Source organism: Bradyrhizobium iriomotense, assembly GCF_030160715.1.
GTDB classification, from domain to species: domain Bacteria; phylum Pseudomonadota; class Alphaproteobacteria; order Rhizobiales; family Xanthobacteraceae; genus Bradyrhizobium; species Bradyrhizobium iriomotense.
Genome location: NZ_BSOW01000021.1, coordinates 1 through 164,087, shown reverse-complemented (window position 1 = coordinate 164,087; position 164,087 = coordinate 1). Strand labels below are relative to the sequence as shown.

The following is a 164,087-nucleotide window of genomic DNA, read 5'->3' as shown; positions in this document are numbered from 1 at the left end:
CTGCGAGCACCCGGCCGTGCCCGATCACCACCTGCCGGGTGTCGTCAACCACGATCGGCATGACGAACCCAAATTCGCGGATGCTGTCCGCGATCAGGTTCACCTGAACCTGGGAATGCTGCCGTGGGTTGCGGGAGTCGAGAATGAGATCTACCACCGCACGATAGTGAATCTCGATCTCGATCAAACCGACATTCGTCGCCACGTTGCGGCGGGGGCGCGGTGCGGATTTCGTTGTTACGGACCCCCGGGCAGGGCGTTCGGGAGGCTTCTGATCGGGCGTGGTCATTTCGAGTGCTCCGGTTGATGGGCGGAGCATCTCAATTACCCTCAGATCGCTCGGCAGACCTGTACAATTAATTCGCAACAAGATTGCGCGGCTTTGCTGCGGCCTGGCGCGCCTCGGCCTCTTGCATTTGCCGCCACATCTTGATCCACGCGGCCCGCACCCGCGGGTCAGACTTGGCGATTCGATTCGCCTCGTAATATCGGGCCCGTAAGCTGTCTCCGTTGGTTATAGCGTGGCTTATGAAGATCGATCCGGCTGCGGAAGGGCGCAGCCTCGAGCTGACAGGATCGATTTCGAAGCAAGGCCACCGCTTTTTTCGCTTGGCATTCGCATCCGCCAAGGCGTCTCGGTTCCCGCCAATAGCGGATCGAATGCCTATACTTGCCAGCGCGTCGCAAGCCTTTTTGACGGATGATTTTCCGGTGCGCGCTTCTTCGCGCTCACACCAATCGCGGACTGAAATCCAGATGAAAGGGAAAACGTCCGGATGCACAGACCTTGATCCCGGCTTACGTCCACGTGTCATATTCTACTCCTCAGACACGGAATAAGCCCCCGCCAAGCATTGTAACTTCTGATAGTTAAGGGCCGGTTGCAGTATCGGGCGGACCAGGTTCGCCGGGATCTGCGGGGTTGTAAGCGCGCATAGCCGACGTCACGCTGACGTTGCCACTGCCGTTCGTCCGTTCATGCGGCGAACCCGACCACCATTCCTGACCGGGGAGCCGCCGACCAGCCCCTTAGCCCTGAGCTTTCTTCGGGCTTGTGAGGCAGGTCCGCAGGTCATGGTAGTTGGCGGTGGCCGCGAAGAAAGCTTCGCTCTGACGCGTCCACGCTCCACTCTCGTCCACCATCTCGCTCTCCTCATCTGCAAACCGAGAGCGAGAACAGATCGTGTTGGCGAAGCACAGGAAAAGTGTGCGAGAAATGGACGCTTACCCTGAGACATTGAATTTTAGGCGGCGGTTTGCAGCGGCGCGCTTGAAGTCGGGCGAGCGGGACGGCCCGGGAGGTGCGTACTCGCGTAAGCCATGGCGTAGTTGTCGAACAGGATATTCGACTGCGCGGTCAGAGACGTCATAGCCTCCCTGCCCGAAACGCTGAGCCTCGGATCGGGGTCGATCGTCTTGCGCCCCGGCATGCCCCACAAGTAGTTGACCTGCACAGCCTCACCGGGATCAGTAGCCAGCGTGATACGCACCGTGTTGGCGTCAAGAATGATCGCTGACGAGATGTCTAGCACCGGAGTGACGCCGAAGACACACGCGCTGCTTCCGTTCGACGTGATATCGATCGGAGAGCCGCCCGGCGTCGTTGCAAGCTGCACGCTGTCGCCGCTTTTGTTGACAATATAGTAAGCCGTACCCCTAGCGATGCCGCCCGGCATCGTCGCGATTGGGGAAATTATGACCTTGTCGCCGTTGGCGGCAGGGTTCCCCGACCAAGAGATGGTATCCGCCGTAGCATCGACGGCGGCGAAGGTCGCCACGTACGACGGGTTGAACCCTACAGACGCCTTGACGACGTCAAAGCCGGTGACGTTGCCGGCCTGCCACGTCTGAAGCCCTGTGCCGCCGTTGTGCTGGAACTTCACGTCGATAACGGCACCGCTGCGGGTCGCCGACACCGGCATCGGACCAAAACCGTCGTAAGCCGAAACGCCGCGATACTTCAGCATGGACATGGCTTGCATCTCGCCCCTGAGCTCCATGTCAGTGGCGTCTTTCGGATGTGCCCCGTCCGTGGTGTTGGACCAGAAGAAGTGATCGTCGCAGAGGGCAACGATCAGCGGATCGGCGATCTTGCTCGCAATCCAGTCGACCTGCCCCTTGCGGACCGACTGGTAACCCTGCGTAGCATCCGCCGCGTTTGGCTGACGGTTCGAAAGGAACACTTCGCCGAAGACGATGTCGTTGCCGAAGTTCGTCCGCACCCACGAATATAGACTGTCAAGTTTGGCGCCGTACCCGCTACCGCTATCGGCCGCGCCTTGATCCCAGATGTACCAGCCAGCCTTACAAGCTACCTGCGACGTGTCGCATAGCGCGATCTTGTTTAGGGCAGCGTTGACGTTGGCGAGGTTGCGGGCGCCCGTAAAATTGGAGACTCTCGAGCCGCCAATGACGACGCTGATGATCCCGACGACACAGTCGCCGTCGTTTGAAAGCTTGTTGGCGTATACGGCTTCGCCTGCGCCCAACACAGCAATGTTCGACGTACTGCCATACATGCGCTGCCACGAGCCACTTCCGCTATAGTTGTAGCGCGAGATGAAGCCGTTCGGGGTCACCGTGCCGGCGCAGAGGCTGCCCATGATGCCTTGGATGCTGTCACCCTGTTGGATGACGACCTCGCCGACGCCGATCGGAACCGTGGACTGCTGAGTGACCTGACTGGATCCGAGTTTGCGCAGCTGGAAACTAAGCCAGCGTTTTCCCTTCGGGCAGGCAAACCTTCCGCTCCAAGTCTTGGCGCTGGCGTCCGCCGCAAAGCCTGTCACGGAGGTCCAATCTTGCACCACCGAGCCGGACGAAAGGTCAGTGACCTTGATCAGCACGCCTCCGGGCGTAGCGCCAGTGAAGATGCCGGTCAGGTTGAAATAACCGATCGCGCCCTTGTGCTGGATGACGGTGCCGCAGGCCCAACTATCAATGCGGACGGAGCCGGTGACCTGCGTATTCGGCGCGAGTTCGCCAAGACCAGTCGTCACCCACGCGTTGTTGCGGGTGCGCGTGACGCCGTAGGAGCCGACCATCCCATCGACGAACCCTGCCGCGTCCGTAAACAGAATGGCGGTGCAGGAAAGGTGCTTCGCGGTCGGCATCTTCGACGTGCAGGTCGTGTCGAAGGCGAATGCTTCGCCAGCCGGGCCGGCGTTGCGATGCTTGATGGCAAGCCCATCAGAGCCGACGTGGATATACTGCGCATCGCTCGCGCCGCCTTGAAGCGGCGTCAGCGAGTTCAGACGGGCAACCAGCTTACTGATTGTCTCCGGTGTCGTGTTGACGTCGACAACGCTGCTGCCGTTCGCGATGTCGAGTGCCGCGCCGCCCTGCGTCAGCGACAGTTGCCATGTATCGGCCGCCGCGTTCACAACATAGTAGAACTGCGCCGCGGGAAGGCCAGATGTCCACTTAGAGCCGGACACCGTGACCTTCCAATCGTTTTGGAGGCCGTGCGCTGTTTTTGTAAAGACGTCTGTCGTAGAGCTTACGGACGCATTGGAAGCAACCGAGTGCGTTGCCGTCTGAATATCCAGAACTGGATCGACGGGCGCATCCTTGAAGGTGAAGACCTGACCGTTCAACGTCACCGTCTTGCCGTCGTTCGGTGTCGCCTTCGACGAAGTGTCGCTGCCGGTTGATCCTCCGTTCGAGATGCTCGCAAACCGCATGACTGCAAACGGGTGTGCGTTTGCGAAGTTGCCGAGCGTCACGGGGTTGATGCCGTCGGCGATCTGAGCAATCTCATTCTCTGAAAGCGACCGATCCGGCATGTAGATCGGCATTTCGACTTCAACCGACGAATTGAATTGCAGGTTGAGCAAAGTGCCCCAAGTGCAAGAAAGCCGCGGGCTGTCGAACCCGGTAAATGTGCAGGTCTTGGACATGATGAGGCGGGGCCGCTCGCTGCGGAACGTCTGCCACACCTCAATATTCCCGCTGCGGTACTGGACCGTATAAAGCGCCGGGTGGTTCTCATACTTGTGATCGTCCTGCGCTTCGGACGAGATGCCGAAAGCGGCGGCATCAATGCCGGTGCCGTTCAAAGACGTGGTCGAGATTTTTGTTAGCGCCTTGTCCGTGCCTGCCAAGAAAAACTTAAATCTGTTACCGCTGTTGCTGAGGGGAACGGTCCCCGAGTAGCCGAGTGCGAGTTGCTGCTCTGTGCCGTCGCCGGTGGCCTTTGATTGCGTGGTGCCCGACACTGCGATGTTGAAGATATAGCCACCGGTAAAGTTCGTGGTCGATGGCGGCATGCGCGCCCAGATGCTGACAGACCATTCAGCGCCAAACGGCGGAAGGAAGGTAGAACCTCCGTTGAACTGGCCCGCGCAATAGGTCTGCGTCGTCGAGCGGTATGCAGCGGGCGCAATATCCTGGGCAACAGGTGCCGCTTTCGCAAAGGCTGCGACAGAGGATAAATTGAGGCCCAAGCTTAGCATGCCTGCCCCCAGCACTTCGCGACGTGTGGGCATGTCGGCGCATATAGCACAGTTTCCACTCCCCCAAGGATAAGGTAGTTTTCCTGAGGTAGGTAGTGTGGTTGCTTTGTCGCTTCCTGCCACGGCGCCGAACACCGTGGTTGAACCGATCCATCTCGCTCGGCAGACCTGTACAATTAATTCGCAACAAGATTGCGCGGCTTTGCTGCGGCCTGGCGCGCCTCGGCCTCTTGCATTTGCCGCCACATGTTGATCCACGCGGCCCGCACCCGCGGGTCAGACTTGGCGATTCGATTCGCCTCGTAATATCGGGCCCGTAAGCTGTCTCCGTTGGTTATAGCGTGGCTTATGAAGATCGGTCCGGCTGCGGAAGGGCGCAGCCTCGAGCTGACAGGATCGATTTCGAAGCAAGGCCACCGCTTTTTTCGCTTGGCATTCGCATCCGCCAAGGCGTCTCGGTTCCCGCCAATAGCGGATCGAATGCCTATACTTGCCAGCGCGTCGCAAGCCTTTTTGACGGATGATTTTCCGGTGCGCGCTTCTTCGCGCTCACACCAATCGCGGACTGAAATCCAGATGAAAGGGAAAACGTCCGGATGCACAGACCTTGATCCCGGCTTACGTCCACGTGTCATATTCTACTCCTCAGACACGGAATAAGCCCCCGCCAAGCATTGTAACTTCTGATAGTTAAGGGCCGGTTGCAGCATCGGATAGACCAGGTTCGCCGGGATCTGCGGGATTGTAGGCGCGCATGGCCGACGTCCCGCTGATGTTGCCGCGGCCATTGCCTGTCAATGGTCCAATCAGGCATCCTGGCTGATTAGGAACTTGTCGCTTATTGCGCGGTCACGTTTTCCTCCGCTCGCGTCCGACCGCCGAGCTTTCTTCAGGCCGCTCATGCTCGTGTCAGCATCGAGGTGCGCACGCAGTCAGGGCGCTAACAGAGACCTCTTCAACGGCAGGATGCCAACACACACAGAGCGTTCATTTGGGTCGTAATCGGCAACATTAGGCCGTGTACCTATAAACCCGGCGGCGTCATGTAATTGGTGACTACGTCCGCTTTTGCTCCTATAGCGACCAAGTTCGTGCGGCAGCGCAGTATACTGCGATGGGCTATGAGCGGACTCTCAAGCCACGACAGCGGCGCGCCCTAACGGCTCGCCCAATTCGGCGTGGGGAAACGCGGCGCGGATCCTAGCCCGTCCGGCCAAACTACGGCCTGCTTTCCGTCCTGCCACTGGATCGTCACCGCCTTCTGCCCGGTCTGGAAGCCGCGCTGGTCTATCGCAAAGTCGCCGAGGATCGTCTTAGTCTTGAGCGACAGGAGCGCCTAGCGAAGCTTTTCAGACCCCGTGGTGCCCGCCTGTCGCACCGCCTCGGCAAAAAGCTGGCAGCCGGCATACGAGTTCGCGGATTGAACAGCCGGAGCGCGGTTGAATTCCGATTGATATGCCGCAACGAAGTCACGGTTGCCAGGGTTCGGCAGGCCTGCCTCCCAGAAGGTCGCGCTATAGACGAATTCGGCGTCCTTCCCAAGCTGCTGATAAAATTCCGGCAGCAAGCCATAGGGCAAATTGCTCACCATCTTTGCATCGAAATTCATCCCCCGCATTTGTCGGAGGATCGTCACGTGGTCATCGAGCCGCACAGATGCTATGACCAATAGGTCCGGCGCAGTTTCCTGCATCTTTTTCAGCAGGGGAGAAAAATCGCTGGTCCCATCTGGATAAGCCTCGAAGGCCACGACATCTAAGCCCTTGCTTTTCGCGAGCTCGTTTGTGGTCTTCGCGACCGCCTTCGGCAGCAGCGCATCCTGATTGATGATCGCCACTTTCTTCAGCCCGTTGCGCGCTGCAAGGTCGAGTGCGCCGCTGGCCGCTGAATCCACTGGCGCGAGCACCATGATCAGGTACCGGCGTCCCTTTTCCCAGATCGAGCTTGTCGCAGCGTTTGCGGCAACCATCACCTTGCGATGCTTGTCGGGAATGTCGGCAACGGCCTCCGTGATCGCCGTCCCATAGGGCCCGAGAATGGCGTCGACCTTGTCCTCCACAATCAGCCTCTCATAAAGACGTGCCGCGGTCTTTTCATCGGACTCATCGTCGTAGATCAGGAATTCGACCGGCCTGCCGAGCAGGCCGCCCTGCATGTTCAGGTGCTTCTGACAGAGCAGGTACCCCTCGCGGCCGTATCCGCCTTGAACCGAGTAGGCCTTGCCGGTGATCGACATCGTTGCGCCGATCCGAACAGGTTCGCGTACCGGCGATGCTCCCTGTTGAGAGGAAGCGGGGCCGGTCTGGCAAAGCAATCACCAACGCGGCGAGGGTCGCGGTGACTCTGGACATGGGACGTCTCCCGAACCTGAAGGGTCCACCCCAGCGGCGCAAATGCTATCAGATCAGAGAGTTTACCGGAACGATCATGAAAGAGCTGGCCGATGGCGGCCTCGGGCACGCTATCCCTAAGGTCGCCTACGTTAGTGATGTGCTTGCGGAATGTCCGCTGGGGGGCATTCTCGACATTCTTGCAGTTGGCCAGCCACGTCCGATCTACCCCCAACTTCAGACATACCGGTGCACTGCGCCAACTGAAGAAATGGGCCAACAAGCGACCACTAGCTATGGATCACGCCCCATCGCGTATTCGAAGGATGTGCAGAAGGCTCGGTCGTTCAGAGATGAGCACGCGGCATTAGCCAGCTCATGATCTTTTCATACGGATCGCGATGACTGCGTATGAATGCGTTTTCGTTCTGCTGTGCGGCGGTTCTGGCGAATTCAGAAATCCCCTCCATAGACTGCCGTTTATTCTTCGGAAGCTTCGCCCATTGGCGAATGATCTTCCGGCGGGCTTCGCGTTGCTTTTCCCTTAGGTGAGGCATCGGTACGCTCCTTTTTTGGAAGCACATGGTCCATCGTACTTGATCTCGTGAAGCCAGTTGGGACCGGAAGGAAACTTGGCGGCCCTGGTCGGCGCGGCAAAGCTCACACAACATCGGCCTGAGATAGATCGGCCAAATTGTGAATCAATCCGGCGGGGATCACTGCACGCTGAAGCCGCCGCGCGGCGATGGCCTCGGATGACGCGGCGCGCCTCCTAGCCTCCGCATCTCAACATATCCTCGCATTGTCTCCATCGTCGCAAATACGGCCGGGCACGCCCCGGACCGATGGACCGAACCATATTGGAATGCTCTCCCAGACAATCCAGCAGCCGCCGGGGCCGGTATTGAATATATCACAGGGCGTGCCGTGTACTGTGATGCGCGTTCGCCCGGCTGCAAATTTCTGGCGAGCCACGGCGGTCGTTGTAAGCACGGTGATCGCGATCAATCCGGTCGCCAAGAGCTTGATTGTGGTCATCGAGCTTGTCCTTTTAACCCTTGATGGGGCTGCGACCTTAGCCTTGCCCCAAGGGCCTAAGCTGAAAGGCAGGATAACCTGTAAAAAGGGGGGACAGGAAGGGCGGGATGTCGGCTGTTGGCCCGAAGGCGAAGAGGCTCAGGAAGCCGCATAGGTCCGCCGGGTAGATCGGACATTAACCGCTCGGTGCTCGACCGGCGCTTATGACCCTACGACTGAAGGCCCTTTGACTTTTGCCTGCGATAGGATCACGGACAAGAATCCTGGTTGCACGATTGCGGAGCCGACCGGGGCGCAATGGGGCGTCTTGACGTTAGAGTTCAGTCGCAAATACCTTTATCAGGCGGACGAGATCAGGAAGCGGTTTCGGTCGCTCCTGGATTCCTTTGCCGAAAAGTAGGCCGCGTCTGCACAGGCAACTACTGATGAAGAAGTAATAGGCGGTTGGCTGCGCAGCTGGCGGCTGACGCGGAGACGGATGGGTCGATTGCTCGCGGAGTTACATTCGCAATGAAACGAGAGCCGCGTCTCGCCCGAAGACGAAAATGGTCGGAAGCAGCATGAGGTCCGCTGTAGCCGGACCGGACATCGGCGCTGCGGCCCTCGACCAGCGCTTCTGACCCGGAGCCGACACTGAGCAGCCGCATCGACGGCCACGCGCGCGATGAAGGATTCAGTCCTGCGGACGCAGGGCCGCTTCGGCGCGCTGCATCATCCGCCGCCATCGCTCGCTTGTCGGCCTGCCCATAAGCAGGAAGTAGCGGACGATCGCGATCGGCAGCCAGGTCTCCATCGCTTGCCTCAGCGCCGCTACCGGCTTGCCGGACAGCCGCGCGTACTCGGATTGCGCGGCCGCATTGACCGCAAGCGGCCGCTGCGGATTGTCGGTGACGTCGAGGGCAAACTCGGTCAGGCTGATGTGAGCAAACCCATGATCGAGGGCCGCAGGCGCGCGGATCGAAAAGGTCCAGTCGATCAGCCGCGGACCGTCCGCCGTCATGATCACGTTTTCGGGGTGGATGTCGCCATGGCATAGCCCGTCCCCCGGCTGCTGCAGGCGGTCGATCAGCGCGAGAATGCCGGAGGCGATGTGCTTGGGGCACGATGTCGCCCGAGAGCCCGAAGGCGTTGTCCATCCAGCCGCGCAGATGAAAGGCCTCCGGCGGCGGCGACATCCTGTGAACGGACAGGCCGAGGGACGCAAGAATCGCACCCGCCTGAGCGAACGTCACGGCGCCGCTGCGCGTGACCTGCAGCAGTGTCGGTCCGTCGAGGCGGCCGAGCACGATGCCGAAGCGGCCGTCGAGCGTCACCTCGCCGAACACCTCCGGCGCGGGCACACCGGCGGCGAAGACTGCCTGGGTCATCCGCGCCTCTTGCTGGCCGAGCCGCGGCGAGAAACCTTCCTTGAACAGTTTTACGACCTGACCTGGCGTCCAGGCGTGGATGTCCGCCGTGCCGCCCTGGTTGATTTTCTCCCCGAGGGATCCCCGGATCGCTTGTCCTCCCGCCGGTCCCGATCAAACGCCGACGGCGGGCAAAAGAGAACGCTCCCGCGATCTTGGCTGCCAGCCATAGTCGTGGCTTGTCCCCGGCCAACGTTTGCCAGAATCGCGAAGCGACGCGCGATTTGCCCTTAGCGGATACGCCTTCGCCAACCGTCGATGTCCGATATCCGAGCCAAAAAGGACATCAATTTGCCGTGCGTTGCGGATTGCTCGTGCGTAGGATTGCGTGACGTCGACTAGCACTGCCAATCGAGGTTCAACGTGAGCGGTTCGATCTTTCGCAGAAGCGATGGTGTGTGGCTGAATGAACCTGAACGGTGGACCGCGCAGGGCGACAGCCTTCAGATCGTCACCAACAAGGCCACGGATTTCTGGCGAGAAACTCATTACGGCTTTACCCGCGATAGCGGGCATTTTCTGGGCTTTCCGACCGCCGAGGCATTCACCGCCGAGTTACGCGTGCAGGGCGACTTCCAGGCGCTCTACGACCAGGCAGGCATCATGGTGCGCATCGGCGCGAACCATTGGGTCAAGGCCGGGATCGAGTTCTCGGACGGACGCGCCATGCTTGCGAGCGTGCTGACCGACGGGCAATCGGACTGGGCGACTGCACCCTATGAGCACGATGCCGGCGACTTCTGGGTGCGCGCAACCGTCGCCAACGGTGTCCTTCGCCTCCAGGTTTCGGCCGATGGCAAGCTCTGGCCGCTCGTGCGGCTGGCGCCATTCCCCAAGGCCAGCTCCTACCTTGTGGGGCCGATGGCCTGCACACCCGAGCGGGCCGGGTTGAAGGTCGCCTTCTCGTCGTTTCGTCTGATAGCGCCGCTTGGCAAGGACCTCCACGATCTCGGCTGAGGACTGGGCATCACGCGAAGTCCAGGCGATCTTCCCCGTCGAGCAGGCGAGCAAGTTTACGTTCGTTCTCAATCTCAAGACCGCCAAATCGCTCGGCATTACCGTGCCTTCCACTTTATTGGCGCTCGCCGACGAGGTGATCGAGTAGCATCGCTTGTGCGCGATGCGTAAGTCCGGAATTGGCCCTTAGCGTCGAACCTCAACCCTCACTTTGGCGTCGGCTTTGTGGGGTTCACCGGACGTAGCTGCGGTCATAGCCAATCGACGTTCGTGACCCAAAGCGGTCCTGATCCACGGCGGTGCATCACCGTGCGCGAATGCGGACCAATAGACTGGTCGATCTCCGCACTCGGCCGATCCGATTGCGATAAGCGCTCACTCGAAATGGACGGCGAGCCAGACCGTTGGCTGTTGCGGCTCCGTCCACTCGACGCGATGGCGTTTCCTTGCAGGGATGAAGACGTAATCCCCCACGCCCAGCGATCGCGCGGCAAGCTCATGTTCGAACTGCAATGTGGCGCGCCCTTTCAGCACGATCACCCACTCGTTCCAGGCCTGATCATACCAGAAGCCCGGCGGACTAGTTTGCCCATGCGATATAATGCGCTCGATCTTCAAGCCGGGCCGCGCGAGGATTTCGCTGAACGCCTCTTCCCCTATGTTTGCGGCCGAAACATCTGCCACATCGGCGAATAGATTGCCTGGCTGGATTGTCATCGATATTCCCACGCCTTTCCAGAGCCGAATTATCTACAAGCCTACGTAGCGCCCCATTTAGGTCCGTTCAACGGAGCATAGCGGACCGGATTTGCTCACGTTGAGTTCTTCGCATTCTGACCCACAGCCGATCTCGGGAGGCTTAGGTTGGCGGCGAGGTGGAGGGCCATTTCTCGGCCGGCGCGGTGCCGATGGGCATGCCTGCACTCGGTCTTGCTGCGCTTGCACACCAGGTCCAGGCCGGAAGGATGGCGCGCCAATCAGCAAATTAAGAATGCTCCGGCTTTTCCGGACAGCGAAATGCTGTAGGCTGCGGATTGCGTGGGCTCAGGCCCGGCACTTCAATAAAAATGTACACGGGAGGGACCTATGGACATTCGAAAGCTTGCGGCAGCTGCCGCGTCGGCTGTCGCCTTGTGCGGGTGGTCGGGCATCGCCGGTGCCGGCCAGTATGACGGCATTACGATCAACATCCTGACGCGCCCGGGACCCGTCATCGCAGGCGCAGTGTCCCAGCGCGGCAAGGAATTCGAGAAGCTGACGGGCGCCAAAATCATCGTCAATGAGGTGCCGTATGCCGAGATCTTCCCGAAGGTTCAGCAAGACTGGTCCACGGGAACGAATTCCATTGATGTTGCGGTCTTCGCCGCCGGCTGGGGTGTCGAGCTCGCGGCGGCAGGGTTGCTCGAAAACCTCGATCCCTACATAGCGAAGGACGGGAAGATCGACCTCCAGGACATCGCTCCCTATTTCCGCGAGTTTGCCCAAAAGATCGGCGGGCATACGATGGTGATTCAGGTCGATGGCGACTTCCAGATGGTCTATTACCGGAAGGACATCCTGGAAAAGAACAACCTGCAGCCGCCCAAGACCTGGGACGACTATCTCGCCATTGCCAAGGCGATCAACGGCCAGGACATGAGCGGCGACGGCAAGCCAGGCTATGGCTCCTGCATCTTCAAGAAACGGAACGCGCAGAGCTATTTCGCCGTACAGACGATCGCTTCGACGATCGTTCAGACCCAGGGTACGGCCCAGGGCTTTCAGTTCGAAAACGCCACAATGAAGCCCCTTGTCAACAATGCCGGCTGGAAGAAGGCCTTTGAACTCTACAAGGAGACAAGCAAATATGGACCGCCTGAAGAACTGAACATGGACATCGGCGACACCCGTGCCTTGTTCAAGTCGGGCCGCTGCGGCCTCCTGATCGAATGGGGCGATCCGGGTCCGCTCCAGCTCGAAGACGACGCAAAGGGGATCAAGAACAAGCTCTACGCCACCAATGTCGGTTCGAAGGAAGTTTTGGACCGCAAGACCGGCAAGCTTGTTCCTGTCAGCAAAGAGTCTGCACCGAATGCGATCGACGGCATCAACTATGCTCCGTTCTCGGCCTTTGGCGGCTGGGGCGGCGCCGTCAACGCCAAGTCGGATCCCAAGGTAAAGCAGGCGGCCTACGACTTCTTGTCGTTCATCAGTCAGAAAGAACAATCCAACGTCGACGTGACCATGGGCTGGACGGGCTTCAACCCTTACCGCCTCAGCCAGCTCAAGAGCACGGATCTTTGGGTGAAATCAGGCATGGATGAGGGCCTTGCCAAGAACTACATGGGCGCCATCAACGATGCCCTCAACAATCCCAATATGGCTTCGGACCTCAAGATTCCCGGTGCGCAGCAGTACACCGGCGTCGTGCTCGACACAGAGCTGGCGCGCTATATGGCTGGCGAGATCACCGTGGACGAGGCCTTGAAGAACATCGAGGCCGGCTGGGAAAAAATCACCAAAGACTTCGGCCGCGACGAGCAGATCAAGCAGATGGCACTCGCTGCCGGACCTGCAAAGTGAGAGCCTGATGTCTGATGGGACCGCTACGAGCCAGCCGGGGATTTCCCCGGCTGGACTTTCTAAGGGTGAAAGCTGGGGCGAATGGTTTGACCGCCATTCGAGAACGTTTTTCATCGCTCCGGCTGTTACACTTGTCCTGCTCTTTGCGATTTTCCCAACCTTCTACACGATCGTCTTCGCGATCAGTCATGTAAGGTTCTCGGCCACCGGTCTCAAATTCCGGACGGTTTGGTTCGAGAACTTCGCGGCCCAATTTGCCGGCAACCAGCAGGTTCACTTCCTTGGCCGCTTCACGAGCATGAGCGTGGCCGGCTGGGTCTTCAGCCTCCTGATCGCTGGCGCTCTCTTGTGGTGGCTCTATCGCGCCGTCGTCAGCGGAGTGAGCTGGGTCGGCCTGGCCGGGCGGTTGATCACCGCCGCCATGGCGATGTTCGTCGCGCTTCTGTTCGCCGCCACGCTGCTGTCAGGCAATCAATGGGGCACGCTGCTCAATACCCTGTTCTATGTCGTCGTCGGTTGCTCCGTCCAATTCGTCATCGGCCTGATGCTGGCGTTCCTGTGTTCGCAGCCTGTGAGCGGCAAGAATTTCTTCCGCGTCCTGTTCTTCATCCCCCTTATGATCACCCCCCTCGGGGTGGGCTATGCCTTCAAGATGATTCTCGATGTGACCAAAGGTCCGTTCCAGCCCTTCTGGCAATTGGTCGGTCTCGGCAACTGGGCGTGGTCAACCGATGCCTGGGCCGCGCGCTGGTTCGTTATCCTGGGGGACTCCTGGCAATGGATCCCGTTCATCTTCATCGTTTTGCTGGCCGCACTGGAGAACGTGCCCAAGGATCATGTCGAGGCCGCTCAGGTCGATGGGGCCTCCAGTTTCCAGACCTTCCGCGAGATCACCTGGCCGCAGATTCTTCCCGTTGCCGCAACCGTCATGCTCATTCGCATGATCGAGGCGTTCAAGATCGTGGATCTGCCAAACATCATGACGGCAGGAGGGCCCGGGATCGCGACCGAGTCAATGACACTGCATTCGCTGTTTCTCTGGCGTGCCAACAACATGGGTGATTCCGCCGCCGTGGCCTATCTTCTCCTGATATTGACCGTGGTCGTGTGCTCCTCGTTCTTCAACTATGTGGTCCTCAAACGATTGCGCAGGGCGCGGGCATGAGCGGGGCGACTTACAGGATTTCCAAGGCGGACCGGTCCCTCAGACAACGGCTGTTCGAGCCGCCTGCCGTGGGCAAGATGTCCCCTGTGGCCAACCTTGTGGCCTGGGCGATCCTGTTGTTCTGGTCGCTGTTCGTCCTCTTTCCGATCTATTGGGTGGTCATTACGGCGTTCAAGGATGCGTGGACCGTCAACAACGGGCCGTTCTTCATCCCCTTTGTCGATTTCCAGCCGACGCTGAAGGGTTGGACTGCGCAATTCGCAACAGACCCCTATTGCGATGCCTATTCCGTCGGCCGCCAGCTTGTCCTGCTGCTCAACAATCTGTTCGCCTTCATTGTTTCGCCCGTTATCAAGATCGAAAGAATGGAGCCGCAGATTTGCAAGGTCTACCTGGCCTATACGAACTCCTTCGTGATCAGTTTCGGCGCCACCGCGCTTTGCATTGCGGTCGGGTCCATGGCTGCCTACGCACTGGCGCGTATCAGTTACAAGCCGAAGTTCGGGAACATCGTGGTGTTCGTGCTGCTGGCCCTGTCGGCCATCGTCGCGTCCAATTATTTCGACGTTCACTGGGCGATTTCAGGCTCCGTTGGCCTCGCCCTGTTCTTCCTTCTGGCCCGCAGCCTCGGGCGCGGTTTCAAGACCACGCTCGGAAATAACGACATTCTGTTCTGGATCGTGTCTCAGCGCATATTGCCGCCGATCGTCGTCATCATTCCTGTCTACATGATGTTTCAGTCGGTCCGCATGATCGACACGCACCTCGCGCTGATCATCGTCTATGCGGTAGCCAATCTGCCAATCGTCGTCTGGCTCATGCATGACTTTTTCGCGAATCTTCCCGTTGAACTGGAGGAATCGGCACAACTCGATGGCTCATCACGCTTCGAAATCTTTTGGGACATCGTGTTGCCCTTGACCCGTCCGGGGCTCGCTGCAACCACCCTGCTGACGCTGATCCTCAATTGGAACGAGTATCTCTTTGCGATCTTCCTCACGACCGCTCGCGCGCTGACCATGCCGATCATGGTTGCCGCCAAGAACACGGGGGAGCGCGGCATTCTCTGGTGGGAAATGTGTGCCATCATCATGATCATGATCCTTCCAGTGATCATCATGGCTATCGTGTTGCAGCGCTATATCGCCAAGGGCGTCCTGCTTGGCGCGGTCAAGGGATGAGCGGATGAGCAATACGATGTCAGGCGCCGCTCGCCAGTTCCCGGTTCGCCAAGTCCCGGTCCGTTTCGACAAGGTGCGGAAATATTTCGGCAGCGTGAAGGTTCTCGAGGAATTCGATCTCGAGGTCGCGCCGGGCGAGTTCCTGGTACTGCTCGGCGCTTCCGGCTCAGGAAAGACCACCGCGCTCCGCATTCTCTCCGGCCTCGAGACGGCCAGCGCCGGCCGCGTATTGATCGGCGACCGCGATGTTAGCGACATTTTGCCGAAATACCGCGACATCTCCATGGTGTTTCAGTCCTACGCGCTTTACCCGCACAAGACAGTGGCCGAGAATATCGGCTTTCCGCTCAAGGTTCGCCGCGTTCCCGAAGCTGAGCGTGCCGCCGCGATCAAGGAGGCTGCCGCTCAGGTTCAACTCCAGACCCTGCTCAATCGCTACCCCCGAGAGCTATCCGGAGGCCAGCGTCAGCGGGTCGCGCTGGCTCGGGCCATCATCCGCCGCCCGTCGGTGTTTCTCATGGATGAGCCGCTTTCAAATCTCGATGCCAAGCTTCGTGGTCACATGCGCGCCGAATTGAAACATATGCAGCAGTCGCTGGGCATCACGACCATCTATGTTACTCACGACCAGATTGAAGCCATGACCCTGGCTCACCGGGTCGCGATTCTGGAAAAGGGAGTTTTGCAGCAGCTCGATACGCCGGTGAACACGTACAATGATCCTGTCAATCTGTTCGTCGCCCAGTTCATCGGCTCACCGCCTATGAATATCATCCATGGGACTCTGGATGGCCGGGCCTTCATGGGCCACGGAGCCCAGCTGATGTCACCGGTGTCAGGCAAGATCGCGAAGGCCGTCCTCGGCGTGCGACCTGAAGACTGCACGATCGTTGAGCACGACAAGGGCGATCTGAAGGGCGAAATTTACGCCAACGAACTGATCGGCGACCACACACTTGTGACGGTCAAAGTCGAAAATGACTTCATCGCCGTGAAGGCCCCCAAGCAGTTTGCCGGCAGGCAAGGCGAGCGCATCGGTGTCTCGCTGACGCCGTCACGCACATTCGTTTTCGATGCTGAAAGTGGCCTACGCGTGCGCTGAGCGGACGCTTTGTTCCACCCGCAAGGATACCATCGCATTGATGATCAATATCTTGCGGATCTGAGTCGGCATCTTGGAATATCCCGCCAAAGAGTGGATTATTGAGACGACCACAGTTTCTTTTTTCAGGCACTGACAATCCAGACGTGACCATCGTCGTCCTTCGTGTTGGGGATAAGCAGACATCAGGCGAACGGGCAAAAAGTAGCGCGAGTGGCCGGATCTTCCCAGACTTTAGTCGTGACGGATCCTGCAGTCCGGTGAGGCCCCTTCGCGCCACAACCTGCAAGACCTATCTATTGTTTGTCTTGAGCATGCCGATACGTCTCGACGTCTTGAGAGAGAGGTTTTACGATGACCATCACCCTAAACCACACCATCGTCCCTGCTCGCGACAAGAGGGCAGCGGCGAAATTTTTTGCGTGCATTTTTGGTCTCCATGCCGATCCGAAAGGTGGCCATTTCGCGTCGGTACGTATCAACGAGACGCTCACGCTCCTTTTCGACGACGACGAGGAGTTCGAGAGCCACCACTACGCCTTCCACGTCAACGATGCCGATTTCGATGCCATCTTCGGTCGCATTCGTGAGGCGAAGCTCGCCTATGGCAGCGCACCGTGGAGCCTCGACGACGGTAAGCTCAACGACTGGAACGGCGGCCGCGGCGTCTATTTTCGCGACCCTGACGGCCATGTGCTCGAACTCATGACCGCACCGCAGTGAGCTTCAACCCCTCCGCTGCAGCGATGAGATGTTCGAGAAATTGTCCTTGTGAGTGCGTGAGTCAGGTCCTGGCCCGTTTGAGACCTTGCGATGGCACTGAAGATGTCCGCTCAACGGGGCTGACCGGAAGCCACCGCGGGAGGACTAAACCGACGCGATTGACCCATCTCCGACAAAAGCGGGCCATTTTGCTGTGATGCGCAATACGCAGCGGACGACGCTCGTGACCCGGAGCGGTCATTCGGCACGCGGCTCGTTCGATCACCTCGTCGGGCGGGCGAGCAGCAACCCGCAGTCCATCCGGCCATTATGTGAAACGCTCAATCAGCCGGATCGTGCTTAATGGGGGCGTCAACGAAGACGCGGTACTGCTGCGACTTGGGCTTCGCCTTGTCGTCCTCGTTGACGTACTGGATCGAGCTCTTTCCCAGGAGCGTACGTGGCAGGATCAACACGCGGATGAAGCGGCTCGGCCGGTCGGCCGCCGCCTGGGCGAACACCGGGGCAGGGCCGGACTCATACCAGGCGGCGCCCGGGCCATACGAGGTCGAGCGGCCGTCGGTGTCGATGCGGATGCCGCCCTCGATCAGGCAGCGGATCCCGGGGCCCTGGTGGCGGTGCAGGTAGGCGCAGCCGCCCGGAGGGAAGGCGACGCTGTCGCCGCGCATCAGCAGCTCGCCGGCCCGCAGGGTATCGAGCCGCGCCGCGAGCTTGAGTTGCGAGCGGATGCCGGCAGCGAGCAGCGGGGCATCGCCGGCGCGCTCCGGCACGAGCTCGAAGCGCCAGGCGGTGACGCCGCTGACGCCCGGCGCGAGCATGACGTCGGCCTCGCCGTGCCAGGTCTCGCCGTCGCTCACCGCGCTGCCGCCGATGGTCGCCGCGCCGTGCACGACGAATATCATGCGCGGCACCGGCGGCAGTCCCACCGGCTCGGCCGTGTTGGACAGGGTATCCTCGTAGAGCCGCAGCACCGAGGCCATGACCGTCTCCGTCGCTGAGGGAAGCGCAACGGTACGCCAGCCAGCCGTGGAGGCAAGAAGCAAACGAGCCAATTCAGCTCGAGTTCTATGTGCGGCGCCCGATCGGTTTTCCGAAACGGCGCCCCTCCGAAGAGACTCGAACTCCTGACTTCTAAATTCGTAGGACGGCTGCGCCGTGCTGCTAGAGGGGATGTCGGGAGTTGGCCCATCAGCGAAGTAGCGACATCTCTCATTGACGTCCGCCTACTGGGGCACAGCGGACTAGATTTGCTCACACTGAGTTCTTCGCACTTTGTGACCTGCCACCGAACTTTCATCCAGCGGCGGTTAGAGTCTCGGGGTTTTGTACGCCAAGTGGCGCGGGTGGAGCAACGGACGATCGGCGGAGCTGGTCGGGGTTGCGTAGCCGGTCGTCCGTTGCGGTGAGGTGGGCGGCATAGGCCGCAGGGGTGAGGTAGTTCAGCGACGAGTGAGGCCGCCGGGACGCCGTAACCGGCGCTGACAAAGACCCTGACGACTTCCGCCAATCCGTTTTGAAAGTCTCCGCACATTTGCAAGAATGCGATGCGTATATCCGTTTCGCTGGACCGCCGCCGATGACCCGGCCGCGGATCGATCGGCCTCCGGACGACGAGGAGGGATAAGCCACGGGGCTTCGCGGGTGACCAGGGCGTGTACTCATTAAGCGACTGGCCGACTGAAGTCCGCTCAACTCTCAACAGCGGCGGAAGAGCGGACATTGCCCGAGGTCGCAGAAGGGCCAAAAGGCGACCTCACCGGGATTGCGTTTCTACGTCGGCACCAGCGATCCCGGATTGTTCAGGTAGCGCTTGATGGCATCTGCCGTCCAATAGGCGAGCGCGCCGACCGGCCCGGTGGGGGCCTTACCTGCGTTCTGCGGAAAGGCGCATGCGCCGGTGACGAACACATTCGACACGTCCCAGGTCTGACAGTAGCGATTGAGCGCACTGGTCCTGGGATCGGTCCCCATCGCCGCGCCCCCCGTGTTGTGGGTGCTTTGATAGGGGACGATACTGTAGTGCTGGGGCGGCCCACTCCGCACGACGCGCTCGGCGCCCATCGCCTGCCCGATCCTTACGCAGATGTCGGCGAGGAAATTCGCCTGCTTCTGCTCGTTGGCATGAAAATCGAAGGTCATGCGCAGCAGCGATCGCCCATAGCGATCGCGATAGGTCGGGTCGAGATCGAGATAGTTCTGGCGATAGGCCATGACGCTGCCCTGGTTGCCGATGGCAAGCGTATGGTTGTAATGGCGCACCACCGCCCGCTTCCACTCCGTGCCCCAGGCCGGGGTGCCGGGCGGCACCGGGCGGAAGCCGATCGGCCGGCCGCCGCTGCTTGACGTGGAGATTCCGCCGCCGCCGATGAATCCTTCCTTCACGTGATCAAAGCTGCCGGTATTGAAGTCGTCGATATTGACGGCCAGCGCACCGGCGCCCATGAACGAGTTGATCCAGGTCTTCTCATCGAAGAACACGATGGCGCCGCTGCCGATCTGGTAGGCGTAGTTGCGGCCGACGACGCCGGCGCCAGTGGTCGGGTCGTAGGGCTTGCCGATGCCTGAGAGCAGCATCAGATGCACGTTGCCGAGTGCATAAGCGCAGAGGACCACGAGCCCGGCTGGCTGCTCGAATTCGCGGCCCGCGGCATCGATATAGGTCACGCTCTCGGCGCGCGTCTTTGCGGCGTCGAGGTTGACCTTCATGACGCGCGCGTTGGTGCGCATCTCGACGTTGCTCTTGCGCGCAGCCAGCGGGATGACCGTGAAATGCGCGCTTGCCTTGGCGTTCACCTCACAACCGAAACGCTCGCAATAGCCGCAATAGTGGCAAGCGCCGAAGGCAACGCCGTCGGGATTGACGTAAGGTTGCGACGTGTTGGCGGACGGTCCGGGAAAGGGGTGATAGCCAAGACTTTTCGCCGCCTTCTCGAACAACGCTCCCGCATGGGTTTGGAGCATCGGCGGGTTGGGATAGTCGCGCTGGCGCGGTCCTTCGAACACGTTGCCGCCGTCGATCTTCTGCCCGCGCAAGTTGCCAGCCTTCCCAGAGACCCCGCAGAGATATTCGAACTTGTCGTAGTAGGGCTCGAGTTCGTCATAGGAGACGCCCCAGTCGAGCATCTGCATGTCCGGCGGAATGACGCCCGGGCCGTAGCGGGCGAGCGTCTGCGTCAGCGGCTCGTGGTCCCACGGCAGCCAGCGCCAGGGCACGCCGTTCCAGTGTACGCCTGCGCCGCCCACCCCTTCGCCTGGCAGGAACGAGCCGAGCTGGCGCATCGGCAACGCCGTCTCGCTCGCGTTGTTGCGGAAAGTCAGCGTCTCGCGTGAGACATTTTGCATCAATTCATGGCGCTGCGCATAGCGCAGCTCGTCGTGAACAGTCGGGTACATGAAATCGGGATTGGTGTCGCGCGGGCCACCGCGTTCCAGCACGACGATGGAAAGGCCAGTTTCGGCGAGCTCCTTGGCAAGAATGCCTCCGGTCCAGCCGAGCCCGACAATGACGATGTCAGTTGATTTGAGTTTCGCTGCCATCGTCGGGCTCTCTCAGCTCAGGTCCTGAATCGACTTCGGTTCGACGTCGTATCGCTTGTTGCGATATTTTTCGATTACTTCGCGATACATCCCGATCGCGCCGGGAAAGCCGATCATCTTCCACACCGCGCTGTTGCGATTCCCCCCGTACATCGGATCGGCAAAATACCCTTCCATGGTGTTCTGCAGTAGGACACTGAAGAAATTGCGCGCGGGCACCTGGGCAAATTCCGCTTGTCCGGCTTCGATCGCCTTGAGCGCCGTGGTGCGATCGGCGGGCGACAACTCGTCGAAGGTCTTTCCGCCGCGCGTCTCGACGCACCAAGCATTGAGGTCGGCAATGCCGATGCGATAGAGATCGGCGGGCGGCAGCGGCAGCTGGTAGCCTTGCTGCGGCGTGCCTTGGCCGAACGGTCCATCAAGATACATACGCGCGCCCCGGCCATAGGCGCCGGCCAACTCGCGATCGATGAAGATCGGCACGCCGACTTCAACCCCGCCGGGACCAACATCGTCCTTTGGAATCAATGTATCGACCAGCGCGACGACAATCGCAGCCTCTTGCGGAGTGAAGAACCGAAAGCCGTCAGCCGATTGGCCGTCGCGCGACACAGCATGAGCATGCGGCGCTGCGGCCTGCGCCTCGGCTTCCTGAACTTCGGGTGGAACAGTGGTCGCAACGATTCCGGCCACGGCTCCGGTGACTCCAAGACCTTTCAAGACATCGCGTCTGCGCATGCCTTCATCGTCAGCCATGAAATCCTCCGGGAGATGAGACTGTATGATGCTGCGCTACAGTAGTCCGATCACAGGCATTGTCGCCTGCTGTAGGCTAGCGGCCATGAATCGGCGCCGCCGAGCGTAGCAATCCTCTCGTGCTCCGAGCAAAAGATAGCACGCCTCAGTGCTGCGTGCGACTGCTGCACTGCGGGGTTTCAACGTGGCTTATGACCGCAATGGGTCAAACTCAACAAAACTCACAGCGAGCATAGTACGTCCGCTTTCGGACGCATCGCGACCGAGTCGCCGTTGACCAACGCTCATTGAAGCTGGCTCCCACGCCATGACTCAAGGCCCCGACCGACGGGGCCGAACATGCGCTATGAACTCTCCGACGAGGAATGGCTTGCCATTAAGCGATGCTGCCTAACAAGCCGCGCGGCGTTCCTCTCCTTAGTGGCATCTTCCGGGTCTTGCGATCCGGAGCACCCTGGCGCGATCTGCCGGAGGCGTTTGGTCCTACACCACTTGCTACAACCGCTTTGTCCGTTGGCGGCGCACTGGTGCCTGGGGTCGCAAACGCAAGCATCCTGACATCCTGGAGACTGCGGATTCCCTGTTCTGGCGCGCTCATTCCCTGATCAGATCCGAAATTTCCCTGTTATGTGGTCGCACCTCCGCTGCCTCGGAAGCCGGAATTCGCAGAGGTTTTCTGGATTTTTGGCGAGCCCGGTGGCGCTTCGCCATGGCCATTTCCCTGCTGAATTCCCTGTTAGCAGGGAATGACGTCTCACCGCTGATATTGTTTGCGCACGCCGAGGCGCGTACTATCGCGCCATGTTTGCTCGGGCTTTCGAATGCATTGTGAACGAGGGTTCACATCGCGACGCATTGCGTTGCGAGCGCGTCTGCGCGGCTGGCTGCTGCATGCACCGTTTCGATGATGTCGAACGTTCAGGGAAGGGCTGACGCCATGGCCGGCTCCGTATCGCAGGACGCGCGTCGCCCGGATCGCATCGTCGTCGTCGAGGACGATCCGGTGACCCGCGCCATGCTGGTTGGCTATTTCAGCGAGAACAATTTCGACGTGGTCGGCGCCGGCTCCTGCGCGGAATGCCGCCAGGCGCTGCGCGTCCGCACCGATCTGGTCTTCCTCGACGTCCAGCTGCCCGACGGCGACGGTTTCGCGCTCGCCAAGGAGATCCAGGCGCTCAGCAATGCCGGCATCATCTTTGTCACGCGTCGCGACACCGACGTCGACCGCATCCTCGGGCTCGAGATCGCCGGCGACCACTACGTGACCAAGCCGATCAACCTGCGCGACCTGCTTGCGCGTGCGCGCAGCGTGCTGCGGCGGCGCTCGATCGATCGCAAGGCGGCGCGCAACCACAACTCGATCGCGTTCGGCGACTGGATCATCGATCTGATGCGCCGGGAGCTGATGGACGGCGACAGCAAACCGGTTGCGCTCACCCGCGCCGAGTTCGATCTGCTCGCCGCCCTCGTCGGCGCCGATGGCCGACCGCTGAGCCGCGACTACCTCATCGAGGTCGTCAGCAACCGCCAGACCGAGGTCGATGTGCGCACGGTCGATGCGCTGGTGGCGCGGCTGCGCCGCAAGCTGATCGGCAGCGAAACGCCCGTGATCGCAACCGTCACCGGCGTCGGCTACAAGCTCGCGATCAGCGAGCGACTTTAGGGAAGACGCAGCGCCTGCAAAACCAGCCGTCCGTTGGGTGGCCAAAGCCGACGCCGTGCAGTTGACCGCTCGCTTGGCCGCACGCGCCGATGGAACCCGCGCTGTGGTTGTCCTCAACAGTTCTTGAAATGTGCGGTGGCTCACACCACCGGGCCGGCAGATCGGGCCAGTGTTTGCCGCGTCGATGGCGGCAGGCCTTGCCGCGGCATCGATCCACACCAGCCCATGGAGGCAACATTGAGCCACGCTGCAGACAAGGAAGATATCGTCCGCAAATTCCTGGCATCGCGCGCGTTCGACTTCGCCGCGTTCGGTAAGTTCGTCGCCGAGAACGGTGCGAGCCTTGCCAGCGGCCGCGACGGCGAATTCGGTTTCGTCATCGGTCACCGCGTCATCCGCTACTGCATTCCGCCCCAGGTGGAGGTGACCGAAGAGATCGATCCGGCCGTTCTCCGCAACGAGGTCACCGGCCGCTGACGCGAGCCTGACCCCTAGCGCGGCTTTGGAGTCCACCGTGGCGCGTCAGCTCCGCGGCTACCCACCGGGAGGCGGATATGCAGCACCCACAGGAAGACAAGGTCGCGCTAGATCACAAGCGCGACGTCGACCTCACGCAGGATCCGGACTTTCGCCCAGACTCTCGCGAAGATTTCCGCCAAGATTTTCGCCAAGACCTGCGACGACGTTTGCGGCTGGCGATCCGGATTGCCGCGCGCACGGTTCAGTTCCTCGGCGAGGACGGCTTTGGCGGCTCGGACCTGCCGGAGGGCAACTTCGCCGCAGAGAAGCCGCTCGCGGAAACGGCCATGCTGCTCCACATCGCAGGCCGGCACGCCGCCCATCCCGGCATTCGCCACGCCATCGATGCGCTGCTTGGCGAACTCCTACCCTACGCCCGCTCGCGGCAGATGCACTGGGACGTTGCGCGCTACCCCGCGGTCTGCCTCCAGCTCGCGACGCCGCACATCATCCTGAGCACGTTCGGTCATCCCGACGAGTCCTTCGACACGCTGCTTGCGCAAAGCTGGTCGGCGTCCGCGCGGCCGGGCCATGAGGTGGTGCCCTATCGCGAGCTCGAGATCGGCTGGCTGCTGGCGCTGTGGCTCGACGATCCGCCCGGGCCAGACTTCGCGCAGGTCGCGCGAAAGACCGCACTCGGCAACGCGATCGATCTGCTCAACGGCACGCGCGAGGATGCCTACGCGCATACCCATGCGGTGATGTATTTCACCGATTTCGGCAACTGGCAGATGAGGCTGCCGCGGCCGCGCGAAGAGTTCCTCGATGAATCGGCGGCCGTGCTCGCCCGCGCGCTGGTGGTCGAGGACTATGACCTTGCGGCCGAAGCGCTGATGGCCTGGCCGCTGCTCTCGTCCGCCTGGAGCCCTGCCGCCGCGTTCGGCTTCCGCGTCGTGGCCTCGCTCGAGGACAAGGTCGGCTTCCTGCCGGCGGGGCGGTCGGCGGCGAGCCAGCTTCTGCGCCTGAGCGGACAGGACAAGACCAAATGCGCGCTCGCGACGTCCTATCACACGGCCTATGTCATGGGCATGCTGTGCGCGGTTGCGCTCAAGGCGGGCATGGCCTCGCCGTTCGCGATTCCAAGCTCGTGCTATCCAAACACGGTTGCGGCAGATCTCTACGCGCGCATTCCGAAGACCGGCGCGCATTGGGAGCAGGTGTTCGAACGCCTCGTGGCGAGCGAGCAGGCCGCGCTCGCGCCCTTCCTGCTCGACGTCGCACTGATGCAGGCGAGCCGCAGGAGCGATGCCGCCGAGATGGCTGATCTGCTCCGCCTCGCCGTCACCCACGGCATGGCCAACACGACGCTCTGCGCCCAGGCCGCCGAATTTTTGGCGCGGCTCGGTGCGCTCGTCGGCGGACGCTGAGGCGTCAGCGCGCGGATGCCGCCTGGCTGCCGGCGAGGTGGTCGTCGACGGCATAGAGGCTGCAATCGGTCGCCCATTTGCCGCAAGCCGCGAGCGCATCGCGCTGCGCGTCGTCGGTCGTGGCGCGGCCGGAACGCCAGCCGAAGGCGCCTTTGGACGCGACCGCGAACGCCTTGTGCGGATTGATGCTGGCGAGATAACGCGAAAACTCGTCCTTGCCCGAGCCTGAGAGCCGCCCGGGCGCCGGCAGCGGATCCGGCGGGCTCGACGTCTCGCGGCTGCCCAGCCCGCGCTCGCGCAAAAATGCGTCGACCAGCGGTGTCCAGAGCGGCCGCGTCACGGTGGAATAGAGATAGTGGCCGTCATCGCCATAGGCGGGCGCATCGATGAACTTGGCATTGCCGCCACCACTGCGGAACGCGTCGTAGAAGCGATGCGCGAGCACGGGTGCGAAGAACAGGTCGTTGGCGGCATAGACCCACAGCATCGGCACGCGCGAGGTCTTGCCGAAGGTCGCGAAGGCCTGCACGAGGTCATCCGCATTGCAGACGAAATTGTCGCTGGACGAGCCCCGGCCGCCGGCAAAGTTGATCGCGGCGACGAGCCCCGGCGGGGCCTGCGCGCTCAGGGCCACGGTGGCAAGGCCGCCCGCGGAATGGCCGACGGCGATCATGCCGGCCGTGGTGACGTCGCTTCGTCGCGCCATCGCATCGACCGCCGCGCGCAGGTCGGCGACCGCAACCGCGGTGGCCGGCAGATAGGCGGCGCGGGCGCAGGGGCCAAGGCTGTCGACCCGGTCGCCGGGCGAAGTGCCATAGCCGCGCCGCAGCACGATCAGCGCGGCAAATCCGCGCCGGGCGAATTCCAGCGCAATGGCATAATATTTGTGCGCCGACATGGTCGCGCGGTCGTCGAAGTCCCGCGGCGTGCCGTGGCTGAGCAAGGCCAGCGGATAGCGCTTGGACGCGGCGGGCCGCACCAGGAAGGCCTCCAGCCCCTGCGGTCCTGCCGCCGCCATCGGGATGCGGAGATCCTCGGTGTAGAACTCGGCAGCATTCGCGTGAGTTGCTACGCCCGCGATGGCGAGCAAGCAGAGCACGGGCACGAGCCGGCGCGCGAGGTCCATAGGCGGGATGATTCTCCGTGACCGCACGAGACCATAGCAGAGCCGCGCGATCCGGCGAACGGGCGTTCACCGGATGTGCGGGCCATTAGCTAGCCTCAATCGCTCACTTCAGCGTCTGAAGATAGGCGATGACGTTGCTGCGGTCAGTCGGGTCCGGCAGCCCCTTGAAGAACATCTTGACGCCGTGCACATCGCCACGGGGATCGGCGAGGTAGGCGTCCAGCGCCCCAAGTGTCCAGGCCTCCTTGTTGGCCTTCATCGCTTCCGAATAGGCGAAGTCGGGGACGGAAGCGGGCTTGCGGCCGACGACATTCCAAAGACTTGGGCCGACCTTGTTCACCCCGATCACGCTGGCGTGGCAGTTGGCACAGGTTCGCTCGAAAACGGTCTTGCCGGCGGCCGGATTGCCCTCCGCGGCGAGAGCCGACGAGGCGAGGCTCGCCAATATGAGCGCAAAAATCTGACGTCCAATCATCTCGAATTTGCTCCCCTTGGGACCCGCCGGTGAAACTCCTGCATTTCCCCGCACTTCAGTCATCGAACGGGAAGCAGCCTGCCGATGCGGCGCGGCAGCGTCTTTGTCCTGCATCAACCGACATCCGGCACCAAAGTACGAGATCGCCTATCGACCATTTCCGATGGATCGTCCCGTGGTGGATGGGCGTTGTCGGTTGATCGTCGGTCCGGCAATCGGCTTGGCGGCAGCCTGACCGATGGTATGGTGTTCGAGGCTGTCGTTTGAAGGTTACGAGGAGTTGCAGTGGCAGAAGTCGATCCCGCGGCGGGTAAGCCGGTTGCGCCGAATGCGCTCGCCAATATTCCGCGGCTTGTCACGGCCTATTTCGCCAACAGGCCGGATCCGGCTGATCCGGCCCAGCGGGTGGCATTCGGGACGTCAGGCCATCGCGGCACCTCGCTGAAGAATTCGTTCAACGAGGGCCATATCCTCGCCACGACGCAGGCGATCTGCGACTACCGGCGCGAGAAGGGGCTGACCGGTCCCCTGTTCATCGGCATCGACACCCACGCGCTGGCCGAGCCCGCGCTCGTCAGCGCCATCGAAGTGTTCGCCGCCAACGGCGTCGACGTCATGGTCGACCAGGCCGGCGGCTACACGCCGACGCCGGTGATCTCGCACGCGATCCTGTCCTATAACAAGGGGCGGACGAGTGGCCTCGCCGACGGCGTCGTCATCACACCGTCGCATAATCCGCCGGAGGACGGCGGCTACAAATACAATCCGCCGCATGGCGGTCCCGCCGACACCGACGTCACGGGCGTCGTCGAGAAGCGCGCCAATGCCTTGCTCGCCGATGGGCTGAAGGGCGTCGCGCGCATGGACTACGCGAAGGCGCGCAAATCATCTTCCGTCCATGCGTTCGATTTCGTCACGCCCTACGTCGCCGATCTCGGCAACGTCGTCGATCTCGCGCTCGTCAAATCGGCCGGCGTTAACATCGGCATCGATCCGCTCGGCGGCGCCGCCGTGCATTACTGGCATCCGATCATCGAGCGCTACGGCCTGAAGGCGACGGTGGTGAACGAGGCGATCGATCCGACCTTCCGTTTCATGACGGTGGACTGGGACGGCAAGATTCGCATGGACTGCTCCTCGCCCTACGCCATGGCGAGCCTGATCCGGATGAAGGATCGCTTTGACGTCGCCTTTGCCAACGACACCGATGCGGATCGCCACGGCATCGTCACGCCGACCGGCGGATTGATGAATCCCAACCACTATCTTGCGACCGCGATCGCCTATCTCTTCGCGCACCGGCCGCACTGGGGCAGGGACGCCGCGATCGGCAAGACCGTGGTCTCGAGCTCGGTGATCGATCGCGTCGCCAAGAAGCTTGGCCGCAAGCTGGTCGAGACCCCCGTCGGCTTCAAATGGTTCGTCGATGGCCTCGTCACCGGCTCGTTCGGCTTCGGCGGCGAGGAGAGTGCAGGGGCCTCGTTCCTCAAACGCGACGGCACGGTGTGGACCACCGACAAGGACGGCATCATCCTCGGCCTGCTCGCGGCCGAAATCCTGGCCAAGACCGGCCGCGACCCGAGCCAGCTGTTTGCCGACCTCACCGCCGAGCTCGGCGTGCCCCATTATGAGCGGATCGACGTCGCAGCGACCGCGGCCCAGAAGAATGTGCTGAAGTCGGTAACCCCGGAGCAGCTCGGCCTGAAGGACCTTGCCGGCGACCCCGTCCGCACGACCCTGAGCAAGGCGCCGGGCAACGGCCAGCCTTTCGGCGGCATCAAGGTCGAGACCGATTTCGGCTGGTTCGCTGCGCGGCCCTCGGGCACCGAGGATGTATACAAGATTTACGCGGAGAGTTTTCGCAGCACCGACCACCTGCACCGCATCCAGCAGGAGGCCCAGGCGGGGCTGAGGAAGGTGTTCGGGGCGTAGCTCGGCGAGCGGCCTCTCTCCATTCTTGCGACGATGGCGCGCCTCGCTCGGGCCTTAGGTGTCCGGGCGGGAGGTCCCCTCCTGCGCGCTCCCGCAAATATCGAAAAACAACCCCATGCAAAGGAGAACGGCGCTGCTCTCCTGGGCCTCGATGGCAATGTCACGACGCCTGGATCGGGTCAGGGATCGCTGCCAACCTCGTCATTACTGTATACATTTTTTCCATTGAAGGTATTAAAATACTCATATTATTTCACCGTCCGCTGATATTGTATACATAACGTATTCATAAACCCATGGGAGAGAGACCAGTGACAAAACCCTTCCCGATGAATGCCTGGTACGCCGCCGCCTGGGACGCCGAGGTGAAGCAGGCGCTGCTGGCGCGGACGATCTGCGGCAAGCATGTGGTGATGTACCGGAAGGCCGATGGCGGCGTGACGGCGCTCGAGGATGCCTGCTGGCACCGCCTGGTGCCGCTCTCCAAGGGACGGCTGGAAGGCGACACCGTCGTCTGCGGCTATCACGGCCTGAAATACAACGCGCAGGGCCGCTGCACCTTCATGCCCTCGCAGGAGACCATCAATCCGTCGGCGTGCGTGCGCGCCTATCCCGCGGTCGAACGTCACCGCTACATCTGGCTCTGGATGGGCGATCCCGCGCTGGCCGATCCCGCGCTGGTGCCGGACATGCACTGGAACGACGATCCGGCCTGGGCCGGCGACGGCAAGACCATCCATGTGAAGTGCGACTATCGCCTCGTGGTCGACAACCTCATGGATCTCACGCACGAGACCTTCGTGCACGGCTCCTCGATCGGCAACGAGGCGGTGGCCGAAGCACCGTTCGACGTCACCCATGGCGAGAAGACGGTCACGGTGACGCGCTGGATGCGGGATATCGAGCCGCCGCCGTTCTGGGCCAAGCAGCTCGGCAAGCCCGGCCTCGTCGACCGCTGGCAGATCATCCGCTTTGAAGCCCCATGCACCGTCGCCATCGATGTCGGCGTGGCGCCGGCCGGCACCGGCGCGCCGGAAGGCGACCGCTCGCAGGGCGTCAACGGCTTCGTGCTCAACACCATCACGCCCGAGACCGAGAAGACCTGCCACTACTTCTGGGCCTTCGCCCGCAATTATCGGCTCGGCGACCAGCGCATCACGACCGAAATCCGCGAGGGCGTCTCCGGCATCTTCCGCGAGGACGAGGAGATCCTCGAAGCACAGCAGCGCGCGATGGATGAGAACCCCGATCGCGTCTTCTACAACCTCAACATCGATGCCGGTGCGATGTGGTCGCGGCGGCTCATTGACAAGATGGTCGCGAAGGAAACCCAGCCGCAACATCTCCAGGCCGCGGAGTAGGTCATGGCCGAGCGCGAGGTCGACCGCTCCGTCTCGCAGACCGTGAAGGCGCAGCTCGCGCTGCGCGACCAGATCCTGTCGGGGTCTTTGCGTCCGGGCGAGCGCATCTCCGAGCTCCAGGCGGTCGAGACCACGGGCGCTTCGCGCACGCCGGTGCGCATGGCGCTGGTGCGGCTGGAAGAGGAGGGCCTGCTGGAGGCGATCCCCTCCGGCGGCTTCATGGTGAAGGCCTTCTCCGAGCGCGACATCCTCGATTCCATCGAGCTGCGCGGCACGCTGGAGGGGCTCGCCGCACGCTTCGCCGCCGAGCGCGGCGTTTCCGCGCGCGAGCTGGAGCCGCTGAAAGAGTGCCATGCCGCGATCGATGAGCTGTTGCGCCAAATGCCGATCTCGGTCGACGCCTTCTCGTCCTATGTCGCGCTGAATGCGCGTTTTCATGCGCTGCTCACGGAATTGTCGCGCAGCCCGCCCTTGATCCGGCAGATCGACCGCGCCTCCGCGCTGCCGTTCGCTTCGCCAAGCGGCTTCGTGATGGCGCAATCGGCGCTGCCCGAGGCGCAGCAGATCCTGATCATCGGGCAGGAGCATCATCGCGTCGTGATCGACGCGATCGAGAACCGGGAAGGCGGGCGCGCTGAAGCCATCATGCGGGAACATGCACGGCTCGCCGTGCGCAATCTGCGGCTTGCGCTGCGCAACCGAACGCATCTGGACCTGCTGCCGGCGCTTGCGCTGATCAAGTCCGCAACCGAATAGGGCCTCCATGCGATTCATCGAAACCTGGACTCCGGCGACGCTGGTCGAGACGCGCGATCTTTCGCCCAGCATCCGCGAATTCCTGATTCTGCCGGATCAATTCGACGGTGCCGCCTATCCGGTCGGCAGCCACATCAACGTGGCCGTGACCATCAATGGCCAGCCGGAGACGCGGTCCTATTCGCTGGTCGGCGAGGCCGATCCCAGCGGCTTCAGGATCGCCGTTCGCCGTGCCGAGGATTCCCGCGGCGGCTCGCGCTACATGTGGCAGCTCGCACCGGGCGCGCGGCTCGACGTCACGCTGCCTTCGTCGCTTCTGGCGGTCGATTGGAGCCGCAAGCACTATTGCCTGGTCGCCGGCGGCATCGGCATCACGCCGATCGTCGGCGCCGCGCAGGCGCTGGTCCGGCGCGACGCCGGCGTGACGCTGCATTATGCGGTGCGCTCGCGCCGTGACGCGGCCTATCTCGATCACCTCGCCGCGCTGCTGGGCGACCGTTTGGTCGTCCACGCCAGCGACGAGGGAGGGCGGCTCGATCTCGACGCGCTGTTCGCCTCATTGCCGCCGGACGCGCTCGCGCTGTTCTGCGGTCCCATGCGCATGCTGGACGCCGCACGCCATGCCTGGCTTGGTGCAGGACGTCCGCTCCCCGATCTGCGCTATGAGACCTTCGGCTCCAGCGGCTCGCTGCCGACCGAAGCGTTTCGCGTGCGCCTGAAGGGCTCGGATGTCGAATTCGAGATCCCCCGCGAACGCTCGATGCTGGACGTGCTCAACGCCGCCGGCCACGAGGTGATGTACGATTGCAAGCGCGGCGAATGCGGTCTGTGCGCGATCGACGTCGTCGATGTCCAGGGCGAGATCGATCACCGCGACGTCTTCTTCAGCGACCATCAGAAGCAGGAGAACCAGAAGATCTGCGCCTGCGTCTCCCGCGCGAGGGGTACCATCACGGTGGATACGCTGCACCGGGCGGATGCGATCTGACCAAACCACGGCGTGGATTCATCAATTCGTCGCGTCCCCTTTGCTCTTGGAAGGCGACCTTGCGGCCGACATGGCCGCAAGGTCGGCCTTGGGCCAACAGCCGATACCGACGATCCCGTTTTCGGGGATGGTCGCGACGGCTCCGTTGTAATGCGCACGCCGTCAATGAGCAAAGAGGGGAACGCGGAGAACCTTGAAGCCATTAATTTCAGGGAATGCATCTGCCGCGTCGGGGGATACTAGTTTCACTACTGCGGCCTGTACGTCTCCGCTGATAAGTCGGTCTAGCGAGGCGCGGTCGCCAACCGACAGCTGAGCGTCCGTAGCACCGACGGCCTCCAATGCGGCGCGGATGTCCTGTTCAACCGCGGACTGAGCCTTGTCGATGGCAACATTTTGGCCCTTGAGCGCGGCGACGGATTTTACATCCGGTCGGGAGAGCAGGAGCGCGACCAAAGGTATCGAGGCATTTACGTCGCCAGCCTTGGTCTCATCCGCGCGATCATTACCCGGCGCCTTCGGCGTTTCGGCGTTCGTGATTTGCTCGGCGATCGCTAACGCAGCCACGATCAACTCCTGAGGAGACCTCTCTTTGGGAGGACTGCTGGTCTCCACCGTAGGCGGAGCATTTCCGGTTTCGGGAAGAGGCGGAGGCTCTGGAGTTGTGATGAGCCACGCCGGAGGGCTTCTCGGCCTTGGAGGCGGCGGCGGGTTCGGAGCCGCAGCGAGCGAGGCCCGAAAATCACGGGTCTTCTTCCGAGACTGCGCATCGACCGAGGTCGGCTCAACGCGCTTCGAAATGCGTTTGCGGGGAGCTCCCGTCGACGCCTTGTCGACGGATGCGGCCCCCCTGGCAGAAGCTTGGCTCGCCTTAAGCGTCTGCCGGCTCCACGCCATATAGGACTGGCACGGGCGGTTGCACGGCACCCCATCGATGTAAACGGTGCCGGGAGGATCCAGCGGGCGAGCGAATGACCCTCCAACAAGGCCAACACTTAAAAAGGCTACAATTGCCCATCGTTTCATTGAAATTACTCCGGTTACACAATTGTTTGCCGTCCTTGCCGGTGCGCTTTCCAGTTGGCTCATTTTTGAGCCAGCCTGCTCACGCGATCGACGGATGGTTTTGAAACTGTCGTCCTCGACCGTTGCCGAGCGCGAAATAAAATCAGTGGCCGATGTGCGGACCGAGATAAATTATCAGAGACGTTGACTTCCAATTCCGACCAAATAACGGCCTGACGCCAACGATCGCCAATCGACGACTCCACGTGTCGATGCCCCCGCCGCGCGGGCACGCAGTCGATCTCACGCGAAGCTCACGCAATCTATCGACTGCTACGTGTCATCCCAGCGTCGGCATTGGGGCATTCTCGTCGATTGGCCATGACCGCGACCACGTCCGGTCTACCCAAAAGACCCAGCGCCACGGTGAAGGTCCGAGGTTTTTGCACCATTGAGAAGCCTTGCAACGTAGCCGGCTGATCTTCGGTACATATCGGCGAAACTTGGTCCATACGACGGGAGACCTCCATCCCTGACACAAGCCGTTGCCTCCCGGATTGATGGCAACCGGTACTGCGAGGCGAGCTCAATTAGGCGCTTGCGATTGTAAATGAAGAACGGCGACGCAAACGTTGCGACACCGTTCGCACCACGCGCGATATGGCACTTCCGCGGTCGTGAGGGCTATCACGTCGTTGGATGAGTATCGGGGGCAACTCCTCCTGCCAACCACTCAACGGAAATTTACTGGTTCGCTCCCGCGGTGGCGGTGGCCATGTATTTCGAAGAGAAATCAGCAACCCGGTCGCGCCACATTCCGACGAACGCCCCCGATGTCAGCTTATCGACCGATTTCCACGCGTGTTTGACGGCCGGGAGAGTATTCCGCCAGATCGCGCGTTTGCACCATTTTTCGCCTTTTTCCTTGCCTTCGCTGGTGGCACACATGGATTTCCAAGCGATGCGATCAGGTTGGCTGATGTGCTCGGCGGCGCCTTCCCAACCTTGTTGATGGATCAAGTAAAGGTCGCTCAAGGACGGCTTCTTGTGCGTCACCCACTCGAACAGAATGCCTTCGGTAATGACCTTGTAGGCCGCCGCAACCGCATTATCGCGGGGATTGCGAATCTGCCCGGAGCCGAATTTGTTGAACTCGTATTCGCTCAGTTGGAACAGGCCGATATACGACCCGGTGCGTTGCTTGGGGTCGAACCCGGACTCGATCTTGGCAACCGCCTTCATGAAACTGAAGTCCAGACCGAAAGCGTCGGAAGCGCGCTTGATCTCCTCGACCGGCGTTCCGACCGGGGTGTCCTTGAGTGAACTTAAAACGATAGCCGCCGGCTTCTCGGCAGGCGGCACTTCGGACCAGACGTAATAGATGAGATACCGGAAATCCTGCGTCACTGGTGCCGGGTTGGGGGCAGCATCGGGCGCATCGTGCGTTGTCGGCATCGGTTGGGCGACATCATGGTGGTTCAAGGCCATCCATTTTGCCTCGAAAGAATCGTCGCCGATTTCGGCTTGGGCCATCAACGACGGTCCGGAACCCGCGGCAGATGCCTCTGGCACGGCGGCGGAGAGCGCAGGCTCACCGGGCGTCTCGGCGCTCATAGCCGTTTTCGGCATTGCGTCCGGCACGGTCGCGCCTGGCGTGTTTCCGCCAACCTGATGGACGATCCCCGTGAATGTTATGGCACCCAAGATGCAGGTGGCCTGCAAGGCTTTCATGGCCCCCAACTCCGCGGCACGGTCCCCGAACGTACGCAGATGTTCCCGTAGTCCAAGGCGATGCCGTTTTTGTGGACAAGATTTGGAAGGGCTCATATTTGCTGGAGTTGTTGCCAAAATGCGACATCCTTGTGGCCGCTCGCGACTGCCAAGCCTCTTGGCATCGGCATCCCGCCCACGGGGCTTGCACTCGCGGATGAAGTCATCGAGTAACCCGCCACTCGGGCGCAGGACGCCCGCTCTCCGATCTGCGCTATGAGACCTTCGGCTCCAGCGGCTCGCTGCCGGCGGAAGCGTTTCGCGTGCGCCTGATGGGCTCGGATGTCGAATTCGAGATCCCGCGCGAACGCTCGATGCTGGACGTGCTCAACGCCGCCGGCCACGAGGTGATGTACGACTGCAAGCGCGGCGAATGCGGTCTGTGCGCGATCGACGTCGTCGATGTCCGGGGCGAGATCGATCACCGCGACGTCTTCTTCAGCGACCATCAGAAGCAGGAGAACCAGAAGATCTGCGCCTGCGTCTCCCTCGCGCGCGGCACCATCACGGTGGACACGTTGCACCGGACGGATGCGATCTGACGAAACGGGCGTGGACTCCTAAATTCGCCGCGTCCGCGTTGCACTTGTGAGGTGACCTTGAAGCCGACATGGCTGCATGTCGGCCTTGGGCCAACAACTGACATTAGCTATGGGGCACGCCCACATCGCGTAAGCCGCTTCCTCGCACTCGTCATCACCCGATGGCGATCTGTGGTTCTGTTGATTAGACTCCCTTCATCCCGATAGTCTTCCTCCTCGTGCAGTGTGCGAACGAATGCTACTTGGACGTAGCCGGGTGACACTGGTTGGACTCATCATTGCAATCTTTGGGGTGGCCTTCGTGTTCGGGGGGCACCCCGTTATTGCCGCGATGCTTCTGCTTCTGGCCTGGGTGCTGCTGGTGCTGGACGAAGACATGAAGTCTGGTTGAGCGAGTCATACAGTCGGAACATAGCCTTCGAGCTTGGCGCGCAGTCCGACGTCCGAGTCGGGTCATTCGCGCACTTTTTGGGGCGCGTGTCTGTTCATCCGCTGACCGCGGCGGAATAGCAGACATCTCCCAATCGCCGCGATGGGCCAGAAGCAGACCTGCCGATCAATCACTTGGGAATGGCATTTTTGTAGACAATGCCGTCCTTCATGATGATCAGAAACTTGTTCGCAGGATCAGCAATGAGGTTTATGTTTTCCAGGGGATTGCCGTCGACGATCAAGAGATCAGCCAGGGCACCTTGTTCGACGACGCCCAGTTTGCCGGGATAAGGGTTTCGCAAGTCTGACAAGGCGAGCAGTTCGCCGTTTGCCGAAGTCGCCATAGCGAGTGCTTCGGCAGGCGTGAACCAACGTGTCAGATCCACGATTCCTTGGCCCTGACGCTCAGCTAAAGCGCTCGAAAAAATGATATCGGTGCCGAAAGCGGTCTTGATCTTATATTTCTTCACGTAGCCGTATACGGCGTCGGTACCCCTCACTACTTGCATCATCTGCCGCTGCTGAGCGGCGGGGAGAACCTTCGCGCCGCCAAGATCGATGAAGGGCTGCATGCTGAGCCAGATACCTTTCTCAGCGATAAGCCGCGCAGTCGCCTCATCCATCAAGTGCCCGTGTTCAATGACCTTTACCCCAGCTGCGATCGAGCGCTGAATTGCACTCGGCGTGTAAGCATGCGTGGCGACGTAAGTACCCCAATCCGTTGCCACTTCGACCGCGGCACGCAATTCGGCCTCCGTAAAAGTGGTGACCTCTAGCGGGCTGAACGGTGAGGCGACGCCGCCGCCGGCTGTCAACTTGATCTGTGATGCTCCCTGCATGAGTTGTTCGCGCGCCCGCTTTCGAACCTCATCCGGACTGTCGGCAATGGCGCTTGCCCCCAGCTGCTCGACACGGCTCAGCGTCCCGCCGGTGGTCCTGGGGAGGTCACTGAGCTCTCGGAAATCTCCGTGGCCGCCGCTAATCGTGATGACGGCACCTGATGGGTAGATCCTGGGACCTGGCAGCAGGTCGTCGTCGATGGCTCGCTTGAGGGCGAAGACAGGTCCACCCATGTCTCGAACGCTCGTAAAGCCACGCATGAGCGTTGCGGTTGCCTCGGCGCCTGCCGCGAGCGTGCTGTAGCCGATGTCGTTGGACAAGAGCTGCGCGGCCGTTGCACGCACCATCATCGCGTGCCAATGCATATCGATAAGTCCAGGCATCAGCGTTCGCCCGCCGCCTCCGATCACGGTCATGCCGGGCTCGGCATCGATAGGCGTCGTCGAGATGCGCTCGATGAGATTGCCTTTGATCAGCACATTGGACGGTGCGGAGAGTGAAGCGCCCTTGCCGTCGAAGATGCGCACATTCTGGAACAACGTCGCGCCAGCATTCGCTGGCGGACTGCCTTGCGCGCGAGCGGCCGACGCAAGCGCGACGGCCACAAGGGGAAGCGTGGCGACGAAAATCTTTCGGGAGATTGAGTTCATTCGGCTGGCCCTCCTGACGGAATTTTATGGAGCCTTCACAACCTCTCATCGAGCATACTAGCTCGGCAGGACGGTTCAATGAGGCTGGGCCTGGGCCTGTGCAGCGGAAGTAGCTAAAAATAGCGAGATTGGCGCTTGCGGACTTGCCCTCTATCGGAACAGATCAGCCGCCCAGCAGCGCCGCCATCCGATATCGATCGATGATGTTGGGGTCCGGCGATAATGGATAGCCGTCCAATTCGGCCAGTTTTGCGGCCACGCGCGGCCTGGCGATGACGTCCTGAGGTAGCGCAACGCACATCGCGATTTCGATCATGCCACGGAGCACGTCGGCATCCTGAGAAGAGGCAACGAGAAGCTTGGCCATGACCGGGTTTGGTGCGGGCACCGGCATGCCCTCTTCCAGGGCGTTCATCTCGGCGATCCGCGCGCGGTCCGCTGCGATCTGGTTCCGATAAAACGGACCGACTTGGCTTTCGGTCTCAGCGTCGTATTCCCGGGAGAACGCTTCGGGATCATCGATGTGTCGGCGAGCAACATTGCGGAGCACCTGCGCGTGCAGGAGACCGACGCTCAAGCCTCGTCCCGCGGACGGGTTGGTACACGCCCATGCATCACCTACAGCGGCGAATCCTGTGATGACAGGCTGACCATCGACGACAAACCGGCGGTACCGATCGATAACTCCCGCCATCAGAAGGACGGGCGTGATTGGCTCCCCGTCGAGCCAATGGGCTTGCCGTGGGCATGCTGAGACGACACGATGGAACGTGGCCGTATCACGCAAGGCTCGCATCGCTTTATTCTTGGACGAGGTATAAAGAGTGATCGACCAGGTGTCGTTGTCCCCGTCCAGGGTAAGGATCGAGAACAAGCCCATCGGCGTGAGCGCGCGTCCCATCCTGCGAGGCCGCTGATGCCCCGAGAAATATCGCGTAAAATAGGCAAAGTTGCTATCTTCGGCTTCCTCGATCGGGCTGCGGCTACCCGCACTGATGATCCATTCGCAGGCCGGGCTTCGCCGTCCCATGGCGTCGATTACCAGATCAGCGCGAATCTCTTCGCCCGACGTCGTGCGCACCCCAGTGACGTGCGGCACACCAGGGATCGCCGATGCGCCCGTGATCAATTCGCGAACCCTGATCCCCCGACGGATCGTCACGTTCGGTGCGGCTTGGGCCATTGCAGCTACGGCCCATTCAACGATCGGCCTCCGACCCGTGACGAAACGTAGGGCTTCGTCACCCGGGCGCGGTGCCCTGTCCGTTATAGCTGGGGGAAGAGATCGACTGTCGAGATAGTCGACCCAGACGCAGCCGGTTCGAAGCAGGTCATCCGTCAGCCCTGGCAACTCCTGATCACTAATCATCCGAAAACGCGAACTGAGATTATGGGGTTGCCGGAATTGGGCGACTCCGGGACGTTCCCAAGAGTTCCACCCATCGACGGCAGCCATGGTTTGACCTGCCGGGTCAGCCTCCAGGACCGTGACGCAGTGGCCGTCGCGACCAAGCATGGTCGCTGTGCACAATCCAATCACGCCTCCGCCGCAGATGAGGACTTTGCTCATTCTTCCTCCCCGAGTTGTCCGAGTTGGGCAGACCGCCGAAGCGGCGCGGAATCGTCATCGTCTCCTTTGGCGAAACGACAGCATCGTGCTTCGAAATCTCGGTTCGAGACAACGATGCCCACTCCAGCGGGCACGGGTACTCAAGACATAGGTCGATGTGGCCAACCAGAGGTTCAAAGCTCTCCTTGCGCGATATGTCGGCCTATCCCCCGACAACAGCGTTGGCGGTTTCGAGATTGACGATCAATTCAACGTTCGCAGCTTGCTGCCGTCAAGTGATGGGCCACCCGAGGCTTGCCGTTCCTTCGCTTCGTAGTATTCAGCTGAGAACTTGATTGACCATCGCGCGAAGAACGAGCGCAATTCCTGAGTGGGCTTCTCGACGCCGAGATGTTCGGCGACATGCGCCTCGCGGAGCCACCGCACCGCCGAAGTGAGGCCGGCGGTGCGCTCGATCCTGTCAACCGCCGCGATTCCGACGACCTTTGCCTGCCGATAGCGAAAGCGGACTTTTCTGATCACATACATGCGCCTGATGGTTTCGTAGCCTTTGAATGCGAGCTGAACGAGTGGATGTTTTTTGGCCTGCGGCCAGGCTGCCGGGTAGACCGGCAGCACCAGAAGCTTGCTCTTCGCGATGACGGTTGCGAGGGGATGCAGGAGTTGCATCCAAGCTGGCCAGGACGTGACCTTGGCAAACAATATCGCGTGCATCGCCGTTGCAACCCCGAAAGAGATCGGTAGCCAAAGTACCGCGCACACGATCACGAGCAATGCGGTGTTCGGCGTGAGATGCCGGCATTCTCTGAACACCCAGGCCATGCCGTTTTCAAAGGCATCATGGACAGCTTGCTCGAACGCCCGATAGCCAATCTTCCGCCGGAGCCACAGCCAGTTCCGGCGGATCGATCTACTCCAGTGTCGACGTTTCGCCTCGGATAGGGGAAGGAAGCGCAACGCGCCGTTCATGACGGCAATGATGACATCGCCGAGAACCTTGGCCGCGAAGAGCGGAAGCCAGACAATCTGCATTGCCAAAGGGAAGGCGTAGTCGAGCAACCGCATCAGGAGCAAAAAAACGAAACGCAGGATCTTGTTTGTGGCGAGCGCGACAACGACAAGTGGGATGATGATCACATCGTCGAGGGCGCCGCGGAAACGGCCTTCCTCGGTCCATGCCGGGTGACGACCATCGGTCACAGTGCAACGTCCGGGCTGAAAACGGGGATCGTGCCGGCTCAAATTAGCATATTGCAGGCTCAGGGGGGACCTTAGGTAGCAGTCGTTGAGCGACAGAGAGCAGGTCCGCAAAGGGCCAATCTCGCTATTGCAGTTGGTCGGCTACTTCCGATCTACCCCCAACCCTCGGACATGTCGCTGCACTGCGCCAACTGAAGCGACGGGCCAGGCGCGTCGATTGAGCGTGCTTGCGGCCACGGAGTGAGGGGCGAGGTTCGGCGCCAAGGCTGATGACGGAGATTCCGCTGCGCCGTGGGCAGTGCTATGGTTCAGTGCGGTTCGCTGCGTTGGCGGCTCAATTCCCACGCGGCTGGCTATCGAGCGAATTCGGGGCTGGGATGTCGGAGGTTTCAGATAATCCCTTCGGTGACGTGCTGGATCCGATGGAGCGGATCTCGGAAACCTTGTTCGGCCTGATCATGGCTCTCACCTTCATCTGCTCGCTCGGGGTCGCGACAGGGGCCAGCGTCAATATTCAGACGATGCTGATCGGTGCGCTCGGCTGCAACCTGGCTTGGGGTATTGTTGACGGCGGTCTTTATCTGCTGGCTCGCATCAACGACCGGGGAAACAAGATGCTGACACTCCGCGCGATACGGCAGGCACCGGACTCCGAAACGGCGCGGCGTGTCATCACCGACGCACTGCCGCCGGAATTGGCGGCGTTCTTGCCTGCGGAGCAATTGGAATTGATGCGGCAGACATTGCAGCAGATGCCCGAGCCGTCCCACGGTCCAAGGCTGACGAAGCGCGATTGGACCGGCGCGCTGGGTCTTTGCCTGCTAAGCTTCCTTTCGACCTTCCCGGTGGTTATCCCGTTCCTGCTCCTGAGCGACGCCAGGTTGGCACTGCGCGTCTCCTACGCCGTCGCTATTGTGATGCTGTTCTGCTGTGGTTACGTTTTTGGAATTCAAAGCGGGCTGCGGCCTTGGGCGGCAGGTCTTGTGATGGTAGCTGTTGGTGGTGCGCTGGTGGGGATCGCGGTGGCTCTCGGAGGATAACCGACAGTGCGGCAGCGGGGTGTTGCATCGGTCCGGCGTGTATGCGGCGCCTCGTTCGCTGCGGTGGTTGGGCTGTGGCTTGCACCAATGAACGGCGCTGTGGCGCAGGCCAACCCTCCCAGTCCGGGCGGTGCGATCGGCCTTGGCAATCGCGGATGGTCGGCGGCCGACACTAACCGCGAAGCGTCTGCAAGCGAGCTCGAATTCAGCGCACGCGCGGGGGGCGCATCCGACTACATTTATCGCGGGGTCACGCTATCCGATCATGGGCCCGCGGCCGGCGCCGCCTTCGAAACGAGATTTGGACCGCTATACGCCGGCACCACGGTCGCCACCGTCAAGCTGCCGACCCAGCCGGCCGCCGAGTTCACCTTTGCAGGCGGTATCCGCCCGAAGATCGCAACGATCGATTTTGATGTTGGCGTGACCTATTTCGCTTATCCCGGCGAAAGGCTTCCCGGCGAGACCAACGGCATCAATTATTGGGAGGCGGTTATCCGCGGCGATCGGCACATCGGCGAACAGGTCCGCATCGCTGCCGGCTACGCCTGGTCTCCCAACGTCTCGAACACGGGCGCCTGGAGTCAATATGTTGCGGCCGGGGTTGGCTATGATGTGCCGGGCCGATTGCTGCCGCAGAATCTCGCGGTGTCATTCACGGCTGCTGCGGGCTATTCCTGGTTCGGCAATCAGGCCGCGCAACTTGGCGGCTTCCCGCTACCTGCCTATCTCAACTGGCAGGCGGGTGTGACCTTCACTCACAAGGCCTTCAACCTCGACCTGCGCTACTACGACACCAACCTGTCGAAGGAAAACTGCTTTGTCTTTACGGGCGATCCAAATGCGCGGCCGGGTGGCCGCGTCAATCTCGTCACCAACCCGGATGGCCTGGTCTCGAACTGGTGCGGCGCGGCGTTCGTTGTCAAAGCGTGGTTTGCGTTCAACTAGTTTCCGTAGCAGATGAGCAGTCGTGGCTGCCGCAAGCTCTCCGTCGAACAAACTCATCGCCACCGGTTCGTGACCCATAGAGCGCCCCACGATCCCAGCAGCGTGACGATCATCATGCCGGCGAGCGCGACATGCATCACGGGACCTCCCGCGGCCGCCAGCGATGTCGACCCAGCCATAAACGGGCTGAGTAACAATGCCACGACCATGCCGCCCAGGGGGGCGACCAGAAAAGCGCCGACGAACGAGACAACGATGTTCACGATCCAGCCAAGCACGCCCCGTTTCTTCGTCCATGCCTCGTGGACCCCGACAGCCAGTGCGCCGAGGAAAAAAGCCAGCGCAATCGCCATCGGCCCACCGACGCTGTCCAGCGGAATTGCGCCGCTCGACTGAAGAAGCAGAATGCCGATCACGGCAATGAGTACGATGTATTGCATGAGGTTTGCCCCTTTACCCTCGGAAGCTGATGTTTGTGCAGGCCCTAAAGCGCGATGCGATGGGATGAATCGTCATCGCGCTTTAAGTTGTTGTTTGCTCTACGCGGCGTAAGTCGCCCGCTGCTTCTTCGGGTCGAGCAGGGCCAAAATCTGCTCGGCCGAGGCGGGGCGGCTGATGAGATAGCCCTGGACTTCGTCGCAATTGGTCTGACGCAGATATTCGAGCTGATCGACCGTCTCGACGCCTTCGGCGACGACGCCGATGTTCAAGTCCCGTGCGAGGGCGATCACCGACTTCACGATCGCGGCGCAGTCCGGCTGCGCCAGCATGTCGCTGATGAAGGACTGATCGATCTTGATGCGGCTGAACGGCAGCTTGCGCAAATAGGTCAGCGACGAGAACCCGGTGCCGAAATCGTCGAGTGCCACGGTGATGCCGAGTTGCAGCAGTGCGTTCAGGATCGATGACGCCGAGCCGTATTTCGACAGCAGCATGGATTCGGTGATCTCGATCTCCAGCCGGTGAGGGGCGACGTTGGCCTCAGCCAGGGCCTGCACGATGGCCTGGAGAATGCCCGTGTTGTGGAATTGCGCCGCGGAGAAATTCACCGCGACCCTGATATCGACGGGCCACTCCGCCAGCGTCGCGCAGGCGCGCCTTATGACCCACTCGCCGATCTCGTGAATGAGGCCGGTTTCCTCGGCGATCGGAATGAACTCGCTCGGCGGCACCAAGCCGCGCACCGGATGCATCCAGCGCAGCAGAGCCTCGAAGCCGGTGATCCGGTTCTCCCTGAGATTGAGGAACGGCTGAAAGACCAGGAACAGCTCGTCGCGTGCGACGGCGAGCTCCAGGTCCGCTTGCAGCGCTTTGCGGTCGCGTGCCGACTTGTCGTCGGCGGCCTCGAAGAAGCAGATCGTGCCGGGTTCGGCTTTCTTGGCGCGATAGAGCGCGGCGTCGGCATGCTTGAGCAGGTTGAGCTGCGTGTCGCCGTCCCGCGGCGCCAGCACGATGCCAACGCTGGTGCCGCCGATGATCTCGCGGCCCTCGATCAGGAACGGCTCGGCGAAGGCCGCGACGAATCGCTCCGCGATTTCGAGGGCGTCCTCGGCCCGGGTGAGGTTGGCCATGACCAGCGCGAACTCGTCTCCGCCGATGCGCGCGACGTGCTCGGCCGCCCGCGTGCAGCGTTGCAGGCGGCTGGCGACCTGGACCAGGAACTCGTCGCCGGCCGGATGGCCGAACTTGTCGTTCACCTCCTTGAAGCGATCGAGGTCGAGCAGCAGCACGGCGAACTCCTCGCCGGACAGCGCCAGTCGCTTCAAGGCGGCATCGAGTGTCTCGTTGAACGCGAAACGGTTCGGCAGGTGCGTCAGCGGATCCTGGCGGACCGACCGTTCCGCTTCGAGCTGCTGCATGATGCGTCGTATGAAGGTGAAGGAATTGACGAACACGCCGCGCAGCAGCACGCCTCCGTACACCACGACCAGTACCGCCATCAGCAGATAGGCGGGATCACCGCCGCTGCCGAGACAGATGCCGATGCCGAGGAAGAGCGGAGTCGTGAACGCGATGGCCGCGATCGGGATGGTGGCGAAGGCGAACGCGCCGCCGGCAAGCATTCCGGCGCACAGGCAAGTGATGACCAGCTGGCCGCCGGTGGAGGCGTTGGCGAAGAACGCGACCGGCACGATGCCCCAGGCGGAGCCAAGGATGAAGGCGTTGCGCACCAGGCGGTGCATGGCGCGGCGGGATACGAATTGCGGCTTGGTGATCCGGCGCGCGCTGTGGGATTGCACGCCGAACAGGATCGCAGCGCCCGCGACCGCAATCGCCCAGACCACGGCGAATTTCCAGTCCGGCGAATCCCAGAGCGCGATGGCAAGCACGGCGGCATTGCAGGCATTGGCCAGCATGATGCCGACGGAATAGCCGAGCACGAGAGACATCTGTTCCGCGCGGATGTGGCCGGCGACGGCGTCGTCGGTTGCGGGTCCGCCGAACGCGGCGAGGTCGCCCGCGAACAGCTTTGTCAGATAGGACGTCAGTCGGGACCGCATTCGAGAGCCTGCAACATTGGCCGTTCATGTCGGCTCAACCTGCAGAATTCGCTGCAAACCTTTGACGAACTATGAATTATCGCCCGCGTCGGAATGGCTGCGGCACGATGTGCATATGGAACAGCCGGTATCGATAACAAATCGATACAAATGCCGTCCCCGGTTCCCGCGTTACCGCGCCAATTGCTTCGGATCGTAGAAGAAGCGCTCCTCGATCAGCTCATCGCCGCGCCAGGTCTGCCACGCGATCTCCTCCAGCGTGCGCGTGACGCCTTCGGCATTGGTGAAGGCGAATGTCCAGCGCGTGGCGACGTTGTCTCCGGCGATCAGGCTCGGTCCGATGCGCACGGCCTGGACCTCCTTGAAGGCAGCCAGCACGCCGCGTTCCTTGGCCGCTAGCCTGTCGCGGCCGACCATGGGCTCGGCCTGGTTTTCATAGGTGGCGGCGTCGGCTGCATAAAACCGCTCGATCGCGCCGACGAAGTCGCCGTCCTCCAGGTGTTTGGCAAACGCTTCGACAATCTCACGGCTCGGCATGGCAGCACCTCGCGACTATAAACCGACTTATGGTCGGTAAATACCGACCGTCAGTCGAAAAGTCAACTAGCCCCCTCAGCGAAATTCGACTACAGCAGAATTCATGGCAAAGCAGGCGGAGCGGCGGGCCGCGACCACGGAGGCGATCCTGACGGCGGCGCGCCGTCTGTTCGGAATGCAGGGCTTTGTCGCCACCACCATGGACGACGTCGCCGACGGCGCGAACGTTGCCAAGGGCGCGGTCTATCATCACTTCAAGACCAAGGAAGCGGTATTCGCCGCGGTGTTCGACCAGGTCTCGCGCGACCTCGTTGCCGAGATCGATCGCGCGGCACGCGCGGAGAAGGACGTGCTCGCCGCGATGGTCGCCGGCACACAGCACTATTTCGCCGCGACCGCCAAGGGCCCGACTGGCCAGATCATCCTGCGCGACGGCCCGGCCGTGCTCGGCTGGGAGCGCTGGCGCGAGATCGACGCGCAGCATTTCGGCGGCAAGATGCCGCGCGCGCTTGCGGCCGCGATGGACGCGGGCCTGATCGCGCGGCAGCCGATCGAGCCGCTGGCGCGGCTGTTGCTCGGCGCGGTGACGGAGGCTGCGGTGGCCTGCGCTGGAAGAGCTGACATCGCCAGGGCGGGCGCGGAATATGCCCGTGCGTTCAAGTCGCTGATCGAGGCGCTGCGTCTGCGGCCATGAGTGTGCTATGGACCTTCGATCCGAAACGCCCCAAGCAACAATAAGAACCGAAGCAGCATGACCACCCAACTGCCATCCGCCCGTTCAAGCGATCCCGAATTCGACTACGTCATTGTCGGCGCCGGCTCGGCCGGCTGCGTGCTCGCCAACCGGTTGTCGGCGAACGGCAAGCACTCGGTGCTGCTGCTCGAAGCGGGCCCGAAGGATTCCAACATCTGGATCCACGTGCCGCTCGGCTACGGCCGGCTGTTCAAGGAGAAGAGCGTCAACTGGATGTACCAGACCGAGCCGGAGCCCGAGCTCAACGGCCGGCAGGTGTTCCAGCCGCGCGGCAAGACGCTGGGCGGTTCGAGCTCGATCAACGGCCTGCTCTACATCCGCGGCCAGCACGAGGATTACGACCGCTGGCGCCAGCTCGGCAACGCCGGCTGGGGCTTTGACGACGTGCTGCCCTATTTCAAGAAGGCTGAGAACCAGGCGCGCGGCGCCGACGAGTTTCATGGCACCGGCGGGCCGCTGCCGGTTTCCGATCTGATCCTTTCCGATCCCCTGTCAAAGGCCTTCATCAAGGCGGCGGTCGAGACGGGCCTGCCGTACAATTCCGATTTCAACGGTGTCTCGCAGGAAGGCGTCGGCCTGTTCCAGACCACCACGCGAAAGGGCCGTCGCGCGTCCACGTCCGTCGCCTATCTCGGTCCCGCGAAGAACCGCGGCAATCTGACGGTCGAGACCTCGGCGCTCGGCCAGCGCATCCTGTTCGAGGGCCGCCGCGCCGTCGGCGTCGAATATCGGCAAGGTTCGGTCGTGCGCCGCGCGCGGGCGCGCAAGGAGGTGCTGGTCTCGAGCGGTGCCTACAACTCGCCGCAGCTGTTGCAGCTCTCCGGCGTCGGCCCGGCTGATCTCCTGCGCAAGCACGGCATCGATGTCGTGCTCGATGCGCCGGGCGTCGGCCACGATCTGCAGGATCACATGCAGGTCCGCATCGTGATGCGCTGCTCGCAGCCGATCACGCTCAACGACACCGTCAACCATCCGATCCGCCGCACGCTGGCCGGCGTGCGCTATGCGCTGTTCCGGCAGGGCTGGCTGACGATCGCGGCGGGCACGGCCGGCGTGTTCTTCAAGACCAGTCCGCGGCTTGCCACGCCCGACATCCAGGTTCATTTCCTGCCGTTCTCGACCGACAAGATGGGCGAGAAGCTGCACGATTTTTCCGGCTTCACCGCCTCGGTGTGCCAGCTCCGCCCCGAAAGCCGCGGCAGCTTGCGGATCAAGAGTGCGGACCCGACCGTGCCGCCGGAAATCCGCATCAACTACATGTCGACCGAGACCGACCGTACCACCAACGTCGAGGGCCTGAAGATCCTGCGCAAGATATTGCATGCGCCGGCGCTCAAACCCTTCGTGGTGGAGGAGGTCGATCCCGGCCTGAAGGTCGCAACCGACGCGGAGCTGTTGGAATACTGCCGCCAGCGCGGCAGCACCATCTATCATCCGACTTCGACCTGTCGCATGGGCAACGACGCGCTCGCCGTGGTCGATCAGCGGCTCAAGGTCCGGGGGATCGAGGGCTTGCGCGTGGTCGACGGATCGATCATGCCTGACCTCGTGTCGGGCAATACCAACGCGCCGATCATCATGATCGCCGAAAAGGCCTCCGACATGATATTGGAGGATGCGCGGTAACCCGCGCGGCTAGAGGGAGCATACGGCTTGGCTATTCGATTGCGAATCGGCACGCGCAAGAGTGCGATGGCGCTGGCACAGACGGAAGAGATCGCGCGCCGCCTGACCGCCACCGTGCCCGACATCGACGTCGAGATCGTCAAGTTCGACACCACCGGCGATCTCGACCAGACCAGCAAGCTGTTGCCCCATGGCGGCAAGGGCGGCGCCTTCGTCGCACAGATCCGTGCCGCCGTGCTGTCAGGCGAATTGCAGGCGGCGATGCATTCGCTCAAGGACATGCCGGGCAACGAGGACACGCCTGGCCTCGTGATCGGCGCCACGCTGTCGCGCGATCCGCCCGGCGATGCCCTGGTGCTGCGCGACGGTGTTTCGCTCGATGCGTTCAAGCAGTCGCGCGGCAAGGGTTTCAAGATCGGCACCAATGCGGTGCGGCGCGCGGCCTATGCGCGGCGGTTGTTTCCCGACGCCGAGGTGATCCACTTCCGCGGCGCCGCCGATACGCGCGTGCGCAAGCTCGACAACCGCGAGATGCAGCGGCTGCCGGATGGCGGCGCGGTCGGTCCCGCCGATGCGCTGATCATGGCGCGCTCGGGTCTCGATCGCGTCGGGCTGGCGCATCGCATTGCCTACGAATTCTCAGTGGCGGAGATGTTGCCCGCGGCGGGGCAGGGGATCGTCGCCGTCGAATGCGCCGCGCAGGACTGGCAGACCAGGCAGATTCTTTCGGCGATCGACGACCCATCGGCGCACGCCTGCGCCGATGCGGAGCGCGAGGTGCTCTGGGTACTCAATGGTCACTGCAATTCGCCGATCGCGGGCTTCTCGACGATCACAGGCGATCAGATGTCGCTCGCGGCCTCAGTGCTCGATCTCTCCGGAAATACGATCATCGAAGCTTCGCGTTCGGGCCCGGCGAACCGCCCGCGAGAACTGGGCCGAGCGGTCGGGCTCGATCTGCTCGCGAAGGGCGCCGCCGAGATCATCGAGCGCAGCAGGCCGCGCTAGCCGCGCACGCGTTTCAGCATCTGCTCGACATGGGCGATCGGCGTCTCCGGCTGGATGCCGTGGCCGAGATTGAAGATCAGCCGTCCCATCGCGAAATTCGCCAGCACCTCGTCGACGGCGCGATTGAGCGCATCGCCACCGGTGATCAGCACCAGCGGATCGAGATTGCCCTGCACGGCGACGCGTGACTGCACGCGCTCGCGGATGAAGGCCGGCTCCGCCGTCCAGTCGATGCTGACCGCGTTGACGCCTGTTGCCTCCACATAGCCCGGCAGCAGTGCGCCGGCACCGCGGGGAAATCCGATGATCCTCGCGTTGGGCGCCTTGGCGCGCACGCCCTCGACGATGCGCCGGGTCGGCTCGACCGACCAGCGCGCGAATTCGGCCGGCGGCAGTACGCCCGCCCAGGTGTCGAAGATCTGGAGTGCGTCGGCGCCCGCGGCGAGTTGCCCGAGCAGATAGTCGATGGAGTTTTCGACCAGCGTATCGATGATCTTCGCGAATGCCTCGGGATGTCGATAGGCCATCATCCGCGCCGGCGCCTGGTCCGGCGTGCCGTGCCCTGCAACCATGTAGGTTGCGACCGTCCACGGCGCGCCGCAGAAGCCGATCAGCGCTGTCTTCGGATCGAGCGCGCGGCGCACGATGCGCAAGGCCTCGAACACCGGCTCGAGCTTGCCGAAATCGGCGCGCGGCGACAGCGTGCGGACCTTGTCGGGATCATCGAGCGGCTCGAGCCGCGGACCCTCGCCGACCTCGAAGCGCACCGAACGGCCGAGCGCGTAGGGGATCACCAGGATGTCCGAGAAGATGATGGCCGCATCGAAGCCGAAGCGGCGGATCGGTTGCAGCGTCACCTCGGCCGCGAGCTCCGGCGTGAAGCAGAGATCGAGGAAGCCGCCGGCGTTGGCGCGGACCTCGCGATATTCGGGCAGATAGCGGCCGGCCTGCCGCATCATCCAGACCGGCGGAACGGTCTGCCGCTGGCCGGAGAGCACATCGACGAAAGGCTTTGCGGAGGAGGGCGGCACGAACGATCCCTGGGACATGTTGCGGTTCCTGATACACCGCCGCTCCGGCCGGGCCAAGCGGAACAGAGGAACCCCGCGGCGGCGGCGACGTTGACCGGCCAATGGAGGAGCTCATGGCTGAGAAATTCAACCCCGCGCCGCACGACAAGCACGCCGACGATCCACGCGAGGCGCTCGCCGCCGATCGCGAGACCCACGCCAGGCTCGATGCCGGGCTGGTCGATACCTTCCCGGCATCCGATCCCGTCAGCGCTGCCCAGCCGACGCCATCGAAGGCGGATGCGGAGGCGGACAGCCCTTCGCTATGGGACAAGGTTAAGGCGATCTTCGGCTAAGGCCCCGCGCGGGCCGATTCCCCCTCGATGCGCTAACCTGCCGTTAGCGATCAGATGATCGCGATCACCATAGGACTACGTAAAACGGCGCATTTTGAGGCGAATTGCGCTGCGCTTTTCAGGTTTCGATAACAGAAGCAGCGGATTTTCCGGCATCGGAGAATCCTGTTCGCATGAACGTCATGAGCCATAGAGCCGGCTTGAGCCGCCTGCCATTGCGGGCGGCGGCGTTCGTCGTGCTCACCTGCACGGCCATCCTCGGCATCAGCGGCTGGGGTGAATGGGGTTCGCGCGACGCGTTGCTGCGCGGCACCGAGACGGAAATGGCGAACCTCGCGCGATCGCTGACCCAGCATGCGGAGGACAGCTTCGATCTTCTCGATTCCGGTGTCGTCGGCGTCGTCAGTCGTCTGGAGATGGACGGCACGGACCCCTCCACCATCGCCAAGCTCCGCAACCTCCTCGAGCTCCGCAAGAAGGCGATCGAGCGCATTCACAGTCTCGCCATCATCGACGACAGGGGGAACTGGCTGACATCCGCCGGCACCGTCAGCTCCACGTTCAGCGACGACGAGTTCTTCAGACATCACCAGATTTCGCCGAAGCGGGAGGCCTATGTCGGCCGCCCGATCAAGAGCCTGGTCGACGGTGAATGGGTGGTCACGCTGTCGCGCCGGTTCAACAAGCCCGACGGCAGCTTTGGCGGCGTCGTGCTCGCAACCATCGGTGCGAACTATCTGTCGCATTTCTATCAGCAGTACCTGATCGGTCGGAACAGCTCGATCACGCTGGTGCATGGCGACGGCATCATCATCGCGCGCGACCCCAGCAATGACAAATTCGTCGGTCGCAGCGTGGCCGACGGGCCGCTGTTTCGAGAATCGAAGCTGCAGCCGAGCGGCGCCTACCAGTTCAAGTCGATGCTGGATGGTGTCGAGCGCGTCAGCTTCTACAAGCGCAGCGGCCGTTTCCCGCTTCTCCTGATCGCGACCGTTGATCGCCAGGAATTGCTGGCGCCCTGGCGCGCGGCGGCCCTCTCGCGCATGCTGTTCGTGCTCGCGCTGGCGATGCTCATCGCGATCATCGGCGCGGTGCTGGTCCGGCAGTTGCAGCGCGGTCAGCGCATGGCGGCGGCGCTTGCGGCCAGTGAATCCAATTTCCGCCTGATCGCAGAGGGTTCCGGCGACATGGTGACCCGTATCGGGATCGACCATGTCGTCAGATATGCCTCCCCCTCATCCAAGCGCGTTCTCGGATGGCGCCCCAACGAGCTTGTCGGTCATTCCGCACTTGCTGGAATTCATCCAGCCGACCTGCCGGTCGTGGAAGAGACGATCAACAGGCTCAAGCGCGGTGAAGTTGACGAGGTGCGTACGGTCCAGCGACAAAGGCACCGCGAGAAGGGCGAAATCTGGGTCGAATCAACCATGCGTGCAACGCGCAGGAGCGACGGCAGCATCGACGGTGCCATTACAGTCTCGCGCGACGTCACGGAGCAGAAGGAGCTGGAGGAGCGCCTAGAGGCACTCGCGATCGAGGACAGCCTCACCGGGCTCGCCAACCGCCGCCGCTTCGACGAGCGGCTGGACGAGGAATGGGCGAGGGCCTATCGCGACCGCTCGAGCCTTGGTCTGTTGATGATCGATGTCGATCACTTCAAGGCCTACAACGACGAATATGGCCATCCTGCGGGCGATGCGTGCCTACGTACCGTGGCGAAGATCATCGCGGCAGAGGCCCAGCGCGTCAGCGACCTCGCCGCGCGCTATGGCGGCGAAGAGTTCGCCGTGCTGCTGCCGAACATCGATGCGGCCGGCTGTGCCCGGATCGGCGAGCGGATCCGCAAGGCGATCCGCACCGCGGGCCTCGTACATGCCTCCAATGAAACCGCCGGCTGCGTCACCGCCTCGGTCGGTGGTGCGACCTGCCGGCCGTGGCTGGAGCGAACTGGTGGTCCGGGAACGCTCGTCGAGGCCGCCGATCGCGCGCTCTATGGCGCCAAGGAGGACGGACGCGACCGGCTGGTGATGTCGGTCGAGGTCTTCAATCTGCTGCCGATGGCTTCAGGGCAGTAAGAGGCGCGCGCCTTAAAGTGCGATGAGATTGGGCTGAATCATCATCGCGCTTTAGGTTGTTCTTTGAGCATGATCTTTTCGGAAAACCGCTTCACACTTTTCCGGATCATGCTCTAGTAATGCGGCGGACGCTCGCTGGCGGGGCCGGGCGCGTTGGCTTCGGCTTCCTGGAGACGCTCGCTCAGCGCTGCGATCTGCCGCGTCAGCGCATCGATCTGCTTCCACTGCGCGGTGATGGTCTGGTTCAGCTGCTCGATGGTGTCGTCCTGATAGGCGAGCCGTGCTTCGAGCGTGTCGATGCGTTCGCTGAGCGTCGTGATCTCATTCATCGGCGGAGGCGTCCTTCTGCCGCTCGCGCACGCCATGCTCTCGCAAGCCATGTTCTCGCAAGCCATGGCCGAGCGCCACGCGCTCGTCGAACACGAAGCATTCGCCGCGCCACCGGCTTTGCTGTTCCGGCACATCCTCGAGATATCTGAGGATACCGCCCTTGAGGTGATAGACCTCGGCGAAGCCGCGCGCGAGCAGATGCGCGCTCGCCTTCTCGCAGCGGATGCCGCCGGTGCAGAACATCGCGATCCTGCGATGCTTTGCGGGATCGAGCTGCTGCGCGGCAAACTCCTTGAACTCGCCAAAGCTCCTGATGCCGGGATCGACGGCGCCTTCGAACGTGCCCATCGCGACCTCGAAGGCGTTGCGGGTGTCGAGCACCAGCGTATCGGGCTCGGCGATCAGCGCATTCCACTGTGCGGCATCGACGTAGGTGCCGACCTGACGCGTCGGGTCCGCGGCGGCGTCGCCCAGCGTGACGATCTCCTTCTTCAGCCGCACCTTGAGCCGGCCGAACGGCATCGCCTCGCTGGTCGAGAATTTCAGTTCGAGATTGTCGAGCCGGCCGCCGAACATCTCGCCATGCGCGAGCTCGTGGGCAAAGGCATCGATCGCCTCCGCGGTGCCTGCGACCGTGCCGTTGATGCCTTCCTGCGCCAGCAGCACGCTGCCCTTGATGCCGAGGCTGGCGCACAACGCGCGCAGGGGCTCGCGCAGCTCGCGGTAATCCGCGAGCGGTGCGAACTGATAGAAGGCAGCGACTCTGTAGATCATGGCGGCTCGTTTAGCAGGCGGCAGCCGCCCAGAAAACCCGCAACCCGCGAGTCCATTCGTGCAGCGGATGGCAGCCATTTCCGTGGTATGCCAGCATTGCCCCGCGGGGTCCGAATGTGTCATGTAGACCCGGATTTTTTGGAGGGCGCGGCGTACGCGCGCCCGCGGCAAGAGAGCAGAACAGGCCAAGAGAGCGGCCAGGAGAGCAGAACAGGCAATGAGAAGCTTCCATTTCCCCGGCAGGTCCACGGTCCACGCCCAGAACGCGATGGTGGCGACCTCGCACCCGCTGGCCGCGCTTGCCGCGGTCGAGGTGCTGCGCGAGGGCGGCACGGCGGCGGACGCGGCGGTCGCGGGCAGCCTGCTGCTCGGGGTGATCGAGCCGCAATCGACCGGCATCGGCGGCGACTGCTTTGCGCTGATCCAGCCGCGCGGCGAGGGCAAGATCACCGCCTATAACGGCTCGGGCCGCGCACCGAAGGCCGCCAATGTCGAGTGGTATCTCGAGCGCAAGATCAATTCGGTGCCGCTGACCTCGGCGCACGCGGTCTCGATCCCCGGCGCGATCGACGCCTTTGCGACCGTGCTGCGTGACCACGGCAAGTTCGGCTTCGACCGCCTGGCGCAGCCCGCGATCAAGGCGGCGGAAGAGGGCTATGTCGTCGCCCCCCGCATCGCCTTCGACTGGAAGAACCAGTTCGAGAAGCTGAAGAACGGCACTAATACCGAGCGCTATCTTCTGCCGCACGGCAAGCCGGCCGTGGCCGGCGACGTCATCCGCCAGCCCGAGCTCGGCAAGACGCTGCGCGCGATCGCCAAGGACGGCCGCGATGCCTTCTACAAGGGCCCGATCGCCGAGGACATGGTCGAGACGCTGCGCGGAATCGGCGGCCTGCACACGCTCGACGATTTCGCTGATCATACCACCGAGGTGACCACGCCGATCGGCACGACCTACAAGGGTTACGACGTCTGGCAGTGCCCGCCCAACGGGCCCGGCATCACCATGCTGGTGATGCTGAACATCCTGTCCCGGTTCGACCTCAAGAAGTTCGCGCCGCTCAGCGTCGAGCGTTTCCATCTGGAGGCGGAGGCTGCGCGCATCGCCTACATGATCCGCGAGATGCATGTCGCCGATCCCGCGCACATGAAGATCGACGTCGCAAAAATCCTCGCGACGGAATTCGCCGACGAGTACATCGCAAAGATCCGCATGGACGGGCTGCTCGATCTGCCGAACGTCGCGCCGCCGATGAACCCCTCGACCATCTACATCACCGTGGTCGACAAGGATCGCAACGTCTGCTCCTTCATCAACTCGATCGCGCATTCCTTCGGCTCGGCGATCGTGTCGAACAAGACCGGCGTGCTGCTGCAAAACCGTGCCGGCGGCTTCCGTATCCAGCCGGATCATCCCAATTGCATCGCCGGCGGCAAGCGCCCGCTGCACACGATCATTCCGGCGCTGCTCACCAAGGCGGGCCGCGGGATCATGCCGTTCGGCGTGATGGGCGGGCAGTATCAGCCGGTTGGCCAGACGCATGTGCTGACCAACATCCTCGACTATGGCTGCGACGTGCAGGAGGCGATCGATATGCCGCGCGGCCTGCATTACGAGGGCGTCTATCAGCTCGAGGACAGCGTGCCGGCCGCGGTCGTCGATGGCCTCAAGAAGCTCGGCCACAAGACCACGAGCGTGGTCGGCCCGCTCGGCGGCGGCCAGGCGATCTGGATCGACTGGGACAAGGGCACGCTCACCGGTGGTTCCGATCCGCGCAAGGACGGCTGCGCGCTCGGCTACTGAGATTGCCGCGCGCGAGGCTGGTCATGCCTGTCGCGTTGCGCTAGACACCTCCCGCTTCAAACGGAAGGTGTCTTATGCAGCGTGTCCAGCGTGCACTCCTCACCCTCATGTCGGCGCTCGCGATCACGGTGATCGGCGCAGTGTCGGCGTTCGTCTCCACCCCGGCATCGGCCCAGACCGCAGGAAAAACCATGACCACAGCTTCAGGCCTCGAGATCATCGACAGCGTCGCCGGCACCGGCGCCTCGCCAAAGCCCGGCCAGATCTGCGTGATGCACTACACCGGCTGGCTCTATGAGAACGGCAAGAAGGGCAAGAAATTCGACTCGTCCGTCGACCGCAACGAGCCGTTCGAGTTTCCGATCGGCAAGGGCCGCGTCATCGCCGGCTGGGACGAGGGCGTTGCCACCATGAAGGTCGGCGGCAAGCGCACGCTGATCATCCCGCCGCAACTCGGCTACGGCGCACGCGGCGCCGGCGGCGTGATCCCGCCGAATGCGACGCTGATGTTCGACGTGGAATTGCTCGGGGTGAAGTAACCGCAGGTACCAGCGCAAACAAGAAGACCGGCCTTGCGGCCGGTCTTCTCGTCTTTAGTCTCGTGCGTCACTCTGCCGTACGCTTGGCGTTTGCCGCGGCGCGATCGATCGCTTCCTTCGCGGCGTCCTTGGCATCGCCCATGGCCTGCTGGCCCTTGCCCTTGATCTCCTGCACGACGCCTTCGCCCTTCATGCGGTCGGAACCTGTGGCCTCGCCAATGCCCTGCTTGGCCTTGCCGATCGCCTCGTTGGTGGCGCCCTTGATCTTGTCGGTCGTGCTACCCATGAAAAAACTCCTTCCATCTTGATCGCCAGGACAACGCCACGCGCCTAAGAGCGTTCCGATTTTGGTATGGCTTGATGCCGCAGCTTTGGTTAGCTTGCCGCGTAGGGAACCAACGGAAAGCAGTCACATGAGCGGCCATGACCACACGCATTCCCATCATCACGATCATGACGATCGCTGGAAACATGACGGCGTGCGGGTGATCCCCGGCAACCAGCTCGATCCCAATGTTCCCTCGACGCCGGGCATGGACCGCAAGGCCGCGATCAATTTCGCGCGCGTCGGCGCACAGAAATTGTGGGCGGGCACGGTCAGCATCAAGCCCGACGCCAAGACCGGCGCGCATCATCATGGCCATCTCGAGAGCATCATCTATGTGGTGAAGGGCAAGGCCCGCATGCGCTGGGGCGATCACCTCCAGTTCACGGCAGAGGCCGGCCCCGGCGACTTCATCTACGTGCCGCCTTACGTGCCGCACCAGGAGATCAACGCCAGCCCCGACGAAGTCCTGGAATGCGTGCTGGTGCGCAGCGACGGCGAGGCGGTCGCGATCAATCTGGACATCGAACCGGTCGAGAAGCCGGAGTCGGTGCTCTGGATCGACCCGGTGCATCGGGATCCGAACGAGACGAAGTAAGGCTGCTTAGGACGGGCGGGGCTCGGTGCGACAGACCCCCGCAGGTGAGTGTCTTAAAATATTCGGAAGCCGTGTCGGATGGCCGTCCGCCCATCCGTCCTTGGGCAGAACCCCGCCCAAGGAGCTTCCGATGCCCAAGATGATTTTCGTCAGTCTGCCCGTGACCGACCTCAAGCGCGCCACGGCCTTTTACGAAGCGGTCGGCGCGGTCAAGAACCCGCAATTCTGCGACGATACGACGAGCTGCATGGTCTTCTCCGAGACCATTTTCGCCATGCTGGTGACCCACGACAAATTCCGCCAGTTCACGCCGAAGCCGATCGCGGATGCCAGGACCTCGAACCAGGTGCTGCTCTGCCTTTCCGCCGACAGCCGCGACGAAGTCGACGACATCGTCGGCAAAGCCGAGGTCGCGGGCGGCACGGCCGATCCCAGCCCGAAGGATGAGTTCAGCTTCATGTACGGCCGCAGTTTCGAGGATCCGGATGGCCATATGTGGGGTGTGACGTGGATGGATGTTGCGGCTGCCACCAGCCAGCCCGACATGGCGAATGCTTGATTCGATCCGGTGCACCGCGATCCCAACGAGACGAAGTGATCTGATCTCGAGCCACACCGTCATTGCGAGGAGCCAACGGGTCCGGCCTTTGGCCGGCCCGATCACAGGCTCCGCGACGAAGCAATCCAGACTCCAGCGGCGGATGCATTTCTGGATTGCTTCGCGGAGCCTGTCATCGGGCCGCGCTTCGCGCGGCCCCGGCGGCTCGCAATGACGGAGGATGCGGCTGGCGTCGTTCAGCACGTCTGGTAAGCTCGCCTGGAGCCTGCACTCAAAAAGCAAGGCCAGGGAGATGACTATGGCGAAGCCCGATCATTCACTGCCGCGGCGGACTCTGATCAAGGGAGCCGGTGTGCTCGGGGCTACGCTGGCCGGTGCCTTGCCGCAGGCCCGCGCCGCCGATCAACCCGCCGACATCTGGTCCAGCGAATACCGGGCGAAAAAGGGCGACGTGCCCTTGTGGATGTACCGCAAGCGGTTGGGGGCGCCGAAGGCGGGCGAGGCGGCGCGGCCGGTCGTTGTGTTCGTGCACGGCTCTTCCGTCACCTCGCGGGTGTTCGATCTCAGCGTGCCCGGCAAGGGCGAATACTCCACCATGAATGAGTTCGCCCGCTACGGCTTCGACTGCTGGACGCTGGATCACGAGAACTACGGCAAGTCGGGGCGCACCTCAGGCAATTCCGACATCGCAAGCGGCGTCGAAGATCTGAAAGCCGCGGTGGAGGTGATCACGCGCGAGACCGGGCAGAGGAAATTCCATTTCGTCGGGGAGTCCTCGGGTGCGTTGCGTGCCGGCGCTTACGCCATGGTCGCGCCGGAACGCATCGATCGGCTTGTGTTCGCGGCCTTCACCTACAAGGGCGAGGGCTCGCCGACGCTGACGAAGCGCGCCGAGCAGGTCGACTATTACCGCACCCACAACATGCGCAAGCGCGACCGCGAGATGATCCGCTCGATCGCGACCCGGGACAAACCGGGCACCAGCGATCCCGCCGTCATGGACGTGCTCGCCGAGGTCGAGCTTCAGTTCGGCGACCAGATCCCGACTGGCACCTATCTCGACATGACGGCCAACCTGCCGGTGGTGGACCCGGAGAAGGTGCTCGCGCCGGTGCTCCTGGTGCGCGGCGAGTTCGACGGCATCGCGACCGTCGCCGACCTCGAGGCGTTCTACAACAAGCTGCCGAACGGCGACCGTCAGTTCGTCATCCTGCCGGGAACCGCGCATTCCGTCGTGCTGGCAATCAATCGGGCGCTGTTCTGGCACGCCACAAGGGCATTTTTGACGATGCCGACGCCGATCGCGACCTGACGCAAAAAAATGCGCGCGGCCTGTCGGATCGCCGGCGGCTGCGTCGTCGTCGGATCGGGACCTGCCCGAAAGAGGAGTTTTGCCCATGTCCAAGGTTACCCCCTGCCTGTGGTTCAACGGCGATGCCGAGGAAGCTGCAAATTTCTACGTATCCCTGATGCCGGATTCGAAGATCCTGAAGGTCCAGCGCAACGTCGCCGATAATCCGTCCGGCAAGGAAGGCTCCGTGCTCGTCGCCGAGTTCACATTGGGCGGACAGCGGCTCGTGGCGCTGAATGGCGGGATGAAGATGGAGTACACCCACGCCCTTTCGCTTCAGATCGATTGTGAGGATCAGGCGCAGGTCGACAGTATCTGGGAGGCCTTCCTCGCCCATGGTGGCAGAGAGGAGCAGTGCGGCTGGATCAGGGACCGCTGGGGCGTGGCCTGGCAGGTGGTGCCGAGGGCGATGTTCCAGTTTCTCGGGAGCTCCGACAGGGCCGCCGCCAAGCGCGCCATGCAGGCCATGATGAAAATGGTCAAGCTCGATGTCGAAGCGCTGCGCCAGGCCTATGAGGGCAAGTCGGCGGCCTGATGTGCGCGCTCACTCCACATTCTTCGTGTCATCGCCCGACTTGATCGGGCGATCCAGTACGCCGCGGCGGTTGTGATGAATCTCGCTGTCTCTGGAATACTGGATGCCCCGGTCAAGCGGGGCATGACAGCAGAGATGTTGGCGCGAGTAAGCCAACTCTCAGTAATTGATCCGCAAGCCCACGCCGCCGTGGATGGTGTTGCCGACCGGCTGCGGGCCGAGCGTGCCGTTGGCGAAGAGGTCGACGATCCACCCTTGCGCGAAGCGGAAGCCGAGGCGGCCGCCATATTCGAACCAGCCTTGATTGCCGATGGTCGGCACCACCGTGCCGTTGCCGGTGACGGTGGCGACGATGCCGGAATGCGTGCCGAACGATTGCACCCAGCCGCCGTTGACGTTGGCCTCCACCGTGCTGCCGAACAGGTGCGTCCACTGCCCGCCAAGCTTGACGAGGCTGGTGCGGTCGGTACCATCAGCGATCGTCGCATCGGACGGGTTGAAAGCGACGGTCGGGTCGCTATAGCCGGACACCCGCTGCCAGAGCTGCCAGAACTCGACGGAGGCCGCGACCTCGTCGCGCGGCGACACCCGGCTGATCCAGCCGGCCCGGCCGTAGACGGCGTAATTCGAGCTGTCGGTCGAACCGGTGACCGTGAGTGCGCCGAGGCTCGTCTGATAGCTGCGGGTGTAGCGCACTTTCTCCCAGGGCGTGAGCACCGTGCCGATGTCGAAGAACGGGCGTGACGAACCCCAGTCGGTGAAATCGTAGCGCAGCGCGAAGGCGCCGATCGGCGCGCTGGTGACGTGATAGCCGCCCTCATTGTATTGCGTGTAGGCGAGGCCCGCGAGCAGGGACAGATTGCTGGTGAGCTCCTTGCGGCCATGGACACCGGCGGAGAACGAGCCGGCCGAGCCGAACGCGCTGATGCAGTCGCTGCAATTGACCTGCTCGTTGACGCCGAGCAGCACCGTGCCGAGCACCCGGTTGGTGATCATCTGGTTGAAGCGCTGGTTGGCGAGGTCGCCGATCGAGCCGGCGCTGGAGTCGGCTCCCGACGTGGTCGGGTTCGCCCCGGGCGTCGGCGAGGGAACGGGCGACGGCGAAGGACTGGGTGAGGGCGTGGGCGTAGGAGTCGGTGAGGGACTGGAGGTCGGAGTGGGCGTCGGCGTCGGTGAGCATTCGGTGCAGCTCTGGGCGGAGGCCGGCTGCAACTGTGCCGCGAGCAGCACGAGCGACGTCACCGCGAGCAACACGGCCGAGAGAACGACGTTGCGAGTCCCCAGCTTCGCCACGGTCACCGTCCGCACAGCATGCCGTCATCATGGACGGCGGGCGTGATGGTCGGGGAGGCGTCGGCGTACTGGTTGACCGAGCACAGCCCGGCCGCCGCCGTACAGGTCGCGGCAAAGGTCCAGGGCGGCGTGCCGGTCTTGGTGATCGTGGTCCGGCCGCCGGTCGAGGTGATGATCGCGGTGTCGCCCGGTTGCGTGAGCTGCACGCACTGGAAGCTCAGCGTGCAGACATTGGCCGCGCCGTCCTGCAAGACGACCACGGAGCGGCCGCGTTGGGAGAGGATGTCGAGCGTGGTGCCGCGCACGCCGATGGTCGCGAGCGGCGTCGTGATCTTGTAGGCGGCCTTCTCCGAATGTCCGGTGACGAAACGGAAGGCGCCGGTGGTCATGCTGATTGCGACGTCGCGATAGCTGTGCTCGTCGTTGAAGACGGTGCGGTCGAGCTTGAGCGTGGCGCTCGGCCCGAGCGACAGGTTGGTGCTGTCGGCCATGACGAAACGCGCCGCGCCGGCTGCGCCGGTGCGCACGGTCTCGTCGCGCAGCATGCCGTCGCCGACGTTGATCTGCGTCGTCGTCGCGGCGACGCGAACCACCTCGTTCTGGATCACCACGGCTTCGCCGACGCGCGTCTGCGCTTGTGCGGCGGAAGCCGTACAAGCGAGAACTGTAAGCAATGCAGGAAAGAAAACGCGAAGACCAAAATTCATTTCGTAGCCGATCGATGTGTCCCGTATCGTACCGGATCGCGCCTGCTTATGATGTGCCATAATTATCACAAGCGACGCAGGACGAGCGTCATGGTTAGTGACAGTTGCGGCAAAATGCGTTCAATGCGCTGAGCAAAGATATTTTTCTTCGCGGTGAGCCAAATTTGCCACGCAAAACATCCCCACAGCGACAGCGCGAAGTGACTCCTGTGCCGCATATGTCGCGGAGCGCAGTGATCGCTGTCGTGATTTTCCTGGTCGCGCATCTCGCGCTTCTGATCGGCGTCTCGACGCCGGACAAGTTCGTGTTCGACGAGGTGCATTACGTGCCGGCCGCGCGGCAGATGCTCGAGCCGGTCATGCCCAGGCCCGTGCTCAATCCGATGCATCCGCCGTTGGCAAAGGAGCTGATCGCGCTGTCGATCGCGGCCTTCGGCGACAATTCGCTGGGCTGGCGCTATCCTGCAACGCTGTTCGGCGCGCTCGCGGTCGTCGCGGTCTATCTTTGCGGCCTCGCGCTGTTTTCGGCGGAGGGCCCTGCGATCGCGGCGGCGCTGATCGCCTTCTTCAACCAGATGCTGTTCGTGCAGTCGCGCATCGCGATGCTCGACGTCTTTGCGCTGGCCTTGGGCCTAGTGGCGTCGGCGGCCTTCATGCATGGCTTTCGGAGAGAGCGGCCGCACCGGTTGTTTGCCCTGGCCGGCGGATTGTTCGGTCTTGCCGCCGCCTGCAAATGGAGCGGCCTGTTTCCGCTCGCCGCCTGCATCGTCATCGTCGCGGCGATTCGCTTGATGCAGAGCTGGCACACGCTGTTTGCCGACGCGAATCCGACCGACTGGTATCGCCCCGATCTCTGGCCGGATTTCAGGGCGCAGCATTTTGCGCTCTGCTTCGTCCTGTTGCCGGTGGTGTTCTATCTCGTCGCGTTCGTCCCGCTCTATGGGCTATCGCCGTCGGAACTGATCGAGGCCCAGCGGCGCATCTTCGCCGATAACACCACGACGGCGATCGCCGGCCACACCTATATGAGCTCATGGCCGTCCTGGCCGTTTCTCGTGCGCCCGGTCTGGTTCCTGTTCGACAAGATTGGCGATGATCGGATCTCCGCGATCGTCTTCCTCGGCAATCCCCTGGTGCTGTGGCCGGCGCTGCTCGCGCTGGCAGTCGTGTTGCGCGACTTCATCGTCACGCGGCGCTGGGATGCGTTCCTCATCTCGGCGTTTTATTTCGGACCGTATCTCGCCTGGGCGCTGCTGCCGCGCACGCTCGGCTTCATCTACTACTATCTGCCGGCCGCAACTGCGTCCTCGCTCGCACTGGTCTATGTGCTGCGACGTGGGAAGCTTCCGTCCTGGGTGCTGTGGGCCTATGTTGCGATCGCAGCCATCGGCTTCGCCGTCATGCTGCCGATCTCCGCCGCCTTCGTCGGCACCTCGATGCAGACCTTCAACCGGCTGATGCTCTTCCAGAACTGGATATGAAAATCGCCCGCCGCGGGCGCGGCGGGCGATTTGTCGAAATGGACGCCGCGACTACTTCGAGGCGGTCGTCTTGGTTTCCATGTTCACGACCTGGACGCGACGGTTGATCGGGTCGGCGCCGTTTGCGGTGTCCTTCAGCTTGGTCTTGCCATAGCCGACGGTGACGAGATCGCTGCCGGTGAGGCCGTAGTTCTGGATAAGATACTTCTTGATGGTGTCGGCACGCCGCTCGGAGAGATCCTGGTTGAAGGGATCGCTGCCGATCGCGTCGGTATGGCCGGCGACGACGAAGGTCGAGCCCTTCAGCGCCGGATCGGAGAGCGCCTTGCCGAGCGCCTGCACCGAGGCCTCCGAGGTCTTGGCGATGTTGGCCGAGTTGTAGTCGAACTGGATCTCCAGATCGATCTTCGGCTTGCTCGCCGCAAGCTCGGCGATCTGCTCACGCTCGCCCATCGAGAGCGAACGGGTCTGCCGGTTGCGCACGGTATTCAGGAAGCTCGCCTCCTTGGCCTGATCCGCGGTCTCAGTCTGCGGACCGGCGGACAGGCCGCGGGTCAGCGGCTTCGACTTCAGCGCATTCAGGATCTCGTTGGCGGTGATGTTGTTGTCGCCGGCGAGTGCCAGGCCCGCCGTCAGCGACAGCGCGGCCGAGATGGTAATCGCCTTCAATCCGAAAAACTTATCAAAACGGGTCATTGTCTTAAGTCCTCGCGGTTAGCCTGATGGCGATTTGATGCTGCGAGCCTAGGCCAGGTTCAAACACCCAGGTGTGATCCGTATCACATTTCGAAATGGACTCGTGTCTGTGCCCATTTTAGCGCCGGAGGCGGTCGGCATCCAATTGCTTGTTCGATTGCTGGCAGCGGCAAGAACGGTTCGCATCCGTTGATCGGGAAGCACGACTGTCTCTTTCAGCTTTGAGCCGTTGATCGATTGCCGATTTTTCGGATCGCATTTTACGAGCGCGCATCGCGCTCGCTGGACTCCGCGCGCGAGCGGGTACATTCTCCCTGCATTGCTCGTCACCAGGCCTTATTGCCGCTGCGTCAGCAGCCCGAAAGATAGCCGTCGCACCGTCTCCCAACTTGGTTCGAGCAGCGGAAATCCCCGAGTGATCCAGATCACAGTGTTTTTTCGTGGTCTGGATCAAATTGCTCTCTTCGGATCGGCTCCGGCGGATCCGAGGGCAGCGAGGAAGTTTGGATCAGGGGAGAATGATCATGCGCTTCTTGATCGCAGCAATTTCAATCGCAGCATTTCTGGTCAGCGGCAATGCGGCTTTCGCCGACAAGCGCGTCGCCTTCGTGGTCGGCAACGCCGCCTACAAGAATGTCCCGCAGCTCCCCAACCCGGCGATCGATTCCAAGACGATGGCCAGGGTACTGCGCAATGTCGGCTTCGATGTCGTCGAGGGCGCCAACCTCACCCGCGACGCCATGACGGCAAAGCTCCTGGAGTTCGGCAAGAAGGCTGAAGGCGCCGATGTCGCCGTGTTCTTCTATGCTGGCCACGGCATCGCCGTGAACGGCGTCAATTACCTGTTGCCGATCGACGCCGACCTGAAATCCGAGATGGACGTCAAGCTGGGCGCGGCGATCAACGTCGACCTCACGCTCGACCAGACCATGGCGGACGCCAAGGTGAAGCTCGTATTCCTTGACGCCTGCCGCGATAACCCGTTCGCGGCAAAGATTCGTTCGGCCAAGGCCACGCGCTCGGTCAACGTGCAGACCGGCCTTGCCGAGATGAAGTCGGGCGAGGGTACGCTGATCGCGTTTGCCACCGGCCCCGGCCAGACCGCTCTCGATGGCGAGGCCGGCACCAACAGCCCGTTCACCCGCGCGCTCGTGGCCAACATTGCCCAGCCCGGGCTCGAGATCCAGCAGGCGATGACCAAGGTCCGCGCCCAGGTCAGCGACGAGACCAACAAGGGGCAATTGCCCTGGGGCCACACCAACCTCACCGGCAACGTCTATCTCAATCCGGTTGGCGTGCCGGCTACTGCCGCGAGCGATGTTGGAAACGCGTCGGCATCGGCTTCGACCAAGCAGGGCGCCGACGTCGAGCTCGAGTTCTGGCGCTCGATCAAGGATTCCAACAAGGTGGAAGAGCTCAACGCCTATCTCACCAACTATCCGAACGGCACGTTCAAAGCGATTGCGCTCGCTCGCATTGCGGCGTTGCAGGACGGTCCGTCGAACACCACGCGCAACCTGACGGCCGGGGTCGATCCTGCCACCTTTACCGAGGAAGCCAACCAGGTCACCGAAGACCAGATCGGTTTGGACAAGAGCCAGCGCCGCGATGTGCAGCGCCGCCTCACCGGGCTCGGTTTTGACGTCAAGGCGACTGGCAAGTTCGACGACGAGACCCGCTCCGTGATCAAGCGCTGGCAGGCGGCACGTGGCTATCCCGCCACCGGCTATATCAGCAAGCTTCAGCACAAGGCCCTGCTGTCGGAGATCGTCTCGACCCGCTCCGCCTCATCCGACTCGGCGGACGACGAGCCAACGCGCCGGCGCTCCTCCGGTGGCGGTGGCCGTCGCTATTATAGTAGCGGTGGTAGCGGCGGCGGTGGCGGCCCGATGGGCGGCCCCGGCGGCCTGCTCGGCGGCATGATGGGCGGATTGTTCGGCCGCCGCTGATCGGCCAACAGGCGAAGCAAAGGCGGCCCGATCCGGGCCGCTTCTTCGTTTTGGATACCCTTGCTCGACGATGGTCGCAAAGCGGTCGTCGCGGGGCCCGGCTGCGAACAAGAAATCGGCCAGATGGGCGCCTAGCAAACCGCTTCACCCCAGAAAAAGCGCTAGCCAAGCGAACGGAGCCGGTTCCGAACAGTGCCAAAGCCGAGTGAGTATCAGTTCTATCGTGGCGGCCCGGCAGATCGGACGGCTTCGCGCAGTTCAATGCCTGTCTATATCGGCGCGGCGATGATCGCGGTCGCGATCCTGCTGTCGACATTGATCACGGGTCTCACCAATCGCTATGTCGGCCTGGAAGGCGTGACTGAGGACAACATGTGGCTGGTCGACCGCCTGACCGGCAGTGTCTATCGCTGCCAGGCGACCGACCGCGGCAAGGCTGCCTGCGAGCCCGATATCGCGACCGGCAGCCTCGGCGATCGCCCCAGGGGATCGAAGCGCAGCCCTTGAGCCGGCCGGCTCTTTGCATTGCAGCAATGAAATGTCTTCTCCGCGAAACGCTCCTCGCAGACAATACGTAATTGCGAAGGCCGGCATGACGCCGGTTTCGTTTTACGGAGGAGACTTTTCGATGAAGACTTTGCTGACGGCCGCAGCCTTTGTCGCACTCGCGCTTTCGCCAGCTTCGGCGAAGATGATGGCCTGCACGGGCGCCAATATGGGCGCCACGCTGACGACGGTGGCTGCCATGCCCGATGGTTCGACCAAGATGGGCATGAACAAGGAAATGGCGATGGCCAACACCGACATGAGCGGCGGCAAGATGGGCAGTGCCTGCAAGCACTACATGAAGGCGCAGATGATGAAGTAACACGGGCATTCGTTGCCTGTTCCGGCCGCGCTGTCAGCAGGTGGCAGCGCGGCTTTTTCTTTGCCGTTGTTCTTTGCCTCCTTGCGAATCCCGCTACATTGCCGCTCGCAATGTCCCGCACACCCAAACCACTCCCGCTTCAGACCTCGCAGGCACGGCAGATCTGGCTGCGCGCCCAGCGGCTCGATACCCGCGAGCCCTTTGGTGCGGGCGCGCAAGCGGTCACTGACGCGATTACCCATCTCGGCTATGTGCAGATCGACACCATCAACGTCATCGAGCGCTGCCATCACCACATTCTCTACAGCCGCATCCCGTCCTATCGCCGCGCCGACCTGCGCCATGCCCAGAGCGTCGACAGAAGCGTGTTCGAATACTGGACCCACGCGCTGTCCTACGTGCCGACCAGCGACTTCCGCTTCTTCCTGCCGGCGATGCGCGAGCACCGCCGCGATGGGCACAAATGGTTCGCGTCGGTGACCCCGGCCGACATGCGCAAGGTGATGCGGCTGGTGCGGGCCGGCCCGCTGACGATCCGCGACATCGAGGACGATGTTCTCGCGGAGAAGGAGCATTTGTGGCAGAGCCGCAAGCCCTCGAAACGGGCGTTGCAGCTCGCCTTCTACACCGGCGTCGTCACGATCAGCGAACGCCAGGGCATGCTCAAGACCTATGAGCTGATGACGCGCCATTTCGGCTGGGACAGGTCGCCGAAGCCGGCCTCTGCAAAGGATGGGACCACTTACCTGCTCGACCGGGCGCAGCGCGCTCAGGGCGTCGTGAGCCTCGATTCGATCTGTCATCTGGACGCGCCGAGCAAGCAGGCGGTGGCGCGCCTGATCGCATCACGGGTCCGACGCGGCGAGCTCGTGCCGCTCGCCTTGGAGGGCGCAGGCAAGCAGGAGCATTGGGCGACGCCGTCTGCGCTGGAGCCGGGCGAAGGCGCGCCGCCGGATCTCGTGCACATCCTCTCGCCCTTCGATCCCCTGATCATCCAGCGCAAGCGCACCAACCTCATCTTCGGCTACAACCATCTGTTCGAGGCTTACGTGCCGAAGGCCAAGCGCAAGCTGGGCTATTTCGCGCTGCCGGTGCTGGTCGGCGACGAGATCGTGGCCGCGCTCGATCTGAAGACCGACCGGCAGAACAAGAAGCTCCTGATGCAGAAATGGACCTGGGTGGGCAACGGCAAGAAGACGGCCGGCCGCAAGGAGCTGAAGCACAGGATCGAGGAGGAGCTAGATCGTTTCGAGCAATTTCAATTGGCGGAGGAATGATCATCGCGTTGGCGAAGATTGTGTAGCCTGTAGGGTGGGTTAGCTTTAGGCAACGGGTCCGCGCTCTGCGCGGCCCGATGACAGGCTCCGCGTAACCCACCGCTTTCACATCCTGCGGATAGACTGTGGTGGGTTACGCCTTCGGCTAACCCACCTTACGCGTCCCAACGACGCGATCGAGCCAGGCGCCCAGGATGATGCCGGCGAAGTAGGCCACGATATTCCACAGCGAGAAGATCCGCCCCAGCAGCAGCGCGCCGGCGGTCGTGAGGCGGAACGCATCGAGCCAGGGCGCGTGCACCAGCCGGGACAGCTCGACCAGAACCGCAATCGCCGCCGCAATGGCCGCTACTTGCGTCCGTGTCAGGCCTGGCAGCAAGGCGCCGACCAGGAAAAACACCATGGTCGCCCACAGCAGCGAGCCGCCGTATTTCACGACGAAGGCGGAGAGTCCGAGCGGAAAGCCGTACCAGCGCAAGGACAGGCCGCACGCGATCACGACGAGGGCGAGGGCGGCGCGGACCAGCGATACCTGCATCGGCGCAACAGGGTTGGTCGATTGCGTTCCGTGCATTGCTCGCTCCATTGACTCTTTCGCCGCGATGCTCAAAACCGCCCCCAGCCCGAGAAAAGCAACAACCAAGGGGGACGCCGTGAGCCAGACCACCACCTTTGCCGGTTCCGCAGGCACTGCCAAGAACAACAATAAGAGCGCGATCGAGACCTCGACCATCCGCGCCATCTCCTGGCGCCTGATTCCCTTCCTGGTGCTGGCCTACTTCTTTTCCTACCTCGACCGCGTCAATCTCGGCTTCGCCGCGCTGACCATGAATGCGGAATTGAAGTTCACGCCGCTGATCTTCTCCTGGGGCGCCGGCATCTTCTTCATCGGCTATTTCATCTTCGAGGTGCCGAGCAACCTGGCGCTGGAGCGATTCGGCGCGAGCCGCTGGATCGCCCGCATCATGGTGACCTGGGGCGTGATCTCGGCGCTGATGGCCACGGTGAATGGCGTGACGAGCTTCTACGTCCTGCGCTTCCTGCTCGGCGTGGCCGAAGCCGGCTTCTTCCCCGGCATCATCCTTTATCTGACCTATTGGTATCCGGCCGAATACCGCGCGCGCTTCCTCGCGGCCTTTGCCATTGCGGTGCCGGTCTCGACCGTGATCGGCGCGCCGATCTCGGGCCTGCTGCTCGGGCTCGATGGCGTGCTGGGCTTGCAGGGCTGGCAGTGGCTGTTCATCATCGAGGGCGTGCCGTCGGTGCTGCTCGGTATCGTCACCTGGTTCTATCTCACGGACAAGCCGGAGAAGGCGGACTGGCTGTCGACCGAGCAGAAGGCGTGGCTCAAGGGCAGGCTTGATTCGGAAATCGCGGCCAAGCAGGCGGTGAAGCACCTCTCGCTCGGCGAAGCCTTGTCGTCGCCGAAGGTGATTGCGCTGAGCCTGATCTACTTCGGCTTCGTCGGTGCGCTCTATGGCATGCAGTTCTGGCTGCCGCAGATCGTGAAGGCCTTTGGTCTCACGAATGCCCAGACCGGCTTCGTCACCGCGATCCCGTACCTGTTCGGCACCATCGCCATGATCCTGTGGGCGCGGCATTCCGACGCCACGCGCGAGCGCGTGATGCATGTCGGCGCGCCGCTGCTCCTCACTGCCGTCGCGCTCGGCGTCTCCTCCTATCTCACCGATCCCACCTTGACGATGGTGGCGCTGACGGTGGCCGCGATCGGCGTGTTCTGCTGCTTCGGCGTGTTCTGGACCCTGCCGACCGCCTGGCTCTCCGGCACGGCCGCCGCCGGCGGCATCGCGCTGATCAACTCGATTGGCAATCTCGCCGGCTTCGGTGGCCCCTATCTGATCGGTTGGGTCAAGGAAGCGACCGGCCAGACCTCGACCGGCCTCCTGGTCCTCGCGATCCTGCCTCTGATCGCCGGCATCCTGGTGTTCGTCGGTGGTCACGAGAGCAAGCACGAGTTCGCCGAGCAGGGGCAGTGATCCAACGTCGCCCTGGCGAAAGCCAGGGCCCATACGCGGCTCCTCCTGGGGCACGCGGGGAAACGTCCTCTTTCAACAACCGACTCTAGGGAGAATGGGCCCTGGCTTTCGCCAGGGCGACGAGAGGGGGCGTCACCACTCCTTAACGCTCACGTTTTTCTGATGACTGACGATTATTGACTTTTATCAGTGATTAGTCGACATTCCTCGGGAACACAGCCGCAGGAGTGTCCGATGTTCGTCCGGTCGATTTTGTCGAGCTATTCCAAGCTCTTGGCAGGTGCTTCACTGGCCTTGATGGCCGTGGCGCTGGCCGGATGCAATGACACCGTAGCGCAAAAGGCCGAGCCGCCGCGGCCGGTCCTGGTCGCAACCGCTCATTACGAGGCCGATACGCCGGAGCGCAGCTTCGTCGGCACCATCAAGCCCCGGATCGAAAGCGACCTTGGGTTCCGCGTCGCCGGCAAGGTCGCCAAGCGCCTTGTCGAAGTCGGGCAGACCGTCGAGGAGGGCCAGCCGCTCGCGACCCTCGATGAGGTCGATCTGAAGCTCCAGGCCGAGCAGGCCGTGGCCGAGCAGACCGCCGCGACCGGCGTGCTGGCCCAGGCCGCTGCCGCCGAGCAGCGCGCCAAGGATCTGAAGGCCAAGGGCTGGACCACCGATGCGCAGATGGATTCGAGCCGCGCGGCCGCCGACGAGGCCCGAGCGCGCCTCGACCGCGCCGTGCGCTCGGTCGAACTGACCAAGAATTCCCTTTCCTACGCGACGCTCAACGCCGACGCCCGTGGCGTCGTCACCGCAACGCTGATCGAGCCCGGCCAGGTGGTTGCCGCAGGCCAGGCTTCGATCCGCGTCGCCCGCTTTGCCGAGAAGGAAGCGGTCGTCGCGATCCCTGAGACGCTGGTCGGACGCGCCAAGTCGGGCGTCGCCAGCGTCACTCTTTGGTCGGAGCCCAACAAGAAGTATGCCGCGAAGCTGCGCGAGATCGCGCCTGCCGCCGATCCGGCCACGCGCACCTATCTTGCGAAATTCTCGCTGCCCGAGGCCGACGACAAGGTCGCGCTCGGCATGACCGCGACGTTGACGCTGTCGGACGCTGCGACCGAGCGTGTCGCGCGGCTGCCGTTGTCGGCGCTGTTCAACGAAGGCGGCAAGCCCTCCTTCTACGTCGTCGACGACAACGGCGCCGTCGCGCTGAAGCCGGTCGCTGTGAAATCCTACGAGAGCAACGACGTCGTCATCACCAGTGGCGTGGAAGAGGGCGCGAAGATCGTAGCCCTTGGCGTGCAGAAGCTTGATCCGAGCATGAAGGTCCGGATCGTGTCCTCGCTTTCCTTCTGACGATAAAGAGTTCCGTCATTGCGAGGTGAGTTTCGGCCGTCGCGCAAATGCGATGGAAGAAGCGGCGAAGTGATCCAGATCCTGCCCAGCCCCCTGGATCGCTTCGCTACCTCGCAATGACGGGTCGAGCAGGGTTGGTGGTTTTGTTCTTGGTAATTGTTCTTGGCAATTGGTCATCTCTGGAGAGAGTGCGATGAAGCGCTTCAACCTTTCCGCCTGGGCCGTCAGCCATCCGACGCTGGTGCTGTTCCTGATGCTCGTGCTCGGTGTCGCCGGCTTCTTCTCCTATCAGAAGCTCGGCCGCGCCGAGGATCCGTTCTTCACGGTGAAGGTGGTCAACGTCTCCGTGATCTGGCCGGGTGCCACCGCGCAGGAGATGCAGACCCAGGTCGCCGACCCCATCGAGAAGAAGCTCCAGGAGCTGCCCTATTTCGAGAAGGTGCAGACCTACTCGAAGCCCGCCTTCACGGCGATGCAGGTGACGTTCCGCGACAACACGCCGCCGAAGGACGTGCCGTATCTCTTCTATCTCCTGCGCAAGAAGCTCGTCGACGTGCAGGGCCAGTTGCCTTCGGGCATTCTCGGGCCCGTCGTCAATGACGAGTTCTCCGACGTCGATTCCATCCTCTACATGATGACCGGCGACGGCGCCGACTATGCGCAGCTCAAGAAGGTCTCGGAAGGCTTTCGTCAGCGCCTGCTGAAAGTGCCGGGCGTCACCAAGGTCGACGTCTACGGCACCCAGGACGAGCGCGTCTTCGTCGAATTCTCGCACGCCAAGCTCGCCACCCTCGGCATCACGCCGCAGGCGCTGTTCGATTCGCTTGCCAAGCAGAACAACGTGACCCCGGCCGGCACGGTCGAAACCTCCTCGCAGCGCGTGCCGCTGCGTGTCACCGGTGCGCTCGACGGTGCCAAGGCTGTTGCCGAGACGCCGGTCGAGAGCAATGGCCGCGTGTTCCGCCTCGGCGACATCGCGACCGTCACGCACGGCTATGTCGATCCGCCCAGCTTCGTCGTGCGCCAGGAAGGCAAGCCCGCGATCGGCATCGGCGTCGTCACCGCCAAGGGCGCCAACATCCTCGAGCTCGGCAAGGACGTCGAGAAGGCGACCAGCGAATTCATGAAGGCGGTGCCGCAGGGCATCGACGTCGAGCTGATCGCCGACCAGCCGAAGGTGGTCGAGCATGCGGTCGGCGAGTTCGTGCATTCGTTCATCGAGGCGCTCGCGATCGTCCTGTTTGTCTCTTTCGTTGCGCTCGGCTGGCGCACCGGCATCGTGGTCGCGCTGTCCGTGCCGCTGGTGCTCGGCATCGTCTTCATCGTCATGAACTCGATGTCGCTCGACCTGCACCGCATCTCGCTCGGCGCGCTGATCATCGCGCTCGGCCTCTTGGTCGACGACGCCATCATCGCGGTCGAGATGATGGTGGTGAAGATGGAGCAGGGCTGGGACCGCTTCCGCGCCGCGTCCTTTGCCTGGGAATCCACTGCGTTTCCGATGCTCACGGGAACGCTGGTCACCGCTGCTGGCTTCCTCCCCATCGGCTTTGCCAACTCAGCGGTCGGCGAATATGCCGGCAGCATCTTCTGGATCGTGGCGATCGCGCTGGTCGCCTCCTGGTTCGTCGCGGTGATCTTCACGCCCTATATCGGCGTCAAGCTGCTGCCCAACATCAAGGTGCACCACAACCACGATCCGCACGCGGTCTACGAGACCCGCATGTACCGCGGCTTGCGCGCCATCGTGCAGTGGTGCGTCAACCACCGCATCACGGTGGTGGTCGCGACCGTCGGCGTGTTCGTCGTCTCGATCGTCGGCTTCGGCCATGTGCAGCAGCAGTTCTTCCCGCTGTCCGAGCGGCCCGAGCTGTTCCTCCAGCTCCGCCTGCCGGAAGGCACCGCCTTCAACGTCACGGAGAAGGCGGTGAAGAAGGCCGAGACGCTTTTGAAGGACGACAAGGACATCGAGACCTATACGGCTTACGTCGGCCAGGGCTCGCCGCGCTTCTGGCTCGGCCTCAATCCGCAGCTGCCGAACGAGGCCTTTGCCGAGATCGTGATCGTTGCCAAGGGCGTCGAGGCGCGCGAGCGCATCAAGGCGAAGCTCGAGAACGCCGTTGCCGACGGCGCGCTCAACGAGGCCCGCGTCCGCGTCGATCGCTTCAATTTCGGCCCGCCCGTCGGCTTCCCCGTGCAGTTCCGTGTGATCGGTCCCGATCCCAACAAGGTGCGCGAGATCGCCTATCAGGTGCGCGACGTCATGCGGCAGAATAAGAACGTCAAGGACGTCCAGCTCGACTGGAACGAGCAGTCGCCGTACCTCAAGCTCGTCGTCGACCAGGACCGCGCGCGTGCCATGGGCCTCACCCCGCAGGAGGTTTCGCAGTCGCTCGCGATGCTGATCTCGGGTGCGCAGGTGACGACCGTGCGCGACGGCATCGAGAAGGTCGGCGTGGTCGCCCGTGCGATCCCGTCCGAGCGGCTCGATCTCGCCCATGTCGGCGATCTCACCATCACCTCGCGCAACGGCGTTGCGGTGCCGCTCCAGCAGATTGCCAAGATCGAGTACTCCCACGAGGAGCCGATCCTGTGGCGGCGCAACCGCGACATGGCGATCACCGTGCGCTCCGACGTCGTCGACGGCGTGCAGGCGCCCGACGTCACCAGCCAGATCACGCCGAAGCTGCAACAGATCAAGGACTACCTCGAGCCGGCCTACCGCATCGAGCCGGGCGGCGCGTTCGAGGAATCCGCCAAGGGCAACGCCTCGATCTTCATCCTCTTCCCGGTGATGGTCATGGTGATGCTCACGCTGCTGATGATCCAGCTTCAGAGCTTCTCGCGCCTGATCCTGGTGTTTTTGACCGCGCCGCTCGGCATCGTCGGCGCCTCCCTCGGGCTCAACGTCGCCAACCAGCCGTTCGGCTTCGTGGCACTGCTCGGCCTGATCGCGCTTGCCGGTATGATCATGCGCAATACGGTCATCCTGGTCGACCAGATCGAGACCGACGTCTCCCATGGCCTGACCCGGCGCGAGGCGATCGTGGAGGCGACCGTTCGGCGCGCCCGCCCGGTGGTGCTGACCGCGCTCGCGGCGATCCTCGCCATGATCCCGCTGTCGCGCTCGGCGTTCTGGGGCCCGATGGCGATCACCATCATGGGCGGATTGTTCGTTGCGACCTTCCTGACGCTCCTGTACCTGCCGGGTCTCTATGCCCTGTGGTTCCGCAAGAGCCTGGACGAGGCTGGAACGGCCCAGCAGCCGGAAGTTGCACCGCAGCATGACAGCGATGCCGAGCCCGCATTTCCGCTTGCTGAAGCGGCTGAATAAATGAAGAGTGAGCGTTGACGAGTCCTGACAGATGACACTGGTTTCGGAACATATCGAAGGCGACACCCGCGAGCGCATTCTCGAGGTGGCCGAGCGGCTGTTCCGCCAGATCGGCTATCAGAAGACCACTGTCGGCGACATCGCCAAAGAGCTCCGGATGAGCCCGGCCAACGTCTATCGCTTCTTCGAATCGAAGAAGGCGATTCATCAGGCGGTGGCGCGGGGGCTGATGGGCGAGGTCGAGCTGGAAGCGCAGCGGATCGTGGCCGGGCCGGGTCCGGTGCGCGACCGCTTCCGGCAACTCCTGACCACCATCCATCGCATGAACACCGAGCGCTATGTCGGTGATTCCAAGCTGCATGAGATGGTCGAGATCGCGATGCAGGAGGACTGGGACGTCTGCGTCGCCCATATGGAGTGTATCGCAGCGATCATCGGCCAGATGATTGCGCAAGGTGTCGCCTCCGGCGAGTTCGAGGCGCCGGACCTGCAACTGGCCTCGCTCTGCGCCTGCACCGCGATGATGCGCTTTTTCCACCCCCAGATGATCGCCCAATGCGCCACCAAGCCGGGCCCGACCATCGATCAGATGATCGATTTCGTCATCGCGGGCCTGTCGCCGCGCCACTGACGCCCCTATAAGCGAGTTGGTCGTCATTCCGAGGTGGCCCGCAGGACCGACCCCGGAATGACGAGTCAATGGTCGTACAGGACAGATCAACATACTCCGTCATTGCGAGCGAAGCGAAGCAATCCAGAGTCTGTCCACGGAGGGATTCTGGATTGCTTCGCTTCGCTCGCAATGACGAATGCGGAGAAACAAGCGCGTGAACGACAAAGACCTGCACTTCTACGAGCCGGCCAAGGGCCACGGCCTCAAGCACGATCCCTTCAACGCCATCATCGCGCCGCGGCCGATCGGCTGGATCTCCTCGCGTGACACGAAGGGCCACGTCAACCTCGCGCCCTACAGCTTCTTCAACGCCTTCTGCTACACCCCGCCGATCATCGGCTTCTCCTCCACCAACTGGAAGGACACCGTCGGCAATATCGAAGCGACGAGAGAGTTCGTCTGGAATCTTGCCACCATGGATCTGGCGAAGCAGATGAACGCGACGGCGGCCCATGTCGCGCCCGAGGTTGACGAGTTCAAGGTCGCGGGGCTCACCGCCGTGCCTGGCAGGCTCGTCAACGTGCCGCGCGTCGGCGAGAGCCCGGTCGCGTTCGAATGCAGGGTGTCCGACATCGTCCGCCTCAAGGGCGCCGACGGCAAGGAGGCCGATGCCTGGCTGACGCTGGGTGAGGTCGTCGCCGTCCATATCGACAAGGCCTTCATCAAGGACGGTGTCTACCAGACGGCTGCGACCCGTCCGATCGTCCGCGCGGGCCGGCGCGGCGACTATTTTGAGATCAAGCCGGAAAACATGTTCGAGATGATCCGGCCGGATTGACCTGATCTCACCTCTCTCCGCATTGTCATTCCGGGGCGCGCGATAGCGCGAGCTATGATGCGCAATTGCGCATCTGAGAATCCATCGGGCCGCAGAGACTGCCGATGAATGGATTCCGGGCTCGCCGCTTCGCGCGCCCCGGAATGACGGTGTTGCTGACCGGCCTTTCGGCTAAGCTTGCTGCACGCGAAAGCTTGGTAACCTTCAGACGAGAGACGCATGACCGAACAGACCGAAACCGAACCGCGCGGCGATCTCTGCATCCGCACGCTTGCGATGCCCGCCGACACCAACGCCAACGGCGACATCTTCGGCGGCTGGCTGCTCAGCCAGATGGACGTCGGCGGCGGCGTGTTCGCCTCGAAGGTCGCGAAGTCGCGCACCGTGACGGTCGCGATCGAGGCGATGAATTTTCGTAAAGCGGTTTATGTCGGCGATCTCGTCTCGGTCTACGCCACGCTCGTGCGCGTGGGGCGCACCTCGCTCACCGTGCGTCTCGAAGCCTGGGCGCTGCGCCGCGGAGAACAGCATCCGTTCCTCGTCACCGACGGCAACTTCACCTATGTCTCGATCGACGATCATGGTCGCCCGCAGACCGTCGACCGCACCCCGCCGATCGCGACGTAAGCGCGCGCGGCGCCTTAACGCATGTGGTGATCGTGCGCCGCGGATGTCGCGGCTTCGCCAAGAACAAGTCACAAAACGGATGAGGTCGCAGCGTATTCCATTGCGTGTCGATTCGGGGTGGAAACGGCCGCAATGCCCATAGGAACCTTTGGGCAGGAGTACCGTTATTCGCCCGCACTGAGGAATCACGGGCAATGCCGGACAGCTACATCATCGAAGTCAATTCGCAGACCGCAGGTATCGTCGTACGCAACCCGGAAGGATATTGCTTCTTCGCTTCCTCCCACCGCTTCAATCGCCTCGAAGGCCAGATCTTCCGCAACGCCCGCGAAGCCGAACGCGCAGCGCGACGCCTCGTGAATGGCGATTTGAGAGAAGCGGCGTGATTGGTCGCGCTTAGTGAGCGTTAAGGCTGCTAGTCATTCCGGGTTCGCGCCTTGCGGCGCGCCCCGGAATGACATGTGAGATCACAACTTCGTCGCTGCGCGCGACAGCAGCTTCCAGTCGTCGCCCTGCTTCTGCCAGTTCATCAGGATGTGAAGGTTGGTCGGCACTTTTTTCCCATCGGCCGCCATCTCCTGCTCGGCGATCCAGTGGAAGCGCACGATCGCGGCGGGGCCGACGACCTTGATGGTCGGATCCTTGTACTCGATCGACAGGAATTTCGATTTCCCATCCGTGGCGTTCGTGATGAAGGTCGCCTTGTCCTCGACCTTGCCGCTGGAATGGCTGTAGCTCAATTCGTCCGCGCAGAGCGCGCCGAGCGCCTCCGGATTCGCAGCGATCTGGGCGAGACGAAAAGCCTCGACCTTTTTCGCGACCGCCTCTTCCTCCACTGAGGCGGCGCGCGCGGGAGCCGCGCCGAGAGCTGCCAGTACAAGGGCCGAGACGGCCAGTTCGCGCCGATTGATGGTCATCGTTTCCTCCTTTTTGCTCTTGCAGGTAGTGTCGCAGCCACGCTTGATTTTGTCGAGCACCGTCTTTCGCCGTTCCGAGCTGCGAAGCGCGAGCCTCGAATGACGAATGCGTTTTTCTCCGCTATTGGTGCGTCCCGACGGAAAGGAATCATTTGAAATGTCGCAAGCCACGGGCCAGGCGCTGCTGTTCGATATCGACGGCACGCTCGCCGATACCGACGCGCTGCATCGCGAGGCGTTCAACCAGGTGTTTGGCCCGCGCGGTCATCTGTTCGACCACGCCCGGTTTTCGAAGGAGCTGCAAGGTTTCTCCAATGCGTCGATCGGCGAGCGGTTCCTGCCGCGGGAATCGCTCGAAGCCCGCGCAGCCATCCTCGACGAGAAGGAGCAGATCTTCCGCACGCTGGTCGTCGGCCAGATCAAGCCGGTGCCGGGCCTGATGGCGCTGCTCGACAAGGCGGACGCGACGGGCATTCCCATGGTCGCCGTCACCAATGCTCCGCGGCTGAACGCGGAGATGCTGCTGTCGGGTCTCGGCATCGTGGATCGCTTCAAGGCGATCGTGATCGGCGACGAACTGCCGCACGGCAAGCCGCATCCGCTGCCCTATCTCGAAGGGCTGCGCTTCGCCGGCGCCGCCGCCCATGCCTCGATCGCGTTCGAGGATTCCCGCTCCGGAATTCAATCGGCCACGGCCGCAGGCATCCCCACGATCGGCATGCGGACCTCGCTCAGTCACGACGATCTGGTTGCTGCCGGCGCCGTCGCCTCGGCCAGGGCTTACGATGACGACGCGTTGATGAAGCTGGTCGCGGCTGCCATGAGGTGGTGAGGGCAGGGCGCCGGCGCGCTGTTCGTTAACTTTACCGTGCTCTCTCGTTGACCTCGGCGTCGAACCGCCGCACCATGCCAAGCTCTGATATGAGGTTGCCGCCCGTGACCGGATTGACCCATCGCCAGGCCGAAATCCTCAACATCGCCCGCGCCTCGGGCCGGGTTATGGTCGAGGAACTCGCGCGCCGTTTCGAGGTGTCGGCGCAGACCATCCGGAAAGATCTCAACGATCTCTGCGAACGCCGCTCGCTGACCCGCATCCATGGCGGCGCCATCATCGCCTCGGGCGTCGAAAATCTCGCCTACGAGGCGCGGCGCTTCGTTGCCGCCGACGAGAAGAAGGCGATCGGCGCTGCGGCCGCCTCACTGATTCCGAACGGCTGCTCGCTGTTCATCAACATCGGCACCACGACGGAGGAGGTCGCAAGCGCGCTGACCTCGCACGAGGACCTGCTCGTCATCACCAACAATCTCAACGTCGCGATGTTGCTCTATCGCCATCCTCGCATCGAGGTGGTGGTCGCCGGCGGCACGGTCCGGCGCGCCGACGGCGCGGTGGTCGGTTCGACCGCGACACAGCTGATCGGCCAGTTCAAGGTCGACTACGCCATCATCGGCGCCTCCGCGATCGATGAGGAGGGCGCGCTGCTCGACTTCGACTATCGCGAGGTGCAGGTCGCGCAGGCGATCATTGCGAATGCGCGCAGCGTCATGCTGGTCGCCGACTCCACGAAGCTGAGGCGCAGCGCGCCGGTCCGCATCGCCCATATCAGCCAGATCCAGACCTTCGTCACCGACCAGGAACTGCCCGAGCGCCTCGCCACGATTTGCCACAGCAAGGGCATCGAAGTGGTCGAGGCGATGCCGAAGGCGGGCGGCGATATCGATGATGCAGCGACGGAACCCACGCAGGACTCTGCGCCGGAAGCCGCGCCCGTCGTCAGGCTGAGGTAGCCACTCCGCGCCGTTCGTGTAGCGCGCTCCAAGGGGCCGGCGAACAGCCGTGCCTACGGATTGGTCCAACTGCCCATCAAAAATCTGCATTTTGCCCACGAAAAAAGTTCCAATTTCGGTCGCTTTCGTATTGCTTTCGTTTTGCGTTGTGTTCTAATCGAAACCGAAAGCAAAATCGCCCAAGTGAATGGGTGATCGCCGGGGGATGCGTCTGTTGGAGCGTATTTTCGACCTCGCCATTATTGGAGGCGGTGTTAACGGTTGCGGCATCGCGCGCGATGCGGTCGGCCGGGGCAACACGGTTTTCCTGTGCGAAATGAACGATTTGGCGAGCGGGACCTCGTCCTGGTCGACCAAGCTCGTACATGGCGGCCTGCGCTATCTCGAATATTACGAATTCCGCCTGGTCCGCGAGGCGCTGATCGAGCGCGAGATCCTCTGGGGCGTCGCGCCCCATATCATCCGTCCCCTGCGTTTCGTTTTGCCGCATCACGCCGGCCTGCGCCCGGCCTGGCTGCTCCGCCTTGGCCTCTTCCTCTACGATCACATTGGCGGCCGCCATCTATTGCCCGCGACCCGTTCGGTCGACCTGACCAAGGATGAAGTCGGCCGTCCGCTGATCCCGAACCGCTATTCACGCGCCTTCGAATATTCCGACTGCTTCGTCGACGACGCCCGCCTCGTCGTGCTCAACGCGCGCGATGCGGCCGACAAGGGCGCCGAGATCCGCACCCGCACGCGCGCCACCGAGATCCGCCAGTCCGACGGCGTCTGGACCGTCAGCATGGTCGACACCATCACCGGCGCGCGCTCGACCATCCGCGCCCGCGCGCTGATCAATGCGGGCGGTCCCTGGGTGGAAGACGTGCTGGGCCGCGGCGCCGGCGTGAACGCCAAGGCAAAGGTCCGCCTGGTGCAGGGCTCGCACATCGTCGTGAAGAAGCTCTACGACCACGACCGCGCCTACATGTTCCAGAATGCGGACGGCCGCATCATCTTCGTCATTCCCTACCAGGATGACTTCACGCTGATCGGGACCACCGACCGCGACTATGACGGCGACCCCGCAAAGGTGAAGGCGACGCCGGAAGAGATCCAGTATCTCTGCACCGCCGCCAGCGAATATCTTGCAAAGCCCGTGAAGCCCGAGGACGTGGTCTGGACCTATTCCGGCGTGCGCCCGCTCTATGACGACGGCGCCAGCGAAGCCAAGGCCGCGACCCGCGACTACGTGTTCGAGCTCGACACGCCCGGCGGGGTGCCGCTGCTCTCGATCTATGGCGGCAAGATCACGACCTACCGCCGCCTGGCCGAGGAAGCGCTCGAGCGTCTCGCGCCTTACCTGCGTAGTGCCAAGGCGCGTGAGGGCTGGACCGGCAAATGGCCGCTGCCCGGCGGCGACATGGACGTGTCGGCCATCGACACCCTGATCGCGGACCTCCAGCGCGGCTATCCGTTCCTTACCGTCGAGCATGCCCGTCGCCTGGCCCGAGCCTATGGCACCCGCGCCATCAAGCTGCTGGGCGACGCCAAGTCGGCGGCCGATCTCGGCCAGTCCTTCGGCGCGACGCTGACGGAACGCGAGGTGCGCTATCTCATGAACAACGAATGGGCGGTGACCGCCGAGGATATCGTCTGGCGGCGCTCCAAGCTTGGCCTGCGACTAAGTGCCGACCAGATCGCGGCACTTGACGACTGGATCGCCAGCCATGCCGTGTCGCAAAGTCCCCTGCTCGAAGCAGGAGGACGCTCATGACCGTCACACTGGATCACGTCAGCCGTTCTGTGGACGGTATTCCGCACATCAGCGACGTCTCGCTGACGCTCGAGGGCGGCACGCTCAACGTGCTGCTCGGACCGACGCTGTCGGGCAAGACCTCGATCATGCGGCTGCTCGCGGGCCTGGACAAGCCGACCGCCGGCAGGGTGCTGGTCAACGGCAAGGACGTCACCGGCATCGACGTGCGCCAGCGCTCGGTCGCGATGGTCTACCAGCAGTTCATCAACTACCCCTCGCTCACGGTCTATGAGAACATCGCCTCGCCGCTGCGCGTGCAGGGCAAGCCGCGCGAGGAGATCGAGAAGCGCGTCGCTGAGGCCGCAAAGCTGCTGCGGCTCGAGCCTTTCCTGAAGCGCACGCCGCTCCAGCTCTCCGGCGGCCAGCAGCAGCGCACCGCGATTGCGCGCGCGCTCGTGAAGGGCGCCGATCTCGTGCTGCTCGACGAACCGCTCGCCAATCTCGACTACAAGCTCCGCGAGGAGCTGCGTGCAGAATTGCCGCGGATCTTCGAGGCCGCGGGCTCGATCTTCGTCTATGCGACGACCGAGCCGTCCGAAGCGCTGCTGCTCGGCGGCAACACCGTCTGCATGTGGGAGGGGCGCGCGCTCCAGATGGGCGTGACCTCCAACGTCTACCGCCGTCCGCAGACGCTGCGCGTTGCGCAGGTCTTCTCCGATCCTCCGCTCAATCTGGTCGGCATCGAGAAGAAGAACGGGCAGGTCGCCTATGCCGGCGGCAGCTCGGCGCCGGCCTCCGGCCTCTATGCCGGACTCGCCGACGGACCTTATCGCGTCGGCTTCCGTGCCCACCAGCTCGGGCTCGCCAATGGCCAGACCGATCGCCACGCCTTCCACGCCACAGTGACGGTGACCGAGATCACCGGTTCGGAGAGTTTCGTGCATTTGACCCGCGACGGATCGAACTGGGTTGCGGTGCTGCACGGCGTGCACGAGTTCGAGCCCGGCCAGACGCTCGACGCCGTGCTCGATCCGCAGGATGTCTTCGTGTTCGACGCGGCCGACCGCCTGGTCGCCGCGCCCGGCGCGTAAGGGAGGAGATGCGATATGGCCCGCATTGACCTCGTCGATCTCGCGCACTCCTACGGCGGCAATGATGCCGCCCAGGAAAGCTTTGCGCTGAAGCCGGTGACCATGACCTGGCGACAGGGCGGCGCCTATGCGCTGCTCGGGCCGTCGGGTTGCGGCAAGACCACGCTGCTCAACGTCATCTCCGGCATCATCACGCCCTCGCGCGGAAAGATCCTGTTCGACGGCAAGGACATCACACCGCTGTCAACCCAGAAGCGCAACATCGCCCAGGTGTTCCAGTTTCCGGTTATCTACGACACCATGACGGTGGGGGAGAACCTGGCGTTTCCGCTGAAGAACCGCGGCGTGCCGAAGGCCGATATCGACAAGCGCGTGACCCAGATCGGCCGCCTGCTCGACCTCGAGCCCTATCTGAACCGCAAGGCGACGCGGCTCACGGCCGATGCCAAGCAGAAGATCTCGCTCGGCCGGGGCCTCGTGCGCAACGACGTCGCCGCCGTGCTGTTCGACGAGCCGCTGACGGTGATCGATCCCGAGCTGAAATGGCAGCTCCGCTCGAAGCTGAAGGCGCTGCATCGCGAACTCGACCTCACGATGATCTACGTCACCCACGACCAGACCGAGGCGCTGACCTTCGCCGACACCGTGGTGGTGATGCATGACGGCCGCGTGGTGCAGAGCGGCACGCCGGCCGAGCTGTTCGACAAGCCGGCGCATACCTTCGTCGGCTACTTCATCGGCTCGCCCGGCATGAACATCCTGCCGGCGGAGGTCAGGGGCCGCGAGGCGCGGATCGACGGCCACGTCATCGCGCTCAACCGCAGCTACGACCATCTGCCCGCCGGGGCCAAGATCGAGATCGGCGTGCGTCCGGAATTCGTCGACGTGGTCGCGCCGGCGCCGGGGCTGCTCACCTCGAAGATCGACCGGATCGATGATCTCGGCCGCATCCGCTTCGCCCGCGTGCGCGTCGGCGATGCCAAGCTCGCTGCCCGCGCGCCGGGCGGCTTCACCAGCTCCGACGGTTCCGCCGGGCTGAAATTCGATCCGTCCCATGTCCACGTCTATGCGGACAGCCTTCTGGTGGAGGGAGCCGTCTGATGGACAAGACCATCAATCAAAAAGCCTGGTTCCTGGTCCTGCCGGTGTTCCTGGTCGTCGCCTTCTCCGCGGTGATCCCGCTGATGACCGTGGTGAACTATTCGATGCAGGACACCTTCGGCAACAACCAGTTCTTCTGGAACGGTGTCGGCTGGTTCAAGGAATTGCTCGATCCCTCGACCGATCTCGGCGGACGCTTCCTGGCTTCGCTCGGCCGCAACCTGTTCTTCTCGCTCGTCATCCTCGCGATCGAGGTGCCGCTCGGCATCGTCATCGCGCTGTCGATGCCGCGCGAGGGCTGGACGGTGGCGGCCTGCCTCGTGATCCTCGCGCTGCCGCTGCTGATTCCGTGGAACGTCGTCGGCACGATCTGGCAAATCTTCGGCCGTCCCGATATCGGCCTGCTCGGCTACACGCTGAACAGCCTGGGGATCAACTACAACTACGTCTCGAACGAAATCGACGCCTGGGTCACCGTCATCGTCATGGACGTCTGGCACTGGACCAGCCTGGTTGCGCTGCTGTGCTACGCCGGCCTGAAGTCTATCCCCGACGCCTATTACCAGGCGGCACAGATCGACGGCGCCTCCCGCTGGGCAGTGTTCACCGCGATCCAGCTTCCGAAGATGAATCGCGTGCTGCTGATCGCGGTGCTGCTGCGCTTCATGGACAGCTTCATGATCTACACCGAGCCGTTCGTCGTCACCGGCGGCGGCCCCGGCAACTCCACGACCTTCGTCTCGATCGAGCTCGTCAAGATCGCGCTCGGCCAGTTCGACCTCGGTAAGGCCGCGGCCCTGTCGCTGGTCTACAACCTGATCATCCTGATCGTCTGCTGGGTGTTCTACACCGTGATGACCAACGCCGGTGTCGAGCGCAAGACGCAGGCAGAGAAAGAGCCCGCGGCGGAGCTCAAGCCCGCCGGCGCGCTTCAGCCCGCCCACGCGCTCCAGCCCAAGGAAGGAGTGGCCTGATGCACTCGATCCCCGGCCGACGCGTCATCATGGCGCTGTTCCTGATCTTCCTGCTGCTGCCGATCTACTGGCTCGTCAACATGAGCTTCAAGACCAACAGCGAGATCGTCACGACAATGACGCTGTGGCCCCATACCCCGACGCTGCAGCACTACAAGCGCATCTTCACCGACGAGAGCTGGTATTCCGGCTACATCAACTCGCTGGAATACGTCGTCCTCAACACCATCATCTCGATCACGGTGGCGCTGCCGGCGGCCTACGCCTTCTCGCGCTACCGCTTCCTCGGCGACAAGCACCTGTTCTTCTGGCTGCTGTCGAACCGCATGGCGCCGGCCGCGGTCTACGCGCTGCCGTTCTTCAACCTCTACTCGGCGATCGGCCTGTTCGATACGCCCTGGGCGGTTGCGCTCGCGCACTGCATCTTCAACGTGCCGCTCGCGGTGTGGATCCTCGAAGGCTTCGTCTCCGGCGTGCCGCGCGAGATCGACGAGACCGCGTTCCTCGACGGTTATTCCTTCCCGCGTTTCTTCGTTAAGATCCTGATCCCGCTGATCGCGAGCGGCATCGGCGTCGCGGCCTTCTTCTGCTTCATGTTCTCGTGGGTCGAGCTCCTGCTCGCGCGCACGCTGACCTCGGTGCAGGCCAAGCCGATCGCGGCGATCATGACGCGTACGGTGTCCGCGGCGGGCATGGACTGGGGGCTGCTCGCGGCCGCCGGCGTGCTCACCATCATTCCGGGCGCGCTCGTGATCTGGTTCGTCCGCAACTATATCGCGCGCGGCTTCGCGCTCGGCCGCGTGTAAGGAGGCGACCATGGAATCGATCGCATGGATGGCCTGGACGATACCGACCGCGATCTTCTTCGCCGCGCTCGCCTGCACGCTCGCGGTGATGACGTATCTGGCCGCGGTCTATCCCGAGGCGGAGCGCGTCGGCGTCCTGCGCATTCCGACCACGCGCGGCGATCGCCTGTTCATCTCGCTGATCGCGGCCGCCGTCATCCATCTCGCATGGATCGGCCTCGTCGGGACCGACACGATCGGCACGCTGCCGATCGGCGAGGAGGGGTTTGAGCTGTCGAGCCTGTGGCTCGCATCAGGAACTTCGCTTGTCACGGCCGCGCTCATATTCCGCACGGTCTGAAGCTCGCGAAGAAGACCAGATCCGGGGCCAACCCGGGCCTGTTTAGAGTTTGTCGCTGCAACGGAGGAACAACATGCGACAGTTTAGGAGAAGGAAAGGTCCATTGACCAAGATCAGCTTTCTGACGGTATCTAGTGCCGCGGCTATCATTGCGGCTGCATTCTCGACCTCGGCGCCGGTTCGCGCCGCCGATGACGCCACGATCCAGAAGTGGATCGCGGAATTCCAGCCCTCGACCCTGTCGAAGGACGACCAGAAGAAGGAGCTCGAGTGGTACGCCAAGGCCGCCGAACCCTTCAAGGGCATGGAAATCAACGTCGTCTCGGAGACGATCACGACTCACGAATACGAGTCGCAGACGCTCGCCAAGGCGTTCACCGAGCTCACCGGCATCAAGCTCAAGCACGACATCATCCAGGAAGGTGACGTCGTCGAGAAGCTTCAGACCCAGATGCAGTCGGGCAAGAACGTCTATGACGGCTGGATCAACGACTCCGACCTGATCGGCACGCACTTCCGCTACGGTCAGACCATCGTCCTTTCGGACTACATGAAGGGCGAGGGCAAGGACGTCACCGATCCGATGCTCGACGTCGACGACTTCATCGGCAAGTCGTTCGGCACGGCGCCCGACGGCAAGCTCTATCAGCTGCCCGACCAGCAGTTCGCGAACCTCTACTGGTTCCGCTACGACTGGTTCACCAACCCGGACTACAAGGCCAAGTTCAAGGCCAAGTATGGCTACGAGCTCGGCGTGCCCGTGAACTGGTCCGCCTATGAAGACATCGCCGAGTTCTTCACCAACGACATCAAGGAGATCAACGGCGTCAAGGTCTACGGCCATATGGACTATGGCAAGAAGGACCCTTCGCTCGGATGGCGTTTCACCGACGCCTGGCTCTCGATGGCCGGCAACGGTGACAAGGGCATTCCGAACGGTCTGCCGGTCGACGAATGGGGCATCCGCATGGAAGGCTGCCGTCCAGTCGGCTCGAGCGTCGATCGCGGTGGCGACACCAACGGTCCGGCCTCGGTCTACGCCATCACGAAGTATCTTGAGTGGCTGAAGAAGTATGCTCCGCCGCAGGCCCAGGGCATGACCTTCTCAGAGTCCGGTCCGGTGCCGGCGCAGGGCAACATCGCCCAGCAGATCTTCTGGTACACCGCCTTCACCGCCGACATGGTGAAGCCGGGCATCGCCGTGATGAACGCGGACGGTACGCCGAAGTGGCGTATGGCGCCCTCGCCGCACGGCTCGTACTGGAAGGAAGGCATGAAGCTCGGCTACCAGGACGCCGGTTCGGCGACGCTCCTGAAATCGACTCCGGCTGACCGCCGCAAGGCGGCCTGGCTCTATCTCCAGTTCATCGTCTCCAAGACGGTATCTCTGAAGAAGAGCCATGTCGGTCTCACCTTCATCCGTGAATCCGACATCTGGGACAAGTCGTTCACCGAGCGTGCGCCGAAGCTCGGCGGTCTGATCGAGTTCTACCGCTCGCCCGCCCGCGTGCAGTGGACCCCGACCGGCAACAACGTGCCTGACTATCCGAAGCTCGCGCAGCTCTGGTGGCAGAACATCGGCGATGCGTCGTCGGGTGCCAAGACGGCGCAGGCCGCGATGGACTCGCTCGCTGCTGCCCAGGACGCCGTCATGGAGCGTCTTGAGAAGTCCGGCGTACAGGGAGCCTGCGGTCCGAAGCTCCACAAGAAGGAGTCGGCCGAGCACTGGTTCGCGAAGGCCGAGAAGGACGGCACCATCGCGCCCCAGCGCAAGCTCGCCAACGAGAAGCCGAAGGGCGAAACGGTCGACTACGACACGCTGATCAAGTCGTGGCCGGCCACCCCGCCCAAGCGCGCAGAAGTGAAGTAAGGCGTACCAGCCCACGCCATCCGCAAGACCGAAAGGCCGGGAGCGATCCCGGCCTTTTTTCTTTTGCTCGACTGCACGCTGCATTTACACGGTCATTGCGAGCGCAGCGAAGCACTCCAGAGTCCCTCCGCTGAGACACTCTGGATTGCGTCGTCGCTTTCGCTCCTCGCAATGACGAGGTGGTTGGGCCAAATCCATCTCCAACGTCATAGCGAGCGCCATAACCAGCCTGCATTGTCACGCAACGCTGGGTCTAAATCGGCATTCAACCACATCCACCGAGAGCAGCGGTCTGCCGCTTTCGCAAGGGCGACATCGTGACCCGCACCATTCCTGTGCGCGCCCCGCTTGACTCCGCCCAGTCTCAAATCCATTATCAGCATAATGCGATTGAAGTAATCGCATAGCAATTGAAATCAAACAGGCGGTCGGGACCACTGGCGGTCCCATCCGGGAGGCCGATTGATGGCATTGATCGGGGCGTTCAAGCGCTTGCTGGGCGACACGGCCGTGCTGACTCGCGAGCAGGACCTCGCTGGGATCACCGAGGATTGGCGCGGTCGATTTCGCGCCCCGGCGCTGTGTGCCGTGCTTCCGGCGAATACCGAGCAGGTCGCTTCCATCGTTCGCCTCTGCGTCGAGAACGGCACGCCCGTGCTGCCGCAGGGCGGCAACACCAGCCTGTGCGGCGGCGCGACGCCGTCCGAACTCTCCAAGCCGCCGGTCATCATCCTCTTGACGCGCATGCGCCGCATCAGGTCGATCGATCCCGTCAACAACACCATGGTGGTCGACGCCGGCTGCGTGCTCGCCACCATCCAGGAGACGGCCGCGGCGGCGGACCGGCTTTATCCGGTGAGCCTCGGCGCCGAGGGTTCCTGCCAGATCGGCGGCAACATCGCCACCAATGCCGGCGGCACCGGTGTGCTGCGCTACGGCAATACGCGCGACAACGTGCTCGGCCTCGAGGTCGTGCTCCCCGACGGCTCGATCTGGGACGGCCTCTCGGCGCTGCGCAAGAACAACACCGGCTACGACCTCAAGCATCTCTTCATCGGTTCGGAAGGCACGCTCGGCATCATCACCGGTGCCGTCTTGAAGCTGCATCCGCTGCCGAAGGCGGAAGCCGTGGCGTGGCTCGCCGTCGACGATCCGCAGCGCGCGCTCGACATGCTTGGCCTGTTTCAGGCCGCCTGCAGCTCGCGGCTGTCGGCCTTCGAGCTGATGAACGCCAGGCAGATCGAGCTCGTGCTGGAGAAGGTGCCGGGCCGCCGCTGTCCGGTGGAACGGATCGACACCTGGCACGTCCTGGTCGAGCTGTCCGACACCGGCAACGCGGAACAGCTTGCGGCCACGATGCAGGCCGTGCTCGAGCGCGCGCTCGAGGACGGCGTCATCAGCGACGGCGTCGTCGCGGCGAGCGAGGCGCAGCGCAAGGCGATGTGGCTGGTGCGTCACAGCGTGTCGGAAGCCAACAAGAAGGCCGGCGTCGGCCTGACCTCCGATACGGCGGTGCCGGTATCGGCCGTACCTTCCTTCATTGAGGGAGCGATGGCGGCCGTGCACGCCATCGTGCCGGATCTGCCCTTCGTGATCGTCGGCCACATGGGCGACGGCAACATCCATCTGATCCCGTTCTTCACCTTCGCCGAATGGGACGCGCTCGGTGATCGCGACGCCGTCGCGCAAAGAATCCGCCGCGCCATGAACGACGTCGCAAGCTCGCTGCGCGGCACCTTCAGCGCCGAGCACGGGGTCGGACGCACGCTGACCGGCGAGATGTCCCGTTACAAGCCGCCTGTCGAGCTCACGCTGATGCGCGCCGTGAAACAGGCTTTCGATCCAAAGGATCTCTTCAATCCCGGCCGCGTTCTGCCGTCACCATCCATTGCAACATCACACAGAGGGGACTGACATGAGCCATCTTCCGAAGATCATCACCTCCCGCCGCCGCCTGCTTCTCACTGCGGGCGCCGGAGCCGTCGCGCTCGCTGCACCCGCCGTGTGGTCTCCCTCACGCGCCGCAGGCAAGCGCATCGTCGTGCGCGACGATGGTGGCATCTACACCAAGGCCTATGGTGCGGTGTTCTACCGTCCGTTCACCGAAGCGACCGGAATCGAGGTGGTCGGCGTGCAGGCCAATGCCGAGCCGGTCGCGCAGATCAAGACCATGGTCGATACCAAGAACTACACCTGGGACATGGCCAAGATCAGCTGGCCCGCGATCCTGCTGCTGACCACCGGAAGCAAGCAATATCTCGAAAAGCACGGCCTCGAATCCGAGCCCGTCATCAAGTCGATTCCGGCCGAATTCATGTCGCCCTACGGCGTCGGCACCAACGTCTACACCACCGTGCTGGCCTACCGCACGGACGCCTTCAAGGGCCGCAAGGCGCCGCAGTCCTGGGCCGATTTCTGGAACGTGGCGGAGTTTCCGGGACGCCGCGCCGTGCGCAAACATCCGTTCGACACGATCGAGGAAGCGCTGATGGGCGCGGGCGTGCCGACCGCGCAGGTCTACCCCTGCGATCTCGACAAGGCCTTTGCCTCGCTCGACAAGATCAAGTCCTCCGTCGCGGTGTGGTGGACGAGCGGCGCGCAGGTCGAGCAGATGCTGACCTCGGGCGAGATCGACCTGCTGCCGACCTGGGTGTCGCGTCCGCAGGCCGCACAGGCGGCCGGCGCACCGGTCGAGATCATCTGGAACCAGGGCATCTGGGGCGGCGACAACTGGTCGATCCTCGCCGGCACGCCGAATGCGGATGCCTGCCGCGAGTTCATCAAGTTCGCCTCCGATCCGAAGCGCCAGGCGGCGCTGATGGAATATTTCCCCGCCGGCCTCACGCAGCCGGAGGCCTTCAACTACGTCAAGCCGGAGCTCGCCAAGAACTGTCCGACCTATCCGGACAACATCAAGGCGGGCCTGAAGATCGATGCGAAGTTCTGGTACGACAACCAGGCCGCCGTCATCGAGCGCTTCAATAGCTGGATCCTGGCTTGAGCCTGCAGCGTCGCGATCGGGGCAGGGCATGACTTCGTCGAGCTTGCGCGTCAAAGGACTTACCAAGCGTTATGGCGACTTCGTCGCGCTGGCGCCGACCAGTCTCGACGTCGCGAAGGGGGAATTCCTCACGCTGCTCGGCCCTTCGGGGTCGGGCAAGACGACGCTGCTCAGCCTGATCGCGGGCCTTGCGCATCCCGACGAAGGTCAGATCCTGGTCGACGATGCCGATGTGACGCACAGCCCGGCCTATGATCGGGACATCGGCGTCGTGTTCCAGAACTACGCGCTGTTTCCGCACATGACGGTGGAGGACAACATCGCGTTTCCGCTGAAGATGCGGAAGGTCGCTGATGCCGACGCGCGCCGGCGCACCGCGGAGGCACTGGAGACGGTGCGCCTTCCGCATGTCGCAAAACGCTATCCGCGCGAGCTCTCGGGCGGCCAGCAGCAGCGCATTGCGCTCGCGCGCTGCATCGTCTACCGGCCCGCGATCATCCTGATGGACGAGCCACTCGGCGCGCTCGACAAGAAGCTGCGCGACCAGATGCAGCTCGAGATCAAGCGCATCCATCGCGAGCTCCGCACCACGATCATCTACGTCACCCACGACCAGGAGGAGGCGATGACCATGTCCGATCGCATCTGCCTGATGAACGCAGGCGCGATCGAGCAGCTCGGCACGCCGGAGGATCTCTACTTCCGCCCGCAATCGGTCTTCGTTGCGGACTTTCTCGGCGAGTCCAACCTGCTCAGCGCAACGGTCCGGCAGGTCGATGCGCAGGGGCTAGACATCGTGCTGGCAGACCAGACGGCGCCGTCGCGCGCCGTCGGCAACGGCGCGAGCTTCACGGCCGGCGAGCCGATCAAGCTCATGGTCCGCCCCCAAAACCTCCATGTCGCGGACGCGGCGAACGGCCAGCTCACCGGCAGGCTGGTCGACGTGATGATCAGCGGCAGCATGACGCGGCTCTACATCGCGCCCGAAAAGGCCGACATGCCGCAGCTGGTCGCGGCCTATCCGACGCGATCGAGCGCGGCGCCTTACGAGATCGGCCAACGCGTCTCGCTCGGCTGGAATTCCGCGGATGCCGTGGCGATCCGCGACGGCAGGGGACACTGACGCCATGGCAGTGGCCAAAGCACCTGCGATCGAGCCGGGACAGCTCCGGGCCACGGCGCGCTTCCGCGCCCGGTCGCAGGCCTGGACCTGGGCCGCGATGGGCGGCCCGCTCGTCCTGCTGCTCGTCTTCTTCCTGGTCTACCCGGTCGGCCAGCTGCTGCTGCTCAGCATCTACAACGACAGCGGATTCACGCTTGCGCCGTACCGCCAGCTCTTCGCCTCATCCGTCTATATCGACGTCCTCCTCATCACGCTGAAGATCTCGCTGGTGACGACGCTGGTGTGCGTCGTCACCGGCTACCCGATCGCCTACCTGATTTCCGTCGTCGGCAAGGAGCGCAAGGCGACGTTGCTGTTCTGGGTGCTGCTGTCGTTCTGGACCAGCTTCCTGGTGCGCGCCTTCGCCTGGATCGTGCTGCTCGGGCGCAATGGCGTCATCAACAAGCTGCTGCTGTCGCTCGGCATCATTTCGAGCCCGGCGAGCCTGCTCTATAATTTTGGCAGCGTCCTCGTCGGCATGGTGAATGCGCTGCTGCCGCTTGCCGTGCTGACCATGCTCTCGGTGATGGAGAACATCGACCGCAACCTGCCGCGCGCGGCGGCAACCCTCGGGGCGCGGCCGGGCATGGCGTTCTGGAAGATCTATTTTCCGCTCTCGCTGCCCGGCGTCGCCGCGGCCGGCATCATGGTGTTCGTCACCGCGATCGGTTTCTTCATCGTGCCGGCGCTGCTCGGCGGACGCCGCGAGACCATGATCACGCAATTGATCATCGACCAGGTCCAGCAGACGCTGAACTGGGGATTCGCCGGCGCAATCTCCGTGCTGCTCCTGATCGTCGTGCTCATCGTCTTTGCGGCCTACGATCGGCTGCTCGGCCTGTCGACCATGACGGGGGCGGCAGCGCCGCGCAGCGCGGCGCCCTCGCGCCTCGCCGGGCCGATCCAGAGGATCGGCGACACCGTGCTGACGCTGCTCGGCGTGATCTCCGATCGCATCCTTCTCGCGCTGCCGTCGCGCCGTCGCGACCGCGATCCCGATAAGGCAGGCCTCGGCTTGCAGACCTTCGTCTGGACCATGCTCGTCATCATCAGTGCGCCGACGCTTCTGATGATCCCGTTGTCGTTCGGCACCGGCGGCCTCAACTGGCCGCCGCAGGGATTTACGCTGCACTGGTATGAGACCGTGCTGCATTCGCCGGTATGGACCCAGGCGTTCCTGCGCTCGCTGCTGGTTGGCCTCGGGACAGGTGGGCTCGCCATGCTGATCGGAACGCCGGCGGCGTTCCTGCTGGTGAGGAGCAACATCCCTGGCAAGGCCGCCTGGCTCGCCTTCATCCTGTCGCCGATCGTCGTGCCGCGCATGATCATCGCGGTCGGCATGTTCTACGTGTTCGCCAGCATCGGCCTCGTCGGCAGCGCCTTCGGCCTCGTTCTCGGACATACCGTGGTCGCGGTGCCCTACGTCGTCATGACCATGATGGCCGTGCTCCGCAACTACGACACGCGGCTCGACCAGGCCGCGCAAAGCCTTGGCGCACGTCCCTTTGCGACGCTGCGCCACATCACCTTTCCGATTCTCGGCGCGGGCATGTTCTCTTCGTTCCTGTTCGCCTTCGCGACCTCCTTCGACGAGCTCACCATCGCGCTGTTCGCGACCGGCGGCCTCAACGCCACGCTGCCAAAGCAGTTTTGGGACGAGGTGACGCTTCAGGTCTCGCCGGTGATCGCCGCCGTCTCCACCTGCTTGTTCATCTTCATGGGACTCTTGATCTTCGTCGCCGAACGCCTGCGTCGGCGCGCTGCCGCAAGGTAGTCATCCCGCGTTCTAACCAGAGGTTCTCGTCATGCTCATTGCAAATCGTCTTCGCGGCCTGCTCCCCGCCATTCCGACCCCGGTGAAGGCCGACGACACGATCGACGCCGAGGCGGTCTCAGCGCTGTTTGCCTGGCTGCTCAAGCAGGGCATCGACGGCGTGGTGCCGCTCGGCGGCACCGGCGAATATGGCGCGCTCGCCCGCGCCGAGCGCATCCGGATGGCCGGCCTGTCGGTGAAGGCCATGGCGGGCAGGGGGCCTGTGATCGCGGGCGTCCTCGACACCGGTTTCCACGACGCTCTTCAGGCGGGCAAGGAATTCGCCGCCGAGGGCGTGGACGGCCTTCTGGTTCTTACGCCATATTATACCAATCCGACTCAGATCGGCGTTCGCGACTATTTCCTGCGCTATGCCGATGCCTCGCCGGTGCCCATCCTGATCTACGAGATTCCCTACCGCACCCGGATCGCGATCGAGCCCAGGATTTTGCATGAGCTCTCGAAGCATCCCAACATCATCGGCATGAAGGCCTGCAATCTCGACATGTATCATTTCCTTCAGGTCGTGGCCGGCGTCGACGACAGTTTTGCGGTGCTCAGCGGCGAGGACAGCCTGTTCCCGCTGCATCTGGCGGCCGGCGCCAAGGGCGGCATCGTCGTCACCGCCTGCCTGTTGCCGCGCGCCTGGCGCCAGATTTACGAGACGGCAGTTGCCGGCCGCACCGCGGAGGCGCTGGAGCTGCATCGGCGGCTGATCCCGTTCATGAACATGGCGTTTGCCGAGACCAATCCGGGGCCGATGAAGGCGGTGATGGACATGGTCGGCGTCGACGCGCCGCGAATGCTGGCGCCGCTGGTGCAGCCGGCGCCGGCGCTGGTCTCGGCATTCCGGGCCGAGCTCAAGAATCAGTTGGCGCTCACTGAAAACGTTGGATGACGAAAGGGACGACGACATGGCGCGTAGCGGCCAGGGCGGATCAAGGAAGGCTGTCAAGGCCAAGAGCCCGGATAAAGCTCGTGCAGGAAAGCGCGTCGAGAAAAGCGCCGAGCTGGCGCGTTCGTCGCTGTTCGTCGGCTCGACCGAGAAGGCCTTTCAGGTCCTTCACGCCTTCGACGGGCCGCAACGCTTCATGACGCTTGCCGATATCGCGCGCGCGGCCGATCTCGACCGCAGCGCCACCCAGCGCCTGGTCTACACGCTGGAGACGCTCGGATATCTCAAGCGCATCGAGGGCACGCGCAATTACGGGCTGACCTCGAAGGTGCTCCAGTTCTCCCATAGCTATCTCAAGGCCAACGAACTGATCGACCGGGCCTCCCCGCATCTGCTCGAGATCAGCCGCAATCTCGGAGAGACCTGCAATTTGCACGAGCTCGACGGCCACGAGGTCGTGTTCGTGGCGCGCTTTCCGGGGCAGCACCTCATCAACATCGACATCGTGATCGGCAGCCGGTTGCCGACCTTCTTCACGGCTTCCGGCACGGCGATCCTGTCGGCGCTTCCGGAGGAGGAGCGGCTCGATCTGCTCAAGCGGACCTTGCTCGAGAAGCTGACGCCGTTCACGGTGACCGATCCGAAGGTGCTCTTGGAGCGCATTCGCGTCGCCGCGCAGCGCGGCTATGCCGTCATCATGAATGAGACCGTGATGGGCGATATTTCCGTCGCAGCCCCGATCATCGACGAGCACGGCCGCGCGGTTGCCGCGATCAACATTTCGGTGCCGACCACGCGCTGGACCAAGGAGCGCGCCGAGGCCGAGCTCGTGCAGCATGTCCATGTCGCAGCGACCTCCATCTCGAAGTCGAAATTCAACCGCTACGCCGCCTGATGCGAGCGCTGCTGAATGCCGACGACTACCGCGGCGTTGCGCAAAAATTCCTGCCGCGCGGCCTGTTCGACTATATCGATCGCGGCACGGAGGATGAGGTCGCGCTGAAGCGCCTGCGCGCCTCGCTCGATGAGATCACGTTGACGCCATCGGTGCTGACCGGGCACGACAGGCGATCGTTCGACACCACGCTCCTCGGACGGCGCCTCGCAGCACCGCTCATCGTGGCGCCGACCGCGCTTGCCGGTCTTGTCGCGCATGATGGCGAGACCAAACTGGCGCGCGCGGCTTCGCGCGTCGGTATTCCGGTCTGCATCTCGACGCAATCGGTGACGACGGTCGAAACCATCCGGCGCGGCGCGCGCGATGCGACGCTGTGGTTTCAGCTCTATGTCTGGCGCCATCGGGCACTCACGGCAAGGCTTCTGGAGCGCGCCCGCGCCTGCGGCTGCGAGACCCTGGTCGTCACGGTCGATACGCCGGTCTCACCCAACCGCGAGTACAACAAGCGCAACGGCTTCGGCATTCCGTTCGTGCCCAGCCTGCGCAGCACGCTCGACGTCGCACTGCATCCGCGCTGGCTCGTCAGTGTTTCTCGCGCGCCATCTCCTGAGCGAAGGCATGCCGACCTACGGACATTATCCGGACGAGTTCCGCACGGCGATCACCCGGCCGAGCATCGCGGAGGCCGTGCAGCTCGACCATCGCCTCAGCTGGGACGATTTGCGCTGGCTGCGCGAGATCTGGCCAGGCAAGCTGATCGTCAAGGGCGTTTTGGCCGTCAAGGATGCGGAGACCGCCGCCGGGCTCGGCTGTGAGGCAATCGTGGTTTCCGCCCATGGCGGCCGCAATCTCGATTGCCTGCCTGCGCCGGCGGAATGCATTCAGGCCATCGCGGATGCCGTGAGCGGACGACTGACGGTGCTCGCCGACAGCGGCGTTCGTCGCGGCACGGACGTGCTGAAATATCTCGCGCTCGGCGCCGAGGCCGTGCTGCTCGGACGCCTGCCGCTCTGGGGCCTTGCCGCCGGCGGCGAGGCCGGTGCGGAAGCCGTGCTGCGGATGGTCATCACTGAGATGGATACCGCGATGGCGTTTCTCGGCGCGGAGCGCGTGACGGAGCTAAAGGCGTCGCTTCGATGAGACAAAGGCCGGGTGCAATCCCGGCCTTTCTCAATTGGTTCGCGTGTTTCCACATCGTCATTGCGAGCGAAGCGAAGCAATCCAGAATCTTTTCGCGGGGACAGTCTGGATTGCTTCGTCGCTTCGCTCCTCGCAATGACGGCGGATGAGGCGTTACTCCGCCGCGTCCGCGGCCGCGAGCGACGGATAGTCCGTGTAGCCCTTCGCCCCGCCGCCATAGAACGTGTTCTTGTCCCACTCATTGAGCGGCGCGCCCTTCTTCAACCGCTCGACCAGGTCGGGGTTGGAGATGAACGGCTTGCCGAACGCGATGAGGTCGGCAGCGCCGGTATCGAGCACCTTGGTCGCCAGCTCGAAATCGTAGCCGTTGTTGGCGATGTAGGCGCCGGAGAAGCGCTTGCGCAGGTCCGCATAGTCGAACGGCGCGAAATCGCGCGGACCGCCGGTCGCGCCTTCGACAACGTGCAGATAGACGAGCTTGAGCGCATCGAGCCCGTCGACGATGTGGTCGAACAGGGCTTGCGGATTGCTGTCGGAGATATCGTTTGCCGGCGTCACCGGCGAGATGCGGATGCCGGTGCGATCGCTGCCCGCCTCGGCGGCGACGGCCTTTGACACTTCCAGCATCAGCCGCGCACGGTTCTCGATCGAGCCGCCGTAAGCATCGGTGCGCTTGTTGGCGCCATCTTTGGCAAACTGGTCGAGCAGATAGCCGTTGGCGCCGTGGATCTCGACGCCGTCAAAACCGGCCTCCAGCGCATTCCTCGTGGCGCGCTTGAAATCGTCGATGATCCCTGGAATTTCGGCGAGCTCGAGCGCGCGCGGCTCGGAGACGTCGGCGAAGGTGCCGTTGACGAAGGTCTTGCCCTTGGCGCGGATCGCGGAGGGGGCGACCGGCGCGCCGGCATTGGCCTGAAGCGCGGTGTGCGAGATGCGTCCGACGTGCCAGAGCTGGATGAAGATGCGCCCGCCGCGCTCATGCACGCGATCGGTGACCTTGCGCCAGCCGGTGACCTGGTCTTTCGAGTAGATGCCGGGCGTGTCCTGATAGCCCTGGCCCTGCTGGGAGACCTGGCTTGCTTCGGTGACCAGCAGCCCGGCGGAGGCGCGCTGCCCGTAATAGTCGGCCGCGAGCGGGCTCGGCACGAAAGTCGCGGGCGCGGCGCGATTGCGCGTCAGGGGCGCCATCACGAAGCGATTGGGCAGCGTGATCGGGCCAAGCTTATAGGGCTCAAACAATTTGGTCGGACGGCTCATGGGCGGATGCTCTCAGGCAATGACAGGTGACGAAACACTTGTGCATCGCCGCACGCCGCGCAAGGGCGCAGCTATTCAGAAACTGCAGGAGAGCTGCGCCAAGACGGCAGTGACGATGCCGAAAGAGGATGTCTCTTCTGCAAATTCGTCCGCGGCAGCGGAGTTGATCTCCGTGCCGCGGAAAATATGGATCACAAATTTCAGGTCATGCCGAGGAAATCGCGCTTGCCGATCTCGACACCATTGTGACGCAGGATTCCGTGCGCGGTCGCGGCATGGAAATAGAAGTTCGGCAGGGAGACCGAGCTGAAGAATTGCTGCCCCTTCAATGTCACGGTCCGGTCGGGACCGGCCGGGAATGTGACGTCCTTGGCGTCGGCGCCGTTGAACTGCTCCGGCTTGAACGATTTCACGAAGTCGATCGTCTTCGCCAGCCGCTGTTTCAATTCCGCGAACGTCGTCTCGGTGTCCGGCATCGACGGCACTTCCGTATGCGTGAGCCGCGCGCAGCCCTTGGCCGCGAAGTCGCTGACGAGCTGGATCTGCTTGCCGAACGGCAGCATGTCCGGGAAAAGCCGGGATCCGATCAGCACGCTGGGCTCGATCTTCCTGGCCGCGCAATGGGCTTCCGCCTTGGTGAGCAGACCGGAGAGACTGTTCAGCATCTGCACATAGGCAGGGACGACGGCGTCGTAAAAGGACATGTGATGCTCTCTTCTCGTTGGGATGTCAGGAGGTATCCTGATCCCAAGACATGGGAGCGTCGCAGGAAAATACAATCGCCGTGGTGGCGCTCGCAGATTAAAAATTCTACCGCACCACGCCCGCCGGCTGCGCCTGTGCGGTGCCGCCGCGCATGCGCGCGAGCAGCTCCGCCGTCGGCCAGGAATCCGCGGGCAGGCCGTACTTGATCTGCATCGCTTTCACCGCGCTGCGGCTCTGCTGGCCCAGTACGCCGTCGACCTTGCCGACGTTGAAGCCGGCGCGCACCAGGAGCTGCTGCAATTCCCTCAGCTCGTTGAACGGCAGTTGCGCCACCGGCTGCGCCGGCTTGCGCATGGGAGCCGCGCCTGCGATGCGCGAGGCGAGGTAACCGGCGGTGGTGGAATAGATCAGCGAATTATTCCACTCGGTGTAGGCAGCGAAATTCGGATAGGCCATGAAGGCCGGCCCCGTCCGCCCCATCGGCAGCAGCACGGAAGCCGCGAGATTGTCGTTCGGCAGCGGCCGGCCGTCGGGATAGGTCACGCCCAGCTGTGCCCATTTCGAGCGCGGCTGTTGCACGGAAAGATCGGTCTGCTCCCAGGGCAGGTTTGCAGGCACCTTGATCTCTTCCAGCCACGGCTCGCCGCGCCGCCACTTCAAGCCGTTGGCGATGTAGTTCGCGGTCGAGCCGATCACGTCGGGCCCGCTGCGCAAGAGGTCGCGCCGGCCGTCGCCGTCATAATCGACGGCGTAGTTGACGTAGTGCGTCGGCAAAAATTGCGTCTGCCCGAGCTCGCCGGCCCAGGAGCCGATCATCTCATCGGGCGTGAGATCGCCGCGGTCGATCACCTTGAGCGCGGCGATGGTCTCGCCCACGAACATCTCCGAGCGGCGGCAGTCATAGGCGAGCGACACCAGTGATTTCAGCGTCGGCAGATTGCCCATGTTGGCGCCGAAATCGCTCTCCAGCCCCCAGAACGCGGCGATCACCGCCGGCGGCACGCCGTAATCCTTCTCGGCGCGCGCGAACGCCGCCGCGTATTGCTTGATGTGCTGCTGGCCGTTCTGCATGCGATAGGTCGCGGCCATCCGCCCGGCGAATTCGGTGAAGAGCTGGCCGAACACGCGCTGGCCGCGGTCACGGTTGACGATGCCCTGATCGTAGACGAGGTAGGGCGAGGCCTCGCTGAGCGCGCGCTGCGACACACCCGCGGCGATCGCCTGTTGCTTCACGTCGGCGAGGAAGCGATCGAAGCTCGCGCCGTTGTGGCACGAGGCCGCGCGCGGCGAGGGCGCAGCGGGCTTCGGCGCAACGGGCCTTGCCGGTGGCGGGAGCAATTGCGCGGAAGCGGTGGCGGAAAGCGCGAGCAACGTGACGGCCGCGATCGCAAATCGGATCTGGTTCATAAGGGTTCCGGCGGAGGGAAGGGCAGTCGTGGAAATCTGCCGGAGTCTAGGTGAAGTGAAGGCCTCACGCCATCCCCTGGGAACCTAGCCAAACAGCCGCAGCAAGAGCGCCTTGCCGACCGGGAGCGCCCGGATACCACGATAGGCGCGGACATATTCGCCGGCATAGAACGCCCGGATCGCATGGACGCGCGTGTCCATGCCTTCCTCGAACCTGACGGCAAATCCGTCCACCGTCCGCCGCACCACGACGGCCGCGATGGAGCGACCATAGATTCGGCATTCGATCGTGCTGCCGATCGCGGGTGGATCGGGGTCGATCAGCCGCGCGCCGGTGATGGAGAGATCGGCGAGCCGCGCGAGGTGCGACTTGCCGCCCTGACGCAGCAGGATCGCCTCGTTGCGAACGAAGCGCTCCGCCTTGCGCTTGCGCGGCTGCTCGATGCAGACGAAGCAGACAACGGTGAGGATGAGCGCGTTGTAGAAGCTCCAGGCCAGCGCCAGCCCGCCATAGGCTATGTTCTCGCCGCGCAGGTGCAGGATGAAGGCATAGGCGATGGCCGCGAGCGTGATGACGAGCGCAGTGCCATAGAGCCGCAGCAGCGGCCATTCGACGAATTTCCTGCCGCGCTCGCCGCCTTTCGCGGTGACCTTGAACTTGTGCCCTTTCGGCTTCAACAGGCCTGTGGTCACGGCTTTCAGCACCGCGGGCGCCGCCACGAGCTGCGACACGTCCGTCATCATGGCCAGCGAACGGCCGTGCGACAGCCACGCCATCGTCAGTCCATGCCAGACATAGAACGGCAGGAAGAACTGCAGGAGTTCGGTGAGGTCCGCCTGCACCGCCTTGATGCCGAGCAGCAGGAACAGCCAGGGCACCACGAGCCCGAACATCTTGGCGAAGTAGACCGCAGTCCAGCTCATAAAGGCGTCGACCAGTGACAACCGGTCGATGAACGCGAGCTTCGACGTCCGCGATAGCGGCCCGCTGCGGCCGCGCACGATCTGCATGAAGCCGAGACACCAGCGGCCGCGCTGGGTGATGTATTCCTTCAGTCCCTCCGGCGCGAGACCGATGGTCAGGCGCTCGTTGAGATAGATGGTGTTCAGCCCGCGCTCCTTCAGGCGCAGCGTGACGAGATAGTCCTCCGTGACCGAATCGGTCGGAAAGCCGCCGATCGCCTTCAGGCCGTCGTAGCGGATCAGCGAGGACGTGCCGCAGCAGAACGCGACGCCCCAGGCATCCTTGGCCGGCATCAGGATGTCGAAGAAGAAGCGCTGCTCGTCCGGCCATACGTCCGTGGCGGCGAGGTTGGTCTGGATCGGATCGGGGTTGATGAAATGCTGCGGCGTCTGCACCACGCCGGCGGATGCATCGTCCATCAGGCTGATGGTTTTGGCGAGAAAGTCGGGCCGTGGCACGAAATCGGCGTCGAGGACGGCGACGAAATCCGGCCGCTCGGCGAGCTCTCCGACGTGCGCGAGCGCGTGGTTGATGTTGCCCGCCTTGGCGTGGCGGTTGTCGGGGCGGGTGAGATAGCGGCAGCCGAGCTCGCCGGCAAGCCGCCGCAGCCACAGCCGGCGTCCGTCATCGAGCACCCAGACGCGATAGTTGCCGTACTCCATCCCGGTTGCGCCGATGATCGTGCGCTCGAGGATCGACCGCTCCTCGTTGTAGGTGCAGATGAAGACGTCGACCAGCGGCGCGCCCGGGTCGGTGGCGCGGCCGTCGATCCTGGCGGACGTGGAGCGGTCGATCGTCCGGCTCAGGAACAGGATCGACAGCGCCACTGCGATCATCGACGCTGCCTCCACCAGCATGAAGGGATAGCCGACCATCGCATCCGCCGTCAGGCCGAGGGGCGGCAGCGTCTGCGTCACGCGCCAGTGGAAGTAGCGCACGAGCAGGACGAACGACACGCCGGCAAGGCATGCGCGCGCCGGCGTGCTCTCGCGCCGGAGCAGCGGCGCGATCGCCATGAAGGCGCCGAGCGCGAGGAAGCCGGGCGCCAGCGCTGCCATCATGGCGCGGTCTCGTTGCGGCCAAAGACGACGCGGCCGGTCCGTCCCACCGTGCAGCCGTGCGCGTCGGCATCGCCGATCGCCACCGTCACGCGATAGGGCTCCTTGCTCAGCGCATCGGGATTGATGGCGAGATTGGCGGGCGCGCCGGCAGCGCCGGTGAGATTGACGACGGTGCCGGCGATCGGCTCGGCGCCGTCATTGGGCTCGAACGTGGCGTGGTCGCCAAGCTGAAGGCGGTTATAGACGCTCTCGGTGACGTTGGCCGTGATCACGGCGCCGCTGCAATCGAGCACCTTGAGCAGGGGCTGGCCGGCCTGCACGTCCTCGCCCGGCGCGGTCATCATCTCCCAGACGCGGCCCGCCACCGGGGTCTTGATGTCGGCCTCGGAGAGATCGGCGAAGCGGACCTCCTCGACGATGAGCTCGTTGCCGAGCCAGGTGATCTCGGTATCGATGCGCGCCAGATCCGCCTCGAGATCATGCGCGCGCTGGCGCATCTCCTCCTCGCGCTGCACCGAGCTCGGTCGGTCGTTGTAGCTGTCGCCGAGGAACGAGCCGGCTTTCGCCGCGGTCAGCTCGACCTTGGCTGCATCGAGCCGCTTGCGCGCGCCGAGCTCGGTTTGCTGGGCCACCGAAAGCTCGCGCGTCAACCGCGCGAGCTCGACAGTGGAGACGTTGCCGGTCTTGGCGAGCGACGAGGCGCGGTCGACGGCGGCGCTGGCCTCCTCGCGTCGCGCTGCCGCCGCCTCGATAGAGGTCTGGATCTCGGCGATGCGCGCTTCGAGCTGGAGCACGCGCCCGTCCCTGAACTGCGCGGCCTGCCGCGCCAGGTCCGCTTGCGCGGTCTGCGCCGTGGCGAGCTTGGCGGCGATGCTCGGCCGCTCGTTCTCCAGGCGCAACTTCTGCCGTCGGAGATCGTCGAGCCGCGTGCGATCGCTGCGCGAGTTCACCACGCGCAGCACGACGGTGCCGGCCTCGAGCCTGGCCTGGTCCTTGAGGGGGGTGGCGGCGGCCACGCGCCCCCCGATCGGCGCGCGCAGGGTGACGAGGCGGGAGTTCAGCACGGCCTCGACGCTGGAATTCTGCCACATTGCGCGCAGCGGCAGCCAGCCGAACACGGCGATGATGGCAAGCCCCAAGGCGATCTTCGCTCCGCGCCGCAAATGCGGCCAGTGCCAGGCCGGTTCCGGAGGCTCCGTCCGGGCATCCGGCCCGGGGCTGTGTTCCTCATGGGCAAACAGCTCCTCCTGCAAGGTCCGTTGCAGGCCCTTGGCGTCACCTTTCGTGCTGTGAGCGGAGGATGCGTCGTCGACGGAAGCGGTGCGAGAGCGGTCCATCATGGCAGTCACCTTGCTGACGGGTGCAGGCGGAACCGGTTAATGCGCAAGGACCGCTCGGCGTGCCCGGCTGACGCCGATTAAGCCGAAGCTGCGCTTTCCAATCCTCTAAACCCCAGCGTGTGTTTTTGGGCAAATGCCGGTCAAGCTTTAGCGACGGTGGAAACGTTGCTCGCGCCCTTTCGCCGCGGCCCGGCGACGCACCGGGATGGCCTTGCGGTGGCCAGCTGCGTTCCTACGTCGAGGGCGCCGGCCAAAGGCGGTCGCCCTGGCCGGCCAGGGAGACGGCGATGAACTATTTCCGTACCGCTTTGCTGCTCGCAGGCCTCACTGCCCTGTTCATGGGCGTCGGCTATCTCATCGGCGGCGCCACAGGGGCCATGATCGCGCTGGTAATCGCGGCGGCGACCAATCTCTTCACCTACTGGAACTCCGACCGCATGGTGCTCTCGATGTACGGCGCCCATGAGGTCGACCGCGCCAGCGCGCCGGAACTCGTCGGCATCGTCGCCGAGCTTGCGGGCCGTGCGGGGCTACCGATGCCGCGCGTGTTCGTGATGGACGAGGCGCAGCCCAACGCGTTCGCCACGGGCCGCAATCCGCAGAATGCCGCGGTGGCCGTCACCACCGGCTTGATGCATCAGCTCAGCCGCGAGGAGCTCGCCGGCGTGATCGCGCATGAGCTTGCCCACGTCAAAAACCACGACACGCTGTTGATGACCATCACCGCGACGATTGCGGGCGCGATCTCCATGCTGGCGCAGTTCGGCATGTTCTTCGGCGGCCATCGCGACAACAATTCCGGCCCCGGCATCGTCAGCTCGATCCTGATGATGATCCTCGCGCCATTGGGCGCCATGCTGGTGCAGATGGCGATCAGCCGCACCCGCGAATATGCTGCCGACGATCTCGGCGGACGCATCGTCGGCCAGCCGATGTGGCTCGCATCCGCGCTGGTCAAGATCGAGAATGCCGCGCATCAGGTGCCGAACTTCGACGCCGAACGCAATCCCGCGACGGCGCACATGTTCATCATCAATCCGCTGTCGGGCCACGGCGTCGACAATCTCTTCGCCACCCATCCCTCGACGCAGAACCGCATCGATGCGCTCCGGCAGCTCGCGGCCGAGCTCGGCGCGAACGCAGCGCCGTCGCTCGGCGCCAACGAAAACTATCCGCCGCAAAGTCCATGGGGCCGCTCGTCCTCGCGCGGACCGTGGGGATGAGGTGAGCTGAGACCAATTGGCGCAGCCGTCGCAGATGTACCGTGATGGCGCCACAATTGATGCGGGAAATCAGCCGTTCGACTTCGCATTGGTGACGGTGTTCGAGCCCAGCGCCGGGATGCGATTGGTGCGCTTATAGTCCAAAAGGACTCTTGCGCTTCGTCTCACATTGATTCACACCAATACGACTCGCCTTTTTCGGCGAGTCGGCAGGCCGGACGGCTTGCCGAGTGTGAGAATTGTTTAAACAGAATTGCCGGAGGTGCGCATGTTGCACATGCACCGGCTCGTGCGGGACGGGGCAGCGTCGCACGAGAGTTTTCTGGTCAATGCGGAAGGCGCGCTCCTTCTGACGTCCTTCGCACTTGCTGCAATCGGCTGGTGTTGTCTCATGGCAATGTGGCTGATGAGAGCGCTTTCCTGGGCGTCCGACTGGGCGACCTGAGGCCAGCGCAGCCGAGATTGCGGCCGGCTTTGTGAGCTGGCGCACACAAGTTCGTCCCCGCCGGTGCTAACACCGGTCCAGACCTGAAGCGTCTGAAAGGGGATGCGTGGCCGGCCTGTTGCCGGCGACGGCCAGCGATGACCAGATTAACCGCGCCATTGTTGATCGTGTCGGGCATTCTCGTCGGATTGTCGTTGCACACCGTCGTCAATTGCGGCGATGCCAGCGAGCCCGACGTCTGCTCGGCCGTGATCGGCTTCAGCCCGTTCCGCGGCTCGCTGATCGCGTTCGCCTATGAGGGGCGCGGCCGCATCGCGCTGCGGCACGGCGATGCCAAACGGGCGGTCGCGGATTTCGACGAGGCCATTCATCTCAACCCCAACCGCGCCGCCACCTTCCGCGACCGCGGCCAGGCACACCGGCAGAACGGCGAGCTCGATCTGGCAATTGCCGACTACAACCAGGCGATCGCGCTCAATCCGAAGCTTGCCGCGTCCTATTCCGAGCGGGGCCTCGCGCTGGCGGGGACGGGCGATCTCGACCGCGCGATCCTGAGCTACAACACCGCCATCCGCCTCGCGCCCCATGATGCGGACGCGCGCGTCAATCGCGGCCTCGCATTGCTCGCGAGCAGGCGAGCCGAGGATGCCCGCGCCGATTTCGAAGCCGTCCTCGCGCTACCGGAGCGCCCCGACGGCACCGCCCATCAGCTCGCCCGCGCCAAGCTCATCGAGCTCGGCGAGCCAAGGCCGACCCACATCTCCGCCCCGGGACGGTGAGTAGTTTAGAACGACGCTGCGCCCCTCTCCCCTTGTACGCGGCGCTAGGCTTTCTTCTTCGCAGATTTCTTCTTGGCCGCCGGCTTCTCTTTGGCCGGCTTCTTCTCCGCCGCCTGCTTCTTCTCAACCATCTCGGCGGCTGCGCTGGCTGCGAGGCGCATCGACCTTGCGTAGCTGTCGGCGACGTTGTCGGCGGACATCTGGAGGCGCTTGGCCGCAGTGGTGGCCTGCTCCACGGTATTCCTCGCGATCAGCTTGTAGCGCTCGCGCACCTCCTTGCCCTTGGCCTTGGCCGCGAGCCCATTGAAGCGATCCCGCCGCTCCTTGGCGCGGGCCATCAGGCCCGAGTGGAGCTGTCTTGCCAGTTGCCGGATCACGACATCCAGGTCGGCGTCCGCCATGTCTCTTGTCCTCTTGGTAACGGTCACGATTGTTGCGCGCGACTATGCAGATGCCGCATCCGCTTGGCAATGTGAAGGGGCGGGCAGGTCGCTTGCACAACTTCGCGCGAGGGCGTGGATCGGCCGCACGCTTCGGCGTAACATCGCCGCAGGGCAAAAGGCCCCACATAGCGAGCCGGAAGGAGGATCCCATGTATGCCGCCATCCGTCAGGCCAAGGCGAAAAGCGGGAGCGCGGAGGAGCTGGCGCGCCGCATCAAGGAAGGCGCCGTTCCGATCATCAGCGATGTCGACGGCTTCCGCGCCTACTACGTGGTCTATGCCGGCGACGACACGGTGACCGCGATCTCCATCTTCGACAAGTTCGAGCAGGCAGAGGAGGCGAACCGGCGCGCGATCGCCTGGATCGAGAAGGATCTGGGCCCGCTGCTCGCGGGCCATGCCAGTGCCGCCGCAGGCCCGGTGATCGTGCATACGCTGGCGTGAACTCGCGCGAGCTCTCTCCCGACGTCGTCCCGGCCTTCGCCGGGACGACACCGAGATTGTAGAGCGCGCCTTCCGCAAAATCCGCAGCCGCCGGCCCTCACAACTCCCGCGCATTCGAGAACGCGAACGAGCTCACCCGCCGCGTCGTCTCATCCAGGATCAGCGTGCGCGTGATCGGAGGCTCGGCGCGCTGGGCGCAGTTTTCGCGCTCGCAGAGGCGGCAGTTGACGCCGATCGGCGTGCCCTCGGCCCTCTCCAGATCCATGCCGGCGGCGTAAACGAGGCGCGAGGCGTGGCGGATCTCGCAGCCGAGACCAATGGCAAAGCGCGGCTGCGGCAGAGGGTGGGGCGCAATGGGCCGGCGCACCATCTGCGCGATCGAGAAGTAGCGCGTGCCGTCCGGCAGCTCGATCACTTGCTTCAGGAGCCGGTCCGGCGTGTCGAAGGTCGAGTGCACGTTCCACAGGGGGCACGTGCCGCCGAATTTCGAGAACGGGAAGGTGCCGGAGGAGAAGCGTTTTGAGACGTTGCCGGCATTGTCGACGCGGAGCAGGAAGAACGGGATGCCGCGCGCGTTCGGCCGTTGCAGCGTCGTGAGGCGATGGCAGACCTGCTCGAAGCCGGAATTGAAGCGCTGTGCCAGCACGTGGATGTCGTAGTTCAGCGCATCGGCCGCCGCGAGGAACGGCTGGTAGGGCATCATCACCGCGGCGGCGAAATAATTGGCGAGCGTGATGCGGAACAGGCGCCGTGGCGCATCGTCCAGCGGCCCAGCGCGGCCGATGATGGTTTCGAGTTGCTGGGTGCATTCGCCGAGCCCGAGCTGGAACGCAAGCTGGAACGCGCGACCGGGCGGATCGACCAGCTCGGAGATCAGGAGCTGGCGGCGATGGCGATCGAAGCGCCGCAAGGTCTCGCGCATCACGTCGACCGGCATGATGCGGGTCTGGACCGAATGTTTTTCGCGCAAGCGCGTCACGAGGGCTGCGTAGAGGCCTTCGGCCGGGACGTTCAATTCGTCGCGCAGGGCTTCCGCGGCCTGCTCGAGCTCCGGAAAATAATTGCGGTTGGCCTCGATCAGCTCGCGCACGCGCTCGACCGGATTGGCCTCATAGCGGGTGCCGAGGTCGCGGTCGGCCATCTGCGCCGCAGCCAGCGTCTCGCCCTGGCGCGCCTCGGTATAGGCGGCGTAGAGCCGTTGCAGCGCATGGGTGACGCCGGGGCAGAGCTCGGCGAGGTCGCGCAGCTCCTGCTTGGGGACGTCGATCTGGCGGAACAGCGGATCGGAAAAGATCTCGTTCAGCTCGGCGAAGAAGCGGTCCTCGTCGGCGGTTGCGAGATCGCGCAGGTCGAGGTCGTAGGTCTCGGCCAGCCGCAGCAGGATCTGGGCGGTCACCGGGCGCTGGTTGCGCTCGATCAGGTTGATGTAGCTCGGCGAGATTCCGAGCCCCTCGGCGATCTGGGTCTGCGACAGCCCTAATTGCTGCCGGATCCGCCGGAAGCGCGGGCCGACGAACAGTTTCTTCCCGGAATCAGCAGCCATCAGCGTGTCTCCAGAGGTAGCAAGGACAGCCTCGCTGACATATATTTTTTACAAACTTTACAAAATAACATCTGTGACATGTTCTTATGTTACATGACATCACCATTCAAATACAAGCCCACTGTACGATCCAGGGATTCTCGCGTTTAGCTCTCAGCACGCATTTCGCAATGCACTGTCAAGAATGTCGACAAGAATAGCGAAGGTAAACGCTGCAGCTCTGTCGCCACCGAAAGGATCACGGACATGAACTTCCAACCGCGCGGGATCAACACCCAGGGACCGGCGTCCTATCAGAGCGAGATTGAGGCGGCCGAAGCCCTCCTCAAGACCAAGGAGACCTGGAACGGCGTCACCGCCGAGGCCGTGGCCCGCATGCGTCTGCAGAACCGCTTCAAGACCGGTCTGGACGTCGCCCGCTACACCGCGGCGTTGATGCGGGCCGACATGGCCGCCTATGACAGCGACCCCACCAAGTACACTCAGTCCCTCGGCTGCTGGCATGGCTTCATCGCCCAGCAGAAGCTGATCTCGGTCAAGAAGCACTTCGGCACGACCGATCGCCGCTATCTGTACCTCTCGGGCTGGATGATCGCCGCGCTGCGCTCCGAATTCGGACCGCTGCCCGACCAGTCGATGCACGAGAAGACCTCGGTGCCGGCCCTGATCGAGGAGCTCTACACCTTCCTGCGCCAGGCGGACTCCCGTGAGCTGAACGATATCTTCCGCGCGCTCGATAAGGCGCGCAAGGAAGGCGACAAGACCAGGGAGAAGGAGTTGATCGCGAAGATCGACAACTTCCAGACCCACGTCGTGCCCGTCATCGCCGACATCGACGCCGGCTTCGGCAACGCCGAGGCGACCTATCTGCTCGCCAAGAAGATGATCGAAGCGGGCGCCTGCGCGCTCCAGATCGAAAACCAGGTCTCGGACGAGAAGCAGTGCGGTCACCAGGACGGCAAGGTCACCGTGCCGCACGAGGTGTTCCTGGCGAAGATCCGCGCCTGCCGTCACGCCTTCCTCGAGCTCGGCGTCGAGGACGGCATCATCGTGACCCGCACCGACTCGCTCGGCGCCGGCCTTACGCAGCAGATCGCCGTCAGCCACAAGCCCGGCGACATCGGCGATCAGTACAACAGCTTCCTGGATTGCGAGGAAGTCACGGCCGCCAACGCCCGCAACGGCGACGTCATCATCAACCAGAACGGCAAGATGATGCGTCCGAAGCGGCTGCCTTCCAACCTCTATCAGTTCCGTCCAGGCACCGGTGCAGATCGCTGCGTGCTCGACTGCATCACCTCGCTGCAGAACGGCGCCGACCTGTTGTGGATCGAGACTGAGAAGCCGCACATCGAGCAGATCGCCAGCATGGTCGATCGCATCCGCAAGGTGATCCCGAACGCCAAGCTCGCCTACAACAACTCGCCGTCCTTCAACTGGACGCTCAACTTCCGTTGGCAGGTCTATGACGCGATGAAGGAAGCCGGCAAGGATGTCAGCAAGTACAACCGTGCGGAGCTGATGAAGGCGGAATACGACGACACGCCGCTGGCGATCGAAGCCGACGAGCGGATCAGGACCTTCCAGGCCGACTCCGCCAAGCGCGCCGGCATCTTCCACCATCTGATCACGCTGCCGACCTATCACACGGCCGCGCTGTCCACCGACAATCTCGCCAGGGAATATTTCGGCGAGCAGGGCATGCTCGGCTATGTGAAGAACGTCCAGCGCGCCGAGATCCGCCAGGGGATCGCCTGCGTGAAGCATCAGAACATGGCGGGCTCCGACATCGGCGACGAGCACAAGGAGTACTTCGCCGGCGAGGCTGCCCTGAAGGCGGGCGGCGCCCACAATACGATGAACCAGTTCGGCTAACGGTTGAGGAGACTGACAATGTCCAAAGGCAGCAATTTCTGGGTGATCGGCGGTGAGTTCGGTTCGATGAACTTCCACAAGCTCGTGGAAGGCTCGGCCCAGGTCAAAGGTCCCTTCAAGTCCCGCAAGGAGGCTGAGGACTGCTGGCGTGAGGTGTCGGAAGAGAACCGCCACAAGGCCGGCGTCCGCTTCTCCATCGTGGAAGAGCCGCACCGCGCTCCGGCAGCCTAACCCCCCTGCTGCCGGCCTAATCGAAGAAGAAGACGTCCAAGGACGGACGGTCCCATCCGGGCTCTGCCCCGGGTGGGATCGTCTGTTTTTGGGACAGGGAAAACTCCCCTTTGGGGGCGTAAGTATCTGGAATTATACGGCCTTTGCGAACATCATGGTTGCTGATAGGTTAACGGCGCCAGTCGAGCAACGAGGCCGAAAATGTCAGAGCCCCAGATTAGCGGGACCAATCCCAGCCAGCCGCGCACCGTGCGGCTGCGCGATGCGCTGCTGCGGGCGCGGATCGAGGCCGCCGACCGGACCGGCGTCGTGGTCGACCTGCGCGATGCCGAGGTGGCGCGGCTGGAGATCCTCAACGACGCGCTCGATCCCTTGTTCGCGCAGGTGCCGCAGCAGATCGACCTGTTCGACCGCGGCATCAGCCAGGGCGACACGCCGCGGCTGTGGATCGACGTCGTCGCCCACATCATGATGGGCCGCGACAAGCGGATGTACCGCTTTGTCCAGGATACCCGGTTCGGCCGCATCGTGCTCGCCGAGTCGCACGACACGGCGGTGATCGTGGAAGCGGTGACGGATTACGTCGCCCGCCGCATGATCGAGCGCGAGCACGCGATGGTCGTGCCGCCCGAGCCCAAGGCGGCAGAGCCGGAGAAGCCGCGCCGCTCCCGCATCTGGCCCTTCCTGCTCGGCTTCATCCTCGGCGCCGCCGCGCTGTTCGGGCTGGCGCTGTTTGCGGCGTTGCGGAGCTGGTGAACCCCCGTCGTCGCGAGGAGCGGAGCGACGAAGCAATCCAGGAATGCCTCCGCGGAGAGATTCTGGGTTGCTTCGCTTCGCTCGCAATGACGGAGAAACTAGACCAGCCGCACGTGCTTGATCTGCCGGACCTGCAATCCATGATCCATGCTGCGCACGGTCTGCTCGCAGCGCCAGCCGGCATTGTCCTTTTCGATGGCGAACAGATTGTACGCCGCCGCAGGATAGCGCCCATGCGCCAGCGCCGAGGCCGAGGGCACGCCGACCGCGGGCACGTTGCCGTTGGGGCCTTCGAACCACATCGTCGAATGCACGTGGTCGTGGCCGTGCAGGATCAGCTCGACGCCGTGCTGCCTGATCAGTGCGAGCAACGCGTCGGAATCTGTCAGCCGCTTGTGGCGCGACTTCGATCGCAGGGGATGGTGGACGAGCAGAACGCGAAAGACGTCTTCGCTCGCAAGCCGCGCCAGCACCTCTGCGAGCGCTGCGAGCTGGTCGCGGCCGAGCGTGCCCGTCGCCATCAGGGGAGCCGTCGGCACCGCCGTCGATAGGCTGATCAGCGCCGCCGGTCCGCGCCGGCGCACGGCGGGAAAGAAGCTCGCCGCAGGCTCGTCGCCGGCAATGTAATTCAGGAAGGTTTCGCCAAAGCGCTGGCGTGTCGCACCGACATAGGCGTCGTGATTGCCGGGGATCGCGGTGACGAGATCGGGCGGACCGACACCTTCGAGCCAGGCGAGCGCCGGCGCGAACTCCGCTTCCAGCGCCAGGTTGACGAGGTCTCCCGTCACCGCAATGTGGTCGGGGCTTTGCGCCGTCATGTCCGTGACCAGCGCGTCGAGCACCTCGCGGCGCTGGTATTTGTGGCGGTTGCGCGCCCAGTTGACGTAGCCGAGCGCACGCTTGCCGGCGAGCTCGATCAGCCGGGGCCTCGGCAGCGGCGGCAGATGCGGGTCGGACAGATGCGCGAGTGTGAACGGTGCCATCAGATGCGCGATTGCCTCGCTATTCCCGTGCTGTAATGGCAAGGTCTGCCTTGCGACGCAAGGAAAGCTTCGAGGAAAGCTTCAAGGAAGGCTTGCAAGGGAGTTTCATGGGAAGCCCGATGGCAGGACGTATGGACCAGATGCGACGGAAATACGAATACCTGCTGCGGCGTGTCTTTCACTCCTACTTCCTGCTCGCCCGCGGCATGACGCTCGGCGTCCGCGCCGTGGTGCTGGATCGGGACAATCGCGTCTTCCTGGTCAGGCACAGCTACGTCAGCGGCTGGTATCTGCCGGGCGGCGGTGTCGATCTCGGTGAAACCATGGAAGCTGCGATGCGGCGCGAATTGAAGGAGGAGGGCGACATCGACCTCACCGGGCAGGCGGTGCTGCACGGCATCTTCCTCAACAGCCACGTCTCGCGCCGCGATCATGTCGCGGTCTATGTGGTCAGGGAGTTCAGCCAGGAGCGCCTGCCGGAGCCCAATCACGAGATCATCGAATGCGGGTTCTTCGCAAGCTCAGCCCTCCCCGAGGGCACTACGCCCGGCACGCGGCTGCGGATCGCGGAGGTGCTGGAGGGCCGCCCGCAGATTGCGACGTGGCGATGAGGCGCGGCTGTGTTAACATGAGTTGGGGGTTGAATGGATGGAGCCACGGGCTCGCTCAACCTTTCCCGCTTGCGGGGGAGGTCGGCGCGAAGCGCCGGGTGGCGGCTCTTTCCACATTGGGAGTATCGATTGCGGACACACCTCCGCTCTCCTGCGCAAGCGGGAGAAGGGGCGCACCTGCTTCGTGGCTCGCAATCAGACCTGATCTTTTGGTAGGGCGCCGCGTCCCCAGCGCGCCATGGATACCGGATGAAGAGCCTCAAAATTACCTTCGGCCTGATCTGCCTTGCGATCCTCGCCAGCAACATCGCGACGATGTCACGCTGGAACGAGGCGCGGGGCGTCTATGACGATGTCTGCTATCTGCGTCAGGCGCATCTGTTTCAGCGCTTCGGCATCGGTGGGCTCAACACGAATGCGGCGCTGGACGACGATCACTATTTCCAGGGCAAGCTGAAGGAGATTGCCTACGCCGAATGGCAGGAGCCGGCGGGCTGGCCCTGCCATACGCCGATGCCGGGCGACAAATTCGTGTTGCAGTATCCACCCGGCACGGGTGCGCTGCTGGCGCTGTTTCCGGAGGGAAATCAGGTCGTGCCGCTCTATGTCAGCGCGAGTCTGATCGTTTCTGGCCTTGCGCTCTTCGGCATCTTCACGGCGCCTACGCTGCCGTTGACCCTGGGAGCAGGTAGCTTCGGCGCGCTCGCCGTCTATATCATGGTCAATCCGGGTAAGGCGAGCTATTCGGTCGCGCCGACTATGGCGGTCTGCGCCGCCGCAGGATTCTTGACCGCGTGGTGGCTGGTCAAGGCGCGGCAGAGGCTGTGGCCCGTCATGCTGATCGGCCTGCTGTTAGGGGTGTCCGTCAATTTCCGTTTGCCCAACGCGTTGCTCGCGGCTGGCTATTTCCTGTTCCTCGGAATTCCCTTGGTGTGGTCGCGCAAGCTCATCACCTTTGCGCAGGGCTTTGGCTTCGGCGTTGCGGTCCTTGTCGGCATGGCGCCAACCCTGATCGCTCAAGCTGTCAACGCCGGCAGTCCGATAGCGACAACCTATGGCAGCGCCGACGTCGTCGCGCCTGCGTTCAGCCTCGTCGTGTTCGGCCAATATCTGAGCGACATGCAGTTCGGGCTGATCGCGCTCGCGATCGGCTCGACCGCCTGGCAATTGCGGATGGGCGAGGGCGGCGTGCGCCAGGTCGCGCTCGTCGCTGTCGGCAATCTCCTGGTCAATCTCGTCTTCTTCCTGAGCCATCCGGTCTTCACGCCCTACTACGTCGTGCCGATCGCGATGCTGACGCTGTGGAGCTTGTCCTTCGCCGCGCTGATGGAGCCGGTGAAAGCCTCTGAAGCGCCGCCGCTGCCTCATGGGGCGGCAGGCGTTGGAGCGCTGTCGCGATGACATCGAGGGAATTTCGCATCGCCGTGCTAGTGTGGTGCTACAACGAGGAGGCGGCGGTCGCGACCGTCGTCGCTGATTTCCGACGATCAAAACATGGCGCTGAGTGAAATCGGTCTAGGTGTCCGCGCCGCGGCTTTTCTGTCGTTTCAGCTCAAGCGCAAGCAAGCTCTGCTCCTGGATCAAACTCCAATTCTGTTGCTCGAGCTTGTGCAGACGCTCTGTCATGTTGTGCATGAACACGAAGACCACCAGGAACAGTGCACCGAACATCACGACGAAGGGAAATACGACGCCGGTCAGGTGACTGATCAGATAGGCGAGGCTTGGAAACAGGGCAAAGCCGGCCGGCAGGATCGCAACCATGGACAGCATCAGAAAATCATAGAGATCGAACTTCCCTTTCAGCGTCTTGCGCAACAGCGCCAGCATGTAGATGAACGCAAAGCCCGATATGATGACAACCGTCTCGGCGCTTGGAATGACGTTGGTCATGGCGATCTCCTGCTACCTATCTCTGCACTCACAAGCCCGAAAATTTGCCTGAGGAGTCACGATTGCCTCGCCAGACGCGCGAGCAGGATGTAGCCAAGCACACGGATCATGTAATTCACCGTCTTCAATCCGTCGATCGAGCTGACGCCGGTCTCCCGCGCCCGCATCTCCACCGGCGCCTCGCTGATCCTCAGTCCTGCGCGCATGGCCCATGCCAGCGAGATCGGCTCTGGGAAATCGACGGGATATCGCCGCGCAAAAAATGCGATGGCATGGCGGTCGAGTAGGCGCATGCCGCTGGTTGGGTCGGTGATGCGGCTGCCTGCAAACAGATTGTTCAGCGTCAACCCTATCAGTCGGCTCCCGAGGCGCCGCAGCCGCGTGGAACGGAAGCCGGCATTGTCGATGAACCGGCTGCCGATGATGATATTCGCGGACTGCCTCTGATAGGCATCGAGCAGGGCGTCGATCTCCCGCGGATCATGCTGCCCGTCGCCGTCGATCTGGATGCAGAAATCGTAGGCGTTGCGCGCGGCATATTTGATGCCCGCCTGCACAGCGCCGCCAATCCCGAGATTTTGCGGGAGTCGGGCGACCGGCGAGCGCTCGCTTGCAACGGCGGCAGTGGCATCCGTCGAGCCGTCATCGACGACCAGGGTATGGTAGCGGCGACCTGTCCGCGCGATCTGCGTCAGGACATCCCCGATGGACGCCTCCTCGTTGTAGCAAGGAATGATCAGCAGGATCCGCGGCTGGCCCGCTTGCGCAGCCGCGCTACCTGGGCCTGGATCTGCCACGTCTAGGTCGGTCGTGATCACGTCTGCCCCAAAACCACAATCTCCGCATGCGCGGCGCGCCGGATCGCGGCGCGCTCGTTACCGCCAGATCCGGCTTCCCCCAGCATTGCTATACTTGCCGATGCATTTCCTGTACAGGGCGGCTGGTCCTTGTCCTCATGCCGGATTGGCATCCGCCCGGTGAAAGCCCGATGAGAGCCGTTAAAATATGTTTCTCGATTATTTTTCTCGCCATGCTGGCCAGCAACGTCCGGCTGATCTCGCATTGGAACGAGAGCCGCGGCGTCTACGACGACATCTGCTATCTTCGGCAGGCGCATCTGTTTCAGCGCTTCGGCTGGCATGGTCTCGATACCAGCCTTGCGCGGGAGGATGACGGCTATCTGGCGGGCAAGCTGCGCAGCATCGATTTTCCGAATTGGAACGATCCGACAGGGGTGCCGTGCCACACCCAGACCGCTGATGGCAGCAAAAGGGTGATGACGCCGCCGCCGGGGACTGGTTTCGTCCTGTCGCTGTTCCCCGAAGGTTTCCAGGTCGTCCCGCTGTATGCGCTGGCGAATGTCGCGATCGCGGGTTTCGCTCTCTATGCACTTTGGCTGGCGCGACAACCGGGCGCGCTGGCTCTCGCCGCAACCTTCGGCGCGATCTCGATCTACTTCATGATCAACCCGACCAAGGCCAGCTATTCGATGGCGCCGACGATGGTGGTCTGCGCCCTCGCCGGGTTGCTGACGGCGAGACTGTACGCCGACGAAAGCCGGCGTCATCTCCTCATGGTGGCGGCAGTCGGCATCGTGCTCGGCCTGTCGGCGAGCTTCAGAATCGCCAACGTGCTCCTTGCGGCAGGCTATTTCATGTACTTCGGATTGTTCTTCCTGGTCCGGCGTAGCGGTGCGAACTTCCTGCAAGGCCTCTCGTTCGGCCTGGCATTTCTCCTGGGGATCCTGCCGGTGCTGACGGCGAACATGGTCAATTCAGGAAACCCGCTGGTCTCGGCCTATGGCGGCCAGGATACGGCGCCGCCGCGCCTCGATCTGGCCGTGCTGCGCGCCTATCTGGCGGACGTGCAGTTTCCGCTGATCGTCATCGTTTGCGCCTGGACCACCCTGCTGTGGCATTTTGCGAAGCAATCGGGCGTTAAGCGACTGGCGCTTCTCGTCGCAGGCAATCTCGCATTGAACCTGGCGTTTTTTGCTACGCATCCGGTCTTCACGCAGTACTATATCATTCCTATCGCTATGCTTTCGCTCTGGACACTGCTGTTTGCCGTGATCCTCACGCCTGGGCAGACGCAGCTGGACCACGCGCCGGGGTCCGACGGACCGCGGCTTTCCGAGATGGCAACCGCCGACGCGAAATGAACGATCTGTCCTACATCATGCCGGCAGCTATCAACAATGCGCGGACGGCGACGTTGGTGGTGGAAGTTGCAGTGTGTCTTTCGCCCTCGTGCGGGTGGGTGGACCCCGGGGCGCTCGAGCAATGACAGCGTCTGAGCTTCGTATCGCCGTGTTGGTGCCCTGCTACAACGAGGAGGCGGCAGTCGCAACCGTCGTCGCCGATTTCCGCAAGGCGCTGCCCTTGGCCGAGATCTATGTCTACGACAACAACTCGCGCGACCGCACCGCAAGCGTTGCGCGCGAAGCCGGCGCGATCGTGCGCAGCGAGCGGCGGCAGGGCAAAGGCCACGTGGTACGCCGCATGTTCGCCGACGTCGAGGCCGACGTCTATGTGCTGGTCGACGGCGATGCGACCTATGATGCGCCGAGCGCTCCGCGCCTGATCGACAAGCTCCTCGACGAGCATCTCGACATGGTCGTCGGCCTGCGCGTCGATCAGGGGCAGGCCGCCTACCGGCTCGGCCACCGCACCGGCAACCGCATGCTGACGGGCTTCTTGTCGTCGACCTTCGGCCAGGCCTTCAAGGACATCCTGTCCGGCTACCGCGTGTTCTCGCGCCGGTTCGTCAAATCCTTCCCCGTGCTCTCCGACGGCTTCGAGATCGAAACCGAGCTTGCGGTCTATGCGCTCGAATTGTCGCTGCCGGTCGCCGAGGTCGAGACGCCGTATTACGCGCGCCCCGAAGGCTCGTTCTCGAAGCTCAACACCTGGCGCGACGGCTTTCGCATTCTCGGCACCATGTTGAAGCTCTACCGCTCGGAAAGGCCGTTGCGCTTCTTCACGGTGATCGGGATTCTGATAGCGCTGGCGTCGATCATCCTGGCGATCCCGATTCTGATCACCTACATCGAGACCGGTCTCGTGCCGCGTCTGCCGACCGCGGTGCTGTCTATGGGCCTGATGATCATGGCGCTGCTGTCGGTGTCCTCGGGGCTCGTGCTCGATACGGTCACGCGCGGGCGGCGGGAAATGAAGATGCTCGCCTATCTGTCCCAGCCACGGCTGAAAAGGAACTGAAGTCGGGCGCAGCTCCCATGGACCTCTGCATTCGCAGATGCTACTCCAGCTCCAGTGTTGACGCGTTTTCTTAACGCGAACCGGAATCCACTTCGCTCGAAACGCTACGATAACATGAACGATCTCTCAGTCACCATCCTTCCCGAGGCCGCCGGCGACGCACAGGCGATCGAGCGGCTGCACGAGCGCACTTTTGGCCCCGGACGCTTCGTGCTCAGCGCCTATCGAATCCGCGAGCACGTCGACCATCTGCTCGAACTCTCCTTCACCGCGCGCATCGGCACGCTGATGGTGGGCTCGGTGCGCCAACTGCCGATCACGATCGGCGATACCAAGGCGCTACTGCTCGGTCCGCTCACGGTCGAGCCGCCGTTCCGCGGCCGCGGCGTCGGCCGCTTGCTGCTCGAGCGCGCGCTGAAGGACGCGAAGGCGCAAGGCCACGCCATCGTGCTGCTGGTCGGCGACGAGCCCTATTACAGCCGCGTCGGCTTCAAGCCGGTGCCGAAGGGCCGCGTCACCATGCCCGGCCCGGTCGACGCCAGCCGCATCCTGGTCTTTGAACTCGTCGACGGCGCGTTCGAAGGCGTGTCGGGCCCGGTCGGGCCCGACTGGAGCAAGGCGCGGGGGTAGGGGGCGCGTGCCCGTCAAGCCGGGCGTGCGACTATTCCTGCCGCATCGACATCCGCAGCACCTGCGTCAGCACCGCCGAGAGGATTAGGAAGCCGGCCATCGCGCCTAGTCCCGCCTGGAACGAACCCGTCGTTTCCTTGAGCCATCCCATCGTGATCGGCCCGAAGAAGCCGCCGAGGGTGCCGATCGAATTGATGAAGGCGAGACCACCCGCGGCCCCAAGTCCGGTCAGGAAGCGCGGCGGGATCGACCAGAAGATGCCGCGCGCCGACGTGATGCCGACCAGTGCGACCGAGAGGCCGACGAGGCCGAGCTCGAGCGATTGAAAGATGACGGAGATGATGAGGCCGAGTGCGCCGACCATGCAGGCGATGGTCAGGTTCGATGTTCGGCGCCCGGACCTGTCGACCATCCAGGACCAGAGCAGAGTTGCGATACAGCCGAACAGATATGTGATCGCGGCAACCAGCCCGATCGCGCCGATCGAGAGACCGTGCGACTTGAGGATCAGTGGAAGCCAGATCCCGACCGCGTAGGAACCGATGGTAAATCCGAACTGGATGCCGGCGAGGATCAGGACTCGGGGATCCGCGAGCGCGCTCCAGAGGTGATGCACCGGACGCTCGCGTTGCTCGGCCTGGACCGCCTTTACGACGATCTCGCGTTCCTCGGCAGACAGCCAGGTCGCCTCGTGCGGCTTGTCGGTTACATAGCGGAGGACCACGAAACCGAGCACGACCGCCGGAAGGCCCTCGATGATGAAGAGCCATTGCCAGCCGGCAAGTTGCCAGATGCCGTCCATTTGCAGGATCGCGCTGGAAAGCGGCCCGCTGATCAGCGATGCCAGCGGCACCGACATCTGGAACACCGAGAGCGCGCGCGTGCGATACCGCGCGGGAAACCAGGCGACGAAGAAATACATGACGCCGGGTGTGAAGCCGGCCTCGGCGAGGCCGAGCAGGAAGCGCAGCGCGTAGAAGCCGTATGGGCCTGTGACGAACGCCGTCGCGGCGGCAATCAAGCCCCAGGTGATCATGATGCGGGCGATCCACCGGCGCGCGCCGAAGCGATGCAGCGCGATATTGCTCGGGACCTCGAAGGCGCAGTAGCTGAAGAACAGGATTCCCGCGCCCCAGCCGAAGGTCAGCTCGGTGAGGCCGAGATCGCGGTTCATGGTGAGCGCCGCAAAGCCGACATTGGTGCGGTCGATATAGCTGATGACGTAGGCCACGATCATCAGAGGCATGATGCGGAAGGCGACCTTGCGGAAGACGCGGTCCTCCTTGCTGACCGCATCATGTGAAACGTCGACAGCCGCACTTGAACTCATGAATCCGCTCCTCGTCGATTTCCTCGATTGCAACCGCGGCGCCCGATTCCCCGTCCGGTCTTTCCGCGGCCGTTGCCAGATTGCATATTTGAGATATAAAAAGCAATAATCGGCATCCACGAGGCCGAGAATTTGTATCTACAGGCGAAAATATGCGGAGAGTGCGATGGCGGAACTGACGGTGCCCGTCGTTGCGTTGCAAGATTTTGCCGCGGCGGTCTTCGCGCGCGCATGCCTGCGACAGGATGACGCGCAGACGATCGCAGCCGATCTCGTCGCCGCTGACATGCGCGGGCTCGCCTCGCATGGCGTGTCGCGGATTCCGATGTATCTTGAGAGGCTGCGCCGAGGCGTCGTCAATCCGCAGCCGAATGTCGCCGTCCATCGCCTGTGGCCGGCGGCGAGTCTCGTTGACGGCGACAACGGCATGGGATTTCTGGCCGCTCACAAGGCCGTCGACGAAGCGATCGACCTCGCGCGTCAGAGCGGGGTCGGGCTCGTCGGCGTCCGCCGCAGCACGCATTTCGGCATGTCGGCGCTCTATGTGAAACAGGCGAGCGATGCCGGCTTCATCTCCCTGGTGTTTACGAATTCCTCGCCGGCGCTTCCAGTCTGGGGCGGGCGCACCACGTTTCTCGGCGCCGCGCCGTTTGCCGCCGGTGTTCCCGGCGGCGGTGAGGGCGACTATCTGCTCGACATGGCGATGACTGTCATTGCCCGCGGTAAGATCCGCCTCGCGGCCAAGCAGGGGCTTGCCATCGAACCTGGATTGGCGCTCGACAAGACGGGAGCGCCGACGACCAATGCGTCAGACGCTTTCGAAGGGGTCTGCCTTCCCTTCGGCGGCCACAAGGGCGCGGCGCTCGCCATGCTGATGGATCTGCTGTGCGGCGTCCTCACCGGCGCGAACTTCGGCGGCGAGGTGAAGAGCCTGTATTTCGATCACTCCGAGCCGCAGAATGTCGGGCATCTCGTGATCGCGCTGCGCCCTGACCTGTTCATGCCGAAGGACGAGTTCGATCAGCGCATGAATGCCTTCACCACGCGCGTCAAGGGTCTGCCCCGCGCGCTGGGCTTCAATGAAATCCTCATGCCGGGCGAGCCGGAAGACCGCAAAGCGGCCAAATCGTTGAAGGAGGGCATCTCGCTGCCGGCTGCCGTCGTCGCCGACCTGCGCGAGGAGGCGCGTCGTCTCGAGGTCGCCGCGGATGTCCTGTCGGCAGGATAGGATTTATGTCTCTAAAAATGCAATCATGAGGAGGCCGACGTGGCGCCGCCGTACTTCCCTCCCGCATCAAGATGTTGATTTTGAACCGCGATTCTTTCAGCCAAGCGACTCAGGAAGTTGGACAGATGCTCTTGTCCCTTTGGCTTTGAGAGGGCAATCCTCGCTGGTCCTCTGATTTGGTGCTCTCCATGCCTGCAAGTCCCCTCACGCTCCGCATTGCCAATGAGATCAAGGAACTGATCCGAAGCGGCAGCATTCCGGTTGGCGGGCATCTCAGCACCCAACGCCTCGCCGACCAGTTCGGCGTCTCGCGATCTCCGGTTCGCGAGGCGATGCAGATCCTGGCCGATCAGCAGGTCCTGGAGCAGCAGCCCAACAGAGGCTTTTTCGCCTGTGCGATCGCGGAAAAGCGCGGCAAGAAGGCGACGAGCGATTTCGCCGAACTGGCGGGAGGGCCTGCCGAATACGAAACTCTGGCGGACGATTGGCTGACCGACCGCATTCCGGCAGAGGTCACCGAGCAATTCCTGCGGCAGCGCTACGACCTGACCAAGGCGCAGTTGACGGAGGTCCTGCTGCGCGCCGTCCGCGAAGGCTGGGCGGAACGCAAGCCGGGCTACGGCTGGCGCTTCCTGCCGGTTGCAAAGACGGCGGAAGCCTTCGAGCAGATCTACCGCTTCCGGATGCTGATCGAGCCGGCCGCCATGCTCGAGCCGACCTTCCGTTTGGATCGGCAGGTGCTCGCGGAGCAGCGCCGCATTCAGGAGAACATGCTGTCCTCCGACATCGCGAAATTGCCGGCCGAACGTCTCCTCCACAACGGCTCGCTCTTCCACGAGGAGATCATCAAGCTCTCCGGCAACATGTTCTTTCACCGGGCGCTCGTCCAGGTGAACCGCATGCGGCGCCTGCTCGAATACCGATCGCGGGTCGACCGCCAGCGCCTCCAGATCCAGTGTTCCGAGCATCTCCAGATCCTGTCGTTGCTCGAGAGCGCCAACGTCTACGACGCCTCCTTCCTGATGCGCCAGCATCTGGGCGGCGCGCTCGTCCGGAAATCCCCCGTCATCCTGAAGCGGCCCGCCGGGGAAAAAGACTGATCAAAGCTATTGCTTTTTTCTGTCATAAAAGCCAATACAGCTCCCCAAGAGATCTGGCGCCGGCCCAGCCGGCGGCCGCCAGCCTGCCTGAGGGAGAAAATGCATGCGTATCATCGTGCTGCCGGGAGACGGCATCGGTCCGGAGATCACCAAGGCGACCATCGCGGTGCTCGAGGCCGCCGATCGCGCCTACAGGCTGGGGCTTAATTTCGATTACGACGACGTCGGCTTCGCGAGCCTGGAGAAATACGGCACGACGCTGCGCGATGAGACGCTGGAGAAGGCGCGCGGCTATGACGGGATCATCCTCGGGCCGCAGTCCCACATGGACTATCCCCCGCGCGACCAGGGCGGCCCCAACGTCTCCGCCGGCTTCCGCGTGAAGCTCGACCTCTATGCCAATGTTCGTCCGGCGCGCTCCCGTTCGTTCCTCGATCGCGGCGCCAAGAACATGGACCTCGTGATCATGCGCGAGGCGACCGAGGGCTTCTATCCCGACCGCAATATGTTCAAGGGCATCGGCGAGTTCATGCCGACGCCTGACGTCGCCCTGTCGGTTCGCAAGATCACCGGCCATGCGTGCGAGCGGATTGCGCGGGCGGCCTTCGTGCTGGCGATGAAGCGCCGGAAAAAGGTCACGGCGGTGCACAAGGCGAACAACTTCATCATCACCGACGGTTTCTTCATGGAGAAGGTCCGCCAGGTCCACAAGGAGTTTCCCGAGGTCCAGCTCGACGACGTCATCATCGACGCCATGGCAGCGCATCTCGTGCGCGACCCGTCGCGCTATGACGTCATCGTCTCCACCAACTTCTATTCCGACATCCTGTCCGACCTCGCCAGCGAATTGTCGGGCAGTCTGGGTCTTGCCGGCTCGATCAATGCCAATGCCGAGCTCGGCCTCGTCTGCGCCCAGGCGCAGCATGGTTCGGCTCCCGACATCCAGGGCAAGAACATCGCGAACCCCACCTCGCTCATTCTGTCGGCGGCGATGATGCTGAGCTGGCTCGGCGAGCACCGCAAGATCCCGGCCCTGGAAGCGGCCGGTGCCGGCATCGAGAAGGCCGTCGACCAGGTGCTTGCGGATCCCGCATCGCGCACCCGCGATCTCGGTGGTTCTCTCAACACCGACGCGTTCGGGCAGAAGGTCGCGAGCGCGATCGCGAAGGCGTAGAAGGCAAGCCGATCCGATCATTGCCGCTGGTGCTCGTTCCGGGCTCCAGCGAAAAATTCCTCCGTTGAGAGTGGCAGATGGTGAAAGCCAAGCCGCGCATCGCGCTCATTCATGCAACGCCCGTGGCCATCGAGCCGATCGCGGCGGCGCTGGCGGCCGGATGGCCGGATTCGGAGCCCGTGAATATTCTCGATGACAGCCTGTCCGTCGACCGCGCCGCGGTGGCGGACCTGTCTCCCGCGCTCACCGAGCGTATCGTCGATCTGGCCCGCTATGCCCGCAAGCTGGGTGCCGACGGCATCCTCTTTACCTGCTCGGCATTCGGCCGTGCCATCGAAGAGGCTGCCGGGCTGTTCGAGATACCTGTCCTCAAGCCGAACGAGGCGATGTTCGAGGCGACGATCGGGCACGGTCGCAACAGCGCGATGATCGCCACCTTCGCGCCGGCGCGCGCCGGCATGGAAGCCGAGTTCGCCGAAGAGGCGGCGCGGCTCCGGCCCGATGCCAGGTTGACGAGCTTCGTCATCGAGCCCGCGATGACCGCTCTCAGGAGCGGCGACGTCGAGACCCACAATCGGCTGATCGCAGAGCAGGCGCGCTCGCTCAAGGGCTTCGATGCGATCGTGCTCGCGCACTTCTCGACAGCGAGGGCTGCAGCTGCGGTTCGCGCGCTCGTCGATATTCCGGTCTTCAGCAGCCCGGAGGCCGCGGTCGCCAAGCTGCGTCGCCTCCTGGATGGCGGATAGGAGGACGGCGATGCTGCTTGGTGTCATTGCCGACGATTTCACCGGTGCCAGCGACATCGCGAACACGCTGGCAAAGGGTTTGCCGGGCCAGGGCGGGCTTCGCACCACCCAATACCTCGGCATCCCCGACCGGCCCGCATCAGCCGAGGTCGAAGCCGGCGTCATCGCGCTCAAGAGCCGGTCCATTCCGGCGGGTGAAGCCGTCGCGCAATCGCTCGCGGCGTTGTCATGGCTTCGCGCGCAGGGCTGCCGGCAATTCGTCTTCAAATACTGCTCGACCTTCGATTCCACGCCGGCCGGCAACATCGGTCCCGTCGGCGAGGCGCTCGCGCAGGCGCTCGGCGTCAAGGGCGTCATTGCGTGTCCGGCTTTCCCGACCGTCGGCCGGACCGTCTATCGCGGGCACCTGTTTGTTCACGATCGCCTGCTGAGCGAGTCCGGGCTCGAGAACCATCCGCTCAATCCCATGACGGATCCGGACTTGCGCCGCTGGCTCGCACGGCAATGTCAAACGCCGGTTGGCGCGGTGACGTGGCCCACGGTTCATGCAGGCTCCGACGGATTGCGCGCCGCGCTCATCGAAGCCGCCGCACGAGGCGAGACTCTGGTCATCGTCGATGCGCTGAGTGACGACGATCTGGTGACGATCGGTCGTGCCTGCGACGGGGTGCCGCTCCTCACGGGCGGTTCGGGGATTGCACTGGGGCTGGCTGCGAATTTCCTGCGCGCGGGCGCGGCGTCAGGCGGAGGCGTGAATTTCGCGGGCATCGACGGACCGGAAGCCATCCTCGCCGGAAGCTGTTCCGGCGCGACACGTGGGCAGATCGAGGTCCATGCGGCGTCGCATCCGGTGCTCCACGTTGGCGTCGAAGATGTCCTCGCAGGTCGGACCCGCGCGCTCGACGTCGTCGATTTTATCTGCGCCCATCCGAGCGAGGCGCCGCTCGTCTACTCCGCGGGGGGACCGGAGGAGGTTGCGGCGCTCCAGCAGAAACATGGTCGCGAGCAGATTGCCGAAGCCATCGAAAACCTTTTCGCAACGGTGGCCAGAACCTTGGTGGCCTTTGGCATTCGACGCCTCGTCGTGGCCGGTGGCGAGACCTCCGGCGCGGTGGTTTCGGCGCTCAAGCTCGATGCTCTCACGATCGGCCCGGAGATCGATCCGGGCGTGCCGGTCCTGTTCACCGCAACCGATCGCCCCGTTGCGCTGGCGTTGAAGTCCGGGAATTTCGGCGCGCCGGATTTCTTCGCCAAGGCGCTGCGCAGATTGGGAGGCAGCGCGTGAACGAGACCAGGCTTCGCGAGGAGATGGCCGAGCTGTCGCGCTCGCTGTTCGCGCGCGGTTTCTCGGTCGGCTCGGCCGGAAACATCAGCGCCACGGTCGACGACGGCCTGCTCATCACGCCGACCAATTCCTGCCTTGGATCGCTGGATCCGTCCCGGATCTCGAAGCTCGACCGCGAAGGCCGGCATGTCGACGGCGAGCCGCCGTCGAAGGAGATCTTTCTGCATCGCGCATTCTACGAGACGCAGCCTGCGACCAGGGCGGTTGTTCACCTGCATTCGACCTATGCGACGGCGCTGTCATGCCTGTCCGACACGGATCCGAACGACTGCATTCCACCGATCACGCCTTACGTGGTCATGCGCGTCGGAGAGGTGCGCCTCGTCCCCTATGTGCGTCCCGGAGACGCGAGGGCGGGCGATCTGATCCGTGCACTCGAGGGTCGCTACAAGGCCGTGCTCCTGGCCAACCACGGTCCGGTGGTTGCCGGCAAGGATCTGAGATCGGCCGTCTATGCGGCCGAGGAGCTCGAAGAAACGGCGAAGCTCGTTGTCATGTTGCGCGGCGCGCCGGTCCGGCGTCTCGCGCCGGCGCAGATCGACGAGTTGAAGCGCACATTCGGCAGCCAATGATCCATCGTAAGGAATTCGCATGAAAACCGCTGATCTCGTCGACGCCCACAACGACCTCGTCCATTTCTGCCAGCTCCCGTTTCGCCAGTTCGGCCGCGCCCGTACGTTCTGGGGACCGATCGCGACGGTGAAGTGCTTTGAGGACAACGCTCTGCTCAAGGCCTGTCTGCAAGAGCCTGGCAACGGCCGCGTCATGGTTGTCGACGGTGGTGGATCGACCCGTCTTGCGCTTCTCGGCGATCAGATCGCGTTGATCCTCAAGTCGAACGGCTGGGCCGGCATCGTCATCAATGGATCGATCCGCGATTGCGCGGAGATCGACGGAATGGATGTCGGCGTCTTCTGCCTCGCCACGTCGCCGAAGAAGAGCGCGAAGGACGGCGTAGGCAAGTGCGACATTCCCGTGAGCTTCGGCGGCGTCGAGTTCAAGCCCGGCCACTACGCCTATTGCGACGCCGACGGCGTGCTCGTGTCTTCCGCCAAGCTCGCTTGACGGACCGCCGCGGGCTTGTCGCGCGATCGACCGGATGGAGCCGTCTCCATCCACATCAACAGTGCCAATGCAATTGGCCGCAGCAGGGAGAAGCGTCTATGGATCATGCAGGGCAACTCACCCGTCGCTCGGTGCTGGGCAGCGCCGCCGCAACCTTCACCTTCTCCATGGTCGGAGGAGCTGCAGGCGCTGCCGACGGCAGCATTCCCTACTCGGCCGGGAACGAAGGACCGCGGCTGCGCGCGCCGGCGCACGCCTGCGACTGCCATTTCCACATCTACAACAGTCAGTTTCCCGCAGCACCGAACGCGAGCATCACGCCGCCCGATGCGCTGGTCCAGGACTACTTGCGCCTGCGGTCACGTCTCGGCGTCTCGCGTGGCGTCATCGTCACACCGTCGACCTACGGCACCGACAACAGCTGCACGCTCGATGCCATGGCGCAACTCGGCGATAGCGTCCGCGGCGTCGCCGTCGTCGATACCAGTGTCAGCGACGCAGAGCTGAGCCGGCTGCACGAGCGCGGCATCCGCGGCATTCGCTTCAACATCGCCCGGGCGGGAGCAACGACCGTGGAGATGATCGAGCCGCTGGCAGCGCGGATCGCTGCGTTCGGATGGCATGTGCAGATCCACATGTCCGCCGATGCCATCATCGCCAACGGGGCAATCTTCGAACGCCTTCCCGTGTCGGTCGTTTTCGACCATCTGGGCCGCATTCCCCAGCCGCAGGGCAAGAACCATCCCGCCTTCGCGCTGATCAGCCGTCTGCTCGCGGAAGGGAAGGCCTGGGTCAAGCTCTCGGGCGCGTATCAGGACACGCGCGTCGGCCCGCCCGACTATGCAGACGTTGCCGAGGTCGCACGGGCCTACATCAAGCAGGCACCTGATCGGCTGCTCTGGGGATCGGACTGGCCTCACCCGTCGAAAGGCAATTTCGGCCTGCCCAACGACGCGCTGCTGTTCGATCTCGTTGCCGGCTGGGCAGGCCCGGAAGCGTGGACGCGCATCCTGGTGAGCAATCCCGAAGCACTCTACGGATTTGCAAAGGCGGCGTGACGACCAATTTGCGTGCCCGCGTGGCACGGCGGCCTGCGTAACGCAGCGGGCGATCCACAACGAGAACAGACGGAGAGGGACATGGAGGATATGCAAGGACAAGGCGACATCAGGAAGCGGACGATGGCAAAGGTCGCTCGGCGCCTGATCCCGCTCATGATCCTGATGTTCTGCATCAACTTCCTGGATCGCGTGAACATCGGCTTTGCCGCGCTGCAGATGAACCGGGACCTCGGATTGACGCCGGCGGATTACGGATTTGCCGCCGGCATTCTGTTCGTGTTCTACGCCGGCGCGGAGATTCCGAGCAATCTGATCCTCGAACGTGTCGGTGCGCGGATCTGGCTCGCTCGCATCATGATCACATGGGGTCTGATCGCGGCGGCGAATGCGTTCGTCTACGACAAGCATTCTCTCTATGTGCTGCGCATGCTGCTCGGCCTCGCCGAAGCCGGATTTTTCCCGGGCATCATGCTTTATCTGATCCGCTGGTTTCCTGAGCAGGAGCGGGCGGGCGCCATCACCCTGTTCATGATCGGCAACCCGATCTCCGTCATCTTCGGGGCACCGCTGTCGGCGGCGCTGTTGTCGCTGGACCAGTTCCTTGGACTTGCAGGCTGGCAATGGATGTTCGTGGTCGAGGGGCTCCCTGCTGTGGTTCTTGGCGTCGTCGCGCTGTGGTGGTTGACCGAGACTCCCAGGGAAGCGACATGGCTAGCGCCGGACGAGCGGGAATGGCTGACGCGCCAGATCGAAGCGGAGGGTCGGGCGAAGGCGCACCCGAAGCTTGCCAAATGGAGCGACGTCTTCACCAATGGCCCCACCTGGATCCTGTCCTTCTCGAAGTTCTGCGTGCTGCTCGCCTTCTTCGGCGTGACGTTATGGATGCCGCAGATCGTGAAGGGCATGGGCAACCTCTCGAACACGCAGGCGGGACTGGTGACCGCCATCCCCTATATCTTCGCGACCATCGCCAGCATCTATGTCGGCAAGAGATCCGATCGTACCGGCGAGCGTGGCAAGCACATTGCCATTCCCTCCATCATCGGGGCCGTCGGCTTCCTGGTGGCGGGTTTCAGCGAGAATCCTTATGTCGGATTGCTTGGCCTGTGCGTGGCGCTATCGGGTCTGTGGGTCGCCAACACGGTGTTCTGGACGCTGCCGGCGCGCATCCTCAGCGGAGCCTCTGCCGCAGCCGGCATCGCGCTGATCAACTCGATCGGCAATCTCGGCGGGTTCGCCGGCCCTTACCTTGCGGGCTGGGTCCGCACCTATTCGAGCGGCTTTGCCTTGGTGCTTGCGATTCTGGGTGGCTTTCTCGCCCTGAGCGCCGTCATCAATTTCGCCGTGGCCTATGCCGATGATCGCCGTCGCGAGCGAGCCACTCCAGTGTATCAGGGCGTGAGCGCCGGGGAGGAGCGCGCCTAAAGCGCGATGAGATCAGGATGAATCGTCATCGCGCTTTGGGTTCTTGTTTGCGCATGATCTTTCCGGAAAGCCGCTTCACACTTTCCGGATCATGCTTTGGCGCCTTTGCCTCAATGCTGCGATAGGATCTCGCCCAGAAACTTCCTGGTGCGTTCGTGCTGGGGAGTCCTGAAGAAGGTCTCCGGCTCAGCCTCCTCGACGATCCGTCCCTCCGCCATGAAGATCACGCGATCGGCGACCTGCCGGGCGAATCCCATTTCGTGGGTGACGCAGATCATGGTCATGCCGTCCGTTGCGAGGCCGATCATGGTGTCGAGCACCTCCTTGACCATCTCCGGGTCGAGCGCCGAGGTCGGCTCGTCGAACAGCATCACTTTCGGCTCCATGCAGAGCGCACGCGCGATCGCCGCGCGCTGCTGCTGGCCGCCGGACAATTGCGCCGGATATTTGTCCGCCTGATTGAGGATCTTCACGCGATCGAGCAGCCGCCGCGCGGTCTCCTCGGCCCGCGCGCGCGGTATTCCGCGGGAGCGGATCGGCGCCAGCGTGCAGTTCTCAAGCACCGTCATGTGCGGAAACAGGTTGAACTGCTGGAACACCATGCCGACCTCGCGTCGCACCGCGTCGATGGTCTTGCCCTGATCGCCCAGATGGAAGCCGTCGACGACGATCTCGCCCTTCTGGTAGGTCTCGAGCGCGTTGATGCAGCGGATCAAAGTGGATTTGCCCGATCCGGACGGCCCGCACAGAACGATCTTCTCGCTCGCGCGGACCGCCAGATTGACGTCGGTCAGCACCTGGTACGTGCCGTACCATTTGTTGACGCCGCGCATCGCGATCATCGGCTCCGCCGTGGCTGCGACCGACATGGTGCTCTCCGTTAGCCGACGGTGAAAGGAATGCCGGGAATGCTGTCGGGGAAGGCCGGCAGCGGGTTGTTCATCCACTTCGGATAGATCTTGCCCCATTCGCCGCTGGCGATGATCTTGTCGATGAAGGCGTTGACGAAGGCGTTGATCTCCTTCTCGCCGAGCCGCGTGCAGGCGCCGTTGTAGAGCTTGGTGAATTCGAGCTTGTTCTCGTAAGTGCCGGGCTTGGATTCGTTGAGGCGCGGAACGTAGAAGATATTGCCGCCGACCGCCTGCACCTGGCCGGACAGCAGCGCCTGCATGGTCGGCGCATCGCCGTCGAAGCGGCGGATGGTGGTGCCGGGAGGCGCCGCCTTGGTGACGTCCGTGTCCTGCACGCTGCCGCGCGCGACGCCGATGACATATTTGCCCATATCGGCCGGCGACTTGATCTCCACCTCCTTCGGCGCGATGAAGGTGATGATGTTGGCGCCATAGGGTTTTGAGAATTGCACCGCCTTGGCGCGCTCCGGCAGCATCGCCATGGTCGCAAACAGGATATCGACGCGTCCGGAGGTCAGCGCCGGGATGCGATTGGCGACGGCCAATGGCGTAAATTCCGCGGGTACGCCGAGCTCCTTCGCAAACAGCTCGGAGAGGTCGGCATCGAGCCCTTCCTGCTTGCCGGACGAATTGACGAAGCCCCAGGGCGGATTGTCGCCCTGAATGCCGATCAGCACCTTGCCGCGCGACTTGATCTCCGCCGGCGTCACGGCGAAGGCAGCGCGTGACAGCACGAATGGCGAGGCGATCGCGGCGGCGCCGAGCGCCAGCATGCGCCGGCGATTGAGCTCTGTTGTCTTGCTGTTGGTCATCATTCCCTCCTTGGATTGTGTTGGATTTTTCACCGTGCGGCAGTGACGAGGCGGCGTTCGAGCCATGTGCCGTAGACCGACAGCGGCCAGCACAGCGCGAAATAGAGCGCGCAGACCAGACCGAGCACGAGCAGCGGCTTGAAGTTCTGGTTGGATACGATGGTCCCGGCCCGCATCAGCTCGGTGAAGCCGATGATGGCGGCGAGCGAGGTGCCCTTGATCAGCTGCACCAGGAAGCCGATCGTCGCGGGCAGCGAGATGCGGATCGCCTGCGGCAGCACGACATCCTTCATGCGGTGGATGTAACTGAGGCTGAGCGCCTTGGCGGCCTCGACCTGGCCGCGCGGCACGGCTTCGATCGAGCCGCGCCAGATCTCGCCGAGGAAGGCACTGGCGTGCAGCGTGAAGCCGATCGAGACCGAGACCCAGGGATCGAGCTTGAGGCCCGCGAGCGCCAGCCCGTAATAGACCACGAAGAGCTGCATCAGCAGCGGTGTGCCCTGGAACAGCGCGATGTAGCCGGCCGTGGCGCGCTCGAGCCAGGAAATGCCCGACGTGCGCGCCAGCGCGACGGCAAGGCCTGCGACCGCGCCGAGCACGAAGCCGATTACCGACAGCGTGAGCGTCCATTTGAGGCCGCCGAGCAGGAACAGGAGCTGGTTCTTGTCCATGGGCGCCGCCCTCACTTCAGGGGATAGCTGAGGAAGCGCGTGTTGATCCGCGCGAACATCTGCATCAGCAGCCACGACATCACGAGATAGAGGAGCGTGACGACGCCATAGACCTCGAAGCTGCGGAACGTATTGGTCTCGATCGCCTGTCCGACCGAGGTCAGCTCATAGGCCGAGATCGCGGATGCGATGCTCGTCGTCAGCGTCAGCATGATGAACTGGCTGGTCAGCGACGGGAAAATCGCGCGCAACGCCGGCTTCAGGACGATCAGGCGGAAGATCAAGGTCCGGCTCAGGCCGAGCGCCAGTCCCGCCTCGATCTGTCCCTTGTTGATCGACTGGACGCCGCCGCGGATGATCTCGATCGCATAGGCGCCTCCGTTGACGCCGAGCGCGATGATCGCGGTGAGCGTGGGATCGAGGCGGATGCCCGCCATCGGCAGCGCGAAGAAGACGAAGTAGATCTGGCCGAGGAATGGCGTGTTGCGGATGACCTCGACAAACGTGATGACGAGCCAGCGCAGCGACGCGAAGCGGGAGTCGCGCAGCAGCACGCCGCCGATCCCGATGACGAGCGCCAGCACCATGCCCGACAGCGCCAGGCCGAGCGTGCCGGCACAGCCCCAGAGCAGATCCGGCAGACCCTCGATCACGGGTCCGAAATCGAACTGGTAGTTCACCTCGTTCCTCCCTCAGGGCGGCCCTCTTGACGTGGCTTCGCCCATTCCTCTCCGTCCGACGACGGCAAAAATCCTTGCGCTACGTCGCGAGCGCCGCGTAACGCTCGCGCAGATCGATGCGCCGTCCCGACGTGGCGGCTTCGGCGATGGCGAGCGTCACCAGCAGGCTGCGCGCGCCGTCCTCGACCGGCTGCAGCGAGGTCGCCGCGCCGCGGATGACGTCGCGGAAATGATCGAGCTGGGCCGTGTAGGGATCGATCGAGCCGGCGTGGTTGGCCTGCGACTGGATCGGCTTATTCCAGTCCTGGGCATCGTTGGCCTGCGTCCACTGGTTCAGTGTCGGAAATTCTAGTGTGCCGCGGCGGCCCATCACGCGGTAGCTGCTCTGCCGGCTGAACGGGAATTCCGGCGACTCGCCGAGCCCTTGCTCCATCGTCCAGGGCGTCACTGCGCTGTCGCTGAGAAAGAACGTGCCGAGCGCGCCGTTCTCGAATTCGATCAGCGCGGCCGCCGTGTCCTCGACTGCAAAGCCGCGCTGGCGGTTCGAGGCCATCGCTTCAACTGCGACGATCTCGCCGACCGCGAAGCGGAGGAAGTCGACCTCGTGGATCAAATTGATCAGGATCGGTCCGCCGCCGGCCTGTGACCGCCATGGCGCGACCTTGAAATAGTCGGCGGGCTTGTGCGTCGCCCAGATCGCCGAGACGCCGACGACATCGCCGATACGGCCCTGTGCAAGCAGCGCCTTCAACGCCTTCACCTGCAAATGATGGCGTCGGTGGTGCCCGACCAGCGATCGGACGCCGGCCTTGCGAACTTCCGCGATCAGGCCAGCGGCGCTCTGCAGCGTATCGGTGACGGGCTTTTCGAGCAGGATGTGGATGCCGGCCCGTGCGCACGCGATACCGTTCTCGGCGTGGAGCTGATTGGGCGAGGCGATGATCACGGCCTCGGGCCGCGCCTCGTCGAGCAGCTTTCGGTAGTCCGCGAAGACGCGCGCGCCGGGCTGCTCGGCTGCGACCTGCTCGGCGTTCACGTCGGCGATGCCGACGAGCTCATAGTCGTTGTGCTCGGCCAGCTTGCGCAGATGCTTGCGCCCGATCAATCCCGCGCCGATCACGCCAATCCTGATTCTCGTCATGTCCTGCGTTCCGTTTGTTAGGCCCAGCCGCGACAATCGCGGCGCCCGGTGCCGCGGGGCAAGCCTGCGAGCAAGTGCCTGGTTGCGTTGAATGCCGTGGCGATCCGCTCCCTTGCGTCCAGCGCGGGCATCGGCATTTCGACGCTGAGGCTGGTGTCGGCGGGCAGCGCCTCCAGGAGTGCGCCGAGTGGCAAGGCGCCGTCTCCGGGCGGCAGCCGTCCCTCGCGCGCCTCGGCGATGATGGCGGTTTCCGTCGCCGGCGGTACGGCGGTCGCATCGCAGAGTTGCGCGGCGCGCAGCCACTGGTCGGGAAGCGAGATCAGATCAGCGGCCCGGCCACCCGAACGCGTGAGGTGCAACGCATCGACCAGGATGGCGCCGTTGGTCTGGCCTGCTTCGCGCACGACCGCTGCGGCCTGGGGCAGGCTGCCGATCGCGCGCCAGCGCATGAATTCGAGGTCGACGCGCAGCCCGAAGGATGCGGCGAGCTGACAGAGCTCGGCGAAATGCGCGGTGAGCCGGGGCCCATCCGGATCGTCGCCCGAAGCGATGACCGCTGCGGCGCCGAGATCGGCTCCGGCTTCGAGACAGCTTGCAAGAGAGGAGATGTCGATGGCGGGTTTGAGCTGGACGAGCTCGATGTCGCTGACCCGCACGCCCTCGCCAGCCAGCACGCGCTTGAGCGTGCGATGGGCCTCGGTGCCGACCTCCGTCGGATAGGCCGGCCCATCGCTGGTTGCCGGGATATAGCGCAATCCGACGGCGGCAAAGCCGGCCCGCGCAGCCTCGGCGACCAGCGTCGGCGGCGCGAGCTGCAATGCGGTGAGGTGGGCAAGGCCGAGCGGGGTCATGATGGCCTACGTAATTAATCCGTGGGTTAATTGACTAATTAATCGGTAGGATAATTGATGTCAAGAGCCCTCGATTGAGCTATTGATGGAGGCGAGGCGGCTTGCGGCCGCCTGCGAAGGACCGAACTGCCAGATGCCAGGCGTGAAGAAGCAGCCCGCGCGGGGGGCCAAGCCTGCGCCGATCAAGCGGCGCGACCGCGAGCGGACGCGACAGGAGATTCTCGATATCGCCTTCGAGGAGTTCGCCGAGAACGGCTTGTCCGGCGGCAACACCGACGCTATCGCCGCGCGCGCCAACATCACCAAGCGGCTGATCTTCTACTACTTCAACTCAAAGGAAGATCTGTTCACCGCGGTGCTGGAGATGGCCTATGCCGAGATGCGTGCCGCCGAGGAGGGGCTGCATCTCGAGGCACTGGAGCCGGAGGCCGCGATCCGCCGGCTTGCCGAATTCACCTTCGATTTCCACCAGGCCCATCCGCAGTTCGTCCGCCTCGTCAGCATCGAGAACATCCATCGCGGACGGCACATGGCCAGCAGCCGCAGGCTCAAGGAGATGACGCAGCCGAGCATCAGCCAGATTGCCAAGGTGCTGGAACGCGGCGCGGCCTGCGGCGCGATCCGGCCCGGCATCGATCCGATCGAGCTGCACATGACGCTGAATGCGCTGAGCTTCTTCGCGGTCGCCAACCGTCACACTTTCGAGGCGCAATTCGCCTGGGACATGTCCTCGCCAAAGGCGAAAGCCCAGCGCCGCGCCGAGATCGCCGACCTGCTCTGGCGCTGCGTCCGAAAGGATTGATGATCGCGAAGCGAGGGAGGCGGCACCTTCGGTTGCCCGTGGTGATCGGGTCGGCGAGTCGCTGGACAAGCTTCCCGACCAACCCGCGGCAATACCCAGCTACCCCTGTCTGCGTCGGGAACCTGCCGATATTTCACGGCTGCGCAATTCTATCGCTGCTCCGCCAAGCCGGACACTGGCTTGGTACCGATTGTTTACCTGTTTGTGCCGACAATGATCGGATTGCTGGTGCCGTGCTCGTTTAACCCGGTTTGGCGGGAGCTATTCGATGTCCGAGCCAAATTTATTCTTGAAGGAATTGAACGACGCTCTCACGCAAGGATCGGCCGAAAGCCGTGAAAAGGCGTTGTGGTATGCGATCGACATGCTATCGGCCGGCCGCTACACCGAAGACGAGATTTGGGTTTTTGGTGAGGTGATAGGCCAGTTGGCGGCCGCAATCGAGGTCGCGGCGCGCGCGCAGCTTGCGAAGCGCTTGGCAAAGTCGGCTGACGCCCCGATCAATGTCGTCAAGAAGCTTGCCTTCGACGATTCGATTGAAGTCGCCGGGCCGATTCTTCAACATTCCGAGCGGCTCGATACGAAGACGTTGATCAGCAATGTCAGGACCAAGAGCCAGCCGCACCTCCTGGCGATTTCGAAGCGCTGCTCAATTCCCACCGAAGTGACCGACGAGCTCGTGACGCGTGGCAATCGTGAGGTCGTCAATTCGGTTGCCGCCAACAGCGGGGCCTGTTTCTCGGATTTCGCCTTCCTGCACATGATCAGGCGCTCCGCGCACGACTCCATTCTCGCCGAGCAGCTCGGCGTTCGAAAAGATATCCCGAGGCACATATTCCAGCAGCTCATCGCGAAGGCATCGACCGATGTCCGGAATAAGCTTGAACGGGAACGTCCCGACCTGTTCGGCCAGATACGGACCTCCGTAGCCGAGGTAACGGGATCACTTCAGTCCAAATTCGGCCCCGCTACCGAGAGCTATTTCAACGCCAAGAGAATTGTGACCGCCCGGAAGCACCGCGGAGATCTGAACGAAAGCAGCATTCTGGAATACGCGCGGGCCCACAAAATTGACGAGGCGACGGTTGGGCTTTCTCTCCTGTGCTCGTTGCCGGTCAACGTTGTCGAGAGAAGCCTGCAGGACCGAGATCTGACGATGTTGCTGGCCAAGGCGTGTAACTTCGAGTGGCAGACGACGATGGCCCTGCTGTTTCTCGGCGCGAAGGATCACCGCATTACTGCTCTCGACCTGGAGCGCATGAAGCAAGGGTTTGCCGGTCTCAGCAGCAAGACCTTCCAGGATGTTTTGAACTTCTTTCAATCGCGCGTGCATGGAGCGGACGCGAGTTCGGACCAGCACCGTTTGCCGCACCTCCACCGAGTGTAGGGGACCACGGGGATAGCACCTGGGCGGGTCCCGGATTGAACCGCAGCGGCGTCCCACCGCCGTGAAGTCATTCACCTGAAAGCCCGGTCGTGGCCCCAAGCGTATGTCCTCGGTGCGCGGGGCTTGTTGCGCCGGGACGATACTGCTGCGGTACAGCGGAACACGTCGCCCGCAACACTACGGTGTCCGTTTCTGATCTCCGTAAAACGGTTGTAAAGCATTGTCTGCTAGTTCAGGGCGGATGGTTTGCCGGAAACGATTTTTCCGTGGGCGGTTCCCGATCGAGAACAGCCTATCCCGGCCCCACAAATTGCTGACCAAGGTAGATATCGGCACGAGATTCTTGTCATGACCGACCAGGCGCGCTCCGCCTTCATCTCCCACGAAGAGCTCTCGTTGCCGTCGCGAAGCTCGGCGGACGTCGCGCCCCATATCGGCAAAGGCGCCAGAGGCCTGCAGGACGAGCTGAGGGAGCGCTGGTCGCCTCACGATGAAGAGCCCGAACACGAGCAACGTCCCGACAGTTCAAAGGCAGTCCAAACAGGCCGGATTGTCCGACGCAGTTTGAGGGTCGTCGCCGGACTGGCAATCATTGCGGTGTTCGGATGGATGCCGCTGCGCGCGATGTGGCAGGCTTCCAGTGTGGAGGCCGTCGTCAACTCACGTCTTGTAACGCTGAGGTCCCCGATCGATGGACAGGTGTTTTCCCATCTCGACCTGTCTCGACAAATGGGGCCGGTGAGCGAGGGCGCATTGGTCCTTCGCATCGTCAATCCGCGCGGCGACCGAATGCGGCTCGATGAATTGCGGCGGCAATTGGCGCGTCTTGAAATCCAGCGGCCAAACCTGTCTACGAAGCTCGACGCCGTGCAAGCTGCGCGGCAGGACCTCACCCGGCAGGCGGCACAGTTCAGGAATGGTCGCATCCTTCAGCTTGAAGCACGGATCGCAGAGCTGCAGACGTCGATCGAAGCGGCTGCGACGCGGCTGGAAGAATCGACTGCAACCGTTGAGAGGGCTTCATCGCTGGCCAAATCGGGCAACGTTTCGTCGGTCGAGCTCGCCCATGTGACGCGCGAGCAATCCGTCGCGCGGCAGACCGAACTGGGGGCGCGCAAGCGGCTGGAGGCAGCCATGGTGGAGCTTGCAGCAGCCAGAAACGGCACGTTCCTCGGCGACAGCTACAATGATCGCCCAAGTTCGGTTCAGCGCGAAGAAGAAATGCGGCAGCGCGCTGAGGATCTCAAGGCGGACCTTGCGCAAGTCGACGCCGAGATCAACTGGCTCGCCGGCGAGATCGTCTCCGAGCGGACGCGTTACGCCGAGCGCTCGGAGGCCGATATCACGTTGCCGGCGACAGGCCAGGTCTGGGAGATGATGACGTCGACCGGTGAGGATGTCCGTGCAGGCCAGCCACTGCTGAAGATTTTGGACTGCACCCAGGCCGTGGTCACTGCGAACGTCACCGAACGGGCCTATAACCGGTTGCAACTAGGTGACCAGGCGACATTCGAACCGAGCGACGGCGGACCTGCGATCGAGGGAACGGTGACAAACCTCACGGGCGCGTCAGGCGCTCCCGCCAATCTTGCGATCAACCCCGATGCCCTCAATAAGGAGCCGTACCGCGTCACGGTCGCGCTTCCCCCCGTGAATGCCGTCGCAAATGGCTGCACCGTCGGACGAACCGGGCGCGTCGTATTCTCCGGGTCCGGCTCAAAGCCATGATGGAGGCCTTAGCGCCGGCCTTCATCGCGCTGGGCGCCTGCATGGCAGTTCTGCCGCTGCTGAGCCGCGACAACGTTTTTGCCAGATCCCTGATGACGGGCATGTCGTTCATCCTAATGGCGCGATACTTCTACTGGCGCCTCACGCAGAGCCTTCCGGAAGTGGCAATGACCCCTGACTTTCTGGTCGGCTACCCGTTCATGCTCCTGGAAGCCGCTTCGATGATCAGCGTTGCCAGCTCGTTGCTGTTTCTGAGCCGCACGATCGATCGCTCCGCAGACGTGAAAGCGATCGATCTGCGACCGAAGGAGCACGTCCCCCTGATCGATGTCTTCATTTGCACCTACAACGAGGAGAGAGCGATCCTCGAGCGTACGATCATCGGCGCCACGGGCATGAGCTACGGCAATTATCGCGTCTGGGTGCTCGATGATGGTCGGCGCCCTTGGCTGAGGGACCTCGCCGGGGAGCTCGGGTGCCGGTATCTGACCCGCCCCGACAATCACCACGCCAAGGCCGGCAACATCAACCATGCTCTGCAACAGGTCGGGACACTCGAGGAGCGACCCCGGTTCATTTCGATCCTGGATGCCGATTTCGTGCCCAGGCCGGATTTTCTGACCAGGGCGATGGGCGTCGTCACCGACGATTCGATCGGGGTCGTGCAGACACCGCAACACTTCATCAATCCCGATCCGATTCAGACCAACCTTGCCGCCGCGGAAGTCTGGCCCGACGAGCAGCGTTTCTTTTTCGATATCCTGATGCCGGCAAAAGACGCATGGGGCGTAGCCTTCTGTTGCGGCACATCGTCCGTCATCCGGTACTCTGCGCTCGCGCAGATCGGAGGCTTCCCAACGGACTCCGTGACTGAAGATTATCTGCTGACGTTGCGGCTCAAGGAAAAGGGCTTCCGTACGGTTTACCTGAACGAGCGGCTTACACTCGGATTGGCGCCGGAAGGGCTCAAGGAATACATCACGCAGCGCGGGCGCTGGTGCCTCGGTCTGGTGCAGATCGTGAAAGGTCGCAGCGGACCGTTTTCTACGGGATCGACGTTGTCCGTTATCGACCGGCTCTCCCTCATCGATGCTTTCCTGGCCTGGGCGGCCGTGTACGGCATGAAGGTGTTCGGGCTCGTCGTTCCCTGGCTGTTCCTGCTGTTCGGAATCAGAGCGGTGCATGCCGATCTGTTCGAGTTGCTGCAATTCTTCCTTCCCTTCTACGTCTGGCACGCGTTCACGATGGCCTGGATCTCACGGGGACGCTCACTCGCCATCATGGCGGACGTGTCGCAATACATCGCGGCGCCAGCCATTCTCAAAGCGGTTGTCACCGGCCTGGCGCGATCGAAGGGGCACAAGTTCAAGGTTACGGCAAAGGGCGGAGATCGCAACCGGCGGTTCATCGAGTGGCCGCTGTTGCGGATCTATGGCACTGCATTGGCCATTACGCTGGCTGCCATCGCCTACGCCTTTATCATTCACCTGCGAGGCGAAAATATCGCATATGGCGGGCTGGCATTGGGTTGGAGCCTCTACAATTGCGTGGTCCTCAGCATCGTATGCTTCGTCTGTATCGAGCAGCCGCGACAGCGGAAGGCGGAGCGATTTAACCGCGATGAGCCCATTCTGATCGACGACGGGAACGATGCGCGACTGTCCCGCCTCGCCGACATATCCATAACCGGAGCCCGCTTCACCGATCACGCGCCGCCGCCAATCGGCGCGCAGGTCAGGTGTCAGGTCTATGGACGCAGCATCGTCGCAACCGTGGTGCGCCGGACGTACGATGGGTTTGCGGTGCGCTTCGATGAAAGCGTGGGAACGCGCGTTCAGGCGGTGCGTGCATTCTATGCAGGCGAGTATGTTCACTCGTTCCGCGGCGTTCGGGCCACGCCCGTCGGCAAGGCGCTGCTCATGCGGATGTTCGGGTGAAGCTTCGGTTCCGCCCGATGATGCTCTTTTGCCACTGATTTGCCCGACGTGTCAAACGATTTCGTAAAACACGAAGTTCGGTGCGCCGGCTGTCGACTCCTTTGCATGGGGTTGTTTTCCGGATTTTTGCCGAGCGCTCTCCAAGTGCCCACAAGCGGGAGGGGCGCCCCCTCCCGCGCGGTTCGTCACCTGACCTAGAACTTGAAGTTCGCGAATGCCCGCACGCCGATCCCGGGCAGCAGCACCTCGTCCTTGGTGTAGGAGACCGAGTTGCGGATGTTCTCGTTGAGCAGGTTGTTGCCGACGAGACCAACCAGCATCTCGTGCGCGCCAAAGGCGTTCGGCTTGAGCTTGGTCTTGTAGCTGACCTCCGCCTTGAGGAGATTGTATCCCGGCGTCGGCGTCTCCGCGATCGCGGCGATGTTGTTCTGCGGGAAGGCGTGCAACAGGTTGACGCGCATCAGCCAGTTGTCGTCGCGCCAGAACAGGCCGCCGCCCATCCGCAAGGGCGGTATCCGCGGCACATTGGTGCCGTCGGTAAAGGTGGCGCGAACCACGTCGCCCTGGGTCTCGATGCCCCAGATCCCGCCCTGGAATGGTCCGACGTCAAGCTGTGACTGGAACTCGCCGCCACGGAAGTTGGCGTTGCGCTGCGAGTACACGGCCTGATTCAATTCGGCGCCGGGTGTGCCGCACGACGCAAAATCGTCCTCGCACATGACGCCGGTGAGCCGGCGATAGATGAAGTTGTCGAAGTGGGTGTAGTAGGCGGTCGCCTCGAAGCGGAACGGCCCCGTGGCCTTGCGCAGGCCGATCTCGACCGACTTCGCTGTCTCGATGGTGAGGTTCGGATTGCCGATGTCGAAGGTGGCGGTGGCGTCATGCGCGCCGCGCGAGAACAGCTCGGCCGGTTTCGGCGCGCGCTCGACATATTGCGCGGTGATGCTGCCGACCATGCCGCCCGGAAGATCCTGCAACAGGCCGATGCTGCCGCTCTTGGGCGTAAAGGACGGATTGCGGACGATGCTGGTTTGGGGCGTGCCGTCAGACAGGAAATCCGCCGGGAAATCCGGCGTCGAACCGTGCAGCTCGACATGCTCGATGCGGCCGGCGATCTGCGCCCTGGTGTGGTCGCTGAACTTGAACTCGTTGAAGGCGTAGCCTGCGACGCGGTAGTTTCGGTTCGGGTCCCACAGGCCGTTGAACAGCGTGCCCGGATTATCCGGGCTTGGCGCGGTCAGCTCCTGATGGCCGGCCTGGAAGCCGAACGCGGTCGTCACCTCGGCAAAGCGGGCGTTGAACGGCATCAACTGCGTTTCGATGCGCATCTCCTCTTCGCGGTTGGTGAAGGTCTGCCGCACACCGTCCGTCGTCGGGTCGGTAGGGTCGGCGAGCCCGAGCTCGTTGTGGCGATAGTTGGTGGCGCCCATCCACAAGCGGATGGTGTCGATCCCATCGGCGTCGGGGCGATACTCGCCCTTGACGTTGATCTTGGTCTGATGCGCGTCGATGCGGGTCTGGTGATCCGTGCCATCGATGCCGGGGATATGATAGAGCGCATCGTTCTGCGTGATAGCCGCGCCGATGAAGCCGCCCGTGAAGATATAGGAGCCGCCGATCGACGCACCGTCCGACTGGGTTGCCGAGTTCGGCTGCTGGCTGCCGACTGGACGTGTGTGGTCGAACAGATAAGGGTAGCTTGGAATGTAATAGTCTGACGTCCTGCGGCCGTAGACATCGGCATGGAACGCGAAATTGCCGCCGCCGGTATCGAGCAGGAGGCCGCTTTCGACGCCGCGATCGACCGAGCTGAAGGAGGTGCGGGTCTCTGCCGTCACGCAGGGCGAGGTTTCAGCCGTGGCGAGCGGTGCCTTGGCCGGCATGCCGTAGCTCTGGAACGAGGGCGCGCAGGAGGGCTGGGCGTCGGGAATGCGATTGTTGGTCGCGCTCACCACGCCGCCGATCGAGGTCGAGCCGTAGCGCAACGCGGCGGGGCCGCGCACCACCTCGATCTGATTGGTCGCGAGCGGATCGATCGGAACGAAATGATCTTCGCCGAGATCGGAGGCGCCGCCCGCATTGGTGCCGTTCTCGACGATGCCGACGCGGTTGACGTCCAGTCCCCGGATGATCGGCCGGCTCGATGCACCGGGCGCGAAGGTCGAGCCGGTGATGCCGGGTTTCGCGAACAGGAGATCGCCGAGCTGCCCGCCGCCGTCGCGGCGGATCTCCTCGTTGGGCACGACAGTGACCGTTGCGAACTGGTTGGTGACGATCGGCAGCACGCCCTGTTGAGGCGCGGCGGGTGCTGGAGCCGCCTCGGGCGGATGCTCGCGATTGCGGGTGGGGGTGTTGCGCGCGACGCGTGTCGTTGGGCGCGCATGCACGATCGCCCTGCGCACGATCGGGCTTGGTGCCGTCACCTCGACAGGAGGCAGCTCGGTGGAGGGCTTGTCTTGCGCGATGGCGGGTGTCGCGGCAAGGCCGAGCAGGAGCCAGCGCGCTCCGCTCAGACGCTGCGCGCGCCTTGGATAGGATGTCATTGTTTTTGCTTCCAATCAGGCGCCGGGCAACAGCGAAATATTGTCGGGTGGCGACCTGCCGTCTTGATCTGACGGAATTCGACCTCAACTGCTCCCGGGTGCTCGTTCGCGTGTCAAAAGCGAACGAGTCCAGGCATGCTCAATGCTGGAGAGATCAGGAAGCGGGAGGGGCGCGCGGCTGGAACGCGTGGCGGGCCGATTTCAGATGGATGAATTCGGCGTCGGTGGTGCGGTAGAGGAATTCGACCGCCTGCGGCAGATGCAGCAGCGGCGGCGTCGCGAACACCACGGTGCTCGCCATCGCGACGACGGCGCAGATCGCGCAATTATCGTCGCCCTGCTGGTCGTGGTCGGGGTTGGCCGGCGACTGCTTCTGGAGCGCTGCACGATCAACGGACGCGATGCCGTTGGCCGGCTGCGACTGGAGCAGCGGCGCGGCCTGCGCGAACCAGTGGCTGTGGCCGAAGGTCAACGCGAACTGCACGAGCATCGCGAAGATCGCGAGCCGGGCGCCGTGCCTGACGTTCGAGCGGAACCACTTCATTCGAAAACGCACCCCGCATCGCGGCGGCCGATCCTCCGGCCGTCACGATGTTACAATGTAACATCGCAGGATCGTGGCGCGCATGTCAACCGCGGGAGGCGCGGCCGCTGTGGCCGGCTTCCCGCTGTGATCTTCATGCAACGGAATTCGTGGGCTCAGCGCCCTTCGCGCACCCAGGTCGCGGCGAGCGCACCGAGCAGGAGCAGCAGCCCGATCAGCCCCGCGAAGATCGGCAGCACGCCGACGCCCTTCACCACGCTGGCATCGCGCATCCTGACCCCCATCCAGCCGTCGCCGTGGAAGACCGAGGCGGAGCGCACCGGCACGACGCGCGGCAGCTCGACGCTCGATCCATCGACGACGCGCACGGCGTCGCCGCCGGTCGCCTGCGTCAGCGGCTTCAGCGTCTCGGTGGTCGAGGTGACCTCCGAAAATTCCTTCGGATTGGTCGGACCGACATTGATCAGCGCCTTCAGCGTGCCGTCGGTGGCTTGCCACAGACCGAGCTCGCCCGCCGGCAGGCTCGCGCGCCATTCGCCGGAATCGCCGGCATTGAGCGTGAGGTCGCGGGTCACGCCGGAGGGCGAGGTCACCGTGACCGGCTGCACGGTGTCCGCCATGGTCTGGCGCACCACCACGAGATCCTTGCCCTGCACCTGAAGGCGCAGCGCCTCCTCGTCGAGATCGGGCTGCTTCATCAGCCAGTGCGACATCCGCCGCAGCAGGTCGAGATGCGGGCCGCCGCCCTCATAGCCGCGCGCCCACAGCCAGATGTGGTCGGAGAGCAGCAGCGCGACGCGTCCCTCACCATAGCGCGACAGGAACAGCAGCGGCTTGCCGTCGGCGCCGGTCATGACCGGAGAGCCGGTCGCGTTCCTGGTATCGACCGTGCGGTAGAAGCGGCCCCAGCGCGGCGGCTCGCTGGCCGAGCCTTCCAGGCCCCGCGTGACCGGATGGCGTTTGCCGGTGTCGGAGAGATGCGCGTAGAACGGCTTTTCGGTCACGCCGACGGGTTCGGCCGGCAGCACCGAATCCAGCGGCGTGCGCCAGATGCTGGTGTTCGACGCATAGTCGGGTCCGGCCGAGACCAGCACTGCTCCCCCGGAGCGGACATAGCGCGCGATGTTGTCGAAATAGGCGATCGGCAGCACGCCCTGGCGCGCGTAGCGATCGAAGATGATCAACTGGAAATCGTTGATCCTCTGCTGGAACAGTTCGCGGGTCGGAAACGCGATCAGCGACAATTCGTTGATCGGCGTGCCGTCCTGCTTCTCCGGCGGACGCAGGATGGTGAAGTGCACGAGATCGACGCTGGCGTCCGACTTCAGCAGGTTGCGCCAGGTGCGCTCGCCGGAATGCGGCTCGCCGGAGACGAGCAGCACGCGCAGCCTGTCGCGCACGCCGTCGATCGCGACGACGGCGCGGTTGTTCACCGGCGTCAGTTCCTTCTCCAGCGGCGAGGCCTCGATCTCGACGATGTTCGGGCCTGCGTGCTTGATGTCGACGTCGACGCTTGCGGTCTGACCGCTCGACAGCGTGCGCTCGCTGATCACCTCGCCGTCGCGGCGGATCGTGATCTTGGCACGGTCGCCGGTGACGCCCTGGTCGTCGAGGCGATAGGTGATGGTCTGGGTCTGGCCGACGATGCCGAAGCGGGGCGCGGCGGTGATCGCGATGCGGCGGTCGCGCTCGTTCTTCTGTCCGGTGATCAGCGCATGCACCGGCGCCTGGAAGCCGAGCGCGGCGGCATTCGCGGGGATGTCATGCACGCGGCCGTCGGTGATCAGGAAAGCGCCGGCGACGCGGTCGACCGGCACATCGGAGAGCGCGGAGGTGAGCGCGCCGAACAGTCTTGTGCCGTCGGTCTCGCCGTCGGCCTGTCCGGCCTCGACGACGCGGACCTCGAGGCCCTTGATGCGCTTCAGGCTGTCGACCAGCGCCTCCTGCGCCTGGGCAGCTTCGCGGGTGCGATTGCCAAAGTTCTGGCTCGGGCTCTTGTCGACGACGACGGCCGCGACCGAGGTGAGGGGATCGCGATCCTCGCGGGTGAAGGAGGGGTTGGCGAGCGCAAGCAGGAACAGCGCCAGCGCGGCCACGCGCACCGCTGCACCACGCGCCCGCGCAAGCAGCAGAAGAATGGCGATGACCACGATCGCGGCGAGCGCGATCCACAGGACGATCGCGGGGACAAGCGGCGTGAACGCGATGCCGTAATTCATGTCGCTCTTCTATTCGTTGTGAGCATGATCTCGCCGGAAAACCGGCTTCCACTTTTCCGGATCATGCTCATTGACCGAGCCGCTCGATCAGCGCCGGCGCGTGCACCTGGTCGGCCTTGTAGTTGCCGGTCAGCGTGTACATCACGATGTTGACGCCGGCGCGGAAGGCGAATTCGCGCTGGCGCGGCTCGCCCGGCGTCAGCGGCAGCATCGGCTGGCCATCGGGACGGATCGCCCAGGCGCCCGCAAGATCGTTCGAGGTAATGATGATCGGCGAGACGCCGTCGCCGCCGCGCGCTGGGCGCTGCGCGCTCTCGTCCTCTTCCTCGCGCGGCAGGGTCTCGACCCAGGTCTGCCCGGTGTTGAAGCGGCCGGGGAAGTCGCGCAGCAGATAGAACGTCTTGGTCAGCACGTGCTCGCGCGGCACAGGCTCGAGCTCGGGTACGTCGAGCGAGGAGAGGATCTCGCGCAGCGACTGCATGCCCGGCGTCTGCGATGCGCCGTTCTCGCCGGGCGGCGCTTCGACCGCGTCACGGGTGTCGAAGATCACGGTGCCGCCCTGCTTCATGTAGGCGTCGATCTTGTTGATGGCGTCCTGCGGCGGCTTGGGCGCGCCCGGAACGATCGGCCAGTAGATCAGCGGGAAGAAGGCGAGCTCGTCGCGCGCCGGATCGACGCCGACGGGATCGCCGGCTTCGAGCGCGGTGCGCTGCGCCAGGAACAGCGTCAGCCCGGACATGCCGGCCTTCACGATGGAATCGACGTCGGCGTTACCAGTCACTACATAGGCCAAGCGGGTCTGCGAGACGGCTTTCATCGCAAAATCGTCAGCAGCGCTGTCGGCGCGTGACGGCGCGGGTGACAGCGCGCCGGCGAGCACCAACCCGATCGCAAGCACGGCGGGCGCCGCGCGCCGGCGCAAGAGCGCGGCAAGGCCGCCGCCGAGCAGCGCAACGATGATGGCGTCGATCAGGAACAGCGCCAGCGAGGTCGAGAGCAGCCAGCCGCGCAGGTCGCGCGGCTCGGCGTTGGTGTAGGTCGCGTGCCGGGCGCGCAGGCTCGCGGTGTTGAGCAGGGCGATACGGTCGGCGGCGGCGAGCGTGTTTACGGCCAGCGGTCCTTCCGCAGGGCCGTAGAAGCCGGGCGGATGATCGGGCGTGGCGCGGTCGCGATAGTCGGCCGACAGCGGCTTTGCCGTGGCGGGTGGCGGGCCAAAGGCGCCGAAGCCGTCGAGGATGTGCAGCGGCGCTACCGTCTCGGCGCTGGCCTCACCGGCAACGCCGGCGCCGGGCTTCGCGGTGTAGCCGGACATGTCGACGATCCGCCTCAGCATTTCGACAAAGGTGCCCGACATCGGCAGATCCGACCAGCGCATGTCGGCGCTGACGTGAAACAGGCTGACCAGACCCTTGCCGCGATGCTCGCCGGTGACGAGGGGCGTGCCGTCTTCGAGCGAGGCCCAGCTCTTGGTCGCCAGTACAGCATCGGGCTCTGCAAGCACCTGACGGTTCACGGTGACGTCCTTGGGCACAGGGACGCCGGCGAACGGACCGTCCGCGGTGAAGGCGGCGAGGTGCTGCGGCTTCTCCCATGTCAGGCTGCCGCCGAGCGTGCGGCCGCCCTTGCGCAGCTTCACCGGCACGAGATCGTCTTCGGCCTGCGCGAGGCGGGGGCCTGCGAAGCGCACCAGCACGCCGCCCTGGTCGACCCAGGCGTTGAGGCGCTCGCGGATTTCGGGCGCGACGGTGCCGACATCGGCCAAGATGATCATCGGCAGCTTCTGATCGAGGAATTGCGCGATGCCCTGCTGCGGCGCGCCCTTGTCGGCGAGGCGGACGTCGGCGAACGGCGCCAGCGCGCGGGTGAGATAGAAGGTCGGCGCGAGCAGCGGCTGCGCGGTCTCGCTGGTTGCACCGGAGACGATGCCGATGGCGCGGCGTCGCCAGCGCTTGTCGAGCAGTTGCACGGCGCCCGCGGAGCGTTCGCCGGAGATTTCGAGCCGCGTGATGTCGTTGCGCAGTTCAACCGGCAGGTCGAAGGCGGCCTCGGTTTCCTTGTCCTGCGGGCCAAAGGTGTAGCGAGCCTCACCGATCGGCGATCCCTTCTGGTCCAGCGCGCGCACGGTGCCGGCCGCAATGCCGCTGTCGGTGCGCAGCACCTTCACGACCATCTTTGCGGCCGCATTCTCCGCCGCAACCAGCGCCAGCGGGGAGGAGGTGCCGCCTTCGAACACCGTCAAGCTACGATCTCCGATCGTCTTGGTCAGGCCTTGCAGGAATTCCTCGCCGCGGCCGGTGTCGACGCCGTCGGACAGCCAGGCGATCTCGCAGTCACCGGTGGCTTTCAGGAAACGATCAATCGCGGTGAGAGTTTCGACGCGCTCGACGGAATAGGGTTTTGGTGCGAGCTGCCGCAGCGCAACGCGCGCCGCGCCGGCCGGCATCAGCGTGATGTCGCGGTTCGGCTCCGAGAGCGGCACGAGCGCGATGGCGCGGCGGTCGCCGTCGGCATTGGCGATCAGCTCGTCCGCGGCCTTGATCCGGGTATCCCAGTTCGAGGCCGCGCTCCAGCCGTCGTCGAACATGATCATCAGCGGCGCCTTGCTGCCGGCAAGGCCCGTCTGCGGATTCCAGATCGGGCCGGCGGCGGCGAAGATCACCAGTGCGGCCGCGAGCAGGCGCAGCGCCGTGAGCCACCAGGGCGTGCGCGAGGGCGTCTCTTCCTTCGGCGCGATGTCGAACAGCAGGCGCGTCGGCGGGAATTCGATGCGGCGCGGTCGCGGTGGCATCACGCGCAGCAGCCACCACAGTACCGGCAGGCTGACGAGCCCGATCAGGAGCAGCGGTTCGGTGAAGGCGAGCGGCAGGCTTCCGATCATGCGGCGGGCCCCGCTTTGACGGTGGTCGAGCGCACGCCCGATTTGCTCACCTGCATGCCGGCATGCAGGAACAGCAGCAGTTCGGCGGCGGAGCGGTCGGTGACGTGGGTGGCGAACAGCCAGTCGAGCTTGTTGGTCTCGTCGCGGATCTGGTCGCGATGCAGGGCGAGCCGCGCGGTGTAATCCTGCGCCCAGCTTTCGGCGCGGCCCGCGGTGATCACGCCAAAGCCCTCGGGCTCGACGAATTCGACGCGGCCGGAATAGGGGAACGTCTCCTCGGCGGGATCGACGATCTGAACCAGGGTGCCATGGGCTCCGGAGCTGGAGAGCCCTGCGAGCATGCTCCTGATCTCGGCGATCGGCGACCAGAAATCGGACAGCACGACCGTCTCGGCGAGTGCCGAGGGCACGAAGGACGGTGGCAGGCTCGGCCGTTCCGCGTCGTCATGCAGCATCGCCTGCGCCATCTTGTCGATGACGCTGCGGCTCGCGGTCGGTGCCATCAGGCCGGGAATGCCGACGCGCTCGCCGCCGGAGACGAGCAACTCGGCCAGCGCGAATGCCACGATCAGCGTGCGCTCGAGCTTGGAGTCACGCGCCTGCCGTGATGCGAACGCCATCGACGGCGAACGGTCGGGCCAGATCCACACCGTGTGCGCGGCTTCCCATTCCTGCTCGCGGACATAGAGATGGTCGTCACGTGCGGAACGGCGCCAGTCGACGTTCTGCGACGGCTCGCCGGAGACGAAGCGGCGATATTGCCAGAAGCTTTCGCCGGAGCCGGCGCGGCGGCGGCCATGCAGGCCGTGGATGACGTTGGCGGCGATGCGGCGGGCCTCTAACACCAGGCGCGGCAGCGAAGCGGCGAGCGTGCGGCTTTCGCCATCGGCACGTCGGATCGCAATGATCTCCTTCGCTGTGTGCCCGTTCTCTGCGGCCATCAACCGATCCGTGTCTTCAATTGCCGGATCACGTCCGGAATCGTGCGACCTTCGGCGCGCGCCTGGAACGTCAGTGCCATGCGGTGCTTCAGCACCGGCTCGGCGAGGTCGAGCACGTCGTCGATCGATGGTGCGAGGCGGCCGTCGAGCAGCGCGCGTGCACGCACCGCCAGCATCAGCGACTGGCTGGCGCGGGGACCGGGTCCCCAGGCGATCAGCTTGCCGGTTTCGCCACCGTCGGGACCGGGACGCGCCGAGCGCACCAGCGACAGAATGGCCTCCACCACGGAATCGCCGACCGGCAAGCGCCGCACCAATCGCTGGGCCGCGATCAGCGCATCCGCCGTCATCGATCCCTTCGCCAGCGTCTCTTCGGCGCCGGTGGTCTCGAACAGGATGCGCCGCTCGGCGTCGCGATCGGGATAGTCGACGTCGATCTCCATCAGGAAGCGGTCGAGCTGCGCTTCGGGCAGCGGGTAGGTGCCTTCCTGCTCGAGCGGGTTTTGCGTGGCCAGCACGTGGAAGGGCTTCGGCAGGTCGTGACGCGCGCCGGCGACCGTGATGTGCTGCTCCTGCATCGCTTGCAGGAGCGCGGACTGCGTGCGCGGGCTTGCGCGGTTGATTTCGTCGGCCATCAGGAGCTGCGCGAAGACGGGACCGGCGATGAAGCGGAACGAGCGCTTTCCGGCGGTGCTCTCGTCGAGCACTTCGGCGCCGAGAATGTCCGACGGCATCAGGTCCGGCGTGAACTGGATGCGCTTGGCGTCCAGGCCGAGCGTGATGCCGAGCGTCTCGACGAGCTTGGTCTTGGCCAGACCGGGCACGCCGATCAGCAGCGCATGACCGCCGGAGAGGATCGTCACCAGCGTGTTCTCGATCACGCTGTCCTGGCCGAAGATGACGGTTGCGATCGCGTCCTTGGCGGCGCGAATCTGCCCCGACACCTGCTCGGCAGAGCGGACGATCACGTCCTCGAGTTTTTCGACACTTTCCGCCATCCGTCAGCTCCTTAAGCCGTTCACGCGGCCCGCTCGCGTCGTCATCTCATCACATGTCAGCTCTTGGGCTCCATGCTAGACTTGCAGGACGGCCCTGTATTCGCTGAATTAAGCTATCCCCACCTTATCGGCTTCGGGATATGTACGGCATCACGAAGTGGCGACCTTGCACACCGGATGATTCCGGTGTGGAACCGCTCACTGAGGTACAATGTAGACCTGCACCAATCGTGCCAAAGACAAAGTCAGGGCAAACCATGGCGAACCAAGGGCAGAGCAAAAATCGGGGTCTTGACGGGCTGACCGCCGCCGCCAAGAACGCGGGTGCTGCCCAAAAAGGGCTGCCCCCGGTGCATCTGTGGAATCCGCCGTTTTGCGGCGATCTCGACATTCGAATCGCCTCCGATGGTACATGGTTCTACATGGGGACGCCAATTGGCCGCCCGGCGCTGGTGCGTCTATTCTCGACCATCCTGAAACGCGAAGAGGGCAAGCACTTTCTCGTCACGCCTGTGGAGAAAGTCGGGATTCGCGTCGACGACGCGCCGTTCATGGCGGTCGAGATGCAGAAGGAGGGCGAGGGCAACCATCGCGTGCTGAGCTTCCGCACCAATGTCGACGATTGGGTGAGGTGCGATGCTGCGCATGGCTTGCGCTTCGAGCAGGCGGCCGACGGCGGGCTGACACCCTATCTGCACGTGCGCTCTGACCTTTGGGCCAAGGTGACACGCGCGCTCTACTACGATCTGGTTGACATGGGCGAGGAGCGGATGGTCGATGGCCAGCCGATGTTCGGTGTCGAGTCGGCCGGCGAATTCTTCGCCATGGCGGATGCTGAGCAGGTGAGGGCCGCGCTTTGACCAAGCCGTTTCAGAAGGACGAACCAGTCCGGTTGGGCGCGGCGGATTTTTTCGCCCGCTCCAAGGCGCGGCTGACCTTCGACGTGCCGTCCGCCCTTTATGATCCCAACATCGTGCCGATGTCGGGTGATCCCGGCACCGACAAGATGCTCGAGATCGTTGCGCGCGAGCAGCCGGTGCGCCCAGCGGCGGTCCTGATCCCGGTCATCGACCGGCCCGAGCCGACCGTGCTGCTGACGCAGCGCTCGGCGCACCTGAACGACCATGCCGGGCAGATCGCTTTTCCCGGCGGCAAGATCGACGCGATGGACGCCTCTCCGCGCGATGCGGCGCTGCGCGAGGCCGAGGAAGAGGTCGGCCTGTCGCGCGACTTCGTCGAGCCGGTCGGCTATCTCGATCTCTACGGCACCGCCTTCGGCTTCCGCATCCTGCCGACGGTCGCAAAGGTCCGGCCGGGATTTGAGCTGACGATCAACCATTCCGAGGTTGATGACGCCTTCGAGGTGCCGCTATCCTTCCTGATGGATCCGGCGAACCACCAGGTGCATAGCAAGGAATTCCGCGGCATGGAGCGCTTCTACTACGCGATGCCGTTCGCGGAGCGGTACATCTGGGGCGCGACCGCCGGGATATTGCGTGTGTTGTATGAGCGGATCTATTTGCCATGATCCGGCCGGCGCTGACCGAGATCGGAATCTTCCTCATTCCCTTCGCGGTCTATGCCCTGTTCCTGGTCGCGACGCGCTCCGGCCTGTTCGTGCAGTCCTCCTGGCCGGTCTACACCATCGCCCGCCTCTTGCTGGTCGCACTGGTGCTGGTGATCGCAAGCCTGATCGGACTTGCGCATTTCACCGGCGCCTCGCCGAACTCGACCTATGTCCCCGCGCATGTCGAGAACGGCAGGCTCGTGCCGGGCGTCGAGAAATAGGGGCCGGCAGATGAGCGCGGAGCCCCTGCTTGCCGATGCCTCCTGGCTGACCTCCGGCGGGACCGCGCGCGTCCTGAAACTCCTGAACGCGGGCGGCGAGGAGGCACGCGTGGTCGGCGGCGCCGTGCGCAACGCGCTCCTCAAGCTGCCGCCGGGCGACATGGATATCGCAACCACCGCATTGCCGGAGGAGGTGATGCGGCGTGCCAAGAGCGCCGGCATCAAGAGCGTTCCGACCGGCATCGACCACGGCACCATCACTTTGGTCATCGACGGGCAGCCGTACGAAGTGACCACGCTGCGCGAGGACACCGAGACCTTCGGCCGCAAGGCCAGGGTTGTGTTCGGCCGTGACTGGGTGAGGGACGCCGAGCGGCGCGACTTCACCATGAACGGGTTGTCGGTCGACGCGCACGGCGTCGTGCACGACCATGTCGGCGGGCTTGCAGACGTCGCCGCGCGGCGCGTGCGCTTCATCGGCGATCCCGACCAGCGCATCGCGGAAGATTACCTGCGCATCCTGCGCTTCTTCCGCATCCACGCCGCCTTCGGCGCTGGCGAGCCGGACCGCGACGGCTATCTCGCCTGCATCCGTGGCCGCGCCGGGCTTGCCGGCCTCTCGGCCGAGCGGGTGCGCATGGAAATACTGAAGCTGCTGGTCGCAGCCGGTGCTGCGCCAGCAGTGCTGGCCATGGCCGACGGTGGCCTGCTCCAACCATTGATCGGCGGGGTGGCCTATTCCGGCCCGCTGGCGAGGATGATCGCGATCGAGCACGAGCTTGGTCTGCCCGTGAGCGCGACCCGGCGCCTAGCCGCGCTGACGGTCGCCGTCACCGAGGACGCCAAGCGCGTCGCGGCACGGCTCAGGCTCAGCAATGCGGAGGCCAAGGCGCTGGATTCGATGGGGCATCGCTGGTGGCGGTTCGCCAATAGGGACGAGGCCAATGCGCGCCGGCTGCTCTATCGGCTCGGTGCAGAGCGCTATCACGATCGCGTGTTGCTGGCCTGGTCGAGGGACGCCGGTGACGTGGGCTCGGTGCGCTGGCGCGAGCTTGCCGAGCTGCCGCAACGCTGGACGCCGCCGAAATTTCCGCTGAAAGCCGCCGACTTCATCGCGCGCGGCATGGCGGAAGGGCCCGCGCTCGGACGTGTGTTGACGCTCGCCGAGGACGCTTGGCTGGCGGCGGATTTTCCCCTAGAGGAGGCGGCGCTCGCTTCCATCGCAGATCAAGCTGCGGCACGCGTCAGCCGCGATCAGAAAACGTGACCATCGTCTCAGGCTTCGCCGATATCTCGATTTTGCAGCTTCTGCTGGTCGCGTTGATGGCGTTGTTTGCTTCGATCATCGGTGGTCTTGCCGGCTATGGCACCGGCGCCCTAATGCCGCTGGTGCTGGTGCCGATGGTCGGCGCCGAGCCCGTAGTGCCGATCATCGCGATCTCCGCGATCTTCACCAATCTCAGCCGCGCGGTTGCCTATGTCAGCTATGCCGATCGCCGCCGCGCCTTGATCGTGCTTGCCTGCGCGGCGCTGACGACGGCGCTCGGCGCCTACGGCTACACGCGCCTCACCAATGCCGGCGCGGCGCTGGTGATCGGCACCATGCTGATCCTGAGCGTGCCGCTGCGCCGCGTGCTGCGCCGCCGCCAGGTCAAGATCGGCAATACGGGCCTTGCGGCAGGCTCGGTCGGTTACGGCGTGCTGGTCGGCGGCACCTCGGGCTCGGGCGTGATCCTGCTCTCGCTGCTGATGGCGGCGGGTCTCGAAGGCGCGGCGGTGATTGCGACCGACGCGATGATCTCGCTCGGCACCGGCCTCATCAAGATCTCGGTGTTCGGCCTCGCCGGCGCGGTGACCGCGCAGGTGCTGGCGTTTGCGCTGCTGATCGGCGGGATGGCGGTGCCGGGTGCGTTCCTGGCAAAGGCCTTTGTCGAGCGGATGCCGGTGCACATCCATGCCGCGATCCTCGACGTTGCGGTGATCACGGGCGGGCTCGTGATGATATCGGCTGCAGTGAAGCAGTTCATCTGAGAGCCCGGTGCATCGCTACGAGGCCCGTTCTCTCAGAACCACGGCTCCTCGTAGGCAGGCTTGCCATCGACCAAGAGCCGTTTGATGGCGGCGCGTCCGGAGGGTGTGACCGCAGCCACGACGGTCAGCTTGCGCCGGTCGCGCGCCTGCTCGAGCTTCAGTCCCTCACCTTCGGGAACGAAATAGCGTTCCAGATTGTAGTTGATGCGCAGTGCGGTGCAGAAGGCGCGGGAATCCGGGCCGCAATTCGTGCCGTAAGTGACGCGGCCGCGGATCAACACCTCCGGGCTCGTCACCGGGACGGCTTTGGCATGCACCGAGACGGCCTTGTAGAGACCGTCGCGATCGGGCGTCAACTTGACGAACACGATCGGATTGCGGGCCCCGGCGGGTTGATCTTGTAGCGGTCCTGACGGCACCTCCGAAATGTCATAGGCCAGCCGAACGTAGTCCCCGCGCAGGAGATCCCTGGGATCGACGGGACGCGTTTGCAGGGCGATCTCCGCGCCGTCGCGCAGGATCTGGACCCGATCGATGATCATGACGGCCAAGAGCGCGAACTGAATCAGCGCGGCGGCCGCGAAGAGGGCGACCTTGGGGATGCGCTGCAAGGAGCCGGCGATGCTGGTCATGTCTCGGTCCTCGGCAGCAGGCGGTTGAGCACGGCCGCCATCGCGATCGCGACGACGCCCGCCGCGGCGAGAAACGCCGAGCGACGCAGCAGCGAGCCCTGGACGGCCCAGGTGATGCCGGCAATCACGCCGGCGATGCCGAGCCAGCCGGCAACCATCCGCGCGCGGCTGCCGTCGAGCATGCCTGAAACGACGAGGCAAAGCATGGCGCTGAGCACGACGGCATAGGCAGGCCATGGCTCGCCGGTTTGCCGCAACGGCCACACGACGGTCGCGATCATCATGAGCGCCATCGCGCCGCCGGCAAAGGCCGCGCCGGCCTCTCGTCTAAGCACTCCGACTGCGAAGGCTGCGATTGTGCCGGCGACGCCGCAAGCGATTGCCCACGGTGGGGCGCCATCGGAGCCGGCGCGGAGCACGTCGTTGGATGCAATCACCTCCAGGGCGGCAACGACGGCCAGCGCGAATGCGCCGTAGTTCGACAATACGCCGCCCGCTTCGCGCGTCCGCGGCCACGGCGTAGCGGCCAGCGCCAGCCCGCCGCCCAGCAGCAGCGCTGCACCATTGGCAAGAACAAGGAACGGCGTGAGCTCGAACAGGTCAAGCCGAATTGCCGTCGCAATCCACCACGGCAACGTCGCCAGCGCGACAAGATGAGCGGCCACACGCGACTTCCAGATCAGCGCAAGGGCGCCTGCGATGAGCCAGAGCGCGACGAACGGAAGGTGCGGGCCGTCATCGAGGTCGATGATGCGCATGCAAGTCCAGATGCTTGCCGCGACGAGCGCCACCGCAAGCGCGCCGCGCGAGCTGGTCAGCGCGGCTGCGCAGAGCGCGCCCACGGCCCACAGCAGCATGCCCCCGGCAAAGTCGTCGCCGAGGTGATACATCTGGCCGACGAGTGCGATACCGGCCCCGAAAATGACCGCGCCGACGCTTGCGCAGAGGTCGGCGAGGATGGGTCGCTCGGTGCGGGCGAACCACGCGCCGAGCCCGTTGGACGCAACGATGCCCGTGATGAGGATTGCGAAGCGCGATGGTCGCGCAATTTCCAACCAATGTGCGGCTACGAAGGCCAGGAACGCGGCTGCGATCAACAGGCCGCCGACAATGCCCACCACGACGGGAATGTTGAAGCGGGAGGCAGTCGCCGGAAGCGCACCGCGGATGGCGGCTACGGCCGCCGGCGTGACCACGCCGTCGGCTTCCCATCGCGCGAGATCAGCTTCGAGGCGCTGCCGGTAGGCTCGATCAAGCATCGCCAGTTCGCCGTCGCCGGCCTCCGGGAGAGGAGGTTCGGTCTGTCGCCACCTTGCACCGGCAGGGTGTCTCCGGGCTTGGGACGAGTCTTCCACGTGGCATTGCCGGCTCCCGCTAGGGCAGAATCAATCTACTACCCTATCGGTTGCGGTGGAACGGCGGCAGGTTCAAGAGGGTGGTCGGGAGATTCGAAGCAAATCGCGGCCCGACTTCAATTGGAGGGCCGCGATCGCGAAGCGGAACGTATGCGGGGCGCCGGACGCGAGGACATTACTCCTCGTCGTCGTCGTCTTCTTCGTCTTCTTCGTCCTCTTCGTCATCATCCTCTTCCTCTTCCGCCTCGACCTGCTCGAGCACGGCGAGCGGCAGCTCCTGGCGGTAAAGGTCGCCTTCCATGCCCATCCAGAGGCAGAGCACCTCGTCCTCTTTCACGTCCGCAACCGTCATTGGTTGCCCGCCTGATTTCAGCATGACGATATCGCCGGCTTTCAATTCCATGGATTTGTCCTCCGAGTAGATCGACCCGAGGCTAGCAAGCCGTCATGACAGGGCGATCACGGCCCGGACGAGGACTTTCGTTCCTGTGGATGATTTCAACCGCGCTCGCTCACCGCGGTCCGGATGGGCGTGCACTGGTCGCTGAACAGGCCGATGACATCGCGCGCGAGCGGAACGTGGCAGAGGAAACCGGACGGACGGTATTTCACCCTGATGCGCTCGAGTTGGGCCATCGTCAGCGTCATATAGGCATCGATGCGTCGGGCCTGCGTGTTGAGCCTCTCCTTGTAGTCCTCCTGTTGCTTCGGAAGTGGCTGTTTGCCGCTCTGGTTCATATCGATTGCGGCGCCCGGCCTGCCCCGCAATGCCTCGAAGCAATGATGCATGATCAGCACGTGGTGCTTGGCGCTCCACCAGTTGATGTTGACCACCTTTCGCAGGGGATCGACCGCTCCGCTGCCTCGTTGTCTGGCACAAAGATCGACGTAAGCCTTGGGTCCGTTGGCGGTGGGGTCCGTGCAGAGCTCTTCATTCGGCGGCCCATGATCGGTGCCGTCAAAGATGGCTCCCTTGAAGTGAGGGAGGTTGGCTTCGGCGTCGCAGTCGAAATTGTACTCGGTGAGCAGCATGTCCGTGAGCGGGTCCTGGTCGAGGGTGCGCGGGGCGGCCGGATCGCGGCTGAGATCGCTCGGCCAATCGATGTAGATCTCCGCCTTGCGCGCAAAAACGAGTCCGTTCTGTCGCAGCGCCGTCCGCGCCTTGGAATAGTCCGAAGCGAGGTCGGAGGCGGCCTTCGCGTCCACCTGCATGACGGCGGCATCCGCCTTCGCCGTCCGAGCCTCGGCATAATCCGTAAGGATGCTCTCCTGAAGCATCTGGACCTCGGCGAAGGCGTTGGAGATCTCGATGAAGGTCGAGGTGGCCGCGGCCATGTCGGCCTTGGCCTGCTCGCCGACCTTTTCCTCGTAGGAATTGAGATATTGGAAGTAGCCGCCGAAGAACCCGGTGAGCAGGGTGACGATGGTCAATCCCTTGGTGACCGAGAGGCGACTGTCCCAGGACTGGATGCTGTCCCACAGGCCTGATTTCTTCGCAGGCGCCTGCGCGCGCTTGATCTCTCTTGGAACGTCCTGCATCGCTGCCTCCGTTCTCGCCTCAACCCTCCGCGCCCGAGCGCGATCGTACCGCAATCCGGGATTGCGGTCTGTGAAGAATTTCACTTAAGGAGGTTGCCGCTAGGGCGTCCGGGGCAGGAGTTCGGTCAGCGAGCGGATGATGCGGTCGGGCTTGATCGGCGATCCCGCAGGTAAGCCCTCGCCATGCACGTCCATCCAGATCGCGTAGATGCCGAGGCGTTGCGGCGTCACGACTTCCCATTCCAGATTGTCGCCGATCATCCAGGTATCCCCGGCGGTGACCCCGAGCGCGTCCATCGCGTGCAGATAGGCGCGCTCCTCGGGCTTGCCGAAACCGTGCTCGCCCTCGATCTGGATGTGGTCGAAGCGGTGGGTCAATTCGAAACGCTCGACCTTGGCGCGCTGCATGTCGGCAGCCCCATTGGTCACCAGCGCGAGCTTGACGCCAAGCACCTTCAGCCGGTCGATCGCCTCATGCGCGCCGGGGAAGACGAACATCTCCTCCTCGCGATAGGTGGTGAAGCGGTCGGCAAGGCGAACGGCGAGATCGTCGGGCAGGGCGCGGTGCCCGCTTGCGGCGAGCGCCGCGAAGCCGCCTTTCACCGTCAGGCGCCGGGCCTCGCCGAGCTTGAGCCGCCAGGCGGCTTCCGCATTGGCCCAGAAATTCCGCGCAAACGTCAGAACGGCTGCGGCGACCTGCTCCGGCGGCAGTGGGGCAAGCTCGGCCGCGAACTCGGCCGCGATCGTGTTCCAGGCGATCTCGGGACGGCCATAGGCCGACAGGATGGTGTCATCCATGTCGATCAGCATGGCGTGGGGGAGGGGCATTGCGGTCATGGCCATTTCACTTCCGGCGGCAGCGACGACAGGATCGAATCCACATTGCCGCCGGTCTTCAGCCCGAAGATGGTGCCGCGGTCGTAGAGCAGGTTGAACTCGACGTAGCGTCCGCGCCGGACCAGCTGCTCCTCGCGATCGGCAGCCGTCCAGGCGGCCGCGAAATTGCGCCGCACGAGCTCCGGATAGATCTTCAGGAAGGCGCGGCCGACGTCCTGGGTGAAGGCGAGATCGGCTTCCCAATCGCCGCTGTCGTGCCAGTCGTAGAAGATGCCGCCGATGCCGCGGGCCTCTTTCCGGTGCGGAAGATAGAAATACTCGTCGCACCATTTCCGGTACTTGTCGTAGTCGGCGACGCCGTTCGGCCCGGTGCAGGCCTCCTGCATCGCGGCGTGGAAGGCGACCGTGTCCGCATCCTCCTGCGTGCGCCGCCGGTCGAGCACCGGCGTCAAATCGGCGCCGCCGCCGAACCAGGCTTTCGTCGTGACCACGAAGCGCGTGTTCATGTGCACGGCCGGCACGTTCGGATTGCGCATATGCGCGATCAGCGAGATGCCCGACGCCCAGAACCGCGGATCGTCCGCCGCGCCGGGGATCTGCGCGCGGAATTCGGGCGCGAACTCGCCATGCACGGTCGAGCAATGCACGCCGACCTTCTCGAACAGGCGGCCATACATCATCGACATCACGCCGCCGCCGCCGGGCGCGCCGGTGTGATCGGTGCGCTGCCACGGCGTGCGCACGAAACGGCCGGCCGCATCGGGATAGAGTGCTTGCGGCGCGTCGTCCTCAAGCCGCTCGAAGCTTGCGCAGATGTCGTCGCGCAGAGACTCAAACCAGCCCCGCGCGCGTGCCTTGCGGTCCTCGATTATCGATACGTCCATCTGCATTCCCGTCGCCAACCAAGCGGAGCGTCGCGTAGGGTGGGCACGCTAGGCTTTGCCCACCCTACGAAGTCTAGTCTTGCCGCTATTCTTGCGGACCGTAATAGGTGCAGCTCTCGTTGCAACTGTCGCGATGGATGCTGACGCGGGTCAGCCCGCCGAGATGCGCAAGGCGCTCCCAGACGAAGCGCGAGAGGTTTTCAAGCGTCGGGACACCCAGTGCCTCGATCTTGTTGAGAAACTTGTGGTCGAGCGTCAGCCGAACGTCCTCGATCGCGCGCTGGAGGAGGCCGAGATCCACCACCATGCCGGTCACCGGATCCGGCGTGCCGCGCAAGCTCACCTCGGCGCGGAAGGAATGGCCGTGAATCTCCTCGCTCGCCGCGCCAAAGGTCGTGCCCGACAGCGTGTGCGCCGCCTCGAAGCGGAATGATTTCGTCAATTCCCACATCTTGTGAACGTCAGTCCTATCTGATGCCGAGCGTCTTGTGTGTTTGCACGCTGAGCCGCCATTGCGGGTGGCGCAGGCAATAGTCGATGGCGCGCGCGGTGTTCTCGGCCACCTCAGGCCCGTCCATCGGTTGCAGCGAGAACCGCTCGAAGGCGAGGCCTTCGAAAGCTTCCGGCAGCGCCAGCGCTTGCGGATAGACCAGCTTCAACTCGTGACCGCGCCGCACGACGAGATCGCTTCCCGCCTTCGGACTGACGCAGATCCAGTCGAGGCCATCAGGCGGAAGGATCGTGCCGTTGGTCTCGACCCCGATCTCGAAGCCGTTGCCGTGTAGCGCATCGACCAGCGCGCCGTCTACCTGCAAGAGCGGCTCGCCACCGGTCAGCACGACATAACGGTTACCTTGATGTTGTCCGTGATCTTGTTTTTGGGTTCCCGTCCATTGCGCGGCGATCGTCGCCGCAAGGTCCTCCGCCGTGGCGTAGCGTCCGCCCAGCGTGCCATCGGTGCCGACGAAATCCGTGTCGCAGAACTGGCAGACGGCACCGGCGCGGTCGGCCTCGCGGCCGCTCCAGAGGTTGCAGCCGGCAAAACGGCAGAACACCGCCGCGCGCCCGGCATGGGCGCCTTCGCCTTGCAGGGTCAGGAAGATTTCCTTGACCGCGTAACTCACCATGCTCTCCTTAAAGCTCTAGGCCTGAGGGGTGCGGGTCTGCCGCAGCGCTTCGCCTGCGGCCATCGCCGCGGTCATCGCCACATTGAGCGAGCGCAGCCCCGGCTTGATCGGGATGACGAGCCGCGCATCCGCGGCCGCGACCACCTCGTCGGTGACCCCTGCGCTCTCGCGCCCGAGCAGCAGGATGTCCGACGGCTGGTAGCGAAAATCAAGATAGTTGGTCGCGCCCTTGGTGGTGAACAGCAGCAGCCGGTACCCCTGTTCCGTGCGCCATGCCTCAAATTTCGACCAGGAGTCGTGACGGCTCACGCTGACCTGGTCCAGATAGTCCATTCCCGCCCGGCGGAACAAGCGGTCGGAGACGGGAAAACCCGCCGGCTCGATGATATGGGCGGCCATGTCCAGACAGGCACAGAGCCTGAGAATCGTGCCGGTGTTCTGGGGGATGTCGGGCTGGAAGAGCGCTATCTGCATGGGCTGCGACGGGGTTGGTGCGGACCGGAAATGTCTCAATAAAACATCGCTGGCCGCGGAATTCGTGCATTGCACGCTTGCGCGCCGATAGCGGGCTTGCGCTCGCCCGGCAAGGGTGCCAATAGAACGATTCTGGACTGCTGTTTCGCTCGTTTTGGCGCGGATCAAGCAAAGTTCTGCCGCCGCGGGGGGCCGCGGGCGCCGGCAGCCAGTTCCGGGGACCTTTGGGCGCCCCCTGGGGCGGTTCCGCCGGTCGCATAAGAAGAAAGGGTTGGAATCGTGACGACAGCGTCTTCGGCGGACCATCCGACACGCCGTGATTTCCTTTTCGTTGCAACGGGGGCAGCAGCGGCAGTGGGGGGTGTTGCGACGCTCTGGCCGTTCATTTCCCAGATGAATCCGGACGCCTCGACGATCGCCGCCGGCGCGCCGATCGAGGTCGATCTGACCCCGGTGGCCGAAGGCCAGGACATCAAGGTGTTCTGGCGCGGCAAGCCGATCTACATCAGCCATCGCACCAAGAAGCAGATCGAAGAGGCGCGCGCGGTCAACGTCGCGAGCCTGCCCGATCCGCAATCCGACGAGGCGCGGGTCAAGGCCGGGCACGAGCAGTGGCTGGTCGTGATCGGCATCTGCACCCATCTCGGCTGCATCCCGATCGCGCATGAGGGCAATTACGACGGCTTCTTCTGCCCCTGCCACGGCTCGCAGTACGATTCCTCGGGGCGTATCCGCCAGGGGCCCGCACCCGCAAACCTGCCGGTGCCGCCCTATCAGTTCGTCTCCGACACCAAAATCCAGATCGGCTGAGCTTCGGACCCCGCGCCCGAAGCTTCGTGCCGTCGCGTCGTTTATTTCCTCAGGATCGCATCATGAGCGGACCCTCCGACTACCAGCCGAGCAATCCAGCCCTGAAATGGATCGAGCGGCGGCTGCCGATCTTTGGTCTTATGCACTCCTCGTTCGTCGCCTATCCGACGCCGCGTAACCTGAACTACTGGTGGACCTTCGGCGCCATCCTGTCCTTCATGCTCGGGATGCAGATCGTCACCGGCGTGATCCTGGCGATGCACTACACGCCGCACGCCGATCTCGCCTTCCGCTCGGTCGAGCTGATCGTGCGCGACGTGAACTACGGCTGGCTACTCCGCAACATGCACGCCTGCGGCGCGTCGATGTTCTTCTTCGCCGTCTACGTCCACATGCTGCGCGGCCTGTACTACGGCTCCTACAAGGAGCCGCGCGAGGTGCTGTGGATTCTCGGCGTCATCATCTACCTCCTGATGATGGCGACCGGCTTCATGGGCTACGTGCTGCCGTGGGGCCAGATGAGCTTCTGGGGCGCCACCGTCATCACCAACCTGTTCTCCGCCATTCCCTATTTCGGTGAGAGCATCGTGACGCTGCTCTGGGGCGGCTACTCCGTCGGCAACCCGACGCTGAACCGCTTCTTCTCGCTGCACTATCTGCTGCCGTTCCTGATTGCGGGCGTCGTCGTCCTGCACGTCTGGGCGCTGCACGTCGCCGGCCAGAACAATCCGGACGGCGTCGAAGCCAAGACGGAAAAGGACACGGTGGCGTTCACGCCGTATGCGACGATCAAGGACCTGTTCGGCGTGTCCTGCTTCGTGATCTTCTATTCCTGGTTCATCTTCTACATGCCGAACTATCTCGGCGACGCCGACAACTACATCCCGGCGAATCCGGGCGTGACGCCGCCGCACATCGTGCCGGAATGGTACTACCTGCCGTTCTACGCGATCCTGCGCTCGATCCCGAACAAGCTGGCAGGCGTCATCGCGATGTTCTCGGCGATCATCGTGCTGGCATTCCTGCCCTGGCTCGACAGCGCCAAGACCCGATCGATGAAGTATCGCCCGCTGGCCAAGCAGTTCTTCTGGATCTTCGTCGTGGTCTGCATCCTGCTCGGCTATCTCGGCGCGCAGCCGCCGGAGGGCATCTACGTGATCGCCGGCCGTGTCCTGACGGTCTGCTACTTCGCCTACTTCCTGATCGTGCTGCCGCTGCTCTCGCGCATCGAGACCCCGCGGCCGGTGCCGAACTCGATCGCAGACGCGGTGCTGGCCAAGGGCGGCAAGGTCGCGGTCTCCATCGCGGTCGCGCTGGTCGCTGCCGGCGCCCTGTTCGCCGGCACGCTCGGGGACGCGCGCGCTTCGGAAGGCTCCGACAGGCCGCCGGGCATCAAGTGGTCGTTCGCCGGTCCGTTCGGCAAGTTCGACCGCGGCGCGCTCCAGCGTGGCCTGAAGGTCTACAAGGAGGTCTGCGCCAACTGCCACGGCCTGTCCTATGTCGCCTTCCGCAACCTCGCGGAGGCCGGCGGCCCCGGCTATTCCGTGGCGCAGGCGTCGGCGTTCGCCTCCGAGTACAAGATCAAGGACGGTCCGAACGACCAGGGCGAGATGTTCGAGCGTCCGGGCCGGCCGGCGGACTACTTCCCGTCGCCCTTCCCGAACGAGCAGGCGGCTCGCGCGGCGAACGGCGGTGCGGCGCCGCCCGACCTGTCGCTGATCACCAAGGCGCGCTCCTACGGCCGCGGCTTCCCCTGGTTCATCTTCGACTTCTTCACCCAGTACCAGGAGCAGGGCCCGGACTACGTCGCGGCGGTCTTGCAGGGCTTTGAGGAGAAGGTGCCGGAAGGCGTGACCATCCCGGAGGGCTCCTACTTCAACAAGTACTTCCCGGGCCACGCCATCAAGATGCCGAAGCCGCTCAGCGACGGCCAAGTCACCTATGACGACGGCTCGCCGACCACGGTCGCGCAATATGCCAAGGACGTCACCACGTTCCTGATGTGGACCGCGGAGCCGCACATGGAGGCGCGCAAGCAGCTCGGCTTCCAGGTGTTCGTGTTCCTGATCATCTTCACCGGTCTGATGTACTTCACCAAGAAGAAGGTCTGGGCCGACGCGCACTGAGCGGCCGAATAGCGAGAGAAATAGAAAAGCCCCCGCAAGGGGGCTTTTTTGTTAGTTGCACTCCCTCGTGTCCCGGGCGCGGCGCAGCGTGCAACGGTGCCGCAGAACCGGGACCCAGCCTGCTCGTGGCTGGGCCCCGGATCAGCAGCGCATCACGCCGCAAAGATGCCGCGCGCTGCGCAGCATCCGGGGCACGAGAGTTTGTATGGGGCGGCGATTGCCTATCGCTCGCGCAGCGGCCAAAATACCTGCAACGTCCCCCAGAAACTCGTCGGAGGAAAGCATGGGCACCGTCATCACCTTCAAGCGTCCGGACGGCAAGGATGCGTCGGGCTATCTCGCCAATACCGCGCGCGGCAACGCGCCGGGCGTCGTCGTGATCCAGGAATGGTGGGGGCTGTCGGACCAGATCAAGGGCCTGTGCGACCGCTTTGCGCTCGCCGGCTTCGATGCGCTGGCGCCCGACCTCTACAAGGGCAAGGTGGTGCCGTATCACGACATGGATGCGGCCAATCGCGAGATGAACTCGCTCGATTTCATGGATGCCACCACCCAGACCGTGCGCGGCGCCGCGCAATACCTGGCGCGCAACAGCGCCAAGGTCGGGCTGACCGGCTTTTGCCTGGGCGGTGCTGTGACCATCATCGGCGCCACCAAGATCCCGGAGCTTGCGGCCGGCGTCGTGTTCTACGGCATCCCGCCGGAGCAGGCGGCCAAGCCGGCTGACGTCAAGATCCCGCTCCAGGCGCATTTCGCCAACAAGGACGATTGGTGCACGCCGGAGCTGGTCAATGGCTTCGAAAAGGCCATGAAGGCAGCCGGCAAGTCGCTCGAGCTGTTCCGCTATGACGCCGAGCACGCCTTCGTCAACGAGCAGCGCCAGGCGGTGCACGACCGCGAAGCCGCCGAGCTCGCCTGGGGCCGCGCGACCGAGTTCTTCAGGAAACATCTGGGATGAACGCAGCGGCGCGCTGATGCGACACAAGACAGGCTGCCCGGAATCGGGCGGCTGCTTTGGCGCGGTCACGACTCTGCCGCGCCGGAGCCAACACATCGGCGCCGAGCCCCCCCCATGAAGGCCTTCCTGATAGCATCATTATTCGTGACCGCCCTAGCGGCACCTTGTTGGGCCAAGGATCCCGCCTGTAACGGGCCGGAATTTCAGGCCTTCCGCAACGACTTCGAAGGCGCGGCGAATGCGAACGACAAGAGCCGCATCGTCAAGCTGATCTCCTTTCCCGTCGAGTTCTGGTCGGCGGAAGGCAAGCACGACGTTCAGAGCGGCCCGGTCAAGAGCGAGGCCGAATTCCTGCAGCGCTACGACACGTTGTTCACGCCCTTCATGCGCAAGCATCTGCACACCGCAAAACTCCTGTCACTCCCCGAGGGGCACTGCGCGCTGACCTGGCATGACACGAACTCCGAATTCACCTTCGAATTCCGCTATGTCCCCGACAACGGATTTCGGGCGATCGGATATGAGGTCGGGGCGTATTAGCTACTGGCCCCGAACTCCTGTATACTCGCTCCATGATCAAGGTCCTGGAAGACGCAGTCGAGCAGGTGCGAAAGCTGCCGGAGGATCGGCAGGCCTACGTCGCCGAGGTGCTGGAGCAGATCGTCGCTGCTGATGGTGATCTGTTCTCTGTGCCGGAAGAGCATCGTGCCGCCGTTCTCGAAGGTTTCGCGGAAGCCGAACGGGGCGAGTTCGCCAGCGACGAGGAGATGGCCGCGCTCTGGAAGAAGTGTGGCCTGTGAGGTTAGGCTCCGGCGGCAAGGGAGTTCTGGGCCGCGCTGGGTCGTTGGGGCGTTCAAGCAGGCGCATCAGGACTGTGCCCTTGACGCCGCCGCCGCGCCATGGTGTGTAGTTCCCCCATGAGCACCGCCGTCCGCCCGTCCCGTCTTTGGTGGCGCACCTCCTAAGAGGTGGCCGGTGCGATTTCTTTTCCCAAAATCGTCGAAGGTCGCCAACGCAGTGCGGCGGCCTGATCGTTTGTCCTGTGTGGCGTTCCCTCGGCAAGTTTCGTAAGAGGACACCATGAACAGGACAGTCTTTGCCCTCCCGGCCAGAAGCGACCATGTGACCCGCGCGGGTCTCGCGATCACGCGCGTGGCCGAGCAGTTTAGCGGCGGTGCCAACAGGCTCGACGATCTCGTCAATCTGCTCGACCGCCGCCGCGGCGTGGTCCTCTCGTCGGGCACGACCGTGCCCGGCCGCTACGAGAGTTTTGACCTCGGTTTCTCCGATCCGCCGCTCAAGCTCGAAACCGTTGGCGTCAATTTCAGGCTGGAAGCGCTGAACCAGCGTGGGCAGGTGCTGATCGCCTTCCTCGCCGACGTGCTGCGCGAACCCTGCGTGGTGATCTCCGAGAAGACGGCCTCGCGGCTTGCCGGCCATATCATCCGCGGCGATGCGCCGGTCGAGGAGGATCAGCGCACCCGGCGCGCCAGCGTGATGTCGCTGGTGCGCGATCTCGTCGCCGCCTTTTCCGCCAATGACGACGGGCTGCTCGGCCTGTTCGGGGCCT

Annotated in this window: 153 protein-coding genes and 6 pseudogenes; 96 read left to right on the top strand and 63 right to left on the bottom strand. The window is 63.7% G+C overall.

The window, feature by feature from the left end; translation table 11 throughout:
* From QQL28_RS28105 to QQL28_RS28080, 6 genes are all read right to left on the bottom strand, one after another.
* A partial coding sequence (locus QQL28_RS28105) for a ParB N-terminal domain-containing protein (RefSeq protein WP_284270702.1) occupies nt 1-289 on the bottom strand: 289 nt, incomplete at its 3' end.
* 955 nt (nt 290-1,244) lie between these two features.
* On the bottom strand, nt 1,245-4,487 hold the full coding sequence (locus tag QQL28_RS28100; protein ID WP_284270701.1) for a hypothetical protein: 3,243 nt from the start codon (nt 4,485-4,487) through the stop codon (nt 1,245-1,247).
* 1,303 nt (nt 4,488-5,790) lie between these two features.
* Nucleotides 5,791-6,768, bottom strand: a complete 978-nt coding sequence (locus QQL28_RS28095; RefSeq protein ID WP_284270700.1) for an amino acid ABC transporter substrate-binding protein — start codon at nt 6,766-6,768, stop codon at nt 5,791-5,793.
* Nucleotides 6,769-7,131: 363 nt separating this feature from the next.
* The gene (locus QQL28_RS28090) at nt 7,132-7,341 is read right to left on the bottom strand and encodes a hypothetical protein (RefSeq protein WP_284270698.1); all 210 of its coding nucleotides are present in this window, start codon (nt 7,339-7,341) and stop codon (nt 7,132-7,134) included.
* A 229-nt stretch (nt 7,342-7,570) separates the two neighbouring features.
* A complete protein-coding gene (locus tag QQL28_RS28085) occupies nt 7,571-7,822 on the bottom strand; it encodes a hypothetical protein (protein ID WP_284270696.1) in 252 nt (83 codons plus the stop codon).
* A 673-nt stretch (nt 7,823-8,495) separates the two neighbouring features.
* Entirely contained in the window at nt 8,496-9,035 is a 540-nt protein-coding gene (locus QQL28_RS28080; protein ID WP_284270694.1) for a phosphotransferase, read from the bottom strand.
* Nucleotides 9,036-9,591: 556 nt separating this feature from the next.
* On the opposite strand from QQL28_RS28080, the gene QQL28_RS28075 reads away from it, so the two are divergent.
* The gene (locus QQL28_RS28075; RefSeq protein WP_284270692.1) at nt 9,592-10,185 is read left to right on the top strand and encodes a DUF1349 domain-containing protein; all 594 of its coding nucleotides are present in this window, start codon (nt 9,592-9,594) and stop codon (nt 10,183-10,185) included.
* Nucleotides 10,157-10,333: a hypothetical protein gene (locus tag QQL28_RS28070; protein ID WP_284270691.1), complete on the top strand. Its 177-nt coding sequence runs from the start codon at nt 10,157-10,159 to the stop codon at nt 10,331-10,333. Before QQL28_RS28075 ends, QQL28_RS28070 begins: the two co-directional genes overlap by 29 nt.
* A 227-nt stretch (nt 10,334-10,560) precedes the next feature.
* On the opposite strand, the gene QQL28_RS28065 is transcribed toward QQL28_RS28070, so the two are convergent.
* The gene (locus QQL28_RS28065) at nt 10,561-10,902 is read right to left on the bottom strand and encodes a cupin domain-containing protein (RefSeq protein ID WP_284270689.1); all 342 of its coding nucleotides are present in this window, start codon (nt 10,900-10,902) and stop codon (nt 10,561-10,563) included.
* Between the two features lie 369 nt (nt 10,903-11,271).
* On the opposite strand from QQL28_RS28065, the gene QQL28_RS28060 reads away from it, so the two are divergent.
* The 5 genes from QQL28_RS28060 to QQL28_RS28040 all read left to right on the top strand — a co-directional run bounded on the left by QQL28_RS28060 (nt 11,272) and on the right by QQL28_RS28040 (nt 16,918).
* Nucleotides 11,272-12,747: an ABC transporter substrate-binding protein gene (locus tag QQL28_RS28060; RefSeq protein ID WP_284270687.1), complete on the top strand. Its 1,476-nt coding sequence runs from the start codon at nt 11,272-11,274 to the stop codon at nt 12,745-12,747.
* 7 nt (nt 12,748-12,754) lie between these two features.
* Complete coding sequence (locus QQL28_RS28055; RefSeq protein ID WP_284270685.1) at nt 12,755-13,912, top strand: carbohydrate ABC transporter permease; 1,158 nt, start codon at nt 12,755-12,757, stop codon at nt 13,910-13,912.
* Between the two features lie 77 nt (nt 13,913-13,989).
* The gene (locus QQL28_RS28050) at nt 13,990-15,093 is read left to right on the top strand and encodes a carbohydrate ABC transporter permease (RefSeq protein ID WP_431309651.1); all 1,104 of its coding nucleotides are present in this window, start codon (nt 13,990-13,992) and stop codon (nt 15,091-15,093) included.
* 4 nt (nt 15,094-15,097) lie between these two features.
* The gene (locus QQL28_RS28045) at nt 15,098-16,195 is read left to right on the top strand and encodes an ABC transporter ATP-binding protein (protein WP_284270681.1); all 1,098 of its coding nucleotides are present in this window, start codon (nt 15,098-15,100) and stop codon (nt 16,193-16,195) included.
* 354 nt (nt 16,196-16,549) lie between these two features.
* On the top strand, nt 16,550-16,918 hold the full coding sequence (locus QQL28_RS28040) for a VOC family protein (RefSeq protein ID WP_284270679.1): 369 nt from the start codon (nt 16,550-16,552) through the stop codon (nt 16,916-16,918).
* 320 nt (nt 16,919-17,238) lie between these two features.
* Here the strand turns inward: QQL28_RS28040 and QQL28_RS28035 are convergent, their stop codons facing one another.
* The 4 genes and pseudogenes from QQL28_RS28035 to QQL28_RS28020 all read right to left on the bottom strand — a co-directional run bounded on the left by QQL28_RS28035 (nt 17,239) and on the right by QQL28_RS28020 (nt 21,193).
* Complete coding sequence (locus QQL28_RS28035) at nt 17,239-17,970, bottom strand: cupin domain-containing protein (protein WP_284270678.1); 732 nt, start codon at nt 17,968-17,970, stop codon at nt 17,239-17,241.
* A 241-nt stretch (nt 17,971-18,211) separates the two neighbouring features.
* Nucleotides 18,212-18,379: pseudogene (locus QQL28_RS28030) on the bottom strand (IS3 family transposase); the annotation flags it as partial.
* A gap of 309 nt (nt 18,380-18,688) precedes the next feature.
* Nucleotides 18,689-20,455, bottom strand: a complete 1,767-nt coding sequence (locus QQL28_RS28025) for a GMC family oxidoreductase (protein ID WP_284270676.1) — start codon at nt 20,453-20,455, stop codon at nt 18,689-18,691.
* 12 nt (nt 20,456-20,467) lie between these two features.
* Nucleotides 20,468-21,193 (bottom strand): gluconate 2-dehydrogenase subunit 3 family protein, encoded by a 726-nt coding sequence (locus tag QQL28_RS28020; RefSeq protein ID WP_431309650.1) that lies wholly within the window; start codon nt 21,191-21,193, stop codon nt 20,468-20,470.
* A gap of 357 nt (nt 21,194-21,550) precedes the next feature.
* Here QQL28_RS28020 and QQL28_RS28010 point away from each other — a divergent pair.
* From QQL28_RS28010 to QQL28_RS27995, 4 genes and pseudogenes are all read left to right on the top strand, one after another.
* Nucleotides 21,551-21,752: pseudogene (locus QQL28_RS28010) on the top strand (transposase); the annotation flags it as partial.
* Between the two features lie 396 nt (nt 21,753-22,148).
* Nucleotides 22,149-22,874 (top strand): response regulator transcription factor, encoded by a 726-nt coding sequence (locus QQL28_RS28005; RefSeq protein ID WP_284270674.1) that lies wholly within the window; start codon nt 22,149-22,151, stop codon nt 22,872-22,874.
* Nucleotides 22,875-23,009: 135 nt separating this feature from the next.
* Entirely contained in the window at nt 23,010-23,351 is a 342-nt protein-coding gene (locus QQL28_RS28000; protein ID WP_284270672.1) for a hypothetical protein, read from the top strand.
* A gap of 77 nt (nt 23,352-23,428) precedes the next feature.
* Entirely contained in the window at nt 23,429-24,760 is a 1,332-nt protein-coding gene (locus tag QQL28_RS27995; RefSeq protein ID WP_284270670.1) for a DUF6895 family protein, read from the top strand.
* A gap of 4 nt (nt 24,761-24,764) precedes the next feature.
* Here QQL28_RS27995 and QQL28_RS27990 read toward each other — a convergent pair whose 3' ends face one another.
* Both QQL28_RS27990 and QQL28_RS27985 read right to left on the bottom strand, forming a co-directional pair.
* A complete protein-coding gene (locus tag QQL28_RS27990) occupies nt 24,765-25,886 on the bottom strand; it encodes an alpha/beta hydrolase family protein (RefSeq protein ID WP_284270668.1) in 1,122 nt (373 codons plus the stop codon).
* A gap of 103 nt (nt 25,887-25,989) precedes the next feature.
* Nucleotides 25,990-26,361: a c-type cytochrome gene (locus QQL28_RS27985; protein WP_284270667.1), complete on the bottom strand. Its 372-nt coding sequence runs from the start codon at nt 26,359-26,361 to the stop codon at nt 25,990-25,992.
* Between the two features lie 285 nt (nt 26,362-26,646).
* On the opposite strand from QQL28_RS27985, the gene pgm reads away from it, so the two are divergent.
* The 4 genes from pgm to QQL28_RS27965 all read left to right on the top strand — a co-directional run bounded on the left by pgm (nt 26,647) and on the right by QQL28_RS27965 (nt 31,398).
* Entirely contained in the window at nt 26,647-28,293 is a 1,647-nt protein-coding gene (pgm, locus tag QQL28_RS27980; RefSeq protein ID WP_284270666.1) for a phosphoglucomutase (alpha-D-glucose-1,6-bisphosphate-dependent), read from the top strand.
* A gap of 311 nt (nt 28,294-28,604) precedes the next feature.
* On the top strand, nt 28,605-29,654 hold the full coding sequence (locus tag QQL28_RS27975; protein WP_284270665.1) for an aromatic ring-hydroxylating dioxygenase subunit alpha: 1,050 nt from the start codon (nt 28,605-28,607) through the stop codon (nt 29,652-29,654).
* 3 nt (nt 29,655-29,657) lie between these two features.
* Nucleotides 29,658-30,410, top strand: a complete 753-nt coding sequence (locus QQL28_RS27970) for a GntR family transcriptional regulator (protein ID WP_284270664.1) — start codon at nt 29,658-29,660, stop codon at nt 30,408-30,410.
* Nucleotides 30,411-30,417: 7 nt separating this feature from the next.
* Nucleotides 30,418-31,398, top strand: coding sequence for a PDR/VanB family oxidoreductase (locus QQL28_RS27965; RefSeq protein WP_284270663.1), 981 nt, complete (start codon nt 30,418-30,420; stop codon nt 31,396-31,398).
* Between the two features lie 162 nt (nt 31,399-31,560).
* Here QQL28_RS27965 and QQL28_RS27960 read toward each other — a convergent pair whose 3' ends face one another.
* Together QQL28_RS27960 and QQL28_RS27955 are read right to left on the bottom strand one after the other, a co-directional pair.
* Nucleotides 31,561-31,965, bottom strand: a complete 405-nt coding sequence (locus tag QQL28_RS27960) for a TAXI family TRAP transporter solute-binding subunit (RefSeq protein WP_284270662.1) — start codon at nt 31,963-31,965, stop codon at nt 31,561-31,563.
* A gap of 1,182 nt (nt 31,966-33,147) precedes the next feature.
* Nucleotides 33,148-34,134, bottom strand: coding sequence for a lysozyme family protein (locus QQL28_RS27955; protein WP_284270661.1), 987 nt, complete (start codon nt 34,132-34,134; stop codon nt 33,148-33,150).
* 215 nt (nt 34,135-34,349) lie between these two features.
* On the opposite strand from QQL28_RS27955, the pseudogene QQL28_RS27950 reads away from it, so the two are divergent.
* Together QQL28_RS27950 and QQL28_RS27945 are read left to right on the top strand one after the other, a co-directional pair.
* Nucleotides 34,350-34,715: pseudogene (locus QQL28_RS27950) on the top strand (2Fe-2S iron-sulfur cluster-binding protein); the annotation flags it as partial.
* 256 nt (nt 34,716-34,971) lie between these two features.
* On the top strand, nt 34,972-35,106 hold the full coding sequence (locus QQL28_RS27945; RefSeq protein ID WP_284270660.1) for a hypothetical protein: 135 nt from the start codon (nt 34,972-34,974) through the stop codon (nt 35,104-35,106).
* A 169-nt stretch (nt 35,107-35,275) separates the two neighbouring features.
* On the opposite strand, the gene QQL28_RS27940 is transcribed toward QQL28_RS27945, so the two are convergent.
* The 3 genes from QQL28_RS27940 to QQL28_RS27930 all read right to left on the bottom strand — a co-directional run bounded on the left by QQL28_RS27940 (nt 35,276) and on the right by QQL28_RS27930 (nt 39,407).
* On the bottom strand, nt 35,276-36,637 hold the full coding sequence (locus tag QQL28_RS27940; RefSeq protein ID WP_284270659.1) for a metal-dependent hydrolase family protein: 1,362 nt from the start codon (nt 36,635-36,637) through the stop codon (nt 35,276-35,278).
* Between the two features lie 163 nt (nt 36,638-36,800).
* Nucleotides 36,801-38,207, bottom strand: coding sequence for an FAD-dependent oxidoreductase (locus QQL28_RS27935; protein WP_284270657.1), 1,407 nt, complete (start codon nt 38,205-38,207; stop codon nt 36,801-36,803).
* A gap of 243 nt (nt 38,208-38,450) precedes the next feature.
* On the bottom strand, nt 38,451-39,407 hold the full coding sequence (locus QQL28_RS27930; RefSeq protein ID WP_284270655.1) for a hypothetical protein: 957 nt from the start codon (nt 39,405-39,407) through the stop codon (nt 38,451-38,453).
* Between the two features lie 269 nt (nt 39,408-39,676).
* Here QQL28_RS27930 and QQL28_RS27925 point away from each other — a divergent pair, with 269 nt between their 5' ends.
* Both QQL28_RS27925 and QQL28_RS27920 read left to right on the top strand, forming a co-directional pair.
* A complete protein-coding gene (locus QQL28_RS27925) occupies nt 39,677-40,447 on the top strand; it encodes a VIT1/CCC1 transporter family protein (protein ID WP_284270652.1) in 771 nt (256 codons plus the stop codon).
* A gap of 87 nt (nt 40,448-40,534) precedes the next feature.
* A complete protein-coding gene (locus QQL28_RS27920) occupies nt 40,535-41,395 on the top strand; it encodes a TorF family putative porin (RefSeq protein ID WP_284270650.1) in 861 nt (286 codons plus the stop codon).
* A 53-nt stretch (nt 41,396-41,448) separates the two neighbouring features.
* Here the strand turns inward: QQL28_RS27920 and QQL28_RS27915 are convergent, their stop codons facing one another.
* The 3 genes from QQL28_RS27915 to QQL28_RS27905 all read right to left on the bottom strand — a co-directional run bounded on the left by QQL28_RS27915 (nt 41,449) and on the right by QQL28_RS27905 (nt 44,433).
* The gene (locus QQL28_RS27915; protein ID WP_284270648.1) at nt 41,449-41,835 is read right to left on the bottom strand and encodes a hypothetical protein; all 387 of its coding nucleotides are present in this window, start codon (nt 41,833-41,835) and stop codon (nt 41,449-41,451) included.
* 99 nt (nt 41,836-41,934) lie between these two features.
* Nucleotides 41,935-43,896 (bottom strand): putative bifunctional diguanylate cyclase/phosphodiesterase, encoded by a 1,962-nt coding sequence (locus QQL28_RS27910; protein ID WP_284270646.1) that lies wholly within the window; start codon nt 43,894-43,896, stop codon nt 41,935-41,937.
* 171 nt (nt 43,897-44,067) lie between these two features.
* On the bottom strand, nt 44,068-44,433 hold the full coding sequence (locus QQL28_RS27905; protein ID WP_284270644.1) for a nuclear transport factor 2 family protein: 366 nt from the start codon (nt 44,431-44,433) through the stop codon (nt 44,068-44,070).
* Nucleotides 44,434-44,536: 103 nt separating this feature from the next.
* Here QQL28_RS27905 and QQL28_RS27900 point away from each other — a divergent pair, with 103 nt between their 5' ends.
* The 3 genes from QQL28_RS27900 to hemC are packed head-to-tail and all read left to right on the top strand — an operon-like array spanning nt 44,537 to nt 47,821.
* Complete coding sequence (locus QQL28_RS27900; protein ID WP_284270643.1) at nt 44,537-45,127, top strand: TetR/AcrR family transcriptional regulator; 591 nt, start codon at nt 44,537-44,539, stop codon at nt 45,125-45,127.
* A gap of 57 nt (nt 45,128-45,184) precedes the next feature.
* Nucleotides 45,185-46,813, top strand: a complete 1,629-nt coding sequence (locus QQL28_RS27895) for a GMC family oxidoreductase (RefSeq protein ID WP_284270642.1) — start codon at nt 45,185-45,187, stop codon at nt 46,811-46,813.
* Nucleotides 46,814-46,840: 27 nt separating this feature from the next.
* Nucleotides 46,841-47,821, top strand: a complete 981-nt coding sequence (hemC, locus tag QQL28_RS27890) for a hydroxymethylbilane synthase (RefSeq protein WP_284270640.1) — start codon at nt 46,841-46,843, stop codon at nt 47,819-47,821.
* On the opposite strand, the gene hemE is transcribed toward hemC, so the two are convergent.
* Nucleotides 47,818-48,852, bottom strand: a complete 1,035-nt coding sequence (hemE, locus tag QQL28_RS27885) for a uroporphyrinogen decarboxylase (RefSeq protein ID WP_284270705.1) — start codon at nt 48,850-48,852, stop codon at nt 47,818-47,820. The two genes, hemC and hemE, sit on opposite strands and share 4 nt — an antisense overlap.
* Nucleotides 48,853-48,965: 113 nt before the next feature.
* Between hemE and QQL28_RS27880 the strand changes: the two genes are divergently transcribed.
* A complete protein-coding gene (locus tag QQL28_RS27880; RefSeq protein WP_284270638.1) occupies nt 48,966-49,187 on the top strand; it encodes a hypothetical protein in 222 nt (73 codons plus the stop codon).
* 173 nt (nt 49,188-49,360) lie between these two features.
* Nucleotides 49,361-51,262 (top strand): sensor domain-containing diguanylate cyclase, encoded by a 1,902-nt coding sequence (locus tag QQL28_RS27875; protein ID WP_284270637.1) that lies wholly within the window; start codon nt 49,361-49,363, stop codon nt 51,260-51,262.
* A gap of 113 nt (nt 51,263-51,375) precedes the next feature.
* Here the strand turns inward: QQL28_RS27875 and QQL28_RS27870 are convergent, their stop codons facing one another.
* Complete coding sequence (locus QQL28_RS27870; protein WP_284270635.1) at nt 51,376-51,591, bottom strand: SlyX family protein; 216 nt, start codon at nt 51,589-51,591, stop codon at nt 51,376-51,378.
* On the bottom strand, nt 51,584-52,366 hold the full coding sequence (gene trhO / locus QQL28_RS27865) for an oxygen-dependent tRNA uridine(34) hydroxylase TrhO (RefSeq protein WP_284270632.1): 783 nt from the start codon (nt 52,364-52,366) through the stop codon (nt 51,584-51,586). The genes QQL28_RS27870 and trhO overlap by 8 nt, the downstream gene beginning before the upstream one ends.
* Nucleotides 52,367-52,583: 217 nt before the next feature.
* On the opposite strand from trhO, the gene ggt reads away from it, so the two are divergent.
* Both ggt and QQL28_RS27855 read left to right on the top strand, forming a co-directional pair.
* Entirely contained in the window at nt 52,584-54,170 is a 1,587-nt protein-coding gene (ggt, locus tag QQL28_RS27860; protein WP_284270630.1) for a gamma-glutamyltransferase, read from the top strand.
* A 74-nt stretch (nt 54,171-54,244) separates the two neighbouring features.
* Nucleotides 54,245-54,709, top strand: a complete 465-nt coding sequence (locus QQL28_RS27855; RefSeq protein WP_284270629.1) for an FKBP-type peptidyl-prolyl cis-trans isomerase — start codon at nt 54,245-54,247, stop codon at nt 54,707-54,709.
* A 67-nt stretch (nt 54,710-54,776) separates the two neighbouring features.
* On the opposite strand, the gene QQL28_RS27850 is transcribed toward QQL28_RS27855, so the two are convergent.
* Nucleotides 54,777-54,995 carry a CsbD family protein gene (locus QQL28_RS27850; RefSeq protein WP_284270628.1) on the bottom strand — a complete coding sequence of 73 codons (219 nt, stop codon included), beginning with the start codon at nt 54,993-54,995 and terminating at the stop codon, nt 54,777-54,779.
* Between the two features lie 127 nt (nt 54,996-55,122).
* Here QQL28_RS27850 and QQL28_RS27845 point away from each other — a divergent pair, with 127 nt between their 5' ends.
* The 4 genes from QQL28_RS27845 (at nt 55,123) to QQL28_RS27830 (ending at nt 58,077) form a co-directional block, all read left to right on the top strand.
* Nucleotides 55,123-55,632, top strand: coding sequence for a cupin domain-containing protein (locus tag QQL28_RS27845; protein ID WP_284270627.1), 510 nt, complete (start codon nt 55,123-55,125; stop codon nt 55,630-55,632).
* A 130-nt stretch (nt 55,633-55,762) separates the two neighbouring features.
* Nucleotides 55,763-56,191 carry a VOC family protein gene (locus QQL28_RS27840; protein WP_284270626.1) on the top strand — a complete coding sequence of 143 codons (429 nt, stop codon included), beginning with the start codon at nt 55,763-55,765 and terminating at the stop codon, nt 56,189-56,191.
* Nucleotides 56,192-56,489: 298 nt separating this feature from the next.
* Nucleotides 56,490-57,503, top strand: a complete 1,014-nt coding sequence (locus tag QQL28_RS27835) for an alpha/beta hydrolase (RefSeq protein ID WP_284270625.1) — start codon at nt 56,490-56,492, stop codon at nt 57,501-57,503.
* Between the two features lie 85 nt (nt 57,504-57,588).
* The gene (locus QQL28_RS27830) at nt 57,589-58,077 is read left to right on the top strand and encodes a VOC family protein (protein ID WP_284270624.1); all 489 of its coding nucleotides are present in this window, start codon (nt 57,589-57,591) and stop codon (nt 58,075-58,077) included.
* A gap of 159 nt (nt 58,078-58,236) precedes the next feature.
* Here QQL28_RS27830 and QQL28_RS27825 read toward each other — a convergent pair whose 3' ends face one another.
* Together QQL28_RS27825 and QQL28_RS27820 are read right to left on the bottom strand one after the other, a co-directional pair.
* Nucleotides 58,237-59,370, bottom strand: a complete 1,134-nt coding sequence (locus QQL28_RS27825) for a hypothetical protein (protein ID WP_284270622.1) — start codon at nt 59,368-59,370, stop codon at nt 58,237-58,239.
* 2 nt (nt 59,371-59,372) lie between these two features.
* Nucleotides 59,373-60,146, bottom strand: coding sequence for a FecR family protein (locus tag QQL28_RS27820; RefSeq protein WP_284270620.1), 774 nt, complete (start codon nt 60,144-60,146; stop codon nt 59,373-59,375).
* Between the two features lie 149 nt (nt 60,147-60,295).
* Between QQL28_RS27820 and QQL28_RS27815 the strand changes: the two genes are divergently transcribed.
* Nucleotides 60,296-61,558, top strand: coding sequence for a phospholipid carrier-dependent glycosyltransferase (locus tag QQL28_RS27815; RefSeq protein WP_284270618.1), 1,263 nt, complete (start codon nt 60,296-60,298; stop codon nt 61,556-61,558).
* A 51-nt stretch (nt 61,559-61,609) separates the two neighbouring features.
* On the opposite strand, the gene QQL28_RS27810 is transcribed toward QQL28_RS27815, so the two are convergent.
* Nucleotides 61,610-62,254, bottom strand: coding sequence for an OmpA family protein (locus tag QQL28_RS27810; RefSeq protein WP_284270617.1), 645 nt, complete (start codon nt 62,252-62,254; stop codon nt 61,610-61,612).
* A 524-nt stretch (nt 62,255-62,778) separates the two neighbouring features.
* Between QQL28_RS27810 and QQL28_RS27805 the strand changes: the two genes are divergently transcribed.
* The 4 genes from QQL28_RS27805 to QQL28_RS27790 all read left to right on the top strand — a co-directional run bounded on the left by QQL28_RS27805 (nt 62,779) and on the right by QQL28_RS27790 (nt 66,348).
* On the top strand, nt 62,779-64,203 hold the full coding sequence (locus QQL28_RS27805) for a caspase family protein (RefSeq protein WP_284270616.1): 1,425 nt from the start codon (nt 62,779-62,781) through the stop codon (nt 64,201-64,203).
* 261 nt (nt 64,204-64,464) lie between these two features.
* Complete coding sequence (locus tag QQL28_RS27800) at nt 64,465-64,710, top strand: hypothetical protein (RefSeq protein ID WP_284270614.1); 246 nt, start codon at nt 64,465-64,467, stop codon at nt 64,708-64,710.
* A 121-nt stretch (nt 64,711-64,831) separates the two neighbouring features.
* Nucleotides 64,832-65,071, top strand: coding sequence for a hypothetical protein (locus QQL28_RS27795; RefSeq protein WP_284270613.1), 240 nt, complete (start codon nt 64,832-64,834; stop codon nt 65,069-65,071).
* 110 nt (nt 65,072-65,181) lie between these two features.
* The gene (locus tag QQL28_RS27790; RefSeq protein WP_284270611.1) at nt 65,182-66,348 is read left to right on the top strand and encodes a winged helix-turn-helix domain-containing protein; all 1,167 of its coding nucleotides are present in this window, start codon (nt 65,182-65,184) and stop codon (nt 66,346-66,348) included.
* Nucleotides 66,349-66,493: 145 nt separating this feature from the next.
* Here the strand turns inward: QQL28_RS27790 and QQL28_RS27785 are convergent, their stop codons facing one another.
* Nucleotides 66,494-66,922, bottom strand: coding sequence for a ribosomal maturation YjgA family protein (locus QQL28_RS27785; protein ID WP_284270609.1), 429 nt, complete (start codon nt 66,920-66,922; stop codon nt 66,494-66,496).
* A gap of 79 nt (nt 66,923-67,001) precedes the next feature.
* On the opposite strand from QQL28_RS27785, the gene QQL28_RS27780 reads away from it, so the two are divergent.
* A complete protein-coding gene (locus QQL28_RS27780) occupies nt 67,002-68,345 on the top strand; it encodes an MFS transporter (protein ID WP_284270607.1) in 1,344 nt (447 codons plus the stop codon).
* 234 nt (nt 68,346-68,579) lie between these two features.
* Nucleotides 68,580-69,686, top strand: coding sequence for an efflux RND transporter periplasmic adaptor subunit (locus QQL28_RS27775; RefSeq protein WP_284270605.1), 1,107 nt, complete (start codon nt 68,580-68,582; stop codon nt 69,684-69,686).
* Nucleotides 69,687-69,701: 15 nt separating this feature from the next.
* On the opposite strand, the gene QQL28_RS27770 is transcribed toward QQL28_RS27775, so the two are convergent.
* Nucleotides 69,702-69,893: a hypothetical protein gene (locus QQL28_RS27770; protein ID WP_284270602.1), complete on the bottom strand. Its 192-nt coding sequence runs from the start codon at nt 69,891-69,893 to the stop codon at nt 69,702-69,704.
* Between QQL28_RS27770 and QQL28_RS27765 the strand changes: the two genes are divergently transcribed.
* The 5 genes from QQL28_RS27765 (at nt 69,880) to QQL28_RS27745 (ending at nt 75,484) form a co-directional block, all read left to right on the top strand.
* Nucleotides 69,880-73,020 (top strand): efflux RND transporter permease subunit, encoded by a 3,141-nt coding sequence (locus tag QQL28_RS27765; RefSeq protein WP_284270599.1) that lies wholly within the window; start codon nt 69,880-69,882, stop codon nt 73,018-73,020. The two genes, QQL28_RS27770 and QQL28_RS27765, sit on opposite strands and share 14 nt — an antisense overlap.
* A gap of 31 nt (nt 73,021-73,051) precedes the next feature.
* The gene (locus tag QQL28_RS27760) at nt 73,052-73,651 is read left to right on the top strand and encodes a TetR/AcrR family transcriptional regulator (RefSeq protein ID WP_284270598.1); all 600 of its coding nucleotides are present in this window, start codon (nt 73,052-73,054) and stop codon (nt 73,649-73,651) included.
* Between the two features lie 196 nt (nt 73,652-73,847).
* Nucleotides 73,848-74,471, top strand: a complete 624-nt coding sequence (locus QQL28_RS27755; protein ID WP_284270595.1) for a flavin reductase family protein — start codon at nt 73,848-73,850, stop codon at nt 74,469-74,471.
* Between the two features lie 219 nt (nt 74,472-74,690).
* The gene (locus QQL28_RS27750) at nt 74,691-75,098 is read left to right on the top strand and encodes an acyl-CoA thioesterase (RefSeq protein WP_284270593.1); all 408 of its coding nucleotides are present in this window, start codon (nt 74,691-74,693) and stop codon (nt 75,096-75,098) included.
* A 194-nt stretch (nt 75,099-75,292) separates the two neighbouring features.
* A complete protein-coding gene (locus QQL28_RS27745) occupies nt 75,293-75,484 on the top strand; it encodes a hypothetical protein (protein WP_284270591.1) in 192 nt (63 codons plus the stop codon).
* Nucleotides 75,485-75,565: 81 nt separating this feature from the next.
* Here QQL28_RS27745 and QQL28_RS27740 read toward each other — a convergent pair whose 3' ends face one another.
* Nucleotides 75,566-76,015, bottom strand: a complete 450-nt coding sequence (locus tag QQL28_RS27740; protein ID WP_284270587.1) for a nuclear transport factor 2 family protein — start codon at nt 76,013-76,015, stop codon at nt 75,566-75,568.
* Nucleotides 76,016-76,172: 157 nt separating this feature from the next.
* On the opposite strand from QQL28_RS27740, the gene QQL28_RS27735 reads away from it, so the two are divergent.
* The 17 genes and pseudogenes from QQL28_RS27735 to QQL28_RS27655 all read left to right on the top strand — a co-directional run bounded on the left by QQL28_RS27735 (nt 76,173) and on the right by QQL28_RS27655 (nt 94,632).
* Nucleotides 76,173-76,847 (top strand): HAD family hydrolase, encoded by a 675-nt coding sequence (locus tag QQL28_RS27735; protein ID WP_284270586.1) that lies wholly within the window; start codon nt 76,173-76,175, stop codon nt 76,845-76,847.
* Between the two features lie 104 nt (nt 76,848-76,951).
* Nucleotides 76,952-77,803: a DeoR/GlpR family DNA-binding transcription regulator gene (locus tag QQL28_RS27730; protein WP_284270585.1), complete on the top strand. Its 852-nt coding sequence runs from the start codon at nt 76,952-76,954 to the stop codon at nt 77,801-77,803.
* Between the two features lie 205 nt (nt 77,804-78,008).
* Nucleotides 78,009-79,559 (top strand): glycerol-3-phosphate dehydrogenase, encoded by a 1,551-nt coding sequence (gene glpD / locus QQL28_RS27725; RefSeq protein WP_284270584.1) that lies wholly within the window; start codon nt 78,009-78,011, stop codon nt 79,557-79,559.
* Nucleotides 79,556-80,632 (top strand): ABC transporter ATP-binding protein, encoded by a 1,077-nt coding sequence (locus QQL28_RS27720; RefSeq protein WP_284270583.1) that lies wholly within the window; start codon nt 79,556-79,558, stop codon nt 80,630-80,632. Before glpD ends, QQL28_RS27720 begins: the two co-directional genes overlap by 4 nt.
* Nucleotides 80,633-80,647: 15 nt before the next feature.
* Complete coding sequence (locus tag QQL28_RS27715) at nt 80,648-81,733, top strand: ABC transporter ATP-binding protein (protein ID WP_284270582.1); 1,086 nt, start codon at nt 80,648-80,650, stop codon at nt 81,731-81,733.
* Nucleotides 81,733-82,707 carry a carbohydrate ABC transporter permease gene (locus tag QQL28_RS27710; protein ID WP_027522784.1) on the top strand — a complete coding sequence of 325 codons (975 nt, stop codon included), beginning with the start codon at nt 81,733-81,735 and terminating at the stop codon, nt 82,705-82,707. Before QQL28_RS27715 ends, QQL28_RS27710 begins: the two co-directional genes overlap by 1 nt.
* Entirely contained in the window at nt 82,707-83,513 is an 807-nt protein-coding gene (locus QQL28_RS27705) for a carbohydrate ABC transporter permease (RefSeq protein ID WP_284270581.1), read from the top strand. The genes QQL28_RS27710 and QQL28_RS27705 overlap by 1 nt, the downstream gene beginning before the upstream one ends.
* Nucleotides 83,514-83,523: 10 nt before the next feature.
* On the top strand, nt 83,524-83,853 hold the full coding sequence (locus QQL28_RS27700) for a DUF2160 domain-containing protein (protein ID WP_284270580.1): 330 nt from the start codon (nt 83,524-83,526) through the stop codon (nt 83,851-83,853).
* A gap of 73 nt (nt 83,854-83,926) precedes the next feature.
* Nucleotides 83,927-85,723 carry an ABC transporter substrate-binding protein gene (locus tag QQL28_RS27695; RefSeq protein WP_284270579.1) on the top strand — a complete coding sequence of 599 codons (1,797 nt, stop codon included), beginning with the start codon at nt 83,927-83,929 and terminating at the stop codon, nt 85,721-85,723.
* Between the two features lie 465 nt (nt 85,724-86,188).
* Nucleotides 86,189-87,637: an FAD-binding oxidoreductase gene (locus tag QQL28_RS27690; RefSeq protein ID WP_284270578.1), complete on the top strand. Its 1,449-nt coding sequence runs from the start codon at nt 86,189-86,191 to the stop codon at nt 87,635-87,637.
* Between the two features lies 1 nt (nt 87,638).
* The gene (locus tag QQL28_RS27685; protein WP_284270577.1) at nt 87,639-88,724 is read left to right on the top strand and encodes an ABC transporter substrate-binding protein; all 1,086 of its coding nucleotides are present in this window, start codon (nt 87,639-87,641) and stop codon (nt 88,722-88,724) included.
* A gap of 28 nt (nt 88,725-88,752) precedes the next feature.
* Nucleotides 88,753-89,847: an ABC transporter ATP-binding protein gene (locus QQL28_RS27680; protein ID WP_284270575.1), complete on the top strand. Its 1,095-nt coding sequence runs from the start codon at nt 88,753-88,755 to the stop codon at nt 89,845-89,847.
* A gap of 4 nt (nt 89,848-89,851) precedes the next feature.
* Nucleotides 89,852-91,660, top strand: coding sequence for an ABC transporter permease subunit (locus QQL28_RS27675; RefSeq protein ID WP_284270574.1), 1,809 nt, complete (start codon nt 89,852-89,854; stop codon nt 91,658-91,660).
* A 31-nt stretch (nt 91,661-91,691) separates the two neighbouring features.
* Nucleotides 91,692-92,597 (top strand): 4-hydroxy-tetrahydrodipicolinate synthase, encoded by a 906-nt coding sequence (dapA, locus tag QQL28_RS27670; RefSeq protein WP_284270572.1) that lies wholly within the window; start codon nt 91,692-91,694, stop codon nt 92,595-92,597.
* 16 nt (nt 92,598-92,613) lie between these two features.
* Nucleotides 92,614-93,489 (top strand): IclR family transcriptional regulator, encoded by an 876-nt coding sequence (locus QQL28_RS27665; protein WP_284270570.1) that lies wholly within the window; start codon nt 92,614-92,616, stop codon nt 93,487-93,489.
* A pseudogene (locus QQL28_RS27660) lies at nt 93,489-94,034 on the top strand (alpha-hydroxy acid oxidase); the annotation flags it as partial. The gene QQL28_RS27665 and the pseudogene QQL28_RS27660, both read left to right, overlap by 1 nt.
* A gap of 76 nt (nt 94,035-94,110) precedes the next feature.
* Nucleotides 94,111-94,632: an alpha-hydroxy-acid oxidizing protein gene (locus QQL28_RS27655; protein ID WP_284270568.1), complete on the top strand. Its 522-nt coding sequence runs from the start codon at nt 94,111-94,113 to the stop codon at nt 94,630-94,632.
* Nucleotides 94,633-94,785: 153 nt separating this feature from the next.
* Here QQL28_RS27655 and QQL28_RS27650 read toward each other — a convergent pair whose 3' ends face one another.
* The 5 genes from QQL28_RS27650 to QQL28_RS27630 form a co-directional block, all read right to left on the bottom strand.
* Nucleotides 94,786-95,889 carry an alkene reductase gene (locus tag QQL28_RS27650; RefSeq protein ID WP_284270566.1) on the bottom strand — a complete coding sequence of 368 codons (1,104 nt, stop codon included), beginning with the start codon at nt 95,887-95,889 and terminating at the stop codon, nt 94,786-94,788.
* Between the two features lie 200 nt (nt 95,890-96,089).
* Complete coding sequence (locus QQL28_RS27645) at nt 96,090-96,593, bottom strand: DUF1993 domain-containing protein (RefSeq protein WP_284270565.1); 504 nt, start codon at nt 96,591-96,593, stop codon at nt 96,090-96,092.
* 106 nt (nt 96,594-96,699) lie between these two features.
* Nucleotides 96,700-98,001 (bottom strand): lytic murein transglycosylase, encoded by a 1,302-nt coding sequence (locus tag QQL28_RS27640; RefSeq protein ID WP_284270563.1) that lies wholly within the window; start codon nt 97,999-98,001, stop codon nt 96,700-96,702.
* Nucleotides 98,002-98,085: 84 nt separating this feature from the next.
* Entirely contained in the window at nt 98,086-100,026 is a 1,941-nt protein-coding gene (locus QQL28_RS27635; protein ID WP_284270561.1) for a glycosyltransferase, read from the bottom strand.
* The gene (locus tag QQL28_RS27630) at nt 100,023-101,366 is read right to left on the bottom strand and encodes an HlyD family secretion protein (protein WP_284270560.1); all 1,344 of its coding nucleotides are present in this window, start codon (nt 101,364-101,366) and stop codon (nt 100,023-100,025) included. The genes QQL28_RS27635 and QQL28_RS27630 overlap by 4 nt, the downstream gene beginning before the upstream one ends.
* 287 nt (nt 101,367-101,653) lie before the next feature.
* On the opposite strand from QQL28_RS27630, the gene htpX reads away from it, so the two are divergent.
* The 3 genes from htpX to QQL28_RS27615 all read left to right on the top strand — a co-directional run bounded on the left by htpX (nt 101,654) and on the right by QQL28_RS27615 (nt 103,813).
* Nucleotides 101,654-102,589 carry a zinc metalloprotease HtpX gene (gene htpX, locus QQL28_RS27625; RefSeq protein WP_284270559.1) on the top strand — a complete coding sequence of 312 codons (936 nt, stop codon included), beginning with the start codon at nt 101,654-101,656 and terminating at the stop codon, nt 102,587-102,589.
* Between the two features lie 268 nt (nt 102,590-102,857).
* On the top strand, nt 102,858-103,034 hold the full coding sequence (locus QQL28_RS27620; protein ID WP_284270558.1) for a hypothetical protein: 177 nt from the start codon (nt 102,858-102,860) through the stop codon (nt 103,032-103,034).
* Between the two features lie 137 nt (nt 103,035-103,171).
* Nucleotides 103,172-103,813, top strand: a complete 642-nt coding sequence (locus QQL28_RS27615) for a tetratricopeptide repeat protein (RefSeq protein WP_284270556.1) — start codon at nt 103,172-103,174, stop codon at nt 103,811-103,813.
* Nucleotides 103,814-103,857: 44 nt separating this feature from the next.
* Here QQL28_RS27615 and QQL28_RS27610 read toward each other — a convergent pair whose 3' ends face one another.
* Complete coding sequence (locus QQL28_RS27610; protein WP_284270554.1) at nt 103,858-104,214, bottom strand: hypothetical protein; 357 nt, start codon at nt 104,212-104,214, stop codon at nt 103,858-103,860.
* Between the two features lie 191 nt (nt 104,215-104,405).
* On the opposite strand from QQL28_RS27610, the gene QQL28_RS27605 reads away from it, so the two are divergent.
* A complete protein-coding gene (locus QQL28_RS27605) occupies nt 104,406-104,699 on the top strand; it encodes an antibiotic biosynthesis monooxygenase (RefSeq protein ID WP_027522803.1) in 294 nt (97 codons plus the stop codon).
* 97 nt (nt 104,700-104,796) lie between these two features.
* On the opposite strand, the gene QQL28_RS27600 is transcribed toward QQL28_RS27605, so the two are convergent.
* Nucleotides 104,797-106,242, bottom strand: a complete 1,446-nt coding sequence (locus QQL28_RS27600) for a helix-turn-helix domain-containing protein (protein ID WP_284270551.1) — start codon at nt 106,240-106,242, stop codon at nt 104,797-104,799.
* Between the two features lie 246 nt (nt 106,243-106,488).
* On the opposite strand from QQL28_RS27600, the gene QQL28_RS27595 reads away from it, so the two are divergent.
* The 3 genes from QQL28_RS27595 (at nt 106,489) to QQL28_RS27585 (ending at nt 109,104) form a co-directional block, all read left to right on the top strand.
* Nucleotides 106,489-108,117, top strand: a complete 1,629-nt coding sequence (locus QQL28_RS27595) for an isocitrate lyase (RefSeq protein WP_284270549.1) — start codon at nt 106,489-106,491, stop codon at nt 108,115-108,117.
* 18 nt (nt 108,118-108,135) lie between these two features.
* Nucleotides 108,136-108,348, top strand: a complete 213-nt coding sequence (locus QQL28_RS27590; protein ID WP_027522806.1) for a DUF4170 domain-containing protein — start codon at nt 108,136-108,138, stop codon at nt 108,346-108,348.
* A 201-nt stretch (nt 108,349-108,549) separates the two neighbouring features.
* Complete coding sequence (locus QQL28_RS27585) at nt 108,550-109,104, top strand: hypothetical protein (protein WP_284270543.1); 555 nt, start codon at nt 108,550-108,552, stop codon at nt 109,102-109,104.
* A gap of 98 nt (nt 109,105-109,202) precedes the next feature.
* Here the strand turns inward: QQL28_RS27585 and QQL28_RS27580 are convergent, their stop codons facing one another.
* Entirely contained in the window at nt 109,203-110,087 is an 885-nt protein-coding gene (locus QQL28_RS27580; RefSeq protein ID WP_284270541.1) for a metallophosphoesterase family protein, read from the bottom strand.
* Nucleotides 110,088-110,206: 119 nt separating this feature from the next.
* Here QQL28_RS27580 and QQL28_RS27575 point away from each other — a divergent pair, with 119 nt between their 5' ends.
* The 3 genes and pseudogenes from QQL28_RS27575 to QQL28_RS46200 form a co-directional block, all read left to right on the top strand.
* Entirely contained in the window at nt 110,207-110,698 is a 492-nt protein-coding gene (locus QQL28_RS27575; protein WP_284270539.1) for an NUDIX domain-containing protein, read from the top strand.
* Nucleotides 110,699-110,947: 249 nt separating this feature from the next.
* On the top strand, nt 110,948-112,099 hold the full coding sequence (locus QQL28_RS27570; RefSeq protein WP_284270537.1) for a hypothetical protein: 1,152 nt from the start codon (nt 110,948-110,950) through the stop codon (nt 112,097-112,099).
* A pseudogene (locus tag QQL28_RS46200) lies at nt 112,096-112,188 on the top strand (glycosyl transferase); the annotation flags it as partial. The gene QQL28_RS27570 and the pseudogene QQL28_RS46200, both read left to right, overlap by 4 nt.
* A 25-nt stretch (nt 112,189-112,213) precedes the next feature.
* Here QQL28_RS46200 and QQL28_RS27565 read toward each other — a convergent pair.
* Together QQL28_RS27565 and QQL28_RS27560 are read right to left on the bottom strand one after the other, a co-directional pair.
* A complete protein-coding gene (locus QQL28_RS27565; protein WP_284270535.1) occupies nt 112,214-112,591 on the bottom strand; it encodes a DUF2304 domain-containing protein in 378 nt (125 codons plus the stop codon).
* A 56-nt stretch (nt 112,592-112,647) separates the two neighbouring features.
* A complete protein-coding gene (locus QQL28_RS27560) occupies nt 112,648-113,388 on the bottom strand; it encodes a glycosyltransferase family 2 protein (RefSeq protein WP_284270532.1) in 741 nt (246 codons plus the stop codon).
* Nucleotides 113,389-113,579: 191 nt separating this feature from the next.
* On the opposite strand from QQL28_RS27560, the gene QQL28_RS27555 reads away from it, so the two are divergent.
* The 3 genes from QQL28_RS27555 to QQL28_RS27545 all read left to right on the top strand — a co-directional run bounded on the left by QQL28_RS27555 (nt 113,580) and on the right by QQL28_RS27545 (nt 116,439).
* The gene (locus tag QQL28_RS27555; RefSeq protein WP_284270530.1) at nt 113,580-114,752 is read left to right on the top strand and encodes a hypothetical protein; all 1,173 of its coding nucleotides are present in this window, start codon (nt 113,580-113,582) and stop codon (nt 114,750-114,752) included.
* Between the two features lie 121 nt (nt 114,753-114,873).
* Nucleotides 114,874-115,809, top strand: a complete 936-nt coding sequence (locus tag QQL28_RS27550; protein ID WP_284270529.1) for a glycosyltransferase family 2 protein — start codon at nt 114,874-114,876, stop codon at nt 115,807-115,809.
* A gap of 114 nt (nt 115,810-115,923) precedes the next feature.
* On the top strand, nt 115,924-116,439 hold the full coding sequence (locus tag QQL28_RS27545) for a GNAT family N-acetyltransferase (protein ID WP_284270528.1): 516 nt from the start codon (nt 115,924-115,926) through the stop codon (nt 116,437-116,439).
* 31 nt (nt 116,440-116,470) lie between these two features.
* On the opposite strand, the gene QQL28_RS27540 is transcribed toward QQL28_RS27545, so the two are convergent.
* A complete protein-coding gene (locus QQL28_RS27540; protein WP_284270527.1) occupies nt 116,471-117,769 on the bottom strand; it encodes an MFS transporter in 1,299 nt (432 codons plus the stop codon).
* A gap of 166 nt (nt 117,770-117,935) precedes the next feature.
* Here QQL28_RS27540 and QQL28_RS27535 point away from each other — a divergent pair, with 166 nt between their 5' ends.
* The 9 genes from QQL28_RS27535 to QQL28_RS27495 all read left to right on the top strand — a co-directional run bounded on the left by QQL28_RS27535 (nt 117,936) and on the right by QQL28_RS27495 (nt 126,913).
* The gene (locus QQL28_RS27535) at nt 117,936-118,997 is read left to right on the top strand and encodes an Ldh family oxidoreductase (RefSeq protein ID WP_284270525.1); all 1,062 of its coding nucleotides are present in this window, start codon (nt 117,936-117,938) and stop codon (nt 118,995-118,997) included.
* A 188-nt stretch (nt 118,998-119,185) separates the two neighbouring features.
* Entirely contained in the window at nt 119,186-120,097 is a 912-nt protein-coding gene (locus QQL28_RS27530) for a GntR family transcriptional regulator (protein WP_284270523.1), read from the top strand.
* 103 nt (nt 120,098-120,200) lie between these two features.
* Entirely contained in the window at nt 120,201-121,271 is a 1,071-nt protein-coding gene (locus QQL28_RS27525) for an isocitrate/isopropylmalate dehydrogenase family protein (protein WP_284270521.1), read from the top strand.
* Between the two features lie 77 nt (nt 121,272-121,348).
* Nucleotides 121,349-122,017: an aspartate/glutamate racemase family protein gene (locus QQL28_RS27520; protein WP_431309647.1), complete on the top strand. Its 669-nt coding sequence runs from the start codon at nt 121,349-121,351 to the stop codon at nt 122,015-122,017.
* Nucleotides 122,018-122,027: 10 nt separating this feature from the next.
* Nucleotides 122,028-123,302, top strand: coding sequence for a 3-oxo-tetronate kinase (otnK, locus tag QQL28_RS27515; protein WP_284270520.1), 1,275 nt, complete (start codon nt 122,028-122,030; stop codon nt 123,300-123,302).
* Complete coding sequence (gene otnC / locus QQL28_RS27510; RefSeq protein ID WP_284270519.1) at nt 123,299-123,934, top strand: 3-oxo-tetronate 4-phosphate decarboxylase; 636 nt, start codon at nt 123,299-123,301, stop codon at nt 123,932-123,934. The genes otnK and otnC overlap by 4 nt, the downstream gene beginning before the upstream one ends.
* Nucleotides 123,935-123,953: 19 nt before the next feature.
* Nucleotides 123,954-124,427 carry a ribonuclease E activity regulator RraA gene (gene rraA, locus QQL28_RS27505; RefSeq protein WP_284270518.1) on the top strand — a complete coding sequence of 158 codons (474 nt, stop codon included), beginning with the start codon at nt 123,954-123,956 and terminating at the stop codon, nt 124,425-124,427.
* A 98-nt stretch (nt 124,428-124,525) separates the two neighbouring features.
* Nucleotides 124,526-125,485, top strand: a complete 960-nt coding sequence (locus QQL28_RS27500; RefSeq protein ID WP_284270516.1) for an amidohydrolase family protein — start codon at nt 124,526-124,528, stop codon at nt 125,483-125,485.
* Nucleotides 125,486-125,608: 123 nt separating this feature from the next.
* Nucleotides 125,609-126,913 (top strand): MFS transporter, encoded by a 1,305-nt coding sequence (locus QQL28_RS27495; protein ID WP_284270514.1) that lies wholly within the window; start codon nt 125,609-125,611, stop codon nt 126,911-126,913.
* A 110-nt stretch (nt 126,914-127,023) separates the two neighbouring features.
* Here the strand turns inward: QQL28_RS27495 and QQL28_RS27490 are convergent, their stop codons facing one another.
* The 6 genes from QQL28_RS27490 to QQL28_RS27465 form a co-directional block, all read right to left on the bottom strand.
* Complete coding sequence (locus QQL28_RS27490; RefSeq protein ID WP_431309649.1) at nt 127,024-127,755, bottom strand: amino acid ABC transporter ATP-binding protein; 732 nt, start codon at nt 127,753-127,755, stop codon at nt 127,024-127,026.
* Between the two features lie 38 nt (nt 127,756-127,793).
* On the bottom strand, nt 127,794-128,636 hold the full coding sequence (locus QQL28_RS27485) for a transporter substrate-binding domain-containing protein (RefSeq protein ID WP_284270510.1): 843 nt from the start codon (nt 128,634-128,636) through the stop codon (nt 127,794-127,796).
* Between the two features lie 29 nt (nt 128,637-128,665).
* Nucleotides 128,666-129,307 (bottom strand): amino acid ABC transporter permease, encoded by a 642-nt coding sequence (locus tag QQL28_RS27480; protein ID WP_284270508.1) that lies wholly within the window; start codon nt 129,305-129,307, stop codon nt 128,666-128,668.
* An 11-nt stretch (nt 129,308-129,318) separates the two neighbouring features.
* Nucleotides 129,319-129,987: an amino acid ABC transporter permease gene (locus QQL28_RS27475; RefSeq protein WP_284270507.1), complete on the bottom strand. Its 669-nt coding sequence runs from the start codon at nt 129,985-129,987 to the stop codon at nt 129,319-129,321.
* 79 nt (nt 129,988-130,066) lie between these two features.
* Nucleotides 130,067-131,128, bottom strand: coding sequence for a Gfo/Idh/MocA family protein (locus QQL28_RS27470; RefSeq protein WP_284270506.1), 1,062 nt, complete (start codon nt 131,126-131,128; stop codon nt 130,067-130,069).
* Between the two features lie 17 nt (nt 131,129-131,145).
* Nucleotides 131,146-131,979 (bottom strand): sugar phosphate isomerase/epimerase family protein, encoded by an 834-nt coding sequence (locus tag QQL28_RS27465; protein ID WP_284270505.1) that lies wholly within the window; start codon nt 131,977-131,979, stop codon nt 131,146-131,148.
* Between the two features lie 85 nt (nt 131,980-132,064).
* Here QQL28_RS27465 and QQL28_RS27460 point away from each other — a divergent pair, with 85 nt between their 5' ends.
* The 4 genes from QQL28_RS27460 to QQL28_RS27445 all read left to right on the top strand — a co-directional run bounded on the left by QQL28_RS27460 (nt 132,065) and on the right by QQL28_RS27445 (nt 137,833).
* Entirely contained in the window at nt 132,065-132,781 is a 717-nt protein-coding gene (locus tag QQL28_RS27460) for a TetR/AcrR family transcriptional regulator (RefSeq protein ID WP_284270503.1), read from the top strand.
* Between the two features lie 268 nt (nt 132,782-133,049).
* Nucleotides 133,050-134,168, top strand: coding sequence for a DUF2336 domain-containing protein (locus QQL28_RS27455; RefSeq protein ID WP_284270502.1), 1,119 nt, complete (start codon nt 133,050-133,052; stop codon nt 134,166-134,168).
* Between the two features lie 348 nt (nt 134,169-134,516).
* Nucleotides 134,517-135,896 carry an HlyD family secretion protein gene (locus tag QQL28_RS27450; protein ID WP_284270500.1) on the top strand — a complete coding sequence of 460 codons (1,380 nt, stop codon included), beginning with the start codon at nt 134,517-134,519 and terminating at the stop codon, nt 135,894-135,896.
* Nucleotides 135,893-137,833, top strand: a complete 1,941-nt coding sequence (locus QQL28_RS27445) for a glycosyltransferase (protein ID WP_284270498.1) — start codon at nt 135,893-135,895, stop codon at nt 137,831-137,833. Before QQL28_RS27450 ends, QQL28_RS27445 begins: the two co-directional genes overlap by 4 nt.
* A 194-nt stretch (nt 137,834-138,027) precedes the next feature.
* On the opposite strand, the gene QQL28_RS27440 is transcribed toward QQL28_RS27445, so the two are convergent.
* From QQL28_RS27440 to QQL28_RS27415, 6 genes are all read right to left on the bottom strand, one after another.
* On the bottom strand, nt 138,028-140,376 hold the full coding sequence (locus QQL28_RS27440; protein WP_284270496.1) for a TonB-dependent receptor: 2,349 nt from the start codon (nt 140,374-140,376) through the stop codon (nt 138,028-138,030).
* 154 nt (nt 140,377-140,530) lie between these two features.
* A complete protein-coding gene (locus tag QQL28_RS27435; protein ID WP_284270495.1) occupies nt 140,531-140,920 on the bottom strand; it encodes a DUF2946 domain-containing protein in 390 nt (129 codons plus the stop codon).
* Nucleotides 140,921-141,075: 155 nt separating this feature from the next.
* The gene (locus tag QQL28_RS27430; RefSeq protein ID WP_284270493.1) at nt 141,076-143,139 is read right to left on the bottom strand and encodes a hypothetical protein; all 2,064 of its coding nucleotides are present in this window, start codon (nt 143,137-143,139) and stop codon (nt 141,076-141,078) included.
* Between the two features lie 67 nt (nt 143,140-143,206).
* A complete protein-coding gene (locus tag QQL28_RS27425; RefSeq protein WP_284270491.1) occupies nt 143,207-146,017 on the bottom strand; it encodes a DUF4159 domain-containing protein in 2,811 nt (936 codons plus the stop codon).
* A complete protein-coding gene (locus tag QQL28_RS27420) occupies nt 146,014-146,958 on the bottom strand; it encodes a DUF58 domain-containing protein (protein WP_284270489.1) in 945 nt (314 codons plus the stop codon). Before QQL28_RS27420 ends, QQL28_RS27425 begins: the two co-directional genes overlap by 4 nt.
* Nucleotides 146,958-147,956 (bottom strand): AAA family ATPase, encoded by a 999-nt coding sequence (locus QQL28_RS27415; RefSeq protein ID WP_284270488.1) that lies wholly within the window; start codon nt 147,954-147,956, stop codon nt 146,958-146,960. Before QQL28_RS27415 ends, QQL28_RS27420 begins: the two co-directional genes overlap by 1 nt.
* 257 nt (nt 147,957-148,213) lie before the next feature.
* Here QQL28_RS27415 and QQL28_RS27410 point away from each other — a divergent pair, with 257 nt between their 5' ends.
* From QQL28_RS27410 to QQL28_RS27390, 5 genes are read left to right on the top strand one after another with little or no spacing between them, the layout of a single operon-like run.
* Nucleotides 148,214-148,816, top strand: coding sequence for a DUF1285 domain-containing protein (locus QQL28_RS27410; protein ID WP_284270703.1), 603 nt, complete (start codon nt 148,214-148,216; stop codon nt 148,814-148,816).
* Between the two features lie 32 nt (nt 148,817-148,848).
* Entirely contained in the window at nt 148,849-149,484 is a 636-nt protein-coding gene (locus QQL28_RS27405; protein ID WP_431309648.1) for a CoA pyrophosphatase, read from the top strand.
* Nucleotides 149,481-149,744 carry a DUF6111 family protein gene (locus tag QQL28_RS27400; RefSeq protein WP_284270485.1) on the top strand — a complete coding sequence of 88 codons (264 nt, stop codon included), beginning with the start codon at nt 149,481-149,483 and terminating at the stop codon, nt 149,742-149,744. Before QQL28_RS27405 ends, QQL28_RS27400 begins: the two co-directional genes overlap by 4 nt.
* Before the next feature lie 10 nt (nt 149,745-149,754).
* Nucleotides 149,755-151,011 (top strand): CCA tRNA nucleotidyltransferase, encoded by a 1,257-nt coding sequence (locus QQL28_RS27395; protein WP_284270483.1) that lies wholly within the window; start codon nt 149,755-149,757, stop codon nt 151,009-151,011.
* Nucleotides 151,008-151,775, top strand: coding sequence for a sulfite exporter TauE/SafE family protein (locus QQL28_RS27390; RefSeq protein WP_284270481.1), 768 nt, complete (start codon nt 151,008-151,010; stop codon nt 151,773-151,775). Before QQL28_RS27395 ends, QQL28_RS27390 begins: the two co-directional genes overlap by 4 nt.
* Nucleotides 151,776-151,807: 32 nt before the next feature.
* On the opposite strand, the gene QQL28_RS27385 is transcribed toward QQL28_RS27390, so the two are convergent.
* The 9 genes from QQL28_RS27385 to QQL28_RS27345 all read right to left on the bottom strand — a co-directional run bounded on the left by QQL28_RS27385 (nt 151,808) and on the right by QQL28_RS27345 (nt 158,623).
* Nucleotides 151,808-152,407, bottom strand: coding sequence for a GDYXXLXY domain-containing protein (locus QQL28_RS27385; RefSeq protein ID WP_284270480.1), 600 nt, complete (start codon nt 152,405-152,407; stop codon nt 151,808-151,810).
* Nucleotides 152,404-153,666, bottom strand: a complete 1,263-nt coding sequence (locus tag QQL28_RS27380) for a DUF2157 domain-containing protein (protein ID WP_284270478.1) — start codon at nt 153,664-153,666, stop codon at nt 152,404-152,406. The genes QQL28_RS27385 and QQL28_RS27380 overlap by 4 nt, the downstream gene beginning before the upstream one ends.
* 271 nt (nt 153,667-153,937) lie before the next feature.
* On the bottom strand, nt 153,938-154,165 hold the full coding sequence (locus QQL28_RS27375) for a YodC family protein (RefSeq protein WP_284270477.1): 228 nt from the start codon (nt 154,163-154,165) through the stop codon (nt 153,938-153,940).
* 95 nt (nt 154,166-154,260) lie between these two features.
* Nucleotides 154,261-155,301 (bottom strand): hypothetical protein, encoded by a 1,041-nt coding sequence (locus tag QQL28_RS27370; protein ID WP_284270475.1) that lies wholly within the window; start codon nt 155,299-155,301, stop codon nt 154,261-154,263.
* A gap of 99 nt (nt 155,302-155,400) precedes the next feature.
* The gene (locus QQL28_RS27365; RefSeq protein WP_284270465.1) at nt 155,401-156,144 is read right to left on the bottom strand and encodes an HAD family hydrolase; all 744 of its coding nucleotides are present in this window, start codon (nt 156,142-156,144) and stop codon (nt 155,401-155,403) included.
* Entirely contained in the window at nt 156,135-157,022 is an 888-nt protein-coding gene (hemF, locus tag QQL28_RS27360; RefSeq protein ID WP_284270464.1) for an oxygen-dependent coproporphyrinogen oxidase, read from the bottom strand. Before hemF ends, QQL28_RS27365 begins: the two co-directional genes overlap by 10 nt.
* Before the next feature lie 85 nt (nt 157,023-157,107).
* Nucleotides 157,108-157,473 (bottom strand): 6-pyruvoyl trahydropterin synthase family protein, encoded by a 366-nt coding sequence (locus QQL28_RS27355; protein WP_284270462.1) that lies wholly within the window; start codon nt 157,471-157,473, stop codon nt 157,108-157,110.
* A gap of 16 nt (nt 157,474-157,489) precedes the next feature.
* A complete protein-coding gene (gene queE / locus QQL28_RS27350) occupies nt 157,490-158,146 on the bottom strand; it encodes a 7-carboxy-7-deazaguanine synthase (protein WP_284270460.1) in 657 nt (218 codons plus the stop codon).
* A gap of 18 nt (nt 158,147-158,164) precedes the next feature.
* On the bottom strand, nt 158,165-158,623 hold the full coding sequence (locus QQL28_RS27345; protein WP_284270458.1) for a tRNA (cytidine(34)-2'-O)-methyltransferase: 459 nt from the start codon (nt 158,621-158,623) through the stop codon (nt 158,165-158,167).
* Nucleotides 158,624-158,902: 279 nt separating this feature from the next.
* Here QQL28_RS27345 and petA point away from each other — a divergent pair, with 279 nt between their 5' ends.
* From petA to QQL28_RS27315, 6 genes and pseudogenes are all read left to right on the top strand, one after another.
* On the top strand, nt 158,903-159,433 hold the full coding sequence (gene petA, locus QQL28_RS27340) for a ubiquinol-cytochrome c reductase iron-sulfur subunit (protein ID WP_254107914.1): 531 nt from the start codon (nt 158,903-158,905) through the stop codon (nt 159,431-159,433).
* Between the two features lie 62 nt (nt 159,434-159,495).
* Nucleotides 159,496-161,559 carry a cytochrome b/c1 gene (fbcH, locus tag QQL28_RS27335; RefSeq protein ID WP_284270456.1) on the top strand — a complete coding sequence of 688 codons (2,064 nt, stop codon included), beginning with the start codon at nt 159,496-159,498 and terminating at the stop codon, nt 161,557-161,559.
* Nucleotides 161,560-161,842: 283 nt separating this feature from the next.
* Nucleotides 161,843-162,517 (top strand): dienelactone hydrolase family protein, encoded by a 675-nt coding sequence (locus QQL28_RS27330; protein ID WP_284270454.1) that lies wholly within the window; start codon nt 161,843-161,845, stop codon nt 162,515-162,517.
* A gap of 144 nt (nt 162,518-162,661) precedes the next feature.
* Nucleotides 162,662-163,057, top strand: coding sequence for a hypothetical protein (locus QQL28_RS27325; protein WP_284270453.1), 396 nt, complete (start codon nt 162,662-162,664; stop codon nt 163,055-163,057).
* A 32-nt stretch (nt 163,058-163,089) separates the two neighbouring features.
* Nucleotides 163,090-163,317: a hypothetical protein gene (locus QQL28_RS27320; RefSeq protein ID WP_284270452.1), complete on the top strand. Its 228-nt coding sequence runs from the start codon at nt 163,090-163,092 to the stop codon at nt 163,315-163,317.
* A 280-nt stretch (nt 163,318-163,597) separates the two neighbouring features.
* Nucleotides 163,598-164,087: pseudogene (locus QQL28_RS27315) on the top strand (anthranilate synthase component I); the annotation flags it as partial.

Excerpts from the sequence above, each read along its gene's own strand:
- QQL28_RS28100 (WP_284270701.1), bottom strand. The coding sequence starts at position 4,487 with ATGCCCACACGTCGCGAAGTGCTGGGGGCAGGCATGCTAAGCTTGGGC.
- QQL28_RS28090 (WP_284270698.1), bottom strand. The coding sequence starts at position 7,341 with ATGCCTCACCTAAGGGAAAAGCAACGCGAAGCCCGCCGGAAGATCATT.
- QQL28_RS28085 (WP_284270696.1), bottom strand. The coding sequence starts at position 7,822 with ATGACCACAATCAAGCTCTTGGCGACCGGATTGATCGCGATCACCGTG.
- QQL28_RS28065 (WP_284270689.1), bottom strand. The coding sequence starts at position 10,902 with ATGACAATCCAGCCAGGCAATCTATTCGCCGATGTGGCAGATGTTTCG.
- QQL28_RS28060 (WP_284270687.1), top strand. The coding sequence starts at position 11,272 with ATGGACATTCGAAAGCTTGCGGCAGCTGCCGCGTCGGCTGTCGCCTTG.
- QQL28_RS28055 (WP_284270685.1), top strand. The coding sequence starts at position 12,755 with ATGTCTGATGGGACCGCTACGAGCCAGCCGGGGATTTCCCCGGCTGGA.
- QQL28_RS28050 (WP_431309651.1), top strand. The coding sequence starts at position 13,990 with ATGTCCCCTGTGGCCAACCTTGTGGCCTGGGCGATCCTGTTGTTCTGG.
- QQL28_RS28045 (WP_284270681.1), top strand. The coding sequence starts at position 15,098 with ATGAGCAATACGATGTCAGGCGCCGCTCGCCAGTTCCCGGTTCGCCAA.
- QQL28_RS28040 (WP_284270679.1), top strand. The coding sequence starts at position 16,550 with ATGACCATCACCCTAAACCACACCATCGTCCCTGCTCGCGACAAGAGG.
- QQL28_RS28025 (WP_284270676.1), bottom strand. The coding sequence starts at position 20,455 with ATGGCAGCGAAACTCAAATCAACTGACATCGTCATTGTCGGGCTCGGC.
- QQL28_RS28020 (WP_431309650.1), bottom strand. The coding sequence starts at position 21,193 with ATGCGCAGACGCGATGTCTTGAAAGGTCTTGGAGTCACCGGAGCCGTG.
- QQL28_RS28005 (WP_284270674.1), top strand. The coding sequence starts at position 22,149 with ATGGCCGGCTCCGTATCGCAGGACGCGCGTCGCCCGGATCGCATCGTC.
- QQL28_RS27995 (WP_284270670.1), top strand. The coding sequence starts at position 23,429 with ATGCAGCACCCACAGGAAGACAAGGTCGCGCTAGATCACAAGCGCGAC.
- QQL28_RS27990 (WP_284270668.1), bottom strand. The coding sequence starts at position 25,886 with ATGGACCTCGCGCGCCGGCTCGTGCCCGTGCTCTGCTTGCTCGCCATC.
- QQL28_RS27985 (WP_284270667.1), bottom strand. The coding sequence starts at position 26,361 with ATGATTGGACGTCAGATTTTTGCGCTCATATTGGCGAGCCTCGCCTCG.
- QQL28_RS27970 (WP_284270664.1), top strand. The coding sequence starts at position 29,658 with ATGGCCGAGCGCGAGGTCGACCGCTCCGTCTCGCAGACCGTGAAGGCG.
- QQL28_RS27965 (WP_284270663.1), top strand. The coding sequence starts at position 30,418 with ATGCGATTCATCGAAACCTGGACTCCGGCGACGCTGGTCGAGACGCGC.
- QQL28_RS27955 (WP_284270661.1), bottom strand. The coding sequence starts at position 34,134 with ATGAAAGCCTTGCAGGCCACCTGCATCTTGGGTGCCATAACATTCACG.
- QQL28_RS27940 (WP_284270659.1), bottom strand. The coding sequence starts at position 36,637 with ATGAACTCAATCTCCCGAAAGATTTTCGTCGCCACGCTTCCCCTTGTG.
- QQL28_RS27935 (WP_284270657.1), bottom strand. The coding sequence starts at position 38,207 with ATGAGCAAAGTCCTCATCTGCGGCGGAGGCGTGATTGGATTGTGCACA.
- QQL28_RS27925 (WP_284270652.1), top strand. The coding sequence starts at position 39,677 with ATGACGGAGATTCCGCTGCGCCGTGGGCAGTGCTATGGTTCAGTGCGG.
- QQL28_RS27920 (WP_284270650.1), top strand. The coding sequence starts at position 40,535 with ATGAACGGCGCTGTGGCGCAGGCCAACCCTCCCAGTCCGGGCGGTGCG.
- QQL28_RS27915 (WP_284270648.1), bottom strand. The coding sequence starts at position 41,835 with ATGCAATACATCGTACTCATTGCCGTGATCGGCATTCTGCTTCTTCAG.
- QQL28_RS27910 (WP_284270646.1), bottom strand. The coding sequence starts at position 43,896 with ATGCGGTCCCGACTGACGTCCTATCTGACAAAGCTGTTCGCGGGCGAC.
- QQL28_RS27905 (WP_284270644.1), bottom strand. The coding sequence starts at position 44,433 with ATGCCGAGCCGTGAGATTGTCGAAGCGTTTGCCAAACACCTGGAGGAC.
- QQL28_RS27900 (WP_284270643.1), top strand. The coding sequence starts at position 44,537 with ATGGCAAAGCAGGCGGAGCGGCGGGCCGCGACCACGGAGGCGATCCTG.
- QQL28_RS27895 (WP_284270642.1), top strand. The coding sequence starts at position 45,185 with ATGACCACCCAACTGCCATCCGCCCGTTCAAGCGATCCCGAATTCGAC.
- QQL28_RS27880 (WP_284270638.1), top strand. The coding sequence starts at position 48,966 with ATGGCTGAGAAATTCAACCCCGCGCCGCACGACAAGCACGCCGACGAT.
- QQL28_RS27875 (WP_284270637.1), top strand. The coding sequence starts at position 49,361 with ATGAACGTCATGAGCCATAGAGCCGGCTTGAGCCGCCTGCCATTGCGG.
- QQL28_RS27870 (WP_284270635.1), bottom strand. The coding sequence starts at position 51,591 with ATGAATGAGATCACGACGCTCAGCGAACGCATCGACACGCTCGAAGCA.
- trhO (WP_284270632.1), bottom strand. The coding sequence starts at position 52,366 with ATGATCTACAGAGTCGCTGCCTTCTATCAGTTCGCACCGCTCGCGGAT.
- ggt (WP_284270630.1), top strand. The coding sequence starts at position 52,584 with ATGAGAAGCTTCCATTTCCCCGGCAGGTCCACGGTCCACGCCCAGAAC.
- QQL28_RS27855 (WP_284270629.1), top strand. The coding sequence starts at position 54,245 with ATGCAGCGTGTCCAGCGTGCACTCCTCACCCTCATGTCGGCGCTCGCG.
- QQL28_RS27850 (WP_284270628.1), bottom strand. The coding sequence starts at position 54,995 with ATGGGTAGCACGACCGACAAGATCAAGGGCGCCACCAACGAGGCGATC.
- QQL28_RS27845 (WP_284270627.1), top strand. The coding sequence starts at position 55,123 with ATGAGCGGCCATGACCACACGCATTCCCATCATCACGATCATGACGAT.
- QQL28_RS27840 (WP_284270626.1), top strand. The coding sequence starts at position 55,763 with ATGCCCAAGATGATTTTCGTCAGTCTGCCCGTGACCGACCTCAAGCGC.
- QQL28_RS27835 (WP_284270625.1), top strand. The coding sequence starts at position 56,490 with ATGGCGAAGCCCGATCATTCACTGCCGCGGCGGACTCTGATCAAGGGA.
- QQL28_RS27830 (WP_284270624.1), top strand. The coding sequence starts at position 57,589 with ATGTCCAAGGTTACCCCCTGCCTGTGGTTCAACGGCGATGCCGAGGAA.
- QQL28_RS27815 (WP_284270618.1), top strand. The coding sequence starts at position 60,296 with ATGTCGCGGAGCGCAGTGATCGCTGTCGTGATTTTCCTGGTCGCGCAT.
- QQL28_RS27810 (WP_284270617.1), bottom strand. The coding sequence starts at position 62,254 with ATGACCCGTTTTGATAAGTTTTTCGGATTGAAGGCGATTACCATCTCG.
- QQL28_RS27805 (WP_284270616.1), top strand. The coding sequence starts at position 62,779 with ATGCGCTTCTTGATCGCAGCAATTTCAATCGCAGCATTTCTGGTCAGC.
- QQL28_RS27800 (WP_284270614.1), top strand. The coding sequence starts at position 64,465 with ATGCCTGTCTATATCGGCGCGGCGATGATCGCGGTCGCGATCCTGCTG.
- QQL28_RS27795 (WP_284270613.1), top strand. The coding sequence starts at position 64,832 with ATGAAGACTTTGCTGACGGCCGCAGCCTTTGTCGCACTCGCGCTTTCG.
- QQL28_RS27790 (WP_284270611.1), top strand. The coding sequence starts at position 65,182 with ATGTCCCGCACACCCAAACCACTCCCGCTTCAGACCTCGCAGGCACGG.
- QQL28_RS27785 (WP_284270609.1), bottom strand. The coding sequence starts at position 66,922 with ATGCACGGAACGCAATCGACCAACCCTGTTGCGCCGATGCAGGTATCG.
- QQL28_RS27775 (WP_284270605.1), top strand. The coding sequence starts at position 68,580 with ATGTTCGTCCGGTCGATTTTGTCGAGCTATTCCAAGCTCTTGGCAGGT.
- QQL28_RS27765 (WP_284270599.1), top strand. The coding sequence starts at position 69,880 with ATGAAGCGCTTCAACCTTTCCGCCTGGGCCGTCAGCCATCCGACGCTG.
- QQL28_RS27760 (WP_284270598.1), top strand. The coding sequence starts at position 73,052 with ATGACACTGGTTTCGGAACATATCGAAGGCGACACCCGCGAGCGCATT.
- QQL28_RS27750 (WP_284270593.1), top strand. The coding sequence starts at position 74,691 with ATGACCGAACAGACCGAAACCGAACCGCGCGGCGATCTCTGCATCCGC.
- QQL28_RS27745 (WP_284270591.1), top strand. The coding sequence starts at position 75,293 with ATGCCGGACAGCTACATCATCGAAGTCAATTCGCAGACCGCAGGTATC.
- QQL28_RS27740 (WP_284270587.1), bottom strand. The coding sequence starts at position 76,015 with ATGACCATCAATCGGCGCGAACTGGCCGTCTCGGCCCTTGTACTGGCA.
- QQL28_RS27735 (WP_284270586.1), top strand. The coding sequence starts at position 76,173 with ATGTCGCAAGCCACGGGCCAGGCGCTGCTGTTCGATATCGACGGCACG.
- glpD (WP_284270584.1), top strand. The coding sequence starts at position 78,009 with ATGCGTCTGTTGGAGCGTATTTTCGACCTCGCCATTATTGGAGGCGGT.
- QQL28_RS27720 (WP_284270583.1), top strand. The coding sequence starts at position 79,556 with ATGACCGTCACACTGGATCACGTCAGCCGTTCTGTGGACGGTATTCCG.
- QQL28_RS27715 (WP_284270582.1), top strand. The coding sequence starts at position 80,648 with ATGGCCCGCATTGACCTCGTCGATCTCGCGCACTCCTACGGCGGCAAT.
- QQL28_RS27710 (WP_027522784.1), top strand. The coding sequence starts at position 81,733 with ATGGACAAGACCATCAATCAAAAAGCCTGGTTCCTGGTCCTGCCGGTG.
- QQL28_RS27705 (WP_284270581.1), top strand. The coding sequence starts at position 82,707 with ATGCACTCGATCCCCGGCCGACGCGTCATCATGGCGCTGTTCCTGATC.
- QQL28_RS27700 (WP_284270580.1), top strand. The coding sequence starts at position 83,524 with ATGGAATCGATCGCATGGATGGCCTGGACGATACCGACCGCGATCTTC.
- QQL28_RS27695 (WP_284270579.1), top strand. The coding sequence starts at position 83,927 with ATGCGACAGTTTAGGAGAAGGAAAGGTCCATTGACCAAGATCAGCTTT.
- QQL28_RS27690 (WP_284270578.1), top strand. The coding sequence starts at position 86,189 with ATGGCATTGATCGGGGCGTTCAAGCGCTTGCTGGGCGACACGGCCGTG.
- QQL28_RS27685 (WP_284270577.1), top strand. The coding sequence starts at position 87,639 with ATGAGCCATCTTCCGAAGATCATCACCTCCCGCCGCCGCCTGCTTCTC.
- QQL28_RS27680 (WP_284270575.1), top strand. The coding sequence starts at position 88,753 with ATGACTTCGTCGAGCTTGCGCGTCAAAGGACTTACCAAGCGTTATGGC.
- QQL28_RS27675 (WP_284270574.1), top strand. The coding sequence starts at position 89,852 with ATGGCAGTGGCCAAAGCACCTGCGATCGAGCCGGGACAGCTCCGGGCC.
- dapA (WP_284270572.1), top strand. The coding sequence starts at position 91,692 with ATGCTCATTGCAAATCGTCTTCGCGGCCTGCTCCCCGCCATTCCGACC.
- QQL28_RS27665 (WP_284270570.1), top strand. The coding sequence starts at position 92,614 with ATGGCGCGTAGCGGCCAGGGCGGATCAAGGAAGGCTGTCAAGGCCAAG.
- QQL28_RS27655 (WP_284270568.1), top strand. The coding sequence starts at position 94,111 with ATGCCGACCTACGGACATTATCCGGACGAGTTCCGCACGGCGATCACC.
- QQL28_RS27650 (WP_284270566.1), bottom strand. The coding sequence starts at position 95,889 with ATGAGCCGTCCGACCAAATTGTTTGAGCCCTATAAGCTTGGCCCGATC.
- QQL28_RS27645 (WP_284270565.1), bottom strand. The coding sequence starts at position 96,593 with ATGTCCTTTTACGACGCCGTCGTCCCTGCCTATGTGCAGATGCTGAAC.
- QQL28_RS27640 (WP_284270563.1), bottom strand. The coding sequence starts at position 98,001 with ATGAACCAGATCCGATTTGCGATCGCGGCCGTCACGTTGCTCGCGCTT.
- QQL28_RS27635 (WP_284270561.1), bottom strand. The coding sequence starts at position 100,026 with ATGATGGCAGCGCTGGCGCCCGGCTTCCTCGCGCTCGGCGCCTTCATG.
- QQL28_RS27630 (WP_284270560.1), bottom strand. The coding sequence starts at position 101,366 with ATGATGGACCGCTCTCGCACCGCTTCCGTCGACGACGCATCCTCCGCT.
- htpX (WP_284270559.1), top strand. The coding sequence starts at position 101,654 with ATGAACTATTTCCGTACCGCTTTGCTGCTCGCAGGCCTCACTGCCCTG.
- QQL28_RS27620 (WP_284270558.1), top strand. The coding sequence starts at position 102,858 with ATGTTGCACATGCACCGGCTCGTGCGGGACGGGGCAGCGTCGCACGAG.
- QQL28_RS27615 (WP_284270556.1), top strand. The coding sequence starts at position 103,172 with ATGACCAGATTAACCGCGCCATTGTTGATCGTGTCGGGCATTCTCGTC.
- QQL28_RS27610 (WP_284270554.1), bottom strand. The coding sequence starts at position 104,214 with ATGGCGGACGCCGACCTGGATGTCGTGATCCGGCAACTGGCAAGACAG.
- QQL28_RS27605 (WP_027522803.1), top strand. The coding sequence starts at position 104,406 with ATGTATGCCGCCATCCGTCAGGCCAAGGCGAAAAGCGGGAGCGCGGAG.
- QQL28_RS27600 (WP_284270551.1), bottom strand. The coding sequence starts at position 106,242 with ATGGCTGCTGATTCCGGGAAGAAACTGTTCGTCGGCCCGCGCTTCCGG.
- QQL28_RS27595 (WP_284270549.1), top strand. The coding sequence starts at position 106,489 with ATGAACTTCCAACCGCGCGGGATCAACACCCAGGGACCGGCGTCCTAT.
- QQL28_RS27590 (WP_027522806.1), top strand. The coding sequence starts at position 108,136 with ATGTCCAAAGGCAGCAATTTCTGGGTGATCGGCGGTGAGTTCGGTTCG.
- QQL28_RS27585 (WP_284270543.1), top strand. The coding sequence starts at position 108,550 with ATGTCAGAGCCCCAGATTAGCGGGACCAATCCCAGCCAGCCGCGCACC.
- QQL28_RS27580 (WP_284270541.1), bottom strand. The coding sequence starts at position 110,087 with ATGGCACCGTTCACACTCGCGCATCTGTCCGACCCGCATCTGCCGCCG.
- QQL28_RS27575 (WP_284270539.1), top strand. The coding sequence starts at position 110,207 with ATGGCAGGACGTATGGACCAGATGCGACGGAAATACGAATACCTGCTG.
- QQL28_RS27570 (WP_284270537.1), top strand. The coding sequence starts at position 110,948 with ATGAAGAGCCTCAAAATTACCTTCGGCCTGATCTGCCTTGCGATCCTC.
- QQL28_RS27565 (WP_284270535.1), bottom strand. The coding sequence starts at position 112,591 with ATGACCAACGTCATTCCAAGCGCCGAGACGGTTGTCATCATATCGGGC.
- QQL28_RS27555 (WP_284270530.1), top strand. The coding sequence starts at position 113,580 with ATGAGAGCCGTTAAAATATGTTTCTCGATTATTTTTCTCGCCATGCTG.
- QQL28_RS27550 (WP_284270529.1), top strand. The coding sequence starts at position 114,874 with ATGACAGCGTCTGAGCTTCGTATCGCCGTGTTGGTGCCCTGCTACAAC.
- QQL28_RS27545 (WP_284270528.1), top strand. The coding sequence starts at position 115,924 with ATGAACGATCTCTCAGTCACCATCCTTCCCGAGGCCGCCGGCGACGCA.
- QQL28_RS27540 (WP_284270527.1), bottom strand. The coding sequence starts at position 117,769 with ATGAGTTCAAGTGCGGCTGTCGACGTTTCACATGATGCGGTCAGCAAG.
- QQL28_RS27535 (WP_284270525.1), top strand. The coding sequence starts at position 117,936 with ATGGCGGAACTGACGGTGCCCGTCGTTGCGTTGCAAGATTTTGCCGCG.
- QQL28_RS27530 (WP_284270523.1), top strand. The coding sequence starts at position 119,186 with ATGCCTGCAAGTCCCCTCACGCTCCGCATTGCCAATGAGATCAAGGAA.
- QQL28_RS27525 (WP_284270521.1), top strand. The coding sequence starts at position 120,201 with ATGCGTATCATCGTGCTGCCGGGAGACGGCATCGGTCCGGAGATCACC.
- QQL28_RS27520 (WP_431309647.1), top strand. The coding sequence starts at position 121,349 with ATGGTGAAAGCCAAGCCGCGCATCGCGCTCATTCATGCAACGCCCGTG.
- otnK (WP_284270520.1), top strand. The coding sequence starts at position 122,028 with ATGCTGCTTGGTGTCATTGCCGACGATTTCACCGGTGCCAGCGACATC.
- rraA (WP_284270518.1), top strand. The coding sequence starts at position 123,954 with ATGAAAACCGCTGATCTCGTCGACGCCCACAACGACCTCGTCCATTTC.
- QQL28_RS27500 (WP_284270516.1), top strand. The coding sequence starts at position 124,526 with ATGGATCATGCAGGGCAACTCACCCGTCGCTCGGTGCTGGGCAGCGCC.
- QQL28_RS27495 (WP_284270514.1), top strand. The coding sequence starts at position 125,609 with ATGGCAAAGGTCGCTCGGCGCCTGATCCCGCTCATGATCCTGATGTTC.
- QQL28_RS27490 (WP_431309649.1), bottom strand. The coding sequence starts at position 127,755 with ATGATCGCGATGCGCGGCGTCAACAAATGGTACGGCACGTACCAGGTG.
- QQL28_RS27485 (WP_284270510.1), bottom strand. The coding sequence starts at position 128,636 with ATGACCAACAGCAAGACAACAGAGCTCAATCGCCGGCGCATGCTGGCG.
- QQL28_RS27480 (WP_284270508.1), bottom strand. The coding sequence starts at position 129,307 with ATGGACAAGAACCAGCTCCTGTTCCTGCTCGGCGGCCTCAAATGGACG.
- QQL28_RS27470 (WP_284270506.1), bottom strand. The coding sequence starts at position 131,128 with ATGACGAGAATCAGGATTGGCGTGATCGGCGCGGGATTGATCGGGCGC.
- QQL28_RS27465 (WP_284270505.1), bottom strand. The coding sequence starts at position 131,979 with ATGACCCCGCTCGGCCTTGCCCACCTCACCGCATTGCAGCTCGCGCCG.
- QQL28_RS27460 (WP_284270503.1), top strand. The coding sequence starts at position 132,065 with ATGGAGGCGAGGCGGCTTGCGGCCGCCTGCGAAGGACCGAACTGCCAG.
- QQL28_RS27455 (WP_284270502.1), top strand. The coding sequence starts at position 133,050 with ATGTCCGAGCCAAATTTATTCTTGAAGGAATTGAACGACGCTCTCACG.
- QQL28_RS27450 (WP_284270500.1), top strand. The coding sequence starts at position 134,517 with ATGACCGACCAGGCGCGCTCCGCCTTCATCTCCCACGAAGAGCTCTCG.
- QQL28_RS27445 (WP_284270498.1), top strand. The coding sequence starts at position 135,893 with ATGATGGAGGCCTTAGCGCCGGCCTTCATCGCGCTGGGCGCCTGCATG.
- QQL28_RS27440 (WP_284270496.1), bottom strand. The coding sequence starts at position 140,376 with ATGACATCCTATCCAAGGCGCGCGCAGCGTCTGAGCGGAGCGCGCTGG.
- QQL28_RS27435 (WP_284270495.1), bottom strand. The coding sequence starts at position 140,920 with ATGAAGTGGTTCCGCTCGAACGTCAGGCACGGCGCCCGGCTCGCGATC.
- QQL28_RS27430 (WP_284270493.1), bottom strand. The coding sequence starts at position 143,139 with ATGAATTACGGCATCGCGTTCACGCCGCTTGTCCCCGCGATCGTCCTG.
- QQL28_RS27425 (WP_284270491.1), bottom strand. The coding sequence starts at position 146,017 with ATGATCGGAAGCCTGCCGCTCGCCTTCACCGAACCGCTGCTCCTGATC.
- QQL28_RS27420 (WP_284270489.1), bottom strand. The coding sequence starts at position 146,958 with ATGGCCGCAGAGAACGGGCACACAGCGAAGGAGATCATTGCGATCCGA.
- QQL28_RS27415 (WP_284270488.1), bottom strand. The coding sequence starts at position 147,956 with ATGGCGGAAAGTGTCGAAAAACTCGAGGACGTGATCGTCCGCTCTGCC.
- QQL28_RS27410 (WP_284270703.1), top strand. The coding sequence starts at position 148,214 with ATGGCGAACCAAGGGCAGAGCAAAAATCGGGGTCTTGACGGGCTGACC.
- QQL28_RS27400 (WP_284270485.1), top strand. The coding sequence starts at position 149,481 with ATGATCCGGCCGGCGCTGACCGAGATCGGAATCTTCCTCATTCCCTTC.
- QQL28_RS27395 (WP_284270483.1), top strand. The coding sequence starts at position 149,755 with ATGAGCGCGGAGCCCCTGCTTGCCGATGCCTCCTGGCTGACCTCCGGC.
- QQL28_RS27385 (WP_284270480.1), bottom strand. The coding sequence starts at position 152,407 with ATGACCAGCATCGCCGGCTCCTTGCAGCGCATCCCCAAGGTCGCCCTC.
- QQL28_RS27380 (WP_284270478.1), bottom strand. The coding sequence starts at position 153,666 with ATGCTTGATCGAGCCTACCGGCAGCGCCTCGAAGCTGATCTCGCGCGA.
- QQL28_RS27375 (WP_284270477.1), bottom strand. The coding sequence starts at position 154,165 with ATGGAATTGAAAGCCGGCGATATCGTCATGCTGAAATCAGGCGGGCAA.
- QQL28_RS27370 (WP_284270475.1), bottom strand. The coding sequence starts at position 155,301 with ATGCAGGACGTTCCAAGAGAGATCAAGCGCGCGCAGGCGCCTGCGAAG.
- QQL28_RS27365 (WP_284270465.1), bottom strand. The coding sequence starts at position 156,144 with ATGGCCATGACCGCAATGCCCCTCCCCCACGCCATGCTGATCGACATG.
- hemF (WP_284270464.1), bottom strand. The coding sequence starts at position 157,022 with ATGGACGTATCGATAATCGAGGACCGCAAGGCACGCGCGCGGGGCTGG.
- QQL28_RS27355 (WP_284270462.1), bottom strand. The coding sequence starts at position 157,473 with ATGTGGGAATTGACGAAATCATTCCGCTTCGAGGCGGCGCACACGCTG.
- QQL28_RS27345 (WP_284270458.1), bottom strand. The coding sequence starts at position 158,623 with ATGCAGATAGCGCTCTTCCAGCCCGACATCCCCCAGAACACCGGCACG.
- fbcH (WP_284270456.1), top strand. The coding sequence starts at position 159,496 with ATGAGCGGACCCTCCGACTACCAGCCGAGCAATCCAGCCCTGAAATGG.
- QQL28_RS27330 (WP_284270454.1), top strand. The coding sequence starts at position 161,843 with ATGGGCACCGTCATCACCTTCAAGCGTCCGGACGGCAAGGATGCGTCG.
- QQL28_RS27320 (WP_284270452.1), top strand. The coding sequence starts at position 163,090 with ATGATCAAGGTCCTGGAAGACGCAGTCGAGCAGGTGCGAAAGCTGCCG.